This is a genomic window from Synechococcus sp. JA-2-3B'a(2-13), from assembly GCF_000013225.1.
Taxonomy (GTDB): domain Bacteria; phylum Cyanobacteriota; class Cyanobacteriia; order Thermostichales; family Thermostichaceae; genus Thermostichus.
The window spans coordinates 1,455,001-1,682,845 of sequence record NC_007776.1 but is presented as its reverse complement, the minus strand read 5'-3'; the positions used below and the strand labels follow the sequence as shown (position 1 = coordinate 1,682,845).

At 58.9% G+C, this 227,845-nt stretch carries 209 protein-coding genes, 4 tRNA genes and 1 pseudogene (1 of these 214 cut by a window edge); 91 read left to right on the top strand and 123 right to left on the bottom strand.

The annotated features are described in order from the left end of the window. Positions 1 to 330: 330 nt before the first annotated feature. The 4 genes from gyrA (at position 331) to psb28 (ending at position 5,001) form a co-directional block, all read left to right on the top strand. Positions 331 to 2,859, top strand: coding sequence for a DNA gyrase subunit A (gene gyrA / locus CYB_RS07655; protein ID WP_011433216.1), 2,529 nt, complete (start codon positions 331 to 333; stop codon positions 2,857 to 2,859). Between the two features lie 186 nt (positions 2,860 to 3,045). After that, entirely contained in the window at positions 3,046 to 3,417 is a 372-nt protein-coding gene (locus CYB_RS07650) for a DUF760 domain-containing protein (RefSeq protein ID WP_011433215.1), read from the top strand. A 38-nt stretch (positions 3,418 to 3,455) separates the two neighbouring features. Beyond that, entirely contained in the window at positions 3,456 to 4,655 is a 1,200-nt protein-coding gene (locus CYB_RS07645; RefSeq protein WP_238376719.1) for a glycerate kinase family protein, read from the top strand. A gap of 31 nt (positions 4,656 to 4,686) precedes the next feature. Continuing rightward, positions 4,687 to 5,001, top strand: a complete 315-nt coding sequence (gene psb28 / locus CYB_RS07640) for a photosystem II reaction center protein Psb28 (protein ID WP_011433213.1) — start codon at positions 4,687 to 4,689, stop codon at positions 4,999 to 5,001. Positions 5,002 to 5,018: 17 nt separating this feature from the next. Here psb28 and gatA read toward each other — a convergent pair whose 3' ends face one another. From gatA to CYB_RS07605, 8 genes are all read right to left on the bottom strand, one after another. Beyond that, a complete protein-coding gene (gatA, locus tag CYB_RS07635; RefSeq protein WP_011433212.1) occupies positions 5,019 to 6,551 on the bottom strand; it encodes an Asp-tRNA(Asn)/Glu-tRNA(Gln) amidotransferase subunit GatA in 1,533 nt (510 codons plus the stop codon). Between the two features lie 166 nt (positions 6,552 to 6,717). Then, complete coding sequence (locus tag CYB_RS07630; protein WP_011433211.1) at positions 6,718 to 6,993, bottom strand: hypothetical protein; 276 nt, start codon at positions 6,991 to 6,993, stop codon at positions 6,718 to 6,720. A gap of 107 nt (positions 6,994 to 7,100) precedes the next feature. After that, complete coding sequence (locus tag CYB_RS07625; protein WP_071818165.1) at positions 7,101 to 7,502, bottom strand: hypothetical protein; 402 nt, start codon at positions 7,500 to 7,502, stop codon at positions 7,101 to 7,103. A 102-nt stretch (positions 7,503 to 7,604) separates the two neighbouring features. Further along, a tRNA-Ala gene (locus CYB_RS07620) sits at positions 7,605 to 7,677 on the bottom strand. Then, positions 7,668 to 8,354, bottom strand: coding sequence for a Uma2 family endonuclease (locus CYB_RS14090; protein WP_011433209.1), 687 nt, complete (start codon positions 8,352 to 8,354; stop codon positions 7,668 to 7,670). The genes CYB_RS07620 and CYB_RS14090 overlap by 10 nt, the downstream gene beginning before the upstream one ends. Before the next feature lie 59 nt (positions 8,355 to 8,413). Then, positions 8,414 to 8,731, bottom strand: a complete 318-nt coding sequence (locus tag CYB_RS07615; protein WP_011433208.1) for a hypothetical protein — start codon at positions 8,729 to 8,731, stop codon at positions 8,414 to 8,416. Between the two features lie 97 nt (positions 8,732 to 8,828). Next, on the bottom strand, positions 8,829 to 9,188 hold the full coding sequence (locus tag CYB_RS07610) for a hypothetical protein (RefSeq protein ID WP_041436507.1): 360 nt from the start codon (positions 9,186 to 9,188) through the stop codon (positions 8,829 to 8,831). A gap of 465 nt (positions 9,189 to 9,653) precedes the next feature. Further along, positions 9,654 to 9,953 (bottom strand): ferredoxin, encoded by a 300-nt coding sequence (locus tag CYB_RS07605; RefSeq protein WP_011433206.1) that lies wholly within the window; start codon positions 9,951 to 9,953, stop codon positions 9,654 to 9,656. Between the two features lie 201 nt (positions 9,954 to 10,154). Between CYB_RS07605 and CYB_RS15155 the strand changes: the two genes are divergently transcribed. The 6 genes from CYB_RS15155 (at position 10,155) to CYB_RS07575 (ending at position 15,452) form a co-directional block, all read left to right on the top strand. Next, the gene (locus CYB_RS15155) at positions 10,155 to 10,301 is read left to right on the top strand and encodes a hypothetical protein (protein WP_011430273.1); all 147 of its coding nucleotides are present in this window, start codon (positions 10,155 to 10,157) and stop codon (positions 10,299 to 10,301) included. Positions 10,302 to 10,683: 382 nt separating this feature from the next. Further along, on the top strand, positions 10,684 to 11,898 hold the full coding sequence (locus tag CYB_RS15150) for a hypothetical protein (protein ID WP_187147223.1): 1,215 nt from the start codon (positions 10,684 to 10,686) through the stop codon (positions 11,896 to 11,898). A gap of 284 nt (positions 11,899 to 12,182) precedes the next feature. Then, positions 12,183 to 12,356 (top strand): pentapeptide repeat-containing protein, encoded by a 174-nt coding sequence (locus CYB_RS14365; protein WP_083757644.1) that lies wholly within the window; start codon positions 12,183 to 12,185, stop codon positions 12,354 to 12,356. Positions 12,357 to 12,404: 48 nt separating this feature from the next. Further along, positions 12,405 to 12,968: a hypothetical protein gene (locus tag CYB_RS07585; protein WP_041436498.1), complete on the top strand. Its 564-nt coding sequence runs from the start codon at positions 12,405 to 12,407 to the stop codon at positions 12,966 to 12,968. Between the two features lie 126 nt (positions 12,969 to 13,094). Next, a complete protein-coding gene (locus CYB_RS14850; protein ID WP_148202729.1) occupies positions 13,095 to 13,568 on the top strand; it encodes a hypothetical protein in 474 nt (157 codons plus the stop codon). A gap of 318 nt (positions 13,569 to 13,886) precedes the next feature. Next, positions 13,887 to 15,452 (top strand): hypothetical protein, encoded by a 1,566-nt coding sequence (locus CYB_RS07575; RefSeq protein ID WP_148202728.1) that lies wholly within the window; start codon positions 13,887 to 13,889, stop codon positions 15,450 to 15,452. 56 nt (positions 15,453 to 15,508) lie between these two features. Here CYB_RS07575 and CYB_RS15145 read toward each other — a convergent pair whose 3' ends face one another. After that, a complete protein-coding gene (locus tag CYB_RS15145; RefSeq protein ID WP_011433203.1) occupies positions 15,509 to 17,257 on the bottom strand; it encodes a peptidase M8 in 1,749 nt (582 codons plus the stop codon). Positions 17,258 to 17,429: 172 nt separating this feature from the next. On the opposite strand from CYB_RS15145, the gene CYB_RS07565 reads away from it, so the two are divergent. Further along, positions 17,430 to 18,698 carry a class I SAM-dependent methyltransferase gene (locus CYB_RS07565; protein WP_011433202.1) on the top strand — a complete coding sequence of 423 codons (1,269 nt, stop codon included), beginning with the start codon at positions 17,430 to 17,432 and terminating at the stop codon, positions 18,696 to 18,698. Between the two features lie 245 nt (positions 18,699 to 18,943). Here the strand turns inward: CYB_RS07565 and CYB_RS07560 are convergent, their stop codons facing one another. The 15 genes from CYB_RS07560 to rpmJ all read right to left on the bottom strand — a co-directional run bounded on the left by CYB_RS07560 (position 18,944) and on the right by rpmJ (position 31,258). Then, positions 18,944 to 20,050 carry an RNA-guided endonuclease InsQ/TnpB family protein gene (locus CYB_RS07560; protein ID WP_011433201.1) on the bottom strand — a complete coding sequence of 369 codons (1,107 nt, stop codon included), beginning with the start codon at positions 20,048 to 20,050 and terminating at the stop codon, positions 18,944 to 18,946. Between the two features lie 88 nt (positions 20,051 to 20,138). Continuing rightward, complete coding sequence (locus tag CYB_RS07555) at positions 20,139 to 21,260, bottom strand: ABC transporter ATP-binding protein (RefSeq protein ID WP_011433200.1); 1,122 nt, start codon at positions 21,258 to 21,260, stop codon at positions 20,139 to 20,141. 279 nt (positions 21,261 to 21,539) lie between these two features. Next, positions 21,540 to 21,980, bottom strand: a complete 441-nt coding sequence (locus CYB_RS07550) for an Hsp20/alpha crystallin family protein (RefSeq protein WP_011433199.1) — start codon at positions 21,978 to 21,980, stop codon at positions 21,540 to 21,542. A gap of 178 nt (positions 21,981 to 22,158) precedes the next feature. Next, positions 22,159 to 22,470 carry a PepSY domain-containing protein gene (locus CYB_RS07545; RefSeq protein ID WP_011433198.1) on the bottom strand — a complete coding sequence of 104 codons (312 nt, stop codon included), beginning with the start codon at positions 22,468 to 22,470 and terminating at the stop codon, positions 22,159 to 22,161. Positions 22,471 to 22,537: 67 nt separating this feature from the next. Continuing rightward, a complete protein-coding gene (gene acnB, locus CYB_RS07540; protein WP_011433197.1) occupies positions 22,538 to 25,162 on the bottom strand; it encodes a bifunctional aconitate hydratase 2/2-methylisocitrate dehydratase in 2,625 nt (874 codons plus the stop codon). Positions 25,163 to 25,264: 102 nt separating this feature from the next. Then, a complete protein-coding gene (prfA, locus tag CYB_RS07535) occupies positions 25,265 to 26,347 on the bottom strand; it encodes a peptide chain release factor 1 (RefSeq protein WP_011433196.1) in 1,083 nt (360 codons plus the stop codon). A 54-nt stretch (positions 26,348 to 26,401) separates the two neighbouring features. Then, on the bottom strand, positions 26,402 to 26,626 hold the full coding sequence (gene rpmE / locus CYB_RS07530) for a 50S ribosomal protein L31 (protein WP_011433195.1): 225 nt from the start codon (positions 26,624 to 26,626) through the stop codon (positions 26,402 to 26,404). Positions 26,627 to 26,702: 76 nt separating this feature from the next. Beyond that, on the bottom strand, positions 26,703 to 27,113 hold the full coding sequence (gene rpsI, locus CYB_RS07525) for a 30S ribosomal protein S9 (protein WP_011433194.1): 411 nt from the start codon (positions 27,111 to 27,113) through the stop codon (positions 26,703 to 26,705). After that, positions 27,110 to 27,565, bottom strand: a complete 456-nt coding sequence (gene rplM, locus CYB_RS07520) for a 50S ribosomal protein L13 (RefSeq protein ID WP_011433193.1) — start codon at positions 27,563 to 27,565, stop codon at positions 27,110 to 27,112. The genes rpsI and rplM overlap by 4 nt, the downstream gene beginning before the upstream one ends. A 45-nt stretch (positions 27,566 to 27,610) precedes the next feature. After that, positions 27,611 to 28,468 (bottom strand): tRNA pseudouridine(38-40) synthase TruA, encoded by an 858-nt coding sequence (truA, locus tag CYB_RS07515; RefSeq protein WP_011433192.1) that lies wholly within the window; start codon positions 28,466 to 28,468, stop codon positions 27,611 to 27,613. Positions 28,469 to 28,481: 13 nt separating this feature from the next. After that, positions 28,482 to 28,832 carry a 50S ribosomal protein L17 gene (gene rplQ / locus CYB_RS07510; RefSeq protein WP_011433191.1) on the bottom strand — a complete coding sequence of 117 codons (351 nt, stop codon included), beginning with the start codon at positions 28,830 to 28,832 and terminating at the stop codon, positions 28,482 to 28,484. A gap of 95 nt (positions 28,833 to 28,927) precedes the next feature. Next, the gene (locus tag CYB_RS07505; RefSeq protein ID WP_011433190.1) at positions 28,928 to 29,935 is read right to left on the bottom strand and encodes a DNA-directed RNA polymerase subunit alpha; all 1,008 of its coding nucleotides are present in this window, start codon (positions 29,933 to 29,935) and stop codon (positions 28,928 to 28,930) included. Positions 29,936 to 30,085: 150 nt separating this feature from the next. Then, a complete protein-coding gene (gene rpsK / locus CYB_RS07500) occupies positions 30,086 to 30,472 on the bottom strand; it encodes a 30S ribosomal protein S11 (RefSeq protein WP_011433189.1) in 387 nt (128 codons plus the stop codon). 84 nt (positions 30,473 to 30,556) lie between these two features. Continuing rightward, complete coding sequence (gene rpsM / locus CYB_RS07495; RefSeq protein WP_011433188.1) at positions 30,557 to 30,940, bottom strand: 30S ribosomal protein S13; 384 nt, start codon at positions 30,938 to 30,940, stop codon at positions 30,557 to 30,559. Positions 30,941 to 31,141: 201 nt separating this feature from the next. Then, on the bottom strand, positions 31,142 to 31,258 hold the full coding sequence (gene rpmJ, locus CYB_RS07490) for a 50S ribosomal protein L36 (RefSeq protein WP_011433187.1): 117 nt from the start codon (positions 31,256 to 31,258) through the stop codon (positions 31,142 to 31,144). 165 nt (positions 31,259 to 31,423) lie between these two features. On the opposite strand from rpmJ, the gene CYB_RS07485 reads away from it, so the two are divergent. After that, positions 31,424 to 33,400, top strand: coding sequence for a carboxypeptidase regulatory-like domain-containing protein (locus CYB_RS07485; protein WP_011433186.1), 1,977 nt, complete (start codon positions 31,424 to 31,426; stop codon positions 33,398 to 33,400). A gap of 88 nt (positions 33,401 to 33,488) precedes the next feature. Next, positions 33,489 to 34,550: a carboxypeptidase-like regulatory domain-containing protein gene (locus CYB_RS07480; RefSeq protein WP_011433185.1), complete on the top strand. Its 1,062-nt coding sequence runs from the start codon at positions 33,489 to 33,491 to the stop codon at positions 34,548 to 34,550. Positions 34,551 to 34,914: 364 nt separating this feature from the next. Here CYB_RS07480 and CYB_RS07475 read toward each other — a convergent pair whose 3' ends face one another. The 3 genes from CYB_RS07475 to CYB_RS07465 are packed head-to-tail and all read right to left on the bottom strand — an operon-like array spanning position 34,915 to position 37,459. Beyond that, on the bottom strand, positions 34,915 to 35,523 hold the full coding sequence (locus CYB_RS07475) for a hypothetical protein (protein WP_041436487.1): 609 nt from the start codon (positions 35,521 to 35,523) through the stop codon (positions 34,915 to 34,917). Next, positions 35,502 to 35,924, bottom strand: a complete 423-nt coding sequence (locus CYB_RS07470; RefSeq protein ID WP_011433183.1) for a thioesterase family protein — start codon at positions 35,922 to 35,924, stop codon at positions 35,502 to 35,504. Before CYB_RS07470 ends, CYB_RS07475 begins: the two co-directional genes overlap by 22 nt. Further along, on the bottom strand, positions 35,924 to 37,459 hold the full coding sequence (locus CYB_RS07465; protein WP_238376718.1) for a hypothetical protein: 1,536 nt from the start codon (positions 37,457 to 37,459) through the stop codon (positions 35,924 to 35,926). The genes CYB_RS07470 and CYB_RS07465 overlap by 1 nt, the downstream gene beginning before the upstream one ends. A 225-nt stretch (positions 37,460 to 37,684) precedes the next feature. Between CYB_RS07465 and CYB_RS07460 the strand changes: the two genes are divergently transcribed. From CYB_RS07460 to CYB_RS07450, 3 genes are all read left to right on the top strand, one after another. After that, complete coding sequence (locus CYB_RS07460) at positions 37,685 to 39,787, top strand: toll/interleukin-1 receptor domain-containing protein (RefSeq protein ID WP_011433181.1); 2,103 nt, start codon at positions 37,685 to 37,687, stop codon at positions 39,785 to 39,787. A gap of 100 nt (positions 39,788 to 39,887) precedes the next feature. Further along, a complete protein-coding gene (gene aroB / locus CYB_RS07455) occupies positions 39,888 to 41,024 on the top strand; it encodes a 3-dehydroquinate synthase (RefSeq protein ID WP_011433180.1) in 1,137 nt (378 codons plus the stop codon). 34 nt (positions 41,025 to 41,058) lie between these two features. Further along, positions 41,059 to 42,066, top strand: a complete 1,008-nt coding sequence (locus CYB_RS07450; protein ID WP_011433179.1) for an aspartate-semialdehyde dehydrogenase — start codon at positions 41,059 to 41,061, stop codon at positions 42,064 to 42,066. Here CYB_RS07450 and CYB_RS14835 read toward each other — a convergent pair. Further along, the gene (locus CYB_RS14835) at positions 42,063 to 42,977 is read right to left on the bottom strand and encodes a hypothetical protein (RefSeq protein WP_011433178.1); all 915 of its coding nucleotides are present in this window, start codon (positions 42,975 to 42,977) and stop codon (positions 42,063 to 42,065) included. The genes CYB_RS07450 and CYB_RS14835 overlap by 4 nt on opposite strands. Before the next feature lie 110 nt (positions 42,978 to 43,087). Between CYB_RS14835 and CYB_RS14520 the strand changes: the two genes are divergently transcribed. From CYB_RS14520 to CYB_RS07420, 3 genes are all read left to right on the top strand, one after another. Continuing rightward, a protein-coding gene (locus tag CYB_RS14520; RefSeq protein WP_148202704.1) for an IS5-like element ISSoc13 family transposase occupies positions 43,088 to 43,830 on the top strand; the annotation gives its coding sequence in 2 pieces (ribosomal slippage) (positions 43,088 to 43,406 and positions 43,406 to 43,830; 744 coding nt in all). A 174-nt stretch (positions 43,831 to 44,004) separates the two neighbouring features. Beyond that, a complete protein-coding gene (locus CYB_RS07425; RefSeq protein ID WP_083757643.1) occupies positions 44,005 to 44,763 on the top strand; it encodes a ZIP family metal transporter in 759 nt (252 codons plus the stop codon). Positions 44,764 to 44,804: 41 nt separating this feature from the next. Continuing rightward, positions 44,805 to 45,611 (top strand): alpha/beta hydrolase, encoded by an 807-nt coding sequence (locus tag CYB_RS07420; protein ID WP_011433176.1) that lies wholly within the window; start codon positions 44,805 to 44,807, stop codon positions 45,609 to 45,611. On the opposite strand, the gene CYB_RS07415 is transcribed toward CYB_RS07420, so the two are convergent. Beyond that, positions 45,577 to 46,359 (bottom strand): DUF3598 family protein, encoded by a 783-nt coding sequence (locus CYB_RS07415; RefSeq protein ID WP_011433175.1) that lies wholly within the window; start codon positions 46,357 to 46,359, stop codon positions 45,577 to 45,579. The genes CYB_RS07420 and CYB_RS07415 overlap by 35 nt on opposite strands. Positions 46,360 to 46,485: 126 nt before the next feature. Between CYB_RS07415 and CYB_RS15525 the strand changes: the two genes are divergently transcribed. Continuing rightward, the gene (locus CYB_RS15525) at positions 46,486 to 46,614 is read left to right on the top strand and encodes a hypothetical protein (protein ID WP_255344536.1); all 129 of its coding nucleotides are present in this window, start codon (positions 46,486 to 46,488) and stop codon (positions 46,612 to 46,614) included. 49 nt (positions 46,615 to 46,663) lie between these two features. Here the strand turns inward: CYB_RS15525 and CYB_RS07405 are convergent, their stop codons facing one another. From CYB_RS07405 to murC, 3 genes are all read right to left on the bottom strand, one after another. Next, positions 46,664 to 46,930 (bottom strand): hypothetical protein, encoded by a 267-nt coding sequence (locus CYB_RS07405; RefSeq protein ID WP_041436475.1) that lies wholly within the window; start codon positions 46,928 to 46,930, stop codon positions 46,664 to 46,666. Positions 46,931 to 47,049: 119 nt separating this feature from the next. Next, complete coding sequence (gene murB, locus CYB_RS07400) at positions 47,050 to 48,036, bottom strand: UDP-N-acetylmuramate dehydrogenase (RefSeq protein WP_011433172.1); 987 nt, start codon at positions 48,034 to 48,036, stop codon at positions 47,050 to 47,052. A gap of 61 nt (positions 48,037 to 48,097) precedes the next feature. Beyond that, positions 48,098 to 49,534, bottom strand: a complete 1,437-nt coding sequence (gene murC, locus CYB_RS07395) for a UDP-N-acetylmuramate--L-alanine ligase (RefSeq protein WP_011433171.1) — start codon at positions 49,532 to 49,534, stop codon at positions 48,098 to 48,100. 333 nt (positions 49,535 to 49,867) lie between these two features. On the opposite strand from murC, the gene CYB_RS07390 reads away from it, so the two are divergent. The 3 genes from CYB_RS07390 to CYB_RS07380 all read left to right on the top strand — a co-directional run bounded on the left by CYB_RS07390 (position 49,868) and on the right by CYB_RS07380 (position 53,176). Beyond that, positions 49,868 to 51,019 (top strand): ABC exporter membrane fusion protein, encoded by a 1,152-nt coding sequence (locus CYB_RS07390; RefSeq protein ID WP_083757642.1) that lies wholly within the window; start codon positions 49,868 to 49,870, stop codon positions 51,017 to 51,019. A gap of 9 nt (positions 51,020 to 51,028) precedes the next feature. Continuing rightward, positions 51,029 to 52,213, top strand: a complete 1,185-nt coding sequence (devC, locus tag CYB_RS07385; RefSeq protein WP_011433169.1) for an ABC transporter permease DevC — start codon at positions 51,029 to 51,031, stop codon at positions 52,211 to 52,213. Positions 52,214 to 52,438: 225 nt separating this feature from the next. Further along, complete coding sequence (locus CYB_RS07380) at positions 52,439 to 53,176, top strand: DevA family ABC transporter ATP-binding protein (protein WP_011433168.1); 738 nt, start codon at positions 52,439 to 52,441, stop codon at positions 53,174 to 53,176. On the opposite strand, the gene CYB_RS07375 is transcribed toward CYB_RS07380, so the two are convergent. The 4 genes from CYB_RS07375 to hisG form a co-directional block, all read right to left on the bottom strand. Beyond that, positions 53,173 to 54,144, bottom strand: a complete 972-nt coding sequence (locus CYB_RS07375) for a GDP-L-fucose synthase family protein (protein WP_041436472.1) — start codon at positions 54,142 to 54,144, stop codon at positions 53,173 to 53,175. The genes CYB_RS07380 and CYB_RS07375 overlap by 4 nt on opposite strands. A gap of 97 nt (positions 54,145 to 54,241) precedes the next feature. After that, positions 54,242 to 55,426, bottom strand: a complete 1,185-nt coding sequence (locus tag CYB_RS07370; protein WP_011433165.1) for an NAD(P)/FAD-dependent oxidoreductase — start codon at positions 55,424 to 55,426, stop codon at positions 54,242 to 54,244. Positions 55,427 to 55,789: 363 nt separating this feature from the next. Continuing rightward, entirely contained in the window at positions 55,790 to 56,584 is a 795-nt protein-coding gene (locus CYB_RS07365; protein ID WP_011433163.1) for a photosystem II manganese-stabilizing polypeptide, read from the bottom strand. Between the two features lie 108 nt (positions 56,585 to 56,692). Next, a complete protein-coding gene (gene hisG / locus CYB_RS07360; protein ID WP_011433162.1) occupies positions 56,693 to 57,400 on the bottom strand; it encodes an ATP phosphoribosyltransferase in 708 nt (235 codons plus the stop codon). Between the two features lie 301 nt (positions 57,401 to 57,701). Here hisG and CYB_RS07355 point away from each other — a divergent pair, with 301 nt between their 5' ends. The 3 genes from CYB_RS07355 (at position 57,702) to CYB_RS07345 (ending at position 60,353) form a co-directional block, all read left to right on the top strand. After that, a complete protein-coding gene (locus CYB_RS07355) occupies positions 57,702 to 58,823 on the top strand; it encodes a nucleotidyltransferase family protein (protein ID WP_011433161.1) in 1,122 nt (373 codons plus the stop codon). After that, the gene (locus CYB_RS07350; RefSeq protein ID WP_011433160.1) at positions 58,801 to 59,547 is read left to right on the top strand and encodes a GvpL/GvpF family gas vesicle protein; all 747 of its coding nucleotides are present in this window, start codon (positions 58,801 to 58,803) and stop codon (positions 59,545 to 59,547) included. Before CYB_RS07355 ends, CYB_RS07350 begins: the two co-directional genes overlap by 23 nt. A gap of 143 nt (positions 59,548 to 59,690) precedes the next feature. After that, positions 59,691 to 60,353: a hypothetical protein gene (locus CYB_RS07345; RefSeq protein WP_011433159.1), complete on the top strand. Its 663-nt coding sequence runs from the start codon at positions 59,691 to 59,693 to the stop codon at positions 60,351 to 60,353. 88 nt (positions 60,354 to 60,441) lie between these two features. Here CYB_RS07345 and CYB_RS07340 read toward each other — a convergent pair whose 3' ends face one another. Next, a complete protein-coding gene (locus tag CYB_RS07340) occupies positions 60,442 to 60,684 on the bottom strand; it encodes a hypothetical protein (RefSeq protein ID WP_011433158.1) in 243 nt (80 codons plus the stop codon). Positions 60,685 to 60,854: 170 nt separating this feature from the next. On the opposite strand from CYB_RS07340, the gene pyk reads away from it, so the two are divergent. The 4 genes from pyk to dnaN all read left to right on the top strand — a co-directional run bounded on the left by pyk (position 60,855) and on the right by dnaN (position 67,633). Next, on the top strand, positions 60,855 to 62,714 hold the full coding sequence (pyk, locus tag CYB_RS07335; protein WP_011433157.1) for a pyruvate kinase: 1,860 nt from the start codon (positions 60,855 to 60,857) through the stop codon (positions 62,712 to 62,714). Between the two features lie 138 nt (positions 62,715 to 62,852). Beyond that, positions 62,853 to 63,083, top strand: coding sequence for a DUF4327 family protein (locus tag CYB_RS07330; protein ID WP_011433156.1), 231 nt, complete (start codon positions 62,853 to 62,855; stop codon positions 63,081 to 63,083). A gap of 150 nt (positions 63,084 to 63,233) precedes the next feature. Next, positions 63,234 to 65,516, top strand: a complete 2,283-nt coding sequence (locus tag CYB_RS07325) for a RelA/SpoT family protein (RefSeq protein ID WP_011433155.1) — start codon at positions 63,234 to 63,236, stop codon at positions 65,514 to 65,516. A 740-nt stretch (positions 65,517 to 66,256) separates the two neighbouring features. Continuing rightward, positions 66,257 to 67,633 (top strand): DNA polymerase III subunit beta, encoded by a 1,377-nt coding sequence (gene dnaN, locus CYB_RS07320; RefSeq protein ID WP_049749577.1) that lies wholly within the window; start codon positions 66,257 to 66,259, stop codon positions 67,631 to 67,633. Between the two features lie 76 nt (positions 67,634 to 67,709). Here the strand turns inward: dnaN and CYB_RS07315 are convergent, their stop codons facing one another. From CYB_RS07315 to rpsB, 5 genes and pseudogenes are all read right to left on the bottom strand, one after another. Continuing rightward, complete coding sequence (locus CYB_RS07315; RefSeq protein ID WP_011433150.1) at positions 67,710 to 68,909, bottom strand: AAA family ATPase; 1,200 nt, start codon at positions 68,907 to 68,909, stop codon at positions 67,710 to 67,712. A 202-nt stretch (positions 68,910 to 69,111) separates the two neighbouring features. Then, positions 69,112 to 70,113: a tRNA epoxyqueuosine(34) reductase QueG gene (gene queG, locus CYB_RS07310; RefSeq protein ID WP_049749576.1), complete on the bottom strand. Its 1,002-nt coding sequence runs from the start codon at positions 70,111 to 70,113 to the stop codon at positions 69,112 to 69,114. A gap of 2 nt (positions 70,114 to 70,115) precedes the next feature. Further along, positions 70,116 to 71,531, bottom strand: a complete 1,416-nt coding sequence (locus tag CYB_RS07305; RefSeq protein ID WP_011433148.1) for an amidohydrolase — start codon at positions 71,529 to 71,531, stop codon at positions 70,116 to 70,118. Between the two features lie 354 nt (positions 71,532 to 71,885). Further along, a pseudogene (gene tsf / locus CYB_RS07300) lies at positions 71,886 to 72,530 on the bottom strand (translation elongation factor Ts); the annotation flags it as partial. Between the two features lie 159 nt (positions 72,531 to 72,689). Beyond that, complete coding sequence (gene rpsB, locus CYB_RS07295) at positions 72,690 to 73,484, bottom strand: 30S ribosomal protein S2 (protein WP_011433146.1); 795 nt, start codon at positions 73,482 to 73,484, stop codon at positions 72,690 to 72,692. 290 nt (positions 73,485 to 73,774) lie between these two features. On the opposite strand from rpsB, the gene CYB_RS07290 reads away from it, so the two are divergent. Continuing rightward, a tRNA-Pro gene (locus CYB_RS07290) sits at positions 73,775 to 73,848 on the top strand. Between the two features lie 227 nt (positions 73,849 to 74,075). Here the strand turns inward: CYB_RS07290 and CYB_RS07285 are convergent. Continuing rightward, entirely contained in the window at positions 74,076 to 76,427 is a 2,352-nt protein-coding gene (locus CYB_RS07285; protein ID WP_011433143.1) for a 3'-5' exonuclease, read from the bottom strand. 89 nt (positions 76,428 to 76,516) lie between these two features. On the opposite strand from CYB_RS07285, the gene CYB_RS07280 reads away from it, so the two are divergent. Continuing rightward, positions 76,517 to 76,975 carry a gamma-glutamylcyclotransferase family protein gene (locus tag CYB_RS07280; RefSeq protein ID WP_011433142.1) on the top strand — a complete coding sequence of 153 codons (459 nt, stop codon included), beginning with the start codon at positions 76,517 to 76,519 and terminating at the stop codon, positions 76,973 to 76,975. A gap of 298 nt (positions 76,976 to 77,273) precedes the next feature. Here CYB_RS07280 and CYB_RS07275 read toward each other — a convergent pair whose 3' ends face one another. The 4 genes from CYB_RS07275 to CYB_RS07260 form a co-directional block, all read right to left on the bottom strand. Continuing rightward, complete coding sequence (locus tag CYB_RS07275; RefSeq protein ID WP_011433140.1) at positions 77,274 to 77,528, bottom strand: DUF2283 domain-containing protein; 255 nt, start codon at positions 77,526 to 77,528, stop codon at positions 77,274 to 77,276. Further along, positions 77,525 to 77,794 carry a DUF4258 domain-containing protein gene (locus tag CYB_RS15660; protein ID WP_011433139.1) on the bottom strand — a complete coding sequence of 90 codons (270 nt, stop codon included), beginning with the start codon at positions 77,792 to 77,794 and terminating at the stop codon, positions 77,525 to 77,527. Before CYB_RS15660 ends, CYB_RS07275 begins: the two co-directional genes overlap by 4 nt. Positions 77,795 to 77,928: 134 nt before the next feature. After that, positions 77,929 to 79,110, bottom strand: a complete 1,182-nt coding sequence (locus CYB_RS07265; RefSeq protein ID WP_011433138.1) for an aldo/keto reductase — start codon at positions 79,108 to 79,110, stop codon at positions 77,929 to 77,931. Positions 79,111 to 79,269: 159 nt separating this feature from the next. Then, a tRNA-Asp gene (locus CYB_RS07260) sits at positions 79,270 to 79,343 on the bottom strand. 49 nt (positions 79,344 to 79,392) lie between these two features. On the opposite strand from CYB_RS07260, the gene CYB_RS07255 reads away from it, so the two are divergent. Beyond that, positions 79,393 to 79,896, top strand: a complete 504-nt coding sequence (locus tag CYB_RS07255) for a hypothetical protein (RefSeq protein ID WP_011433137.1) — start codon at positions 79,393 to 79,395, stop codon at positions 79,894 to 79,896. A gap of 237 nt (positions 79,897 to 80,133) precedes the next feature. On the opposite strand, the gene CYB_RS07250 is transcribed toward CYB_RS07255, so the two are convergent. Further along, positions 80,134 to 81,795: a protein kinase domain-containing protein gene (locus CYB_RS07250; protein ID WP_011433136.1), complete on the bottom strand. Its 1,662-nt coding sequence runs from the start codon at positions 81,793 to 81,795 to the stop codon at positions 80,134 to 80,136. Positions 81,796 to 82,079: 284 nt separating this feature from the next. On the opposite strand from CYB_RS07250, the gene alaS reads away from it, so the two are divergent. After that, positions 82,080 to 84,734 carry an alanine--tRNA ligase gene (gene alaS / locus CYB_RS07245; RefSeq protein WP_011433135.1) on the top strand — a complete coding sequence of 885 codons (2,655 nt, stop codon included), beginning with the start codon at positions 82,080 to 82,082 and terminating at the stop codon, positions 84,732 to 84,734. Between the two features lie 163 nt (positions 84,735 to 84,897). On the opposite strand, the gene dnaG is transcribed toward alaS, so the two are convergent. Further along, on the bottom strand, positions 84,898 to 86,838 hold the full coding sequence (gene dnaG / locus CYB_RS07240; RefSeq protein ID WP_011433134.1) for a DNA primase: 1,941 nt from the start codon (positions 86,836 to 86,838) through the stop codon (positions 84,898 to 84,900). A gap of 135 nt (positions 86,839 to 86,973) precedes the next feature. Between dnaG and CYB_RS07235 the strand changes: the two genes are divergently transcribed. The 5 genes from CYB_RS07235 (at position 86,974) to CYB_RS07215 (ending at position 93,932) form a co-directional block, all read left to right on the top strand. Further along, a complete protein-coding gene (locus CYB_RS07235; RefSeq protein WP_011433133.1) occupies positions 86,974 to 87,315 on the top strand; it encodes a c-type cytochrome in 342 nt (113 codons plus the stop codon). Next, positions 87,315 to 87,662: a hypothetical protein gene (locus tag CYB_RS07230; RefSeq protein ID WP_148202724.1), complete on the top strand. Its 348-nt coding sequence runs from the start codon at positions 87,315 to 87,317 to the stop codon at positions 87,660 to 87,662. The genes CYB_RS07235 and CYB_RS07230 overlap by 1 nt, the downstream gene beginning before the upstream one ends. Positions 87,663 to 87,724: 62 nt before the next feature. Further along, positions 87,725 to 88,318 carry a YcnI family protein gene (locus tag CYB_RS07225; protein WP_011433131.1) on the top strand — a complete coding sequence of 198 codons (594 nt, stop codon included), beginning with the start codon at positions 87,725 to 87,727 and terminating at the stop codon, positions 88,316 to 88,318. 17 nt (positions 88,319 to 88,335) lie between these two features. Beyond that, positions 88,336 to 89,961 (top strand): copper resistance CopC/CopD family protein, encoded by a 1,626-nt coding sequence (locus CYB_RS07220; RefSeq protein WP_011433130.1) that lies wholly within the window; start codon positions 88,336 to 88,338, stop codon positions 89,959 to 89,961. Positions 89,962 to 90,119: 158 nt separating this feature from the next. Continuing rightward, the gene (locus tag CYB_RS07215; RefSeq protein WP_011433129.1) at positions 90,120 to 93,932 is read left to right on the top strand and encodes a serine/threonine-protein kinase; all 3,813 of its coding nucleotides are present in this window, start codon (positions 90,120 to 90,122) and stop codon (positions 93,930 to 93,932) included. Between the two features lie 93 nt (positions 93,933 to 94,025). Here CYB_RS07215 and lysS read toward each other — a convergent pair whose 3' ends face one another. From lysS to trpB, 7 genes are all read right to left on the bottom strand, one after another. Next, positions 94,026 to 95,561 (bottom strand): lysine--tRNA ligase, encoded by a 1,536-nt coding sequence (gene lysS, locus CYB_RS07210; RefSeq protein WP_011433128.1) that lies wholly within the window; start codon positions 95,559 to 95,561, stop codon positions 94,026 to 94,028. Between the two features lie 50 nt (positions 95,562 to 95,611). Beyond that, positions 95,612 to 96,511: a Uma2 family endonuclease gene (locus CYB_RS07205; RefSeq protein ID WP_148202723.1), complete on the bottom strand. Its 900-nt coding sequence runs from the start codon at positions 96,509 to 96,511 to the stop codon at positions 95,612 to 95,614. Between the two features lie 266 nt (positions 96,512 to 96,777). Beyond that, the gene (gene radA, locus CYB_RS07200; protein ID WP_011433126.1) at positions 96,778 to 98,172 is read right to left on the bottom strand and encodes a DNA repair protein RadA; all 1,395 of its coding nucleotides are present in this window, start codon (positions 98,170 to 98,172) and stop codon (positions 96,778 to 96,780) included. Positions 98,173 to 98,184: 12 nt separating this feature from the next. Next, entirely contained in the window at positions 98,185 to 99,321 is a 1,137-nt protein-coding gene (gene aroC, locus CYB_RS07195) for a chorismate synthase (RefSeq protein WP_011433125.1), read from the bottom strand. Between the two features lie 53 nt (positions 99,322 to 99,374). After that, the gene (locus CYB_RS07190; protein WP_011433124.1) at positions 99,375 to 100,139 is read right to left on the bottom strand and encodes a pantothenate kinase; all 765 of its coding nucleotides are present in this window, start codon (positions 100,137 to 100,139) and stop codon (positions 99,375 to 99,377) included. After that, a complete protein-coding gene (locus CYB_RS07185) occupies positions 100,129 to 100,935 on the bottom strand; it encodes an AMMECR1 domain-containing protein (protein WP_011433123.1) in 807 nt (268 codons plus the stop codon). The genes CYB_RS07190 and CYB_RS07185 overlap by 11 nt, the downstream gene beginning before the upstream one ends. A gap of 37 nt (positions 100,936 to 100,972) precedes the next feature. Then, positions 100,973 to 102,250, bottom strand: a complete 1,278-nt coding sequence (trpB, locus tag CYB_RS07180) for a tryptophan synthase subunit beta (RefSeq protein WP_011433122.1) — start codon at positions 102,248 to 102,250, stop codon at positions 100,973 to 100,975. A 180-nt stretch (positions 102,251 to 102,430) separates the two neighbouring features. On the opposite strand from trpB, the gene CYB_RS07175 reads away from it, so the two are divergent. From CYB_RS07175 to CYB_RS07155, 5 genes are all read left to right on the top strand, one after another. Continuing rightward, entirely contained in the window at positions 102,431 to 102,790 is a 360-nt protein-coding gene (locus tag CYB_RS07175) for a hypothetical protein (protein WP_011433121.1), read from the top strand. A gap of 259 nt (positions 102,791 to 103,049) precedes the next feature. After that, a complete protein-coding gene (locus tag CYB_RS07170; RefSeq protein ID WP_011433119.1) occupies positions 103,050 to 103,592 on the top strand; it encodes a hypothetical protein in 543 nt (180 codons plus the stop codon). Positions 103,593 to 103,639: 47 nt separating this feature from the next. Beyond that, on the top strand, positions 103,640 to 104,203 hold the full coding sequence (locus CYB_RS07165; RefSeq protein WP_202943695.1) for a helix-turn-helix domain-containing protein: 564 nt from the start codon (positions 103,640 to 103,642) through the stop codon (positions 104,201 to 104,203). Beyond that, the gene (locus tag CYB_RS07160; RefSeq protein WP_011433117.1) at positions 104,203 to 105,795 is read left to right on the top strand and encodes an Hsp70 family protein; all 1,593 of its coding nucleotides are present in this window, start codon (positions 104,203 to 104,205) and stop codon (positions 105,793 to 105,795) included. Before CYB_RS07165 ends, CYB_RS07160 begins: the two co-directional genes overlap by 1 nt. Before the next feature lie 334 nt (positions 105,796 to 106,129). Further along, on the top strand, positions 106,130 to 107,593 hold the full coding sequence (locus CYB_RS07155; RefSeq protein WP_238376717.1) for a 1-acyl-sn-glycerol-3-phosphate acyltransferase: 1,464 nt from the start codon (positions 106,130 to 106,132) through the stop codon (positions 107,591 to 107,593). Between the two features lie 55 nt (positions 107,594 to 107,648). Here the strand turns inward: CYB_RS07155 and CYB_RS15140 are convergent, their stop codons facing one another. The 7 genes from CYB_RS15140 to psbE all read right to left on the bottom strand — a co-directional run bounded on the left by CYB_RS15140 (position 107,649) and on the right by psbE (position 110,213). After that, on the bottom strand, positions 107,649 to 107,915 hold the full coding sequence (locus CYB_RS15140) for an ARPP-1 family domain-containing protein (RefSeq protein WP_011433115.1): 267 nt from the start codon (positions 107,913 to 107,915) through the stop codon (positions 107,649 to 107,651). Positions 107,916 to 108,216: 301 nt separating this feature from the next. Further along, positions 108,217 to 108,330 (bottom strand): photosystem I reaction center subunit VIII, encoded by a 114-nt coding sequence (locus tag CYB_RS07140; protein ID WP_011433114.1) that lies wholly within the window; start codon positions 108,328 to 108,330, stop codon positions 108,217 to 108,219. A 38-nt stretch (positions 108,331 to 108,368) separates the two neighbouring features. Continuing rightward, positions 108,369 to 108,839: a photosystem I reaction center protein subunit XI gene (locus tag CYB_RS07135; protein WP_011433113.1), complete on the bottom strand. Its 471-nt coding sequence runs from the start codon at positions 108,837 to 108,839 to the stop codon at positions 108,369 to 108,371. A gap of 528 nt (positions 108,840 to 109,367) precedes the next feature. Next, on the bottom strand, positions 109,368 to 109,487 hold the full coding sequence (locus CYB_RS07130; protein ID WP_011433112.1) for a photosystem II reaction center protein J: 120 nt from the start codon (positions 109,485 to 109,487) through the stop codon (positions 109,368 to 109,370). 141 nt (positions 109,488 to 109,628) lie between these two features. Beyond that, positions 109,629 to 109,754 carry a photosystem II reaction center protein L gene (locus CYB_RS07125; protein ID WP_011433111.1) on the bottom strand — a complete coding sequence of 42 codons (126 nt, stop codon included), beginning with the start codon at positions 109,752 to 109,754 and terminating at the stop codon, positions 109,629 to 109,631. A 5-nt stretch (positions 109,755 to 109,759) separates the two neighbouring features. Further along, positions 109,760 to 109,891 carry a cytochrome b559 subunit beta gene (psbF, locus tag CYB_RS07120; RefSeq protein ID WP_011433110.1) on the bottom strand — a complete coding sequence of 44 codons (132 nt, stop codon included), beginning with the start codon at positions 109,889 to 109,891 and terminating at the stop codon, positions 109,760 to 109,762. 76 nt (positions 109,892 to 109,967) lie between these two features. Then, positions 109,968 to 110,213, bottom strand: a complete 246-nt coding sequence (gene psbE, locus CYB_RS07115; protein WP_011433109.1) for a cytochrome b559 subunit alpha — start codon at positions 110,211 to 110,213, stop codon at positions 109,968 to 109,970. 309 nt (positions 110,214 to 110,522) lie between these two features. On the opposite strand from psbE, the gene CYB_RS07110 reads away from it, so the two are divergent. Then, positions 110,523 to 112,208 carry an S-layer homology domain-containing protein gene (locus tag CYB_RS07110; RefSeq protein WP_011433108.1) on the top strand — a complete coding sequence of 562 codons (1,686 nt, stop codon included), beginning with the start codon at positions 110,523 to 110,525 and terminating at the stop codon, positions 112,206 to 112,208. A gap of 18 nt (positions 112,209 to 112,226) precedes the next feature. On the opposite strand, the gene CYB_RS07105 is transcribed toward CYB_RS07110, so the two are convergent. After that, positions 112,227 to 113,954 (bottom strand): Ppx/GppA phosphatase family protein, encoded by a 1,728-nt coding sequence (locus tag CYB_RS07105; RefSeq protein WP_011433107.1) that lies wholly within the window; start codon positions 113,952 to 113,954, stop codon positions 112,227 to 112,229. A 192-nt stretch (positions 113,955 to 114,146) separates the two neighbouring features. Between CYB_RS07105 and thrS the strand changes: the two genes are divergently transcribed. After that, positions 114,147 to 115,958, top strand: a complete 1,812-nt coding sequence (gene thrS / locus CYB_RS07100; RefSeq protein WP_011433106.1) for a threonine--tRNA ligase — start codon at positions 114,147 to 114,149, stop codon at positions 115,956 to 115,958. A 467-nt stretch (positions 115,959 to 116,425) separates the two neighbouring features. Continuing rightward, positions 116,426 to 116,698: a carbohydrate ABC transporter ATP-binding protein gene (locus CYB_RS07095; RefSeq protein ID WP_011433104.1), complete on the top strand. Its 273-nt coding sequence runs from the start codon at positions 116,426 to 116,428 to the stop codon at positions 116,696 to 116,698. Here the strand turns inward: CYB_RS07095 and malQ are convergent. The 10 genes from malQ to CYB_RS07040 form a co-directional block, all read right to left on the bottom strand. After that, entirely contained in the window at positions 116,695 to 118,296 is a 1,602-nt protein-coding gene (malQ, locus tag CYB_RS07090) for a 4-alpha-glucanotransferase (protein ID WP_041436456.1), read from the bottom strand. The genes CYB_RS07095 and malQ overlap by 4 nt on opposite strands. A gap of 155 nt (positions 118,297 to 118,451) precedes the next feature. Next, positions 118,452 to 119,324 (bottom strand): polysaccharide deacetylase family protein, encoded by an 873-nt coding sequence (locus tag CYB_RS07085; RefSeq protein WP_011433102.1) that lies wholly within the window; start codon positions 119,322 to 119,324, stop codon positions 118,452 to 118,454. A 40-nt stretch (positions 119,325 to 119,364) separates the two neighbouring features. Next, positions 119,365 to 119,982, bottom strand: a complete 618-nt coding sequence (gene pyrE / locus CYB_RS07080; protein WP_011433101.1) for an orotate phosphoribosyltransferase — start codon at positions 119,980 to 119,982, stop codon at positions 119,365 to 119,367. Positions 119,983 to 120,181: 199 nt separating this feature from the next. Next, positions 120,182 to 120,715: a GTP-binding protein gene (locus CYB_RS07075; RefSeq protein WP_238376716.1), complete on the bottom strand. Its 534-nt coding sequence runs from the start codon at positions 120,713 to 120,715 to the stop codon at positions 120,182 to 120,184. Between the two features lie 244 nt (positions 120,716 to 120,959). Beyond that, positions 120,960 to 121,511, bottom strand: coding sequence for a protoglobin domain-containing protein (locus tag CYB_RS07070; protein ID WP_011433099.1), 552 nt, complete (start codon positions 121,509 to 121,511; stop codon positions 120,960 to 120,962). Positions 121,512 to 121,565: 54 nt separating this feature from the next. After that, positions 121,566 to 121,934, bottom strand: a complete 369-nt coding sequence (locus tag CYB_RS07065) for a roadblock/LC7 domain-containing protein (protein WP_011433098.1) — start codon at positions 121,932 to 121,934, stop codon at positions 121,566 to 121,568. An 80-nt stretch (positions 121,935 to 122,014) separates the two neighbouring features. Then, entirely contained in the window at positions 122,015 to 122,899 is an 885-nt protein-coding gene (locus tag CYB_RS07060) for a DUF4388 domain-containing protein (RefSeq protein ID WP_011433097.1), read from the bottom strand. A gap of 397 nt (positions 122,900 to 123,296) precedes the next feature. After that, the gene (locus tag CYB_RS07050) at positions 123,297 to 124,187 is read right to left on the bottom strand and encodes a DUF4388 domain-containing protein (RefSeq protein WP_011433096.1); all 891 of its coding nucleotides are present in this window, start codon (positions 124,185 to 124,187) and stop codon (positions 123,297 to 123,299) included. Between the two features lie 278 nt (positions 124,188 to 124,465). After that, complete coding sequence (locus CYB_RS07045) at positions 124,466 to 127,060, bottom strand: heavy metal translocating P-type ATPase (RefSeq protein WP_011433095.1); 2,595 nt, start codon at positions 127,058 to 127,060, stop codon at positions 124,466 to 124,468. 168 nt (positions 127,061 to 127,228) lie between these two features. Continuing rightward, positions 127,229 to 128,224: an aldo/keto reductase gene (locus tag CYB_RS07040; RefSeq protein WP_011433094.1), complete on the bottom strand. Its 996-nt coding sequence runs from the start codon at positions 128,222 to 128,224 to the stop codon at positions 127,229 to 127,231. 195 nt (positions 128,225 to 128,419) lie between these two features. On the opposite strand from CYB_RS07040, the gene CYB_RS14080 reads away from it, so the two are divergent. Together CYB_RS14080 and CYB_RS07030 are read left to right on the top strand one after the other, a co-directional pair. After that, a complete protein-coding gene (locus tag CYB_RS14080; protein ID WP_011433093.1) occupies positions 128,420 to 128,917 on the top strand; it encodes a hypothetical protein in 498 nt (165 codons plus the stop codon). Positions 128,918 to 128,977: 60 nt separating this feature from the next. Continuing rightward, positions 128,978 to 130,612, top strand: a complete 1,635-nt coding sequence (locus CYB_RS07030) for a CTP synthase (protein WP_011433092.1) — start codon at positions 128,978 to 128,980, stop codon at positions 130,610 to 130,612. A gap of 121 nt (positions 130,613 to 130,733) precedes the next feature. Here the strand turns inward: CYB_RS07030 and CYB_RS07025 are convergent, their stop codons facing one another. After that, the gene (locus tag CYB_RS07025; RefSeq protein WP_011433091.1) at positions 130,734 to 131,696 is read right to left on the bottom strand and encodes a sigma-70 family RNA polymerase sigma factor; all 963 of its coding nucleotides are present in this window, start codon (positions 131,694 to 131,696) and stop codon (positions 130,734 to 130,736) included. A gap of 285 nt (positions 131,697 to 131,981) precedes the next feature. Here CYB_RS07025 and CYB_RS07020 point away from each other — a divergent pair, with 285 nt between their 5' ends. From CYB_RS07020 to CYB_RS07000, 5 genes are all read left to right on the top strand, one after another. Beyond that, positions 131,982 to 132,167, top strand: coding sequence for a DUF2256 domain-containing protein (locus CYB_RS07020; protein WP_041437321.1), 186 nt, complete (start codon positions 131,982 to 131,984; stop codon positions 132,165 to 132,167). 49 nt (positions 132,168 to 132,216) lie between these two features. After that, positions 132,217 to 132,693 (top strand): phosphate-starvation-inducible PsiE family protein, encoded by a 477-nt coding sequence (locus CYB_RS07015; RefSeq protein WP_011433088.1) that lies wholly within the window; start codon positions 132,217 to 132,219, stop codon positions 132,691 to 132,693. Positions 132,694 to 132,914: 221 nt separating this feature from the next. Beyond that, positions 132,915 to 133,394 carry a peptidylprolyl isomerase gene (locus CYB_RS07010; protein WP_011433087.1) on the top strand — a complete coding sequence of 160 codons (480 nt, stop codon included), beginning with the start codon at positions 132,915 to 132,917 and terminating at the stop codon, positions 133,392 to 133,394. A 110-nt stretch (positions 133,395 to 133,504) separates the two neighbouring features. After that, entirely contained in the window at positions 133,505 to 134,779 is a 1,275-nt protein-coding gene (gene gvpJ, locus CYB_RS07005; protein WP_238376715.1) for a gas vesicle protein GvpJ, read from the top strand. A 124-nt stretch (positions 134,780 to 134,903) separates the two neighbouring features. Further along, the gene (locus tag CYB_RS07000) at positions 134,904 to 136,487 is read left to right on the top strand and encodes an NAD(P)H-quinone oxidoreductase subunit N (protein WP_011433085.1); all 1,584 of its coding nucleotides are present in this window, start codon (positions 134,904 to 134,906) and stop codon (positions 136,485 to 136,487) included. 11 nt (positions 136,488 to 136,498) lie between these two features. Here the strand turns inward: CYB_RS07000 and CYB_RS15280 are convergent, their stop codons facing one another. The 14 genes from CYB_RS15280 to CYB_RS06935 form a co-directional block, all read right to left on the bottom strand. After that, a complete protein-coding gene (locus tag CYB_RS15280) occupies positions 136,499 to 136,744 on the bottom strand; it encodes a hypothetical protein (RefSeq protein ID WP_202943694.1) in 246 nt (81 codons plus the stop codon). Positions 136,745 to 136,751: 7 nt separating this feature from the next. After that, a complete protein-coding gene (locus CYB_RS15275) occupies positions 136,752 to 137,207 on the bottom strand; it encodes an alanyl-tRNA editing protein (protein WP_202943693.1) in 456 nt (151 codons plus the stop codon). 60 nt (positions 137,208 to 137,267) lie between these two features. Further along, positions 137,268 to 138,080: a phosphonate ABC transporter, permease protein PhnE gene (phnE, locus tag CYB_RS06990; RefSeq protein ID WP_011433084.1), complete on the bottom strand. Its 813-nt coding sequence runs from the start codon at positions 138,078 to 138,080 to the stop codon at positions 137,268 to 137,270. Further along, a complete protein-coding gene (gene phnE / locus CYB_RS06985; protein ID WP_011433083.1) occupies positions 138,080 to 138,889 on the bottom strand; it encodes a phosphonate ABC transporter, permease protein PhnE in 810 nt (269 codons plus the stop codon). The genes phnE (CYB_RS06990) and phnE (CYB_RS06985) overlap by 1 nt, the downstream gene beginning before the upstream one ends. Positions 138,890 to 138,947: 58 nt before the next feature. Then, entirely contained in the window at positions 138,948 to 139,757 is an 810-nt protein-coding gene (phnC, locus tag CYB_RS06980) for a phosphonate ABC transporter ATP-binding protein (RefSeq protein WP_011433082.1), read from the bottom strand. Positions 139,758 to 139,898: 141 nt separating this feature from the next. After that, positions 139,899 to 140,756, bottom strand: coding sequence for a phosphate/phosphite/phosphonate ABC transporter substrate-binding protein (gene phnD, locus CYB_RS06975; protein WP_049749640.1), 858 nt, complete (start codon positions 140,754 to 140,756; stop codon positions 139,899 to 139,901). A gap of 469 nt (positions 140,757 to 141,225) precedes the next feature. Then, complete coding sequence (phnD, locus tag CYB_RS06970) at positions 141,226 to 142,233, bottom strand: phosphate/phosphite/phosphonate ABC transporter substrate-binding protein (protein WP_011433080.1); 1,008 nt, start codon at positions 142,231 to 142,233, stop codon at positions 141,226 to 141,228. A gap of 209 nt (positions 142,234 to 142,442) precedes the next feature. Beyond that, positions 142,443 to 143,675, bottom strand: coding sequence for an ABC transporter substrate-binding protein (locus CYB_RS06965; protein WP_011433079.1), 1,233 nt, complete (start codon positions 143,673 to 143,675; stop codon positions 142,443 to 142,445). A 211-nt stretch (positions 143,676 to 143,886) separates the two neighbouring features. Further along, a complete protein-coding gene (locus CYB_RS06960; protein WP_011433078.1) occupies positions 143,887 to 144,456 on the bottom strand; it encodes a photosystem I assembly protein Ycf4 in 570 nt (189 codons plus the stop codon). A 303-nt stretch (positions 144,457 to 144,759) separates the two neighbouring features. After that, positions 144,760 to 145,833: an S-layer homology domain-containing protein gene (locus CYB_RS06955; protein ID WP_148202722.1), complete on the bottom strand. Its 1,074-nt coding sequence runs from the start codon at positions 145,831 to 145,833 to the stop codon at positions 144,760 to 144,762. Between the two features lie 45 nt (positions 145,834 to 145,878). Beyond that, positions 145,879 to 146,193: a DUF3181 family protein gene (locus tag CYB_RS06950; protein ID WP_011433076.1), complete on the bottom strand. Its 315-nt coding sequence runs from the start codon at positions 146,191 to 146,193 to the stop codon at positions 145,879 to 145,881. A gap of 65 nt (positions 146,194 to 146,258) precedes the next feature. Further along, positions 146,259 to 146,888 (bottom strand): hypothetical protein, encoded by a 630-nt coding sequence (locus CYB_RS06945; protein ID WP_011433075.1) that lies wholly within the window; start codon positions 146,886 to 146,888, stop codon positions 146,259 to 146,261. A gap of 35 nt (positions 146,889 to 146,923) precedes the next feature. Next, on the bottom strand, positions 146,924 to 147,532 hold the full coding sequence (locus CYB_RS14075) for an anti-sigma factor family protein (protein WP_187147222.1): 609 nt from the start codon (positions 147,530 to 147,532) through the stop codon (positions 146,924 to 146,926). 2 nt (positions 147,533 to 147,534) lie between these two features. Next, positions 147,535 to 148,197 (bottom strand): sigma-70 family RNA polymerase sigma factor, encoded by a 663-nt coding sequence (locus CYB_RS06935; protein WP_011433073.1) that lies wholly within the window; start codon positions 148,195 to 148,197, stop codon positions 147,535 to 147,537. Between the two features lie 260 nt (positions 148,198 to 148,457). On the opposite strand from CYB_RS06935, the gene CYB_RS06930 reads away from it, so the two are divergent. From CYB_RS06930 to CYB_RS06915, 4 genes are all read left to right on the top strand, one after another. Further along, on the top strand, positions 148,458 to 149,165 hold the full coding sequence (locus CYB_RS06930; RefSeq protein WP_011433072.1) for a Crp/Fnr family transcriptional regulator: 708 nt from the start codon (positions 148,458 to 148,460) through the stop codon (positions 149,163 to 149,165). Between the two features lie 19 nt (positions 149,166 to 149,184). Then, positions 149,185 to 149,679 carry a DUF427 domain-containing protein gene (locus CYB_RS06925; RefSeq protein ID WP_011433071.1) on the top strand — a complete coding sequence of 165 codons (495 nt, stop codon included), beginning with the start codon at positions 149,185 to 149,187 and terminating at the stop codon, positions 149,677 to 149,679. A 128-nt stretch (positions 149,680 to 149,807) separates the two neighbouring features. Continuing rightward, complete coding sequence (locus CYB_RS06920; RefSeq protein ID WP_238376714.1) at positions 149,808 to 151,898, top strand: SH3 domain-containing protein; 2,091 nt, start codon at positions 149,808 to 149,810, stop codon at positions 151,896 to 151,898. A gap of 394 nt (positions 151,899 to 152,292) precedes the next feature. After that, positions 152,293 to 153,276, top strand: a complete 984-nt coding sequence (locus tag CYB_RS06915) for an energy-coupling factor transporter transmembrane component T family protein (protein ID WP_011433069.1) — start codon at positions 152,293 to 152,295, stop codon at positions 153,274 to 153,276. Positions 153,277 to 153,300: 24 nt separating this feature from the next. On the opposite strand, the gene CYB_RS06910 is transcribed toward CYB_RS06915, so the two are convergent. From CYB_RS06910 to CYB_RS06900, 3 genes are all read right to left on the bottom strand, one after another. Then, positions 153,301 to 156,255, bottom strand: a complete 2,955-nt coding sequence (locus tag CYB_RS06910; protein WP_011433068.1) for a GAF domain-containing protein — start codon at positions 156,253 to 156,255, stop codon at positions 153,301 to 153,303. A 635-nt stretch (positions 156,256 to 156,890) separates the two neighbouring features. Next, on the bottom strand, positions 156,891 to 157,508 hold the full coding sequence (locus CYB_RS06905) for an NADPH-dependent FMN reductase (RefSeq protein WP_255344535.1): 618 nt from the start codon (positions 157,506 to 157,508) through the stop codon (positions 156,891 to 156,893). Between the two features lie 145 nt (positions 157,509 to 157,653). Then, positions 157,654 to 159,975 carry a fused MFS/spermidine synthase gene (locus CYB_RS06900; RefSeq protein ID WP_148202721.1) on the bottom strand — a complete coding sequence of 774 codons (2,322 nt, stop codon included), beginning with the start codon at positions 159,973 to 159,975 and terminating at the stop codon, positions 157,654 to 157,656. 260 nt (positions 159,976 to 160,235) lie between these two features. Between CYB_RS06900 and CYB_RS06895 the strand changes: the two genes are divergently transcribed. Then, complete coding sequence (locus CYB_RS06895; RefSeq protein ID WP_011433065.1) at positions 160,236 to 161,453, top strand: RNA-guided endonuclease InsQ/TnpB family protein; 1,218 nt, start codon at positions 160,236 to 160,238, stop codon at positions 161,451 to 161,453. 103 nt (positions 161,454 to 161,556) lie between these two features. Further along, positions 161,557 to 162,495 carry an alpha/beta fold hydrolase gene (locus CYB_RS06890; RefSeq protein ID WP_041436448.1) on the top strand — a complete coding sequence of 313 codons (939 nt, stop codon included), beginning with the start codon at positions 161,557 to 161,559 and terminating at the stop codon, positions 162,493 to 162,495. A 67-nt stretch (positions 162,496 to 162,562) separates the two neighbouring features. Here CYB_RS06890 and CYB_RS06885 read toward each other — a convergent pair whose 3' ends face one another. Further along, positions 162,563 to 163,045, bottom strand: a complete 483-nt coding sequence (locus CYB_RS06885; RefSeq protein WP_011433063.1) for a pyridoxamine 5'-phosphate oxidase family protein — start codon at positions 163,043 to 163,045, stop codon at positions 162,563 to 162,565. A gap of 196 nt (positions 163,046 to 163,241) precedes the next feature. On the opposite strand from CYB_RS06885, the gene CYB_RS06880 reads away from it, so the two are divergent. Further along, the gene (locus CYB_RS06880) at positions 163,242 to 163,463 is read left to right on the top strand and encodes a high light inducible protein (RefSeq protein ID WP_011433062.1); all 222 of its coding nucleotides are present in this window, start codon (positions 163,242 to 163,244) and stop codon (positions 163,461 to 163,463) included. A gap of 579 nt (positions 163,464 to 164,042) precedes the next feature. On the opposite strand, the gene CYB_RS06875 is transcribed toward CYB_RS06880, so the two are convergent. The 3 genes from CYB_RS06875 to CYB_RS06865 form a co-directional block, all read right to left on the bottom strand. Continuing rightward, positions 164,043 to 166,229, bottom strand: coding sequence for a CHASE2 domain-containing protein (locus CYB_RS06875; protein ID WP_011433061.1), 2,187 nt, complete (start codon positions 166,227 to 166,229; stop codon positions 164,043 to 164,045). Positions 166,230 to 166,404: 175 nt separating this feature from the next. Further along, positions 166,405 to 168,543: a polyribonucleotide nucleotidyltransferase gene (locus CYB_RS06870; RefSeq protein ID WP_011433060.1), complete on the bottom strand. Its 2,139-nt coding sequence runs from the start codon at positions 168,541 to 168,543 to the stop codon at positions 166,405 to 166,407. A gap of 59 nt (positions 168,544 to 168,602) precedes the next feature. Beyond that, the gene (locus tag CYB_RS06865) at positions 168,603 to 168,884 is read right to left on the bottom strand and encodes a MoaD/ThiS family protein (RefSeq protein ID WP_011433059.1); all 282 of its coding nucleotides are present in this window, start codon (positions 168,882 to 168,884) and stop codon (positions 168,603 to 168,605) included. A 251-nt stretch (positions 168,885 to 169,135) separates the two neighbouring features. On the opposite strand from CYB_RS06865, the gene CYB_RS06860 reads away from it, so the two are divergent. Continuing rightward, entirely contained in the window at positions 169,136 to 170,050 is a 915-nt protein-coding gene (locus CYB_RS06860) for an arylamine N-acetyltransferase family protein (protein WP_011433058.1), read from the top strand. 59 nt (positions 170,051 to 170,109) lie between these two features. Next, positions 170,110 to 171,750: a 2-isopropylmalate synthase gene (locus CYB_RS06855; protein WP_011433057.1), complete on the top strand. Its 1,641-nt coding sequence runs from the start codon at positions 170,110 to 170,112 to the stop codon at positions 171,748 to 171,750. A 130-nt stretch (positions 171,751 to 171,880) separates the two neighbouring features. Here CYB_RS06855 and CYB_RS06850 read toward each other — a convergent pair whose 3' ends face one another. The 4 genes from CYB_RS06850 to CYB_RS06835 form a co-directional block, all read right to left on the bottom strand. Beyond that, positions 171,881 to 172,909 (bottom strand): ABC transporter ATP-binding protein, encoded by a 1,029-nt coding sequence (locus CYB_RS06850; RefSeq protein WP_011433056.1) that lies wholly within the window; start codon positions 172,907 to 172,909, stop codon positions 171,881 to 171,883. Between the two features lie 133 nt (positions 172,910 to 173,042). Continuing rightward, the gene (locus tag CYB_RS06845; RefSeq protein WP_011433055.1) at positions 173,043 to 173,246 is read right to left on the bottom strand and encodes a phycobilisome linker polypeptide; all 204 of its coding nucleotides are present in this window, start codon (positions 173,244 to 173,246) and stop codon (positions 173,043 to 173,045) included. A 166-nt stretch (positions 173,247 to 173,412) separates the two neighbouring features. Then, a complete protein-coding gene (gene apcB, locus CYB_RS06840) occupies positions 173,413 to 173,898 on the bottom strand; it encodes an allophycocyanin subunit beta (protein WP_011433054.1) in 486 nt (161 codons plus the stop codon). Positions 173,899 to 173,961: 63 nt separating this feature from the next. Beyond that, positions 173,962 to 174,447, bottom strand: a complete 486-nt coding sequence (locus CYB_RS06835) for an allophycocyanin subunit alpha (RefSeq protein WP_011433053.1) — start codon at positions 174,445 to 174,447, stop codon at positions 173,962 to 173,964. A 387-nt stretch (positions 174,448 to 174,834) separates the two neighbouring features. Between CYB_RS06835 and hslO the strand changes: the two genes are divergently transcribed. Next, positions 174,835 to 175,725: an Hsp33 family molecular chaperone HslO gene (gene hslO, locus CYB_RS06830; protein WP_041437303.1), complete on the top strand. Its 891-nt coding sequence runs from the start codon at positions 174,835 to 174,837 to the stop codon at positions 175,723 to 175,725. A gap of 47 nt (positions 175,726 to 175,772) precedes the next feature. Continuing rightward, entirely contained in the window at positions 175,773 to 176,777 is a 1,005-nt protein-coding gene (locus tag CYB_RS06825; RefSeq protein WP_041436443.1) for a glycosyltransferase family 2 protein, read from the top strand. Here the strand turns inward: CYB_RS06825 and CYB_RS06820 are convergent. Continuing rightward, positions 176,769 to 178,031: a YcjF family protein gene (locus CYB_RS06820; RefSeq protein ID WP_011433050.1), complete on the bottom strand. Its 1,263-nt coding sequence runs from the start codon at positions 178,029 to 178,031 to the stop codon at positions 176,769 to 176,771. The two genes, CYB_RS06825 and CYB_RS06820, sit on opposite strands and share 9 nt — an antisense overlap. Positions 178,032 to 178,318: 287 nt before the next feature. Between CYB_RS06820 and CYB_RS06815 the strand changes: the two genes are divergently transcribed. The 5 genes from CYB_RS06815 (at position 178,319) to CYB_RS06795 (ending at position 182,957) form a co-directional block, all read left to right on the top strand. After that, the gene (locus CYB_RS06815; RefSeq protein WP_011433049.1) at positions 178,319 to 178,870 is read left to right on the top strand and encodes a Dps family protein; all 552 of its coding nucleotides are present in this window, start codon (positions 178,319 to 178,321) and stop codon (positions 178,868 to 178,870) included. Positions 178,871 to 178,993: 123 nt separating this feature from the next. Then, entirely contained in the window at positions 178,994 to 179,272 is a 279-nt protein-coding gene (locus tag CYB_RS06810; protein ID WP_011433048.1) for an Asr1405/Asl0597 family protein, read from the top strand. Further along, positions 179,256 to 179,906, top strand: a complete 651-nt coding sequence (locus tag CYB_RS06805) for a (2Fe-2S) ferredoxin domain-containing protein (protein ID WP_011433047.1) — start codon at positions 179,256 to 179,258, stop codon at positions 179,904 to 179,906. The genes CYB_RS06810 and CYB_RS06805 overlap by 17 nt, the downstream gene beginning before the upstream one ends. 180 nt (positions 179,907 to 180,086) lie before the next feature. Then, a complete protein-coding gene (locus CYB_RS06800; RefSeq protein ID WP_238376973.1) occupies positions 180,087 to 181,055 on the top strand; it encodes a Gfo/Idh/MocA family protein in 969 nt (322 codons plus the stop codon). Between the two features lie 615 nt (positions 181,056 to 181,670). After that, the gene (locus CYB_RS06795; protein WP_071818194.1) at positions 181,671 to 182,957 is read left to right on the top strand and encodes an AmpG family muropeptide MFS transporter; all 1,287 of its coding nucleotides are present in this window, start codon (positions 181,671 to 181,673) and stop codon (positions 182,955 to 182,957) included. A gap of 59 nt (positions 182,958 to 183,016) precedes the next feature. Here CYB_RS06795 and gap read toward each other — a convergent pair whose 3' ends face one another. Next, positions 183,017 to 184,033, bottom strand: a complete 1,017-nt coding sequence (gene gap / locus CYB_RS06790) for a type I glyceraldehyde-3-phosphate dehydrogenase (RefSeq protein ID WP_011433044.1) — start codon at positions 184,031 to 184,033, stop codon at positions 183,017 to 183,019. A gap of 187 nt (positions 184,034 to 184,220) precedes the next feature. Here gap and surE point away from each other — a divergent pair, with 187 nt between their 5' ends. After that, positions 184,221 to 185,003, top strand: a complete 783-nt coding sequence (gene surE, locus CYB_RS06785) for a 5'/3'-nucleotidase SurE (protein ID WP_011433043.1) — start codon at positions 184,221 to 184,223, stop codon at positions 185,001 to 185,003. On the opposite strand, the gene CYB_RS06780 is transcribed toward surE, so the two are convergent. Further along, positions 184,935 to 185,552: a DUF3318 domain-containing protein gene (locus CYB_RS06780; protein WP_041436440.1), complete on the bottom strand. Its 618-nt coding sequence runs from the start codon at positions 185,550 to 185,552 to the stop codon at positions 184,935 to 184,937. The two genes, surE and CYB_RS06780, sit on opposite strands and share 69 nt — an antisense overlap. Before the next feature lie 249 nt (positions 185,553 to 185,801). Here CYB_RS06780 and CYB_RS06775 point away from each other — a divergent pair, with 249 nt between their 5' ends. The 4 genes from CYB_RS06775 to CYB_RS06760 all read left to right on the top strand — a co-directional run bounded on the left by CYB_RS06775 (position 185,802) and on the right by CYB_RS06760 (position 191,009). Further along, a complete protein-coding gene (locus CYB_RS06775) occupies positions 185,802 to 186,608 on the top strand; it encodes a GvpL/GvpF family gas vesicle protein (protein WP_148202720.1) in 807 nt (268 codons plus the stop codon). A 204-nt stretch (positions 186,609 to 186,812) separates the two neighbouring features. Continuing rightward, positions 186,813 to 188,123 carry a homoserine dehydrogenase gene (locus tag CYB_RS06770; protein ID WP_011433040.1) on the top strand — a complete coding sequence of 437 codons (1,311 nt, stop codon included), beginning with the start codon at positions 186,813 to 186,815 and terminating at the stop codon, positions 188,121 to 188,123. A 118-nt stretch (positions 188,124 to 188,241) separates the two neighbouring features. Then, entirely contained in the window at positions 188,242 to 189,777 is a 1,536-nt protein-coding gene (gene hemG, locus CYB_RS06765; RefSeq protein WP_049749573.1) for a protoporphyrinogen oxidase, read from the top strand. A 53-nt stretch (positions 189,778 to 189,830) separates the two neighbouring features. Then, complete coding sequence (locus tag CYB_RS06760) at positions 189,831 to 191,009, top strand: DUF3326 domain-containing protein (RefSeq protein ID WP_011433038.1); 1,179 nt, start codon at positions 189,831 to 189,833, stop codon at positions 191,007 to 191,009. Positions 191,010 to 191,022: 13 nt separating this feature from the next. Here CYB_RS06760 and CYB_RS06755 read toward each other — a convergent pair whose 3' ends face one another. Then, positions 191,023 to 191,910: a leucine-rich repeat domain-containing protein gene (locus CYB_RS06755; protein ID WP_011433037.1), complete on the bottom strand. Its 888-nt coding sequence runs from the start codon at positions 191,908 to 191,910 to the stop codon at positions 191,023 to 191,025. A 204-nt stretch (positions 191,911 to 192,114) separates the two neighbouring features. Here CYB_RS06755 and CYB_RS06750 point away from each other — a divergent pair, with 204 nt between their 5' ends. After that, positions 192,115 to 193,365 carry an LL-diaminopimelate aminotransferase gene (locus CYB_RS06750; protein WP_011433036.1) on the top strand — a complete coding sequence of 417 codons (1,251 nt, stop codon included), beginning with the start codon at positions 192,115 to 192,117 and terminating at the stop codon, positions 193,363 to 193,365. On the opposite strand, the gene CYB_RS06745 is transcribed toward CYB_RS06750, so the two are convergent. Next, positions 193,362 to 193,658 carry a hypothetical protein gene (locus tag CYB_RS06745; RefSeq protein WP_148202718.1) on the bottom strand — a complete coding sequence of 99 codons (297 nt, stop codon included), beginning with the start codon at positions 193,656 to 193,658 and terminating at the stop codon, positions 193,362 to 193,364. The two genes, CYB_RS06750 and CYB_RS06745, sit on opposite strands and share 4 nt — an antisense overlap. A gap of 145 nt (positions 193,659 to 193,803) precedes the next feature. Then, positions 193,804 to 194,628, bottom strand: coding sequence for a creatininase family protein (locus CYB_RS06740; protein WP_011433035.1), 825 nt, complete (start codon positions 194,626 to 194,628; stop codon positions 193,804 to 193,806). A 243-nt stretch (positions 194,629 to 194,871) separates the two neighbouring features. On the opposite strand from CYB_RS06740, the gene CYB_RS06735 reads away from it, so the two are divergent. Next, entirely contained in the window at positions 194,872 to 195,225 is a 354-nt protein-coding gene (locus CYB_RS06735) for a hypothetical protein (protein WP_238376957.1), read from the top strand. Here CYB_RS06735 and CYB_RS06730 read toward each other — a convergent pair. After that, positions 195,222 to 196,487 (bottom strand): aspartate aminotransferase family protein, encoded by a 1,266-nt coding sequence (locus tag CYB_RS06730; protein ID WP_011433033.1) that lies wholly within the window; start codon positions 196,485 to 196,487, stop codon positions 195,222 to 195,224. The two genes, CYB_RS06735 and CYB_RS06730, sit on opposite strands and share 4 nt — an antisense overlap. Before the next feature lie 154 nt (positions 196,488 to 196,641). Between CYB_RS06730 and cysC the strand changes: the two genes are divergently transcribed. Then, a complete protein-coding gene (cysC, locus tag CYB_RS06725; RefSeq protein WP_011433032.1) occupies positions 196,642 to 197,169 on the top strand; it encodes an adenylyl-sulfate kinase in 528 nt (175 codons plus the stop codon). A 96-nt stretch (positions 197,170 to 197,265) separates the two neighbouring features. Further along, a complete protein-coding gene (locus tag CYB_RS06720; RefSeq protein WP_011433031.1) occupies positions 197,266 to 198,201 on the top strand; it encodes an alpha/beta fold hydrolase in 936 nt (311 codons plus the stop codon). Between the two features lie 9 nt (positions 198,202 to 198,210). Here the strand turns inward: CYB_RS06720 and CYB_RS06715 are convergent, their stop codons facing one another. Further along, complete coding sequence (locus CYB_RS06715) at positions 198,211 to 198,747, bottom strand: HNH endonuclease (RefSeq protein ID WP_011433030.1); 537 nt, start codon at positions 198,745 to 198,747, stop codon at positions 198,211 to 198,213. Positions 198,748 to 198,978: 231 nt separating this feature from the next. Here CYB_RS06715 and lnt point away from each other — a divergent pair, with 231 nt between their 5' ends. Both lnt and CYB_RS06705 read left to right on the top strand, forming a co-directional pair. Next, the gene (lnt, locus tag CYB_RS06710) at positions 198,979 to 200,589 is read left to right on the top strand and encodes an apolipoprotein N-acyltransferase (RefSeq protein ID WP_011433029.1); all 1,611 of its coding nucleotides are present in this window, start codon (positions 198,979 to 198,981) and stop codon (positions 200,587 to 200,589) included. Between the two features lie 66 nt (positions 200,590 to 200,655). Beyond that, a tRNA-Thr gene (locus tag CYB_RS06705) sits at positions 200,656 to 200,728 on the top strand. A gap of 121 nt (positions 200,729 to 200,849) precedes the next feature. Here the strand turns inward: CYB_RS06705 and CYB_RS06700 are convergent. The 6 genes from CYB_RS06700 to sufR all read right to left on the bottom strand — a co-directional run bounded on the left by CYB_RS06700 (position 200,850) and on the right by sufR (position 208,120). Next, entirely contained in the window at positions 200,850 to 203,150 is a 2,301-nt protein-coding gene (locus tag CYB_RS06700; RefSeq protein ID WP_011433028.1) for a DUF1796 family putative cysteine peptidase, read from the bottom strand. A gap of 309 nt (positions 203,151 to 203,459) precedes the next feature. Next, the gene (locus tag CYB_RS06695) at positions 203,460 to 204,809 is read right to left on the bottom strand and encodes a sensor histidine kinase (protein ID WP_011433026.1); all 1,350 of its coding nucleotides are present in this window, start codon (positions 204,807 to 204,809) and stop codon (positions 203,460 to 203,462) included. 34 nt (positions 204,810 to 204,843) lie between these two features. Continuing rightward, positions 204,844 to 205,425, bottom strand: coding sequence for a tRNA-(ms[2]io[6]A)-hydroxylase (locus tag CYB_RS06690; protein WP_011433025.1), 582 nt, complete (start codon positions 205,423 to 205,425; stop codon positions 204,844 to 204,846). 30 nt (positions 205,426 to 205,455) lie between these two features. Further along, complete coding sequence (gene folB, locus CYB_RS06685; protein WP_071818161.1) at positions 205,456 to 205,902, bottom strand: dihydroneopterin aldolase; 447 nt, start codon at positions 205,900 to 205,902, stop codon at positions 205,456 to 205,458. 141 nt (positions 205,903 to 206,043) lie between these two features. Then, positions 206,044 to 207,114 (bottom strand): 3-deoxy-7-phosphoheptulonate synthase, encoded by a 1,071-nt coding sequence (locus CYB_RS06680; protein ID WP_011433023.1) that lies wholly within the window; start codon positions 207,112 to 207,114, stop codon positions 206,044 to 206,046. Positions 207,115 to 207,403: 289 nt separating this feature from the next. Beyond that, complete coding sequence (gene sufR / locus CYB_RS06675; RefSeq protein WP_011433022.1) at positions 207,404 to 208,120, bottom strand: iron-sulfur cluster biosynthesis transcriptional regulator SufR; 717 nt, start codon at positions 208,118 to 208,120, stop codon at positions 207,404 to 207,406. A gap of 179 nt (positions 208,121 to 208,299) precedes the next feature. Between sufR and sufB the strand changes: the two genes are divergently transcribed. From sufB to CYB_RS06650, 5 genes are all read left to right on the top strand, one after another. After that, positions 208,300 to 209,736: a Fe-S cluster assembly protein SufB gene (gene sufB, locus CYB_RS06670; protein ID WP_011433021.1), complete on the top strand. Its 1,437-nt coding sequence runs from the start codon at positions 208,300 to 208,302 to the stop codon at positions 209,734 to 209,736. 128 nt (positions 209,737 to 209,864) lie between these two features. Beyond that, the gene (mscL, locus tag CYB_RS06665; RefSeq protein ID WP_011433020.1) at positions 209,865 to 210,263 is read left to right on the top strand and encodes a large-conductance mechanosensitive channel protein MscL; all 399 of its coding nucleotides are present in this window, start codon (positions 209,865 to 209,867) and stop codon (positions 210,261 to 210,263) included. A 97-nt stretch (positions 210,264 to 210,360) separates the two neighbouring features. Further along, complete coding sequence (gene sufC, locus CYB_RS06660) at positions 210,361 to 211,176, top strand: Fe-S cluster assembly ATPase SufC (RefSeq protein ID WP_011433019.1); 816 nt, start codon at positions 210,361 to 210,363, stop codon at positions 211,174 to 211,176. Beyond that, a complete protein-coding gene (sufD, locus tag CYB_RS06655) occupies positions 211,173 to 212,465 on the top strand; it encodes a Fe-S cluster assembly protein SufD (protein WP_011433018.1) in 1,293 nt (430 codons plus the stop codon). Before sufC ends, sufD begins: the two co-directional genes overlap by 4 nt. A 360-nt stretch (positions 212,466 to 212,825) precedes the next feature. Then, complete coding sequence (locus tag CYB_RS06650) at positions 212,826 to 213,965, top strand: S-layer homology domain-containing protein (RefSeq protein ID WP_238376956.1); 1,140 nt, start codon at positions 212,826 to 212,828, stop codon at positions 213,963 to 213,965. A 17-nt stretch (positions 213,966 to 213,982) separates the two neighbouring features. On the opposite strand, the gene CYB_RS06645 is transcribed toward CYB_RS06650, so the two are convergent. Beyond that, positions 213,983 to 214,654, bottom strand: coding sequence for an exopolysaccharide biosynthesis protein (locus CYB_RS06645; protein WP_238376955.1), 672 nt, complete (start codon positions 214,652 to 214,654; stop codon positions 213,983 to 213,985). A 94-nt stretch (positions 214,655 to 214,748) separates the two neighbouring features. Here CYB_RS06645 and CYB_RS06640 point away from each other — a divergent pair, with 94 nt between their 5' ends. The 4 genes from CYB_RS06640 to CYB_RS06625 all read left to right on the top strand — a co-directional run bounded on the left by CYB_RS06640 (position 214,749) and on the right by CYB_RS06625 (position 217,320). Then, positions 214,749 to 215,174, top strand: coding sequence for a hypothetical protein (locus tag CYB_RS06640; RefSeq protein ID WP_011433014.1), 426 nt, complete (start codon positions 214,749 to 214,751; stop codon positions 215,172 to 215,174). A 193-nt stretch (positions 215,175 to 215,367) separates the two neighbouring features. Beyond that, complete coding sequence (locus tag CYB_RS06635) at positions 215,368 to 215,610, top strand: ATP-binding cassette domain-containing protein (RefSeq protein WP_011433012.1); 243 nt, start codon at positions 215,368 to 215,370, stop codon at positions 215,608 to 215,610. A 91-nt stretch (positions 215,611 to 215,701) separates the two neighbouring features. Next, the gene (locus CYB_RS06630) at positions 215,702 to 216,304 is read left to right on the top strand and encodes a J domain-containing protein (protein ID WP_083757641.1); all 603 of its coding nucleotides are present in this window, start codon (positions 215,702 to 215,704) and stop codon (positions 216,302 to 216,304) included. After that, on the top strand, positions 216,295 to 217,320 hold the full coding sequence (locus tag CYB_RS06625) for a hypothetical protein (RefSeq protein WP_011433009.1): 1,026 nt from the start codon (positions 216,295 to 216,297) through the stop codon (positions 217,318 to 217,320). Before CYB_RS06630 ends, CYB_RS06625 begins: the two co-directional genes overlap by 10 nt. Before the next feature lie 164 nt (positions 217,321 to 217,484). Here CYB_RS06625 and CYB_RS06620 read toward each other — a convergent pair whose 3' ends face one another. The 8 genes from CYB_RS06620 to CYB_RS06585 form a co-directional block, all read right to left on the bottom strand. Beyond that, positions 217,485 to 218,477: a tyrosine-type recombinase/integrase gene (locus CYB_RS06620; protein WP_011433008.1), complete on the bottom strand. Its 993-nt coding sequence runs from the start codon at positions 218,475 to 218,477 to the stop codon at positions 217,485 to 217,487. A gap of 94 nt (positions 218,478 to 218,571) precedes the next feature. Further along, entirely contained in the window at positions 218,572 to 219,927 is a 1,356-nt protein-coding gene (accC, locus tag CYB_RS06615; protein WP_011433007.1) for an acetyl-CoA carboxylase biotin carboxylase subunit, read from the bottom strand. Positions 219,928 to 220,081: 154 nt separating this feature from the next. After that, the gene (ispE, locus tag CYB_RS06610; protein WP_011433006.1) at positions 220,082 to 221,017 is read right to left on the bottom strand and encodes a 4-(cytidine 5'-diphospho)-2-C-methyl-D-erythritol kinase; all 936 of its coding nucleotides are present in this window, start codon (positions 221,015 to 221,017) and stop codon (positions 220,082 to 220,084) included. Between the two features lie 121 nt (positions 221,018 to 221,138). Next, positions 221,139 to 221,591: a hypothetical protein gene (locus CYB_RS06605; RefSeq protein ID WP_011431474.1), complete on the bottom strand. Its 453-nt coding sequence runs from the start codon at positions 221,589 to 221,591 to the stop codon at positions 221,139 to 221,141. A gap of 258 nt (positions 221,592 to 221,849) precedes the next feature. Beyond that, the gene (locus CYB_RS06600; RefSeq protein ID WP_011433005.1) at positions 221,850 to 223,871 is read right to left on the bottom strand and encodes an FHA domain-containing protein; all 2,022 of its coding nucleotides are present in this window, start codon (positions 223,869 to 223,871) and stop codon (positions 221,850 to 221,852) included. A gap of 178 nt (positions 223,872 to 224,049) precedes the next feature. Beyond that, positions 224,050 to 224,592, bottom strand: coding sequence for an FHA domain-containing protein (locus CYB_RS06595; protein WP_011433004.1), 543 nt, complete (start codon positions 224,590 to 224,592; stop codon positions 224,050 to 224,052). Between the two features lie 529 nt (positions 224,593 to 225,121). Beyond that, positions 225,122 to 225,586 carry a hypothetical protein gene (locus tag CYB_RS06590; RefSeq protein ID WP_011433003.1) on the bottom strand — a complete coding sequence of 155 codons (465 nt, stop codon included), beginning with the start codon at positions 225,584 to 225,586 and terminating at the stop codon, positions 225,122 to 225,124. 118 nt (positions 225,587 to 225,704) lie between these two features. Further along, positions 225,705 to 226,916 carry an acetate kinase gene (locus CYB_RS06585; protein ID WP_011433002.1) on the bottom strand — a complete coding sequence of 404 codons (1,212 nt, stop codon included), beginning with the start codon at positions 226,914 to 226,916 and terminating at the stop codon, positions 225,705 to 225,707. A gap of 233 nt (positions 226,917 to 227,149) precedes the next feature. Between CYB_RS06585 and serA the strand changes: the two genes are divergently transcribed. Continuing rightward, positions 227,150 to 227,845, top strand: the beginning of a protein-coding gene (serA, locus tag CYB_RS06580; protein ID WP_011433001.1) for a phosphoglycerate dehydrogenase. 885 nt of this gene lie beyond the right edge of the window; only the first 696 of its 1,581 coding nucleotides appear in the window; it begins with the start codon at positions 227,150 to 227,152; its stop codon lies beyond the right edge, outside the window.

The following is a 227,845-nucleotide window of genomic DNA, read 5'->3' as shown; positions in this document are numbered from 1 at the left end:
TGCTCAATTCAATCACCTTCAGCTTACTAGCGCAGGAGCCCCGCACTGTACCCGTAGGGTCAGTGTCGGGAGGAATGCTATAATAATTCTGCGGACACCAGAAACGGCTGTTTAGGGCACTGGTAACGGTCGATTGGGGCTGCCCGTAAACCAGCCCAGAGGCTCGTGGTTAGTTTACTAACTGCAGGGCTACCGAAAGCCCGCCCCGTACTGCGAAGCAGTCAGGGTCGGGTAGTTTACTCTGCCACGGCCAAGGTTGGCTTCTCGATAAACTTCCATGAACCCACTGCGCCAAGGCCGACTGGGATCCCTTACGGATAACCCAACCCCATGAGCGACAACGAATCGACGGCGCGCATCATCTCCACCGACCTGCAGCGGGAGATGTCGCAGTCCTACCTGGAATACGCCATGAGCGTGATCGTCGGGAGGGCTTTGCCAGATGCGCGGGATGGCCTGAAGCCGGTGCACCGCCGCATTCTCTACGCTATGCACGAGTTGGGCCTGACGGCGGATCGCCCCTTCCGCAAGTGTGCCCGCGTGGTGGGGGATGTGATCGGGAAATACCATCCCCATGGGGATCAGGCCGTCTATGATGCGCTGGTGCGCATGGCCCAGGATTTCTCCATGCGGGAGCGCCTGGTGGATGGGCATGGCAACTTCGGCTCTGTGGACAACGATCCGCCGGCGGCCATGCGCTACACCGAGTGTCGGCTGACTGCCTTTGCCCAAGAAGCCCTGCTGCAGGATATCGACGCCAACACTGTCGATTTTGTCGGCAACTACGACGGATCCCAGCAAGAACCCCTGGTGCTGCCGGCGCGGATCCCGCAACTGCTCCTGAACGGCTCTTCCGGCATTGCCGTGGGCATGGCCACCAACATCCCGCCTCACAACTTGAGCGAATTGGTGGACGGCCTGATCGCCCTCATCCACAACCCCAACCTGACCAGCCTGGAGTTGATGCAGTGGATCCCGGCCCCCGACTTCCCCACCGGGGCGCTGATCATGGGCCAGGAGGGCATCCGCGAAGCCTACACCACCGGGCGCAGCTCCATCACCCTGCGGGGGGTGGCCAGGGTGGAGACGATCGAGCAGCGGGGCCGACCGGTTCGAGACGCCATCATTATCACCGAGCTGCCCTACCAGACCAACAAGGCAGCCATGATTGAGAAGATCGCCGAGCTGGTCAACGAGAAAAAACTGGAAGGCATTGCCGACATCCGCGACGAGAGCGACCGCAGCGGCATGCGGGTGGTGATCGAGCTAAAGCGGGATGCCCAGCCGCAGGTGGTGCTTAACAACCTCTACAAGCAAACCCCCCTGCAGGCCAACTTCGGGGTCAACATGCTGGCCATCCTCAACGGCGAGCCGCGCACCCTGACCCTGCGGGACGCGCTGCAGGCTTTTCTGGATTTTCGGGAAGAGGTGATCGAGCGGCGCACCCGCTACGAGCTGCAAAAAGCCGAAGAGCGGGATCACCTGCTGCAGGGCTATCTCTTGGCTTTGGGGCAGTTGGATCGGGTGATTGCCCTCATTCGGGGAGCCGCCGATACCGCCACAGCCCGAGAGGAATTGCAGGCGGTGTTGGGCCTGAGCGAAGCCCAAGCCGACGGGATCCTGCAGATGCAGCTGCGCCGCCTCACCGCCCTGGAAGCGGAAAAAATCCAGGCCGAGCACGAAGACTTGGTGAGGCAAATTGCCGACCTGCGGGATATTCTGGCCCGCCGAGAACGGGTGATGCAGATCATCAGCGAAGAGCTGCAGCAGCTCAAAGCCCGCTTTGCCAGCCCGCGCCGTTCCCGCCTCTGTTTGGAGGATGGGGAGCTGGGAACGGATGATCTGATCGAAAATCGGGAGACGGTTATCTTTCTAACCGAGCAGGGCTATATCAAGCGCATGGGCCTTGAGGAGTTCCAGGTGCAGGGGCGAGCCACCCGCGGCAAAGCCGGCGCCCGCATCAAAGAAGACGATGCCATCGAACAGTTTTTTGCCTGTCGCAGCCACGACACCATCCTCTTTTTCACCAATCGGGGCGTAGTCTATACCCTGCCCGCCCACCAGATCCCCCAGGGGAGCCGCGCCGCCCGCGGCAGCGCCATCGTTCAGTTGCTGCCGATCACCCGGGAAGAGCGGGTTACGTCCATGGTGCCGGTGAGCCAGTTCAGCGACGACGAATATCTGGTGATGCTCACCCGCGGCGGCTACATCAAAAAAACGGCCCTCAGCGCCTTTGCCAATGTACGCTCCAACGGCCTGATTGCCATCTCTCTGGAAGAAAACGACGAACTGCGCTGGGTGCGCCGCGCCCGCTCCAGCGATGATGTGGTCATGGCGACCCGCCAAGGCATGTCCATTCGCTTCCCGGCGGATGACGAGCAACTGCGCCCTCTGGGACGGGCCACCCGGGGCGTGCGGGCCATTACCCTCAACGCCGGCGATGACATCGTCAGCATGGATATTATCTCTGCCGAATCGGTGATGGCTGCCGAGCGAGAGGGGGAGAAGCTGGCTAACCCTTGGGTGCTGGTGATCACCAAAGAAGGGCGGGGCAAGCGCTCGGCCATCGACAATTTCCGCCAGCAAAACCGCGGCGGCAAGGGGGTGATCGCCACCAAGTTCCGCCAAGCGTCGGACGAGCTGGCGGCCCTGCGCATCGTCAATGCCGAAGACGAGATCCTGTTGGTAACCGCCAGGGGCATTGTCATGCGCCAGTTGGCCAAGGCTATTCCCACCCAGTCCCGCGAGGCGACCGGGGTGCTGGTGCAGCGCCTGGATCCGGAAGACAGCATTGTGGGAGTTACAGTGGTACCCGCTGCCTTGGTTGCCGAGGAGGAGACCTCAGAAGCCAGCGCTTGATCCCCGGCCGTTACTTAGGTACGGCATTTGCCGCCGCAGAAGGGTGGGATCCCGTACCGGAGGGGGTGAGGATGGGGTGTTACCTTTGGGATAGCCCAAATTCCGGGAACGGCAAAGGTCTGTGGGATCAGGCCGAGCGGCCCGGTTGGGATTGCATCTGCTGTGTTTGTGGAGCTTGGTTACTCCATGGCGAGCCCGTTGAACTTCATCCCTGGTTTTGAGGCAGTGCAAACTCCGAGCCCCGACAACCGGCTCTGGCAATACCTGCAATCTCAGGATCCCAGCGTCTTTCAGGATATTGCCCGCAATTCTTCCCCAGAAGTGCTGGAGATCTTGGGCCACAACATCCGCAGCTTGGTGGGGAGCTTGCCCTCCGATCAATTCGGGGTTCAGATCATCACCAACCGCGAGAGCTTGGCCAAAATGCTCTCCGGCGCGATGATGGGCGGCTATTTCCTGCGGGTCATGGAGCAGCGCCTAGCCCTGGAGCAATCTTTGGGCAGTGCCTCCCAGCCTGCCAGCGCGGATCAGCCTTCGCCAGCAGAGGAGGAGGGCTAGGCTTGCAATCCACCTTTTAGCGCCGCCGAGGAGGTTCCATGCTGGATGCGGGTTTCCAGGCAAAGGGATCCCAGTTCAGCAGCCCACCGCGGCGGATTTTGGTTTGCCCGGATAGTTTTAAGGGATCCCTAACAGCCACGGCGGCGGCAGAGCACATAGCCCATGGGATCCAACAGGTGCTGCCGGAAGTCGAGGTGGAGCGGCTCCCCTTGGCCGATGGGGGAGAGGGCACCCTAGAGGTATTGCTGCCGACGCTGGGGGGAGAGAAGAAGGGCCTATGGGTCACCGGCCCCCTGGGGGATCCCGTCTGGGCGGAGTACGGGGTGGCAGGAGAGCTGGCCCTGTTGGAGCTGGCCCAGGTGGCCGGCCTGACCTTGGTGCCACCGGAGCGGCGGGATCCCACCCGCACCACCACTTATGGCCTGGGAGAGCTGTTGCGGGCCGTCTGCCGCGATCCCATCGCTGAGATCTGGATAGGTCTGGGGGGATCCGCCACCGTGGATGGAGGGGCGGGCATGGCGCAGGCCTTAGGCTATCGCCTGTTGGATGGAGCTGGGGATCCCATCGGCTGGGGCGGGGGAGAGCTGGCCCGTTTGCAGCGCATTGAGTCCCCTGAACAGCCTGTCTGGCAGGGGAAACGGGTCCGCGGCCTGTGCGATGTGCAGAATCCCCTCACCGGCCCGTGGGGAGCCGCCGCCGTCTTTGCCCCCCAGAAGGGCGCCACCCCTTCCCAGGTGCAGCAGTTGGAGCAGGCGCTGCAGCAGTGGGCTCAAGTGGTGGAGCGAGATTTGGGCCAGGCCGTGGCCGGGATCCCGGGGGCCGGAGCCGCAGGTGGCTTAGGAGCAGGTCTGGTGGCTTTTTTGGGGGCCACTCTGGAGTCCGGGATCCAGCTCTTGGCGCGGCAATTGGCCCTGCCGGAGCGCATCCGCCGCTGCCATCTGGTCGTCACCGGAGAGGGCTGCCTCGACGAACAAAGCACGATGGGAAAGGTGGTGGGGGCCGTGCTGGAGCAGGCTATCCAAGCCCAAAAACCCCTGCTCATCCTCTGTGGCCAGGTGACTCCGGCAGCGCGCGCTGGGTTGGCAGCCCAGCCTCTTCCCCTTCGGGTTGGCGCCCTGTGCGACCGGATCCCCGATGTGGCAGAAGCCCAACGGCAGGCCGGCCATCACCTGGAGCAGATGACGGCCCAGGAGCTGAGAGATTTTCTGGAGCAGGATGCGGGGATTGGCCGGTTATAATGGCTTAAATCATCGTGTTTCGTAGGACATCATGGCCAGTATCGAGTTCTCCCCCGGCATCCAAGAGGTGCCCACCCAGGTGCGAGTGCTGAAATCCAAGACCGGCAACCGGGGATCCGCGATTTTCCGCTTCGAGGATCTAAAATCCGATACGCAAAACATCCTCGGCATGCGGATGATCGATGAGGAAGGGGAGCTGACCACCCGCAACATCAGGGCCAAGTTCCTGAACGGGGAATTCAAAGCCCTGGAAGTGACCTACGACATGGAAACCGAGGCAGAGTGGGATCGCTTCCTGCGCTTTATGGAACGCTTTTCAGCGGCCAACCAGATGGGCATGGCCTAGTTGCCGCCCTTCCCGCCTCAGCTTTTGGATTTTTTGCTCCTTTTGCCGGATCTGCGCTTGGCTTGAGGTTGGCCGGGATCGGATCCCTGGCCCTCTTTAACTGAGGGCTGCCCCAGCGGCGGCCGTCGCTTGTGCCAGTCGGTGCTTTGCTCATAGGCATAGGCCACCCGCAGCACCTTGCTCTCCTGTAGGGCATTGCCCACAATTTGCAGGCCAATGGGCAGGCCATCGGCAAACCCGCAGGGCAGGCTCAGCCCCGGCAAGCCCGCCAGGTTCACCGGGATCGTCATCAGGTCGCAGAGGTACATGCTGAGGGGATCCTCCCGCTCGCCGAGCTTGAAGGCTGGGGTGGGGGTGGTGGGGCTGACCAGCACATCCACCTTCTCGAAAGCCTTGAGGAAGTCCTGCTTGATGAGGGTGCGCACCTTCTGAGCCTTGAGGTAGTAGGCGTCGTAGTACCCCGAGGAGAGGGCATAGGTGCCGATCATGATGCGCCGCTTGACTTCTGGCCCAAAGCCGTGGGCGCGGGTCTTGCCATACATCGACAGCAGCGAGTCGGCAGGTTCCCGCAGGCCGTATTTCACCCCGTCGTAGCGGGCCAAATTGGCAGAGGCTTCCGAAGGGGCGATGATGTAATAGGTGGCTAGGCCATAGCGAAAACTGGGGCAGTCGATCTCCAGGATCTCGGCCCCCAGTTCCTGCAGATGTTGAATGGCCGCTTGCACGGCAGCGCGGGTCTCCTCCCCACATCCTTCCCCCAGCAAGTCGCGGATCACCCCGATTTTGAACCCCTTGATGTCCGGGATCAGAGCCTGGCTATAGTCCGGGATATCCACCTTCAGGCTGGTGGAGTCCATCGGGTCATGGCCGGCGATCCCCTGCAGCAGCAAGGCCACATCCTCCACCGTGCGCCCAAACGGCCCCACCTGATCCAAAGACGAAGCAAAGGCCACCAGCCCGTAGCGAGACACCAGCCCGTAGGTGGGCTTGAGGCCCACCACCCCGCAAAAAGCTGCCGGTTGGCGGATGGATCCCCCCGTATCTGAGCCCAGGGCCACCACCGCTTGGTCGGCAGCCACCGCCGCCGCCGATCCCCCAGAGGATCCCCCTGGCACCCGCGTCAGATCCCAGGGATTGGCGGTGCGCTGAAAGGCGGAGTTTTCCGTGGAGCTGCCCATGGCAAACTCGTCTAGGTTGGTCTTGCCCACCGTCACCATGCCCGCAGCCGCCAGCCGCGCCGTCACCGTTGATTCATAGGGGGGAATGAACCCCTCCAGCATCCGGGAAGCGCAGGTGGTGCGGATCCCTTGGGTGCAGAGGTTGTCTTTCACGGCAAGCGGGATCCCGGCCAAAGGGCCGATCGCCTCCCCGGCCCGAATGCGGGCGTCCACCGCCCTGGCCTGTTGCAGAGCCAGTTCCTCGGTCACAGTAATAAAGCTCTTGAGCTGCGGCTCCAGTTGGGCCAGGCGCTCCAGGTACTCGCGGGCGATCTCTTCGGCAGAGCGCTCTTTGGTTACCAACTGCCTGTGGAGGGCACGGATGACAGACATAGGCAAACTCGTGGGGAAGGGCAAATGCCGGTGAGGCCAGACAAAGTTCCTCTAGATTAATCTAGGTGGGATCCCTTCCTACCCAAAATCCCGCCAATTTCCCCTCTCCCTGAGAGAGAGGGGCTGGGGGTGAGGGCGTCGGCAATGCAGAGCGCTTGGGCCCAAGTTACCGCCGTTCCAAAAAGTCGCGGCGCAGATCCCGAATCTCCTGCCGCATCTCCCGCATCTCTTGGGCCATCTCGTCAGTGCGCCGTTCCAAAGCCTCGGTGCGCCGTTCAATGGCTCGGGTGCGCTCGTCAAAGCGATCCAGCGCCTCGCGGAAAAACTGCGCCAGCATCGCCTGCCCTTCCCGCAGCTCTTGGATCAAAACCTGCTGGTTTTGCTGGGCAGCTTGCAACTCCTGGACGGCCCGAATCAGCCACTGCTCTTGCTCAGGTGTCATGGTTACCAAGGCGCTACAGAACAAGGAAATCCTACCACCCTAAATCTCCTCCTGGGAGAAGGATCCGGGGATGGTTACACTAGCAACGCAGAGCGCTTGGGCCCAAGCTACCGCCGTTCCAAAAAATCGCGGCGCAGATCCCGAATCTCTTGCCGGATCTCTCTCATCTCCTCCGCCATCTGGTCGGTGCGCCGTTCCAGTGCTTCTGTGCGGCGTTCGATGGCCCGAGTACGCTCGTCAAACCGATCCATTGACTCGCGAAAGAACTGCGCCAGCATCGCCTGTCCCTCCCGCAGCTCTTGAATCAAAACCTGCTGGTTTTGCTGGACAAGACGCAGCTCCTGCTGGGCAGCTTGCAATTCTTTTTGGGAGGCTTGCAGCTCTCTTTGGGAGGCTTGCAACTCTCTTTGGGAGGCTTGCAACTCTCTTTGGGAGGCTTGCAACTCTCTTTGGGAGGCTTGCAACTCTTGGATGGCTTGAATCAGCCACTGTTCTTGCTCGGGCGTCATGGTTACTGAAACACTACAGAATAAGGAAATCCTACCACCACTAACTCTTCTCTCCTCCTGGGAGAGGGATCGGGGGCAAGGGATCCAAATCCAAAACCTCAATGGAGAGTAGGGAACTCGAATCCCTGACCTCTGCGGTGCGATCGCAGCGCTCTACCAACTGAGCTAACTCCCCGTAGCTTTACCAGAATAACCCGAATCCGCAGCCAAGATCTCCCCCGCCTGCAACTCCAGCTTGGGAAAGACCTTTGAGGATACCGGATCGGATCCCTTCAGCTCCAGCACATCGTACCAGCCTTCATGAAGCAGCAGCAGGCTCACCTTCTCCTCCAAGGGATCCACAACCCAATACTCGCCGATCCCCAAAACGCAATACTCTGCTTGCTTGGCCCGGTAGTCTGCTGCCCGGCTGGACTCACTGACTACCTCCACCACCAGTAGCGGCGGCGGATCCTCCAGGCGAATCAACGCCTCTCTGGATCCCATCTCCTGCCACTGCTCCAGAGGCAGCACCACCACATCCGGGATCCGCACCGTAGCCCACCGATTGCCCCGCGGAGACTGGATCCCTGGGCTCCCCTGTATCGCTGTCCAGGGCAACTTCTGCCGTGCAATCTCTGCCTCGAAAACTCGGCTGAGAAAGTTTTGAATCTGCACATGCCGCCCGGTTGGAAGAGCCATGGGCACCAACTCCCCTGCCACCAGCTCATAGCGGGTATCACTGCCATCCGAATAAGCAAGGTATTCCGCCAAACTCAGGCGAGCTCTTGATGGTGCAGAAACGGATCCCATTGCCAAAGCCATAAACCGTCTCGGCCAAAAGTCTCTTTGCTGCCATACTAGCCTTGTCATCTCGCACAACCCCTCTCTTCCTCTGGGAGCAGGGCTGTGAGCGCTCGGTCTGTTGGCAGTCAACGCCGTTCCAAAAAATCGCGGCGCAGATCCCGAATCTCTTGCCGGATCTCCCTCATCTCTTCCGCCATCTGGTCGGTGCGCCGTTCCAGTGCTTCTGTGCGCCGTTCCACAGCTTCCGTGCGCCGTTCAATAGCCCGGGTGCGCTCATCAAACCGATCCATTGACTCGCGAAAAAACTGGGCCAGCATCGCCTGTCCTTCCCGCAGCTCTTGAATCAAAACCTGCTGGTTTTGTTGGACAAGACGCAGCTCCTGCTGGGCAGCTTGCAACTCTTGGATGGCGCGAATCAGCCACTGCTCTTGCTCAGGGGTCATGGTCGGCGAGGGTTACAGAAGAATAAAAAAATCCTATCACCCTGCATTTCTCCCTGGGAAAGGGGCTGTGAGCGCTTGGGCCAGGGTTGGATGGAAGCTAACGCCGTTCCAAAAAATCGCGGCGCAGATCCCGAATCTCCTGCCGGATCTCCCTCATCTCTTCCGCCATCTGGTCGGTGCGCCGTTCCAGTGCTTCTGTGCGCCGTTCCACAGCTTCCGTGCGCCGTTCAATAGCCCGGGTGCGCTCATCAAACCGATCCATTGACTCGCGAAAGAACTGCGCCAACATCGCCTGCCCTTCCCGCAGCTCTTGAATCAAAACCTGCTGGTTTTGTTGGACAAGGCGCAGCTCCTGCTGAGCGGCCTGCAATTCTCTTTGGGAGGCTTGCAATTCTCTCTGGGAGGCTTTTAGCTCCTGGATGGCTTGAATCAGCCACTGCTCTTGCTCAGGGGTCATGGTTGCTGAAGCACTACAGAATAAGGAAATCCTACCACTGCCAATTCTGATACATTCACGCTGAACTCTCCTGAACATGGTTCAGGAAAGAAGCGATCGCATCCTGCCTATCTCTGTTCGCGTTAGCGGGACGGAGTCCAAGCAGGAAGGCGGTATCCCGCAAAGCCCTGAGGAATACCCCCCGAGCGCTTTCCCCCTTCACTTCCCGGCAACCGTTGCGGTGGACTCAAGGATCAGGGGGAAACTTGGTCTACTATATCCCTCTCAATGACTTTTGCCAAACCGCCTAAAGCTCAGTAAATTCAGCAAAGTTCAGGGTTTTGGGGGTTAGAGGCATGCTCCTCTCCCTCTGGGTGAGGGCCTCAGCAGCGCGGAGCGCTCGAACACCCCCTTGGGCCACCCAAAACAAAAACCCCTCTCTCTTTGGAAGAGGGGCTGGGGTTGAGGACGGAAATTCAAGCTCGATCAGTAAAGGGCTTCTTCTTGGTGGGTGATGATGGTGCAGTCGGAAGTAGGGTAAGCCACACAGGTCAGCACATAGCCCTGCTCGATCTGATCATCGTCCAGGAAGGACTGATCGCTTTGATCCACTGTGCCGCTCACCAGCTTGCCGGCACAGGTCGAACAGGCACCGGCGCGGCAGGAATAGGGCAGCTCGATCCCTTGCTCTTCCGCCACGTCCAAAATGTACTCATCGTCCGGCACATCGATGGTGACGTTCAAGCCTTGCTCCTCGTTGATCAGAGTGACCTTATAGGTAGCCATCCTGGTTGGGTCTCCAGAAAAAACATCCACTCCTCATCCTGCCACCCTTCTGCCCCAGATCAAGCACCCTTTTGTGAGGAAATAGGCAAATCTTCCGGTTTTTTGCAGGTGGATCCGGGAAAGCTTGCCGGGTAAGGGTTCTGGCTGCTCAAGAGGGCTGTTAGCCCGCAGCGTCTGCATGAAGGGTGAACCTCGGCTCCGATGGCAGAACTGCCGCAGATCCCACCGGTCATTCTTCCGCAATCCTCTCTGTTCAACTTGGACTTGGCAGGGATCCCTGTAGCTCCTGGGTTGCACCTGGAAAAAAAATGGCAAGACTTGCCAAGTTGGGCGGATCTGACTGTATAATTTACGGAGTAACCAGAGCAACCGCTGACACAGGCGTGTGTGCGTCTCCCATCCGAGTATCAAGCCCTTAGCCTTCTCAGTTGCTTCGGGTTGGTTGATCGGGTAAGTTAAGGGAAGTGTTCAGCCGAACCCTACTTTTTTGGTTAAGAGGAGAAAAATGAACGGAAAAACGCATAAGTGGCTGTTGAAGTCACTTGGTTCTCTAACCTTGGCGTCTGCCGTGGTGCTTCTGCCCCTGATCTTGACAGGCTGTGGCGGAGACAGTGCCAGCTCTGTGGTGCCTGTGCCTCCTCCACCTCCTCCACCTCCGCCGCCGGCTCCAACTCCGACTCCAGCTCCAACTCCGACTCCAGCTCCTACCCCAACTCCGACGCCTGCGTCTTTGATTGTGGTTTCGCCTACCTCGATTCCCAATGCGACTGCCAGCTCCGTCAAAACTATCAACGTCAAGCTAGCCCAGGATCCGAGCGGGATCAAGACGGTGACGGTGACGGGGCCAACAGGTTGGAGCATTTCCCCCGCGAGCTTGACCTTTGACAGCAGCAACTTCAACGTGAACCAGCCGGTGCAGTTCACGGCGCCGCTGACGGCGGTGGGTCAGACGCAAAACATCACCTTCAGCGGGACGGGGCTGGGGAGTGTGGATGTGCCGGTGACGGTGACTCCGGTGCCGAACACCTTCTTCCTGGATCCGGTGAACGGCAGCGACAGCAACCCAGGGACGGCGGCAGCGCCGTGGAAGACCTTTGAAGGGGTGCTGAAGGTGGGGGCTGACCCGTATCAGAGCAAGCTGGTGCCGCTCCTGCAGCAGGGCGAGAACGTAACGATTCAGGTGGTAGCGCCGGCGCCGGTTACGCAAAGTCTGACTGCCGCCCTGGGTACTACTGTGCCCGGTGGTTCTATCACCATCGTGGGTCCGACGAATTACAAGCTGTCTATTCCCGCCGGGAACACGTTGACGCTGAACGAGAATGTGAAGTTGGAGGGCTTCTCTATCGAGGTCAAAGGCAATAATGATATTACCATCAACAAGTCCTCTGCATCCATCAACAATGCGACGATTAGGTGTAAACCACCAGCGGGAAATACGTGTATCAACGTTAACGCAGCCAATGTGAAGCTCTCGGGTAATAAGATCACGTTCGATGTGCAAACAACAGCAGTAGCCATACAAAAGCCGGGCGTTATCATCAAAGACAGTGAGTTCAAGTCAGATGGTTCAAATACTGCTGGTAATTCCACTCGAGCTATAGACACTGCTGCTGCTGGTACCACTGTACTTAACTCTAAGTTTGACTTGTCTTCTGTTAACGCTGGTGGTGGTCCGGACACTACAGCAATTGTGCTTAATGCTGGTTCCAGTAGCGCTGTTGTCAAGGGCAACAAGATCCTTGTGGCTGGTGATGCCCCCAATTCATTTGGTGTTTTGGCTGCCGCTGGCACCGGACACCTAGTTCAAGACAATGAGTTCAAGGCTTCTGTCAATAATGTAGGCGTCGGAATAAAATTAGGAGTTCCCATTGCCAACTTTGTCAACGATATCTCGAACGGCAACAGCTTCCCTCAACCGCCGAACCTTGCCCAGAATGTTCAATAACCGGCCAGAAGGCTAGTTTGTTGCTCCCCCCCCTTGTGTGGGGGGTTTTTTGTTGGCTGAAGGTCGCTGCGTTGCTCTCCCTTGGGGCAGAGGGGATGGCCAAAAGGTTTGCCTAGCTGCTTGCCCTGGGGCTGCTGGACTGTGTCGGCAAGGGCGGGCGGCTGATACATTTACGCGACACACTCCGGCTGCCAGTTGCTTGGGGTGGTGCTTCCCAACGCCAAGCTGGCCGGCGTTGATCTGGGCGAGGCGCTGGTGCAGGGGGAGTCTTTCTAGAAGCGGATCTGTCGGGGGCCAATTTGGCGGGGGCCTATGTGGAAAACACCGCTTTCAACGGGGCCCAGTTGCGGCGGGCCAACCTCAGGGGGGCGATTCTGAAAGGGGCCAAGCTGGAGGGGGCGCTGACGGACGGGGAGACCATCTGCCCCGATGGGGAGCGCGGCCCCTGCCGCTGGTAGGCCAGGGATCCGGCTAGAATGGGATCCTAAGCCGGTGTAGGGAACCCCATGTCGGAGCGGTTGGAGCGGGTAGAGGCCATCTTGGAAGTCCTGGCCCAGCAGACGCTGGCCAATGCCCAGGCCACTGCCCGGAATACAGAAGCCATCGAGCGTCTTTTTGCAGCCACCGCCCAGAACACAGAGGCCATTGGGCAAGCCTTTGCAGCCATTGGTCAGAACGCAGAGGCCATTGGGCGTGTTTCCACAGTTACTGTCCAGAACACAGAGGCCATTGAGCGTCTTTTCGCAGTCATTGCCCAAAACACAGAGGCGATTGGGCAAGCCTTTGCAGCCATTGGTCAGAACGCAGAGGCCATTGGGCGTGTTTCCACAGTTACTGTCCAGAACGCAGAGGCCATTGGGCGTGTTTCCACAGTTACTGTCCAGAACACAGAGGCCATTGAGCGTCTTTTTGCAGTCATTGCCCAAAACACAGAGGCGATTGGGCAAGTTTTTGCAGCCATTGCCCAAACTAGGGAGTCCATCGCTGAGCTGCGGGCCAGCATTGCCGAGCTGCGCCAGGTGGTTGAGCAGCAAAACCGCGCCATTACCTACCTTATGAGCCAAGACTAGGCCCAGAGTCTTCCTTCTCGGCCAGGGTTGGGGAATAATACCCGTTAGTTCCCCTGAGCTGGCCGGCGCCGAACCAAGACTGCAACCGCTGTCCTAATTCCTACTCACTTTGCTGAAGGTCTGAGAATGTCTAAGCGCAACTTCCCACATAGGCGGCATTTTTCCCTGGCCTCGTTGGTATTGTCTGCTGCTCTGGCCGGGCTAGTGGTGGCCTGTGGCTCTTCCTCAAGGGATCCTCTCACGGTTGCCACGCCCACGCCAACACCGACACCCACGCCCACTCCAACTCCAACACCCACGCCAACACCGACTCCTGCCGGCCCGCAGATTACGATCCCGGGCTTGCCGGCAGGGGCCACGGTAACCATTCGACAAGCAGATGGCACGGTGATCGCCACCTCCACCTCGGTGTCTGGGAATGTGGCCACCTTCCCCACTTCCTTTACCATTCCCTTTGGCGGCCAGATCCGGGTGACTCCCGCCATTCCTTCACCTGGGCCGATTACGGTCGGCGGTACTACCCTTAGCACCTTTGACAACACCACCAACCCTGGCAGCACCACCTACTTCAACTTCGGGCCTGGCATTTTGGTGAACTAACTCAGGGCTGGCTCCAGGAGGGCAATCGGTTCTCATTCAGGAGGAGCTGGGTGGCAGCCGGTTGTCTTTCTTGTTCTTCAACTTTGGGAAAGGCACCGTCTCTGTACTTCTTTTTTTGAGAGCTCTTTGGGTATCCTTAGGATCAGCGTAAGGTTTGTCTTGTGGTTTCCCTGGAGTGAGCTGGGCAAGTCTTGTCAAGGACTTCTACCCTGGCAAGGATTCTTCAGTAGGAGGTTTACCATGGCTTCCCGCGGCTCAAGGCCCGGCTTCCGGTCTTCGTTAGCTCCCCTGCTTCTGGCTTCCTCCCTGGCAGGAGGCATGGTCGCTTGTTCGTTCTCTTCGGATCCGCCTACGGTTACTCAAGTTCCGCCGACCATTTCCGCTCAGGCGCCGGAAACGGCAGTTCGGGGTTCCGAGAGCATTGCTTTCTACTACGACGGGGTAAAGACCTCAGTCACCATCAAGGATGCGGCAGTCCTTTTTGCCGCCTGCACCCTCAACACCAACGACTCCGGGAAGATTGTTAACTTTGTCAATAACACCCTCAAGGTGGGGCCGATTACGGCTGCCGACGTGACGGGGTTGGGCAACCCGCTCAAGCCGTCCATTTCGGACTTTACTGCCGATGGGGTGGTGGACTGCAAGGATGCGGCGGTTTTGTTTGCGGCAATTTCAACAGGTCTTCCGCCGACGGCCAGTAAGATCAATCCCTTCCTTGCCACCACCCTGAAGCTCAGCGGTGTCAGCGTCACGCAGCCGAACTTAGATACCCTCTTCAGCGAGCCCACCCCGACTCCGACACCGACTCCGACCCCGACTCCGACGCCCACACCTTCGACCATCCAGTTCTTCGTAGATCCAGTGTATGGAGACAATACGAACCCTGGTACGGCTACTCAGCCATTTCAAACAGTGGAGTATGCGCTAACTACACCCATCGTCAGCTCTGCTGCCAACACTACCGGCTCAGGCACCGGCGGAGGAACAGATGTAACGGTAACGATTGTCAGGGCAGCAACTCAGGGCGTTTCTAGCAACATCAGCACCCCTAACCTGACTAAAGGATCTGTGACGGTGGTCGGCCCCAGTGGCTTTAACCTCAATTTGAGCGGCAAGCTCCTAACTCTCAACAAAGGCTATCGCCTCAAGGGCTTCAAGATTACCAGCGGGGATCCGGGTGGGCCTACTCCTACAGCAGCCATCAACCTTGCCGGTGTGGGCACATCTTTAGAAAACATGAAGATTGACTGTAAGGATCTTGGCACTGGCGGCACGCCCTTTACAAGTTTGGGTGACAGGTGTATTGCAGTAACTGCTCTAACGCTGGGCGGTACCATCTTGCTGCAAGGGCTGGAGGTTCAGATCAAAGGCGACAAAGACTACACCGCCGCCATCGTGCATGCAGGTAACAACACAACTCTGGAGGTAGTCGGCAGTACCATTGAATCTACCGGCAGCAATGGTCTAGGTGTTGTGGGTGTTTTAGGTGGAGCTTCAGCAGGGCCGGTGATTGTTCAATCGAGCACGGTGAATCTCGAAAGCATTACCAGTGGAACCGACCTTAAACCAAGCATAGCCGTTTGGCTAAACGTCGGAGGCTCCAAGGTGTTGGGCCCAAGCTCTAAGATCAAGCTGAACGGTAACACAGCCAATCAGTTAGGGGCAATTGGGATTAAAGCTAGCCACTCCAGCGGTTCTGTGATCGTGGATGGCACCACCTTCAGCACTGGAACCAATGAGGTTGGTATTGGCATCAAAAATGCAGCAACGGGAACGGGAACCCTAAGCTTAGGTACCAACACTTTCCCTCCTCCTTCTGGGGATCCTTCTTCCTGCAGCCCTATGAACCCTTGCCTGAAGCATAAAGTTCTCCCTCCTCTTTAAGCTTGACTCCTCCCCCTGCTGGCCCCGCTAGGGGGCCTTTTTTGGAAGGTACTCGGCTAGGGCAAAAGCTCTATCTCACCCCCAATTGGGCCAAAAACAGCGTCGTTGCCAAGGAAGAGCCCCTCCCCTGGGGGCAGGCGGCGCCCTTCTGGAGGCAGGGTATAGGGATCCGCAGCAGCCAGGTTAACGCCTGGGTACCCCAGGTCCTGCATGGCTGCAGCCGTAATACGACTAAGAGCAGGGCGTGCAGGTGGCGGTGGCAGCACCGGCGTCATCAGCTCCAACCCTAGGGTTCGCCGCCAGTGACCTTCGGGAGGTGGCTCAACCTCCACCGGCACATTCCCCGATCCGCCCAGGCTGTTGTACTCAGCAGTGGCCTGCCGGCCGGCAAAGCGCGGGTTGGAGGTGCCGCTGTTGAGGAGAAGAGGACGCCAGTTGGGGACGGTGCCAAACCCCAGAGCATGGCCCAGCTCGTGCAGGACAACGTCAAACAGGGATCCCTGATCCTCTAAGCGACCCAGATATGCCGGGTCGATCCCTATCCTGGCATAGGGGATGATGCCGATCCCGGGCCGAAGGGGGCCACAGGGGCCCGCTTGACCCACAGCCTTACCCGGACCATCACTCTCAGGGGGGCTGGAGAGGAGCCGGGCGCCGGTTACTTGAACCAAGAGATCATCCACAGGCCGGTTGACCAGGGGAGTCGGGGGGAAACCAGCTCCGCAGAAGCCAGCCTCCAGAGTTACGGTTACATCAGGCAGATCCCCGGTGATGATCTGCTCCCAGCGCCGGGCCGCTTGCAGAACGATGTTGCGCTGGGAAGGGCTGAGGCTGTTGTCGATGAATTCAATCTCGATGTTGAAGCCGCCAGCAGAGGGAGTGGGCGAAGCCGTGGGAGAAGGAGTGGGTGCCGGGGCAACCAGAGCAGTCCTAAGCTGGAAAGCACCCGTAGCACCAGGGTCATAACTGCTAACCCGCACCAAGTAGTTGATTCCAGCTTGCACAACCAAGTCGAGCTGGGAATTCGTACTCCCCCCAAAGTCGTCGTTTTCGGCAATCACCTCGCCGGTAGCCTGGTTAACGATGAAAAGGTAAGTATCGAAGTCGATACTGGAAAGCTGGATCCGCACCGTTTGCCCCGCAGGCGCGCTGAGCAGGAAATCCTGAATGAAGTGAGTAGGACGACGGGGATCCCGAGGGCTACTGGTGGTCAAGCGCCCTGTAACCGCCTGCGGCACCCCCAGGGTGGGGATCCCAGGTGGTGACGGCGAAGGCGAGGCGGTTGGAAGCCCTGTGGGCGGAACAAATCCCGGCCCTGGCAATCTGGCCGCTTGTTCAGGCGTAAGGTTGAGGGGAGGTTGCAGCCGCAAAACGGTGTTGACGAAGGTGTTGATGCGGTTGGCATCGCGGGTCTGCAAAGTGGCAATGGCAAACAAAATAGCCGCATCCCGAATGGTGCCTGGCGTGCCATCCCCATCAAAATCGGAGATGGCCACCGGATTGGGGTCGGCCGTGGTCACCTCAGCCAAGGTGAGAGGAGGCTGCACCCGCAAAACGGTGTTGACAAAGCTGACAATCTGGCTGGGCTGGGTGATCCCGCTGGCAATGGCAAAGGCAATGGCGGCATCGCGGATGGTTACCGATTGCGGGTTGCCGTCGTAGTAGGCAGCAACGCCTCCTTCTGGGGCGGGCGATGAAGTCTCTGGGCGACTGAGGAGGCTGGGCCCGCTAGCTAGCCCACAAGCAGCCAGAATTCCAAGGAGAAAAGTTGCCATTAACCAAAACAGCCGCTTGCGGGGGCTCATCGAAGGATCCCTCTTCCCGACTCCCCTGAATTCTAGGTTAGGTAGTTACAAAACACCCCACCACTATACCATCCTCAGGCTTTTCTGGATTTGCCTCAGTCTTTTGCTTGCTGTGCAGTACGATAGGGTGCGTGCTAAGAGTGTTGGGATACCCAAAAACAGGAAGACTGCCATGGCAGAGAAAGTTGTGTCCAACCCCGTACAGGCGCAGTTTGACGAGTTTCCCTACCCGAATGTGCCGATTGAGCAGACGGTTACCGACAACCTTGCCTTGTTTGCCAACAGCCTTACGACGGCCAGGTACCTGCGGGATCGCAAGGTGGTATTGCCGGAAGGCAAGGTGATGCTCAATGCCGGCTGTGGCTCCGGTTGGGAAACTTTGGTTTTGGCAACGGCCAACCCCGGCGCTCGCTATGTGGGTGTGGATATTTCGCCGGAGTCCATCAAGATGGCAGAGCAGCGCTTTAAGTTCCATAAGATTGAAAACGCCCGCTTTCATGTTATGGACATTACCGACATGACGGCGCTGGGGGAGGAGTTTGATTTTATTGCCTGCAACGACGTTCTCTACCTACTGGACGACCCGGTTGCCGGTTTGAAAGGCATGCGGCAGGTGCTCAAGCCCGATGGGATCATCCGCACCAATGTTCATAGCCTTTATCAGCGGCAGTTTATCTTCAACATGCAGGATGCGATGGAGCTGCTGGGGGTGATGGACGAGCCGGCAGCCAAAGCGGTGCCCCTGCTACGAGAGGTGATGGAAGCGCTCACCGACGCCAGCTTTGTGAAGAGCCACTGGAACGGCGATGCCATCAAAACCACAGCGGGGATCCTGGCCAACTTCCTGCTGCGCAGCGACAAGGGCTTTACGGTGCCGCAGGTGTTTGAGATGTTGAGGCAGGCCGGCCTCGAGTTTATTAGCATGGTGAATTGGCAGCAGTGGAAGTTGGAGAGGGTCTTGACCAAGCCGGTGCCCTACTCGATGCGGCAACTCAATAAGTTAAGCGAGGAGCAAAAGCTTCACTTCATCGAGCTGATTTTCCCCAACATGACCCGCTTGATCGACTTTTGGTGTGGGCACCCCGGCATTCCCAAGGCTGAGCCGTTTACGAACGACGAATGGTGGAACGGCACGGTGCAAGCCCACCCCCTTCTGGTGAAGTTGGATGCCAAGCAGGCTTTTCTCAACGCCATTCGGGACAACGGGCCTGTCAACATCAACGGCTGGCCGGGAGCTGAGGGGAACATTACCATCGATCCTTTCTCGGTGCGCTGGCTGGTGGATGTCTTCGGCCCCTTGCCGGTGCCGGTGCAATCTCTAGTCCACAAGACCATGGAGATTATGGACTGGACGCAGGAAGAAGCGTTTAGTCAAGTGTTGGCCAACCTGAAGTTTTTGGAAGAACGCCTGGTCATTCTGCTGGATTCCCCACTTCGCTAGGCAAGTGCAAAGCCAGGACTTACGAAAGCCCCCCTGATTCATACATGGGGGCCTTTTTGGTTGACATACCCCCCGCCCTAAAGGACGGGGATTCTTTCTCAGCCAGCAGAATTGCTCCTACCAACTGAGCTACACAGGGCATGAGGCTGTTCGCGTTAGCGGGACGGAGTCCTCAACCTCAACCCTATGGGGGATGCCATAACCCCAACTACTGGGCCGGAGCCCAGATACTTCCTGCGTTCGCGTTAGCGTTGCGTAGCAACAATGTTAATTGCACCCACCCCGTCCCGATGGAACTCAAACCCACACCCACACCTGTACACACGACCTTTGGGCTTGTTTCTCTGCCCACAAACAGGACACTCCTGAGAGCTGTACTGCTCATCCTGCAGCACAACCTTCATCCCCAGCCGTTCGGCCTTGTAAGTGATTTGGTGCCGAGCTTGACCATGCAACATCTGGTGGATCTTCTGATTCGCTTTCTTGTTGTAGTTGGCAGACATCCGGATATCCCGAATGTCGCCAATCACAACTGTCTGCACGCCTCGCTCGTGGAGCGTGGAGACCAGTCTGGTCGTCTGCTTGTGCAGAATGTCTTGGATTTGGTGGTGTAGCTTCTTGAGCTGCAGGCGTAAGGACTCCGTCCCGCTCACGCGATTGGAACGGATTAGCCGCTTCCACCGCCGAGAACCCCGCTTTTTGCGCGCCAGGAGTCGAGCTAGCTTGCCCTGCAGCTTGTTCTGGTAGCGCCTTTTGGAGCGCAGCAGCCTGCCATTGGCAAGGTAGGTTTGTCCCCCCTCATGAGCGACTGCGGGGTGAATCTCACCCAAATCCACAGCGGCAACGTTGCTCTCTTCCCCCTCTTCTTCCGGCAGCGTATCCCCCACCTTGTAGCAAGCTCTCAACTCATACTGCTGGCCATCCCAGCCCATCTCTACCCAAACAGGTGTGTCCCAAGCCCAGTTAATCATCAGGGGCTCATTGCCTTTCCCGTTCGACAATCGCAGCTTTCCATTGACGACTTGGATGGCTGAAGACTTCCATTGAACTTTGGAATAGTACCGACGCCGTCGAGGTGGACGGGCGTTGGGGTCGGTTTGGCGGCGTTCTCGCCAGGACTTCAAAGAGGCAAAGAAGCTTTGCACTACCGCGTCTGCACTGTGAGCATGAAGTGTATTCTCAGGGTCGTTGGGAAACCACCGCATTAGCGTGGAAGGTTTCAACCACAGTCCCTTCTTGCGGACAACCCGCCAAAAGTGAACGAGCACCTTTGAGTACAGCTCGCCTGCTGCCCTGCTCAACAGCTGCAGTTGCTCTGAGACGCCTAGCTTGAGCTTGCGGACAAGGTACATGCAAAGTTGCCTTTTCTGTCGAATAGCATCTTACAAAAGCCGCCCTAGAAGGGCGGGGCTTGTAACCCAGTTTTTTTGGTCATCGTTTTTATCCCAGCCGCTGCTCGGTTTGCGGGTCAAACAGGTGGAAGCGATCCATGTCGAAGACCACTTCTGCCCACTGGTTAACCCGAAGCTGGGTACGGGGATCCACGCGGGCCACAAACTCCTGCTCGGCCAGGATCCCTTCTCGGTCGGTGGTGCTGAGATGGAGGATCACTTCATGGCCGATCAGCTCGGTGACGGAGACCTTAGCCCGCACCGGGGCAGGTTGGATCCCTGGGGGTTGGTACTGGGGATCGTGGATGTTTTCCGGGCGGATGCCGAAGATGACCGACTTGCCGACGTATTGCCAATAGGGCTCTGCCTGGTGGGGCGGGATGGCCACGCGGAAGGCGCCGGTATCGATCCAGAGGGTGCCCTCCTGCTCCCGCAGCTTGGCCTGGAAGAAATTCATGGCGGGGCTGCCGATGAACCCGGCCACAAACAGGTTGGCCGGGCGGGTGTAGAGGGTGTGGGGGGTATCCACCTGCTGCAGGCGGCCATCCTTCATGACGGCGATGCGGTTGCCCATGGTCATGGCCTCCACCTGGTCGTGGGTAACGTAGATAAAGGTGGTGCCCAGTTGCATGTGCAACTTGCTAATCTCGGCCCGCGCCTGTACCCGCAGCTTGGCATCCAAGTTGGAGAGGGGCTCATCCATCAAAAACACCGCCGGATTGCGCACGATGGCCCGCCCGACGGCAACCCGCTGCCGTTGCCCACCCGAAAGTTCCTTGGGCTTGCGGTTAAGCAGGTGCTCGATCCCAAGGCGCTTGGCCACCCCCCTAACCCGGCTTTCGATCTCCGCCCGTGGCAGGCCGCGCAGCTTGAGGCCAAAGGCCATGTTCTCGGCCACGGTCATGTGGGGGTAGAGGGCGTAGGACTGGAAGACCATGGCGATATCCCGATCCTTGGGGGGGATATCGTTGACCACTCGGTCGCCGATGTAGATGGAGCCGGCGCTCACCTCTTCCAGTCCGGCCAGCATGCGCAAAGAGGTGGTTTTGCCGCAGCCGGAGGGACCGACGAAGACGAGAAATTCCCCGTCTTCGATGGCGATGTTCAGGTCGTGGACGGCGGTGGTGTCTCTGTAGCGCTTGGTAACGTGTTCGTAGGTAACGCTGGCCATGCTCTCAACCTTGGCTCCGTTGCGCACTCAAACCCTATCCAAAGCGGCGGGCAAAAGTCAAATCGAGTTGAGTTGAGTTCGGTAGGGAGAGCTGGGGATCCCTGCAGCGAAGCCAGTTTATGGTCGTTGCCCCTGCCCTTGCCCCGGCCCCTTTCCCAGAAGGAGAGGGGAGCTGGGAAGCCATGGAATCTTGAACCGAAATGTAAAAAAAGGTAGGCTCATCGCCTACCTCTATGGGATCCTTTTTCCCTATTAGGAAGTTGCCTAACCTCTAGGCCATCAGGAGACAACGCTCACTTTGACCACTTGGGCTTTTTCAGAGTCTGCCTTGGGCAAGGTGAGGGTGAGGATCCCATCTTTGTATTCGGCTTTCACTTGATCGTGTTTGATCCGGTTCGGCAGCGGGATCACCCGTTGGAAGCGCCCATAACGGAATTCAGTCCGGGTTACCCCTTTGTCTTCAGAGCGCTTCTCAAATCGCCGTTCCCCGGTGATGGAGACCGCTTCGGCTGTCGCTTGGATATCCAAGTCGTTGGGGTTCAAGCCGGGCAGCTCCAGCTTCAGGGTAATGGTTTCGGGATCATCGTGCATCTCCACTGCCGGCATGAAGGCAAAGCCGTCGGCCTCGGTGGTGCGAGGGATCAGCCGGTCGAACATCCGGTTCATTTCCCGTTGAATTTCGTCAATTTCACGAAACGGATCCCAGCGGACAAGAGCCATAGAGCATCCTCCTCCTCTATTACTTTGCTTTTTTGACTTCCAGTTCGAGTTTTTAGCTTAGCTTTCGGGGCTCAACTTTAGAGGTATAAGCAAAACCTCTATGCTTCTAGTGTATTCAAATCTATTCCGAGAAGTGTAGGGTTTTCTGGAATGTTTCTTAGGTGTTTACCCTACAGGTTTATCCATCCAAAACCCTCTGGGACTCCGTATGTTTGGGGCGGCGATGGAGTTTTGTGGGTAACCACATACTGAGACCGGTGGCCACCATCACCAGCAGCCCCAGTCCGTTTAAGAAGGGGTAAACCGCTTGCAGATCGAGGGGGCCCCACTGCCCTTTGTGGATTTGGATCAGCCAGTAGTAGTCGAAGTTTTGGTTGAGGCGGGCAATTTGATACAGGGATCCCGTTAGCACCGTTACCACCAAAGGCAAGGCCAGGATGGGGGCAAGGGTGCGGTGGATGCGGCGGATCCTCTTTGGATTCAGGGCCATTGAGCTTTCTCCAGGGCAATGGGGCGATCCCTGCCATGCTATCAGGGCAGCTAGCCCCTATTCTCGCTCAAGAACGGCTCCTGGACAGCTCCTCCACGTGCTGCCGCGGGATGACCCGTCCTTCGTCCTCAAAGCCAGGGATCTCGTGGAAGTTGAGGTAGCGGTACAGCTCGCCGGCAAAGGGCTGGATCTTGGTGGAGACGATCTCTTGGTATTCCTCAGGGGTGGGGATCCGGCCCAAAAGGGCGCAGGCGGCGGCCAGCTCGGCGGATCCCAGATAAACCCGCGCGTCTTTGCCCATGCGGTTGTTGAAGTTGCGGGTGGAGGTGGACATGACGGTGGCCCCGTCTTCCACGCGGGCTTGGTTGCCCATACACAAGCTGCATCCCGGCATTTCCGTTCTGGCCCCGGCGGCAGCAAAGATGCCGTATACGCCTTCCGAGCGCAGTTGTGCCTCATCCATGCGGGTGGGCGGACAGATCCAGAATTGGCGCACCTTGGCCCGCCCTTGGCCTTCCAGGATTTTGGCGGCGGCGCGGTAGTGGCCGATGTTGGTCATGCAGGAGCCGATGAAAACTTCGTCAATCTTGATCGGCGTATCGGGGTTGCCGGCGGCGTGTTGGGCATGGACTTCGCTCAGGGTCATCACCTTGTCGGGATCGTTGGGGGCACAGACAATTGGCTCGGTGATGGTGCTGAGGTCAATTTCGATGACTTCGGCGTATTCGGCGTCGGCATCCGCCTCCAGGAGGGTGGGGTTGGCCAGCCATGCTTCCATTTTGGCGATGCGCCGCAGCAAGGTTCTCGCATCCTGATAGCCGCGGGCGATCATGTTCTTCAGCAGCACCACGTTGGAGCGCAGATATTCTGAGACCGTCTCGATGCTCAGCTTGATGGTACAGCCGGCACAGTTGCGCTCTGCCGAGGCATCGGTAAACTCAAAAGCTTGCTCCACCTTCAGATCCGGCAGGCCCTCGATCTCCATGATGCGCCCGGCAAAGACGTTTTTCTTGCCTTTTTTCTCAACGGTCAACAGGCCCCTCTGAATGGCCACGTAGGGGATGGCATGGACAATGTCCCGCAGGGTGATCCCCGGCTGCAATTCACCTGTAAAGCGCACCAGCACCGATTCCGGCATGTCCAAGGGCATCACCCCCATGGCGGCGGCAAAGGCCACCAGACCGGATCCTGCCGGGAAGGAGATCCCCAAGGGGAAGCGGGTGTGGGAGTCGCCCCCTGTGCCCACGGTGTCGGGCAGCAACATGCGATTCAGCCAGGAGTGGATAATGCCATCGCCGGGACGCAGGACAACGCCCCCGCGGGAAGCGAAAAAGTCGGGCAGCTCTTTGTGGATCTGGATGTCCACCGGCTTGGGATAGGCGGCGGTGTGGCAGAAGCTCTGCAGCACCAGGTCGGCGTTGAAGCCCAGACAGGCCAGCTCCTTCAGCTCATCGCGGGTCATGGGGCCGGTGGTGTCCTGGGATCCCACCGTGGTAATGAGGGGCTCACAACTGGTGCCCGGGCGCACGCCTGGCAGCCCACAGGCTTTGCCCACGATTTTTTGCGCTAGGGTATAGCCTTTGCCGGTGTCTGCCGGTGGAGTGGGGCGGATAAACAAGGTGGAGGGAGGTAAACCCAAGGCTTGGCGGGTTTTGTCGGTGAGGGCACGGCCAATCAACAGGGGAATACGTCCCCCCGCCCGCACTTCGTCGGGGAGGGTTACGGGCCGCAGGGAAAAGGTGGAGAGAACCTGGCCGGCCTCAGAGCGGATCACACCTTCGTAGGGGCAAATGGTAACCACCATGCCGGTTTCCAGGCGGGAGACATCGCACTGGATGGGCAAGGCCCCGGCATCTTCGGCGGTGTTGAAGAAGATGGGCGCGATGGTGCCCCCCAGGATGACCCCGCCGGCCCGCTTGTTGGGCACATGGGGAATGTCGTGGCCGATGTGCCAGAGCAGCGAGTTGAGGGCGGATTTGCGGGAGGATCCCGTGCCTACCACATCCCCCACAAAGGCAACGGGATGGCCGCGGCGCTTCAGCTCGGCAATGGTAACCAGGGATCCTGGAGCGCGGGACTCCAGCATGGCTTGGGCGTGGAGGGGGATATCCGGGCGGGTGGTGGCGTGGGCGGCGGGGGAAAGGTCGTCGGTGTTGATCTCGCCGGCAACCTTGAACACTGTTACAGTGATTGCTGCGGCCAGGGGAGCTTTGGCGGTAAACCATTCGCCCTTGGCCCAAGACTCGATCACCTGTCGGGCATAGGCATTGCCGGCTTGGCTCAGCTCCAGCACATCGTGAAAGGCATCGAAGATGAGCAGCGTGTGGCTGAGGGCGCGGGCTGCTGCTGCTGCAATCTCCTGGCGCGGATCCTGTAAGAGATCCAGCAAAACCTGAACGTTGTAGCCCCCCAGCATCGTGCCCAAGAGCTCCACCGCCCGCAGGGGAGTGATCAACGGGGATTCAACCTCCTCCTTGGCCACAGCGGCCAAAAAGCCCGCTTTCACATAGGCGGCTTCATCGACCCCCGGCGGGACGCGCTCTGTTAAGAGGTGCAACAAAAAGGCTTCTTCGCCAGCAGGCGGGGCCTTCAGGAGCTCGCACACCTGGCTGGTCTGGGCAGCGTTTAAGGGCAGCGGCGGGATCCCTTGGGCCTCGCGGGCAGCGGCGTGTTGGCGGTATTCGGCCAGCATGGGGGTTTAGGCACTCGACGTGGGTATTTATTCTACCGCTAGCTCGGCAGAGGAAAGGTCCTCGAGAAGGGATCCCATCCGCTGGCGGTAACTCAGCTTGGCCTAGGATAGCTCCGCCAACAGCTCTTTTTGGTAAAGGCCAATACAAGCTTGGATCAAGTCGTCCAGCTCCCCATCCAAGATGGGCTGCAGAGGGAAATTCTGGTTAAGGCGGTGGTCGGTAACGCGGTTGTCCTTGTAGTTGTAGGTGCGAATTTTTTCCGAGCGGGATCCCGTTCCCACCTGCATGCGCCGAGCAGAGCTGATGGAGGCCTGTTGCTCCTGCAGCTTCATCTCGTAGAGTTTGGCCCGCAAAATCTGCATGGCCCGCTGGCGGTTCTGCAGTTGGGAACGCTCCTCGGTACAAAACACCCGGATCCCGGTGGGCTTGTGGAGAAGATCCACCGCCGTCTCCACCTTGTTCACGTTTTGGCCGCCTGCCCCCCCGGAGCGTGCCGTTTTGATTTCGATGTCTTTCGGGTCGATGACCACCTCCACCTCGTCCACCTCTGGCATCACCGCCACCGTGGCCGTCGAGGTGTGGACACGGCCTTGCGCTTCGGTGACGGGCACCCGCTGCACCCGATGCACGCCAGCTTCAAACTTGAGCTTGCTGTACACCTGATCCCCTTGAATCTCCAGGATCGCCTCTTTGTAGCCCCCCAGCTCTCCTTCCGAGAGGCTCGCCAGACGCACCGACCAGCCCAGCTTTTCGGCGTAGCGGGTGTACATGCGGGCCAGATCCGCCGCCCACAGCGCCGCCTCCTCCCCACCGGTGCCGGCGCGAATCTCCAACATGATGTTCTTGTCGTCGTTGGGATCCCGGGGCAGCAGCAGCAGGGTGAGCTTTTCCTCCAGTTGTTCTTGGCGGGCCCGCAGTTGCTCAAGTTCCGCTCTTGCCATCGCCTCCAGCTCCGGGTCGGAGGCCGATTCCCGCAAAAGTTCTTCCGTCTGTTGCAGATCGCGATTCAGCTTTTGCCAGTCGTGAAAAGCCTGGACGGTGGCCTCCAAGGAGGAGCGGGCCTTGGCAATCCGCTGCAGCTCAGCTGGATCCGTGGCCACGTCCGGATCGGCCAAGCGCACCGTCAGCTCCTGAAAAGTGGCTTCGACATTCTTAAGCTGGTCGATCAGTTGAGCAGAAGCCATAGATTCGCAATACCCAGGGATCCAAGCGTTGCCCACACCCAGATGGGGGAACCTCTACTTGGCCTTTTTGCCACCGCTCATGCCGTATTTGCGCATGAACTTCTCCACCCGGCCTTCGCTGTCGATGATCTTCTGGCTGCCGGTGAAAAAGGGATGGTTGCCCGACCAAACATCCACCTTGAGCTCCGGCTTGGTGGATCCCACCGTCATCACCACTTCGCCATTGCAGATGACTTTGGCTTCTGGATACCACTGCGGGTGCAATCCTTTCTTGGGCATAACCCTTTCCTCCTCTGGGCCTGTTTCTATACCCTTGTCTATCAACATCTTCCTCTAAAAACAACGGCAGGGATCCCTAGCGCTTCGAGTACTGGGGAGCCTTGCGGGCCTTGCGCAGGCCGTATTTCTTCCGCTCCACGGCGCGCGGATCCCGTTTCAGATAACCCTCGACTTTCAAAGGGCCGCGATTGGCCGGATCCACCTCGCAGAGGGCGCGCGCCACCCCCAGCTTGATCGCATCCGCCTGGCCGTGAACGCCGCCGCCATGGGCTCGCACTAGGATATCGTAGGAGTTTTCCAGACCAAGGATCTCCAGCGGCCCCTTCACACTGGCCAGAAGGGCTTCTTGATACTGCAGATACTGGTCTCCCGGCCTGTCGTTGATGATGATTTTGCCCGTGCCGGGCACCAAACGCACGCGGGCAACGGCGGTTTTGCGGCGTCCCGTTCCCCAATAAACGGCTCGTTGGCTGCTCGCTTGAGTCATGCTTTGGCTCCTGGGATCGTGTTGAGGGGATAAACTTGGGGCTGCTGGGCCTCATGAGGGTGGTTTGGCCCGACATAAACTTTCAACTTGGTGAATTGCCGCCGGCCCAAACGGGTGTGGGGCAACATTCCCTTGACCGCTTTTTCCACCACCCGCTCCGGCAGGCGCGCCTGCAGTTGGGCAAAGGTTTCTACTTTCATGCCGCCGGGACGGCCAGAGTGGCGGCGGTAGAGCTTTTGGGTGCGCTTTTTGCCAGTGACCACCACTTTCTCAGCGTTGATCACAATTACATAGTCCCCCGTATCCAGGTGAGGGGTGAAGTCCGGTTTGTGCTTACCCCGCAAGAGGGTGGCCACAGCGGCGGCCAAGCGGCCCAGGCGCTGATTGGCAGCATCCACCAGATACCAGCGGGGCGCCAGAGTTTCGGGGTTGGGAAGGGGAGTTTTGTTCATGGCAGGCAAGGAAACATATCAGGACAAGCTTGGAGATCGCCCAGATCAACCGCAGGAATGGGCCAACGTAGCCGGCGACCGGAGGGCGGAGGGAGGCTCTGTGGGCAAGGCCCAAAAGGGCGGCGAGTGGGCGAACTGTTGACCGAAGGGATCCGCAGCATAGCCCACATCCGTCAGGCACAGCCCTTGCGGAGGAGCGCTGTAGCGGGTGCGCATCTGGCTCCAGTCGTTGTGTTGCCACAGGTGGACAAATTGGGCTGGGCTGAGCTGGCCCCGGCCCACCACCTCTAGGGATCCCACCAAGAGCCGCATCATCCGGTAGAGGAAGCCGCTGGCCTGCACCTCGATGCTGATCAAGTCCCCCAGCCGCTGGCAGAGCACCTCCTGCACCTGTACCCGCGAGTGGGGCCGATCCGATCCCCGCCGCCGGAAGGCTTCCAAGCTGTGCTCCCCCAGCAGGGAATTCAGGGCTTCCGCCATCGGCTCCACCTGCAGAGGCCAACGCACTTGCCAGCTAAAGAGGCGCCAGAACACATCCGGTCGCTCCCGGTTCAGGATCAGGTAGCGGTAGCGGCGCCAGCGAGCCGAAAAGCGGGCGTGCCAGGAGTCAGGCACTTGAGCAGAAGCCAGCACTACCACATCTTCCGGCAGACAGTCGTTCAGCACCCTCGACCACTCCACCGCAGGGATGCCGGAGGTGGTGTCGAAGTGGGCCACCTGGCCTGCAGCATGAACCCCCGTATCGGTGCGACCGGCCCCATAGAGGGTTACCGGATGCCCCGCCCGCGACGCAATCGCCTCCTCCAGCACCCCTTGCACGGTACGGCGGGCTGCCTGGCGCTGCCAGCCATAGAACCTGCTGCCGAGGTACTGAATTCTCAGGGCAATGCGACGGTACGGCATGGATCCCTTTCCGCTACACCAGCTCGATGACCGCCATTTCTGCTCCATCCCCCCGCCGATGCACGGTGCGCAAGATGCGGGTATAGCCACCGGGCCGATCCCGGTAGCGCTCAGGAGCCTGCTCAAACAGGGAGCGCACCAGCTCCTTGTCGTAGATGTAGGCCAGCGCCTGTCGCCGCGCCGCCAGGGATCCCTCTTTGGCCAGGGTGATCATCTTCTCGGTGGTGGCCCGAATGGCTTTGGCGCGGGCTTTGGTGGTGGTGATCCGCCCTTCCCGCAGCAGAGCCGTGGTCAGCGCCCGCATCAGGGCCTTGCGCTGGTCGGCGGGCTTATTGAGGTGGGGGGTACGACGGCGGTGGCGCATGGTAACCTCTGTCTTGTGTCCTACACTCTTCGGGGATCCTTGCGTTTTGACGCGGTTGTGCTAGCGGTGCAGATGCTTGAGACGGAACCTAAACTCTAGGCCTTGCCTTTTTCGCGGGTGCGGGGCAGTGTCAGACCAAAGCGGGCTTTCAAAGCCTGCACCACCTCTTCGGCAGACTTCTGGCCAAAGTTTTTGATCTCCAGCAGATCTTCCTCGGTATAGAGCAGCAGATCGGCCACCGTGTTGATCTGAGCTCGCTTCAGACAGTTGTAGGCCCGTACCGAGAGCTGTAGCTCCTCGATGGGGATCTGGTTTTTTTGGTTGTCCTCGTCTGGCTTGGGCGGCACAGGAGCATCGAAGCTGACCTCCTGCAGCGGTGCGAACAAGCCCACCAAAATGCGGGCCGCTTGGCTGAGGGCCTCTTGCGGGGTGAGGCTGCCGTTGGTCCAGATTTCCAATACTAGCCGATCTTTTTCCAGGAATTGGCCCACCCGAGCTGCTTCCACAGCGTAGTTCACCTTGCGCACCGGCATGAAGACAGAGTCGATCTGCAGAAAATCAATCGCCATCGCTTTGCTGTCGGAGTAATCGACGGCGCGGTAGCCATGTCCCCGGCCAATCATGAACTCCATTTCCAAAATCGCCCCTTCCGCCAGGGTGGCAATGTGGTGACGGGGGTTGATCACCTCCACATCGCTGGGCAATTGCAGCTTCTCAGCAGTAACTTCCCCTGGCCCCTGAGCCACCAAGCGGCCCACCTGAGTCTCGGGGGAACTGGAGCGCAGCACCAGCTCCTTCATGTTTAGAAGGATCTCCATCACGTCTTCCCGCACCCCCGGCACCGTGGAAAACTCGTGGGTCACCCCGGCAATGCGTACAGCAGTCACCGCCGTCCCCTCCAGATTGGAGAGCAACACCCGCCGCAAAGCGTTGCCCACCGTGATCCCTTGGCCGCGCTCCAGTGGCCCCAGAGCAAATTTGCCGTAGTGAACGCCGTTATCATCCCGATGAGATTCAACACACTCGGTCTGGTAAGCAACAGCGCTTGAGCTCGCTCTGCTGCCCAGAGAGTGGGAGAGGGTTCGGCTGGTTTGAATCGTCATGGTGGCCCCGTCCGTCTGGCTCGATATCCGTTTGGAGAACTGATGAAACTTCGAGGTCATCTCACGCTTGGGCAGACCTTCGCTGAGGCATGGCGTAGCTCTGGAGAAAACCCCCTACAGACGCTCGACCAGCCCTCAACGCAGGATCCTTTAGACACGCCGCCGCTTGGGAGGACGGCAACCGTTGTGGGGAATGGGAGTAATATCTCGAATCAGAGTAATTTCCAGGCCCGTTGCCTGTAGAGCGCGAATGGCGGTTTCCCGACCGGCTCCCGGCCCGCTCACCATCACTTCGATCTGGCGCATGCCGTTCTCCATGGCTTGACGCGCCGCACTTTCTGCTGCCATTTGGGCGGCGAAGGGAGTGCCCTTTTTGGCCCCTTTGAAGCCCGTAGAACCTGCCGAGGCCCAAGACACCACATCGCCGTTGGGATCCGTGATGGTGACGATGGTGTTGTTGAAGGTGGACTGAATGTAGGCCACCCCATTGGGGATGTTCTTTTTGACTTTACGTCCGCGCCGTTGCTGCCGAGCCATGATCCAGGTGTCCTTGCAATCGACTGTTTGGGGTTGGGATTCGGGATGGTGGAAGAGTTTTGCCTTCCGCGCAAAGTCCAGCGACTACTTCTTGGCAGGAGCTTTCTTCTTGCCGGCCACCGTCTTCCTGACCCCCTTGCGGGTGCGGGCGTTGGTGCGGGTGCGCTGACCACGCACGGGCAGACCCAGGCGATGGCGACGACCTCGATAGGTGCCGATGTCGATCAGCCGCTTGATGTTCATCGCCTCCTGGCGGCGCAGATCCCCTTCTACCTGGTATTCGCCCTCCACCACCGTCCGTAGGGCGGCCACCTCAGCGTCGGTGAGGTCGCGGGTACGAGTATCCGGATTGATACCGGTCTTCGCCAAAATCTGGCGGGAGCGGGTTAGCCCAATGCCGTAAATGTAGGTGAGGGCAATCTCCACTCGCTTTTCTCGGGGGATGTCAACTCCCGCAATCCGTGCCATAGTCAGGGGTACCTTATCGAAATCAAATCAAACCAAGTTGCCTGCCTGAGATGGGATTTTTATTCAGGGGGATGTGGCCGTGGAGATGCTGGTCTTGGGATCCATGCTCACCGAGAGGTCTAGCCAACGTTTTGCTCGGTTGTGTCGGAAGCCTTTGCCTCTGTCTCCCATTGCAGGCTGAACCCACCCACCATCGACCCTCTAGCCCTGCCGCTGCTTGTGCTTGGGGTTGGAAGAACAAATGACCATCACCCGACCGTGGCGGCGGATGACCCGGCATTTTTCGCAGATCCGACGGACGGAAGGCCGCACCTTCATGGTTGATCCTGACAAAACCAGCGAATATCCATTCTATGTTCGTCTGGGCAGCCTGTCAAAATGTGTTTGGGTTTGCTGACAGCGAGCGGACAGTCGGGTTGGCTATGCTGGTTGGGCGAGGATCTCCTGAGTCAAAGTAGGCGCGACTGTGGGGTGGAGAAGGCCATGCGGTGGCAATGGCTGGTTGTGCTGAGTGGTGTGCTGGGGCTGGGATCCCCTGTGTTGGGGCAAGGGATCCCTTCGCCGGAGGCAGGCTCTTCCTCTGCTGGGAGGAACTTTTCTGCGGATGGGAACGGCCTGAGGACAGAGGGGGATTGGCTTTTGCCGTTGCGCAGCTCTGCCGATCGCATCGATGGGGTACCGGATCGGGGCTGGGTTGCGGTTGGGCTGTTGGAGGAGCAGGCCGTGACTCTGCTGGATGGGGCCAGCGGGGATCCCTTGTGGCAGGCGGCGGTGGGGTTTGCCCCCAGTGTGGTGCGGGTGGATGAGGCGCGGCAGGTGGTCTATGCCTCTGGCCCCAATGCCCCTGGGCTGGTGGCCCTCGATCTGCTGACGGGGGAGCTGATTCAGGCTTATGGGTTGCCGGCAGGGGTTTTGGATATTGCCGTGGATGGGGTCACAGGGCGGGTTTTCGCCTCCATGCCTTCTGCCCAAAGTCTGGCGGTGATGGCTGCTCCCCTGCGCGTCAGCGGTGCGCAAAGCGATCCCTCAGAGCAGCCGCAAGCCCGCAATTTGCCGATGCCCGGCCCCCCCTTGGCGCTGGCCTATGATGCGCAGCGGGGATCCCTGTTTGTGGGTCTAGCCGGGGAGGATCCCCTCAGTTTGCTGGTGGTCAACCCAGACAATGGGGAGTTGTTGGCCCGTTGGCGCGGCGGCAATACTCCGGAAGCGATGGCTTTGGATGCCGAACGGCAACGCTTGGTGGTGCTCAACTCCGGCAGCCAAGATCTAACAGTGCTGGATCTGAGCCGCAGCGGCGAGGCCCTGCAGCGGGTTGGCCTGGATTGGCGACCGACGCGGCTGGCCCTTTCCCCTGATGGACGTTGGGCTTACGTGACCTCCCGCGATAGCGACCGCCTGCAGCTGGTGGATTTACAGACGGGGCGATTGGTGGCCTCGCTGCGGCTGCAGGGACAGCCGACGGGTCTGGTGATGCTGGGGGAGCGGGATCTGTGGGTGGTGGCAGCAGGGATCCCGGCTTTGCGCCGTTTGCAGGATATTCAGGCTCAAGTTGGCGACGGCGGGACAGAGGTCCTGAACGGGGGAGTCCCCTCTCCAGGCAACCGCGGTGTGGTAACCGGGCGGGTGCTGGATATTGCCGGCCAACCCGTTCAGACCGGGGTTTTGCACTTGGCCGCCACGCCAACCCAACCCAGGCAAACCGTCCGCATTGCTGCCGACGGCACTTACGTGCTGCCGGAACTGTCGGCCGGCCTGTATTTGGTGGATGTGGAGGTGCCGGGTTTTCCGCTGACCAGCACCCAGGTGGAAGTCCGGGCCGGCTTTGTCTCCACTCAGGATATTCGTCTGCCGCCCGGGGAACCGACCCGCCGGCCGGAGGGCATTGGCCTTTTGCCGGATGAACCCGTTTACTCGGATGAGCTGGCCCGCCACCTCAGCATGGCCCTGAAGGAGTTGCAGCCCCAGCGACCGGTGATCCTCTTGAAGGGGCCTTTGGGGCCGGATCCTCGGTTTGAGCCGCTTCTGCCCCTCACCCAGGGCCTAACGTTGTTGGATCGGGATGAGCGCTACACCGCCGACTTGGCCAAGCTGAAGGCCATCGGGGATGCCCTGGGATTGCGCTATATCCTCTTGACCCAGATGCAGATCTCGCGGGACTACAACCGCCAGGGCAACTCTCTGCTGAATACGGCCTTACGCTTTGTGGCCCCGACGGTGCCGGTGGAAATTCCCAATTTCACCCCCAACCAGTTGCGCAGCCGCGGGGTGGTGGTGGTGGTGGACTTGCAGAGGGATCGGCCTGGGGATCGGGCCCGCTACTACGAAGCCTATGGGCGGGATGATGTGGGCGGGGATCCGATGTTTGAAGATGCGGCAGCGGGCCTGTTTCGGCTGCAGGTGCGCAACATGGTGCCGGTGTTTGTCCAACAATGGCAAACCAACAACCCCTTTTCGGGGTGAGGATCCCTGCAGCAGGATCTTGCCCTGTTCGCGTCAGGGGTGCGGAGCAGAATAGAACCGACTGCTACTACCGGATGCAACCTTCGCCATGCCTTTTTTCTTCTTTCATCCTCTCCGGCACAGGATTAGCTATCGCTACGCAACGCTCTCGCGAACAGGCAGTCTGGCCCTCTGCGGCTGGCTGGCACTGGCTTCAGGAGCGCTGGCTCAGGCTCCGGCCACCCCCATTCCGCGGTTGACGCCGTTGTTTCCCTCCCAAAACAGAGGGCAGCCCCAGGGAACAGCACGGCTGGTGGGGCAGGTGAGCAACAGCGTGGGGCAACCTGTGGCGGGGGCACAGGTGCAGTTGGAGGGCATGGAGAACCCCAATCAGCCGATTCAAACCGATGAGCGGGGCGCTTTTGAGCTAGACCAAGCCCCAGCCGGGCGCCGGATGTTGACGGTGTGGCACCCCGACTATGAAAAGGCAGAGCAGGAGATCCTCCTGCAAGCGGGCCTGACCACCCCTGTGGATGTGGTTTTGCAGGTGCCGATTCGGCCTCAGCCCCGCCGTCGCCTTGGCATTTTGGGGGTGGGAGGGTTGGAGCATACCCAACTGTTGGGCCAGCGCCTGGCCATAGAGGCGGTGCGTCTGGGCTTGATCCCCAACGGCGAGAAGGTGGTGCCCCTGGACAACCGTCGCATTCAGCCCATTTTGCAGAAGGTGGGCTGGCCCATCTACGAGCTGTTTGAGTGGGATCGCCGCAAGCCGGAGGCGGTGGGCCAATTTTTCGATTACCTGGGCCTGGAAGCCATCGTCATCGCCCGCGTCGATGTCCTCACTCGACCAGCTTCGCCAACGGAGCTGAGCCTGCGTTCCCGCAGCCGCCTGGAACTGTGGCGGTTTGATGAGCAAGGCAACCTTGTGGTAGATATCCTGGCCGAGGCCAGTCGCGATCAGGTGGAGCGGAGCAACCTCAATGCTGCCGAGCTGGCCCAGCTTTATCAAATCCAAGTCACCCAGATGGCTGCTGAGGTGGGATCCCGCTGGAAGGAGCATCACCCGCTGGCCCAGTACCTAGAACTGGCTCAGGGAGAAGCCCCACCCCCACGCTCTCGCCTGGATACGGCTGTGGAGCTGCGCATCCCCTCTGCCACACCGACTCCCTAGGTCTTAAGCAGAACAGCTCCGGGATCTCTTCTATTGTCGTGAAAGGGATCGTCCTCTGAGTTCGTCTAGCAACGACGGGAGGAGCCGCCCGAAGAGTGGCGAGAAGAGCTGCCCCCCGATGAAGGGCGGGAGGAGGAGCCGAAAGAGCCAGAAGAGCGCGAGGAGCCGCCACAACAGGAGCTTGCAAAGCTTGGATCTGGTTTTGCAGTTGTCTGCAGCGACGCTGCCTGCGCCAGTACATTGTGCCGCCGATTATCCCTGCAGCACCTGCCCCCACCCCTACCAACGGCCAGGGCGAAGGGGGAGGCGGGTAGGTCATGCCTCTGTTGAATTGCTGCCCGGCGCTGCAGCCGGCCTGACCGCGTCAGCGCTGCAGTTCCCCCCCCAGCGCTTTGCTCCTGACGCCAGCTGTCCCATGGGCTATTTTTGCTGGGGATCCCTTCCGATGGCGCGATAGGGCGAGCCACCCCAGTTTCAAGGCCAGCCCCAGCACCTGCCAGCCGCGCAACCGGATCACCAGGGATCCCCATCCGTGCCAACCGATGCGAGCGAAGGTCAAGCGCAGGTGTTGGGCCAACTGAGGGGGTAGAGCGGCGATTAGTCCCAAGCATTGCCCCGTCAAAGCCGGATCGGCAAAGCCAATTTCCACCCCTCCTTGCCAAGATTGGATGTGGAGCTGCTTGCCCAGCTTCCACAGGTAGGGCCAATCTCTGGGGGAGCAACGTTCTCCCCGCTGCGCCGGCCAACGGCCGCGAAGGCGCAGGGATCCCCAACGCCATTCCCAGCCACGGCGGCTGCCCCGCACGGCCCAGCCTCCCCAGCCGTGCCATTTCCAGATCCAGGCAAGGGGGCCCTGCCAGGGTTTGCGGTAGCGCAGAATGAGCTGTTGAGGCCAGAACAAGAGAGTTCCCACAAAGACGGCCAGCAGCAATCCCAAAGGACTCCGTCCCGCTAACGCGAACAGCTTGAGCACCGACTGGGATCCTCCGCGGTCAATCCATAGCGGGCCAGAAAACGGGGCAAATCGACCACCAGGCAGGTGTAGGATCCCTGCATCACCAGCCGCTCCTGCTGGGTGATCTCCACCTGAAACTGAATGCGTCTCCCCTCCACGGCCACGACTTCGACCCGCATCTGCAAGGGATCCCCCGCCACCGCTGCCGACCGATGTTCCAAGGCAAAGCGGATCCCGACCGCCGCTTCCTCCGGCTCGTAGAAGGGCTGCAAGGTGGTGTGGCTGCACCGCTCGATCAACGTCAACAAAGCCGGGGATCCGATCACCTTCACACCGGGGTTGCCCAGAGCCTCAGCGGTTTGTTCCGGGCCGAGGATCCCCTGCCAGGTGCCGAGGGTGCCCAGGGGAACAGGTTTCATCAGCGGGCGGGGGCGCGCATTCTCCCAGAGTGCCACAGGCTCCAGCCTTGCCAGAGCAGGAGAATCAACGCCAGGATCCCGACCACCCCGGCCAGCACCAGCGCCCGTTCCCAGCGGGTGGCATGGAAGCCGGTTACCGTCCAATCGCGGCTGAGGTTGGATCCCAGAATGGCAAGCACAGCCAGGCCCAAACCTCGGATCCCCAGAGATTCCGCCCCTCTTCCCTCCTGCTGCAGGAGGATGGGCTGCAGCGCCGCCAGGATCAAGGCGGTGGTCAAGGCTCCCAACAGGAAGGCCGCTTGCGGCTGAGCGTGAATGAAGTAGCCCACCCCCACCGGCAAAGCCAGGCTAGCCAGCGTCAGGGCGATCCCCGTCTGCAGGGGTTTGTCTGGCCCGTATAGCCAGTGAATGAGCGCCGCCAGCGCCATGGCCGCCATTCCCAGGTACAGCGCCGCCGACACATAGGGTTGGGTGAGGTCGATCCCGGCAACCTGCAGGTTGAACTGGTGCAACAGGTTTTGCAGCAGAGGGCGGGCCGACAAAAACAAAGCGGCCATGGCCCCCCAACGGCTGGGAAAAGCCAGACATCCCAGCCCCAAGAGGGCCGCCCCGTAGGATCCCCCCAGCCGCAACGCCAGCAGCGCTCCTCCGCCCACCAGCGTTAGGCCCACACAGGCCCGCCAGAGCAGCCGTCCTTGTTGCTCGGCAACGCTGACGCGACCGGCTGAAGCCTCCGGCCCGCTGACGCCAGCAGGTTCCCCTGGCGCAGGGATCCCCTGTCCCGTCTGGTTTTCCAAGGCAAGCAAGGCCCACGAGAGCAGCACCCCTGCCCCGTAGAGCAAGGCCCAAAAGGGATCCTGGTATAGGCCGTTGCGGGTCAAGGCCAAGGCCAGCGCCAACGCCACCAGCCACCCCACCCCATGCCCCACTGCCGACAGCAGCCCGGGGGAGTCTTCTGAGGCGGTCAAGAGCGGCACAGTGCCTGCCACCAAGCTGAGGGCGGCCAGCCCCACCGGCAACAGCACCTGCCAAGGGAGATCCGGCTGGGATCCCATCTCCAGCAGGCGAGATCCCCAGGTTATGGCGGCAATGCCGCTCCACCCCTGGCCCAGCGCCATCAGCAACGACAGGGCTTCCGCTGCGGCCAAGACCCCCAGCAAAGGGATCCCCACCAAGCCCATCCCCAGGCCGCAGCCCCACAGAAACAGCATTCCATGCTGCTCCGCAATGCCGATGCGACTGGGGGAGCCGATAGCCAGACTTTGCCAGGCCGCCAAACTGAGCAACAGCACCACCAGCCCTTGCCCGGCCCGACCGCAGCCACTCAACCCCAGTAAACCCACCCCCACCAGGCCCCCCAACAACAAAGCCAGGGGGATCAGATCCGGCAACTGACCCAGCCAGCACCCCAGCGCCGCCAAGGCCACCAAGCCCAGCCCCACTGCCGGTTGCCAGCGGCGAACGGATCCCCAGCGGCGATATCGAATCGCTTCCAACAGCAAGACCACCAAGCCAATCGCGGCCGCAATCGCCAAAACTCCACCCAGCACGTGCTCCCTCCTTTCAAGCCCTGCACCAACTATCGCCTATCGCTGTCCGGTCATCATCGCCATTCAGAACCAATCGAGCGGAAGCGTTGCCTAGCATCAGGTTTGCTCCTTGCCCCAGACCCGATGGGGAGCAAATGCGTTTGCGTTTGTGAAAGCATCGCGCAGCGATAACGCAAAGATAAGCTGGAGAAGAGCAGCGAGCGGGCGTTCATGTCTTCAGAGCATTACAAGTTCGACCTTTTCTTGCACTACCACCGAGAGCAAGCCCGGTGGGCGCGTCAACTGGCGGAGCGGCTGGATCGCGAGGGTTTCAAAGTCTGGTTTGACCGCTGGATGCTGCAGCCGGGGGATAACCGCAAGCTGGAGCTGCAACTGGCCATCGAACAATGCCGCTGGGTGGGAGTGGTGGCCTCTCCAGAGTTTGTTGCCGATCCCTGGCCAAGGGATGAGCTGTACAGCGGGTTTCCCCATGCCCCGGCACGACAAAACCAGCGCCTGCTGACGCTGCTGCACACCCCCACTGAGCTACCCCGCCCCCTGGAAGAGGCGCCCCTGCTGGATTTTACTGGCTCAGAAGAGGATCCGGTGCTGTTTGAGTACCGCGCCTTGGAGCTAATGCACTTTTTGGATCCCAGCTTCCCTGCCCCCGGGGATCTGCAGCGGTTCCGGCTGCAATACCGCCGCCGTGAGGGGAAAGAGTCCCTGGAAGATGAAGAGGTGCGGGGATTTCAGGCCTTTTTGCGGGCCATCCAGATGGCCATCCTGCGCATTGCCACAGGCGAAACCCCCTCCGCCACGCCAGAAGAAGGAGCGCGTCAGATCGCCATTTTGCAGTTCATTCAGCGGCTGTTTCAGTGGAACAGTGCCGACATCCAATTCGAGCGGGGGGAAGACTGGCGTCGCCGCGGCAACCTGACGGAAGCCCTGGCCGCCTACGACCGGGCTCTGAACATGGATCCCAACTTCGCCCTGGCTTGGAGCCGCCGTGGGGATGTGCTGGTGCAGCTGGCCCGCTACCGCGAGGCGGTGGACAGCTACAACGGATCCCTGAGCATCAACCCCTACGACGAAGAAACCCGGCTGCGCCTGGCCCTGATTCTGGGGCGCCTGGGGCAGTACAAGTCGGCGGTGGTTAACTACGACAAGGTGCTGGAGAGCAACCCGGAAGATGCTCTGGCCTGGCATAACCGCGGCATCCGCCTGCTGCAACTGAAGCGGTCGAAGCTGGCCCTGAACAGCCTGAACAAAGCGCTGCGCCACAACCCCAAGCAGCCCCGCACCTGGCTGGCCCGTGGGATCGTGCTGCGGCGGCTGCGTCGGCCCAGCTCGGCAGCGGCTAGTTTTGCGCGGGTTTTGAAGCTCAACCCCAGAAGTGCGCGGGTTTGGCGCTACCAAGGCAATGCCCTCTTCCACTGCCACCGGCTGCGCTCGGCTGTCGAGTGTTACAAGCGCTCGCTGCGGCTGCGTCGCCGGGATCCCATAACCCTGCACAACTTGGGGGTGGCCCTGCTGCGCTTGGGGCAGTATCGGCTGGCCAGCAAGGCCCTAGAACGCGCTCTGCGCTACGATGCCGACAACTACAAAAGCTGGTACGCCCGCGGTGTGGCCTTCCAGAAATTGGGCTACCTGAAAGAAGCCTGTATCCACTTCGAGGAAGCCCTCAAGATCAAGCCGGAGCACTTTCCAGCCCGCTATGCCTTGGCGGTAGCTCAGCAGGAGCTGGGGCAATATGAGGCCAGCCTACGGCATTTCCAGCGCTTGGTGCAGCAGCGTCCCGGCAGTTCTGCCTGCTGGTTTGGCCAGATCACCGGCCTGCGGCGCCTGGGCCGGCTGGAAGAAGCCCGTGCCGCCTGCCAGCAGATGATCCACCTCAACGAACGGGATCCCTGGGGCTGGTTTGCCCTGGGGTTGATCTACAGCGAGCTGAGGGATCCCGAACAAGCTGTGCAAGCCTACTCGCGGGTTTTGCAGCTCACCCCAGAAGATGCTGTGGCCCTCAACAACCGCGCCTGGGAAGCCTTGAAACTGGGGAAGCTGGAACCTGCTCTGGCAGACGCCCAACAGGCCACGCACCTGGATCCGCAGCGGCCCGCCTTTTGGCACACCCTGGGGCTGATTCAACTGCGGGCCGGCCAGCGAGCAGCCGCCCAGGCCAGCTTGCGGCGCTGTCTGGAGCTGGATCCCCAATTTCAGCCGGCCCAAGCTGCTTTGCAGGATTTGGCCCAAGAAGACTCGGCCTCCCCGGCGGGAATGGCTCTGCCGGAATTGGAAACCCTCACTCCCCAACCGCAGCCAGTTGACCCCAACCCCTAGCAGGATCCCCTGGGCTTTCAGACCCCAAGGACAATGCCTGCAGCAGGCAGACGGGAGCAGAACATGCCACACTGGATCCCGCCCCCCAGGACCGACACGCATGGATCTCTATCTGATCCCTGTCAAGCTTCCCCACAGCTCCTACGATATTCTCCTCCAGTCTGCCGAAGGCCCCCCTGGCCACAGCCTCATCCAGCTGGGATCCCAAATGCGAGCTAGAGGGCTTTCCGGCAAGGCTCTGGTGGTGAGCCATCCCGGCATTGCCAAACACTTTGCCGAGAAGTTGCTGCAGGGGCTGCAACAAGCGGGGTTTGCCGCCCACCTCTGCCTATTGCCTGCCGGCGAACGCTACAAAACCCTGCGCTCGGTGGCCAAGATCTACGACGCCGCCCTAGCCTTTGGCCTGGAGCGCTCCTCCACCTTGGTGGCTCTAGGAGGGGGGGTCATTGGCGACATGGTGGGGTTTGCTGCCGCCACCTGGCTGCGCGGGATCCCTTTTGTGCAGGTGCCCACCTCACTTTTGGCCATGGTGGATGCGGCCATCGGCGGCAAGACCGGTGTCAACCATCCTGGCGGGAAAAACCTCATTGGGGCGTTTTATCAGCCGCGCCTGGTGTGGATTGACCCGACGGTGCTGAAAACTCTGCCCCCACGGGAGTTTACTTCGGCTTTGGCAGAGGTGATCAAATACGGCGTGATTCAGGCTGCCGACCTATTTGAGTTTTTGGAAGATCGACCCCAACTGAGCCGCTATACCGACTTTACTCCCGCAGACTTGCACTACCTGCTGCGCCGCTGTGCCGAGTGCAAAGCCTGGGTGGTGCAGCAGGACGAGAAAGAAGCGGGCCTGCGGGCCATCCTCAACTACGGCCATACCCTCGGCCATGCCCTAGAAGCTGCCACCGGCTACCGCCGCTATCTGCACGGAGAAGCTGTCGCCATCGGCATGGTAGCTGCCGGGGAGATCGCCCGCCGCCTGGGTTGGTGGAGCGCCGCCGAGGCGGAGCGGCAACGACGCCTGATCGAGAAAGCAGGATTGCCCAGCCGGTGGCCTGCCGGGATCCCTTGGGAGGCAGTGCTGCAGGCAATGCAGGCCGACAAGAAAGTCAAACAGGGGCGGATTCGCTTCGTTCTGCCCCGCCGCATCGGCCAGGCCGAGCTGACCGACCAGGTGGAATTGGCAGACATTCAGGCGGCTGTAGAATCCGTTACCCTCCCAGCTTTAGGGGCGTCTTGAGCCTTAAAATAAGGGGACTTGAGGATGGCAAAGCATGGGACGGCAACAACGGGTAGCCATTTTGGGAGCAACAGGGGCAGTAGGGGCAGAGCTGCTGATGCTGCTGGAAGAGCGCAACTTTCCTGTAGCCGACCTCAAGCTTTTGGCCTCTCCCCGCTCTGCAGGCACTTATCTAACCTTCAAGGGGGAGCGGATCCCGGTGGAACCAGTTTCAGAAGCGGCCTTCCGGGGCCTGGATCTGGTGCTGGCCTCTGCCGGAGCAAGTGTTTCCAAAGCCTGGGCCAAGCCCATCGTCGAGGCGGGGGCGGTGCTGATTGACAACTCCAGCGCCTTTCGCCTGGATCCCAATGTTCCGCTGGTGGTGCCGGAGGTCAACCCCCAGGAAGCCTTCCGTCACCAAGGGATCATTGCCAATCCCAACTGCACCACCATCCTAATGTGCGTGGCCATCTACCCCCTGCATCGCCACATCCCCCTGCGCCGCGTGGTGGCCGCCACCTATCAATCGGCCAGTGGGGCCGGGGCCCGCGCCATGGTGGAGCTGCAAGAGCAAACCCGCGCCTACCTCCAGGGGCAGCCGTTGCAGCCCCAGGTGTTCCCTTACCCCATTGCCTTCAACCTCTTCCTCCACAACAGCCCCCTGCAAGAGAACGGCTACTGCCAGGAAGAGATGAAAATGGTCAACGAATCCCGCAAGATTATGGGATCCCCCAACCTGCGGCTGACAGCTACCTGTGTGCGGGTGCCGGTGCTGCGTACCCACGCCGAGGCCCTCAACCTGGAGTTTGAACAGCCCTTCCCTGTGGAAAAAGCCCGGCAAATCCTGGCCCAGGCCCCTGGGGTGGTGCTCATCGAAGATTGGCAGCAAAACCGCTTTCCCATGCCCATCGACGTGGCCGGCAGGGATGAAGTGGCGGTGGGCCGCATCCGCCAAGACATCTCCGAGCCCAAGGCCCTGGAGCTGTGGCTGTGCGGGGATCAAATCCGCAAAGGTGCGGCCCTCAACGCCCTTCAAATTGCCGAGCTGCTTTTGAAGGACTAATTCACTACAACTGTCCAGGTTACTGGCCCCGCTGTAACAGGGGCAGCCTGAGTGCTGTTCAACGTCACCGGGGAGTTGGGGTAAGTATAGGTACCGGCTGGTGTCAAAGCTACCGCTGTTTTTACAGGGATGGTCACTGTGCAAGTTCCTCCTACGGCTACTTGTCCTCCGGTGAATTGAATGGTGTTCCCGTTCACCGGAGCTGTGAGAGTGGGGGAGCCGCACGAAGGTGTAAAAATCCCCGCAGCGGCAACTTGCAAACCAGAAGACGGCGCTCCCGGCAAGGTGTGGTTAAAGGCCAAGCCCGTCAATGGAATGGCTGCGTTGTTGGTTATTGTAAACGTCAGAGTTCCATTCCCGGTAACGGGAGCTGGGCCAATTGGGCCAAGCGGGTTGGGAGCAAAGGCCATGGTAAAGGTGGGAGCTGGCACCGTTACCGTTAGGTTGATAGCCGCAGCGGTAGCATTGGGCGCTTGGTTGCTGCTCAGGGTTACCGCGGGGCTGGTCAGGGATCCCGCTGTCGTGGCTGTAACCTGAAGATCCAGGCTGATGGTGCAGCTAGCGTTGGCTGCCAATGAGCCGTTGACCAGCAAGATGGAAGTTGCTCCTGGTGCAGCTGCCAGCGTCCCGCCACAGCCGTTGTTGAGGTTGTTGGGAGTGGCAACGATCAAGCCGGCAGGCAAGGTGTCGGAAAAAGATAGACCAGTCAGCGGCAGAGCGGCTGTGTTGGTGATCGTGTAGGTCAGGGTTGTTTTGGCAGTAGGGCCGGCAGCTACCGAGGTGGGGCTAAATGCCTTGCTAAAAGTCGGGGCACCCGTTGTGGGCGTAGGTGTCGGGGTTGGGGTGGGGGTGGGCGTCGGGGTTGGGGTGGGTGTTGGAGTTGGGGTCGGTGTAGGTGTCGGTGTAGGCACTATCGTCCCACCGCTTCCGCCGCCACCTAGGGAATAGCTCCTTCAGACTTGCTCTTAGGTCGTGTTGATCTTATGTTAGGATAGAGAGAATAATTTATAGAGGAAAGAGGATGAAGTTGGTTTTTTTAGATGAAAACAAATGGCAGAAGATATTGGCTTTTTTACAGACAGAAGAGAGAGTTAACATTGGGAAAGAAGCAAACTGTAAACAGTTTATTGAAGCAGTTCTTTGGATAGCCCGTTCCGGTGCTCCTTGGCGCTACCTCCCAGAAGGATATGGCAAATGGTACACCATCTATCAAAGATTCCACCGGTGGAGTCGTTTTGGAGTGTGGGAACGGATGTTCAAGTATTTTATTGACGACCCTGATTTAGAGCATCTCATTATTGATTCAACCATGGTTCGAGCGCACTCCTGTGCTGCCGGAAAAAAGGGGAGCAAGCTTTGGGGAGAAGCCGAGGCGGATACAGCACCAAGATTCATGTGAGTGTAGATGGGTTGGGAAATCCGCTGGAATTGAGAATAACTGGCGGAGAAAAGAGCGATATTACTCAAGGGGAAGAATTGATAGAGGGCTGGCAGAGAAAGGATACCAAAGTAATTGGGGATAAAGGATATGATGCGGATAAGTTGATTGAGAAGATAGGGGAAGCTCAAGCGGTTATTCCGCCTAAAAGGAATAGAAAGACGCAGCGGCATTATGACAAGCATCTGTATCAAGAGAGGCATTTAATCGAATGCTTTTTTCATAAGTTAAAGCAGTACCGGCATCTATTTTCTCGTTTTGACAAATTGGCCAGGAACTTCTTGAGTTTTCTCTATCTCGTCAGTGCTCTCTTTTGGCTCAAATGAAAGATCAACACAACCTAGGTACCTTGCTTGTAAGCACAAAATCTGGCGCTCCAAGCCAACTTTCAGAACCTCGCCTATGCCGCTCGAGCCAGCAATGTTCACACAACGTTGGAAAGGGAGGAGAATTGAAAAGCATTCGGCCTTTGTGGAGATTGGCTTGTGCATCCAATCGCGATGGGATCCCTGGCTAGCTTTATCGCCGGCTTGGCGACGGGGCTGGGGGCTTTGCCGGCCCTTTTTCTTCCCTCGCTCTCCGAAAGGGTACAAGGGATCCTGCTGGGGTTTGGGGGTGGGGTGATGTTGGCGGCCACCTCTTTTTCCCTGCTGGTGCCGGGCACCGAGGCAGCCATGGCGCTGGGGTATTCCCCATTTGGGGCGGCTGTGGTGATGGTGGCAGGCCTGTTGTTGGGGGCGATCTTCCTGGAGAGTGCCCACCGCTTTTTTCCCCACGAGCACTTTTTCAAAGGGGTTGAAGGGGAGAACCGCGCCCATTTGAAGCGGATTTGGCTGTTCATCATTGCCATTGCCCTGCACAATTTCCCGGAAGGACTGGCGGTGGGAGTGGGTTTCGCTACCGGCCAAGTCGGCGATGGGTTGGCGTTGGCGTTGGGGATCGGCTTGCAGAACATGCCAGAAGGGCTGGTGGTGGCTTTGTCACTGGTGGGCCAGGGGTACTCGCGGCTGTTCGCTTTTGGCATCGCCCTGCTGACCGGACTGGTGGAGCCCATCGGCGGGATCCTGGGAGCAACGGTGGTCTCTCTGGCGCAGCCCCTACTACCCTGGGGCATGGCTTTTGCGGCGGGGGCGATGTTGTTTGTCATTTCCGATGAGATCATCCCTGAGTCGCACCGGCAGGGGTTGGAGCGGGAGGGCACCTTTGGGGTCATCAGTGGGTTTGTGGTGATGATGTTGCTGGATATCACCTTGGGCTAGCAAGGGATCCCGTCGCGAAGTGGAACGGAGTTTTATTTTTTATGTTGAGTAACGAACCCTTTTTGTGGCGAGGAGCAGGGGAACACGCCTGTCTGCTGCTACATGGATTGGGGGGCGGTGTTTACGAGTTGCAATGGCTGGCAGAGCGGCTGTTGGCGGCTGGCCTGACGGTGCAGGGATTTAACTATCCCGGCCATGACAGTGCTCCGCATCGCTTACACGACCGCCGGTCTGCCCACATGCCCCCTTCCCGCTGGACGGAGTGGTACGGGCGGGCTTTGGAGCATTATCTGGCTTTGCAGCAGGAGTACCCGCGCGTTTCCTTGGTGGGCTTTTCCACCGGCTGTCTGCTGGCTTTGCACCTGGCTTTTGCCCATCCCATCCATAAATTGGTGCTGCTGGCGCCATTTTTCGCCATTCGCCACCGCTGGTACTATCTTTTTCGCCCTGAGCAGTACCTGAACAGCCTGGGTTGGCTATTGAAGGAGGTGCCCCGCCTCAGCTTGCCGATTCGGGATGGGGACGCTCGAGCCTTGGCAGAAAGAACGGCCTATTTCCGCAGCTTTAATCTGTCGGCGGTGCGCAGCGCTCTGGAGCTGATCGAGCGGGTCAAGGGGGAAGTGGCCAGCATCCGGGTTCCCACCCTGATCCTGCAATCCCGCCAAGATATGGTGGTGGACCCCGACCAGGCAATGTGGCTCTATCAAGAGCTGGGATCCGAGGAGAAGATCTTGTCTTGGCTGGAGCACTCCGACCACATCCTCACTTTGGACTGCGAGCGGGAAACGGTGTTTGACCAGGTTTGCGCCTTCCTCAACCAGGATCCTTCTGCGCCCGGATCAGCGTAACCCGCTGCCAAGCACCGCGGGCATCGTAGTCTCGGCTCAAACGCAAGAGACAGTGGCAGTCTTCCGGCTGCGGAAACCAGCTCAGGCTTACCGAAAAGCTGCGATCCCGCTGGGCAGTGGGGATGGGCAAGGGATCCGGCCCGCCAATCCACAGCCCTCCCGGCAAGGGATCCCAGTTGCTCAACCACTCTGCCCCCGAGGAGTCCACCTCGGTTTCGGCAAACCGGCCCTCGGCAACCGCAAAGCTCTGGGCGATCCCCCGCCATCTCCCCTGGAGGCAGGCTCTCAGCTGCTCTCTGCTCAGGGGTGCACAGTCTGCAACGGGATCCAAAGCTTGGCCGCGCCGCTCCAGGATCGCGGTTACCTCTACCAGACGACCTTGGGCATCCCACTGTTGCACCAGCCGCGCCTTGCGATCCCCCCAGAGAAAGCCCTGCTCGACGGCAAAATCACTAAACGGCGCCAGCTGCAGCCGCCCATTGGAAAAAGATCCATCGGGGAAAAAGCGCAATCCCGGCGAGAAATCCTGGTAGACCCAGCTCTGGGAGCTTTCGGGAGTGGGGGATCCCTCCAGGGGGTAGTAGGCATTGGTTTGGCGGATCGCGCCCAACTCCAAAGCCTCAAAGGTAATGAGGCTGCGCTTTTGGCCTACTAGCTCCCAACCACCGTGGGCAGTAGGTCGATAGTCAGAAAAGAGGCCGTGCCATTCTCCCAAGTGTAGGGCTAGGCATTGTATCGGGGTTTTCATGAAGAAGCCTGAAGTGCAACGTTGAAGACAGAGCCGATGGGGAAGAAGCTCCGGGGTGGTATTTTACCTTTTGGGGATAACATCAGCTTTCTGATGAAAGGGTTGTGGTTTACCGCGGCTCAAAAAATGACAATGCAACCTGAAGTAGCCAAGGTTTTGGCCGAGCGGGGAGAGCGCTGGGTGCCCTGGATTCTGGTGGGTTTGGGGGTGTGGATCCTGTTCAAAAATGAGACTTGGAGATGGCTTTTGTCTTAGACTCTGGCCGGGATTTGTTCGTGATAGCGGGACGGGATTCTTTCGAGTTCTAGTCGTTGTGTCGGTCTAGGGAGGGATCCCAGTCCAGATCTTCGTGGCGGTGCTCCCGTTCCCAGCGATGCACCCAGTCCCAAATGCGATAGTGCTGCTCGGCGGTGAGTTGCTTGGGATCCTGGGCCAAAGCGGCAGCCTCTTCCGGGGTGAGCAAAGCAGCCAAGCTGCCGATCTCCACCAAATAGCGGCGTTCTTCCGCAGTGGTGTGGGACTGATTGAGCCGTCGAATTAAACGACGTAAAGTGGCTACATCTTGACTCATAAGCCGATAGGAAAGAATCGACGAGCATCTAAGCTGGTAAGAACAGTTTAAGAGCAGAATCATCGAAATTATCAAAGTCATCAAAAGAAAGCAGGCCAAATTGCCCAGCCGATGCTCTTCTAATCCTCAAAGGATCCCAGAATGCGCACTTCCGGCTCCAAAAGCACCGACCATTGTTGATAGACCTTTTCCTGGGCCAAGCGAATCAAGCGGTAAATGTCCTTGGCACTCGCCTGATGGCAATTGAGGATGAAGTTGGCATGGCGCTCTGAAATTTGGGCCCCACCGATGCGGTACCCCTTCAAGCCGACCTGCTCGATTAGCCAGCCGGCAGGGTGAGACTCTGGGTTGCGAAAGACGCTGCCACAACTGGGCAAATGATAGGGCTGAGAGCTTAGGCGTTGGTTGAGGTAGCGCTGGGTTTCCCACTGCACCTGGGACGGATCCCTGCTTGGGATCAACTGCAGCGTCGCTCCTGTCACCGTCCAGGGTGAGTCTTGCAGGCGAGAGCGGCGATAGCCAAATTGCAGATCGGCAGGTTCTAGGCGGCAGGGCTCTTGTTCCTCGTCCAAAATCTGCACTTCCACCAGCACATCCGCCATGGCGCGTCCGTGGGCACCCGCATTCATCACCACGGCTCCCCCCAGGGTGCCCGGGATCCCAATCGCCCACTCCAACCCACTCCAGCCTTGCCTGGCGGCGGCCCGCGACAGATTGACCAAAGGCTCTCCGGCAGCGGCCCAAATTCTCCCCCCTTCCAGCAGTTGGATCCCCCGCAAACGGCGAGTGCCGATCACCAGCCCCTTCAACCCCGCATCGCTGATGAGCAGATTGCTGCCTGCCCCTAACAGCGTCGTGGGGATCCCTTCTGCTCGCGCCCAAGCCAAACACTGCTGCAGCTCCAGGTGGCTACGGGGCTCACAATACCACTCGGCCTTGCCGCCCACACGAAAGGTGGTCAGAGGAGCCAACGGGATCCCCGATTGAATTCGTCCAGATAGCAGAGCCGCCGGCCCGCGGGGGAGAAGCCTGTCTTCAGCGGTAAGACTTGCCGCCTCAGACTCACAGGAACCGTCCCGCTGAGGCACCACCGGAGCCGTCGTCATGATTCAATACCTCAGAAGCAGCTATCTTTTCAGCTGAAGTTTGGATTTTTGGCTTTCCTTTTCAGCTGAAGTTTGGATTTTTGGCTTGCCCAGGCTGTTCCCTCACCTGAGCCGCATATGCCCGCATCGTAGCGATTATCTGCTGATTTAGGTCCCCTGCGCCCAAAAAAACGGCGAGATCTCCAGGCTGCAGGACGGACGGCAACACCTCCGGCAATTGCGGCAAAGACGACACATAGCGCACATGGGGATGGTGCTCCGCCACCGCCACGGCCAAGCGCAAGCTGTCGGAACCCTCAGGCGCCGGCTCTCCTGCCCCATACGTGGGCACGATCACCACTACGTCCGCCTCCCCAAAGCAGCGGGCAAAATCTTGGAACAGGGCAGCCAAGCGGCTGTGGCGATGGGGCTGAAATACCGCCACCACCCGCCGCTGCTGTAGCCGTGCTGCCTGCAGGGTGGCTCGAATCTCGCTGGGATGGTGGGCATAGTCGTCGATAAAGGTGACTCCACCCACTTCCCCCTTGTGCTCAAAGCGGCGATGCGCCCCCCGAAATTGCGCCAAAGCTGAGGCAATCACCGCAAACTCCAAGCCCAACTGTCGCCCAACGGCAACCGCCGCCAGGGCATTGCTGAGGTTGTGGGATCCCAACACCTGTAGGCGAAGCTGTCCGAGCAGGGATCCCTTTTCCCAGATCTCAGCGCAGGTGAAACTGGCAGTGTAGAGGATTTGGCGAGCTTGGTACTGGGCTTGGGGATGACCGGTCAGGCTGTAGCCCACATCCACCCTCAGGTGAGCCGCCACGTTGGGACAGTCCAGGCAGGCCACCAGGGTTTGGCTCTGCTGCCCATACTGTTGAAAAGCCCGGATCACCTGCCCCAAATCGGCGTAGTGATCGGGGTGATCCAGCTCAATGTTGGTGATCACCCCAATCTTGGGATAGAGCCGCACCAGAGATCCATCCGACTCATCCACCTCGGCCACCCAATACTCCCCCTTGCCCAGACGGGCATTGCCATCCCAGGCATCCACTTCCCCGCCGATAATCAAGGTGGGATCCCAGCCCGCCGAGAGCAACACATAGCCGATCATGCTGCTGGTGGTGGTTTTGCCGTGAGTGCCGGCCACCCCAATGCCAGAGCGACGGTTAAACAGAGCCGCCAACAAGTCTGCCCGGTGCCAAACCGTCAATCCCTTGCCCAGGGCAGCAGCCAATTCTGGATTGGTGGGGCGAATGGCGCTGGAATAGACCACCTGGGGATCCCCGACCAATCCCTCCGAGCTGTGGCCCTGAAAGAAGCGCACCCCCAAAGCTTCCAGGCGGCGGGTACGGCCATTGGCGACAATGTCGGATCCGGAAACGCGAAACCCTTGTTTAGCCAGGATATAGGCCAGGGCCGACATCCCTACTCCACCAATGCCCACAAAGTGATAGGTCGAAAGCAAGGGATCTAGGGGATCCAAATGCAGGGGCAGAGGCTGAGACGGAACCGGCAACGGCGGGATGGGATCCCTTCCTCCAAGTGTCTCCACCATCGCAACTCCACCCCACTCCTAAAACCGCCACACTCCAAAAAAAGGACTGCGTTCTGCTGACTACAAACAGGTTCGAACAGGCCACATCATATCAGGAATCCCCAGAGCTAGGTAGGCTGCGCCCCACCGGTTGCTGTGATCTGCCGGCACCTTGGGGAACCCACAGGGGGTGAAAATACGGTGAGCACAAGCAACACAGAATACAGCTGGACATTTTCATCCCAAAAACTTTACACTTATTTAAGAAAAAGAGGCGGCGTTTGTCGTCTGCAAAGCCACAGCGGGTAAAAGGCCATGAACCCACGAGCGCTCTGGTCGCTGGCAGGAGTCGGGCTGCTTGGTTGTGCCGGTCTGGCATGGCTGGGATTGAGCAAACAGGGAGCCACACAGTCGGTATCGGGAAGTGCAGAGGCAACGGTGGAAATGCGGCTGCCTCCGCAAGTTGGTGCTTTGGGTCGCCTGGAGCCGGAGGGGGAAGTGCTGCGCATTGCCGGTTCCCCCGGAGAACGGCTGGGAGAGCTGCTGGTGGCCGAGGGGGATCGCGTGGTGGCAGGCCAAGTGCTAGCCCGCTTGGAAAGCTACGCCGAGCGGTTGGCGGAGCGAGAGTACGCTGCCGCCCAACTTCAAGAGGCCCGCGCCCGGTTGCAGGCCGAGACCCGTTTCAGTCAGGCCCAAATCCAAGAGGCACGCACCCGCCTCAGCCGTCTGGACGAGCCGCAACAGATGCAAATCCGCTCCCAGGAAGCGGTGGTGGAACGTATCCGGGCAGAACTGGCCGATGCCGAGGCCAATCTGGCCCGCTTTCAGGAGCTCTGGCAGGAAGGAGCAATCTCGCAACAAGAGCTGGATCAACGCCGGCTGCTGGTGCGGCAACGACAGGAGGACTTGCGGGCTGCCGAAGCCACCCTGAGCCAACTGCGCCTGGCCCGTGAGCGCGATCTGCTCAATGCCCAAGCCCAAGTCCAAGCTGCCGAGGCGGGACTGAGTCTGGCCCAAGCCCAAGTCCAACTGGGATCCCTGGCCCGCAATCTGGAACTGGCAGAAGCTCGCCTAGAGCGCACCCTCATCCGCGCTCCCCGTGCTGGACAGGTGCTCAAGATCCACACCCGCCCTGGAGAGGTCATCCCCGCCGGCGAGGGCATTCTCGAGCTGGGCAACACTGACCAAATGATGGTGGTGGCCGAGGTCTACGAAACAGACATCTTGCGGGTTCGGCCAGGCCAGCAGGCCACCATTAGCAACCGCGCTCTGCCAGAAACCCTGCAGGGCCGAGTGGAGCGGGTAGGCCTGCAGATTGGCAAGAAAGATGTGCTCAACACCGACCCAGCTGCCGATGTGGATGCCCGCGTGGTGGAAGTGTATATCCGCCTGGATCCGGAGAGCAGCGCCCGCGTGGCTGGCCTGACCAACCTGCAGGTGAATGTGGCCATCGATGTCGAGGGGTAGGCTCAGCCCATGTACAGCCTGTTCAGTGTGGCTTTTATCGCCCATCGGATCCCGTTGGCCTGGCTGCAGTTGACGCGGGAGAAGATCCGCCTGCTGGTGGCCCTGGCGGGCATTGCCTTTGCTTGCATCTTGATGTTCATGCAGTTGGGCTTCCAAGACAGTCTGCTGGAAAGTGCCATCCGCTTCCACGTGGCCCTGAAGGGAGAGATCTTCCTGGTCAGCCCCCAGTCCAACGCCCTGATTGCCATGAACACCTTCTCCCAGCGGCGACTCTATCAGGCTTTGGGCTTTGAGGGGGTGCGGGCCATCTCGCCTGTCTATGTGGGCTTTGCCCTCTGGAAAAACCCAGAGACCCGCCGTACCCGCAGCATTTTTGTGGTAGGAGTGGATCCCTCGGCTGATCTGTTGGACTTGCCGGAACTGACGCCGGACAAGCTGGAAGAGATCAAAAAGGCGGACGTGGTGCTGTTTGACCGCCGCTCCCGCAGCGAGTTTGGCCCCATCCCAGAGTGGTTTGAGTCCGGGCGAGAGGTGGTTACTGAGGTGGGAAACCGCCGCGTCCAGGTGGGGGGCCTGTTTGAGATGGGGGCCACCTTTGGAGCCGACGGCACCATCCTCACCAGCGACCTCAATTTCCTGCGCATTTTTCCGCAGCGGGGGCGCGGCCTAGTGGATATCGGCGTGGTGCAGCTTCAGCCGGGTGTGGATCCGGATCCCTTGGTGCGGCAGATGCGGGCTTTGCTGCCGGAAGATGTGCGGGTGCTCTCACGGGCGGAGTTTATCGATATGGAGCAAACCTACTGGGAAGAGGGCACAGCCATCGGCTTTATTTTCGGCCTGGGGGTGGGCATGGGCTTTATTGTCGGCATTGTGATTGTCTATCAAATTCTCTACACCGATGTGTCGGATCACCTGGCAGAATATGCCACTCTCAAAGCCATGGGCTATACCGATACCTACCTGCTGGGGGTGGTATTTCAGGAGGCGCTCCTGCTGGCCGGCTTGGGGTACATTCCTGCCTTTGCCCTGTCGGTTTTGCTCTACGATTTGACGGCCAATGCCACGTTGCTGCCTATTGCCATGACCTTCAACCGGGCAGTGCTGGTGCTGGGGCTGGCGGTGAGCATGTGTTTCATCTCAGGAGCGATTGCCGTGCGACGGCTGCGGGCAGCCGATCCTGCCGACATTTTCTAGAGTTTTGGCTGTGGGCAGGGCGCCGGGGCGTTGGTAAGTCAATAGTCTGCCAAAGGGGATCGGATGGATGGTGAAGGGTTTGAGCTAGGCTGTCTAAAAACTTCTGGGATCCTCATCAACGCTCTCCGGCCAAAGGTTTCTAAATGGTCTCATCTCAACGCTCCAAATGACGGCCTAAGTGGTCAATGAGTTGTCAACGCAAAGTTTTGAGATTTTGAGTTTCCTATGCTGACTCCTCTTCTCGATCAAGCTGCCCTTGCTTCTGCCCAGAATGCCGTTGAGCCGGTGGTGAAAGCCGAAGGGGTGAACCACTATTTCGGCGAGGGATCCCTGCGCAAGCAGATTCTCTTCGACATTAGCTTTGCCCTGCAGCCAGGGGAGATCGTGCTGCTGACTGGCCCTTCCGGCTCCGGCAAAACCACCCTGCTGACGCTGCTGGGGGCCTTGCGCTCGGTGCAGGAGGGCAGCTTGCGGGTGTTGGGACAGGAGCTGCGGGGAGCTCAGCCCAGTACTCTCATTCAAATCCGCCGCCAGGTCGGGTACATTTTCCAGGCCCATAACCTGCTGCGATCCCTGACGGCAGCCCAAAACGTGCGCATGGCCCTGGAGCTGCACAACGGCCTCTCTCCTCAGGAAGCCCAGCAGCGAGCGGAAGCAATGCTGGCGGCGGTGGGCCTGGGGGATCGCGTCCACTACTACCCGGAACAGCTTTCCGGCGGACAAAAGCAGCGGGTGGCCATTGCCCGCGCCTTGGTTAGCCATCCCAAGCTGGTGCTGGCGGACGAGCCCACGGCAGCCCTAGATAGTAAGTCGGGCCGCGAGGTGGTGACCCTGATGGAGAAGTTGGCGCGGGAGCAGGGTTGCACCATCCTCATGGTGACCCACGACAACCGCATCCTGGACATTGCAGATCGGGTGCTGCACATGGAAGATGGACGGCTGGAGAGCCAAGCCGTTGCCTAACTTTGCCCAGAGCAGGCGTGGCGGCGGTACCAGTCGATGGTGCGCTGCAGACCTTCTCGCAGGCCGACTTTGGCCACAAAACCCATCCTCTCTCGGGCCTTGGAGACATCCAGACAGCGGCGGGGTTGGCCATTGGGCTTGTCCGTTTGCCAGCGGATCTCTCCCCGGAACTCCATCAGCTCGCAGATGAGGGCAATCAGATCCCGGATGGAGATCTCTTCACCGGTGCCCAGGTTCAAGGGATCCGCCCCGTCGTAAAGCTGGGTGGCCATGACAATGCCGCGGGCCGCATCTTCAGCGTAGAAAAACTCGCGGGTGGGGCTACCATCCCCCCACACTTCGACGTAGTTTTGGCCCCGTTGCTGCGCTTCGTGCACTTTGCGGATCAAGGCTGGGATGACGTGGGAGCTTTCGGGGTCGAAGTTGTCCATGGGGCCGTAGAGGTTCACCGGCAGCAGGTAGATGCCGTTGAAGCCGTACTGCTGCCGGTAGGCCTGCAGCTGCACCAGCAGGGCTTTCTTGGCGATGCCGTAGGGGGCGTTGGTCTCCTCTGGGTAGCCGTTCCAGAGATCCTCTTCCTTGAAGGGAACGGGGGTGAACTTGGGATAGGCGCAGATGGTGCCCACGCAGACAAACTTCTCCACCCCGGCCAGGTAGGCGGCGTGGATGAGCTGGGATCCCATGATGAGGTTGTCGTAGAAGAGTTCTGCCGGCTTGGCTTGGTTGAGGCCGATGCCACCCACGTGGGCGGCCAAATGGATGACGATATCTTGCCCTTGCACCACCTCTTGGCAGACTTCCCAACGGCGCAGATCCTGGGTGCGGGAGCGCGGGATGCGCACCTGCTCCGGCTTTACCCCCAGCACCTGCAACTGTTGCAGCACATGTTTGCCCAAAAAGCCGCTGCCCCCTGTGAGCAAAATGCGCTTCTGGCTGAGATCGACGGAGCTGGGCAAGCTGTTGGGCATAGATCCGACGCAGAGAACTTCCGGCTTTCATTATGCTGCAGACGGGATAGCCGTATTCCAGACTTGTTGGCGATGGTCATCGAGAATAGGCAAGGCATCAACTCAAAACCTGGGCAAACCGCCCCGGCGACAGAGCAGGGATCCATTCATCCGCCTGTCCATAGGCTTGTTGGGCGAAGCGACGGGCCAAAGCGGGCACGATGGGCAGGGGGTTGCTGAAGCCGGAAAACAGTTGCAAGCCTTCCCAGCCGGGCAGGGATCCCACCAGAGGCTGGTGATCAGCGCTGAAGGCCACCAAGCAGTGATACCACCGTCCGGGCAGGTGGGCCAACTTGGGCAGGTAGCGACCGGCTTGTGCCCGGATCTGGGCTTCGCTGGCGGCTGCATCCACCTCGGCATGGGGATCCGTCAATACCCGGCTGATCTGGCCCATGCGAATGCTGCCATCTACAAATTGCAGGATCCCGGCATCCAGAATCGGCGGGCAAAGCTCGTGCCCTGGCTCGTCCCAAAGGGGATCCCGATCGGGATGGGCGGCTTGTCGTTCCAGTTCCAAGCGTTGCACGGGCACGCTCATCACCAACGCTTTCAATTGCAAATCCGAGGGCTCCAGCTCCAGGGATTCGGCATGGGTGTAGTAGATGGGCACCCGGATTCCCGCTTGGCGCAACAGAGCCCGTGTCCAGCCGCCGGCGCACACCACCACCTGGCCTGCTCCGTAGCAGTCGGCTCCGGACTCTACGCCCGTGATGCGCGCTCCCTGCCGCCGCAGGGCCGTTGCTGTTGCGATCAAGAGGGATCCCCCCAATCGTTGCAAGGCTGTTTGAAAGGCCAGCGCCGTCAACAAGGGGTTGATGTGGCCATGCCGAGCCCAGAGGACTACTTCCAGAGCGGCCGGATCCAGCAGCGGCTCCAGCTCGCAGGCTGCCGCCACCGAAATCCGCCGGGGTGGGATGCGACAGTCGGCCAGATCCGCCTCAACGGCCTCTGCATCGTAGCCGGGGGCAATGGGCATGAGCAGATCCAGCTCGCGAAATTGAATATCTGCCTCCAGCTCTTCTGACAGGGTGCGGTAGCGTTGGATCCCTTCTTCCCCCAGAGCTTTGAGCAGCGGCGTTTTGCCCGCCCAATGGGCCAAGCCCCCGTAGCTGTAGCGGGTTGCTCCGTTCAGCACTCCATCTTTCTCCATCAGCAGAACGGATCCCCCCTGGCGGGCCAGTTCATAGCTTAGGGCTGCCCCGGTAATCCCACCGCCGATCAGAATCCAGTCGTAGTTGGCCATCACTTCCCTCTTTGCCCTGAACCTCATCTTGCGGCAAAGAGGCTCAGTTTGGGGTAGCGAGCGCAGCAGAACTCGGATCCGCACTGGTGGCGGTACTGGCTGAAGCGGAACTCACAAAGGGCTTCCTTGAGTCCAGATTGAGAGTCCCCTTGGGTCCAGAGTCAACATAAAAGGCAGGTTAGTGGCATCGGCCATCTGCAAATGAACCTGTGGCGGCATCTGGCCCAGACTTTATCGCTGCACACTTCCCCAACGGGCAAACCCAGACAGACATAGTATCAACAGAAATAGGCAGGGATCGCCGGGATCTCTGCCCATCTCAAGCCCGAAATTGGATCTCTTCTCGGCTTTCCTCAAGCCTCTTCAAGACTCCTGCGCCAGGCGAGCGTAAAACAAGCCTTGAACGCGAACAGTGTGGGGTTCCATCGCCCCTTGCTCGGTGCTGGAAGGCTGAATGCTAACAAAGGATCCCGCCATTTCGCCAGTGCTGGGATCCACGCGAGCAATCCGCAGGGACATTTTCCCCTGGGAAACCTCGTCCACCTTGCGGTTGGTGGCAAAATCATCTTTGGCAGCCTGTAGACCTACCGCAGTGTCGTAGCCGGTGTTGGATCCCCGCCCGCGCGGGTCGAGGAAGGTGCTGCTGTGATAGCCGGGCACCAAGAACTCCCCTTCAAAATCGGTCGAAGGGTCAATGGCGGAGCCCTGGGCAGTGGCGACCAAGTCTTTCACGCTAAACAGAAACGGCACCAGCTCGCGGCGGGGCATTTGGCCGGTGGTCGGCTGAAAGGTGATCCCATCCACCACTTTGAGCTCCAGCACGCCGTCTTTGGGAGTCACCTCGGCTTTAATCGGCCCCAGAGTGGCCGCTGAGATCATGATGTTTTTGGCCTTGATGAACTCTTTCTCGCCGTTCCGCTTTTCCTCTTCCACCTCAATTTGCACCGGCTGGAAGCAGACATCCGTCAGCTTCAGGGATCCCCCCCTAGGCACTTCGATACGGCCCCGGGCGTTGTCCGAGACCGAAGGGCAAATGGCGGCCTTGCCGGTGTTGCGGATCTGGTCATAGGTCAGCGGCGCCTTGGCAGCCTTAGCCGGAACAGCAAAGACGCTCAAACAAAGCGCCAACAGGATGGCGAGCAGTGGACGGTACCGCATAATCAACCTCGAAAAACCTTTTTTGAATCTGAACGCTGCTGGGGGAAATAAGCCCGAATGCCCCCATTGTACGCAATCGTGATCCCCCTCAGAGGAAGTGCCTCAAAATTAGCCACCCACCAACAGGGATCCCAGCCAGCGTTCCCGAATCTGGGTGATCAACTCGCGGATAGGCTGTTGGTTGACACGGTAGCTGATGGGATGGGCAATCAGGCGAGCTGTACTCTCGAATAGGCAGTCTCGCTCAATCAGGCCGTTTTCCCTCAGGGTGCGCCCTGTGGCTACCAAGTCGACGATGGCATCGGCCATGCCGGTGAGGGGGGCCAACTCCACCGAACCATAGAGAGAGATAAGCTCCACCGGCAAATCCAGGCGGTCAAAATACTCCCGGGCGCAGCCGACAAACTTAGAAGCCACGCGGGCATGAGCAGGCAACTGAGCTGCCGAGTGGTAGGGGCTATCTTGGGGAAGGGCCACCGACATGCGACAGTGGCCAAATTGGAGATCCAACAGGTGGGCCACCCGCGCTTCGGTGCCGGCATAGCGCTCCCGCAAGACGTCGTAGCCGACAATGCCCAACTGCGCCTGCCCGTACTCCACGTACACCGGCACATCGTGAGTGCGCACCAGCAGCGCTTCGTAGCGTTGTCCGTTCAGCCGGGTGGGGGATTCAATCCGCAGCAGGCGATTGCCGGGATCCAAAAAACGGCTGAAATCGATCCCCACCTGCTGCAGGCATTGAATGGCCTCAGGCAGCAAGGCCCCCTTGGCCAGGGCAATCGTGATGGGTGGGCTGTCGGGACGGCCATCCAGCATCTTTTTCAGGATCTACTACATTTGTCTGATACATCCGTCTGAATCTTGGGCCAGGAGCAATCAATGTAAGAATGCTGGGATCCCCGTCTGCCGGGTGGAACTCTCAGGAGAGACGGGGCAAAACGAGGGGCTCAGGGGAAACCCTTGGCGAAATGCCCAGAAGAGCAAGCCCCCTTGATTGTAGGGGATCGGAATCCCAGCAGCGATTCCCCGGCCTCTTGAAAGCCCCACCGGTTCTCTGGAATGCCGATCCTGGGATGATAAAGTCAGAGCACGGTTAGCCCGGAGGAGTGACGACGGCATGAAAGCCATGATCCTGGCAGCAGGCAAAGGCACGCGGGTACGGCCCATCACCTACATGATGCCGAAGCCGATGATCCCCATTTTGCACAAGCCTGTCATGGAATTTTTGGTGGAGCTGCTGCGGGAACACGGCTTCGACCAGATCATGGTCAACACCAGCCACTTGGCCCACCAAATCGAAGACTACTTTCGAGATGGGCAGCAATGGGGGGTTCACATCGGCTTTTCCTTCGAAGGCCATTTTGAGAACGGCCAGCCGGTGGCCGAACCTCTGGGCTCCGCTGGCGGTATGCGCAAGATCCAGGATTTCTCCGGATTTTTCGACAGTACCTTTGTGGTGCTCTGTGGGGATGCCCTGATCGACCTGAACCTCACGCAGATCGTCAACTTCCACAAATCCAAGGGAGCGCTGGCCACTGTGGTCCTGCGGCAGGTGGATCCCAGCCAGGTCTCCAGCTATGGGGTGGTAGTCACCGACGAGACGGGTCGCATCACTGCTTTCCAAGAAAAGCCTAGGCGGGAAGAGGCCCTCGGCCACACCATCAACACCGGCATCTATGTTTTCGAGCCGGAAGTGTTCGACTACATTCCCCCCGGCTGCCCCTACGACATCGGCAGCGATCTCTTCCCGGCCTTGGTGAAAGCGGGTGCCCCCTTTTATGGGATCACGGCTGACTTTCAGTGGGTGGACATTGGCCGCACCCACGACTACTGGCTGGCGGTGCAAAAAGTGCTGCGCGGCGAGATCAAGGGAGTCAAGGTGCCCGGGATCCAGATTCAACCCGGCGTATGGACGGGGATCAACATCCGCGCCAACTGGGATCGCATCCACATCGAGCCACCGGTCTACATCGGGGCCAGCAGCTATTTGGCGGACGGGGTCAAACTCATCGGCCCCACGGCAATTGGCTACGGATGTGTGTTGAATGAAGGGTGTACGCTGGATAGCAGCTTGATTTTTAACTACACCCAGATTGCGGCAGGCGTGACCCTACGCCACCAGATGGTGATGGGTCGCTACTGCATTTCCTCGGATGGCAATGCCATCGACACCGAAGAGTCCAACCTCACGTGGCTGATCGGAGATGCCCGCAGCAATGCCAACGGCAAATCCCCATAGCGCCCTCTACCTCTACGGGATCGTCGCTGCCCCTGGCCCGCGTCATCTGAGTGTGGTGGGGCTGGACAAGCAGCCGGTGCAGGTTCATGGGCTGGGATCCCTGGCCTTCTTGTACTCCCAGGCTCGACAGGAGCGCTACCTGGCCAGCCGGGCCAACTTGCTCGCCCATGAGGCCGTGCTGGAAAAAGTGATGAACGAGGGACATCGGGCTCTGCTGCCCCTGCAATTTGGTCTGGTGGTGAGCGGCTGGGAGCAGGTGGAACGGGACTTGGTGCAGCCCCGCTTGGCGGATCTGCTGGCTCTGCTGGAGCGCCTAGAGGGCAAGCGGGAGGTGGGAGTAAAGGTCTTCTGGGATCCCGAGCAGGAGCTCAAGCTGGGGCTAGAGGAAAACCCTGCCCTCAAAGCTCGGCGAGACGAAATGGCCGGCGCTCCTCTGGGGCTGGACGCGGTAGTCGAGATCGGACGGGCTCTGGAGCAGCTCTTAGAGCAGCGACGTCAGCGCATTGCCCAGACCTTTACAGCAGCCCTCAGCCCCTTGGCCAGCGACCGCGTAGAAGGAGATCTGCTCACCGAAAACATGGCCTACAACGGCTCGTTTTTGATCAATTGGGAAGATGAGCCGGTTTTTGCCCAAAAAGTAGAGGAGCTAGACCAGACCTTCCAGGGGCGGCTGCGCATTCGCTACAACAACTTCACCGCTCCCTACAATTTCGTCAAACTTTGACACACTCAGCTGTATTGGGTCACTTCTCTACAAAAGACAAGAGGAGACCGCTCGGCTGAATGGTCGAAGGCAGGGATCCTTTTGGAAATCTGCTCAGGTATTGTGGGGATGGGCGCTGCAGTCTGTAAGCCGAGGGAGACGGTATGGGGTTGCTTATTTTTATCTTGTTTTTAGCTCTGGCTGCCGGGATCTTGGCTCTAGCCCTTTACCACGAAAAGAAACGTCGAGAAGCTCTGGAACGGGTAGCTGCACAGCTAGGAATGCGCTTTTCTGCCCAGTTGCCTGAAGAGATTCGATCTCGCTTGTTGCAAGCAGGCTTTGGACTGTTTGAACGAGGCCATGGGCGGCGTTTCTATAATTCGATGTCCAAGCGGCTGATCGATGGCACTGAGATTACCGTTTTTGATTACCAATACACCAGCGGCAGTGGCAAGAGTTCTAGCACTTATCGCCAGTCCGTCTTCTACGCCTATCACGAGGATCTTCATCTGCCCCGTTTTCGGCTGCACCCCGAAAATGCCCTTTTCCATGGCATCGCCAAAGCTTTTGGCATGCAAGATATCAATTTCGAGAGCCACCCTAAGTTCTCCCGGAGCTATCTCTTGCGAGGAGAGAATGAAGCCCAAGTTCGGCTGCGGTTCCATCCTGGCGTCCTTGGTTTTTGGGAGCAGCATCCCAACTATTGCGCCGAAGGAGCTGGCGCCCACCTCATTCTTTGGCAAAATGACCGACAGGTGAGTCCCGAAGGGATGGCAGAATGGATGCACTTGGGGGAAGAGTTGACTCAACGGCTGCGGCGTATGTAGTAGCAGAGCCTACGGCCCCCCGCCGCGAACGGTCAACCTCGGCCTAAACCTCACCCCAAGAGGGTGCGCTGCAATCTCAAGAACCTCTCTACTGAGCGCCGAGGGCCGCCAACAAATCATCCGCCAATGACACCGCCGTGTAGACCAAAGCCTGTCGTTGCTCAGGAGACAAATCGCCAACAGGAGTCTGGGGATTGCTCACGATACCTTGCAATACCTTGCTGGCTATGTATTCCCGCTTGGAAACCCCTGGGCTGGAGATGGTGGGGTTGTCGAGAGAGAACTTCTGATGGTGCTCGAAGGGGAAGGCGTATTCGGGGGCAACCGGCATCGCTCGACTCCAGATGGATCTCTACACTCTGCTTTGCCTATTTTCCCATCCTCTCTCGCTGGGGATTTTAAAAAAGCGGTGCCTCAAAAAAGACATAACGGGTTATCGTAATCAGAGAGATCCCTACGTGGGGGAAGGATCTGGGCTGCTCTCCCTTGGGAACAGTGGACATGCATTTGAGGGATTCTTTTCGACGCACCAAAATTGTTGCCACCATCGGCCCTGCCAGCTCAAATCCAGCCATTCTCAGGGAGATGATCCTGCAAGGGGCAACCACCCTTCGCCTCAACTTCTCCCATGGGGATCACGAGCTACACCGCCGCAGCATTCGCCTGATCCGCCAAACCGCGATGGATCTGGGCATCCAGGTCGCCATTTTGCAAGACCTGCAGGGGCCCAAAATCCGCCTGGGCAAGTTCGCCGAAGGCTCGATCACCCTCAAGGCAGGGGATCCCTTTGTGTTGACCAGCAAACCTGTCTTGGGATCCCAAGAGCGCAGTTGGGTCACCTACGACAAGCTGGCCCAAGAAGTGCCCGAAGGAGCGACGATCCTCATCGACGATGGTCGAGTGGAGATGCGGGTGGAAGCCGTGGATCCGGAAGCGGGCGAACTCTTCTGCCGCACCATTGTCGGGGGTACCCTCTCCAACAACAAGGGGGTCAATTTCCCCGGTGTGCGCCTGAGCATCCGCGCCGTGACCCCAAAAGACAAAGAAGATCTCTACTTCGGCCTCAACCAAGGGGTGGATTGGGTGGCCCTCAGCTTTGTGCGGGATCCCTCTGATGTGCTGGAGCTGCGGGAGCTCATCGCCTCTGCCAAACGGCCTTCTTCGGGCTCAGCCGACAAGCGGGTACCCATCATCGTCAAGATCGAGAAACACGAGGCCATTGAACAGCTGCCCCAGATTTTGGCCCTCAGCGACGGTGTGATGGTGGCGCGGGGAGATCTGGGGGTAGAGCTGCCTGCGGAAGAGGTGCCGATCCTGCAGAAGCGGGTGATCGCCCTGGCCAACTCCCTGGGGATCCCGGTAATTACGGCCACCCAAATGCTGGACAGCATGGTGCACAGCCCCCGGCCTACCCGTGCCGAAATCTCCGATGTGGCCAACGCCATTTTGGATGGCACCGATGCCGTCATGCTCTCCAACGAGACGGCTGTGGGCAAATACCCTGTCGAGGCCGTTGCCACCATGGCCCGCATTGCCGTGCGCACCGAGCGCGATTACTTTGACCTGACCTACGCCGACCGACGACAACGCCTTCGCGCCCTTGCCATGCAGGAGCTGAGCCAAAACAACGGCAACAGTCCTGCCGGGATGCGGCCCAAAACCCTGATCACCGACTCGATCAGCCGCGCCGTGGGGGAGATCGCCCAAGAGTTGGATGCTGTAGCCGTGATGACCCTGACCAAAACAGGGGCTACCGCTCGCAATGTCTCTAAGTTTCGCCCCCGCACTCCCATCCTAGCCGTAACCCCCCATGTGGAAGTGGCACGGCGGCTGCAGTTGGTTTGGGGGGTACATCCGCTGTTGGTTATGGATTTGGCCACCACCCGCCAGACCTTTCAAGCGGCCATCAGCTTGGCTCAGGAAGATGGCTTGCTCAAGGATGGCGACTTGGTGGTGCTCAGTGCAGGAACCCTGCCAGGCGTTGCGGGATCCACCGATCTGATCAAGGTGGATGTGGTGAAAGCGGTGGTGGCTCAAGGCAAAGGGTTTGGCAAAGGCATTGTCAGCGGCCCGGCCCGCATCTTGAGATCCAGCCTCGATGCCAGCAAAATCACCGCCGGAGACATTTTGGTTGCCCAATCCACCGACGCCAACTATGTGGAGGCCATCAAACAGGCAGCCGGCGTGATTACCGAAGAAGAGGGAGCCTCCTCTCATGCAGCAGTCATTGGCCTGCGGCTGGGGGTGCCGGTGCTGGTGGGGGTCAAGGATGCTACCCGCTTAATCCGGGATGGATCTATCGTCACTCTGAACCCAGAAAAAGGCATAGTGACCGCAGGAGCCGATGGCTTGGGCTTTTAAGCGGGCCTTAAGGTTGCCTGCAATACAAACTTGTATCTCTTGCTACGAAACGAGACCAAGTTCTATGATGGGGGTAGCGAGGCAAGATTTTCCCTGACCCTTCGGTGCGTCCCATCCATTCCACGTGTAGGTTAAGCTATGCCCACTTTACAAGCCACCCACTATGCGGTTGAGGCCATCCAGGAGGAAGCTCGTCGCCTCATTCAGCAGGGCGTCTTACGCCGCTCTGCAGCCATTGCCCACCTGCAACCCTTTTTCCCGCAGCGGGAGTGGCAGGCGATTGCCCAAGAGCTGGAGCTGCAAGACTACTGCCCCTCGGATCCCCTCTGCGATTTAATCGGCGACTGCGAGGAGTGGGGCGAAGACTAAGCCTCGATCTGCCGAGGATGGCAAGCGGTCGGCGTTGGCAGACAGCCAATGCTTCTTTCTATTCCACCCGTTTTTTCCCTCTTGATCTGTCGGCGGTTAAGCTGGATGAACTATAGTCAGTAATCAAACATCCCTTTTCGCCGGGTTCGCATGGGTCAGACGGCTGTCATTGCCACCTCAGATGGAGGTCTCGACCTGAATAGCCTCGGTTTTGAGGTGCCAGGGTGGCTGCGTGCTCTGCTTTCCGGTGCCGAGGATCCCGGCGATGGGCTGCGGCCCTACACGGCTGAAGAAGCCGATCTGCTGCGCCGTGCCTTTGAGTTTTCTTACTGTTTGCATCAGGGCCAAAAACGCAAATCGGGGGATCCCTACATTGCCCATCCGGTAGCCGTGGCTACTCTCCTGCGGGAGCTGGGGGGAGATGCGGTGACGGTGGCAGCGGGCCTTTTGCACGATGTTATTGAGGATACAGAAGTTACCCCAGAAGCCCTGGAAGCTGAATTCGGCTCTGAAGTTCGCCTACTGGTAGAAGGAGTTACCAAACTCTCTAAGTTCAATTTCTCCAGCAAAACCGAGCAGCAAGCGGAAAATTTCCGCCGCATGTTTGTGGCAATGGCCAAAGATATTCGAGTCATCGTGGTCAAGCTGGCGGATCGCTTGCACAACATGCGCACGCTGCAGTATCTCTCCCCCAGCAAGCAACGGCAGATTGCAGCCGAAACCATGGAAATTTTCGCCCCTTTGGCCAACCGGCTGGGGATCTGGCACTTCAAATGGGAACTGGAAGACTTGGCTTTTAAGTATCTGGACTACGAGGCTTACCGGAAGATTCAGGAATTGGTCAATGCCAAGCGCGCCGAGCGAGAGGCCGAGATCCAAGCTTTTATCGAAGAGCTGCGGCAGAACCTTCTTCAAGCGGGGCTGGAACATTTCGAGATCAGCGGGCGGCCCAAACATTTGTACAGCATCTATCGCAAGATGCAGCAGCAGCACAAAGAATTTCACGAGATTTACGATCTCTCGGCAGTGCGGGTAATCGTGCATACCAACAGCGAGTGCTATCGGGTGCTGGCAGTCGTTCACAACTGCTTTCGCCCAATCCCTGGGCGTTTCAAAGACTACATTGGTCTGCCCAAGGCCAATCGTTACCAATCTTTGCATACGGCAGTGATCGGCCTGCAGGGACGACCGGTGGAGGTGCAGATTCGTACCGAAGAGATGCACCGCGTGGCTGAGTACGGGATCGCCGCCCACTGGAAGTACAAGGAGGCCGGCAGCACCACTGTCAAGCCCGACGAGGAGCGCTTCACCTGGCTGCGACAGCTGTTGGAGTGGCAAAACGACCTCAAAGATGACAAGGAGTATCTGGACACCCTTCGCGAGAACCTGTTTGAGAGCGAGGTTTACGTCTTTACGCCCAAGGGGGACTTGCTGGCTCTGCCCCAGGGATCCTGTCCGGTGGACTTCGCCTATCGCATCCACTCCGAAATTGGGGATCACTGTGCAGGAGCGCGGGTAAACAACAAGATCGTGCCCCTGGATACCCGCCTGCGCAACGGCGACATCGTGCAGATCATTACCCACAAGAATGCCCATCCCAGCCTGGACTGGATCAATTTCGTTGCCACCAGCTCTGCCCGCAATCGCATTCGCCAATGGTTTAAGCGCTCCAATCGCGAGCAAAACATCGCGCGGGGCCGGCATTTGCTGGAGCGGGAGCTGGGCAAAACGGGCTTTGATGCCCTGCTCAAATCAGAGCGGATGCAGAAGGTAGCCGAAAAGCTCAACTACGCCAGTGTAGAGGATTTGTTAGCCGCTCTGGGTTATGGTGAGACAACCCCCACGCTGGTGATCCATCGGCTGCAGGAGGTCAGCAGGCCGGCAGTATCCCCCCCTACAGAGGAGGAATCGCTTGAGGGATCCAAGCTGTTGTTGCCGCGGGCTTCTGTGGCTTCCAGTTCCGTCAAATCCCAATCTCCCATTCTGGGGGTGGAGGGTCTGAAACACCAGTTGGCCAAGTGTTGTAACCCGCTGCCGGGGGATCCGATTTTGGGCGTAGTCACCCGCTTTAAGGGTATTAGTATCCACCATCAGGACTGTCCACGGGTGGCTCAGGTTTCGGGGGAACGCCTGGTGCCAGTACGCTGGAACGAAGAGCAACTGCGGCGGAGCACCCAGATCTATCCGGTAGAACTGCATCTGGAGGTTATCGACCGCGTTGGGGTGCTGCGGGACATTCTTTCCCGTCTATCGGATCAAGGCATTAATGTTCGCAATGCTAAGGTACAAACTTTTGCCAACCGCACCGCCCTGATCGATCTCTGTATCGATGTACGTGATAAGAAACAGCTCACCCAGGTTCAAAGTCAACTGCGCCAGCTTTCTGACGTGATCGTGCTGCGCTCCCGCCATCACCAAAACGGATCCCGTTGACCTACGCCTGGCCCTTCGCGGGTACGGACTCTAGACCGCATCCCTATTGCGACTCGCTCCTGCAGCAGCCCAATTTTGGGTCAGGCGCTGTCCCATCCTCATCCTGACCTCCTTTGCCGCTTCTGGTGCGCAGAGCGCTTTCCCGCTCCTCTGGGGTCTTGCCAAAAATCCCGTGTCAGCTCACAGGTGGCCAGGCAAGGCCGACAAGCCCAGAGCAATATCCCAGGCTTTCTTCGACAGCCTGTGGAAAACCTGGGGAAATCCAGCGAAGCCCGCCCAAGCTCCGATGGAGTTCCTGGCCATATCTAGGGGGAGGACTCACTACATTACGGGATCCTACACTGACTGTGTGTTAATTTTTATGAATTTGTCAAGAAATCACAACATTAGCCTGTGGAAAACCTGTGGAAAAACCTGGAAAATCTGTGGAAAACCTGTGGAAAAACCCCCCAAGTTATTAACAGGTATAAATACCCTGTGGAAAAGTGGCCAAGTTATCCACAGTTTTTCCACAGGTGGGGAATAAGCTCAAAAGCTCATGGCGCAAGGTGTTGACGATCACTTTCCACAGTTTCCACAGCCCCTACTACTACTAGATCAAAAAATTAAATTAGGCAGGGATCGAAATTTCAGATCTGTCCTACGCGCGAGGCAAATTTTCCAAAACTCGACCGCAAGGGGAGGGATCCAACCGGGGCAGTCGGTGTAGGATCTGCGTGTGCAGCCCTCAAGTGCCCCCCATGGTGCAAGCTCAGCGTCCTGTGGATCGAGAATCGGAAACCGAGTCGTTCGCGCCGGTGTTGCGCAGCGGCAAGGCTGCAGCTCCCTATCGTGGGGAGAGCCGCTTTAACGAAGCTGTTGACGCGCCGCTGGAGGGTTTTAGCTTCACCTGCGAGCAAGCCGATCTCAGCCACCACCTCACTTCCGTTGGACGGGCTGTGGCCAGCCGCCCCGCCCTGCCCGTTTTGGCCAATGTGTTGGTGGAGGCCGACGCGGAAACTCAGCGGGTTGCTTTGACCGCCTTTGACTTGAACTTGTGCATTCGCAGCGAGTTCGAGGCTCAGGTCAGGGGATCCGGTCGCACCACCCTGCCGGCCAAGCTGCTCAGCGACATCGTCAGCCGTCTGCCCAGCGGCCCAGTGACTCTTGACGCGAGCAGCCAAGCCCAGGAGAGTGCCCCTGTGATTCTCATGTCGGCAGCCGGCCAGTACCAAGTGCGCAGCATGTCGGCTGAAGAGTACCCCACCCTACCGGAAATATCGCTCCGCACCGCCGACGCAGATGGCGATTTTGTGGGGGAGGAAAGCCCAACAGCTCAGGCCCTGGAGCTGCCCATCGAGAGCCTGTTGCAAGGGATCGGCCAAACCCTTTTTGCGGCCTCTGGAGATGAGACCAAGCAGGTGCTCACAGGGGTGCATGTCAAGCTCTTGGCGGGGGATCCCCCTTGCCTGGAGTTTGCGGCCACCGACGGGCATCGTCTGGCGATAGTGCAGGTGGAGGCCGAAGGGATCCCGGTTGCTTCGGCCCATGGGGAAATAGGGTTGGATTTCACCATTCCCGCTCGCACTTTGCGGGAGGTGGAGCGCATCCTCGGCACCCAGACCGCGGCCTCTACGGTGGAATTGCGGTTTGACCGATCCCAGGTGCAGTTTGTGCTGCCTCCTCGCGCCAGCAAAACGCAGTGCCAACAGCGGATCACCAGCCGCCTTTTGGAGGGCCAATATCCCGACTACAACCGCCTAATTCCCAAGCAATTTGAGCGGCAGGTAACCCTGGAGCGTCGGCCTTTGATTGAGTCGCTGGAACGGGTGGGAGTACTTGCTGCCCAAAGAAACGACATCGTCAAGTTCAATCTTTCTGCCGCAACCCAAACCCTGCGCATCAGCACCGAGGCGCCCGATGTGGGCAGTGGCGAGGAATCTTTGCCGGTGCAAATGTCCGGCCCTGACCTGGAGCTGGCCTTCAATGTGCGTTACCTGCTGGATGCCCTCAGGGTGTTTCATACGCAGCAGGTGAGCCTGGAGCTAAACGGCGCCACTCAGCCAGCTATTTGGAAGCCCCTTGGGGCGATGCGGCTCTGTTATTTGGTCATGCCGGTGCAGCTACGGGCTACCTAGTCCTAGGGAACTAATTGAAGAACAGCCTCGGTGGCTCTTGTCCCATGTTCAGAGAGCAGGTGGATGCCGATCCAGCTCAAACAAAGCGGTAGGTAAACTCCTGCACCAAGTCCACACGCCCTTTGCGCAAAACTGCCGGATCCAAACGTTCAGTCGTGTTGCAAGTCATCAGCACCACCAGCCTTTGTTCACAGTCGGCGTATTCTGCGTCGAGCACGCTTTGGTGGAGGGTGCCATCCAGCAGGCTGAGGATGCGCTCAGTTTTGGTGCTCCGTTGGGCCACCTCGCTGGCGCGGTCTTGGGCGAGGTTATCTGCCTCATTGATGATCAGGCACACCCGCTCCAGATAGGAAGGCGCAATAAACTCTTGCACGGCTTCATGATCCAAGATGAACACCACATAGCCCAGTGGTACCAGCAGCTCGTGGGCCACCGCTTGCGTCCAGGCAGTTTTACCGGTACCTGGGATCCCGTGTACCAAGACCGCCAATCGCTCCTGCTGCAGAATTCGCTGTTGAACCTGATCGGTGAAGGCTTGAATCTCGGCGGGAAAAGAACTGATTGGATGTGGGCTCTGGATTTGCCCAATTCGGCTTTGGTAGCCGCTCACCATCACCGCCAGGTTGTAGGTAACCTTGCGGATCAAGGGCTTGAGATCTACCCCAATCAGGGTGTAGCGACGGCGGGTTTGATAGGTGGTCTGGATTTGCAGCCAAATCTGATGCTCCGGCCAAAAGGCATAGACGGTGCCCGGACTACTGATTTGATCCCAGCCGTTGAAATGCTCAACCGGGTAGTAGAAGTAGCGATCCATGTACACTTGCACGATCTGTGCCGGTCGCCCCAGATGCGCCAAGATTTTGAGAACGATAACTTCTTGCAGACAATTCAAGATGTAATGAATGGGAATCTGGTCGCGGCTCACCTGCTGCCGCAGCGGAGTTTCCGTCGAAAGATAGCTTCGAAAGGTGCAGTCGGGGCCGGGTGGGGGTGGGGTAATGCTGTTCCAGAATTCCTCGATCTCGTAACGGGTGTTCTCTGAAAACAGGTTAAGCAAATTGGCCAGCGGGCTATATTCGTTGCGTCCCACTGCGTTGGCGATATCGCTGCACACATCCAGAATTTTCTCGGCCAATTCCCAGGGATCCTGCATGGCCAGTTGCCAGAAATACTCGACATCGAAATGGCGGAGCAGAGGTCTCCACCCGGATTGCAGGAGATTGTAGCTGTTGGTCTGCCGGTAGCTGGGGTAATAGTCGTCGTAACCGTTATCCATGCAGGGTTAGGGGCTAGGAAAAGGGGGAATCGGTGGGCTTGCTGGGGCGTGGATGCCTCTCCCACGAGAGCGAAACTATGGCGGCCCGGCACTGGGGTCTCAAAAAGGGGGTAGGGCATGTATGTTAGCTTGCGTCCCCGGCCCAGGGGCAACAGCCCCACCGTTTTCCGGTGCCAGATCCCGCTGGGAAAGTGTATCCCAATTAGGTAGGGAGGGCTTCCAAATCGTTGCTGTGGGCTGCGGAGCTGGAATTGCCTTCTAGGGCTGCTTGGGCGTTGCGTCGCAGTCGGCGGGCCTTGAGCCGGCGCAAGGCAGAGGCGGGAAACTTCTGGTCGAATTCCCCATCTTCCATCTGGGCCAGTTCTTGGAGATCGGGGGCAACGTTCCAAGGGTAAGGCTGAAAATCCGGGATCCGGCTGGGTTGGGCAAAGCGTTGGTTCCAAGGGCAGACCTCCTGGCAGATATCACAGCCGGCCACCCAGTTGTGCAGGTTCTGGGCAATCTTGGCAGGGATCCGCTCGGCGTGGCTTTCTAGGGTGTGATAGGCAACGCAGCGGCGGGAATCCACCACCCCTGGGCTGACGATGGCCTGCGTGGGGCAAGCCTCTAGGCAGCGGGTACAGGTGCCGCAGTGAGCGGTGTGGGGCTGGTCAGGGAGCAACGGCAGGGTGGTCAGGATCACTCCCAGAAACACCCAGGAGCCGTACTCGCGGGTGAGCAACAGGCTGTTTTTGCCGATCCAACCCAAGCCCGCCTGCATGGCCCAGGGCTTTTCCGCCACCGGGCCGGTATCCACGTAGAATCGACCCGTATGATTTGGGAACTGGGCTTGCATCCAGAGGTGGAGTTGTTTGAGCCGCCGTCCCAACACGCGGTGATAATCTCGACCCCAAGCGTAGCGGGAGATCTTGCCCTTGCCGGGATCCTGGCTGTGGCGGATGGGGGTGTAGTAATTCAAAGCCACACAGACCAACGACTGCACCCCCGGCAGCACCTGCTTTGGATCCATTCGCCTAGGATCCGCCATCCAGGCCATGTCGGCGGCCATGCCCGCAGCCAGCCAAGCTTGCAGGCCCCGCAAGTCGGGGGGATCCTCTATGCTGGCAATGCCGACTTTGTCAAAACCCAGGGCCAGGGCCTGTCGTTTCACCTGCGCAGTGGCTCTGGACCAGTCGACCTCTGAACCCGCAGGGATCCCTGCCATGGCTATGCCGGCAAACCCATCACGCGGCGGTAGCGGGCCTCCAGCTGTGCCACCTGCTGGGAGCGGCGGGAGGGATCCCAGGAGCTACAAGCAAACAACTCCTGTCGCAGATTAGCCACATCCACCGTCGTCACGGCTCCGCCGGACACCACCTGTTTTCCTCGCACCCAGACGCTGTGGACTGCCTGGGTGGGCCGGCCCAACACCAGCAGCCCAATGGGATCGGTACGGGGCAACAGCGACAGTTGGGTGAGATCGTACAGCACCAGATCCGCTTGCTTGCCCACTTCCAGGGATCCCAGCTCCTCCCCTAGCCCCAGGCCAATGGCCCCACCGCGGGAGGCCATCTCCACACTCTCGCGGGGCGAGATCCAGTGGCGGTAGTCGGGATCGGTGATGTTGTGAAGGATGGTGCCGATTTTGATGGCCTCTAGCAAATCCTGCGAATCGTTGCTGGCGGATCCATCGCAGCCAAAGGCCACGTTCACCCCTGCCCGGCGGTATTTCAAGATGGGGGCAATGCCGCTGCCTAGGCGCAGGTTGCTCAAGGGGTTGTGAACAACGGTAGAGCCGGTGCGGGCCAAGATCTCGATATCGGCATCGCTGAGCCAGACGCAGTGAGCCAGGGAAGTTCTCTGGTCTAGGTAGCCCAGGCGCTCCAGATGCTCGACTGCGCTGCAGCCGTACTTTTCCTGGGCCAACATCTGCTGGGCGCGGGTTTCCAACAGGTGGGCGTGGCGGGGTAGGTCATACTTCTGGCTTAACTCCGCACAGCCCTTGAACAGCTCGTCTGAGCACAGTTGGATCCCTGTGGGAGCCACCATGAGGGTAATGCCCTCTTCTGGCCGGTGAAAGCGCTGCACCGCCTCTTCCACAATGGCCAGCACCTCTGCTGTGGAGAGGGGATAGGTTTCCGGCTCCCGATCCCAAGAGGAGCTGCTGGGCAACCCCCGAGAGAGAGCCTGATCCTGGATCAAGGGGCCCACGAAGGCGCGGATCCCGACTTCTCGGTAGGCCCGTACCGCCGCCTCAATGGTGGCCAACTCTTGGCCTGGGATCAACACCAGATGATCCACCACCGAGGTGCCCCCCGTCAGCAGGGTTTCCACCGCCGTCCCCAGCGCGCTGAGATAGATTTTTTCCGGATCCGGCGGCGCATACTCGTGCAGTTGTGCCAGCCACAGCTCCAGCGGATAGGGCGGTATGATCCCTCGTTGCCACATTTCGGAAGAATGGGTGTGGGCATTGACAAAGCCCGGCAGCAAGAGTTGGTTACTGGCATCCAGTTCCAGGCTGTCTGCGCCCGTTGCGGGTAACCCTCTGCCTATGGCAGCAATCCGTTCCCCCTCGATTCGCACATCTGCGGTTTCGTAGCCGGTGGCGGTGGGAATTAACGCATTGCGCAAGATAAAACTCATGCCCGGGATCCAAAAAGGCCGTCTGCTACCTTAGCGTGCTGGAGTTAACCCTGCCAAGGCGGGAGGATCAGAACATTTGCATGCATAACCTAGCCTTTCCCCCAAGGGATACCCAAGCGTAGTGGTTATAGAACTGCCGACATAGAGGTGCCCACACTCTCCATAACGCAGTTTCAACGCCTCTGCACCGCCGACATGGCCCTACAGCTCAGCCTTGACCGGCTATTTCTTTTTCTTGGCGGAGCCTTTTTTGGCCGGCTTGCTCTCGGCAGCAGGGGCCGGTTCTGGGGCAGGTTCTTCAGGAGGAGCGGGTGGAGTCTCTTCCACTTTGGGGGCCTCTGCCGGCTTGAGACCGGCTTGAGCGGCAACCTCAGCAGCAAAATCCACTTCTTCTTTCTCGATCCCCTCTCCCAGGACAAAGCGCACAAACCGCCGCACCCGAATGTTTTCCCCCAGTTTGGCAATGTGCTGCTTCACCAATTCCTCTACGGTGATCGAGGAATCTTTAATGAAGGGTTGATCCAACAGAGACAATTCTTTCAGTCGCTTTTCGATGCGACCTTGCACGATCTTCTCGCGTATGTTCTCCGGCTTATTGGCCAGATCTTCTTTGCCCATTTCAATGGCTTTTTCCCGCTCTACCACTTCAGCAGGGATCTGGTCAACGCTGACGTATTCTACGTTTTGGCAGGCGGCAATCTGCTTGGCGATGTCTTGCACCAATTTCTTGAAATCTTCGTTGCGGGCCACGAAGTCCGTCTCGCAGTTCACTTCCACCAACACCCCAATTCGATTGCCGAAGTGGATGTAGCTGTCAACTGCCCCCTCTGCCGCGACGCGACTGGCCTTTTTGGCTGCCCCTGCCAACCCTTTCTGTCGCAGCCAGGTGATGGCTTTCTCCATATCGCCACCGGAATCTTCCAGGGCTTTTTTGCAGTCCATCATGCCTGCGCCCGTCTTTTCGCGCAGCTCTTTGACCAGTTTGGCATCAATGCTCATGAGGGCTCCTCGAATGAAAGAACGGGAAGAATGTGGCGGGATATGAGTGAGAATGAGCGGGCTTCGGTAGAATTGTAAACCTAGATTTCAAGAATACACGCCTCTGGATAGGGAACAGGCAGGGAAGTGTCCGGATTGCACGGGATCCCTGCCCTCGGTCTAGCCTTCCTCGGCTTCTCCTTCTTCTTCGTCCTCCATGTCTTCCAGAATGTCGTCGTCCAGATCCATGGCCCCTTCGTAGTCGTACTCATCCTCCTCAACGGTGTCGAGCTGCCCATGCCGCCCTTCGTAGATGGCATCCGCCAACTTGCCTACAATCAGCTTAATCGCTCGGATGGCATCGTCGTTAGAGGGAATGAAGATATCGCTGAGATCGGGGTCGCAGTTGGTGTCCAGGAGTGAGATGATCGGGATGTTCAGCTTGATACATTCCTGAACGGCGTTGGCCTCCCGCCGCTGATCGACGATGATCACCGCATCGGGGAGCTTGCGCATGGTTTTAATGCCGCCCAAGTACTTTTCCAGCCTGGCCAACTCTCGCCGCAGACGGCTGGCCTCTTGTTTGGGCAGGCGATCCAGAAGACCGCTGCTCTCCATCTCCTCAATTTCTTTGAGGCGGTCGATGCGGGTTTTGATGGTGGCCCAGTTGGTGAGCATACCCCCCAACCAGCGCTGGTTGACATAGTAGCTGCCACAGCGACGAGCCTCTTGAGCGATGATCCCGGCAGCTTGCCGTTTGGTGCCCACAAACAGGAAGCGCCAACCCCTGTCAGCAGCATCCCGCACATACTCGTAGGCTTCGTTCAGATAGCGGGCCGTCTGCACCAAATCGATAATGTGGATGCCGTTCCGCTCGGTAAAGATGTAGGGCCGCATTTTCGGGTTCCAGCGGCTGGCCTTGTGGCCGAAGTGAACCCCTGCCTCCAACAGTTGAGGCAAACTGACTACGCTCATGAGTTTTTCCTCTCCTACGGGTTAGCCTCCGCCCGAACGGATCCCAGTTACGGCCTTCCCGCCGGTTACCTGCACAGAGCGCTCTACCCCCATTGGCAAGGAACTCAGGAGCTGTTGCAGCAAACCGCGAAAGGGCTGTAAGGACACCCGGTGGTTCAGGCGTGCGATTTCTTAACGGTTTAACTAAGCTAGCATGTTTTCCACGGGATCCCGCAGCTTGGGGTTAACTCTGGCCGCGATCCGATGCTAGACTAGCTAGGCACTTCATGGGCTTCTACCCGTAAGTGCGTCGGGGCGTAGCGCAGCTTGGTAGCGCACCACTTTGGGGTAGTGGGGGTCGTGGGTTCAAATCCCGCCGCTCCGATACTGAGTAATCAGGGGAGGGCTTGAGCCGGACAAAGCCCACTATGCCGGAAACTTTGAGGTACTTTGGCTCCGCTGTCAATCCCTTGCCCTTGGCTCCGTTGATCGGCAGCCTTAAGAATCAGGTCACAAGCTTGGCCGGACAATATGGGATCCCGGTTTTACGGTGCTGGATCCCGATGCGGAGCCGACCTTGAACAACATGGGGTTTCGACGGATCTGGAGCGCTTAATCACGGCCCAGGATCCAGGCAATAAGGGGGGGATCCCTGTGGTCAAGATAATACCGAACGGCTTGGGTCAGGTCGATTTCCAGGTCGCGGTTTTGGATGTCGGTGATCATCCTGTGCATAAGCTCCAGATGGATGCGGTCGTCTTGGGTGAGCAGAGCATACTTGCCATTGGGGCTGTTGTTGAGGGCGGCCAAGGCCGCTTGGGTGGCGGTAGCCTTTTTGGAAGGAGGCTTAAGGCGGGCATCCCGTAGCAAAAGAAACTGAAGCTCGGGGTGAGCAATCACCAATTGGTTGAAGTTATTGAGCTGTCCATACATGCTGCTGGGACCCACTTGGATAAAGGCGATCACCCGCTTCTGGTCGGAGAAATAGAGGTGATCTGGAAGTTTGCATTGGCCCAGTCTCAGGGTGCTCATGGGGAGGGGATGGATCCCTTGTAGGGCATTGCCGATGGTGCGCAATTTGCCGATATCGGCTGTGCTGTCGATGATCGCCTCTTGGGGATAGGCGGCGCGGAGCTGAGCCTCAGTGGTGCGGAGATAGGGATCCAGCGTCTCAACAAGATCGGCAGATGGGCTGGGATCCCGAAGGGGTGGAGATAGAACGATGGAGGGGCCGTGGGCAGGCAGAAGGGGGATGAGCAGTTGTTTGAGGGTTTGCAGCTCAGTTTCGAGCCGCTGGACACGGGCGGCTAGATTGCTGGCAGTGGGTACAACTTGCACCTGGGGAGGGAGAGGGATCCCGTTGATGTAGTGGCGATAGTAGGCTGAGGCCCGGTTGAGAATGGCCCGGATGGAGGGTTGGCCAAGAATATCGCTCAGGTCATCGGCGGTAAAGAGAGCTTGGAGGTGGATCCCTGAGGGCAGGCGGCTCTGGAGAAGGGCTTGAAGCTGGGGAAGAGAGGGGAGATCTAGGGAGAGGACGGTTTGGGAGAGGCGATCGACGGTAGCCCGGTCAAATTGGGTTTGGAAATGTTGCCAACGGTCGGGGAACAGATTGAGGATAAACAGACTGTTGGGAATACGGGTAAAAAGCTCTTTCAGGGCATCGCCAAAGTTGAGAAGGATATCTCGATTTTCCTCTCGGCCCAGAGCCTCCAATTGGTCGAAGACAATAATGAGAGGTCGGTCAAGCAGCGAAAGCCTGCCGATGACTTTCATCCCTTCTAGGGCAAAGGTGTTGCGATCCAGATCTGCACTCCAAGGGGGCAACCCAATCAAGTTGGTTTCTTCAGGATCCAGGTCGGTACCGCTGAGCCAGCGGATGATCTGGTGACGGCGGTTGGGATCCCTGTAGCTGCAGTATTTGATGATGCCCTTGAGAATGTTTTCGGTGGAACCGGTAAGGAAGTTTTGCTCTGCCCACCAGCGCAGAACCAGTTTTTCAATGGCTTGCCATTGCTGACGACGACGCTCGCTGCCTTCTGCTCCCAGGCGATGAAAGAGGTTGAGGGGATCCGCCGTGAGAAGGGAGAGAAGCTCTTCAGTTTTTGAGGTTTGGGGGAAGGTTTTCAAGATTTCCACAAAGCTCTTGGCAATCAAGTAGTCGAGCTGGGTGTGGTGATGGGCATCTACCCGTTCGCGCAGGGATTCCAGGGTGTGGCTGTAGATGTGGTGGTAGATGTTGTCGGGATGGGTGGGCTGAGGGATAAACAGGAGACAGTTGTGGCGCAGGAGGTTTTGGGCCACCCGCATGATCAGGTGGGTCTTGCCGGATCCAGGTTCTCCCAGTAAGACAACCCCTCGGCTCTGGTGGTTGGGATCCCGTTGGATGTCCTGTAGGGTGGCAGTGAGCTGCTGGTACTGAGGCTGATAGATGGTGGTCTCGTCGGGATAATGCTGAAAGGGATTGTCAACTCTGCTGTTGGCGAAAGGATTGGGAACATTCTGGGCTTTGAGCTGAGCGTGGGTGAGGTGGCGATAGAGGTGGTAGGTAAAGAGGGCATCGTAGCTGGCGTCGTGGGCCAGTTTGGAGTTGAAGTAACCGCTCTCCAGTTGGATCCCGAGATGTTTGCTGAGATACTCTAGGCTGTAACCGGCAAGGTTGGGAAAACATTGCTTGGCGGCTGACCAAGTACAGAAGATGGGGTTAGGAAGCCAATCTTGGTTAACTTGGTCAAAGGCTTGTTTAAGGATTTTTAGGTCGTGATCTGCATGGTGGAAAACAAGAGTCTTGCCTTGTGCCAAGCGCCGCAGGTCAGCAACGATTTGGGCCAAAGGTTTGGGCTGGGGGTGGTGGGGCGAGTATTCTTGGGTGTAGGCATGGTAAATAAGCTTGCCGCTGCTGTCGATAAGGGCGATCTCTTCCAGGTTGGCGTTGCCCTCGGTGTCGATAACCAAGTAGCTCATGGAGGGGCGGGATCCCGTGATGCTAATGTGCTCAATATCTCAGTGTAATTCTGGGTAGGCGGGTTCACCCGACACCAAGGGAACTAGAGATGAGTGAGCAGTGGTATTTTGCATACGGAAGTAACCTAGATGCCCAGCAGATGGGACACCGTACTGTTGATTTCAAGGAAGCTAGGCGTGCTCGTTTGCAGGGATACCGCCTGACGTTCAACAAGCGCGGCAACGATGGAACCGGCAAGGCCAACATTGTCCGGGATCCCTCTGGGGTTGTGTGGGGAGTTGCCTATCTGTGCAGCTCGGACAGGCTGGAGAGGATGGATCGGTATGAAGGAATTCCGGGAGGTCATTACCGTCGCCAGCAGGTTCAGGTTCGAAGCGATGAGGGTGAAGTGATCGAAGCAATGACTTACGTGGCGGGAGATTCATTCATTGATGATTCATTGATCCCAAGCGAGGGATATCTTCAAGGAATCTTGAAGGGGGCACGAGAGCATGGGCTTCCCCCCGACTACATTCATCAAATTGAAGCGATGGGGTTGGGTGGCTGAGAGCACTCTGTCCAAGGGGATTGAGGCTGCTGGCAAACAGGTTCCTGCCCCTGACCTTAAGATGGAGCCTCAAACCAGGTGGGTTGATCCCGAACGGTTTTGGCAGCGTCCAGATCCAAGAGAGTGCGGCCTATCCGATAAAAGTGACGGCACATCCGTTGGCAATCCGAAAGGTCGGCGACTGTTATCTCAATCACCTACAACCATGCCAAACAGGCCACAGTAAAAGGCTGGCCATCGCAATGGTACTCCTCTTGCGTCTACAGATGCGGTGGGGCTAGTGTTGCCAGACTCTCATCTAACTCAGTAACTGTTCTTGCAACACGGAGTTTCTCAATAAAACGATGTAGTCTTGAATCTCTTGCGGAAGCATTTTAATGTCGCTATCCATTTGTCGATGAACAGAGAGAACCTCAACTCCAACCAGTTGATTTTCCTTGTCGAAATCCAAAACAACCCCAGGGGCAATCTCCTCTGAGCTTTGGACTTGAGCTGTTGTCAAACGAATATATCCAGCATCCACATCAGGATCAAACTCGATGAAAGGTCTCATGGCAGCTTTTTCCCCATTGTTCGATCAAAAAAGATAGTCACCACTGTCCAAGGATCCGTTGATTCATCGTAAACAATCTTCAGGAGGCGATTGCCGTACTCCGGAATTCGACCATAGGCTTGCTTGAGCTGAGGATCTTTGGGATCCACTTGTACGTAGTCAGGGCAGCTCAGAACTCTCTCGATCCACTGGCTTGCGATCTCTTGTCGCTGCTGCAGCCGTCTCAACGCATGCTCAGATAGCCGAAAGTGCTCAGACTCTAACACGAGCTACCCAAATGAGATAAGGAGCCGCTGGCGGGAGCTGACAACTCTTTTTTTCCTGCGGTTAAAGAGTAAACCTTGCCATATCATCTTCTCCACCGGATCTCGACCGTCAAACGGGGGGATCCCTGAGCAAGCTAGCTCTGAGATAGGCGCTTCACCTCAGCTCCAGAGAGCAGGCGATGGGCTTCTTGCAACAAAGCCGGGATCCGGTCGCGGTGGGGGCTGTGGATAAGATAAGGTCGCAGGGCTTCGGCATCCACTTTGTCTGCCCGCTGGCCGGGGAGCCAACTGCCGGCATTGCCCAACAGGTTGTAACGGCTCTTGGCATAGTCCACCAAGTCATAGGCCAAGACCAAATTGCGCAGCAGCAGAATGAACGGGATATTCACTTGTCCGGGGGTTTGGTCGTAGCGAGGCAGGCCCTGGTGCCAAGTTTTGGCGTAGTGTTCCCCCACCTGCTCGATCAAAGCTTGCTCTAGGCGGGCCAGGATCGGCGGCAACAGCTCATCAGCCCGATCCAACAGCTCCACCGCCCGCAGGTGCTCATCAAAATCGCTGGGTCGGGCCGCCCCAATGCTGAGGGTGTGAACCTGGGGATGGGACAGACAGAACAGGTCGTTGAAGACCATCGGGCTGAGGGGTTGGCACAACTGCACCAGCTTGGCGGGCGGATCGTAAAGCTTGCCCCCCTTATCCGAGGGACTGATGATGAATACCCCCATATCCTGCTGGGCGGCAGCCTCAATGGCGGGCCAGTTGGTTTGGTTGACAAAGTACCAGTGTAGGTTGACGTAATCAAAGCCCCCTGACCGTATGGCTTCCACGATCAACTCCGTCGGCCCATGGGTGGAGAAGCCGACAAAACGCACCCGCCCCTGCCGTACCAGGCGCTGACACACCTCCAGACACCCCCCTGGACGCAGGCTGTGCTCCAAGTCTTCCCAGGTATTCAACCCGTGGATGGCCAGCAGATCCACATAATCGAGGTTCAAGTAGCTCATCGATTGCTCGAACTTGGCCAGGAACTGCTGCGGGTCGGCGCTGGGGCCAATTTTCGTCTGCACAATCAGATCTTGCCGGGGAAAGAGCGGCAAAATGCGGCCCAACTGCATTTCAGAAGTGCCATAGCCGCGGGCAGTTTCGATGTGGTTGATGCCCACCTCCAAGGCCCGGCGAATCGTCGCCTCCAGGTTCTGCTGGCTTGCCGCTGGGATCCCTGACCAAGGAGTATCTTGCCAACTGTGTTGATAGCGCATGCCACCACAGCTCAGCACGGGCATAGGCAGCTCGGTACGCCCAAATCTGCGATACTGCATGGTTTTTCCCCTGGACTAAGCCCCATTTTAGAGTGGCCCCACCGCCGAAGCTTAAACCCCAGGCCGACCGCGTTGCGCAGCAGTCTCCATCAGAAATCAGATCAGTCTGGAGATATGAGGCTGCAGGAGAGCGACTAAGCTAGAGTGTTCTCAAGAGTACGGGGCTGACGGGGCTCGAACCCGCAACTTCCGCCGTGACAGGGCGGTGCTCTAACCAATTGAACTACAGCCCCAATCGCTGCGAATATCTATTCTGGATGTGGACGAGGATTGTTGTCAATCATGGTGGTTAGTTTGGCAGCACAGGCCGCAACCCTTGTGGATACTGCTCCCCAAAACGGGATCCCGACGGCGGCAATGCAACAGGTGGCGGATGTGCTCACTCAGGTGGCTCAACACCTGGATCACCTGCAATACACCACCTTGCGCTACCCCGATGGCGGCTGGCTGACGGTGCGGGTGGTCGAGGATCCTGCTGCTGGCGACTCATCCTCAGAGGGATCCCAGCCGACGACCCATCTGTGGATCCCGGCCTTCGGCCACCTGGAAGATGCCCACACCACGCTGGCAGAGCTTAAGGATCGAGCGCCGGAGCTGGAGACCGCTTCTTTTGGGGTCTTGGAGCTGTTGTTCTTGGCGTTGGGCCTTTCTCGGGCCGATGGTATTGTCTTTTACGACCAAGCTGGGGATCGGCAACAGGGCAAAACCGTAGCCTGCCGAGCTCTGACGGAACAGGTCAACCGGTCTCTTCGCAGATGGGCTTCCCCACCCCCTTCAATGGCTTGAGCTCTTGAACTTTTCTCTTTTATTTTATGGTTTTGTGGTCATTTCGATTCAAACTAGGACAAAGCGTTGAATGCGGAGGGCCAGAAGGCTTTTCTAAGGACTCCGTCCCGCCGGCGCGATCAGTAGCCCAGACGTCTCATCCTAACCTGAAACAACTATAAAACTATTAAAGATCTATAAAGTTTAAAGATCGCAACGCAAAATTCCAGATCCGCCAGATCCGCAATCCGCCCTGCGTCAACTCAAGATGGCCCCCTGTCGGCGGGCAAACTTCCGTAGCTTCTCGTCCATCCGCGCCCCCCGTAGATCCGCTTTGCAAAAGTTGGTAAAGCGCTTGCTCTTTTCTTCTGGGTATCGAGCCAAACGAACCCCACCGCCCATCGACCAGATCACCGAGCTGGCCACCACCAAGGCGATCCCAGCCGCTCCTAACGCATAAACCAAATTGCCCGTGGTCAGGCGGACAAGCAAAAAGGCCAGGATCCCTGAGCCCAGCAGCCCCCCCAAGCCTGTCAGGATCCCTCCCAATGTTTTGGCCGATCCAGACAGTTGGCTCAAAACCCGTAGCCAATGGGGTTGAGGGGTGTTGAAGAGGATCCCGCGCAGATCCGCCCCCTGCAAGTTGGCCCCTGAGAAATCGGCCCCCCGCAGATCGGCCTGGCGCAAATCATAGCCGGCTAGGTTTTGGTTGGCAAAGGACTTGCCCCGTAGATCGGCCCCCGCCATGGAAGGGATCCGCGGTGGGGTGGCCGGCTTGATCCGTCCGCCGCCTGTGATGCTACTGGCTCGGCCCAGTTGGGTAAAACCGGTGGTGCTCCCCCACTCAGAGGGGATGGATAGCGGGCTGCTGGCTGTCATTCCCCCTGCGGTGAACTGAGGTAGGGGTGTGGGCGAGAAACCGCCTGAGCGGCGCTTGGCCCAGTAGCCGGAGATCACCGATGTGCTGGGATTGGCAGACAGGGGAGAGCTGGGCAACACAATCGGCTGAGAGATCGGGCCGCCTGCCTCTTCCACCGGGATCCCTTGCAACGCCCGCAAGACCTCGGTGGCGGTGGCAAAGCGCTGATTGATGGCCGGCTGCAACATGCGGTGCAAAATGGCGTCGAATTCAGGGCTAAGCTGCAGTTCATCCGACCAATCCCACTGCCCCGTTTCATGGTTATAAAACTTGGCCGGAGATTCCAACGTCATCAAGTTGATGCAGGTAGCCGCCAAAGCATAGAGATCGCTAGAGGGACCGACCGCCTGGCCGGCTACTTGCTCCGGGGGAGAAAAGCCCAGCGAGCGAATGGCCGTCGCCTCTTCTGCCGAATCCTGGCCCGGGCCGAGCTGCTTGACGGCCCCAAAGTCGATCAGCACCAATCGGCCATCTTCTTTGCGACGAATCAGGTTGGCGGGTTTAATGTCTCGGTGAACCGTGTTGTGGCTGTGGACATAGCTGAGGATCAGCAGCACCTCCTGCATCACCTGCCGGGTTTGTTCTTCGGAAAAGGGCCCATTGCGACGCATTTCTTGGGAGAGGGTGGTGCCCTGGATAAATTCCTGCACCAAGTAGAACTTGCCGCCTTCCTGAAAGTGGGCGTAGAGCTTGGGGATCTGCGAATGTTCCCCCAGGCGCTCCAACACTTGGGCCTCGCGATTGAAGAGCTCCTCCGCCAGCTTGGCCAGTTGCGGGGATCCCTCGACCGGGCGCAACTGCTTGATCACCCGCCAAGGTTTGGAGGGCATGTCCTCATCCCGCGCCAAAAAGGTAGAGCCAAATCCCCCCTGGCCGATGCGCTTGAAGGCCCGGTAGCGATTGCGCAGCAGGAGGGGATGGCCACAAGAGGCACAGGTAGAGGCATCCGCCGGGTTTTCCGGGTGCAAACAGGCAGGGTTAAGGCAGTAGCAAGTGGGCATACCAGTTTGGGGTTACCGGCTGGCGATCCGGACAACCGAGACGGAGCCAAGAAGTCGGCAGGCAAGTTGTGAGAGATACATACAGGTTAGACCAAGAAGAAACAAATCTTGCACAACTGCCTCAGATAGGCTGATCTTAGCGTCTGCCCGCCCTGAGGTTAATCGGACAAATCGCTTAGGTTTTCGGCGGATGGGGTTTGGTGGAACAGAGGAGAACAACAAGGGCTGGACTGCCCTGCAGAGGGAAAACTTAGAATTGATGAATACAGCCATCTTCGCCTGTCATGTTTCCAGCTCTTTCCGGTGCCGCCATTCGGCAAACTTTTCTGGACTTCTACGCCCAGCGGGGCCACCAGGTGTTGCCCAGCGCCTCCTTGGTGCCAGAAGATCCAACGGTGCTGCTGACCATTGCTGGCATGTTGCCCTTTAAGCCCATTTTCCTGGGGCAACGGGATCCGGAGTACCCACGGGTTACAACGGCCCAGAAATGTGTGCGCACCAACGACATCGAGAACGTGGGCCGAACGGCGCGCCACCACACCTTCTTCGAGATGCTGGGCAACTTCAGCTTTGGCGACTACTTCAAAAAAGAGGCCATTGCCTGGGCCTGGGAGCTGGTGACGGAGGTTTTCGGCCTGCCCCCGGAACGGCTGGTGGTGAGCGTCTTTCGCGAAGATGAGGAGGCTTTTGCCCTCTGGCGAGATGAGATAGGGATCCCGGCCCACCGCATCCAGCGCATGGGAGAGGCGGATAATTTCTGGGCTGCCGGCCCCACCGGCCCCTGTGGCCCTTGTTCTGAGATTTACTACGACTTCAAGCCGGAGCTGGGGGATGAGCGGATCGATTTGGAGGATGACTCCCGCTTTCTGGAGATCTACAACCTGGTGTTCATGGAGCTGAACCGGGATAGCGAAGGTCACCTGATGCCGCTGGCCAAGCAAAACATCGACACCGGCCTGGGGTTGGAGCGGTTGGCCCAAGTGTTGCAGGGGGTGCCCAACAACTACGAGACGGACTTGATCTTTCCCATCATTCAAACGGCGGCTGGGATCGCCGGGCTGAACTACTCCAAGGCCAACCCGGAGCAGCAGATCTCTCTGAAGGTGATCGGGGATCACGCGCGGGCAGTGATGCACTTGATTGCCGATGGGGTGCTTCCTTCCAATGTGGATCGGGGCTATGTGCTGCGGCGGCTGATCCGGCGGATGGTGCGCCACGGTCGGTTGCTGGGGATCGGCGAGCCTTTCACCATCCCGGTGATCGAGACCGCGATTCAGTTGGCCGAGGCTGCCTATCCTCAGGTGCGGGAGCGAGAAACCCTGATCAAGACCGAGCTGCAACGGGAGGAAGAGCAGTTTCTCAAAACCCTGGAGCGGGGGGAACGGCTACTGCTGGATTTGTTTACTGCTGTCGAATCTTCCCGCCGTGACAGCAGCTCGCCAAAGCAGATCTCCGGCGCCGACGCCTTCAAGCTCTTCGATACCTACGGTTTTCCGCTGGAGCTAACCCAAGAAATTGCCCAGGAACACGGCTTCAGCGTGGATCTGGAGGGCTTTGAACAAGAAATGGAGAAACAGCGGCAGCGGGCCCGCGCCGCCCACCAAACCATCGACCTCACAGCCCAGGGATCCCTGGACGAGTTGGCGGATTTCCTCAGCCAAACGGAGTTTTTGGGATACAGCCAATCTTCCGCCCGCGGCGTGGTCGAGGCCCTGTTGGTCGAGGGAAAATCGGTGCCCCAAGTGGAGGCAGGGCAGGCAGTGCAGGTCGTTTTGGATCGCACGCCCTTCTACGCCGAAGCCGGTGGACAAATTGGCGACCGGGGCTACCTTTCTGGGGACGGCCTGCTGGTGCGGATTGAAGATGTGCAAAAGCAAGGGGATCTGTTCGTTCACTTTGGCCGTGTGGAACGCGGGATCCTGCGGGTGGGGGATCCCGTCCAAGCCCAAATCGACCTGGCCTGTCGGCGGCGCGCCCAAGCCCACCACACCGCCACCCACCTGCTGCAGGCAGCCCTGAAAAGAATTGTCGATCCCTCGATTGGTCAGGCGGGATCCCTGGTGGCTTTTGACCGGCTGCGCTTTGATTTCACCCTATCCCGGCCAGTCACCCCTGAGGAGCTGGAACAGATCGAGAACTTGGTGAACACCTGGATTGCCGAGGCCCATGCTGCTCAAGTGGCGATCATGCCCCTGGCCGAAGCCAAAGCCAGAGGTGCCGTGGCCATGTTCGGGGAAAAATACGGCGCTGAGGTGCGGGTGATCGACTTTCCGGGGGTGTCGATGGAGCTGTGTGGCGGCACCCATGTCAACAACACCGCCGAGATCGGCCTGTTCAAGATCATCGCCGAGACGGGAGTGGCTGCTGGGATCCGCCGCATCGAGGCCGTGGCCGGGCCGGCTGTGCTGGAATACCTGAACGAACGGGACAGGGTGGTGCGGGAGCTGAGCGCTCAATTTAAAGCCAAGCCCCAGGAACTGCCGGAGCGGGTTGCCGCCCTACAGGCGGAGCTGAAAGCTGCCCAGAAGGAACTGGAAGAGGTGCGCAGCCAGTTGGCCTTGCTACAGGCCGAAGGTCTGCTGGCCCAGGCGGTTGCCGTCGCAGATCTCAAGGTGCTGGTGGCCGAGCTGGGATCCACCACCCCTGAGGCCCTCAAAACCGCTGCCGAGCATCTGCTCCACAAGCTGGGGGAAGGGGCAGTGGTGCTGGGATCGGTGCCGGAAGCCGGCAAGGTCAGCCTGGTGGCTGCCTTTAGCCCTGCTGTGCAGCAACTTGGCCTGAAGGCGGGATCCTTCATCGGCGAGATTGCCAAACTCACCGGAGGGGGCGGCGGCGGACGGCCCAACTTGGCCCAAGCTGGGGGCAAACAGCCGGAGAAATTGGCAGAGGCTTTGCAGGTGGCCCGGGAGCGGTTGCAAGCGGAGCTGATCTCGCGCTAGGGGAGCGAAGCCCTTTTGAGCACCAACAGGCCGTCCATCAGCCACTACAGTCGTTCAGTTTAGAGTGCTGTTCAGTTTAGGGTGAGACACTCGGGCTATAGAGAGAAGCCTTCTGGCCGCGTATGGGGTTATGGGTTTAGTGTCCTAGTTTGAATCGAAATGACTATAAATCTTCGGCCAGTGGGGTTTCCGACATGTCTTCCAGGCTCAGTTGCACCTGCCGCTGCAGCGCCTGAATCGCTTGGTATTCCTGCTGGATGCTGGCCTGGTACTGGGCGGCCAGGGCAGTGTTGCCTTCGGAAAAGGCTTGATCCCACAGTTGGGTCCAGTAGCGGTAGCGCTTCTGGCGAATTTCCAGCTCCATGTTGGCAATGGCGGCCCGCACCACCATCCGTGGACGCATCAGGGCTACGCGGGTATTTTCGTCCAACCAGAGCAGATGGCTGAGGCGCTCGTTGAGCTGCTCATCTTGGGCACAGAGGGTGCGCAAAGCCGTCAGCAACGTCTCTTCTTGCTCTTCCAGCTCCGGCTGAGCCGAGATCAGTTCCAAGATCCGCTGCCACAGCTCCCGGTGGGGGCGAAAACTAAATTGCAGCTCCCGCTCCAGCAAAGTTTGGCGAATTTCGTGGCGATACTCGCCAAAATGCAGAAAGATCTGCAAAAGATGGGACTCAGATTGCAAGAGTTTGGATCCCTTATTGAGGGAAGGTTGCTGGGGTTTGGCCCAGCGGTACTGCCGCACGGCTCGGCGCAGGTCTTCTTCCAAGTCTCGACTGAGGCGACCGTTGCCGCGGCTGAGCAATTCTGCCACTTTGTGCAAATACAAAGAGCGCCATTGTCCACCCAAACCGGCCAGCAGTTGCACAAGGGCTTGACGGGCCTGCTGAAAATCGGTGGCCCGGCTCAGATCCCGACCGGCCAACACCTGTTCAATTCGCCAATCCAGCCACAGGGGAGCTTGCTCGATCAGGGTTTGCAGTTCAGCAACCGCTCGCGTCGGCGGGGCCGAGCTCTTGTACTCCCGCAAAAACTCGTCGGCATCTTTGCCCTCAGGAAGGGTGAGAATGCGCAGCTCAATTTCTCCGCGCCGCGCTTGTTCTTCAATGGCTTCAATGGCCCGGCTGGCGGCGTTCAAACCGGCCCGATCCGCATCAAAATTGAGGATCAGCCGCTTCGACTGGGTGTAGCGCAGCAGGGTCTTCACCTGGTGGGGTGTCAAAGCAGTGCCCATGGCCGCTACAGCATAGGCAACTCCCGCCTGATGCAGGGCGATGACATCGAAGTAGCCTTCCACCACCAGGACTTGATCGGCTTTGGCAATGGCATCGCGGGCAAAGTTGAGGCCATAGACCACCTGGCTTTTGTTGAAAAGCTCTGTTTCTGGAGAGTTGAGGTACTTGGGCTGTCCTGACTCCCCCAAGGCTCTGCCGGCAAACCCGATCACCCGCCCCTGCACATCGAAAATGGGCAGCATGATCCGGTTGCGAAAGCGGTCGTAGTGGCCGGATCCCTGCTGGCGGGGAACCAGCAATCCAGCCTCTTCTAAAAGTTTGACCGGTTGGCGCTTGTGGTTGACCAAGTATTCGTAGAGAGATTGCCAGCCGGGGGGAGCAAAGCCGATTTGAAATTTTTGCAAAGTTTCTTCGCTCAGGTGGCGGCTGTGCAGGTACTGGCGGGCGGCGGATCCTAGCTGGGATCGGAGGGCATGCCGATAAAAATCGGCAGCCATGGCCAAAATCTCCAGCAGCTTTTCCCGGTGGGAGAGCTCCCGCTCATCAAGGGATCCCAAGGGCTGCGCCTCGGGATTGCGGGTGGGCAGAGGTATGTGGTATCGCCGCGCCAAGTGGCGCACGGCCTCAGCAAAGGAGAGATGCTCGGTCTGCATGACAAAGCGCAGCACATCTCCCCCTGCCCCGCAGGAGAAGCACTTGTAGATCTGCTTGCTGGGGCTGACCTGAAAACTGGGTTTGTGGTCGTTGTGGAAAGGGCAAAGCCCAACGAAGTTCTTTCCCTGCTTGCGCAGCACCACTTTTTCGGCCACCACTTCCACGAGGTCGGCCTTTTGGCGCACCAACTGAATGAAATCGGGGGGCAGACCGCTCATGGCTTCGGGGGATCCTGACCTTATGGTAGCCGGGGGAAGCTCGACAGGCCGTCTTTTGACCTGGCCCAACGGGCTTGGGATAATGGGCGGGCCTTAAAGGCTAGTTTTCGGTCAGTCCCTGAGATGAAAATGCGAATGATCAACCTTTTTATCGGGCTTTTGGTGGCAGTATTTGCCCTCTTTTTAGGCCCGCAAATGGCTTCTGCTGAGCCTGATTTGGCCTTGGGAGCCAAGGTCTTTCAGGCCAAATGTGTGGGTTGTCACTTGAACGGGCGCAACACTTTGGTGGCAGCGAAAAACCTTTCTCTGGCGGCTCTTCATGAGTACCACGTAGACACCCCTGAGCTGATCCAGGCCCAAGTGAGAAACGGCAAAGGGGCCATGCCGGCTTTTGCCAAGATTCTCAAGCCGGAGGAGATCGAGGCGGTGGCGGCCTACGTTTTGGATCGCGCTGAGCACAACTGGAGTAGAGGCTAGTGTCCAAAGAGAGGACTCAAGATCCAGCCCTGCTCCAGGGGAGACCAGTGGAGCGGCTGCCTCACGAGCAGGGATGTGAAGGACAGGGATCCCGCCGCCAGCTTCTCTCAGTGGGCATAGGGGCCCATGGGCTAGTGGCGGTGGGCATTTCTGCCCATGGGGTGGTAGCCATCGGCGTGGTCACCCACGGCATCCTCTCCATTGGCCTAGTAGCCATGGGCGCTCTCTCCTTTGGGCTGGTGTCCATGGGCTTGGCCAGCGCCGGCCTGGTGTCCATGGGTCTCTCCAGTTGGGGCCAGCACAGCATGAGCCTGATGGAATCCCACGGATCCCATCACCATCCCTAGGTTTTGACCAACAAACACTGCATTTTTCTCTTTCCCTACAGGTTTATAAGGAGCATCTGCGAATGTTCAGTCTGCAAAGTTACTTGACCCTGGCCAAGAAATCTCTGCTGGCCCTGGGAATGAGTTTTTTACCCCTTTCCTCTGCCTGGGCCCATGTTACCGTCCATCCCAAAGAGGCCCCGGCGGGCAGCTTTGCCAAGCTCACCTTTCGGGTGCCCCATGGCTGCGATGGATCCCCGACCGTGCGCCTGCGGGTGCAGATCCCGGAGGGATTCGTCTCTGTGAAGCCGATGGTGCATCCCCTGTGGAAAATCGAGACGGTCAAAAAGCCGCTGGAGACCCCCTATGAGTCGCATGGGAAGATGATTACCGAAACGGTTGCCGAGGTGATCTGGAGCGGCGGCTCGCTGCCCGATGAGTTCATGGATGAGTTCAGCATCCGCGCCAAGCTGCCGGATCGGCCCGGCGAGGTCATCCCCATCCCGGTGATCCAGGAGTGCGAAAAAGGCATGCACCGCTGGATCCAGGTGGCGCAGCCGGGCGAGGATCCTAAGAGCTTGCCGGAGCCGGCCCCGCTGCTGAAGCTGACAGGTGGAGACAGTGGACATGGGCAAGGCCACGGGCATGGACATGGGCATGGTCACGGTACCCGCTAAGCGGTCTGCTTAGGAGCATGTTTCATCCCAAAAGGGGTTTTGCTTGGATTTGGTCTGGGATCCTCTGCGCCTTGCTGTGGGTGGCCGGGATCCCGCCCGCTTTTGCCCATGCCAGCTTGCTCTCCACCTTCCCAGAGGATGGGGCGGTGCTGCAGGAAGCTCCGGCCCAGGTGCGGCTTGTTTTCAATGAGCCGGTGCAGATCACACAGCTCCAGGTTTTAGACAGCAACGGACGAGCTCTGCCCTTAGAAAATCGGGTGACCAGGGGTGAGGCACCGCAGGGGGATTTGCCGCAGGGGATCCCCGAGGGAGTTTACATCGTCAGTTGGCGGGCCATTTCTGCCGATTCCCATCCGGTGAGTGGATCGTTTGCCTTCCAGGTGGGGGCAGCCGATCCTGGGCAATTGCAGGCGGCGAGGACAGCTCACGCCCAAGGAAGGGATCCCTTGTACTGGCCGCTGGTGGGGGTACGCTGGGGGATCTACTTGGGCAGCCTCTTTGTGGTGGGGGTGCTGGGCTGGTGGCGACTGTTGCGGGGGCAGCGGAGCAGTTTCGCCGATTCTGATCGCGTCAGCGGGGCGGAGCCCTTATCTTGGGCTTTTGCGACAGCTTGGATCACCCTCAGTTTGACCGCGGTGGCCTTCAGTCTGCATTTGGCCCAGCTTTACCCCCACTTCAATGGGCGAGAGCTGCTGCGTGTGATGCTTTCTCCCTACGGTTGGGGTACAGGGCTGCGGCTGGTGGGGCTAGGGATCCTGATCTGGGCCTGTGAGGGAGGTGCCGTCTGGGCCAGCGGTATGGGGTCGGTGTTGGTGCTCGGCTCCTTTTTGCCCATTGGCCATGCTCTCACCAGTGAGCATCCGATGGGGACAATGGCGCTGCTGGGGCTGCATCTGGCCGGTTCAGCTTTCTGGTTGGGAGGGTTGTGGGGGCTGGAGCGCCTGCTGGGCAAGGAATCTGCTCCCTACCCATCTGTAGGCATCATCCAACGGTTTTCTGACGTGGCCACCTGGGCGGTACCGGGGCTTATCCTGGCGGGGGTGGGGATGGGTGGGATCCACCGCGGCTGGCACTGGGATCATCCCTACGGCCAGTATCTCTGGGCCAAGCTGCTGCTGGTGCTGATGATGGTGGGGCTGGGCGCCCACAACAAGTTTCGGCTGGTGCCGGGATTACAGCAAGGTGGACAGGCCGCGGGCCGGTCGCTGCGCCGGATCGTCCGCCTGGAGTTGGTGGGGCTGATTCTGGTGCTGGGCTTGACCAGCTTCCTGGTGGCCCAGGCTCCCCCCAGTCATGGGAGGCAGGGCATGGGAGCCCCACTGGAGTCGGGCTTGCAGACCAGTTGTGAAGAGCGCTTGAACTGGCCGGAAGGCAGCCTGCACCTGAGGATTCTGCCCTGTCGTCCTGGGGAAAATCAAATTCGGGCTGAGGTGAAGGGAGTCCCGGCCCAGGAATTGACCCTTGGGTTTTCCCTGCCGGAACACGGGATCCCCCCTCTACGCCGTACTGTAGCGCCGGATAGGCCTGGCCAATTTGTGGTGGAAAATGTGCCTCTGGCCCTGGCGGGGGAATGGCAGATCGAGGTGAGACTGCTGATCAGCGATTTTGAAGAGCGGCGAGGTCAGATCGCGGTTTCTCTCTGACTGAATTGTTACAGACATTGAAGATCGCGAAAAGAAAAAGCAGAAAAAGACCCTGGATAGGAGCTGTGGGTTGCTCCGCCCAAGGGCGTCGGCCTGTGGCAGAATCGAGCCAGCTCGTAGTGGCAAAAGGCTGCTCCGCTCAGGCGACTGGCTTGGCTATGGAAGACAAGATCAGAGCGGGAAGTGTGCTCAGGGGACGCTATCGCATTCTCCATCCCCTCGGGGAAGGAGGGTTTGGCGTAACCTACAAGGCGGTGGATCAAGACACCTTCGATAGCCCTTGCGTCGTCAAGCGCCTTCGCCCCCTCTCCACGGATCCCTATACGTTGGCCACGGCTCGCAAGCTCTTTGAACGGGAAGCCAAGGTTCTCAACCGGCTCAACCACTTCGACCAAGTGCCCCGCCTTTTGGCCCACTTCGAGCAGGATCAGGATTTTTACTTGGTGCAAGAGTTTGTTGCCGGGCATGATCTCAGCCAGGAGCTGATCCCGGGCAAGCCGCTGAGCGAGGCCGAGGTTTTGAAACTGTTGTGGGATATTTTGGAGATCCTGCGCCATGTACACGCCCACCAGATCGTCCATCGGGATATCAAGCCGGCCAACCTGATGCGCCGCGATGCCGATGGCAAGTTGGTGTTGATCGACTTTGGGGCAGTCAAGGAAGTGGGGCGGTTGGTCAGCCATGCCCCCGGCCAAACTCAGTTGGCGACGGTGATTGGCTCGGTTGGCTACATGGCGCCCGAACAGCTCAACGGCAAGCCCCAGCCCTGCAGCGACCTGTACTCCGTAGGGGTGCTGGCCATCCAAGCCCTCACCGGTCGTCCTCCCCATAAGATCCGGGATGATCCCCGCACCGGCCAACTGCTCTGGCGGGATTTGGTTCAGGTCAGCGAGGAGCTGGCCGAGATTTTGGATCGCCTGATCTGCCCCCACTGGCAAGAGCGCTTCCAGTCCGCTGCTGAAGTGTTGGAGGCGCTGCGGCCCCTGTTGCCTTTTCCCCAAGAGGCGACGCTCGGCGATGTTTCGGTGGATCAGGTTTTGGTGACGCGCCTGTTGGCCCGCGCACAGGAGAAAGCCCGCCAAGGGGATTTCCAGGGGGCGATTGCCGACTGTACGTTGGCCATTCAATTGGATCCCCAAAATAGCCGCGCCTACAGCCAGCGGGGCAGCGCCCGCTACAAAAGTGGGGACTTGGCAGGGGCCATCGCAGATTACACCCAAGTCATTCAACTGGCAGGGGACGCCCGCGCCTATTTCAACCGCGGCATTGCCCGCTACCGGCTGGAGGACTACGAGGGAGCTGTTGCCGACTACACCCAGGCTCTCGGCCTCAACCCACAATGGGCGGTGGCCTACTACAACCGTGGCAATGCTTACCGGCAACTCAATCAGCAGCAGCAGGCCATCGAAGACTATTCGCGGGCCATTGAGCTCAACCCGGAAGATGTGCGGGCCTATTTCAACCGCGGCGTGGTGCGCGGCCATCTGGGAGATGCGCAGGGGGCAGCAGCCGATTTTTCCGAGGTGATCAAGCGGGACCCTCAGGACGGGGAAGCCTACTTCAACCGGGGAGTGGCGCGGGTCCAGTTGTCAGATTTGCAAGGGGCTGTCGAGGACTACACCCAAGCGCTGCAGTTGGATCCTCGCCACGGCAAAGCCTATTACCACCGGGGCCTGGCCCGGCAAGCGTTGGGGGATCCCCAGGGGGCTGTTGAAGACTTTTCTCAGGCCCTATCCCTACGGTCTGCTGAGGCCACTGAGCTACCTGAGGCAGAGGCGGCAGCCCAGGCGGATCTCTACTTGCAGCGGGCCATGGCCTACCTGAGCAGCAACACCCTGGAGCCGGCGCTGGCCGATTGTGAACAGGCTCTCCGTCTGGATCCCAACCTGTCGCGGGCCTATCTCTGCCGGGGCTTGGCTCGCCAGGGGCTGGGGGATCCCGGCGGCGCTCTGGCAGACTTCAACCGCGCCCTGGAGCTGGATCCCCAAATGGCCAAAGCCTACCTCAACCGAGGCATTGCCCACCTGGACTTGGGCAACATCGAAGCGGCTTTGTCCGACTTGAACCAGGCCATTGCTTTGGATCCCCAAGATGCCAGTGCCTACAGCAGCCGCGGGCGAATCCATTGGCTGTTGGGGGATCCCCTGGCGGCTCTGCGGGATTATACAGCTGCCCTGGAGCGGGATCCGCAGAACCCTCAGCTCTACTTCAACCGCGGCCAACTCCATGCTGAGCGGGAAGATTGGCCGGCAGCCTGTGAGGACTTCTCGCAGGTGTTGCAGTGGGCGGCGAGGCCTGGGATCCCACGCGGGCCGGAGCTGCTGTTGAATGCCCATCTGCGCCGCGGTATGGCACGGCAACGGTTGGGGGATTGGCAGGGAGCGCTGGCCGATTTCGACCAAGCTCTGCAAGGGGATCCTCAGTCGGGCTTGGCTTATTTCCATCGCGGCCAAGTGCGGGCTGCTCTGGGAGATGGGCTGGGGGCCATCCAGGATTACCACCAGGCTTTGGCGCTGGGGGTGGCAGTGGCCGAGGCGGATATCCGCCGAGATCTGGCGCGGGCCCAAATCCAGACGGGAGATCTGCAGGCGGCCTTGGAGCAGTTGAACGAGGCGGTGCGCTTGCAGCCGGAACGGCGGGATCTGCGCCAAGAGCGAGCTGAGTTGTGCCGACAGCTGGGCCGGTGGCCAGAGGCCATTGCCGACTACGACGAGGTGTTGCGGCAGGATCCTCAGGACTGGACGGCTTGGCTGGGACGGGGCATGGCCCATGGACAGGTGGGCAACTGGGATTCCGCCATTCAGGATCTCAGCCGGGTTTTGCAGCAGGATCCTGACCACAGGGAAGCGCTGTGGCACCGAGGACAAGCCCTGCAGCAGTTGGGTCAGACCGAAGCGGCCTTGCAAGATCTCAACCGCTTGCTGCAGCGGGATCCCCAACACAGGATGGCCCGCTTGGCCCGCGGCTCTCTGTTGTTGACGTTGGCAGTGCGCGGCACCGATGGCCCTACCAACCGTGCGGAGCAGGATCGCGTCAGCGGGACGGAGTCCTTGGAGCTGGGGTACTACGCGCAGGCTGAATCCGACTTCGACCAAGTCATCCAGGAAGAGGCCCAAGACGGGGAACAGTCCCGGCAGCTCTATCTGGAGGCCCACCTGAAGCGGGCCCAAGTCCGCCGCCTGCGCCACAACCTGGAGGGGGCAATAGCCGATTGGGATCGGGTCTTGGAGCTGGCCAGCCCAGGGGATCCAGAAGTGCTGGTCACCGAAGCCCTGTTGTATCGGGGCTTGTGTCGCCAAGAGAGGGGGGATCTGGCTGGGGCGTTGGCCGATTTCACGGCGCTGATCCAGCAGCAACCGCAGGCTTCTCAGGCTTTTGCTTTGCGGGCAACGGTGCATCTGGCTTTGGGGGATCAAGAGATGGCACTGGCGGATCTCGACCAAGCCCTGAGTCTTGACCGAGACTGGGGGGTGGCCAATGCTGCCCTGGCCTACCGTCAACGGGGGGATCTACACCGGCAGGCCAATTGCCCTGAGCTGGCCATTGCCGACTACACGCAGGCCCTGGCCTTGAACCCCCAGGAGCACTCTGCTTTGCTCCACCGAGCTCTCCTGTGGGATGGCGAGGGACAGACGGACAAAGCGATAGAAGACTACACCCGACTGCTGCAACTGGAGCTGGATCCCCAGGAGCGGGTCTGGGTTTTGAACAACCGCGGCTGGGCCTACGCCCAACAGGGGGATTTTTCGGCGGCCATCCGCGACTACGACCAAGCCATAACACTCTGCACTGCTGACGCGAGCGATAGGGATCCCTGCCACCTCAAAGCCCACTTCAACCGCGCCCTGGCCCGGACTGCCCTTGGGGATTGGCAGAGAGCCTGCCAGGATTTCCAGGCTGCCCTCCAGATGCAAGGGTACGAAGGTCGGCTTTTGGAAGACGTTATCGCTAGTTATTTCAAAATAGGTTGAGACACTTCCCAAAGGCTCCGCGCCGTCGCCGCGGCCACCTCCAACCTCTCTTAGAAATCGATGGGATTTGAATGGACAGTTAGAGGGATCGGCTCAAGCCTCCTCCGCCACTTCTCCCGTCTCGGGCCGCAGCAGCGGAAAGGCAATGACATCGCGAATGCTGGGAGCGTCGCACAGCAGCATCACCAAGCGGTCGATCCCCACGCCCAGGCCACCTGTGGGGGGCAGGCCATATTCCAAGGCGGTGAGAAAGTCTTCATCCAGAAAATGGGCCTCTTCATCGCCGGCTGCCTTCAGGGCTGCCTGGGCCTCCAGCCGCTGCCGCTGATCCACCGGATCGGTGAGCTCGGAGTAGGCGTTGGCCGTCTCCCGCCCAACGATGAACAGCTCGAAGCGCTCGGCCAACCCCGGTTTGCTGCGGTGGGGCTTGGTGAGGGGACACACCTCCAGGGGATAGTCCAGAACAAAGGTGGGCTGGCGCAGGCGGCTCTCGCAGCAGTGCTCAAAGGCTTTGACCAGCAACTGGCCGGGGGAGTCCTGGGGGGAGAGATCGGGGATCCCTTGGGCGGCCAAGGCCGGCAAGAGCTCTTCAGGGCATCCCTTTTCCACATCGATGAAAATGCCAGTGGCCTCCTCCACCAGCTCCTGCATCGTCACCCGTCGCCAGGGAGGGGTGAGGTCGATGGCTTCCCCTTGGTAGGTGAGCTGCAGGGATCCCCGCACCGCCAGGGCGGCGTTGCAGACCAGGGTTTCCGTCAGCTCCATCATGGTGTGGTAGTCGGCGAAGGCTTGATAGGCCTCTAGAGAGGTGAACTCCGGGTTGTGGCGGGTGGAGATGCCTTCGTTGCGAAAGACCCGCCCAATTTCATAGACTCGCTCGATCCCGCCCACCACCAGCCGCTTCAGGTGCAGCTCGGTGGCAATGCGCAAGTAGAGATCCAGATCCAGGGCGTTGTGGTGGGTAACAAAAGGCCGCGCCTCCGCCCCGCCGGGGATCACCTGCAACACTGGCGTCTCAATTTCCACAAAACCTCGCTCTTCCAGAGTCTGCCGCAGGGAGCGGATGATCTGGGCGCGGTCGAGCAAGGTCTGCTTGACCTCAGGGTTGACGATGAGATCGACGTAGCGCTGGCGGTAGCGTTTCTCCACATCCCGCAGGCCGTGCCACTTGTCCGGCAGCGGCAGCAGGGCCTTGGTCAGCACTTGGTATTCATCCACCCGCACCGACAATTCCCCTTTTTCGGTACGCTTCAGGCAGCCCTTGGCCCCCAGCCAATCGCCAACGTCGATGAGCTTGTCCAGGTTCTTGAAGGCCAGCTCCCCCATCTGCTCCGTCAGCCGTTTCTTGTCTAGATAAAGCTGAATGGTGCCGGAGCGATCCTGAAGGGTAAAGAAAGCCAGCTTGCCCATGACCCGCCGCGCCCGGATCCGCCCGGCCACCGCCACCTGCACATCCTCCCGCTCGCCGCCGGGCTCTAGGTCGGCAAATTGCTCCTGCAGCTCGGCAGCCAGATGGGTAACAGGAAAAGAATAGGCATAGGGCGGGATCCCTTGTTCCCGCAGGTGTTGGGCTTTTTCCAGGCGGGCGGCCCGTTGGGCGGCTTCGCTGCTGCTGGGGAGAGTGGACATGGCGGTGGATAGGCAATGGACAATGGAAGCCCCGTTAGGGACGGGATTTTTCAGGCTGCCGGCGGTGCGATCGCGTTAGCGGGACGGAGTCCTTTCGCGTTAGCGGGACGGAGTCCTTTGCCGTGGGAACGCAGCAGCTCCAAAAGGGCTTCGGCCCGTTGGCGTTCTGCCTCAGCGCGCTGTTGTTCCAGAGCAGCCTTTTCTTCGCCGGTGGGCAAAACCTGCCCCTCCCGATCACACCAGCGTAGCCATTCGGTATTCACGACCTCAAAGGATCGCTGCCAGAGGGTTAAGCCCAGCCCGATCGCGTTAGCGGGACGGAGTCTTTTCGCGTTAGCGGGACGGAGTCCTTTGTCCTCCAGCCAGGTGGACGCGAAGGGGACAAACTCACCCCCCCGCCGCTGAAAAAGGGCCAGAGGGGATCCCTGCAGTTCCCTTAGTTGCCGCAAGGGAGAGGCTACGCCCGCTGTGCGATCGTAGACCGCGTAGTAGCTGACGCCGGCGCGGGCATAGTCTTTGCGTTTGCGGCCCAGCTCTTCCCCTTTGCGCTTGGAGACAATCTCAATGACCACATCCGGCGGCTTACCCATCTCCCAGACCAGGTAGGTGCGATCTTCCTTGCGCTCAAAGCTGGCGGGGGGAGCCACCTCCAGGCTGAGCGTCACATCGGGCATCAGGGGGGGCAGTTTGAGGGCAGAGAACAGGCCAATATTGGCTGTGGCCAAAAAGGGGATCAGCTCCCCCGTGTCTTCGGCCTTGGGCTGGAAGGAGGCGTAGAGAGCGCTGGTGAGCAGGCGCTGCAGCTTTTTGGAGAGAATGCTGTCCGCGGGCTCATCATCCTCGATGACCAGGTCGCTGTTCGCGCAGCGGGTGTAGCCTTTATCCGGTGGCGGAGGAAATGCCGTCTCTGGCATCGAGGGCTGGACTGGGCTGGAGGGTGCGGAAACCATGCTCACCGGGATCCCTTGCTGGTGTTGCTAACTACGGACTAGGGCTCAGCTAAGGCTGCTGAGCTGTTTGCCCAGCAGGCGTAGCCTTTTTCGAGGGTAACAAAAGTTTTCGGGAACATGATGGACATGCCACCGAAGCAGCGGATGCCGATCGCGTTAGCGGGACGGAGTCCAATCGCGTTAGCGGGACGGAGTCCTTGCTTGGCCTTTGGAGATAGGCGCAGCAGAGCCCAGCAGCCGGCGACGGGTGGAAGGCAAGGGGATGTTCACTCTGCGCTCTGGGAACCGGGCACAGCCACCAGCAGGGCTTCCAACACCCGCTGCACCCGACTCAGGCGCAGGCCGTGATCCGACAACACAGGGCTGTTGGGGATGATGGCGTGGCGAAACCCCAGTTTGCTGGCTTCTTTCAAGCGCTGCTCCAACTGGGCCACCGGGCGCACCTGCCCCCCCAGTCCCACCTCGCCAATCAGGACTGTAAAAGGATCCACTTGGCGATCCCGGAAGCTGGCGGCCACGGCCACTGCTACCCCCAAGTCGGCAGCTGGCTCGGCTACCTGAATGCCGCCGGCAGAGGCGATGTAAGCATCGTATTTGGAAAGCGGGATCCCCACCCGTTTTTCCAGCACGGCCAAGATCTGCAAAAAGCGGTTGATTTCAATGCCGGTTGAGGTGCGGCGGGGGGAACTGTAGCTGGTGGGGCTGACTAGGGCCTGCACTTCCACCACCAAGGGGCGGGTGCCCTCGCAGGCAACGATGGTGGCTGTTCCGGGCATGGCCTGATCCCGGCTACTCAAAAAAAGCTGCGAGGGGTTCTCCACCTCCACCAAGCCAGAGGCGGTCATCTCAAAAACACCCATTTCCTGGGCTGCCCCAAAGCGGTTTTTGACGGCGCGCAATAGGCGGTGGCTTTGGAAGCGATCCCCCTCAAAGTACAAGACCGTGTCCACCAAATGCTCCAGCACCTTCGGCCCGGCCAGGGATCCGTCTTTGGTAACATGGCCTACAATCAGCAGAGCCACCCCCAGTTTTTTGGCCAGCCGCATTAACAGGCCGGTGCATTCCCGCACCTGGGAAACGGATCCCGGCGCCGAGGTGAGTTGCCCCCAGAAGATGGCTTGAATGCTGTCGATCACCGCCACCTGCGGTTGCAGAGCCTGGATCTCCGCCACGATGGCCTCCAGGTCGGTCTCGGCCAAGAGGTAGAGCTGCTCGCTTTCCACCCCCAGCCGCTCGGCGCGTAGCTTGATCTGCTGGGCTGATTCTTCCCCCGACACGTATAAGATGGGCCCGCTCTTGGCCAGGTGGGCAGCGCTCTGCAGCAGCAGGGTGCTCTTGCCAATGCCCGGATCCCCGCCAATCAACACCAGGGATCCCGGCACAATGCCACCTCCCAACACCCGGTCAAACTCGCCATAGCCGGAGGAGAGGCGAGGGTGGCGATCTGAGGAGACCTGGGAGAGGGGGAGGGCCGACCGGGGGATCCCATTGGCGCGGTTGGACCTAGGAGCGAGGGCTTGGGCCCGTGGGGACTTGGCCGCTGGGGCGACGACCACTTCCGTCAGGGTGTTCCAGGCGCCGCAATGGTCGCAGCGGCCCAAAAACTTGGCATAGCGCTCGCCGCACTGGCTGCACTCCCAGACGGTTTTGGCCTTGGCCATAGCCGGGGACTCCTAGGCCTGGGGAGCAGCGGCGACAGGGAGGGGCACCTCCGACAAGACCAGGGATCCGCACTGGGCGTGGTGGCGCAGCAGATGGTCGCAGAGGACCAGGGCCACCATCGCCTCCACCATCGGCACTGCCCGCGGCAAGACACAGGGATCGTGGCGTCCCCGCGCCGCCAAAACCGTCTCTTGCCCATTGAGGGTGACGGTGTTTTGAGGCTGGCGAATGGTGGCAGTGGGCTTAAAGGCTACCCGCAGGACGATGTCTTCGCCGTTGCTGATGCCCCCCTGGATGCCGCCGGAGCGGTTGCTGCGGGTGCGCCAGCCGCCGGGGGTCATGTAAAACTCGTCGTTGTGCTGCTTGCCCGTCAGGTAGGTGCCGGCAAACCCCGAGCCAATCTCAAACCCCTTGCTGGCTGGCAGGGACATCACCGCCTTGGCCAAGTCGGCCTCCAGCTTGTCAAACACCGGGGATCCCAGCCCGCGCGGCACCCGGCGGGCTACACACTCCACCACTCCCCCCAGCGAATCCCCTTCCCGCGCCGCCTCCTCAATTTTTTGGATCATGGCCGCCGCCGCTTGGGGATCGGGGCAGCGGACGATGTTGGCCTCCACCTGCTCTGCAGTTACCGAGCTGGGATCCACCTGGGCTTCCACGTCTTTTACCCGCTGCACGTAGGCCAGGATCTCCACCCCTGCCGCTAGGCGCAGGATCTTCTTGGCAATGGCCCCGGCAGCCACCCGGCCAATGGTTTCTCGCGCTGAGGCCCGTCCGCCCCCCTGCCAGTTGCGGATGCCGTACTTGGCCTGGTAGGTGGCATCGGCATGGGAAGGGCGGAAGGTGGTGGCCATCTCCTGGTAGTCCTGGGGGCGGGCATCTTGGTTGCGCACCAGGATGTGGATGGGGGTGCCCAGCGTAAAGCCCTGAAAAACCCCGGAGAGGATCTGGCAGCGATCCGCTTCCTGGCGGGGCGTCGTGATGGGGCTCTGGCCAGGACGCCGCCGATCCAGCTCTGCCTGAATGTCGGCCTCGCTCAAGGGCAGCCGCGGCGGGCAGCCATCCACCACCACCCCCACCGCCCCCCCGTGGGACTCGCCATAGGTGGTCACGCAAAACAGGACACCGAAGGAGTTGCCGTTGGCCATGGGATCCCCAAGCAAGAAGCCGTTACTCGCAGGCGGCTGGGAGAGACTGTTTTCTATTCTGCACTAGGGGAGTGGCGGGCAGTGCGGTGCAGCTGGCGGCAGCCGGCAATTCCCCGCAACACCAGGTGGGGATCCCAGCGCAGCTCTGGGTCAAGCGGGCCCAAGTGAGGGTGGAGCCACTTCCCATCCCCGCCGGTCAGCAGCAGGGGGCCTTGGGGAAAGCGGCGACGCCAGTCGGCAATGAACTCGCGCAAGCCAGCCAAGAGGGTGTGGAGGATGCCGCTGCGGATGGCAGCCACGGTGTCGTTGGCCCAGCGAGGGGGCAAGGGATCCTGCGGATCCCACTGCACTTTGGGCAGCAGGGCTGTGTGATCAGCCAACGCCTGCGCCTGCAACCCCAGGCCGGGCAAGATGGCCCCTCCCACCAGGGATCCTTCAGAGTCAGCTCCTGTGAGGGTCAGGGCAGTACCCGCGTCGATGACCAAACAGGGCCAGCCGTAGTGGATCCCGGCAGCCCACAGGGCCAAGGCCCGATCCAGCCCCAACCCCGGGTAGGGATCCCGCAGCGGCACCTGCGACAGCTCCAACTGATGCACCCAGGGCGATGCTGGCGGCAGGGGGGCAGAGCCCACAGGAGCCAGCCACAGCTCTGTCTGCTGCGGCCAGGACAAGGGCTGGTGAGCAGGAAACCGCTCCACCTTCACCAGGGTCTCCTCCACAAACCAACCCCAGCGCACGTGAGTGTTGCCCAGCACGGCTGCCAGCCACTCACGACAACAGTGCGAAGCGTTGAGATCTGCCCCCTCCTCAAAACTCATGCAACAGCTCTGCCTCCACGCGAAACAGCTCCACCGGCTGGTCGACAGGGATCCCGGCCAACCTCTTAGCGGTAGCAAGCTGCCATTCTGTCGTCAAAGCCTCTCCCGGCAGCAACACCGCTCCCCGGGTTCCAGAGCGGACAAATAGGCCCATGCGGGTGGGATCCACCTGCTCCACAGCGGCAAAAGGACTCCGTCCCGCCGACGCAATGGGCACTACCCGCCGCACAATGGCTACCTGAATGGAGGCTGACTCCAGCTCCCCGGGTTGCAGAGGTACGTAGCGCCAATCGCGGGTGACTGCCCCCACCGCCGCCCGGATGGTGGCCCTGGCCAGGTCCTCGCCGCTGGGATCCAAGCTGCCCCAGCAGCCACGGGGCCGACCCTCTGTACTCACCGTTACAAAAACCCCCGCAGAGCGCCGCCAGTGGGGCGGGATCTCCTCTGGAGGTGGCAGCACCTGGCCGGTGGCGAAGTAGTAGGCAATGGCCTGACGCGCCAGCGCCGGCAGGGTGTCAGGGAGAGGTTGTCGCCGGCTGGGAGAGGGGATCCCTTCTGAATCGGACTCCGTCCCGCCAGTGCGATCCCGTAAGCGGTGCGAGGCACCCATGGACTCCGGCGGAGGAACAGGGGCAGTTGTCTCAGAAGGCTGCGGCAGGGATCCCGTCCACAAGCCCAGCCCCGCAGCCAGGAGCAGGCCGATCGCGTTAGCGGGACGGAGTCCAATCGCGTTAGCGGGACGGAGTCCTTGAAGACCCAGCAATCGAACCGTGAAGTGAACTCGGCAGGTGAACACCCAAGAGAATCCCGTTGGTGGTCACAACAACCGTACTCTAAAAGCTACGTCCCCGCTGCTGCAAATACTTGAAAACGGTGTTTAGATCCTTGTCGCCGCGCCCAGAACAGTTGACCACCACCCGCTGCTGAGGGCCGATCGCGTTAGCGGGACGGAGTCCTTGCTGTGGGGCCAAAGTTTTCAGGTAGGCCAGCGCATGGGCCGTCTCCAGCGCGGGGATGATCCCTTCCAGGCGCGACAGCAGCAGCAGCGCTTCCACCGCTTCGTCGTCAGTAACCGCGTAGTACTCGGCCCGCCCGATTTCTTTTAGGTAGCTGTGCTCTGGCCCCACGCCAGGATAATCCAAGCCAGCGCTGATGGAGTGGGCCTCCTGAACCTGACCTTCTTCATCCTGCAGCAGGTAGCTCATCGCCCCGTGCAAGACCCCGATGCGACCGCGGTTGAGGGTAGCGGCGTGGCGGGGCGTGTGCAGCCCTTCTCCGGCAGCTTCGATGCCGATCAGCCGCACCTGGGGATCCCGGACAAACTCGTTGAACAGCCCCAGCGCATTGGATCCACCCCCCACACAGGCCAGCAACACATCCGGCAGCCCTCCCCATTTTTCCTGGCACTGCTGCCGCGTCTCCTGGCCAATGACATCGTGAAAGGCCCGCACCAGCTTCGGGTAAGGGTGGGGCCCCGCCACCGTGCCGATGACGTAGTGGGTGGTCTCCACGTTGGTTACCCAGTCGCGGATGGCCTCGGAGAGGGCGTCTTTGAGGGTGCGCGTGCCCGATTCCACTCCCCGCACCTCAGCGCCCAAAAGGCGCATCCGCTGCACATTGGGGGCCTGCCGCTCCATATCCAGCGCCCCCATGTAGATGACGCATTCTAGGCCAAAGCGGGCGCACACGGTTGCCGTGGCCACCCCATGTTGGCCGGCGCCAGTCTCGGCAATGATCCGCCGCTTGCCCATGCGCACCGCCAGCAGCACTTGGCCAAGGGCGTTGTTGATCTTGTGGGCGCCGGTGTGGTTGAGATCTTCCCGTTTGAGATAGATCTGCGGGCCGCCGTAGTATTCGGTTAGCCGCTGGGCAAAGTAGAGGGGGCTGGGCCGCCCAACAAAATCCCGCAACAGGTTGTGAAACTCGGCGCGAAAGTCGGGATCCCGCCAGTGATGCTCAAAGGCTTCCTCCAGCTCCGTTAGGGCGCTCATCAGGGTTTCCGGCACAAACCGACCCCCAAACGGCCCAAACCGCCCCTGGGGATCCGGACGCACCTGCGGGTCAAGGGGATCCAAAACACGAGGGGAAAAAGCAAAAGAAGCTGAGGTCATGGCAGAGTCCGTCCGGGCCTTGTAGCCTGCAACTAGAGAGAGGCTTTCCCATTCTACAGAAGGAAGGGGCGATGACCAGTCTCGCCTCTCTTCTTCTGCGGTGGGATCCCGAAAAGTTGTTTTGAACAAGGGTCTTCCCAGGATTTTTAAGATAAGGCCGTCCGATTTTGAGGCGGCCTTATGGACAAGCATCTGCAAGAGTTGCTCCAGCAAGAAGATCAAAAGCGCAGAGATGAAGAGGTGCGGCGCACCTATGCCCTTTCTCAAAAGTCCGAGGGGATGGTGATCCTTCTGTCTATTCTGCTTGCCTTCGGAGCCTACCTCTACACGCGGCGGTGGAAAGCTTTGATGGTTTTTCTGGGCTGGTGTTTCTTCCTTGGCGTGTTGTTTAGCGACGACGAGGGAGAGGTTTCCCTACCCGGACTGTTTCTGGCCTCCACCTGGGCAGCGGTAGACAATTGCAGCGCTATCCAGCGGGCAAGAGAAGAAATTGAACGGCTGCGCTCCGGCCAAAACCCTGATGTTGATCGGCAAACTTAAACTTGGTCGACAAAACAAAATAGTGGCCCAAAAATCGGTATTTTATTTCAAACTCTCGAAAAAGATGCTATACCTACTATTTCAAGTGGCACCCAGATACAAGCGGCGCAACCGACCCATTCTCAACGGCAGTGAAACTTGGATTCCTATTCCCTTTGTCTTTTGGGAAAGAGCTTGGACAAACCAAATTCTGTCCCCCTAGGAGAGGGGCTGGAGGTGAGAGAGCTTAGGATAGCTACAGATTAGAGCAATCAAAACCATGAAGTCTGCTGCTCGCCTAGCTTGTCTGCTTGCCGGACTGATCCTAGGAGCGGGGATCCCCGTCATTGCTCCCGCCCCCGCCCTTCCCGTTGCCCAAGCCGGTTTCCGGCCCTATCTCAATGCCCGTTTCGGCTACCGCATCGACTACCCGGCAGACTTTATCCCGCAAGGGGAATCCGACAATGGCGACGGCCAAGTGTTCCTCGGTCAAGACGGGGCTGAGCTGCGCGTTTGGGGTGGGTACAACATTTTTCAAGCAACGCCCGCCAGCGCCCTGCAGGAAGAACTTCGCCGCAGCCGGGAAAACCAACGCCGGGTTACTTACCAAGCTGTTGGCCGGGATTTCTTTGTGGTCTCCGGCTACGAGCCCGTTCGTGTCAGCGGTGCGGAGCCCTTTGGCCAGCGGATTTTCTATCTCAAAACAGTTGTCCGCCCTTCGCTGCAAGCTGGCTTTGAGTTCGTGTACCCGGCCAGCCGGCGCGAGCGCTATGACCGAGATGTGGAAGCTATAGCCCGTTCCCTGCGCCTTGCCGATCCCTGAGCTAGACCCAAGTTGGGGCATGATCGTAGGGATCCCTGGCAAAAACGATGGTGAAGAAACCTCTGGATGATTGCCTGCTGGAGCGGATGCGGGTTGTTGGCCTGTCTTCTTGGCGGGCTTTACAGGCCCAGGCCGGGATCAGCCGCCGCGCCCTTGATCAGGTGCGCCGAGGGAAGTGGGGATCCCTGCGCCTGGAGCAGCTCCAAAAGCTGGCTGCCGCCCTGCAGTGGGACTTGGGATCCCTGCTGCGCCTCAACGGGAATGACAAAATGGGAGCCACCGATTCCTCAGAAGTCCTCTTCTCTCTGCTGCAGCCGCTGCTCACCAGCTACCCCACTGTCCGCCAGATTGCCCAGCGCAAGCCCGATTGGCCGGCCCAAAACGTGACAGCTCTGTTTCGCTCCTTAGACGCTCTGCTGCAGCACTGGGGGTATGAGTCCATTGGCAGCCCCCTTGAATCCGTCCCCTTCGATCCGCAACGGCATCAGCCGGATCAGCCGGATATTCAGAAGGGGGATCCCGTTTACATTCGCTTTGTCGGCTACCGCCGCGGTGACCACATCCTCTGCCCAGCCAAAGTCAGCCGTTCCCTGCCTGGAGGATTGAGCTGATGGCACCTGCCCCCAAAGCGACCCTAGCCATTGATTTTGGCACCAGCAACACGGTGGTGGCAGTTTGGGATCCCGCCCAAGCAGTGCCCCGTCTCCTCACTCTTCCCGGCCTCTCTCGCCCAGACCACTCGGCTATTCCCAGCTTGGTCTACGTGAAGGGAAAAGGCCAGCTCCTGGTGGGGGAAACCGTGCGCGCCGGTCGGTGGGGGGCAGTGGATCCGCAACGGCTGTTTCAGGGGTTTAAGCGGGACTTGGTGGCGGAGTTTGTCCCTCCGCCGCGAGTTCTAGATGGAGAGCGCTACGACGCCGAGAGGGTGGCCCAAGCTTTTTTGCAGACGGTGATGGAAGCTGTCCCGAAAGAACACCTGCAGCCGCAACAGCTGGTGTTCACCGCCCCTGTCGGCTCTTTTGAGCGCTACCTCAATTGGCTGCGGGGAGTGGCCAGTGCCTGTGGCTGGGATCCCGTTCAAATTGTCGATGAAGCCACGGCAGCAGCCCTGGGCTATGCGGTTGGCCAGGCGGGATCCCTAGTGCTGGTGGTGGATTTCGGCGGCGGTACCTTGGATCTCAGCTTGGTGCGCACCCTCGCTCCCCAAGCGGGTAGCCCTGTCCTCAAAGCGGAGGTGATCGCCAAGGCCGATGCCTATGTGGGCGGGGTGGACATCGACATTTGGATTGCCGACTACCTACTGCAGCAACTGGGGCTAAGCCGACAGCAAATTGGAGCTCTGGGCTGGCTCAACCTCCTGGAGCAGGCGGAACAGCTCAAGATCGCCCTTTCCACTCAGATGGAAGCGGTGGGCAGTTGGTTTGACGACGAAGCCCTCACTGCCCATGAGTTGAAGTTAAGCCGGCAGGAGCTGGAAGAGATCCTGGAAGCTCGTCAGCTTTTGGATCAAATCCGCCAGTGCCTAGACGACGTTCTCCTCACCGCCCAGGCGAGGGGATTGGGCAAGAACCAAATTGAGCAGGTGCTCTTGGTAGGAGGCAGCTCCCAACTGCCAGCAGTTCAAGAGCTGCTGCGCTCCTACTTCGGCAAAAAGAAAGTGCGCTGCGAACGCCCCTTCGATGCTGTGGCCCTGGGCGCCCTGCAGGTGGGCCGCCAGGTGAAGCTGGAGGATCGCCTGCACCACAGCTATGCCCTCCGCCTCTGGGATCCCTTGCAGAAAAGCTACATCTACTACCCCCTCTTCGAACAGGGCAGCCCCTATCCCTGCCGACGGGCTGAGCCCTTGATCCTGCAAGTGGCCAACGACGGACAAACGGAGATTCGCCTGGAGGTGGGCGAAGTGGCCCAGGTAGTCCAGTCGGAAGTGGTTTACGACGAGCTGGGGCGGATGAGCAGCCGGCAGCTCACCCGGCAAACCGATTTCCGATCCCTAGCTCCTCTTGGATCCCCAACCGTTCGCGCTACTTCGACGGAGTCATCACCAATTTGTCTGGCCCGTTTGCAGCCCCCTGGCCGCGTGGGAGAGGATCGCCTTCGCGTCGAATTTGCCATTGATAGCTCGCGGCGCTTGTTGGTCACCATCACCGACCTGCAAACTCAGGCGCTCTTGGCAGAGGCCCAGCCTGTAGCCACCTTGAGTTAAGAGACGAAAGTAGAGAGAAGAGAGCGTCTTCACTGCAACGGAAGACAAAGAAAGCAATGTAAAGGGCACGACATGGCCACGATTCCCAACTCTCATCTCCCCTTGTGAGAGAGGGGTCGGGGGCTTGAGGAGAGTAGAGAGCGGTTGCGCCGACGGCGTGGGGTCTCAGGGGAAGGATCTCAATCATTGATATTGTTGATATTGATTATTGATTGAGAATGGCTGCATATCCAGTGATCTCTGTAGCGACTTGATGAATAATCTGAGCGATGGGATATGAATCTGATTTGCGTTTAACTACACTTCTTCTCTTGAGCTACCTTGGGAACAAATCTTGCTCTTGTCACCACCGCCCCATTTTGCCCGTCCTCCCCTCGACTTTATTCCGCCCGCCTATAGCGCCTGGGTGCTACGGCTCGTCCACGGGATCCTGCCCCTGCTCTTGCGGGTGAGGGTGCGGCGCTGGCTTCCTTCCGGCATTGCCAAAATCGAGGCCACAGGGGCGGAGATCTTGGCGCGGCTCTACCACCAGTTCCAGGAGGGTCAAATTCGCCTAGTCCTGGCTTTCCGACATGTGGAGGTGGATGACCCGCTGGTGGGCCTGTACGTTCTATCTCGCCTGGTGCCCGAAGCCGCCCGTCGACAAGGGATCCGCCTTCGAGAACCCCTTCACGCCCATTTTCTCTACGACCGGGGCATGCCCCTCTGGGGAGGGGAATGGCTGGGGTGGCTGTTGTCTCGCCTGGGCGGGATCCCTATACGCCGCGGTCGGAGGGTGGATCGGGTGGCGCTAAAGGCGGCCCGGCAACTGCTCCTGGATGGGCAATTTCCCTTTGCAATCGCCCCAGAAGGAGCCACCAACGGCCACAGCGAACGGATCAATCCCCTGGAACCGGGAATGGCTCAGCTGTGCTTTTGGTGCGCCGAGGACCTGGCCAAAGCTGGTCGCTCAGAGACCGTCATTTTGCTGCCCATTGGCATTCGGTACTACTACACGGATCCCTCCTGGACGAAGCTGGAGCGCCTGCTGGCGCGCCTTGAGCACTTGAGTGGGTTGACGCCTCCGAAGCCAGAGCCAAGATCCTCCAGGAGCCCCAACCTTCGCTACACCCAGCGGATCTGCCGCCTAGCCCAGCATCTCCTGGGACAACTGGAAGCCTTCTACGACCTACCTCCTTTTGTCTCCGAAAGAGATGATAAAGAGCCACCGCTAGAGCAGAGGCTAGCCCCTGGCCACTTCAACGCTCGCCTGGGGCGGCTGCTCCACAAAGCTCTGGAAACTGCGGAGACCTACTTCGGCCTATCTCCCCAGGGGGATTGGAACAGCCGTTGCCGCCGCATTGAAGAAGTCGCCTGGATCCAGATTTACCGAGAAGAATTGCGGCATCCTGGATCCCTGTCTCCCCTGCAGCGGGGGTTGCTCGACTGGAAAGCCCACCAGGCAACGCTCTACCTGCAGCACATGCGCTTGGTGGAAAGCTGTGTAGCCGTCCAGGAAGAGTATTTGCTGAGCAAACCCTCTTTTGAGCGGCTGGCAGAAACTGCCCTCATTCTATTTGATGTGCTGGCCCGCCTTCGAGGGGAATCCTACCCAGCCCGCCCTCGCCTAGGCTGGCGGGGGGTTCACGTGACCGTCGGGGATCCCATCTCCGTTAGCGAGCGGTTAGAGCGGTATTGCCGAGGCCGCCAGGAAGCCAAACAGGCGGTGACCGAGCTAACTCAGGATGTTTTTTCTTTCCAATTTCTTTCTTTTTCCTTTCCAATTTCTAGGGATCCCCCAAGGGGGGAACCAGCTTAGGTGAGAAGCCTGGCACTACTGCCGAGAGACTGCTGAAAGATAAACCACCTTCCCATCATAGAACAGAGCTGAGCCTTGGTCGCCCCGCTGGGACTCTGCTCGGTACTCCCAGCAGCAATAGGAACTCACTGTGGTTTTCCACAACCAGGTGAGGTACTGCTCCGGCCTCGCTCACCTCGGTGATGGTTGCTTCCTGGGTTTGCAGATCTGGAAGGCGATAGGCAACTTCCTGCTCCCCCTGAGAAAAGAGAGGGAAAACCTGGAAACTGCCCTCTTGAATGGGATCGCCTATACGCAGGGTTGGAAAGTTAAGGCTGGCCATCGACTCCTCCTTCTTAAAACTTAAAAGGGTGTTGCAGAAGCTGCCCTTCCCCTTGTTGGCTTGGGATCAGCTCGCCGGATCCTGCTCCAATCTAAAGTCCTTTGGAAATGCTCCCTTCCTAAAAAAAAGAGGTGAGGGGACAGCCTTCGCCTTTCGGGACTCTGGTAGCGCGGATGGAAATCATCCTGACCAAAAGAGAGGGATCCCAAAAAAGGGATCCCTGCCTCAATATCTGGGGTTGATCTCTAGCCTGAAATAATTGAAATTAATCAGCACTAGTGAGTATCAAAGCACTCCGGGACTAGTCCCGCTCAATGTACAAAAAAAGCACTGCCATGCCCACTGCAGGAAGCAGCCAACCAACAATGGGGATAAAAATCCAAGGAAGATAAGCAGCAGCGTAAGAACCGGTCATGATTTTGCTCCTCTCAAGTGACTTGACAAACTTGACAACTAATTCACCAGCCCTCGAAAGATGGCGTCGATCCCGGCAAAGTTCTCCAGCAGGAAATAGGCAGCGAACACGCCACCCATACCTCCCAAGAAAAATCCTGCCGTCAGATCCCCCCAACCCCGAGCTGTAGCCAGAGGAGCGGCCCCCGGTGTTTCTGGCTTGTTTCCGAAGGTAACGCTGCCATAGGCCGACATGCAGGCGGTTCCCAGCAGCACAATCGCCATCGCCGTAACCAGCCCGCCTAAGTTAGCTGCCTCAGGGTAATCCCGCAGCGGCCCCAGCACAATTTCTGGCCCTACCAAGAAATAGCCATGGGCCAGCCCAATTTCTAGACCCCGCAACAGCGGCGATAAGCCAGGACGGTTGATGGGGAGATTGTTGATGAACAGACGGGTGACAGGAGAATCGCTGATGGGCGTCGAAAGATGCCCCTCGCAGGGATCGTCGTTAAAGGTGCGAATGTAATCCATGTCCGAATGTCCTGCCTGGAATTTTGCGATTCATTCTACGGGGCCTAAGTTACCCTCTCGGCAACCACCACCCGGATCGTTAAAAAAGTTCATGCTCGCTTAACACAGAGATAGCTCTTCTAAATAAGTTTGAGACATAAGTTTGAGACATTCCCTCGCAGAACCTGTCCTCAGCAATTCGCGCTCTTGCCCATGATCCCTGACCTGCTAACGTGAACTTCACCCTCTCCAGGGGGAGAAGAGAGAAGTCCAGATTCACCGCCTGGTTGTAACCAGTGGTGAGGAATAGCGGCAGCTTTTTCGGACTGTGTATTGAGTATTAAGTTGAGTATTAAGGTCTGCAATGAAGTGGGATCCCTGCTGGGCAAGGGATCGATATTGCGCTGTGGTAGGTAGCCCCGAAAAAAGTGGTAGATACAACAGCATTGAAAGGCCTAACTGAATTCAGCTAGGCCATAAAAACCATGCGGCTTTGTACCCCTACCTATTGCGGGCTACTACCAGACTAACAGACTAAAAACCTCAAACTTACAGGCTCGAGCCCAAGCCCACATAGGAGCCATAGAAGAAAAGCCCAACTACCGTGATCACACCCAAACCGGCAACCACAGCCACTATCCACAAAGGGATCCTTGCTTGACTGGTCATAGCAACTGGTCTCCAAAAAAGACAGAACTAGCAGCAATTACATCCTCAGTAAACTTAGCAAAGGGGAGCAAGGGCTAGCCAAAAGCCAGCATTGCCCCCTGCGCTCTTTCCCAACTCCAAGAGCAGAGTGGGATCCTGGCCTCAGTTGAGAAAATAGCTGGAGAACAACAGCCCAACCACAAACACCAGCAGCAAACCCAAGTAAAGGGAAGTGCGGTTTAGCTCGACAGGTTGGGAGTTGGGATTCCTTTCGGGTTGATCAGCCATTGGGTTCACCGTTGAATAAACTGCATTGCAGCAATGGCTCCCAAGAAGAAAACCGTTGGGATCGCCAAGGTATGCACCGCCAGCCAACGGACGGTAAAAACAGGGTAAAAAACGGGTTCATCAGATTTAGTGGCCATAGATATCACCCTACGCAAAAAGCTCAATCAACTTACAAATTGCAACAACGAATAGTCCACTTACCCACGGGCACTCCTAGCGAGTCAGCCTCTCCAACTCCTCCAGAGCATTGAAGCGATCGCTGACGATCGGCAACTCCTGGCGTTCTGCCGTGAAATACTCATTGGGGCGTGGGGTGCCAAAAATATCATAGGCCAGGCCGGTGCTCACAAAAAGCCAGCCTGCCAAAAACAAAGCGGGAATGGTCAGGGCGTGAATAACCCAGTAGCGGACACTGGTAATGATATCGACAAAAGGTCGCTCTCCGGTGCTGCCAGCCATGAAACTCCTCCCTAGGGTAGGGGCAAAAGTGCTTTCTGAACTTTCTGAGTCTATAACACAATGATAAGGATTTGGATGCACAACTACAAGTTACGAGACCCTTGCTTAGGCCCTTTGCTGTCAAGCCGGATCCCGTCTTGCATAGGTAAAATCTCCTAAGGGATCCCTGCGGCGAACCTTCTTACCCGAGTTTTCAGAGTCTCACTGCCAAAGGGCGCAATCCCAAGGGGCATCGAGGGCTTGAGGATGGGGCGGAAGTTTGAGATAAGCTGGCCCTGAGGGGATGTTGTTGGAACAGGAGTGACAGCTATGCGGTGCTCGTGGCCCCTAGCTCTGAGCTTGTGTTGGACGCTGGGCTGGTCGGGTGTCAGCTTGCCGGCTTGGTCCCAAGGGGTGGAGCAGCAAGCCTCGCTGGCCTGGACCGACCCCTACGTGGCGGCTCTGGAACGTCAGACAGATGTGGTGATCACCCAAGAACCCCTGTCAGCCACCCTGACCCGTCTGGAATTGGCCCAGTGGCTGACGGAGTTTTTCGGCTACATTCCCAATCCCAACCAGGTGCAGGAGATTCGCGACCTGGAGCCCAACACCCCCGACTATTGGACTGCCCAAGCCGTGCTGCAGGCGGGGGCCATGCGCCTATACGAGGGCAACGAGTTTCGCCCGCAAGGGGATATCACCCACCTGGAAGCCCTGGCCATTTTGGTGCGGGCTCTGCAATTGCCTGCTCCCACCCAGGCCGACATTGAGCGCTGGATGGCTCTGTACACCGATGCGGCTGATGTGCCGGAGGTAGGGCGGGCTTTTGTGGCCATGGCAGGCGAGGCGGGGCTGCTGGTGAATGTGCCGGATCCGGCCCGTCTTCAGCCCAATCGGGTGCTGAGGCGAGCAGAAGGGGCAGTGTTGTTGCATCAGGCCCTGGTATATCGCGGTCAGCTTCCGCCCTTGCCACCCCCTGTGGCCCAGTTGCGTCCCTCCCCAGCCCGGGTGGCCGAGACTGTCCAACCCGAAATCTTCCAAACGCGGATCACTCCCGAGGGAGGAAGTGTTCCTGCAGGGGGAACCTTGACCATTGAAGCGCAGGCCACTCCCAACGGCAGGGCTACGGTTGATATCGGCGGCGTGGTTCAGGGTCTGCCGATGCAGGAGGTGCAGCCCGGCTACTACCGCGCAGTTTATAGCCTTGGTCCTCAGGATGCCGTCTTTGGCCCCGACATCAGTATTCAGTTGACCCTCAATGGCGTCAGTACCCGCGTTCAACGGCGGCTACCTCAACTGGCCTTGGGCAATGTTGCTCCTCCGCCAGTGGAATCAGTATTTCCGCCCCCAGCTCCTCTGCCGCAGCCAGCCCCTCTGACTGCAGCCAGCAATCGCTATCCGCGCATTGAGGCCATTCGCTTGGATCCCCAGCGCGACTTGGTGGAAGGGGACATTCTCACCATTGCCATTTGGGGGGAATCTGGAGGGATCGCCCAGTTTGATCTGGGGAATCTGGCCCTGAACCAGCCGATGCGGGAGGTACGACCCAACCACTACGAAGGCACCTACGTGGTAGCCCCCACCCACCAGGCCAACAATCCCACCTTGAGGATTGTGCTCACCAAGGACGGCCTCAGCCAGGAACATCGGGAGATTTTTCCTTTTTCCATCGATGGCTCCAGAGGAACCCGCTCCACCATTCAGCCGGTTTCCGCACCCGTCGCCACGGGACTGCCCCAGATTTTCAGTGTCACCACCAACAGCACCAATCTGCGCATGGGAGAAATTCTCAAAGTCACCATGCGAGGGGATCCGGGGGGGCGGGCTGCTTTTCGGATTATTGGGATAACGCCCGAAGTTGAAATGCGGGAGGTGGCGCCGGGCCTATACGAAACCCAGCAGCAGTTGCCCTTCAACATGCAGCCGGTCAACAACGGCATCATCGAGGTGATTTTGCAAAGAGGGGGCCAAAAGACCACCCAAACCAGCCCCTCGCCCATTACCATCGCCCCTTAGCTAGGATCCCCGAGAAGGCTAAACTGCTGCCTCAAAGGGATCGGCGCTGCGCTGGATCTGCGTAGAGAGCTTGGGGATTACCTGCAGGTTGAACTGTTGCTCGAAGACTTTTTTCTTCTCGTTTAAGCTCCACAACTCTAGGGCACAGTCGTCCTTGGGATGCCTGGGATCCAAAATCAACTCCATGCGGCGGGGGCCTTCTCCCAGGAGCTGAAAACGGCAGTGCAGGGCTTGAATGGCCTGCAGGCGGCGGCGATCCAAAGCACAGGCTATGCGCAGCAGGGGGCTCAGTTCCAGCACCACTTGGCGATCCCGCTCGTCGCTGAGGCGCTGGAAGTTCTCGTGCTTCTTCTTGGGGGGCGACTTGCGGTGGTAGCGGGCCAAGTTGGCGATCACCTCCACCTCTTCTTCGTTGAAGCCCAAGAGTTCTCCATGGCGGATCAGGTAGTAGGAGTGCTTGTGGTGGGCGGCATGGCTGATGAAGTGGCCGCAGTTGTGCAGCATGGCCGCCGCCCAGAGAAGAGCCCGCTCCCGGGATCCCCAGCCATGCAGGATGCCGCGGGTTTGATCGAAAAGGCTGAGGGCAAACTCGGCCACCCGCTCGGCATAGGGGATCTCCACCTGGTATTTTTCCGCCAGCTTGAGCACACTGCGCCGCCGCACCGAGCTGTGGTAGCGCAGCCGATCCTCAATCAGCCCTTGGCCGATCATCCAGTCCACGATCAGCCCTTCCCGCAGAGCCCGTTCGCAAAACTGGATCCGCTCCACCCCCAGCAGGGTCATCACTTCTTCCAAGATGACCGCCCCGGCTAGGATGATCTCCCCCCGCCTTTCCCCCAGGCCGGGCAGCTTTTGCCGTTCGGCCACCGTGAGGGAGCGCAGCTCTTTGATGTAGCCGCGCAGGGCTTCCAGGCTGAACTCATACCCCTGCAGGCGATGGGGGAGAGCGCCCAACCGACGGCGGGCATCCAACTGGGCCAGGCACTCGACGGTGCCAGAGGTGCCCACCAAAGGCAGGGATCCCTGTTGTTGTGAAGAGGCAAGGATCCGCTTCATCTGCTCGATGGGGGATTCCAGCATGCCGCGGATGTGCTGGCGCAGGGCTTGCAGTTCGCCAGAAGTGGGCGGGTCGTGGTGCAAAAAAGCCTGGGTCAGACGCACTGCCCCTACCTTGACGCTGCGCAGAAACTCCGGCTCTTGGCCATTGCCCAAAATCAGCTCGGTGGAGCCGCCACCAATATCCACCACCGCGTGCAGCCGGTTGTGGAACTCCATCGCCGAGAGCACCCCCAGGTAGATGCGGCGGGCCTCTTCCTGCCCCGAGATTAACTCCACCCGCAGGCCCAGCTCCCGTTCAATCCGCTTCAAAAACTCCAGCCCATTGGGGGCCTCGCGCACAGCACTGGTAGCCACGGCAACAATATCCTGCACCTGAAAGCTCTCAGCAATGCGGCAAAACCGCTCCAGAGCCGTCCGGGCCCGTTCCATAGCTGCAGGCGTGAGGGCGCCCGTCTGGCTGCAAAACTCCCCCAGCCGGACGGTGGCTTTTTCGCGGGAGATGATGGTGAAGCTGGGGATACGGGGATTGATGCGCACCACCACCATGTGGAGAGAGTTGCTGCCCACATCGATGGCCGCCAGAACGGGGGCAGCCCAAGATTCAGGACGAGAAGCCGGGCCGGTTTCGGAAACTGGGGGAGCAGAGGCGACAGGGCATTCCGTGAAGTTGGTGGGCGAAGAGATCATGGCTCGGGTGTGGGGGTCAACCCCTTTAGGATACTGTGTACTTTCCCCCCTTGTTCCGGGCCGAGTCGTGAGGTGAGGTTCGCGGTTGACTCGGCAAACAGGGGAATTGATTAGCTGGGGATCCCTGCCGCTCTCGCCCCAGCCTAAGATAGGGACACAGTATTTGATTTGTTTGTTTCAAAGTAGGTTCCGATGTCTCAGCCAGCCGAATCACCTCAGAAGGCCAACAGCACCCTCAAACTGCTGCGCACTCACGAGTCTCCCAAACTGGAGCGCATCCGCCACACCACTTCCCATGTCCTGGCTATGGCGGTGCAAAAGCTGTTTCCCAAGGCCCAGGTGACCATCGGCCCCACAACCGACTACGGCTTCTACTACGATTTTGACCATCCCGAGCCCTTCACGCCGGAAGATCTGGATCGCATCAAAAAAGAGATGCAGGCAATCATCAAAAAGGGCCTGCCGGTGATCCGCGAGGAGGTGAGCCGTGAAGAGGCCAGGCGCCGCATCGAAGCCCTCGGAGAACCCTACAAGCTGGAGATCTTAGACAGCATTCCCGAAGGGGAGGTCATCAGCATTTACCACTTGGGGAATGAATGGTGGGATCTCTGTGCCGGTCCCCACGTGGAAAACACCCAAGAGCTCAACCCCAAAGCTTTCGATCTGCTCAGCGTGGCCGGCGCTTATTGGCGGGGGGATGAAACCAAGCCGCAGCTCCAACGCATCTACGGCACCGCCTGGGAAACTCCAGAGGAGCTGAAGGAATACAAGCGGCGGCTGGAGGAGGCCAAACGGCGGGATCACCGCAAGCTGGGCAAAGAACTGGGTCTCTTCCTGTTTTCCGATGAAGTGGGTCCGGGCTTGCCCCTTTGGACTCCGAAAGGAACTACCCTACGCTGGGTGCTGGAGGATTTTCTCAAGCAGGAGCAGCTCAAGCGGGGCTACCTGCCGGTGGTTACCCCTCATATTGCCCGTGTGGACTTGTTCAAGATCTCCGGCCACTGGCAAAAGTATCGGGAAGATATGTTTCCCATGATGGCGGAGAATGAGCAGGCGCGTGCGGCTGAACAGGGCTTTGTCATGAAGCCGATGAACTGTCCTTTTCACATCCAAATCTATAAATCAGAGCTGAGATCCTACCGCGATTTGCCGCTGCGCTATGCCGAGTTCGGCACCGTCTATCGCTACGAACAATCGGGGGAATTGGGGGGCTTGACCCGCGTTCGCGGCTTTACGGTGGACGACGCCCACTTGTTCGTTCGTCCCGATCAGTTGGAAGAAGAGTTTCTCAAGGTTGTCGATCTCATTCTGGTGGTTTTCGACAAGCTCAAACTCAAAGATTTTCGCGCCCGCCTCAGCTTCCGCGATCCCAAGTCTGACAAATATCTGGGATCCCCTGAGGACTGGGACAGGGCCGAGAATGCCATCCGTCGCGCTGTAGAGAAGCTCTCGATGCCTCATTTTGAAGGGATCGGCGAAGCAGCCTTCTATGGGCCAAAGCTGGATTTTATTTTCCGCGACGCCCTGGATCGGGAGTGGCAACTGGGCACGGTGCAGGTGGATTACCAAAACCCACAGCGCTTTGATCTGCAATACGTAGCTGAGGACGGATCCCGGCAACGCCCGGTGATGATCCACCGCGCTCCCTTTGGCTCGCTGGAGCGGCTGATTGGGATCCTCATCGAAGAATACGCTGGGGATTTTCCCTTCTGGCTGGCCCCGGAACAGGTGCGCATTTTGCCCGTTTCCGATCAGTATCTGGGCTACGCCACCCAAGTGCGGGATCAGCTGCGAGAGCAGGGGATCCGCGTCCACATCGATGCCGACAGCGATCGTTTGCCCAAAAAAATCCGCAATGCCGAGAAGGCCCGGATCCCCTTCATGCTGATCGTGGGGGAACAGGAACAAGCGGCAGGAACGGTGAGCGTGCGCCAGCGCCATGGACAGGAGCTGGGATCCCTGACGGTGGCAGACTTCCTGGATCAGGTGCAGGCGCTCAACTAGCCGGTTGCGGCAATGGAGGGCAGTGGAGTTTTCAGAACTTGAGGATCCCAGATGCCGGGGAGCTCAAGAAAGGGCCTGAATGTCCCTTTCTAAAGAAAAGCCAGCCGACGGCCGTGTTGACGGCCCGCCGCTATTCTGGCGGCAATGCCCAGAAGATCGTTGTGGGGCGGGAGCATGACTCTAGTCAATAATAAGCTCAACTATACTGAAAATAATGTATAATATGTTCAGTACGGATTACTACCAGTTGATCTTTCTGTTTACTTTCGAGTCTGCCAACATGGTAGCCAAAGCAAAGCAGAAAATTGGTAGTAAGACGACACGGAAACTGCGCTTTGGGTATTCTACTCAAAGCTTTGCGGGATACCGCCATTCTGTTTGGACTCCGTCCCGCTAACGCGAATGGAAACAAACAGAATGCTATCGCTGCATAGTTGAACAGTGATGTTCAGCAGTGTTCAGCGTAAATGTATCAGCTTTCCTGTGGATCCAAGGTGCTGGTGGCTGCCCAGCCGACGCGGGGGGTGGATGTGGGGGCCATCGAGGCCATTCATCGCCGCATCCTGCAGGCACGGGATCAGGGCATGGGGGTGCTGCTGGTATCGGCGGATTTGAATGAGGTGATCAGCTTGTCGGATCGCATTTTGGTGATCCATGAGGGCCGCCTGGTAGGAGAACTCAGGCCTGAAGAGGCCACCGAAGAGCGGATCGGGCTGCTGATGGGCGGGATCCAGCATTAGACGAGGCTGGGGGCAGCTTGAGAAGACCCTGCCGCCCGTTCTTGGGCTAGGGCTGCTCGCCGTTGCTCCAACTCTTGAGGAGAGATGCGCCCATAGGTCACGCTCATCTCGGCCAGCCGCTGGATCATGTCCTGCCGCAGCATGTCCTCGCGGTAGCGCCAGGCCCAGTTGTTCTCGGTGGTGCCGGGGAAGTTCATGCGCGCCTCTGCCCCCAGCCCCATCACATCCTGCAGGGGAATGATGGCCAGGTCGGCTACGGAAGAAAGGGCCAAGCGGATCAGATCCCAATGGATGCCCCCGGATCCCTGGCAGCCCAAATAGCGCAGCAGGTTTTGTTTTTCCCACTCCGAGCGATCCGGGTCATGAAACCAGCCCACCACCGTGTTGTTGTCGTGGGTGCCGGTGTAAACGACAAAGTTGCGCTCATAGGCATGGGGCAAATAGGGGTTATCGGGCCCAGAGCCGAAGGCAAAGAGCAACACCTTCATGCCGGGCAAGCCAAATTGATCCCGCAGTTGCAACACCTCCGGCGTAATGTTTCCCAGATCTTCGGCAATCACCGGGATTTCCCCCAACTTGTCGGCCAGGGCCTGAAAGAAATCTGCTCCCGGCCCTTTTTGCCACTCCCCTTCCACAGCCGTTTCCGCATCGCCCGGAATGGCCCAGTAGCTCTCGAAGCCGCGAAAGTGGTCGATGCGCACACAATCCACTTGCTTGAGAATGGCCTGCATGCGTTTGATCCACCAGTCGTAGCCACGGGCCTTGAGCACTTCCCAGTTGTAGAGGGGGTTGCCCCAGCGCTGCCCGGTGGGGCTGAAATAGTCCGGCGGCACACCGGCTACTTGTAAAGGCCGTCCCTGTTCATCCAGGTGAAACAGCTCCCGGTTGGCCCACACGTCGGCACTGTTGGGGGCAACGTAGATGGGCACATCCCCGATGAGCTGCACTTGATGCCGATGAGCATACTCCCTTAGGGATCCCCACTGCTGGGCAAACAGATACTGCCAAAACATCTGCTCGGTAATGGCATCGGCATAGCGATCGCGAGCCTCTTGCAAAGCCGGCGGATCCCGTCGCACCAAGGCCGGATCCCATTGGTTCCACTCTTGCTCGCCGTACACATCCTTGAGGGCCATGAACAGGGCATAGTCGGGCAACCAATCGGCTTCGGCAGCACAATAGGCTTGGAAAGCTTCCCAATCGGGGCCGGAAGCTTTTTCTTTGAAGGTTGCCCAGGCGCGGTGCAGCAGGCCCAGCTTGAAGGGGATCACGGTTTCGTAGTCCACCCGCTCGGCAGACCCGGCTTGGATCGTTGGCCATTGGGGCAGGTCCTGCCAACTGTCGGGCTCTAGCCAGCCGGCTTTTACCAACAGCTCCGGGCTGATGAGCAGCGGGTTGCCGGCAATGGAGGAAAAGCTCATGTAGGGGGAGTTGCCCCAGCCGGTCGGCCCAAGAGGAAGAACCTGCCAGAGGCGTTGGCCGCTCTCCACCAGAAAGTCCACAAAGCGATAAGCCGATGGCCCCAGATCGCCGATACCAAATGGCCCCGGTAGCGAGGTGGGGTGCAGGAGGATCCCACTGAGTCTGCCCATGCGCATGGCCAAGCCCTTTTGCCCTAGGTGGTTTCACCGCCTATGCTGTCACTTCTGGAGCCACGGTGGACAGCTCCAGACAAGACAAAATTAGAACAAAGTTAAAAAATGAGCAGGATCCAAGGCCAAGACGCGCTTTTCCCTCTGGCCAGGGGATCCCGTCAGGCCACCTCGGGGGCAGGGCAGGCTTGGGCGTACCAGTTGTAGAGACCATCGCCGGTGGTGAGCCAAGTATGAGGGCGAGATTGGATGTGCTGCAAGGCTTTTTTCAGGGATCCCATCCGCAGAGGCTGCCCGACAATAAAGGGGTGCAGGCCGATGGCCATGATGCGAGGGGAGCGTTCCCCATCTTGCCAGAGTTGATCAAACTGGTCGATGAGGGCCTGGGCAAAGGCTTCTGCCGACAGGCGGGCGCTCAGACAGAGGCTGATGTCGTTGGCCTCCAGGGTGTAGGGGATCCCCAAGAGGGGGCCGGCGGCAGTTGGGAACCAGTAGGGTTGGTCGTCGTTTACCCAGTCGGTGGTGTAGCGGATCCCGGCAGCCTTGAGCAGGTCAAAAGTATTCTCGCTAACGGAAAACCCCGGTGTCAGCCAGCCCCAGGGTCGGGATCCGGAAACCTTCTCCAAAAGGGACAAGCTGCGCTCGATGAGCTCTTGTTCGGCTTCGCGGGCCAGGCCGCTGTGGCCGGTGGAGTTGTTCCAGCCGTGGGCCAACACCGACCAGCCGTATTGGCGGATCCCTTCGATGATGGGGGGGTAAAGCTGCACCATTTCTGCATTCAAGGCGGCAGTCACCGGGATCCCCAGCTCGGCAAACAGCTCAAACAAGCGCCAAATGCCCACCCGATTGCCGTAGTCCCGCCAGCCATAGTTGGCGATCTCAGGGGAGCTGGTGAGATGGGGTTGAATGGCTGTGCCCAGCTTGCCAAAGGTGAAGTGCTCGATGTTCATCACCACGTACACAGCCACCCGCGCCTGATCCGGTAGGCTTGGCAGATTTCGGCTGGGCAGAGCTGAGTAGGCAGGGGGCAGCATGTCCGCTCTCCAAAGCTTTGATGCTCACCAAGGGGGCAGGCTAGTCCTTTGATTTTCCTGAGGTCAAGGCCCGATGGCAAGCCTGCACTTCTGGAAGGGTGAATAGGCGACGAAAGGGGATCCCTGCTTCTCGGCAGCGGTCTTCTGCCCCTTCCAGCCGATCCACCAAAGCCAGGATCCCTTCCGCCCGGTAGCCGGCTGCCCGCACCCGTTCGACAGCCTTCAAAGCAGAACTGCCGGTGGTCACCACATCTTCCAGGATCCACACCCGACTGCCTGCCGGCAACTCCGGCCCCTCGATCCAGGCTTGCGTGCCGTGCCCCTTGGGCTCTTTGCGCACGATTAGGGCGGCTAGGTTGGCAGGCTCAGCCCTCAGGGAGGCCAAACTCACCGCCGTCACCAGGGGATCTGCCCCCAGCGTCATTCCGGCCACTGCCTCGGTTTCGGGCGGCAACAGTCGGTGCAGCAGGGATCCCACCCAATAAGCTCCTTGGGGGTGAAGGGTAACCGGTTTGCAGTTGATGTAGTAGGGGCTCTTCTGTCCAGAAGTGAGGGTAAAGGAGCCTTCTCGATAGGCCAGTTGGGCGAGGAGATACAACAGTTTCTCCCGCGCTTCCTCTGGGGAAAGGGTCAGGGGAGAGCAATCGAGAAGCAACACAGCAGGGATCCCCTTGGTTCAATGGCTGGCCAGAAAGAGCACTCAGGACATTTTATTATGCGGCAAATCTCCACCGAATCCAATCTCCCGTTTTTCGGCTTCACGGGAGGGATCCCTGTCACGCAAAAGATACGCCTGTGTTGGCTGGGGTCGATGTTGCTAAAAAAAGCTGTAGCCTGCTGGATACCTGAAAATCTGTTCAAACAACCACCTGGGGCATCATTTGCTCAACCAACAGAAGCAACGTGTTGGCAACAGAAGATGGCTCTTGAGCATTCAAAGTGGTGTGGGGAATCGCGCCATCTTGATTCCCCAAAATTAACAAAATGTCTTCTGGATCCCAGGCATTGGGTTGATCGACGTGGGTGATCCCAATCACGCAGGGGGCACTTGTTCTCACCTTCATAAAAGATTGAATGGCTTGGGCATTGCGAAATTGACCCGGCAGGTGCGCGGGCACCAGAAGAACATAGCCGTGGGCGCGCTTAATTAAAATATCCCACATAAAGTTAAAGCGAGACTGGCCGGGAGTACCGTAGAGATGCAGCCACATCTCTTCTTCATCCTCTCCAATTCTCAAGCGGCCGAAGTCCATGCTTACCGTCGTGGTTTTCTTCAGCTCTGCCACCTCGTCCGTTGCTTTGCAATCGGTGTCTACTACCTCAATCTCGCTAATCGTGCGAATAAAGGTAGACTTTCCAGCTCCCACCGGCCCTGTTACAACAATTCGCAAGATATTTCCCATAAACTGGCCTCAGACTAAGCTCTAGCGACAAAGCTGAATAAAACTCGGGGGAGTGCACCGATGTGCCGCACGGGAGGTAAAGCTATCTCCAGGTTGCTTCTAAGATAATCTAAAAAAGATACCAACGCCAGCTCTGCTCCAGAGGGATCCCAGAAACTCAAGCACCTCAGCCCAAGAAGGTAGAGAAATTAAGCAAGTAGAGTAAGCAAGAGCCCACTCTAACTCAAACAACTCAAATTAAACTGTTGGCACCATTGGCAATTAACCGTTTGAATAAAGCCTCGCTCATGCCTGTTTCCTGTTGCACGGCGTTATAGGCCACCTCAAGGTAGGCTTGCTCAATAAAGGAGAGGTCAATCATACAGACCTTGCTCAAGCTGGTGCGCAACTGCTCAGGCTTGCCTTCTTTCACCAACCGCCGACTGACCTCCTGCACAACTGTGGCCATAGCAGGCACAACATGTTGAGGGCCGATCCCAACGCGCACATGAACTATGCCAATCTTCCAGCGCCGCTCAGCGTATTGTGGCCCCCAGTTATCCATGCCCGTAAACATTTCCTTGAACCAGTCGGCAAAGGTTTGGCCCAGCCGCTGCCGGTTGTGCTTGGCTATCACTGCCGCCATTTCGGCATCGCGATCCAGATAGCCGTAAAAGGCGTCTGACATTTCCGCCGCGATACTGCCGCCCCAGTCAGCACTTTGCTGCAAAACTTTCTTGTCATCATCTGTGAATTGCGTGCGTGAGATCAGGACTTGGAGCAGCTCAGAAGGTTTAATGGCCATACTTCCCTCAACGTCAGGACAGAATCAAAAACTTAGCCTCCACATTTGATTTTCTTACTTCATTGCCTCTGCAATGCTTGCCGCGACTCGCTTAATTTCCAAAAAAAGCAAGCCCTGCTTGACTTCATGACTGGCAATTGTCAGCAAGACGGCATCGGGGCCACAACTGGTTAAAACCCCGTATCCTTTTTCCCCCTGTACAAAAACTCTCTCTATGGCTCCGCGCCCTAGCTCTCTCCCAATCCGTTCGCCCAAAGAAAGCATGGCAGCCGACATAGCAGAGGTTCTCTCTTCATCCATACCCACAGGCAGTGTGGAAGCTAAAGGTAGCCCGTCGGGGGTGACCACTGCTGCTCCCTGGACTTCCGGTGTGTTGGCAACATAGCTCTGGAGGATCGCCTGCAAAGAGGACAGATTAGCCATCCTACATCTCCCTGCTGATTCACTATTTCTAATGTTTCTACCCGAAAACCGAAAACATGACTGCAAATATCCCTATGCTTTTATTTTTCGCGCATGCCCTTGAGGAGGGTGGCTAATCGACTGACCAGAGAAGGCTTGACGGGGCCGCCCTCATCCTGGAGACCAGGCACCCTTGCCCCCAGCCTCTCCCTCACCGGCTCGGGATTCACCTCCTCAGCAATCGACTTGGACAGCTCCAAGTGACCAGACCGAGCCAGAACCGTTGGCCCCTCACAGGGGCTGATCAACCCCAGCTTGGCCAGACGGGCGCAGGCATAGCGCACCTCCAACAAGTCGGCCCCCAGGGCTTGAGCCAAAGCCGTCAGCTTGCGAGAAGGCGACACCTGCTCCAGGATCCCCCACTCCAGCGCAGAAAGTTTGAACAGAGGCAGTTCGGTGCTGGTACGCCAAAAGCAGCTATCGGGCTCTGGCAGGTCTTTTTCGGGCTGCTGCTCTAGCTTGAGCTGCTGCAGGGCTTCCAGGACGGCAGCGGTAGCGCTTTTGCTGAGGCCAGTCATTTCTCGGTAGGGCATGGGCACGTTGGGCAGGAAGCTGAACTGGCCGGATTCGAGGGCAAAGAGGCTGTAGAGGCCGGTTTGCAGTTGATGGCGGAAGAGCTTGGCCAGGGCTGCTGGGGTAATCAACCCTTGCCGCTGCAAGCAACGCCCCAGAGGCTCTTCCGAGCCGCAAAAGGAAGCCAGCTTCTCGACTACCCGCTCGCTCACCAAGCCAGAGTGGGCCAGCAGGCTCTCCAGGCGGTGTTCTTCCTGAGGTGGTAGGGCAGCAATGACCCGACCTTGGTAAAACCAGATCCTGTAGATACCTCTGGGCGCCCAAATACAGAGCTGTCCTGTTTTGCTGCCTCTCTCGATCAGCTGCAACAAATCAGGCAAGGAAAATTCTTGGAGGTCTCCAACTATGGCCATAAGAACTCTCTATGAACCTCGCTTCGATGGAATGGGTGAAAAATCAATGCTTCAGTGATTTTTTGGACATCCCTATTCTTGTACATGTACTCTCGGACAACAACCGTGTATCAACGGCTGTGTTCTTTGTAGCTAGGTACTCTGCGCGCCAGCAGTTACACTTACTATCCGGGAAAATCTATCAAGGAATACAATTAGGCAGCACTCGGAAGCCCTTCACAGAAGAGTTCTAGTTTCCTTTGTTTCAGCTTTGTGTTGGATCATATCGCTTCGTAAGATAGAACTCCTATTTTTGCTTTCTCTGTGAGCGGAAGTTAGAGAAAAGTTATAGACCCTTCCAAGTTCTTTACAAAGCCAGAAGAAAGCCAGAAGATTGTTTTTTTCCGTTAGGTTTACCTCACTTTTCGCGCATGCCCTTGAGGAGGGTGGCCAATCGACTGACCAGAGAAGGCTTGACGGGGCCGCCCTCATCCTGGAGACCAGGCACCCTTGCCCCCAGCCTCTCTCTCACCTGCTCAGGATTTGCTTCCTCAGCCACCGACTCGGACAGTTGCAAGCGACTGGCCGAAGAAGACCGAGCCAGAACCGTTGGGCCCTCACAGGGACTGATCAACCCCAGCTTCGCCAGACGGGCGCAGGCATAGCGCACCTCCAGCAGGTCTGCCCCCAGGGCTTGAGCCAAAGCCGTCAGCTTGCGAGAAGGCGACACCTGCTCCAGGATCGACCACTCCAGCGCAGAAAGCTTGAACAGAGGCAGTTCGGTGCTGGTACGCCAAAAGCAACTATCGGGTTCGGGCAGGTCTTTTTCGGGGCGTTGCTCCAGCTTGAGCTGCTGCAGGGCTTCCAGGACGGCAGCGGTGGCGCTTTTGCTGAGGCCAGTCATTTCTCGGTAGGGCATGGGCACGTTGGGCAGGAAGCTGAACTGGCCGGATTCGAGGGCGAAGAGGCTGTAGAGGCCGGTTTGCAGTTGATGGCGAAAGAGCTTGGCCAAATCTACGGGCGAGATCAACCCTTGCCGCTGCAGGCAACGCCCCAGAGGCTCCTCCAAGCCCCTAGCGACCAACTGGCTGACCACCTGCTCGTCCACCAAGCCAAAGCGCGTCAGCAGGCTTTCCAAACGATGCTTTTCTTCAGGGGTGAGGGCGGCGACCACCCGACCTTGGTAAAACCAAATCCGCTGAATGCCATTGGGTGCCCAGATGGATAATTGCCCTGCTTTCTTACCCTTTTCCATTAAATGCAACAGGTCGCATAAGGAAAATTCCTGAAGATCTCCAAGCATCGCCATACTTTTGCTCCCTTCACCGCTGCAAGATGCGCTTTCTCAGTATTTTCACGGTTTTTGCTTTGCTAAGTAAGAAACCAGAAGATGCGCTTACAGCTTGGTTTCGGTCTAATCTTACAACCAAATCCTCAAAAGTTAAAGCGGATTAATCTTTTTAATCAAATGTAATCGAAGTTGCCGAATTTTTGGCTTGGACGCAGCGGAAATTGTGTCAGAAGCTCGGTAAAACCTCGGAAGACTTAACGATCGATACTTAGTCATTCGTAATTTTTAACACTTTTTTAGCTGCGGCTACTCGAAGATCTACGGGGTACAAAAGTTCGCCTCAAGAGGAGTGAATTGAGGATTACACTGAGGGAACTCAAGGCCATGAGACCCCCAGCGATTGCCGGGCTAAGCCCAATGCCAAAGGGGGGTAGGAGCACGCCTGCTGCCACCGGGATCCCTACCAGGTTGTAGCCGACAGCCCAGAGGAGATTTTGCTGGATCTTGCGGAAGGTGGCGCGGCTGAGGCGGATAGCTTCCACCACATCCCAGAGGCGGTTGCGCATGAGGATGATATCGGCGGTTTCTAAGGCCGCATCAGTGGCTGAGTGCAGGGCGATGCCCACATCGGCTTGGGCCAAAGCCGGAGCGTCGTTAATGCCATCTCCCACCATGGCAACTCTCTGGCCTTGGGTCTGCAGGTCGCGGATGACTTGAGCTTTGTCTGCCGGGTGAACCTCGGCGATAACGCGGATCCCGGGCACTTGCAGAGCCTCAGCCACCTGGTGGGCCACCTCCGCCCGATCGCCGGTTAGCAAAACCACCTGCAGGCCCATTTTCCGGAGCTGTTGCAGCGTTGCCTGCGCATCGGGCCGCAAGGGATCCTGGGCTGCCAGCAGCCCCACCAGGGATCCCTCTACAGCCACGCCCACCACCGTTTTGCCGGCTGCCAGTAGCGCCTCGGCCTGGGCCTGGGTCTCCTGGGACAGCGGGATCCCCAAAGCAGCCAGCCCATCCAGGGATCCCAATACCACTGCCTGCCCTTCCACTTGGGCAGCAACCCCTATCCCCGGTTGGGTTTGAAACTCGCCGGCGGAGAGCAACGGCAAACCCTGGGTGCGGGCGGCTTGCAAAATGGCTTGCGCCAGAGGGTGGCGAGTGCCGCTTTCCACTGTGGCCGCCAGTTGGAGTAGGCGATTGGGATCCAGGGAGGGGTCAAGGCTGAGACAGTCCGTCAGGTGGGGATCCCCTTGGGTGAGGGTGCCGGTTTTGTCGAAGACCACCGTTTGCAAGCGATGGGCTTTCTCCAGAACATCTCCCCCTCGGATGAGCAAACCCCGCTCGGCTCCCAAGCCAGTACCCACCAGGATGGCCATCGGCGTAGCCAACCCCAAAGCACAGGGGCAGGCCACCACCAAAACGGCAATGGCCATCTTGAGGCTGCTGAGCAGGGGTGTGGGGTGAGGGGGATGGTCACCCAGATGCAGATGGGCGTGCAGGCTGAACCCCGCCAGGACGAAGTGCTCCGCACCGCCGCTCCCCCAAAGCGGGATCCCAATCCAGTACCAGAACCCAAAGGTGAGAATGGCCAGCGTGACCACCCCATAGGTGAAGTAGCCCGCCACCTGGTCGGCTATCCCTTGGATGGGGGCCTTGCGAGCTTGGGCCTCTTCCACCAGGCGGATGATCTGGGCCAAGGTGGTGTCTTTCCCGGTGCGCGTCGCCCGGCACAGCAGCAACCCCGATTGGTTCAGCGTTCCCGCCACCACGGGATCCCCCGCTTGTTTCAGCACCGGCAAGGGTTCCCCTGTCAGCATCCCCTCGTTGACCGTGGCCTGGCCGGCAATGACTTCTCCATCCACCGGGATCTGTTCGCCGGCCCGCACTTGGAGCCAATCCCCCACTCGCACCTGTTCGACAGGGCACCATTCTCCGGTTTGGGATCCCAGATCCAGGTTCCCCTCTGGGCTGGAAGCCAGAGATCCCGCCTTCTCTGCAAGCTGAACCCGCCGAGCCAAACTGGGACACAAGCTCACCAGCGATTGCAGGCTGCTGGCCGCCCGCAGGCGGCTGTGCTGTTCCAAGGCCCGTCCCAACAGGATGAAGCTGAGCATCATGACGGGCTCGTCGAAAAAGCACTCCCAGCCCACCTGAGGGGCCAACAACCCCACCAGACTGGCCAGGTAGGCCGATCCGGATCCCAAGGTAACCAAGGTGTTCATGTTGGGGGCCAGCCGCCGTGCCCCTCTCCAACCATCCAGGACAATGCCGCGAGCCGGGCCGACAAAAGTCAAGGTCGCCAAGCCCCAGTGCAGCCAGACATCATTAAGGAGGGGCAAGCCCAGACGGGCGAAGAGATCCAAGTGTCCGGCGGCAGAAATCAGCAGCAAAAAAGCGGCGGTGAGCGCTTGGCGAATGTGGTGTCGGGTCTGCTGTCGCTGCCGAGAGAGGGGATCCGCAGGCACATCCAAGGCTTCTTCCCACCCACCGGGAGGGGAAGAGGGATCTTGAGAGTGCTCCGCACCGCTGACGCGAACGGAACTCCCGCCGGAGAGGGCCTCACCCTCTGAACTGTAGCGGCTGGGAAACCCTGCCTCTGTCAAAATCTGGGCCAGGTGCTGCGGGTCGGGCCGGATCCCAGGGGCAAACTCCACAAGGGCCGACTCGGTAACCAGGTTAACGCTGGCCTTAACCACCCCCGGCTGTCTCAGCAGGGCCTGCTCAACGGTGCGAACGCAGCCGGCACAACTCATGCCCCCCACGTGGAGAATCAGGGATCCCGCCTGAGAAGGCGCTGTGGGCCCATTCTGGTCAGCCGGATCCCTTGGCCTGTCTGCTTTATGGGTCAAAGTGCTCCGCACTGCTGACGCGAATGCATCTGGGATGGCCATCTTTGTTCTCCCGTGGTTAACAGCCCCCTCGCCCTACTGGCCAGTTATGTAGCGGTAGGACAGGGCTCTACATCCCATTTTTTGCCAAACTCAATTGTAGGACTGGGATCCCGGCGACAAAGTGCTCCCCACCGCTAACGCAAACGGCAAGGGAACAGAAAGCAACAACTAGGCAGCGCGGGCAGGCGGGGACATAAAGCTGGGGGGAATGGACTCGGGAACATACCTTTGCAAAATATCCTCGATGGTCTGCATCGCTTCCGCATCCAACGACCAGCCCCAAAGGCCGGATATTGCCTCCAGATGATGGGGTTTGCGCGCCCCCCACAGTGCCACACTCACCCCTGGTTGATCCAGCAGCCAGCGCACTGCTAACTGAGCCAAGGTCTTGCCATAGCGATCCTGAGCAAACTGGCTCAATGCCTCTGCCGCCTTTAGGTACTGGGAGTAGCGCGGTTCAACAAACTTGGGGTCGATCCCGGCGCGCATGTCCCCTGGGGGGAAGGTGGTTTGCGGCGTCATCCGTCCGCTCAGCAGACCTCGGCAGAGGGGGCTGTACACCAAGGTGTGAATGCCGTGCTCTCGACAGTAGGGCAAGACCTCTGCTTCAATCTGCCGCTCGAACAGGTTGTAGGGGGGCTGAGCGGTGTGCAAAGGAGCCACCTGGCGAAACCGATCCATCTGTTCGGGGGAAAAGTTGCTGACCCCAATGGCGCGGATCTTGCCTTCCTGCAGCAGGCGCTGGAAAAAGGCGGCTGTTTCCTCCAGGGGCTCTAGGGGATCTGGCCAGTGTACCTGGTAGATGTCAATGACCTCCGTCTGCAGGCGGCGGAGGGAGTTTTCCAAATCCTGAGCTAGCCAACTGAGGCTGCAGTTGCGCACCACCTTGCCGTTGACCCACTGCAGGCCGGCCTTGGTGGCAATGACTAGGCGATCCCGGCAGCCGGCATCCCGGATGGCCCGTCCCAAAAGCACTTCCGAAAGGCCGCGGCCGTAGGCCGGAGCGGTGTCAAAGAGGGTGATGCCTAGGTCAATGGCCTTGCGGAGAGTGGCGTAGGCCTCCTCAGGATCTGCTGGCCCCCACCAATCCCCCGTCATGCTCCAGGTGCCCAGCCCCACGCGGCTTAGTTTTAGACCCGTCTCGGCAAGATCGATGAACTCCATGGCAACTTCTGCGAGGCGGTCTCCTCCCGCATGCTAGCAACCGTCAGCAGGTGGGCAGTCCCCCTTGCGCCAACGACCTCCCTCTTTTAGCTGCCTTGGGAAACAGCAACCAGGCTTTTTCCTCTGCTTGTTGGGGAGAGAGGCTCAGTAGAGTAGTGATTCCAGCTAGATCACTCACTGGTAGAGGAACTGCCTATGAGATCCCTTTTCCCTCTCTGCCTGGCCGGAGCGCTGCTCTGGGGATCCTCGCTGCCCGCCCAGACCCAGGGGATTAGGCCCCTCTTTCCCGAACCTTCCCAAACCCCGCTGCCCCCCAGCCCGGACATTCCCACCTTGCCCATCGTGCCGGATCCCCGGCCTGTGCCGGCAACCCCTGCTCCCCAGCGACCGCTGCCCAGGGGGAGTTTTGAGGAGATCAGCCGCTACTTCCGCGATCTCAACCGCGCCAAAAACCTGGCCCGCCAAGCTGCCGAGATCGCCAATGGGGGCCTGCAGCGCTATCGCGCCGAAGCTTCCATGCACGGGGCAGCCATCGACTCGCCGTTTGAAGAGTTTGAAGACGCCTGGATCTTCACCTTCCGGGGGGGAGAGCCCGGCTTCGTCCAGCCCAGCATCGAAACCCAGGTGCGGGTAGACAGGCGCACCTTTCAAACCACCATCCTCTACAACGGCCCCATCCGCTCCCGCCGCTGACGGCAGCCTGGGATCCCTGCCATCCTTGGCATAATCAGAAAAGGGCGAGGGATCCGGGGTATGACCAAGTTTGTCTTCGTCACCGGTGGAGTGGTCTCCAGCATCGGCAAAGGCATTGTGGCGGCCAGCTTGGGTCGCCTGCTCAAATCCCGTAACTACACGGTGTCGATTTTGAAGCTGGATCCCTATATCAATGTGGATCCCGGCACCATGAGCCCCTACCAACATGGGGAAGTGTTTGTTACCGACGATGGCGCCGAGACGGACTTGGACTTGGGCCACTACGAGCGCTTCACCGACACCAACATGTCCAAGCTCAACAACGTTACCACCGGCGCCATCTACCAGGCGGTGATCCACAAAGAGCGGCGGGGGGATTACCAGGGCAGCACGGTGCAGGTGATCCCCCACGTCACCCAAGAGATTAAAGAGCGCATCCGGCGAGTGGCCCGCGAGACCAACCCCGACGTGGTGCTGGTGGAGGTGGGGGGCACGGTGGGGGATATCGAGTCTTTGCCCTTTTTGGAGGCCATCCGCCAATTTCGCAAGGATGTGGGCCGGGCCAATGTCGCCTATGTGCATGTCACCCTGGTGCCCCTGATCAAAGCGGCAGGGGAGATGAAAACCAAGCCCACCCAGCACTCGGTGAAGGAGCTGCGCTCTATTGGTATCCAGCCGGACGTGTTGGTGTGCCGCTGCGAACAGCCATTGCCCCGCGGGATCAAGGAGAAGATCTCCGAGTTTTGCGATGTGCCGGTGGAATGTGTGATTCAGGCTCAGGATGCCCCCAGTATCTACGATGTGCCTTTGGTGCTCGAGCAGGAGGGGTTGGCGCAGCGGGTTTTGGAGATCCTCAACCTGGATCCCCAGCAGCCCGACCTACGGGAGTGGGAGCTCCTGGTGCAGCGGCTGCACCACCCCCAAGAGCAGGTGGAGATTGCCATTGTCGGCAAATACGTGCGCCTTACGGATGCCTATCTTTCGGTGGCCGAGGCCCTGCGCCATGCCGGGTTGGCCCTCAATGCCGGCGTCACGCTGCGCTGGATCTCTTCTGAGGAGATCGAAGAGCGGGGACCAGAGGCATTGCTTTCCGGCGTGGATGGAGTGGTGGTGCCAGGGGGGTTTGGCAATCGCGGCATCGAGGGCAAAGTGGCCAGTATTTGCTACGTGAGGGAGCGGGGCATTCCCTTTCTGGGCCTGTGTCTGGGCATGCAATGCGCGGTGATCGACTGGGGATGTCACATTGCCCAACTGGAGCGGGCCAATAGCTATGAGTTTGACCCCGATACCCCCCACCCTGTCATCAGCCTGCTGCCGGAGCAGAAAGATGTAGAGGATCTGGGAGGAACCCTGCGGCTGGGCCTCTATCCCTGTCGCATCATGCCCAATACCCTAGCGGCCAAGCTCTACGGTGAGGCCATCATCTACGAGCGGCACCGCCATCGCTATGAGTTTAACAATGCCTACCGCAGCCTTTTTCTAGACTCCGGCTATGTTATCAGCGGAGTCTCGCCGGATAACCGCTTGGTGGAGATTATCGAGCTGCCCAGCCACCCCTTCTTCATCGCCACCCAATTCCATCCGGAGTTTCGCTCCCGCCCCAACCGCCCCCACCCCCTCTTTTTGGGGTTGATCGAAGCTGCCCTGCGCAGCCGCCCTCAGCCTCGCCCCCTGCAGTTGCAGAAGATGGGCTAGTTGACAGATCCCTTGTCCAAAAGTGGGGGCACGCCTCTGGTCCTGGTTCTGCAGAGCTTTGCTGAACATAAACTGCTGCGGAATCCTGGGTTTCGCCTGTGGAGCAGCCGTGGCCTACTGCCTAAAACGAGGTCATCCAATCTGCCAAAATTTCCTGGCGGCGTGGATGGCGCAGTTTGCGCATGGCTCGTGCTTGAATTTGTCGGACGCGCTCTCGAGACAGGCCGAAGAGCTGACCAATTTCGGAGAGAGTGTGCAGGTGGCCATCTTTCAGCCCATAGCGGAGCTTGAGGATTTCTTGCTCTCGGGGGCTGAGCTGCTCCAGCATTTCTTCCAGTTGGGCAGACAGCAGGTGCAAGTCCATTTGGGATTCGGGAGTGAGGCTGTTGGCGTCCTCGATAAGCTGCATCAGCTCCCTATCCTCCTCTTTGCCAACTGGAGTATGTAGCGAAAGGGTTTGGCGACCGGCTTCCAAGAGGGTTAAGAGAGCGTCCAGCTTGTCGGGGGAAATCTCCAGAGCTTCGGCAATTTCCGCTTGGGTGGGGCGACGGTTTAGGGTCTCGGTCAGCTCCCGCCGGATCCGCTTCACCTGGTTGAGCTTTTCTACCATGTGCACCGGGATCCGCACCAGGCGCCCCTGATTGGCAACGGCGCGGGTGATCCCTTGGCGAATCCACCAGTAGGCGTAGGTGGAAAACTTGTAGCCGCGTTCGTACTCAAATTTTTCTGCGGCTCGGATCAGGCCAATGGTGCCTTCTTGAATCAGATCCAGAAACGGCACACCGCGATTTAAGTACTTTTTGGCAATCGAGACCACCAGGCGCAGGTTGGCCCTAACCAATTCCCGTTTCGCCCGTTCCCCGGCGGCTCCCCCCTCTGCAATCAGCCGTCCCAATTTCACTTCCTGCTCGGCATTGAGGAGTGGGTAGCGAGCCATTTCCCGCAAAAATACGCCCACTGAGTCTTCCGAAAGCGAGGCTTGGGTCGCTCGGTTGCCGGGTTTGCTGAGCCGTACCTCAACCCGCTTCAGTGGAGGAGGAGAGTTCTGAACAGCTACATTCGTCCCATTTGGTTGAGATTTCATACAAACTCAAGCTCAAGTTCACAAGCGAGTGTTAAGAACTTTACTCAGTACAGGATGGAGGCGGCTAACCTTTCAGCAAACCCAACTTCCTTCAGGGATCCCTGCAGACACAGGGCAGAGATCTCGCCGGATTTCAAGAGGCTACTCGGTTTCTCTTCTCAGAAGGTTCAGAATTTAGCTTTTGCTAAGGTGGGGCGCAGGCCAAGCACCCCCGTGATGGTAACGGTCAGCATCCGGTAGGATTGTTAAACTGACTACAGAGTTGACCTTGTTTTGCAGTGCACCATGCCACGCCAACGGAAGAAATCGGATTTGCCCAGCAAAATTTGTCTCACCTGTCAGCGACCCTTCACCTGGCGCAAAAAGTGGGCCGACTGTTGGTCGGAGGTGAAATACTGTTCTGAGCGGTGTCGCAATCATCGCCCCAAGGGATCCCTGCCTGCTTCCCGGCAAGACGGTTGGGACGGATAATGTTGTCTCAGGATCAGGACATAAGGGTTTGGATCTGTCGGGGTTGGCGATGCGGTTTCTCAAGTGGCTGTTGCACAATCCCCACGAGACAGAAGAGGAGGATCCCTTTTTGCGGGCCATCACCCGCCTGGAAAGCCTGATCTCGAAGCTGCTTTCAATTTTGATGATCGGGCTAATCGTAGTAGCAGTGGTGGACTTGGCCCGGTTCTTGGTGGCAGATTTGTTGATGGAGCCAACTGGGTTTTTCTCCACCACTTTGATCGAGATCTTCGGCCTCTTTTTAAATATTCTGATTGCGCTGGAAATTCTGGAGAACATTACCGCCTACTTGCAAAAGCAGGTGGTGCAGGTGGAGCTGGTGATCGTCACCTCTTTGATTGCGGTGGCCCGCAAGATCATCATTTTTGATTTCGAGAAGCTGGGGGGGTTGGAGCTCATTGGCTTGGGGGCAGCGACGTTGGCCCTCTCGGTGAGTTATTGGCTGGTGCGGCGAGCCAAGCCTCCATCCAAGTCCGGGGAAAATTAGGCTAGGACAGAATCCTGGTACGATGGGGATGGAGCTTTCCTGCAAGAATTGTGCGTGCGCGATCTAAGTTGGCCAGCCTGGTGAAGTTAGCTGTGCTGATGGTGGTGCTTTGGGTGGGGCTGAGTGCTCTCCCTGTCTTGGCCCGCCCGCATTCTTCTCGCGATTTGCTCCTGGCACAACACTTGGGCAAACCCGTGAAAACCTACAACAATCCCCCCCCGATGGTGATCGACCCGGCCAAGTCCTACACGGCCACGATGGAGACCACCGCCGGCACAATGGTTCTGGAGCTGTTCCCGCAAGAAGCTCCCCTCGCCGTCAACAATTTCGTCTTTTTGGCCAACGACCACTTCTACGATGGTGTCATCTTTCACCGCGTGATTCGGGGCTTCATGATCCAAGGTGGGGATCCCACGGGTACAGGGCGGGGTGGGCCGGGGTACCGCTTTCCCGATGAGCCGGTGCAACGTCCCTACAGCCGTGGCACTTTGGCGATGGCCAACGCCGGCCCCAACACCAACGGCAGCCAGTTCTTCATCATGCATGCCGACTACCCGCTGCCGCCCAACTACACGATCTTCGGGCAATTGATCGAGGGAGAGGATGTGTTGGATAAAATTGCAACGGCTCCCACGGGCCCCCAGGATCGCCCGCTGAATCCAGTGGAGATCCAGTCCGTTCGTATCTCGGAATCCAATTAGGTTGGGCCACTCCGGTGGAACAGTTTGGTTAAATTAACTTGGCCTCTGGCCCCATTTTTGCAACTTGCCCTCAGGGGGACTCAGGTATGGAGTTCGCTAGGCCCCGGCGAATGTCCCCCCGCATTCTGGTTCTGGATTTTGATGGTGTGCTCTGCGATGGGCGGGCGGAGTATTTTGCCTCTTCCTGCCGCGTTTGTGCTCAGGTGTGGGGCTTGGCTCCTGCTCAGCTAGAGCCGCTGCGTCCTGCTTTTGACCGTCTGCGCCCGCTGATTGAGACCGGCTGGGAGATGCCTCTGTTGTTGTGGGGGCTACAGGAAGGGATCCGGGAGGAAGACTTGCGCCAAGACTGGCCCAGCTGGCGGCAGCGGTTGTTGCAGCAGTCAGGGATCCCTGCCCTCTCTCTAATCCAAGCGTTGGATCGGGTGCGGGATCGCTGGATTGCAGAGGATCTGCAGGGGTGGCTGGGGCTGCACCGGTTTTATCCGGGGGTGGCGGCCTGGATGCGCCAGCTTCAGGCTGCCGGGGAGCCGCGCTTGGCCATCCTCAGCACCAAAGAGGGACGGTTCATCCAGCAGCTCTTGGGCCGAGCAGGGATCCAACTGCCGCGCCACCGCATTCTGGGCAAGGAAGTGCGCGCCCCCAAGGCCACCACTTTACAGCGGCTACTGGCTGCCGCCCAACTGCCGGCTGAGGAGCTGTGGTTTGTGGAGGATCGCCTGCAAACGCTGCGCCAGGTGCAGAGGGTGCCGGAGCTGGAGCAGGTTCTCTTGTTTTTGGCCGACTGGGGCTACAACCTACCAGAGGAAAGGGAAGAGGCCGCTCGGGATCCCCGTCTCCATTTGCTCAGCCTGGAACAGCTTTGTCAGCCCTTTGACCGTTGGATTGCTTCTCCTCCCCCGCCGCGCTTTTCTATCAGTCCCGCCAGCTGGGAAGACTTGAGCCAGACTCGGCCCACCCCTGGCCGGAAACGCCCGGAAGCTGGTTTGGCCTCTCTGGTGCTGACCTTGGTGGAGCTGTTGCGGCAGTTGATGGAGGCGCAGGTGGTGCGGCAAATGGAGGCTGAGCGCCTTTCTGCAGAGCAGATTGAGCGGGCCGGCAGCAGCCTACAAGCCTTGCGGGAGCAAATTCGACAAATCTGCAGCCTGTTGGAGATCGACCCAGCGGATTTGAACCTGGAGCTCGGAGATCTGGGCACCCTCCTGCCCCGCCAGGGGGACTACTACCCCGGACAACCCCACCGCGAGGGATCCGTGCTGGAACTGTTGGATCGGCTGATCCACACCGGCATCGTCATCGATGGGGAGATCGACCTGGGGCTGGCGGACTTGGATCTGATCCACGCCCGCCTGAAGTTGGTGCTTACCTCCAGCGCCAAGCTCTACTGAGCCTGTAGATTGAGAGCGCTGATGGAGACGATTGGGAGAAGAGATGCCTGAAGCGGGGAGAGAGACCAGAAATCGCGGTATGCTGGCTGTGGATCCCCTTAATCTCTCTTCATAGTCTTCTCCTATGGATGTCTTTGCCCCAACCGGAAACCTGTATGCCGGTGCCATTTGGCCAGAAGTGGTGGTTACCCTCACCCTCTTGCTCGTCTTGGTGGTGGATTTGGTCGGTGGTTCGGCGGCGCGCAAAAGTCTTCCAGCCCTCTCCATCTTTGGCTTGATCGGGGCCTTGGTGACCTTGGTGTTGCAGTGGCAGCAGCCCCAGTTGGAGAGCTTCTTGGGCAGCTTTGCGGCGGATCCCGTCAGCATTCTCTTCCGTGGCCTGGTGGTGGGGACGGCGGTGCTGACGGTGATGATGGCAGAACGCTACATCGCCCAGTCGGGAGCCCCCACAGGCGAGTTTTATGTGTTGCTGCTCACGGCCACCTTGGGGGGCATGTTCCTCTCCGGGGCGACGGACTTGATCCTAGTGTTTGTATCTCTGGAAACCCTGGGCATCGCCAGCTACCTGATGGCCGGCTATACCAAGCGGGATCCGCGTTCTTCGGAGGCAGCCCTGAAATATCTCTTGATCGGGGCCAGCAGCACGGCCATTTTTCTCTACGGTATGTCGCTGCTCTACGGCCTTTCGGGTGGGCAAACGAAGCTGGAAGCCATTGCCTCCTCTATGGGGGATGCCGGCTTAGCAGGGATCATCGCTTTGGTCCTCTGCATTGGTGGTATCGGGTTTAAGTTGGCGGCAGTGCCCTTTCACCAGTGGACTCCTGATGTCTACGAGGGATCCCCAACGCCGGTGGTGGCCTTTTTGTCGGTGGGATCCAAAGCGGCAGGCTTTGCCTTGGCGGTGCGCTTTCTGGCCACCGTGTTTCCGGCCATGACGGAAGAGTGGCGGGCGGTGCTCTCGGTGCTGGCCATTTTGACCATGGTGCTGGGGAATGTGGTGGCCATTGCCCAAACCCGCCTCAAACGGCTACTGGCCTATTCCTCGATTGGGCAAGCGGGCTTCGTCATGATTGGTCTGGTGGTGGGCACAGAAGCAGGCTACGCCAGCTTGATCTTCTATCTGCTGGTCTACCTGGTCATGAACCTGGGGGCCTTCTTGTGCATTACCCTGTTCAGCCTGAAAACCGGTACCGACGAAATTAACGAGTACAGCGGCCTTTACCAGAAGGATCCCTTCCTCACCCTGTGCTTGAGCATTTGTTTGCTTTCGTTGGGTGGGTTGCCGCCTCTGGCGGGCTTCTTCGGCAAGTTGTACCTGTTCTGGGCCGGTTGGCAGGCGGGGGCCTATACCCTGGTGTTGGTGGGGTTGGTCACCAGTGTTATCTCCATTTACTACTACGTGCGGGTGGTGAAAACGATTGTGGTGAAAGAGCCGCAAGAGATGTCGGTTTCGGTGCAAAATTACCCCGAGACCAACTGGCAGGCAGAAGGTATGCCTGCTCTGCGGGTCGGTATGGTGTTGACTCTGGTGGCCACCATCTTTGCCGGGATTCTCTCCAACCCCTTGTTTACCTTGTCCATCCAGGCGGTGGAGCAAAGCCCGTTCTTAGGGTTCCCGACAGCACAAGCGCCCATTCCAGAGTCGGCGAGTCTTCAGGTGGCAGTCGATGGATCTTTGGGTTCATTGACTCAGCCCAGCCAAGGGTAGTCTGTAGTTTTTCAGGGATCCACCAAGCTGACCACAATGCGTCGGTTTTGCTTGCCTTTGCTTTCGATCTTGCTCACCACCAACTTGCCAATTTCTCCTGTCGCCCGTACATGAGTGCCGCCGCAGGGTTGCAAGTCCACATTCTCAATTTCCAGCAAGCGCACTTGCCCCTGTCCGGTGGGGGGCTTGACCGACATGGTGCGCACCAGGCTGGGATTGGCTTTTAGTTCTTCATCGCTAACCCAGCGGGGGTTCACGGCGTGGTTACCTTGTACCAAAGCATTGAGACGCACCCGTCAGGGTTTCTTTGTCGGGTTTTTCTCCAGGGATGTTAAAGTCCAATCGGCTTTTGCTTTCACCCACCTGACCCCCCGTAACGCCACCTTCTACCACTGCACAGAGCAGGTGTAGAGCCGTATGCATGCGCATGTGCCGATAGCGACGTTCCCAGTCGATGCTGGCGCTGACTGACTCCCCCAGACTGAGGGGTGGGGATCCCTCTGCCGGGATGTGGAGGATGCCCGTTTCCCCCTTTTGGGTATCGACAATCGGGATGACACGACCGTCCGATGTAATCAGGAATCCCGTATCGCCGGGTTGTCCACCGCCGGTGGGATAGAATACCGTCCGATCCAACTGGATCCCGTTATCCACAAGGGCAATTACCCGAGCCTGGCAGGTGGTGAGATAGGCCTCCGCCCGAAACAGTTCTTCCGTCATGAGTCATACAGTTGTGCTGTTGCAAACTGCCCTTCACCGTAGCCTATCCGGATCCCTGGGCTAAGTCAGGGCTTGCCGGGCCTTGGCGGAGATCCACTCGCTGATGAACACAGAAACGAAGATCACAAGCAGGATCATGCTCACCTGATTCCAGCGCAGGGTGTTGATGGAAGCATCTAGCTGTAGGCCAATTCCACCGGCACCGACCAATCCAACCACCGTAGACTCTCGCAAATTGATATCCCAACGGTAAATTGTTACCCCGAGGATGTTGGTGATCACCTGCGGCCAAATGGCATAGCTCAGTACCTGGGCACCGCTAGCCCCCGTGGAACGGATCGCTTCTACTGGTTCTTCGTTAATCTCTTCGATGCCTTCATAGATCAGCTTGCCCATAAATCCGACAGAGCGTAGGGCAATGGCTAAGGTTCCGGACAAGACCCCTGGCCCAAGAACAACCACCAGGATCAAAGCCCAAATCAGGGAGTTAACCGAACGGGTGCCGACGATGATGAACAGGGCGATGTAGCGCACCAGCAAATTGGGAGTGGTGTTGCGGGCTGCCAAAAAGGCCACCGGCACCGAAATCACAAAGGAAAGGGCCGTACCCAATGTGGCAATGGTGAGGGTATCCCAAAGGGGGCGCCAAAGCTGTGACATGTAGTCCCAACGGGGCGGTACCCCCCGCGAGAGCATTTCTCTTCCCTGGCGCGGTGCATCCAGCACAAAGCCCCAGGTGGTACGGTCTGCAATGAACTTAGCGCAGGCAAACATCAGTAACAGCAGAGCCAACCAGAAGGCATACTCAAGCAAAGTTTGCTTTTGATTGCGCCACTGCCAGGTCTTGATCCCACTGCTTTCCAGAACAGGCATTATTGCACCCTCTTGCGAATCCAACCAGAACTCAATTCCACCACCATCACCAGAGCGATAATCACAAGGATGATGGCAGAGGCCGTGTCATAGTCGTAGCGACGTAAGGAGGTGTTCAGGGTAGAGCCAATCCCACCGGCACCGACAATCCCCAGAATGGCCGCCTCCCGAATGTTGATGTCGAAACGATACAGAGTCAAGCCGATCATGCGGGGCAACACCTGCGGCACCACCGCGTAGCTGACCATTTGGAGCCAAGAAGCCCCCGTGGAGCGAATCGCCTCCACCTGTACTGCATCAATTTCTTCGATGTCTTCTGCCAAAAGCTTGCTGAAAAAACCCAAACTCCCAAAGGTGAGGGTGAGCACTCCAGCAAAAGGCCCAAAGCCAAACATGACCACAAACAAAATGGCGATGATCACCTCTTGGAAGGTGCGCGACAGGGCAATCAGGCCACGACAAACCAGGTAGACCGGCATTGGCACCAAGTTGCGTGCGGCCCCAAACCCCACCGGAACCGCGACAATAAATCCTGCCACGGTGGAAATGGCGGCCATGGTCACACTTTCCAGCATCCCGGTGACAATCAAGTTGCCGCGGGTGGTGAAATCGGGATGCAAAAAGGCCAACAAGAGACGGCCACTACGCTGCATACCGCGGGCTACCCGGGCTGGATCGAAATTGAGAGTAGAAAGCGCAAAGATCAGGTAAATGACCGCCCCAAGAATCAGTCCCCAGCGAACCCAAGGATTTTTAATCAAAGGTGGTGGCGACCATTGGCGCCCGCTCAGTGTCGTTGCCTGTGCCATGGGTGTGCTCCGCACTACTGACTTCTATTGACTTCTACTGACTTCTGCAAGGGATCCCTTAGTGGGTGGCTACTCCAGCCGAGACGGCTTCGTTTTCTTCGGAGTCTTGGGCTGGGCCAGAAGCATTCCAATCTTCTTCGCCGTAGATTTCGTTTAAGACGCTGGGGGTGAGGCGATTGGGGGGGCCATCATACACCACTTCCCCAAACCGCAAACCGACGATCCGCTGGGCAAACATTTGCGCTAGAGGCACATCGTGAATGTTGATGATCACCGATAGGCCCCGCTCTGAAGCCAGCTCGTTGATCAGGCGCATAATTTGGCGGGAGGTTTTCGGGTCCAAACTGGCGGTCGGTTCATCCACCAATAGCAGCTCTGGGTTTTGCAGGAGAGCCCGGGCGATTCCCACCCGTTGCCGTTGCCCCCCAGACAAAGCATCTGCCCGCTTATCGGGAAAGTCCGACAATCCCACTCGATCCAGTAAGCGGAAGGCTTCGTCGATGGTGGCTTGGGGAAACTTGCGGAACCAGCTTTGCCAAAAATTGACGTAGCCCAACTGACCCGAAAGAACATTTTCCATCACGGTCAGGCGCTCCACGAGGGCATATTCCTGAAAGATCATGCCGATTTTGCGTCGTGCTTGCCGCAACTCCCGGGTGTTCAAGCGAGTGAGGTCGATTCCATTGAGCCAAATGCTGCCACTGGTCGGCTCCACCAAGCGGTTGATGCAACGGAGCAGCGTACTTTTCCCAGCACCCGAAGGACCAATCAAGGCCATCACCTGCCCATCGGGAACTTCTAAGGTCACCCCTTTCAGGGCCATATCGCCTGTGGGGTAACGTTTGCTGAGGGAGTCGATACGTAGCATCTTGATAACCTACTTGAAGTGGACATTTGCAATTGCGGGCCTTCTAGAACCAGATGTTTGCAATCTTGAGAGAATTTTGAAATCAGAAGGGATCCCCTATGGCTTGCCCTGAACAAGGGATCCCGATTCTGTTCAGCCCACCTATTGGGGAGGGGCATTTTCTTGAATCAGCCGGATCACTTCCCAATCTTTCTTGTAGGTGATGGGAGCAAAGGAAGCTCGGTCAAAGGCTTTTGCCAACTTAGTGCCTGCAAAGTCAAAGGTATAGAAGGCCTCGCGGATTTTCTCCTGCAGCTGTGGATCCAAATTGTGAGCATAGCCAAATGGGCCGCTGGGGAAAGTAGCCGATTTGTAGAGGGTACGAAACTGATCGCACTGCACTTGTCCGGCGATGCACATGCGGTTGAGCACATCGTTGGCAATGGGGGCCGCATCGTAGTCTCCGTTGAACACACCCAAAATGGAGTTTTCGTGCCCCCCAGAGAAAGTGGCTTCGTAGTCCACACCGTCCTTAAAGCCAGTTTCCGCCTCGATCAAAATACGGGCGCTGATGTAGCCGGAATTGGAGGAGGGCTGGGTGAAAGCAATGCGGCGGCCTTTGATGTCTTCTAGTTTTTCCAAGCCACTATCGATGCGAGTGATCACTTCCATTTCGTAGCCAAAGCTACCATCTTCCTTGGCAAAAACGGCGAAAGGCACAAAGCCTGCTTGGTTCACAGCGCGGGGGGTACAGCCGGTGCAGGTGCCCATGATGTGTAAACGTCCGGCCCGCATTGCCTCGGTTTGGGCGGCCTCGGAATCAACTGGCACAAATTGCACATCTTTACCGGTCACTTGCTTGAGGTAGTCGGTAAATTCCTGCCAGGTTTCTGAATAAACGGCGGGATCCTCGGAAGAAGTGTAGGAGATGAGCAAAGTGTCAGGATTGACAATTTGAGCGGGATCCGTCGGAGTATCCGCCACCAGATCCCCATCGGCATCACAATAGCGCTCATCCATGCCTGCCGGACGAGGGCAAGATTGAGCTTGAGCAGATTGATAACCCACTAGCACAGCAACCAAACCAGCCAGGGCAAGGCTTTTGGATAACAGACGAGCCACAGAGCAAAACGCCAACATTGCAAAAACCCCCGAATGCAAGATGAAGCAAACCGTTATCAGCTAAAAAACACAAAAGTGGGCGAGAAGATCCAGCTAATCAAGAGACTTGATGTGAATTCATAAGCTACAGAACCCAAAGAAGATCTGCAAAACTCACGTCGCCTAACGAAACTCAATAATATAGTAGCGCTGTTTGACCCCTGTAGAGTTAAGACAGGTTTAATAGGAAGTTAAGAGTGGGTTATCACATACTCGTCGAGATGGGGTATGGACGGAACCAGCCAGTGCGATTTCTCTAGATTCAGCTCTAGATTCAGAACTATGTAAATCAGGGATCCTCTCTGGGCAGGGGATCCCTGAGGACTGCCTAAAGCGTATATTCCACGCCCTCTTCTTCCTGAATGCGACGGATGATCTCCCAGTTTTCTTGATAAGTAATCGGTGCAAAAGCTACCCGGTCAAAAGCTTGTCGCATGGCTGTGCCCTCAAACTCAAAAGTAAAGAAGGCTTCTCGGATCCTTTCTGCCAGCTCAGGGTGGAGATTGTGGGCATGGCCGAAAGAGCCGCTGGGGAAGGTCTCCGATTTGTAGAGGCTGCGGAACTGGCTACAATCCACTTGCTCGTTGAGGCACATGCGATTAAGCACATCGTTGGCAATGGGGGCGGCATCGTAGTCTTCGTTGAACACACCCAAAATGGAGTTTTGGTGGCTGCCAGAAAACTCGGCGATGTAGTCTCCTGCCTCATCATCCAAGCCTGTCTCTTGTTTGATCAAAATGCGAGCACTGATATAACCGGAGTTGGAGGAAGGATGGGTAAAAGCTACACGACGACCGGCAATATCATCGAGGGCTTGAATATCGCTATTCACATGAGTGATCACTTCCATCTCGTAGCCGATGGATCCATCTTCTTGTTGGAAAATGGCAAAGGGCACAAAGCCGGCAACATTCACGGCTACAGGAGTACAGCCTGTGCAGGTACCCATAATGTGTAGACGTCCAGCGCGCATTGCCTCGTACTGAGCAGCCTGAGAATCGGCAGGGACAAATTGCACCCGTCTACCGGTGACTTCCTCTAAGTGAGCGGTGAATTCAGCCCAGGTATTGGCATAGACAGCTGGCTCTTCTGAGGAGGTATAAGACACCAACAGCACTTCCGGATCTACCCACTCCGAGGGATCCTCCGGCAAATCGGCAACCAGATCCCCCACCCGATCACAGTAGCGGGCATCCATTTGAGGAGGGCGGGGACAGTCTAGACGAGCCTGAGAAAGGCTGCTGCCCAACCCCAAGGTGACAGCTCCCGCCAATCCAGCTCCCATCACCAGCTTTCCCAACGGGATCCGAGTTCCAAAAGAAGATAGTGTCATCATGAATAAAAGCTCCCAACTATGGCAATCAACAAGAGCATCTGACGAACCCAGAAGAGGTAAAAATTCCTCCTCTAGGCCCTAGAAGTCTTGCCTGAAAAGCAAAAACCATCTCAAATTCATTGAGATGGTTCATTCATTTTTTGTGTTTATGTCATATTACAGTTAATAAATTTTTAAGAAGAGTCTAGGATCTCGTTAAGATTGCTCCATTAGCGCCCGCCAATCACAGCGATGTAGTTGGTCACCCATTCGTAGTAGGGCACGCAATCCATACGTCCATCGCCACAATCGGCCACAGGAGTTTTCCAGAAGAAGATGCGCTCAAAATTGTCGATGCCATTGGTCTTGCATCCCTCTGGCCCCAGCAGCTCGCTGGCCTGACAAGCGGCGGGCACCACCGGCACCGAGCCAAACCAAGCCGCCAGATCCCCCTGCACCTCCGGGTTCAGAGAATGTTCCATCCACAGGTAGGCACAGTTGGGGTGTTTGACAGTGGCGCTGAGCATGGTTGTATCTGCCCAGCCGGTGGCTCCCTCTTCCGGTATCACACTGGCGACAGGTTGACCTTCGGATCGCAACAGATTGACCTGGAAGGGCCAAGAGCTGGAGGCCACTACCCCTTCGTTGACAAAGTCATCCACCTGCACCGCCGCATCGTGCCAGTAGCGTCCAACCAGTTGCCGCTGCTGTCGCAATAGAGCTAGAGCAGCATTGAACTGTTCGCGGGTCAGCTCGTAGGGATCCGTGATGCCCAATTCTGGGCGGTGGGCCTTCAGGTAGAGGGCGGCATCGGCAATGTAGATGGAGCCATCGTAGGCTTGGATGCGGCCCTTGTTGGATTTGCCGTCTGGCAGGATTTTTTCTTCAAACACCACATCCCAACTGGTGGGGGGTTCCGGGAAAACCTTTGTGTTGTACATCAACACGTTGGATCCCCATTGATAGGGCACGCCGTAATGCTTGCCATCCACGGTATGCCAGGGAGCATCCCGCAGGCGCGGGTCGATGGTCTCCCAACTGGGGATCAGGCGGGGGTTAATCTGCTGTACCCGTTCCCCTTTGATCAGGCGTAGGGTGGCATCGCCGGAGGCCGTCACCAGATCAAAGCCGCCCTCATTCATCAGGGCTACCATCTCATCGGAGGTTGCCGCCACCTTAACGCTGACTTGGCAGCCGGTTTCTTTCTCAAAGCCGGTCACCCAGTCATAGGCGGGATCCGTTTCCCCCCGTTCGATATAGCCTGCCCAAGCCACAATCGAGACCGCCCCTTCTGGACGACCCAAGCGATACAGGGGCCCACGGGCAGCATGAGCGGAATGGGGGGTCAGCAGCAACGTGAGCAAGGCCAAGCCCAATAAGAGCAGAAGAGTTAGCCAGAGGCGAAACAGAATAGACCCCAGCTTCTTGGCCTGTAGGGGAATGAAGGGGTTCAGGTTGGCCATCACAGGCTTCTCCCAGGCAACAACTGCGCTGGCATCAAGGGTAGATCATTCCTCGAAGAGATCCCGCTACATTGAAAACAATCTCGACAACTCTCTATTCGACTCCACAGTTCTGGATCCCCCTCAATGGTTTCACTGTTGCCCAAGGATGGGATTCCGTCTCGCTCAAGCGACCAGCAGGGCGGGGTCAAAGCAATGGCACCGCAGGGAATCAAATGCCCTCTAGGCTGACGTTGAGAAAGCGGGCGATCTCGGCTGCCTGGTTTTCGATCTCCGTCAGGGGGGGAGGCTGGCCCACTCCGGTGAGGGGGATGTCGCCACGTCCTTTCACCCGCAAGTAGATGGCTCGGCGGGGGTTAAGCCCCTCTCTCAGCTCCACCCGTAAGCTTTGCACATCGGCAAAGTCATACTCCAGGCGGACTTCACGGTTTTTGCCCGGAAAGCCCTGGCGCACCAGCGTTATCTTTTGCGTGCGCCGGTCGAACTCGTTGTAGCCGCCTCCCAAGTTCCAATACAAACTCAGCCACTGGTATAGCCCCGCCAGGGATCCGAGCACCCCGTAAAAGAGCATGGCAATGCCCTGGGGAATAAACACCAGGCTGGCGGGATCGGAAAAGGGGAGCAAATTGCGGTGGAGATAGCTGGAAAGGCCGGCCAAGGTAAAGCCCAGCCCTCCCCCCGTCAGCGCCACCGCCCAAAAGTACACGCTGGGCCGCCGCGACCCAATCACGGTGTAGCGCAGCAGATCCGCAGAACGGATTTCAGGAACAATGGCGGACACAGTTGGGATCCCTGCAGGTTTTCCAAGGCTGGCTTCCCCCATTCTATAGGCTATGGGCGGCAAGGGTTTTCCCCAGCAGAGGGGCGCTCAGGGGACTGGCAAGAGCTAGAGCCGCCTGGGGAATGGGGGCGGAAGTCCTCTGCGCTGTACAGCCCCTCTCCTGAAGGGAGTTAGGGATAGTTTTTATTGTTATGGCTCCTTTTGCTCCTTGTAAGAGCCGTAGCAGGGATCCCTGCTGGGGTTCTGAGGCGTTCTATCTGCTGACAGAGCCCAACAGCATACGCCAATGGGATCCCTCTCACCTCAGGGTTGGGTTTGGCGTGGGGTAACGATCCTGCCCTCCCCTGGGGCAACTTCCGAGGAACGGGGGCGGGCCGGCGCAGAGGGCTCATCAACGGCATTCGAGGGAGAGGCAGGGTTGGGATCCGGCTCAGGAGAGGCCGTTTGTTGCGGTTCTGCGGCAGGGGGAGAAGGCTGAGGCTCAGGGATTGGGTCTGGCAGGGCTGGCGGCTGGGGTAGGGCGTCTTGGGCCGTTCGTTCCCCAAAAGCCGATAAGGCAATGGCAGCTTCCCCGCGGCTGACCGGCTCGAAGGGGTTGAAGGTGCGGATGGGGCCAAAGGTGCGCAGCACGGTGGAGGCATTCTCTAGGCTGCGATCGGCTACTAGAGCAGGAATGGCTTCAGGAGGAATTTGCGCCGCATCGGTGAACCCCCAGCGCTCCTCCAGCTCCGCTCGGGATCCCTTGATCTGGCCGGGAGGTAAGTCCAGAGGCACCTTCATGCGGATCAACTCTGCCCGCGACAGCAGGCTGTTGGGGCGAAACTCTCGATTGGCATCTCCGGCAATTATGCCGGCAGCTCCCAGGGCTTGAATGTAGCGAAAGTTGGGATCCTCTTCCGGCACATCCAAAAAGAGGGGGCGTTCCGAGGGGGATCCCAGGCGGATTTGCCGGCTGGGCTCATCGGCGTGGATGGCGTTGTTGGCCAACACCAGCCAACGGGCAAATTCTCCGCGACGAACGCTGCGCTGCGGCTGAAATTCGCTGCTGGAGATATCGGCAAAAACTCCCAACCGATCTAGGTATCCCACCGAACGGGCCACCAGAGATCCGGGCTCCAAGTCTGTAAAGCGGCTGCTGTCCGGGCTGGGCAGGGGTGAGGAAGGGGTGGGAGCAGTGGGGATCGAGATAGAGGGTGGGATGGATCCCGGCAAAGGTTGAGGCGAGGGAGATGCCGGCAGCTCAGGTTGGGCTGTGGGCAGACCTACTGGGCGTACAGCGCGCTCCAGCCGTTCTCCCCACTCGGTTCCCTGACAGGCCGACAACAGCCAGAGCAGCGGAATAAGGCTGCCGAGCTTGAGCCAGGGGCCAGGCCGCATAGGTTTAGACTGATGATGCACCGCTCTACCTTTCTCTATTGGTCTCTATTGGGCCCATTTGCGGCTGAACTCCTCCAGCACGTCCAGCAGGTTAAGCAGGCTTTGCATCGGCAGGAGATCGGCCAGGGGCAATTCTTTGCGCCCACCCCCCACTTTCACCGGGATCCCTTGCAAGATCTCTGTGACGGCGTCCTCATCCACCTTGCCTGCCATCACCTGGGGTGCCAGTCGCTCCGCCAAAAGAGTATGCAGGTGGGCATCGCGCAGGTAAAGATGCCAGCGGGCCACATCGATGTAAACTTCTTTACCAATGGCAGCAGCTAATTGCTCAATGTCTGGGTTACTGGGCACTTTGGCCATCCCTCAGCTCCGTTGGGGGTTGCGTCTGCCCCTCCCTCAGATCATAACCCGAACCCAAGGACTCCTCAGGGAGAGCTGGCAGCCGAGCGGTCGGGTAGAGGTAGGGCGAAGTTCTCTTGCAGCTGCCGCAGCATCAACAGGTGTTCCAGAGCTAGGCGATCCCGTTCTGTCCGCAACTGGCTCAGTTGGGCCTGAATTTGGCGGATATCGGCCTCGTCGGAGTCCCAGGTTTGCAAAAGGCGGTAGAGGCGCTCTTGTTGGTTGGCAATTTGCCGGTTTAGGCGGGCTAGACGGCGGCTGAACTCCACATCCATTTCCTCTGCCAGCTCGGGATCCGGCAGCAGGGCCAAGCGATCCCAATGGATGCCCAGGTCGGCCAAGCTTGGCGGGGGCGGATCCAACTCCTTGAGAAGGGGGAAGTCCGGAAAGGGCGATAGCTCCGTCTTGGGAGGGGCCCATTGGTTTTGATCGGGGGCAGGGGTGAGACGGGATCCGGGTGAAGGCAGGTTTGTGGGCTGGGGGGCAGGCTCCTGTCCACTGGGAGAGGAGTGCAACTGCTTCGGACTCCGTCCCGCCGGCGCGAACGGCGCTGCCAGATGGCTACTGCTGGGATCTGCCTGGGCCGACAGGGATCCCAGACTGCATAGCCAAAGGCAGACTCCTAGCCCACAAGCCCAGCGAACTGCTTTTTCCACCCTGCGCTCCTCAGTCTTTCTCAAGCCTGCTCAGGTCATTCCCAGCCCACCAAGGACTCCGTCCCGTTGATGCGAACGGCTCCGGTCCCGTTGGCGGAGCGAGATCCACGGTCGGGCATTGCCTCAAACAAAATCGAGTAGGCATCTTGTTTTTGCCCCGCCTCGAAAAGATAGCGTTGGGCAACACGAGCAGAGGCAGGCACGATGGCCACGCGCACCGGCGGATCTTCCAGCGATACCAAAGGCTGGGGATGAGACCAACGCCATCCCACCCAGCCCGCCCCTGCCAAGGCCACTACAGCCGCTGCCACCCGTCCCCAAGGGGTGCCCTTACGTTGCCGCCAGCCCAGGTCGAGCACCGGCCTCCGATCCAGCTCAGCGAACACACGGCTAATCAACAGCTCCGTCTGGGTGGAGTTCAAGGTTGGGGCCTTGAGATTGGCCAAACCGGCCTGCAGAGCTGCCAGTTGGCTGTACAGTTGCCGCGCCTGAGGATCGCTGGCCAGCCAATCTTCCACCTGCCGCGCCTCTTGAGACGACAATTCCCCATCCAAGTAGGCGCTCAACTGTTCAAAACGCTCATCCACCACCGGCAGCTCTTGCTGGGGATCCCTGGGGTCGGGGTTGGGGTTGCCGCGAACCATGGTCATTCACCATTAAGGTAGGGTTTTAGGGTGGATTGTAGGCGGGCGCGGGCGCGCGCAATGCGAGACTTAACAGTGCCCAAAGACACCCCTGTGATCTCGGCAATTTCCTCATAAGCCATCCCCTGAATTTCCCGCAGCAGGATTGTCTGGCGAAAGGCCTGCGGCAAGTCGCGGACGGCTTGGTGCAATCGCTCGTAGAACTCGCAGGTGGCGAGGTGCTCATGGGGACTGGGGCTCTCGCTGGGCAGCTCCCATTCCATCTCGCTATCCCGCATCTGAATCGGCGCATCCAGAGAAAGGGGCTGCTGCTGTCGTTTGCGCTTGCGCAGCTCGTCGTAAAACAGGTTGGTGGCGATCCGCCCCAGCCAGCTGCGAAATTTTGCCGGCTCCTGTAGGCGTTTCAGGTGGCGGTAGGCCCGGATCCAAACTTCCTGGGCCAAATCATGCCGGTCGTGCCAGTCGGGAGCAAGATGGTAGAGCACCTTGTCCACATGGGCCTGATGGCGACGCATCAGCTCGGCAAAAGCCTCCCGATGGGGCTGGGATCCCTGCTGACAGATCAGCACCAGATCCACATCAGCGAGCTTTTCGGGCCGCACAGGCACGTTCTTCACCAAGACCGACCAGCGCTGGCCACTGATGTCGCTGAGGGCAGCATCCATAGGCATCCATAAGTTCTAACAACAACAGCGGAGGGATCCCCTCCCAGACAGAACCTCTGTTGCCCAGACGAAATGGCAGAGTTTGGGTTCCCCCCACCCTCAAACCGAGGGTAGCTCCAGAGGCTCTGAGGGCCGTACCGGCAAGACCGCCTCCTCATTGGATCTTGGCGCACATGGCGGGGTGGTGGATTGCAGGATAGCTCTTGAGTTGGTAACTGGGCTACAGTGGGCTTGCGGTATGGTGAAACGTCCGACCCGCCATGGCTTCCGATGCTCCTGTTGCCCTTCTCTCCGAGCTCAAGGCGGTGCCAATGTTGGCCGAACTTTCGGCGACGTCCTTGCAATGGTTGGGATCCCAGGTCAAGCTGCGGGATATCCCGGCGGGACAGGCCCTCTTCATGCAAGATGCCTGGGGCAGCGTAGTTTATCTGATCCTCGCCGGCTGGGCTAAGGTGCGGCGGGCTTTGCGGGCGCAAGACAGCACCAAAACCCTTGCCTTGCTGGGGCCGGGCGCTTGGGTGGGGGAAATGGCGGTACTGGACGAAGCTCCCCGCTCGCGAGATGTGCTGGCCCTAACCCCGCTGCGGGTGGCCGGGATCCCGGCGGCAACCTTCAAAGCACTGATGCTGCAGGAGCCGCAACTGTGTTACCAGCTGGCCTGCAGCCTCTCCCGTCGCCTGCGCCTGGCCAACTTGCAGGCGGATCTTGACCAGCAGAGCCCCCCGCTGCGAGTGGTGCATACGCTGGTGCAACTGGCGGAAGCTTTTGGCGAGAAGACCCCCCAGGGGATGCGCATTGTCTACCCTCCCCCCCAGGATTTGGCCGATATCAGCCAAGTTAGCCGGGAGACAGCCCTGGCGGTACTGAGCCGTCTGCAGCAGCAGGGGGTTATTCAGCCGCTGCCGGAGCAACAGTCTTTGCTGCTGATCCAGTACGCCAAACTGCTGGAGGCCACCCGTCTGCTTTAGATATTGAAGATATTGACCCATGTCTCCCCAACCGATTTCTCCCCATCCAGGACAAGAATCTGTCTGGGACTATCCGCGCCCACCTCGTCTGGAGCCCACCACAGAACTGGTGGAAGTTCTCTTCAATGGCGAGCTCATTGCCCAAAGCCGCCGTTGCTACCGCGTCCTGGAAACCAGCCACCCGCCCACCTACTACATTCCCCCCACCGACGTTCGACTGCAGTATCTCCGCCCCAGCTCTCGCACCTCTTTCTGTGAGTTCAAAGGGGCTGCCTGCTACTGGACAGTTCAGGTCGGATCCCAAACAGCCGTAGATGCCGCCTGGAGCTATCCGGATCCCAGCCCGGCGTTTTTGCCCATCCGCGACTACCTTGCCTTTTATCCAGGCCGTGTGCAGGAGTGCCGGGTAGGTGGAGAACGAGTCCGGCCTCAACCCGGAGATTTCTACGGCGGTTGGATCACCTCAAAGGTCGTAGGCCCTTTCAAAGGAGAGCCGGGTAGCTGGAACTGGTAGGGGCGGAGCAGCGATTCCCGAGGGGGGATCCCTTTTACCCACGAAAAGGACTACAGTTAAGTCGATGCGGGTAAGTTGTCCAAGGACTCCGTCCCGCTGGCACGAACAGGAGAGCGCGGACAAAAACCATGACGGTGCGGGTGCCCCTCGACTATTATCGGGTTTTGATGCTGTCGGCACGGGCAGATGAGCATCAGATTGAACAGGCATACCGGGAGCGGATCGATCTCAAGCCGGGCGAGCGCTCCTGGCTGTCGGGGTTCTCGCCACAGGCTGTGGAAGCTCGCGCCCAGATGATCCAAGAGGCGGCTTCTGTGCTGCTGAACCCTGAGGCACGACGAAACTACGACGAACACCTCATGCCAACGGATCCCACCTTGACGGTGGAGGAGGCGCACCTACCGGGAGTGCTGTGCTTGTATTGCGAAGCCGGAGAGTACCAGGCTGCGTTGGACTTGGCTCAACACCTGTTGGAGCAGGGCCACCCTGCTCGTTCCGATGCCATTTTGGCGCGGGCCATCGCTCGTCTGGAACTGGGTCGAGAAGCCTGGCAACAGGGATCCTATGAAGAGGCGGCGCGTTCCCTACAGGCGGGCTTGGCGGAGCTGGAGGAGTATCAGGCCTTTCCGCAGATGCAAGCGGAGATCCGTATCGATTTGGGCAAGCTGCGTCCCTATCGCATTTTGCAACTCCTCAGCCACGAGGCCCATGCTCCCGCCCCAGCCGGAAGAGAGACTCTTGTGCTCCGCACCGCTGATGCGAATGGGGAGCGGCAGCAGGGACTGGCTCTCCTCAAAGCCATGCTGGACGAACGGGGCGGCATCGAGGGGATGGGGCAAGATGGCTCTGGCCTCAGCACCGAAGATTTCCTGCGCTTTATCCAACGGGTACGTCGCCACCTCACCCTCAAAGAACAGCAGGAGTTGTTCGAGCGGGAGGCTGAGCGTCCCTCGATGGTGGCCGCCTACTTGGCCGTGCAGGTGTTGCTGGCGGCAGGTTATCTGGAAAACCGCCCGGCTCTGGTGCGGCGTGCTCGCGGCTACCTGGCTCGTCTGGCGCAGCGGCAGGATGTGCATCTGGAGCAGGCCATCTGTAGTCTGTTGCTGGGGCAGACCGAAGACGCGCTCGCCCATCTGCGCTCCACCCAAGAAGTAGAGGCCTTGCAGTTTATCGAAGAACACTCCGCCGGTTCTCCCGACCATCTGCCGGGTCTGTGCCGCTTCACAGAAAAATGGTTTCAGGAGGAGGTGTTCCCGGAGTTCCGCGGTCTGGAAGCCGCCCAAGTGACGTTGCAAGCCTACTTCGACAACCCCCAAGTACAAGCTTACCTGGACGAAATGCCCAGCCGCGAAGACCCGCCGGCAGGGATGCTCTCTCCCAGTGCTCCGCACCGCTGTCGCGAACAAGCCCCCCATCCCCCACCTCATTTGCCTGCCGTGGTGGGTCCTGAGCCAACCCAGGAATTGTATCGCCCACCCGCCCCTTGGCAACAGGGGGTGCCAGAACCCCCGCGCCTCTCGGATTTGCCCTCTTACCGCAGCACCCCCAAGGCGGGCGTCTCTGCTCTTGCGGATGAGAGTTCTAGTGCTCCGCACCGCTGTCGCGAACGCGCCCAAGACCGTTCCCCTCAGGGGGACGGAGTCCAGGGCCTAAGGTCCGCTGGCGCGATCGGTTTGCAGGATGTGGAGCGTTACCGCCGCAGCCGCTTGGGATCCCGTAAGCGTCCTGCCCTTCCCGCCGTGGGCTTCGCACCGCTGACGCGAGTGGCCGGGGTAGTTGGTGTGGGCATTCTCTCCCTGCTGGTCATCTGGCAAATGCTGCGGGGCCTCTTCACGCCGCCGCCGGCACCACCGCTGGAGCAACCCCAGGTGCAAATTGAGCAGCCGCCGGTTGACATATCGCTACGCGACGCCTCCGCGAACGACAATCCCGGCCAGACAGAACCCGCTCCCCCGCCTGAGCTAACTGGCCCTCTGGCGGAGTGGCAAGGAGTACAACAGGTGCGGGTGGTCTCCAACGATGGCCTCAACATTCGCCAGCAACCCAGCCTGACGGGAGCCATTGTCGGGACAGCCCCACGCCAAGCCCTGCTGCGGGTGGTGGAGGTGCAGGCTGGGGAGGGACAGGTGCCCGTCTGGCTGCGCATCGAGCGAGATGGCGCGCCCGGGGGATGGGTCGCCGCCCAGTCGGGCTCCACCCGTCTGGTGGAACGGCTCTAGCTCTGATACATTTACGCTGAACACTGCTGAACATCACTGTTCAACTATGCAGCGATAGCATCCTGTTTGTTTCCAAACAGAATGGCGGTATCCCGCAAAGCTTTGAGTAGAATACCCAAAGCGCAGTTTCCGTGTCGTCTTACTACCAATTTTCTGCTTTGCTTTGGCTACCATGTTGGCAGACTCGAAAGTAAACAGAAAGATCAACTGGTAGTAATCCGTACTGAACATATTATACATTATTTTCAGTATAGTTGAGCTTATTATTGACTAGAGTCATGCTCCCTTGCTGCCAGCTGTTATTGCTCCGCAACGCTGCTGCGACCGCGCTACGGGGACGGAGTTCTCGGTCCCGCCCTTTTAAGGGGTATAGTCTGCTTCCTTCTCAACTGTTGTGGATATTCTGCGGAATGCCCCGCTGGGGATTTATCTGGAAGAGCCTCGCACCTGGCTACATTGCCTGGATCCGCGGGTTAAGCTGGCCTGGCTGCTCAGCTTTCTCCTCAGCCCCATTTTGGCCGGCAATGGTTGGCGCTTGGCCGTGGTGGTGGCTCTTCTGCTGCTAACTGTGGCGGCCCGTCTGCCGCGCCGGGTTTGGTCGGGCCAACTCTCCCTGGTGCTGGCCCTGAGCCTGCTCACCTTTGGGATCACCAGCTTGGCGCCGGATGGATTGGGGGTTTTTCCCCAACCGCAACGGCAGGATATGCAGGTGGTGGGCTATGGGCTGACCGGGATCCCCGCTGTTCCCGTTAGCGGTGCAGGGCACTTCGACTTGGCCGTAGAACAGGGATCCCCAGACCGTGCCTGGCGGGAGCAAACCCGTGCTTGGCAAACCCCTTACCGCTACCGCCTTGTTCAATTTTCCCTGTTGGGGCGAACCTTTCAGGTCTCCCGCCGTTCTCTATCGGTGGCGCTGCGGCTGGGCACCCTCATTTTTACGTTGCTCTACGCCACCCATTTGTTTCTGTTGACCACGGCCCCCGAAGAAATTGCCGAGGGGATCGGCCAATGGTTGCAGCCTCTCAAGCGTTGGAGATGGCCGATTGCCGAAGTAATTCTCACCCTCACCTTGGCGCTGCGCTTTCTGCCTTTGGTGATGGAAGAGGTGCAAAACTTGGCGCGGGCGGTGCGAACTCGGGATGTGCGCTGGGGATCCCTAAGTTTCCGGGGCGGGATGCAAACCCTGCTGGCCTTGGTGGAGCGCTTTTTTGAAAACTTGCTCCTGCGTGCCGAACAGACGGCTATGGCAATGCAGGCCCGTGGGCTGACCGGCCCAGACCATCCCCTGCGCTGGCACCGCCTACAACTGCGGCGGCTGGATCGCGGCCTACTGTCTCTACTGCCCCTGTTTTGGCTGCTCAGAACCTTGTCCCCCTAAGGTGACCGGCAACACAGCTTTTTCCTACCCAGGGGGATGGGGCTCGTCGCTGCCCATCGGCAGGAGCAGCCGAGAGACACAACGCCCATCGGAAGAGAGGTAAAAGGAGAGCTGGCCCCCCATCCGCTGCACCACCCGTTGACACAGGCTGAGTTCCAGACCAGGACTTACCGATAGAGGCGACTTGAGCAGAGGATCCGCGTAGATCACCTGGTTCGGATCCAACTGAAGGGCGGCCATCAGGTGAGGGTCGAAGCTGCCCTGATCCACCACCAGCAGCTCTGCATAGCCAAAGGGCTCCGCATCGCTATCGCGAACGCTGGCTTGGCTCCACAGATCCAGCCGCCCCCCTTCCGGGCTGCGCAAAATAGCGGCTGTCAACACCTCCCAGAGCACCATCTCCAGTCGTTCGGGATCCCCCTGGACGGCAATGCTCATGTCCCCATGGGCCCGCGGCCATAACTTGCGTTTTTGGGTCAGGGCCTCCACTCGGCGTAGGCTTTTGCGCACCAAGGTTGCCAAGGGCACCGACCGCAACTGCGGCTGCACCTGCCAAGTTTCCGACTGCAACAACGGCCCTGTGGAGACGGTCAGATCCCGCAGCCCTCTGCCGATCTCCACCACCTTTTGCCAGCGGGTGGCTTCGTCTCCGGGAATCTCCGGCACCTGACCCAGGCGGCGCAGGCTGTCCAGAAGGGCATTCTGCATGTCCATCAGGCGGCGGTGTTTGTACCAGTTCAACTCCCTGAGCACCTCCTGCTGCTCTTGCAAAGTTTGCATCCAGAGCAAGCGCCGCAGCGTCCAGCCGCAGGTCTGGGCGATCAACATCACAGCCGCCCGCTCGTCGGGATCCCAAACCTTGCCCGCTTCTGCCCCCAAGATCAAAACTCCCAAAGCTCCCGCCTGCGAGGAGTTTGTCTCCCCCAGCGCCACCAGCAGCCAGGATCCCAGGCCGGCAGCAAAGTGCTCCGCACCGCTGACGCGACTGAGCCAAGTGCGGCTGGCAGGGGGGATCTGCTCCTGGGTGAGCGGCAGAGGTTCTGCCGACTGCAGCGCGTAGGCCAGTAGGGGATCTTGCAGGTCGATCTCGGTGGAGCCGGTCTCCGTCCCGGCAGCGGTAGTAAAAGGCCCCTGGAGCTGAGCCCGGCTCTCCCCCGGCTGCCAACTAACCATGAGCGCCAGAGGGATCCCCAGCAATTGGGCCGTCTGTCGAGTGGTAGTGGTGTACAGATCTGACAAGGTGGCCAAGTTTGGCAAGGTTGAACAAGTGGTGATCAGGCCCTTGAGCAATTGCTCTTGTCGTTGCCGGCGTTGTTCTGACCGAATTTGCCGCAGGATCACCCCCACCTGTTGGGCAATCCCCCGCAGCAGTTGCCGCTCTTCCCGGCTCCAGGCCCGTAGCTGGGGATGCAACACCAAGAGCAGCCCTTCCACAGGTGTGGTGGCGGTACCGCCGACCCCGGTGTGGGTCAGCATCAGGGAACGAACTCCTGCCAGTTCCTGCCGCCAAGAGAGCAGGCGCAGATCTTGGTCGTAGTTTTCTGCCACCACCACCTCGCTGCGCATGAGATCCTGCCAGTCCTGGTCGCTCAGAGGGCTGAACTGCTGCGGCAAAGTCTGCTTGCCCTGTTGCTCCGCGACGCTGCGGTACTCGTAGAAGAGGCGGGGGATGGGGCTGTCGGGATCCACCGTCAACACGGCCACTGCACCGACTTTCAGGCGCTGGGCCAGGCCGACAACGGCTTGCTGGAGAGCCTGTTGCAGCTCCGCCGGGTTGTAAAGCGAGCGGCCCACCTGTTGCACAAACTCTTGGTCATCGGCCAACTGGCGAATGCGGCGATCCAGATTTTCTATGGGGGCAGCCAAGGCCAACCCATTGGCGGCAGCAGCTACCAACTGTCGCTCAGCGGCTTGCCAGGTACGGGGCACATCCGATTGCACCCAGATGAACCCCAGCAGATCCTTTTCCAGCAAAATCGGGGCCGCCAAAACGGCCTGGGCCCGCAACTGCTGCATCAGCTTGGGGGGAACCTCAGAGCGAGTCGTCCCTGTGCCGCCCACCACCACCTGGCCATCGGCGAGGGTGTAGTACATGTCCCCCAATTCCCGCAGCGAAAGGCTGACCTCCCCTGTTGGCCCTGCTCCGACTTTAGCCCTTTTGGGAACAGGGGGCTGAGAGGACTCCGTCCCCCCGCTGTTGCCAACAGCTTTGGGGGCGCTTCCATGGGGGACGAATTGCCCCTGGCCGCGCTCGTGCCAATACACCTGAATGTGGACAGCGCCCAGAAAAGACTGTAACTCCTGCCTCACCAGGCTGACCCGTTCCTGCAGGGATCTCACCTGGCGCATCGCTGTTCCCAACCTCAGGAGTGGATCCTCAAGGCGCTTTTCGGTCTGCTGCTGCCAAGCGTTTTCCAACTCCTGCAGAGAGGCTGCCAACTGCCCCAGCAAAATCCCCAGGAGAGCCTTTTCGTCCTCATGGGTGGTAACCCCCCACATTTGGGATCCCAACATCAGGATCCCCAAGCAGCGCCGCCGTCCCACTGCCGTTCGCGACAGCGGGCCGTAGGCCGAGAAGGGATAAATGAAACAGCCCTGGATCCCGCCCAGTCGCCTGGCCTCCCGCTGCCAAATGCCCATGCGCGGTTCCTGAGAGAGGTCGGGCAGGCTGATCGGTCGCTGCTCGATCACCACCTGCTCCAGGATCTCCCCCGGCTGTAGAGGATGCACCGCCCGCAGTAGGGTTTGATCCTCAAGAAGGGTCACTCCCCCCTGACCCACCAACTGGTGATTTGGATAGTCGTAAAAGGCCAGCCAGATCAGCGGCGCCCCAAACGCCGCCTTGACATACTCCAGCGTGAGCTGAACGAGGGTGTTGGCATCGCTCTGCTCCCGCATCTGCTGCAAGGTTGCTTGCAGGGCCACCAGGGGAGATATTGGCCCAGCTCTATCGGAATGAGGGGGAACAGACTGAACCATACCTGTGTGGAGCTATTCTGCGGGTTCCTCTGCAAGTCAATGCCCTCTCAGCCAGATCTCCGTCGGATCTGAGCCTTATTTGTTGCTGGGCAACGCTGAGGCAACAGGTGAGAAGAAGAGAGCCCGGACTTGTTGCTGTTTGGAACAACTTTGGCATACTCTCCGCCCCAAGGGGCAGGGATTCTCGACGTCGGGCGTTCGCCCCATCCTCGACGCAGTGAAAGATTTGGTTTTCATCTCTCACCCAGCCCCAGTGTAGTCTGTCTGCAGCCGTCCTTCATGGCTTCCTAACTTCCCTGGGGTTGGTCGCGGAACGCTTGGAGCATGACTCTAGTCAATAATAAGCTCAACTATACTGAAAATAATGTATAATATGTTCAGTACGGATTACTACCAGTTGATCTTTCTGTTTACTTTCGAGTCTGCCAACATGGTAGCCAAAGCAAAGCAGAAAATTGGTAGTAAGACGACACGGAAACTGCGCTTTGGGTATTCTACTCAAAGCTTTGCGGGATACCGCCATTCTGTTTGGAAACAAACAGAATGCTATCGCTGCATAGTTGAACAGTGATGTTCAGCAGTGTTCAGCGTAAATGTATCAGAGTGTCTCAATCTAGTTTGGAATGACTGTAATTTCAGGAAGGCTTCACCACTGGGATCCCTCGCAGCTTGTGAGTATGGGTCACCAAGCTCTGGACAAAGTGTTGAAAGCGCTGTTGTAGCTTCTCGTCTTTGAGATTGCCTTGCTCGTCAAAAGCGTTCCAAGCCCGACCGATGGCGATTTGCTCTGGGATCACCCAGCCATGCACCCAACGCACAATCAAGCGCATCTGGTTCAGGGTATTGCTGTTGCTCTCGCCGCCCAAAACGCTGATTAACCCAAAGACCTTACCCTCCAGTTGCTCAAAACTCAACAGATCCAGTGCATTTTTCAGGCTGCCGCTGATGCCGCCGTGGTACTCCGGGCTGGCTAGGATGATCCCATCCGCCCGCTTCATGGTTGCTCGTAGGACTGCCACATCGGGATAATCTGCATAGGATTCCGAGCCATCCACAAAGGGCAACTTCATCTGCCGCAGATCGAGGATGTGCAACGGGATCCCCAACTTCTCAAACTCGCGCCGCGCCACCTCCAGCGCCTGGTACGTCAGGGAATTGGGCCGCAAGCTGCCCCCGATTGCCACGAAACGAGCCGCAGAGGTTTCAGCCATGGTGGTTTGAGGATTGCCAGTGAGGGCTTGTAGAGGAGACATGGGCCGGACTCCCGAGCAGACATCAGTTACGTTGCAAACAATCATAACTCATACCAACTTCGAGTTGTAAAGATTTCCTTAACTTTTCTGCTCCGCAACGCTAACACGTTTGCCGAAGGGTCGCGTAGCGATAGCAGCCGGATTCCTATCCAGAACTGGGGATCTGAATACCTCTCGGCAAAGGGATCCAAGGCCAACGGATCACCTGCAGCAGGTTGGAAAAATCATCCCGCCAGACGGGATCCCCGGCCTGGGGCAAAAGGGGCTGCCAGGGATCCAGTTCCTGCAGGACTCCAGAGTTTTGGGCCAAAGGGCTCCGCCCTGCTGAGGCGGTCGTCGAAGCGTCGCGCGGCGATAACAGCACCCAGTGGGAAGGGGCCAGCCCCGCCTGGCGTTGCTCAGGGGAGAGATCCCGGTGGTCTTGGTGCCAAGCGTGAAGCTGCAGGGATCCGGCCAGGCCAGCCAACAGCGGGGCCAGGTCGAGGTGGCGGTTGGTGATGTTGAAGAGCAGCCAGCCGTGGGGCTTGAGCTTGCTGAGGTAGAGGGCCAAAGCCTCTTGCGTGAGCAAATGCACCGGCACTGCGTCAGAGCTGAAGGCATCCATCACCATCAGGTCGTAGCTGCCCTCTGGGATCCCCTTGAGGCTGAGCCGGGCATCACCGAGGATGACCTGCACCTGCGCCCGTGCCTGAGCCCACCGGAGATAGGAAAAATAGCGGCTCGCCCAATCGACCACGGTGGGATCCAACTCGAAAAACGTCCACTCATCCCCTGGCTCGGCATAGGCGGCCAACGTGCCGATCCCCAGCCCCAATACGGCAATGGCGGGCATGGGATCCACAGTCTGGGCTCTGAACGCCGCAAACACCTGCCCAACCGGCCCAGACCGAGAAAAATAGGTCAGCGGCTCCAGCGCTTTTTCCGGATCCAAGTTTTGGCTGCCGTGTAGAGTGGTGCCGTGCAGAAGGCCACGAAAGGATCCCTGCTCAGTCCGGTACTCCACGATCCGGTTGAGGCCGAAGGCGCTGCGCTCGCTGTGGATCACCTGCAGTCCCGGCTGCAGCCAGGGTTGCCCCAGCAGCACAACCAACCCCGCCATTGCTCCCACCCAACCGACCTTGGCCTGCCAGCCAGGGGCTCCGCTCTGCTGCTGTGAACGGCTCTCCCCTGACACCAACAGCGCCAGCACCGCCCAGCCCAACGCCAAACCCACCCCAGCGCCCACCTGCAGCAACGCCTGCGGTTGAAAGTGCAACAGCAGCAAAGGCAGGAGCAGCCCCAGCCCCAGCCACAGGCCCACCCGCCCCCCCTGAGCCCCCAGCACTGCCAGCGACATCCCCAGCAACAGGGGATATTCCAGCACTGTCTCAAACACCTGCGGTGCCAAGAGAGCAGAGAACATTCCCCCTAAGCTCCCCCCCAAAGCCAGCCACAGGTAAAACTGCGTCAACTGCTCCACCGGCGGGCGACGGCAAGCCAACCGGCTGTGGCAGCCCCAGCTCACCAGCCCAAAGGTGGTCAGATGCAGCGGCAAAAGCAAAAAACCCGGCCTCACCCAGCCCAAGACCTGTGTCCCCACCGCCCCGCAGGCCAGAAGAGCTGTCGTTCCCAAAACCCCCTTATTGGGGTGGATCCCCCCGAAAGCCAGCATGAATGTCAGCAGATAGATCCCCAGGGGGATGGCCCACAACAGGGGCACCGCCGCCACGTCGGTGGTCAACAGAGTGGTGACCGCCACCAACAGGCCCGCCGGCAAAAAAGCCAGCCCCGCCCAGCGCCAACGCTCTCGCCAGGAAACAGCCCAATTCCCCAGAGCAGCGCTGGATCCCTGGGAATCCGCCCCACGTTCTTGTGGCTCGGCAACGCCGTTGCAACTGAGCAGCAGACCCACCCCGCTCAGCAGCACCAGGGCTGCCACCAGCGCGTAGGATCCCGTCCACAGGAGAGTTTGCCAAGCCAAAGACAGACGAGGCTCCAACACCAGCGGGTACCCCAGCAGCCCGCCCAAGCTGCCGGCATTGCTGGCCACATAGAGAAAATAGGGATCCAAAGCCTCCCGTTGCCCCGCGACCCCTCTTGCCGCCAACCCCCGTTGCAGCAACGGCGTCGTCGCCGACAGGAGAAACAGCGGCACCCCAGCTCCCAAAGTCAAGTTTGCCAACAGAGCGAGAGGGGGCCACCATCCTTCCGGTTGGCCGGGGATCCCCAGCTGAAAGGGCAGAAGCCTCAGCCCGACCAGCAGCAAGATCCCGTGGATCAGCACCCCCATCCTGGGATTGAGCCCGCGCCCCAGCCGGTCTGCCCACAGGTAGCCCAGCAGCAGGGTGGCCTGAAAAAAGGCCAGGCAGGTATTCCACACCAGGGGGGATCCCCCCCACAGCGGCAACAGCAACTTGCCCAGCAGCAACTGTCCCCAAAAGAGGCAAAAAGCGCTACCAAACAAGCTGAGGCCAACTAGCCAAACCAAAGCCGACCCACCGCAAAACCCTCAACTGCCAGTATTCCCCACTTTCTCCCGGAAGCTTGAGATGGGATGTTGTAGCCGCTTGGTGGTGCCCCTTGGGATCACCCAACTCAGAGGAAGGCCGATCCTTGTTCCTCGATTCAAGTGCGCCAACGGGTGGAAGGGGGCCACCCTCCGCCAGTACTCTCAGCTAGAAATCGCAGGAGCCCCGCACTGTACCCGTAGGGTCAGTGCCGGGAGGAATGCGAGGTTACAATAGAACCATGACCCAAGTCCTGACCGTCTCCTGCAAGCTCAAGGTAGCCCAGTCGCAAGCCGCCAAATTGGACGCGACTTTGGAGGCTTTTGGCCAAGCCTTGAATTGGGTCAACCAGAACACGCCGGAGAAGATCGTCAACGCGGTCAAGCTGCAATCCCTTTGCTACTACGAGATTCGAGCCCGGTTTGGCTTGTCCAGTAACTTGGCAAGGACTACGTCCCGCTTACGCGACCAACAGGTGTGCAGACGGGTAGCGGGTTCCCGCAAAGTGGCTAAGCAGAAAAAGCGTCCCGTCAAGGAGTTTAAGAGCGGCTTTGTTACCTACGACGCTCGCATCTTTTCGTTCCGTCAAAAAGACTGGACGGTGTCGCTGACCACGGTGGAAGGGAGAGAACGCTTTGAACTGGCCATTGGCAACTACCAGCGTGGGATGCTGGCTGGTTCCAACCCCAAATCTGCCACCCTGGTCAAGCGCAAAGATGGCTCCTACTACATCCAGATTTGCGTAGAGAAAAAGCCACCCAAGCAACAAGATACCGACAAGGTGATCGGGGTGGACTTGGGAAGGACAGATATTGCCCATACATCGGAAGGAGATAACTGGAATGGACAGCAGTTGAACAGAGTCCGAGAGCGCTACTCCCGGTTGAGGGCGGTACTCCAACGCAAAGCCAGTAAGGGCACACGCAGTTCGCGGCGCAGATGCAGAGAACTGTTGCAACGGCTGTCTGGCAAGGAGAGACGCTTTCAAACGTGGGTCAATCATCGCATCTCCAAAGCTATTGTCTCTAGGGCAAAGACCACAAACAGCGCTATTGCCCTGGAAGACCTGACAGGGATCCGGGAAAGGGTCAATCAACAGCCGCGCAACAAGGCCGAACGGCGCAGAACCAACAGTTGGGCGTTCTACCAGCTACGCCAGTTTCTGGAATACAAGGCGAGAGTTGCAGGGGTTTCTCTGGTTCTTGTGCCGCCTGCCTACACGTCGCAGACCTGTCACAAGTGTTTACACATCCATCCCGATCCTGCGCAATCCTACCGCAGTGGTAAGTCGTTTAAGTGTGGGCACTGTGGATGGGAAGGAGATGCGGACTTGAATGGTGCAAACGTAATTGCGCTCTTGGGGGCTGCCGTAAACCAGCCTAGAGGTTCGGGCCTGTTTTGTTCTCTGGTAGAGCAGAGCAGGCTCAGGGCTACTGAAAGCCCGCTCCGTACCGCTTAGCGGTCGGAGCCGGGTAGTTTACTTGCCCCGATCACAAGAACTTTGTCCCGCTGTCGCGAACGGTTAGGATCGCAACGCTGACTCAAACCTACACTGCACCCCCATGTTGCCATGCAGCGCCAACGCGAACACAGAGCATCGCTGGCTCTGGCGTGACCAGCCCATTCGCTACCAACAGTCGGGATCCACAGGCCCAGCCGTGTTGCTCATCCATGGCTTTGGGGCCAGCAGCGACCATTGGCGGAAAAATTTGCCGGAGCTGGGGCAGCACTGTCAGGTGTATGCGGTCGATTTGTTGGGGTTTGGGGGATCCGCCAAGCCCCTGCCGGGATCCCCTTTGCCCTACACCTTTGAGACCTGGGGATCCCTGGTGGCAGACTTTGTCCGAGAGGTGGTGGGCCAGCCAGTCTATCTGGTGGGCAACTCGATTGGCTGCATTGTGGCTTTGCAGGCGGCGGTTCTGGATCCGGCCCAGGTTTTAGGGGTAGCGATGTTGGATCCCTCGCTGCGGCTGTTGCACGAGCGGAAACGGGGCCAGGTCTCCTGGCTGCGCCGCCGGTTCACCCCTTTGCTGCAATCCCTGCTGGGGTGGCCCCCCTTTGGTCGTTTCTTCTTTGCTCAGGTGGCCCAGGCTAGGGCCATTCGCAATATCCTCCTCCAAGCCTACGGGCGCAAAGAAGCGGTTACCGAGGAGCTGATCCAGCTTTTGCTCAAACCCGCTTTGGAGCCGGGGGCGGCAGAGGTCTTTTTGGCCTTTGTGCGCTATTCTCAGGGGCCTTTGGCTGAAGATCTCTTGCCTCAGCTCACCTGTCCCGTCTTGATCTTGTGGGGGGAAGCGGATCCCTGGGAACCCATTGCTCTGGGGCGGGCCCTGGCAGAGTTTCCTTGCGTGGTGGGGTTCATCCCATTGCCGGGGGTCGGCCATTGCCCCCAGGATGAAGCCCCCGAGCTGGTCAACCCGCTGCTGTTGGACTGGATCCGGGATCCCACCCGAAAACCTGAGAAAGGACTCCATTCTCTCCCCCCAGAAGAGGGGAGCTAGGAAGCGGCGCAGCAAGAGCTTCCCTGGGCTCAAGGATGGCGCGGGCTGCCCTTGGAATTCTCATAATCTACGCCCGACCAAGGTGCTCCAGTTGATCCAGGTTGGGGCCCCTCAGCCGGAATGCATGGCCAAACCCCTGGATGAAGCTACCAGTTTTGGGGACGATCTGACAGAAGTGAAAATCCGCCAAGCCCAGGATCATCTCGGCAATCTCGTACTTGGCGCGATAGAGGGCCTCAAACCCCTGCGCTTGCGCCTCTTCGCGGCTGAGAAACTGGGCTTCTCCGCTCACCATCACCCGCGACAGGGCATGGTTACTGCGGGGATCCCCTGGGGTGGGCGGCTCGTGGATGAGTAGCGCGGCCCGGGGATCCGCCCGCAAAGCCTGGGTGTGGGCAGAAAGATCGCTGATGACAATGGCAAAGCGCAAGGGATCCCGCTGCACCACAAAAGGCACCAACGACACCGCCGGGGATCCCTGCTCCAGCACCGCCAAGCTGGCCACCGGCTGGCCATCCAGCAGCATATTTAACTGTTCCAGCACCGACATGGTTGTCCTCCAGTCCCCTTGCTATTATCAGCTCCCCTGTACTGGGACAAGAGCCACAACCCTGCTTACAGGCTGTTCCTGGCCTGGTTGAACTCTGCCCGGCAGCTCGGAGCGTTGGGCATTAACGTTGTAAATAAAACTTTACAATCCTACGCAAAGCGAGCTACGCTGGGAAAGAAAGCACGAGGAGAACCCTATGACCCGATATCGCTCCGTCGTCGTCGAAGAAGGCGGTCGGCTGAACAACTACGCCATTGAGCCAGAAATGTATGTGGATAGCACCCCCCGCGTGGGCTTCACCGACTATGCAGAGCGCTTGAACGGGCGCTTGGCAATGATCGGCTTTGTTGCCCTGATCCTGTTTGAAGCTCTGTCTGGTACCACCCTGATTGGCTGGCTGCAGTCCCTGGGCCGATAAGCCAAAGAACGCTTCCTAGGAAGAGGGCTGTCTCTAATCGCCGATTGACTGTTCGCGATAGTGGGACGGAGTCCTCACTTTGTTGCACAATTCTCTACAACCTGATGTGCAAACGCTAGGCAGTTGTGCGAGTGTGCAGGGAGCGGGTGGTTAGGTTTATGTTTCTAGACCCCAGCTACCGTTTGAAATGTACCCCAAGCTCTGGGGGAAGTGACATACTCCCATCACTGACCCTACGGGTACAGTGTGGGCTTCTCGCTTCATTGGGGAGCCTACGCAAGAACCCTCTGCGAGCAGACACGGGATGTCCCACCGCGTAGCTGCACCAGATTCCGGCAAAAGCCGTTTTGTGCAACTACTCTCACCATACACCATGTGGGGGTATCTGTATCCCGACACTGACGCTACGGGTACAGTGCGGGGCTTAGCTAACCCCACACCCCGACAAGCTAACGCCTGTGGAGACTCCTCTGGCGGGGTGGTAGGTCTAAAACCTACCGCTAGTCAAGGGTTGCTGAAGCAGGAAGAAAGCAACAGCGCTGAGCAAAAATCTGTTCTGTTCAGTGCTGTGTAGGTCTTTCAGAGCGGCATCTCCCAGTGCAGCTCGACATGGGTATGGCCTTCCGGGGTGCGGGTGCGGTGCCAAGATCCCTTGGGTAGATAGCGGGCGATGGTGTTCATGGCCTTGCTGCCGTAGCCGCCGCTGAGGCCGGGAGCGTACTCGATACCATCGTTGACCACGGAAAGGCAGCAGTGGCGCTCCGTTTGGGCCAGCGACACCTTGACAAAGGAAGCATTGCCTTTGGGGGGTTGTACATGGGCGATGACATTGCCGATGGCCTCCCGCAAAAAGCGCAAGATGTCTTCTCGCTGATCAAACCACTCGCCGGTGTTGGGCTCCTGCAGAGGTTGCAGTTGGCGCTCCACAGACAGCGTCAGGCTGCCCGCTTGGATCAGCTCGTCCAGATAGATCTCGATGCCGCGATGCAACCCCTCTCGCAAGCTGGGGGAGATGCGCAGCTTGGCGGCTAGGGTGCGCACATCGTTGAGCTGATTCCGGATCCCGCGTCCGATCCTCTCCAGTTGCTCGAGCAGGTGGTCGTAGACGGTGGGATCGGGAGCTTTTCCCTGGTGCTGCTGCCATTGCAAGCTCTCCAAGTTGTCCATCACCACCTTCAGCTCCTGCAGCTCGCGATCGTGAATGTCGGTGGCTACTCGGTAGAGCAGCTTGCGAGCCTGGTCAATGGCGGCCTCCTGTTCGGCTCGGCGCAGGCGCTCCAGTTCCTGTTGCTGGGCCAAGAGCCGTTCTTGATTCTCCACAATGACCAAAGTGAGCAGCAGGCTCACCCCCGTTAGCCCACTGGCCAGGGCCGGCAAGACGAGAGGCCAAACCCAACGCCCCAGTAGAAACTGGGCCACAGCCCACCCTTCGTAAACGGCAAGCCCCACCACAGGCCGCAGGAGAAACTGCTGTTGCTTCCAGCCCCAAGGGCTCAAAAGTGCTCCGCACCGCTGACGCGAACGTAGGGGGGGACGATAAAGCACCAAAAGCAGTCCCGTTCCCACTCCCAGCAGCAAGACCACCGCAACCGCCACCCCCCCCGGCACGGATTGGTAGACCTCCCCGGTGAGCAGGCTGGAGAGGACTTGCGCCTGCAGCTCCACCGCCGCAATCTGGGATCCATCCGCAGTCCGCACTGGGAAGGTTTCGGGGTAGCCGCCCACAAAACCCACCAGGACAATTTTGTCCCGCAATTGGTCGGCAACTTCGGGATCGAGGGGAGGGATCCCTTCTTGGCCGCGGCAGGCTTGGCTGGGGTTGATCATCGGGGCAACAGACCCGGATCCTGCCTGGAGAACAGCTGGAGGGCAAACCCGTTCGATGGGGATGATGGGGATCCCGTGCTGGGATCCGAGGGGGTTGAATTGGATCGGCTGCAACCCCCGCTCGCGAAACCAGCGGCTGGCCCGCTCCGGGTCGTATTTGGCAAAAGCCAGAGCCTCGACCGAGGCGAACATCTGCTCCTCTTGGCTGTCGCGGCGCAGGTAGAGCCCCCGCAACTGGGCCTGGCGCAGGATCCCGGCACTGTCTACCCGATGTTGCACCACCCCCTGCACATGCTCTGGCGGCACCAGGTACTCCAGCCGCAGAGAAGAGAAGGGCAGAAAATGGTTGTAGATGTTAATCTCGGAGCGGCCAAAGCTCTCGCTGCTGCGGGTGGCCAAGACCAAGCGATCTGGGTAGCGCTGCACCACCTGACGCAGAGGGGCATCTAAGTTCTCGTTGCCCAGGTTTTGAGGTACCACAAAGCTGCTGGGCAGGTTTAGCACCACCACCCTGGCCTCAGCTTCTTCCAGTAGACGCAACGTCAGGCCGGCGTAGTTGGCCCGTTCCAGAAGGAAGTCAACTTGATGTTGGCCAAGGTGCTCTGCACCACTGGTGCGGCCATTGCTTTCCCCCTGTCCGCTGTTCCCGTTAGCGGGAACGTGCTCCGCACCGCTGTCGCGATCGAGTCCTATACGACCATCAATGCCGACGATCACCACCTCGGGAGAAGGCTGCTGAGGGCCACGCCAAGCGTACAGCCACTCCTGGGCGTCGCTCTCCATCCGCACCAACAAAGGATGCTGAGCAGAAAGGTTAAGCAGAGCAGCCCAACCCAAGCCCCAAGCCAACGCCCAGCCCAGCCGTCGCCGGGAGGGGGACAGTCGAGCTGGAGAAGTATAGCCTTGGCCAACGAGAAAGGGAGGGACGGGATCCGGCATATTGCAAAGGGCTTTGCACCGCTGACGCGACCACACGAACGGCAGTGCAGACGCGAGCCAGCTAAAAAGCGCTCCGCACCGCTGTCGCGATGGAGTTTTCTCTGCCATTTTGGCCGCTGCCGGCGGCTGTCGAGGGGATCCCTGGCCCCCCCGTTGCTGGGGGAAAACCGCAGCCTCAGTGGTGATGGTTGCGCACCCGCGCTGCTTCCTCAGGGCTAATGCCGAGGCGAGTGAGGTTGATACGGCCTTTGTGATCGATGCTGCGCACCTTGACCACCACCTCATCTTCCACAGCCACCTCGTCTTCCACCCTGCCGACGCGGTACTCCGCCAGTTGCGAAATGTGGATCATGCCCTCTTTGCCGGGCAAAAACTCCACAAAAGCGCCGATGGGGATGATGCGGGTCACCTTGCCCAAATACACCTGCCCCTCTTCCACCCGCCGCACCAGATTTTCGATCATCGCCCGCGCCGCCTCCGCCTGGCCGCCCACCGAGGAAGACACGGTGATTGTGCCGTCGTCGCTGATGTCCACCTTGGCCCCTGTCGCTTCGGTGATGCCGCGCACGGTCTTGCCACCGGGGCCGATGATCTTGCCGATATCCTCGGGATCCACCTTGAACGTGAGCAGACGGGGAGCCGTTTTGGCCAACTGGGGTCGAGGCGCAGCAATCGTCTCCAGCATCTTGTCGAGGATGAACTCGCGTCCGGCCTTGGCTTGCCGGATGGCCTGTTCCACCACGTCAACGGTGATGCCGGTGATTTTCATGTCCATTTGCAGAGCGGTGATCCCCGCCCGCGTACCGGCCACCTTGAAGTCCATGTCGCCCAGAAAGTCCTCGATCCCCTGGATGTCGGTGAGGATGCGCACCTCATCCCCCTCCTTAATAAGGCCCATGGCCACCCCGCTGACCGGCGCTTTGATCGGCACCCCGGCATCCATCAGAGAAAGGGTAGAGCCACAGACGGATCCCATCGAGGTGGAGCCGTTGGAGGAGAGCACTTCCGACACCACCCTCACCACGTAGGGAAACTCCTCTTCCTTGGGCAGCACCGGCACCAAGGCCCGCTCCGCCAGCGCCCCATGACCAATCTCCCGCCGTCCCGGCGAGCGTGAAGGCCGCGTTTCTCCCACCGAAAAGCCCGGAAAATTGTAGTGGTGCATGTAGCGCTTCTCATCCACCGGGTGCAAGTCGTCCAGCTCCTGGGCATCGCCGGGCGTGCCGAGGGTAGTGATGGAAAGGACTTGGGTGAGGCCGCGATTGAACAAGGCACTGCCGTGAACCCTTGGGATCAAACCCACCCGGCAAGAGACCGGTCGCACCTCGTCCAGCTTGCGTCCATCTACCCGCACCCCCTCTTGCAGGATTTGCTGGCGCATCAGCTTCTTGAGCAGAGCCTTGAACTGGTTGTCCAACTCTTTGGGGTTTTCCAGAAGATAGAGCCGCAAGGGATCCCCCTCTGGCCGTTCCTGGATTTGGGCCTCCAGCTTGGCCTTGAGCTCCTCCAGTTGCTGTTCCCGGCTGGTCTTGTCCAAAAACTGCCTGAGAATGGAGCGAATGCCCTCCTGAGCCTGCTCTTCTACAAAGGCAATCAGCTCCTCGTTTTTGGGGGGAGGGGGCAGCTCTACCGGGGTGATGTTGAGATCCGCCAGGACTTGCTGTTGGGCTTTGAGCAGCTCCTGGATGGCCTCAAAACCAAACTCGATGGCCTCCACCACATCCTTTTCCGGCAGTTGGTTGGCCCCGGCTTCCACCATGATCACGCCATCGGCACAGCCGGCCACCACCAGATCCAGATCGCCCGCCTCAATTTCGGCATAGGTGGGGTTGAGGATAAATTCATCCTTGACCAAGCCCACCCGCACCGCCGCCACGGGGCCATTGAAGGGGATGCGAGCGCCGTGAATGGCTAACGAGGCTCCCAAAATACACAACACATCGGGCGGCACCGTATCGTCCACCGAGAGGGTGGTGGCCACCACCTGCACATCATCCCGCAGCCATTCCGGGAACAACGGACGAATGGGTCGGTCTATTAAGCGAGAGATCAAAGTGGCCCGTTCCGGTGGCCGGCCTTCTCGCCGCAGATATCCCCCTGGGATCCGCCCCGCTGCGTAGAGGCGCTCTTCGTAATCGACCAACAAGGGCATAAAATCAACGCCAGGCCGGCCTGGCTGCCGTGTGGCGGTAACCAAAATCGAGGTTTCGCCCGAAGTCAGCCAAACCCCACACCCTGCCTGGGGGGCCATCAGCCCAATATTGATGTCAATTTCCCGCCCATAAAAGGAAATCGACCGAGTGTATTCTGCCATGTAACGCTTCGCCTTCTTTTTTTCTTGCCGCTATCGTAGCATTCTCCTTTTGCTCCTTTTCAGCCCCCGCTGACCGGAGGGATCAGGACGACTTCGTCTCCCGCCGATAGGGGAGTGTCGGCAGCTACAAAATTGAGGTTGAGACCGAAGCGCGTTTGGGAGCGCCAAGGAGCCAAGCTGGGGTAGCGCTGGATCAGTTGATCGCACAGCTGCCCGACGGTGGTACCGGGGCTCACCTGCAGGCACATTTCAGTTTGTCCGATCACTTCTTGATAGATGGCAAAGAGCTTCAGCGTGATGGGAAAAAGCTCATCGGGGGCTGGATTTTGGGCAGCAACCATTGACAGTGCTCCCACCTGCTTTGAACGATCTTGTGGACAATCTTGGGCAATCTTTGGCCGGTTTGTCCACCAGAATCCTCTGCCCATCTCCTACTCATCAGGGATCCCTACAGCCACAGAAAAATCGGCTCCGGGGAAAAGATGCCGTCTTTCAGATTCCAGTGAACTGTTCTTCTGGCTCTGGCCGGGGATCCGGGGCAAGGCTAGGGTAGGCCAAAAGCTTGCTTGGCAGCCAACCGGCTTCTGTGCTGATGCTAGAGCCACTGACCCCCTCCCAAATCAGGGCCTACTTGGATCGGATTGGCTACGTTGGCCCCACCCAGCCCACCCTGCAAACCCTCCGCCAGATCCACCTAGCCCACCTGCTGCGGGTGCCGTTTGAAAATCTGGACATTCATCGGGGTCGTGCCATTCGCCTGGAGCGGGATTTCTTGTTCCAAAAAATCGTCCGAGAGCGGCGGGGCGGCTTTTGCTTTGAGCTGAACAGCCTGCTGGCCGCTGCCTTGCAGGGAATGGGGTTTTCGGTACACCTACTCTCAGGACAGGTGAGCCGGTCGGAGTCCGATGTCCGCTTTGGACCTGAGTGCAACCACTTGGCTGTGCAGGTGAACATCGGCGATGAAGCCTGGCTGGCAGATGTGGGGTATGGGGAGGCCTTTCGCGAGCCGTTGCGGCTGGGGGATCCCGGGATTCAAGCCCAGGCTGAAGGACGCTACCGCCTCACCCTTTGGCCAGGGGATCCCACTGCTTGCCGTTATTGGCTCATTCAGCAGGAACAGCCGGATCGCACCTGGAAAACTCTATTTCTTCTGGATCGGATCCCACGCTCCCTGCAGGAGTTCGAGCCCATGTGCCACTTTCACCAAACTTCGCCAGAATCGATGTTTACCCGGCTGCGCCTTTGCACCCTGGCCACTCCGACCGGACGGGTCACCCTCACCGCCCGCGCCAATGGCTCTTTTAAGTGGATCGAGACCACCCCAGAAGGCCGCTGGGAACGCCCTCTCAGGGATGAAAAAGAGTATGAACAACTGCTCGCCTGCGCCTTCGGGATCTGCCTTCCCCCATCTCCTGCCGCCGCTGGGGATCCGAGGGGAAAGGTTGCAAGACCCAAGCCCAATGACGTCTCAACAGAGCCCACCCAAATCTTCCCCAAACAAGGCTAGAACCCCTGCCAGTTAATGTCAAAATAGTAAGGCAATGTTTCGTTATCTCAGTAACCGTTATGGATGCTGCCGCGGTCGCCGGGTTTGATGGCCAAGCTTTGGATCATGTACTCATTTTCGACACCACCCTGCGAGACGGGGAGCAGTGCCCCGGCGCCACCCTCAACACCGAAGAAAAGCTGGCCATTGCCCGGCAGTTGGCCCGGCTGGGCGTCGATATCATCGAAGCGGGATTTGCCTATGCCAGCCCTGGTGACTTTGAGGCCGTGCAGAAGGTGGCCGAGCAGGTGGGAACCCCCGATGGCCCTGTGATTTGCAGCCTGGCCCGCGCCCTCAAGCCGGACATTGAGGCCGCCGCCGCCGCCCTAAAGCCTGCTGCCAAGCCCCGCATCCACACCTTCATCTCCACCTCCGACATTCACCTGAAGTATCAGTTGCGCAAAACCCGCGCTGAGGTGCTGCAAATTGCCGAAGAGATGGTGGCCTACGCCAAGTCCTTCGTGGAGGATGTGGAGTTTTCCATGATGGATGCCACCCGCTCTGACCCAGAGTTCCTATACCAGGTCGTCGAGGCGGCCATTCGGGCGGGGGCCAAAACCATCAACATCCCCGATACCGTCGGCTACGTCATGCCGGAGGAGTTCGGCCAACTGATCAAGGGCATCCGCGAAAATGTGCCCAACATCAAGCAAGCGATCCTTTCTGTGCACGGCCACGACGATCTGGGCGTCTCGGTGGCCAACTTCTTGGAAGCGATTAAGCAGGGCGCCCGTCAGGTGGAAGTGACGGTCAACGGCATTGGTGAGCGGGCCGGCAACACAGCCCTGGAAGAGTTGGTGATGGCCTTGCATGTGCGGCGCAGCTACTTCAACCCCTACTTCGGCCTGCCGGTGGACTCCGAGAAGCCCCTCACCCACATCAAAACTCAGGAGATCTATCGCACCTCGCGCCTCGTCTCCAACCTCACTGGCATGTTGGTGCAGCCCAACAAGGCTATCGTCGGCTCCAACGCCTTTGCCCACGAATCTGGCATCCACCAGGACGGCATGTTGAAGAACCGCCAGACCTATGAGATCATGGATGCACAGACCATCGGCCTGCAATCGAGCACCTTGGTGTTGGGCAAGCACTCGGGCCGCAACGCCTTTCGCAACCGCCTCAAAGAACTGGGGTTCGAGCTGTCGGAGCAGGATCTGAACAAGGCCTTCTTGCGCTTCAAAGAGCTGGCTGACAAGAAAAAAGAAATCTCCGACCTGGATCTGGAAGCGATTGTTAACGACGAAACTCGCCCGGTGCCCGAACTCTACCGCCTGGAGCATGTCCAAGTGGTGTGTGGCAATCGAGAGGCTCCCACTGCCACGGTGCGCCTGGTAACCCCGGAAGGGGAAGAGCGGGTGGACGCTGCCGTGGGCACAGGCCCGGTGGATGCGGTGTACAAGGCCATCAACCGCATTGTCAATATCCCCAACAAGTTAATCGAGTTTTCTGTCCAATCGGTTACTGCCGGCATCGACGCCATTGGGGAAGTCACCATCCGCCTGCGCCACGAAGACCGCATCTTTTCCGGCCATGCCGCCAACACCGACATCATCGTCGCTTCGGCCCAAGCCTACATGAATGCCCTCAACAAGCTCTACTCTGCGCTGCACGCGGCACGCTCGACGGCTGACCAGCGCGAGGCTGCTGCCCAGAAGATCTGAGGGAAGGGTTAGGGAATCCCAGTCGTTTCCAACAAAGCTGGGATCCTTCGCTGCTGACCCTCACCCCCAGCCCCTCTCCTCTTGGGGAAGAAGGGAGCCCACGCTCAACCTAACCCTGTTGCAAATGACCCTATGGGCTGGCCGAAGGGATCCCATCCGCAAACACCCGCCCGATCACTTCCTCGATGGGCGGGTCGGTTACCGTTAGATCCAGCACATCCAGCTCTGCCAAGAGCTTGGCCACCGTTTGGGTGAGCTGCTCCCGCTGCACCCACAGCCGCGCCTCACAGCTGCCCGGATCCCCGTCCGTGCGCACCTCTCCATAGAGCTGCAGTTGGGCAACAGGGCAAGGGCGAGCCAATTTCAACCTCACCTCTCGGTAGGGGGCAAAGCGCTCCAGCAATGCCTCGAGGTCGCCATCGTACATGAGCTGCCCCGCGTTGATGACCAGCACCCGTTGGCACAGCGCAGTAATATCGGCCATGTAATGGCTGGTCAACAGCACCGTTGCTCCATAGCGGCGGTTGTAGTCCCGCAGAAATTGCCGCACGCCGGCCTGGGCGTTGACATCCAACCCCAAGGTGGGCTCGTCCAAAAACAAGATCTGCGGGCGGTGCAACAGAGCCGCCAACAGCTCCGCCTTCATCCGCTCCCCCAGCGAGAGCTTGCGCACCGGTTGCTTCAGCTTGCTTTCTAGGTCGAGCAGCTCTGCCAGCTCCCCCACCCGCTCCCGAAACTCCTTCTCAGGGATCTCGTAAACGGCAGCGTTGATGCGCAGAGAGTCCATTGCCGGCAGATCCCAAATGAGCTGCTGCTTCTGTCCCATCACCAGGGTGATCTGCCGCAAAAACGCCGGCTCCCGGCGGTAAGGCACATGGCCGACCACCTGCACCGTGCCGCCGGACGGATAGATCAAACCGGTCAACATCTTGAGGGTCGTGGTCTTGCCCGCCCCGTTGGGCCCCAAGAATCCCACCATCTCCCCCGGCTGAACTTGAAAGCTCACGGACTGCACCGCCGGGATGTGGCGATAGGTGCGGCGAAAAAAGTGGCGCAGGGTGCCAACCACTCCGGGATCCTTGACGGCCACCGGGTAAACCTTGCTCAGGTTGTGGGCAGCGATGATTGGCTCCAACCGGGTCGGCACATCAGGCAACATCTACCCCCACCCCTACAAAACGGCCAGATCCGCTACCCCAACCCCAAGAACAGAGCTTCCAGAGCTGGGCATACCGGATCTGCAGAGGGCTATTTCTCAGTATCCGAGGGAAAGCAACGAACGAATAGGGGAACTACAGCAGTCCTACGTCCATCCCAGGCTTACCCGTGGCCAGCTCCACCTTCAGGATGCGGCCACCCGATTTCTGGATGCGCTGCTGTTCCCGAAACCAGTTCTCATAGGGCACCAGCTTGGTGAAGTAGGTATTTTGCAGCTCCCGCTGGGTGCGAATTCGGGTTTGGCTGGGCACACAGGCCGTGATCTTGAACATGCGCATGATATGGGATCCCCGCTCAACAACAAAATGGGCTATCTTGACCAGCAAAACAGGCGACTCACCCCAGAAAGCTCGCGTACTTCAGCTAGCACACCAGATCCCTGTGGCAAATCGCCCGCCGTGCTCGTTGAAGAATGCACCTCCCCTGAGGCAATGACGCCGGGAGTTAGCTCAGGCCAGAGCAGATGTAATCGAAGTACACCCCCATTTCCTTGCCGGCCTCAGCACCCACCAGAGCGGCAGTTACCTCTTTCATGGCTTGGATGGCCTGGATGGTTGCCCCAATGGGCACTCCCAGGGAATTGTAGGTCTCCTTGAGCCCGTTCAGCACCCGCTCGTCCAGAATGGAGGGATCCCCGGCCAGCATGGCGTAGGTGGCGTAGCGCAGGTAGTAGTCCATGTCGCGGATGCAGGCAGCATAGCGACGGGTGGTGTACATGTTGCCGCCAGGACGGGTGAGATCAGAGTACAGCAACGCCTTGGCAGCAGCATCCTTGACGATGGTGGAGGCATTGGCCGCGATGGTGGCAGCCGCCCGCACCCGCAGCTCGCCTGTGGCGAAGAAGGCTTTCAACTTCTCCATGGCCGAGCTGTCCAGATACTTGCCTTGAACATCGTAGCTGTTGATTACAGCAGTAATTGCGTCTTGCATGATGAGCTTCCTAAATCCAAATCGACGAACAGCAAAGGGTTGTGCGGCAAAAACAATGAGGGATTAGCTCATTGCCCCCACCACAAAGTCGAAGTAGTAGCCGGCTTCAGCCGCATCGTCAGGAGAGAGCAGACCCATGGCCACCTGCTTCATTTGACGAATGCTCTCGGCCACCGCCGGAATGGGTGTGCCCAGGGAGTTGTACATCTCGCGGACACCCACCAGGCCGATCTCTTCAATCGGGGTGACATCGCCGGCAATGATGCCGTAAGTGATCAGGCGCAGGTAGTAGTCCATATCGCGCAGGCAAGTCGCCGTCATCTCTTCCCCGTAGGCATTGCCCCCCGGAGAGACAATGTCGGGGCGCTTCTGGAAGAGTTGGTCGGCAGCTTGTTTGACGATGCGCTCACGAGACTCGGTTAAGACTTGAGCAATGCGCAACCGCTTCTCGCCCGAGGTGACAAAGGACTTGATCCGATCCAGTTCCCCCGGGCTGAGGTAGCGGGCCTCCGCGTCCGCGTTCACAATCGATTTCGTAACAACACTCATGGATATCCATCCTCAAGTCGATTTTTTAAAGAGTATGACGAGCATACCCGCAAGTTATTTTCCGATATGCTTGCCGTCTGCCATCTCAGATCTTCACACTTCTTAAAATCTCTCCCAGAAAAGGGCCGTCCCGCTGGCGCGACCAGTGTTGCGTAGGTCTTTCAGAGCGGACAGTCTCATTCCCGCCCCGACAGGGCAGTTCCCTCCCCAAAGTCCGGCAAGAGAGGGGCTACAATCTCACTTAGACTCACTTAGAATGAAGGCTGAGTCGCCAGGGGATCCCTGCAGGCTTGGTTTAAGACATGCGTTGAGGTTGCGATGACGGATGCCTCTGGGTCAGAACGATTGAAGCGAGCGAAAGGTATTTCTGAGGGTACGCCCTCATCTCTGCCGGATCACCTCATCCGGGCCACGGCGGCAGAAGGCAAAATCCGAGTGGTGGGCTTGGTGGCCACCCAGGCGGTACAAGAGGCAAGGGAGCGGCACAAGCTCTCCTATGTGGCGACAGTGGCCTTGGGGCGGGCCATGAGCGCAGCCCTGTTGCTGGCGGCCAACTTGAAGCGACGCCAGGCGCGGATTAACCTGCAACTGAAAGGGAATGGCCCCTTGGGCAACATCTGGGTGGATGCCGGCTTGGATGGCACGGTACGCGGGTATGTGAGCAACCCCGCCATTGAGCTTCCTCTCACTGCCGAGAGCAAGTTGGATGTGGGCCAAGCCGTTGGGCGCTATGGCTACCTCCATGTGCTGCGGGATCTGGGGTATGGCCAGCCTTACACCAGCGCGGTGGAGCTGGTTTCGGGAGAGGTGGGAGACGACATCACCTACTACCTCTCCTCCTCAGAGCAGATTCCCTCGGCAGTCCTTCTGGGAGTAAATCTCGACTCACAGCGGGTACGCGCCGCCGGCGGAGTGTTGTTGCAGCTGATGCCAGGGGCGCCGGCCAGTCTGATCCCAGAGATGGAAGCCCGTTTGGCCAAAGTGGAAGAATTTAGCCCGATGTTGGCTTGCGGCGGCGGCTTGCGGGAGCTGTTGCAACTTTGCCTGGGCGACCTGGATCTGAAAATTGCGCCGGAAATGCGCACCATCCGCTTCTACTGCAAGTGCAATTCCGACCGAGTGAAGGGGGCCCTGCGCATGCTGGGGCGGGACGAGTTGCTCGATATGATCCACACCGACAAGGGGGCAGAAGCGGTTTGCCAATTCTGCAACGAGGTCTACCGCATCTCGGAAGACGAGCTGCGCTCGATTGTGGCGGAGATGTCGGCCACCCCCTGATGGCACAATGATGGCCAACTACGGGATCCCGATTCTGACACCTCTCGATGTTGTCTGAGCCCCCGGTTGAGTTGGTTGAATTATCGGTTGTTGTCCCCTGCAAAAATGAGGCGGACAACCTGGAACACCTGTTTGAGCGTCTGCGGCAGACCTTGGATCCTTTAGGGATTCCCTACGAGATCATTTGTGTCAACGATGGCAGCCAAGACGACACACTGGAAAAGCTGATCGCCTTTCACCATCAGGATCCCCGCATCAAAGTGGTGAACCTTTCCCGGTGTTTTGGCAAGGAGATCGCCCTCACCGCCGGCCTCGATCACGCCTCTGGCAACGCTGTCGTTCCCATCGATGCCGACCTGCAAGATCCGCCAGAGCTGATCCCGGAGATGCTGCAGCAGTGGCGGCAAGGCTATCAGGTGGTTTATGCAGTGCGTCGCAGCCGCCAAGGGGAAAGCTGGCTGAAACGCTTTACAGCCAACGGCTTCTATTGGTTGATTGATCAACTCAGCCAGGTGCGGATCCCGCGCAATACGGGGGATTTTCGACTGCTGGATCGGCAGGTGGTGGAGGCAGTTAAACAGCTGCGAGAGCGCACCCGCTTTATGAAAGGGATCTTTGCCTGGGTGGGCTACCGGCAAACGGCCATTTTTTACGATCGCGCCCCCCGCTTTCGCGGCAAAACCCAGTGGAACTACTGGCGGCTGTGGAACCTAGCCATAGAAGGCATCACCTCTTTTAGCTCTTGGCCGTTGCGGGTGTGGAGCTACATAGGGTTGGCGATCTCGGTTCCAGCCTTTTTGTATGGCCTTTTTCTCATCATCCGCACCTTGCTCTTTGGCTCCGATGTACCTGGCTATGCCTCTTTAGCGGTGATGATCTTGTTTTTGGGCGGGATCCAGCTGATCAGCTTGGGCGTGATTGGCGAGTATTTAGGCCGCGTTTTTGAAGAAGTGAAAGGCCGCCCCCTCTACCTGGTCGATGGCACCTTTGGGTTTGAGACCCCACGACCTTCCCCTGCCCTAGATTCAGTACCTACGCAAAAGCTAGGATGAAAAGTCATCTTTCAGAGTTTTGGATCCCGAGGCAACATAACTTTGGTACTCGCGTGTAAAGATATCTTTCATCTCTTCTGGAGATAGCTGGATCCCTTGGATTTTGGCGCGGGCGATGGCCTTCATCAGCTCGATATAGGCCAGGCCCAGAGAGAGAGTGAGGGTGGCTGCCGTAGTGGATTGGATAGCGCTGCCTACAATCCCCGGGCCGGGAATCATCTTCAGCAAGTTGGACACAATCGTTCGCCCGATTGCTGTTGTAATTGTAGTGCCTGCCAAAGCGGCTATCAAAGAGTAGTAAAAAGAAGGGGAAGCCTCGAAGCCAAAAATAAAGCTGATATTGGCAATCATGCCTGCTTGGGCTGTAACCAACAGAGGGGCATCTGCAAAGGGAAGGGGCACTGCCCCGATAAACGCTGCACTGGCCACATAGCCTGATACGTACTTAAAGGCAGCCTCGGCTTTGAGATCCACCCGCAGCAATTGCTGGCGGATAAAGGCAAGGCGAGCCACTTCCGGCAAAAGCTCTAGCGTGCAGCCAATTAGGTGCTCCAGCCCGTGGGCAGGAATGGTAATTTGCCGGTTAATCGCCTTGTTGCGGGCCAAAACGGGAACAATGTAGCGGACAGGCAAATTTTGATGCTGCAAATACCGGAAAAACTCGCTCTCTTCAGGATTGGGATATTCCAAGCATTGGGTTAAGACCAAGATGACGGGAACGTCTTTGAGTTCCAACTCCTTTAGCCATTTGCGTTCAACTTCCTCCAACCGCTTCAGTTCGTGGTGGAGGCAGTACCAAACAAGATGGATGTGATGTTCAGGATCCTTAAAGCGCAGCTCCTCGATAAGCTGGGAAACCTCCAGGCGAACTTGCTGATTCTGTTCACCGTCTAGTTCCATGCCAGGTGTATCGTAGATGGTGATTGGGCAACCTGGCTTGGAATACTGACGAATGTGGCGGGTGACGGGGCTGCCAACACCGGTACGGGCCAGCTCATCTCTAAACACTGCATTGACCAAGGTGCTCTTGCCCACCCCGCTTTTGCCAATGACCAGGATGTTGCAGTGGCCCAACTCTGTCTGCGCCTCTAGGAGGTCCTTCTGTAGTATCTGAGACACCGAATTCCAGAAAGACTTAAAGGCTTCTGGCTTCTCGAGAGATTCAGAAGCTTCTGGGATCCCTCGGGCACGGTCAACAATTTGGCGGGTTAGGTCAGTCAGTTTCTCTAAGAAGGATGGGCTTTTCTGAGACATGCTTCTTGCTTCTTCCCCTAAGGCCGATAGCCCCACAAAGGTAGTTCAGGGCGGATCCTACTGCCAAGTTTCTTCCGATACCGGAGACTGACCTAGCCAAGAGCCAATCTGTCTGCGCCCTGATCCCACTCCAAAGGGATCCGCAACAACGGGCTTATTGAGAGTTATTCACAAGAGCCATTTTCTGCACTATGCTAGATTTGGAGGCAAACACCCAGGGATCCCAGGCCCGCTATGGCGGGCAGTTTAGGATTCGCAGCTCCTCTTAACTTGTGCTGGAGAATTTTATGTCCGAAACTTCAACCCTGCGCCAGTCTTTCAACAGCGTGCGCGACAATCCCGTCCTGCTCGGCACCGAGGTAACCCAGCCGGTTTGCGAGGGGATGAACGCCCTGCTGGCCAGCTTCCAGGGGCTGTACTTGCAGTACCAGAAGCATCACTTCGTGGTAGAAGGCACTGAGTTCTATCCGCTGCACCAACTCTTCAAAGATCACTACGAGCAGGCGAGGGAGCATGTCCACGACCTGGGAGAACGCCTAGAAGGGCTGGGAGGTGTGCCGGTAGCCAGCTTTGCCACCTTGGCCCAGCTTTGCTGCTTTACCCCTGAGCCGGATGGAGCTTTTGGGGCGCGGCAAATGTTAATGAACGACCTGGCGGCAGAGCAGGCCATCATCGATCTGCTGCGGCGACAGGCAGCCCAGGCGGAGAGCCTTGGGGATCGGGCCACTCGCTACCTCTACGAGCAAATCCTGTTGAAAACAGAGGATCGCGCTTTCCATCTCCATCACTTCCTGGCCAACGACAGCCTGGTGTTCGGCTTGATGAACGGCAGAGCCTAGCCAGAAGGTCCACAGGTGGGCTTGAGCCTGCCTAGCTTCCGGCCTCTGGCTTTTTTTTGAAAGGCTATTGAGAATTTGTTTCATCTCTTCACTATTCTTTACTCTGAGGTGCTGATCCCGGCCATGAACCCCGTCTTTCTGGACTCTGAGCGCGGCTATCTCTTGAACATTCCTCTGGGCGAGCGCTGGCGCGTTGGTCGGCGGCTGATGGAATTGGGGATCCCGGCGATTTGTACAGGAGATGGTCGTCTGCGGGTGGAGGTGAGTACTCCGTTGGCCGTTCTACAGGTGCGCAGTGTGATCCGTCAGCACACAGCGCGGCGACAGGAGTTATTGGATGGCCTAGAGGTTTGTTGGCAGCTCAACACGGAGGCTGGGGGTCAAGATGAGCAAGTTTCCTAAGCAAGGGATCCCGTTTGAGTCGGAGGGCCAGTTTTTGGGATTTCTTCCCGATAAAGACGGCAAGCTCAAGTACCTGCGTTGGCAAGCCGGAGCGGACGTTTTTTCCGGCAAGATCCCCAAGCCCCTGCGTTCTGCCCTTTACCGCACCCTCAAACCTGGAGACACCGTGCAGATCTGTGGGGAGCGGGAGGTGGATCCGCACAAAGGGCGAGAGAAGTGGGTGCTTTACCGGGTGGTTCCCCTCGGAGAGAGGGCGGGGGGTTTGTCTTCGGCTTCTGGGGCTGAGGCAGCTTCCGAACCGGTTGCTCCAAACATCACAGATATCAAAGGAGATATCAAAGGTACAGACATCAAAGGTAAGGTGCTGGTCTGCCAGAAATCCGACTGTTATCGGCGTGGGGCCGGAGCGGTGATGCAAGCCCTGAACGCCCACTTGGCCGCCTACTCTGGTTCGATTTGCGTGCAGGGGGTGGGCTGCATGAAAGATTGTAAACGGGGCCCCCATGTGGTGTTTATGCCCGACAAGGCTCGTTATAGCGGCGTTTCCCCCCAGGGGATCCCGGCTTTGTTGGAGCGGCATTTTCCGCTTTCCTCGCCGCAACCCCAAGAGGTTGAAGCAGCAGCTTCTTCCTAACGCCCATGGGATCCCCACCGGCGAACAGCTCTGTGAGGTAGGCACAAAATCAAAGGGTGCAGCAGGAGTTTTCCGGCAAACCTAGGCGGAGCGAGATCCGGATTGCCGGGTGGTACAAAGGATCCCTCCTGTGTGATGCTACAGACAGAGGCAGGCTAGGGGAGGGAACAAACCTTGCGGGTGGGGATCATCGGCACCGGCTACGCAGCTCGCTCACGGGCCGAGGCCTTGCGCAAAGATGGGCAAGTGCAGATTGTCGCTGTTGCCGGTCGAGCTCCCGACCGGAGCGATGCTTTTGCCGCCGAGTTGGGGGCCGTCGCCTATTCGGACTGGTCTTCTCTGTTGGGCGAGCAGCGGCTGGATCTGGTTTTTGTCAGCACCATCAATCGGGATCATGCCGCCATTGCCCGTGCTGCTCTGGAGGCAGGGATCCACACCGTCGTGGAATATCCCCTCGCCCTCAGCGCTGCCGAAGCGCGTTCCTTGGTGCAATTGGCAGCCGAGCGGCAAGTGCTGCTGCACGTCGAACACATCGAGCTAATTAGCGGCGTTCACCGGTTGCTGAAACAAGAGCTGGAAGGGTTGGGCAAGCTGTTTGCCGTTCGCTACATCACTCTCACCGCCACCCACCCCGCCCCCGATCGCTGGACCTATCGGCCTGAGTTGTTTGGCTTCCCCCTCATGGGGGCCGTTTCTCGCATCCACCGCTTGGTGGACTTGTTGGGCAGGGTAGAACGGGTGAGCTGCCAACTGCGCTACGACGGGCCGGATCTGCCCCACCGCTACAGCAGTTGCTACTGCACAGCCCAGCTGAGTTTTGCCAGTGGGTTGCTGGCGGTGTTGACCTATGGCAAGGGGGATTCCCTGTGGTGCTCGCAGCGGCTACTGGAGTTCCACGGTCAACGGGGGGGCCTATTGATCAACGGCGAAGAGGCAACGTTGCTGCGGCCCGGCAGCGCCCACCCTCTAGAGACGGGATCCCGCCACGGCCTGTTCGAGCAAGACACCCGCATGGTGCTGGATCACCTGCGCCACGGCAGACCCCTCTATATCCATACTGAAAACATGCTCCACGCCCTGGCGGTGGCCGAGGCAGCCGAGCGATCTGCCCAAACCCAGCAGGTGGTTTGCGTTCAGGATTGGCCCTAAGGGAAGTCCCTGATACATTTACGCTGAACACTGCTGAACATCACTGTTCAACTATGCAGCGATAGCATTCTGTTTGTTTCCATTCGCGTTAGCGGGACGGAGTCCAAACAGAATGGCGGTATCCCGCAAAGCTTTGAGTAGAATACCCAAAGCGCAGTTTCCGTGTCGTCTTACTACCAATTTTCTGCTTTGCTTTGGCTACCATGTTGGCAGACTCGAAAGTAAACAGAAAGATCAACTGGTAGTAATCCGTACTGAACATATTATACATTATTTTCAGTATAGTTGAGCTTATTATTGACTAGAGTCATGCTCTCCCCTTGAGAGAGGGGAGCTACGCAATGGGGAGTTTCACTGGGATGTTATGGTCATTTCAGGTTAAGGTGAGACGCCTGGGCTGCTGATCGCGCCAGTGGGACGGAGTCCTTGAAAAGCCCTATAGCCTGCTGCACTCAGAGTTTTAGGTGTGGGTGCAGTGCCCTAGTTTAATTGAAATGACCATACTGGCAATACAGGGATCCCTGAAAATAGACAGGATGGCGGGGAGGGCTAGTTATGATTGAGGCGGGGGCAAGCGTCTTGAGGCGGATGTTGGGCGTCTACGGCAGCTCTAAGATGGGCGTTCTGCTGCTGTTGGGGTTTTCTTCGGGTTTGCCGCTGCTGCTGATCAACACCACCTTGAATGCTTGGCTGACCCAAGCGGGCTTGACCACCATTGCCATCGGCTTGTTTAACCTGCTCAATTTGCCCTACTCCTTTAAGTTTCTGTGGTCGCCTGTTCTGGATCGATTTCTGTTGCCGGCACCGGGATCCCTGCGGGGCAGTCGGCGGCGGGGGTGGATGGCCCTGACCCAAGTGCTGTTGCTGCTCAGCATAGGGCTACTGGGTTTTCAGGATCCGACCCAAACCTGGCTGGAAGCTCTGGGATGGGAAGAGCTGGCCCAGACTTGGCCGGGAATCACGGTTTTCACCCGCCCGATCTTTCTGGTGGGGTTGCTGGTGGCTTTTTTGAGCGCCTCTCAGGACATCGCGGTGGATGCCTACCGTACCGATATCTTGGCAGAGCGGGAGATGGGGGCAGGGGTAGCCATTTTCGTATTCGGCTACCGTATCGCGCTGCTGGTCAGCAGTGGCGTGAGTTTGATCTTGGCGGACTATTTGCCCTGGTGGCAGGTGTACGGGATCATGGCACTGCTGATGTCAATCGGGGTGGTCACCTCGTTTTTGGCTCCCGAGCCGGAAAACAGCGCCCTCAAGCCTACCTCTTTGCGGTCGGCTATCCTCGAGCCGTTTCAATCTTTTTGGCGGCACCGCTTGGCCTGGGCGATCCTGCTGTTTGTGGTCTGCTTCAAGTTGCCGGATAGCTTGGCAGGGCAAATGACCCCCACATTTTTGTTGCAGACGGGGTTTAGCACCAGCGATCTGGGCATTATCCGCAGTTGGATAGGCTTGTTGGCCACCTTGGCTGGGGCTTTTGTGGGGGGGGAGTGGGTCAGCCGCATCGGCACCTACCGCTGTCTGTTCATTTTCGCAGCCTTGCAAGGGATCGGCAATTTGGGCCTGGGAGCGATTGGGTTGGTGGGGCAAAACTATCCGCTGCTGCTGGGGGCAACCATTTTCGACAACATGGCCGGGGGCATGGGCACGGCTGCTTTTCTGGCTTTTTTGATGAGCCTCTGCGACCGGCAATTTAGTGCCACTCAGTATGCTTTGCTCACCAGTGTGTTTGCCGTGGGGGGAACCTTGGCCGGGGCTGTGTCAGGCTATTTGGCGGCTGCAGTCAATTGGCCTTTGTTTTATCTGATCACGGCGATGACAGCCGCTCCGGCAATGGTGATCCTGCTGTGGCTCGGCCCCCCTTCATCGCCTGCAACCCCGGCCACAACCGCATCTGAACCGTAACTGCCCCACCGCAAATCCGGTTCTAATAGCCTTGCCTTGAACGCAACAAGGATGGCCGCCTACAGCGCAGCCCCGATTTTGGCCGCCAGATCCACCAGCCGCGCCGCATAGCCGTACTCGTTGTCATACCAGGAGAGCACCTTCACCGTGCGATCCCCTAAGGTCAGGGTGGATCCCAAATCCACAATGGAAGAGTGGGGATCCCCGACGATATCCGCCGAGACGATCTCCGGTGGAGCAATGGCCAGGATGCCGCGCAGCGGGCCTTCTGCAGCCTCGACAAAGGCTTGGTTGACGGCTTCTCTGGTGATGGGCTGCTCGGTACGCACCACAAAGTCCACAATCGAGCCGGTCAAGGTGGGCACCCGCAGCGCCAGGCCATCCATCTTCCCTCTCAGGGCGGGCAAAACCTCGGCCACTGCCGTGGCGGCCCCGGTGGTGGAAGGCACGATCGACACTGCTGCTGAGCGGCCCCGCCGGTAATCTTTGGGATCCGGGCGATCCACAATCGCCTGGGTGGCGGTATAGGCATGGCAAGTGGTGAGAAAGCCGGTCTCGATGCCGAAGCGATCCAACAAAACCTTGGCCAGCGGCGCCAAGCAATTGGTGGTGCAGGAAGCATTGGAGACGATGTGATGCCGCTCCGGGTCGTATTGGTCGTCGTTGACCCCCATCACCACCGTCAAGTCGGGGCCTTTGGCGGGAGCAGAGATGATCACCTTTTTGGCCCCGGCTTCCAGGTGTTTGGCCGCCCCCTCTCGTTTGGTGAACAAGCCGGTTGATTCCACCACCAGGTCAACCCCCAGATCTTTCCAGGGCAGTTGTGCCGGATCCCGCTCTGCCAAAACTCGGACTTTCAGGTGGTTGCCGATTTGCAGATGCCCGTCCACCGCGCTCACGGTTTGGGGAAGGCGCCCATAGGCCGAGTCGAACTGGAGCAGGTAGGCCAAGTTGTCGGGTTCGGTCAGGTCATTGACTGCCACCACCTCCAGCTCTGGAGCTGGCTGAGACAGCAGCACCCGCAGGAAGGCCCGCCCAATGCGACCAAATCCGTTAATGGCTACCCGTGTGGTCATCGCAATCCTCCGGTATCAGTTTATACGATGGATCAGGGGACGCGGCATGGGAGACGCTGCCCCCCTAGGGATAGGGTAAAAGAAGAACGGGATCCACATCGCTTTTGCACCCAAGATCTCCAGATTTGCCACTGGGACTTGCAAAAGGACTCACCCAAGAAGTTGCCGGCAGAAGGGAAAAGTAGGAATGAAGGTATTGCTGACCAACGATGACGGCATCGAGGCTGCCGGGCTGGCCAACCTCAAGTTGGCCCTCAGCGCCCTCATCCCGGAAGAACACTGTTGGATTGTGGCCCCCCACCAACCGATTTCCGGCTGCAGCCACCAGGTGACGACGGGGCGACCTTTTCGAGCCTTGGCCCGCGGCGAGCGCACCTTTGCCGTCGAGGGATCCCCTGCCGACTGTGTGCGGGTGGCCCTATTCAAGCTGGCCCCAGCGGTGGATTGGGTGCTTTCCGGTATCAACGAGGGGGGAAATCTTGGATCGGATGTGTATCTGTCGGGAACGGTGGCGGCGGTACGGGAAGCAGCGATGCGCGGGATCCCGGGAATTGCCATTTCCCAATACCGAGCAGGGGGCCAACCCATCGACTGGGAGCAAGCCCAGCGGTGGACGCGGGAAATCTTGGCGGAGCTGATGGAACAATCCCTGCCCAGGGGGGCGTTTTGGAATGTGAACCTGCCTCACTTGCCCGCCGGATCCCCTCTGCCGGAGCGGGTTTATTGTCCCCTCTGCACCCAACCCCTGCCGCTCGATTATGCGGTGGAAGCCGAGGGAAATGGGGCAGAGTCGCTGTGGTTTCGCTATCAGGGCCGCTATGCGGAGCGCGCTCGGGATCCCCAAACCGATACCGACATCTGCTTCTCCGGTCGGGTGGCCATCACCCAAGTGCAACTGGCCTCAGGCGTTTCCGCTGGGGGGGGTAGAAGCCAGGTTGCGGGCAATGGTTCTCAGCCGTTGCAGCCGTAGCGCCGTCAGGATATCGGTGGGATCCAGCTTCAGAACCTGTTCTATGGCATCTGCCAGGTGTTGAGCGGCCTCCTGTCGGGTGTAGCCGCGAAACTGAGCACGGCGCAGGGCAAATTCATCGGCATCGAAATGGGCGCTCTCCCGGTTCAGGTTTTGCCAGATCTGCCGGACGGAGAGAGCCGTAATGCCACCTGCCAACAGAGCGGAAAAGGGGTGCTGCAAAGAGAGCTCCGCCACGGTGGTGATGCCCCCCATCAAGGCCAGCGATTGGTAAAACCCCGGCTGCAACCAATTGCGGTTGCCCAGCCAGCCCACCTCCCGCAGAAACAACAGATCCCGCTGTGGCTGAGGGATCCCTTGCCAACGGCGAAAATCGATGGCGATGGTGCCCTGGGGCTGCCAAGGGGCTTTGCGGCGGGAGATGAGCAGGGCTTCACCCCCGAAGTGGGGAACGACGCTGATCAAGGGTCGGAAAGAAGCGGGGAGCAGATCCCGCAACCGTTCGGTTTCTTCTTTTTCAAAGGATTTGAAATCTGGGCGGCTGTTCATGGCCTCACCTGTTAGGGGCATTGAGGCGGGGAGCCCGCCTGAACACGGGCGCTGTTCCGGCCCCCGACACCACAGCCCTGTGTAGAACCAATGCGAGGTTAGTCTATCGCATCTCCAGGCTGGCCGTGGAACTCTGGCCGTGGAACTCTATAGGTGGAACCCTGTAGGTTTCAAAGATCCCAATCCTAGGTTGCGTAGACTGGGAAGGCGAGCCTACCCGTCTTACCTACTCGTCTTAAATCCGAGACCATGACCTTCCCAGCTCAGCCAGAACCCCAAGTGCTCCGTACTGCTGACGGGAATGAGCAGAGTATCAACAGCCCCCTTTACACCTACGCCTTCTTCCCGCAGCCAGCTCCAGAACTTTTGCCCTTCATCCGGCAAACCGAGGGGATCCATCGGTCGGTGCAGGTGTTCTCCCCGACAGGCAGCCGAATTGCCGCTGCTGTGGAGCCGATGCCGGATCCGGAGTCGCTGCAAGTCTCGGATGAGGTGTTGGTGCGCTCTGCCCTGCGCCACGACCAGGTGATCTGCCGACTGTTCGCCCAGATGCCGGTGCTGCCCCTGCGCTTCGGCACCTGCTTCCTCTCAGCAGAAAAGCTGGGATCCCATCTGCTGTCCCGGCAGACGGAGTACGAACAAGCCCTCGCAGCCATTGGGGGGCGGGCCGAGTACTGTCTCAAAGGAAGGGTTCAACCTCAGCCCCAACCGGAGCCACAGCCCTCCCTAAGCGGGACGGCCTATCTGTTGGCCCGCAAGCAAGCCTATCTCCAGCAACGACAGGCCCAAGAGCAGCAAGAGCAGGAGCAGCAAGCCCTACAGCAGCTTTGGCCTTCCACCTGGCCTGTGCAAAGGGGGGATCCCCAGCCAGGAGAAGCCTTGCGGCTTTACTTTTTGCTCACCCCTGCCGAGTGGGAAGCCGCCGCTCAGCTCACCCAAACCTGGCTGGATCAGCACCCCCATTGGCAACTGGATTGGAGCGCCCCTTTGCCCCCCTATCACTTTGTCCGTGCCTTGCGGGATTCTCTGGCGGACAAGTGTATAGATCCCAACTAAGGACGCCGTCCCGCTAGCGCGAACAAAGTGCTCTGCATGCGGATCATGGTCGCGTTAGCAGAGCGTGGATCCAAGCGTGATAATGGTGAGGGGATCCCGTCCGCTTCCTGTTTGCATTGGCGAGGCGGAGCCCTCACAGGGCAAAGGACTCCGTCCCGCTAACGGGAACAGCAGGCAAAAGGAAGAGTTGTGGTCTAAAGCGCTATGCGCCGCTACCGCGAACGAGTTGGGCTATTGGGGCTGGGCACGGTTGGCACGGGTGTTGTGCAAATTCTGCAGCAACCCCGGCATCCTCTCTTGCAGTCAGTTGAGATTGCGGCGGTGGGGGTGCGCTCTTTGGATAAGCCGCGGCAAGTGCGGATCCCACCTGAGCGCCTGACCACCAATCTGGAGCAAATCGTGTCGGATCCGGAAATCGACGTGGTCATCGAGCTGATGGGGGGCTTGGAGCCGGCCCGCACCTTGATCTTAAAAGCCCTTGACCACGGCAAACCGGTGATCACAGCCAACAAAGCGGTGATCGCCCGCCACGGGGAGGAGATCTTTCAGGCGGCAGCCCAAGCCAAAGTCTCGGTGCTCTTGGAAGCGGCAGTCGGGGGCGGGATCCCGATTCTGCAGCCCTTGCAACAGTCCCTGCAGGCCAGCCACATCCAGGCGGTCTGGGGCATTGTGAACGGCACCACCAACTTCATCCTCAGCCAGATGACCCAGGCGGCCAGCTCGTTTGAGGAAGCCCTGGCCCTGGCCCAGGCCCACGGCTACGCCGAGGCGGATCCCAGCGCCGATGTGGAAGGGTGGGATGCCGCCGACAAGATCGCCATTTTGGCCAGCCTTGCTTTCGGGGTGTCTGTGAAGCGGGAAGCCATCCCCTGCGAAGGGATCCGCGGCATCAGCCCCACCGACATTCGCTATGCCCGCGAGTGGGGCTACACCTTCAAGCTCTTGGCCATCGCCCAAAGGGCCAACTCTGGCGGGGAGGCAGCGAAGATGGCTTTGGATATCCGGGTTCACCCCACCCTTCTGCCCTCTACCCACCCCTTGGCCAACATCAACGGTGTGGACAATGCCGTCCTGGTGCAGGGGGATCCCTTGGGGCAGGTGGTGCTGTCGGGGCCGGGGGCGGGGCGGGGGCCGACTGCCAGTGCCGTTGTTGGCGATCTGCTGACCCTGATTGCCCACCGGCAAACGGGGGCTGATGCCCCCAATCCGCTGTGGGGATTCTCCTGCTTCCCCGCTGCCGCCTCTTTGATCCCTCTCTCGGAATTGGAGTCGGAGTTTTACGTGCGGGTGTTGGCTCAGGATCAGCCGGGGGTAATGGGGGCGATTGGCACCTGCTTCGGTCGCCACCGGGTTAGCCTGGAGAGCATTACCCAAAAGGAATGTCACCAAGAGCAGGCGGAGATCGTCATCCTCACCCACACCGTCCGCGAGGCCGATTGCCGACAGGCGCTGGCCGAGATCCAACAACTGCCCCAGGTGGCCGGGATCCCCAGCCTATTTCGGGTGCTGCGCTAGCTGCTATAGATCCAAAATGCTCCGCACCGCTGACGCGAACGCGCTGGTGGGACGGGGAGCGGCTCAGAGCATAATTGTTTGACTCTTGAGGATTGAAAACCCCGTTGGAACCCAAAAGATGAACTCTTCTGTTGAGCACTTTAGCGGGACGCAGTCCTTGCAGGCCGAGGTGGTGGTGGTGGGGGCGGGCATCAGCGGCCTAACGTTGGCCTTGCGATTACAACAGGGCTTATCCCCCAAGGATGAATCCACCCAGCCGCTGCTCCTGGCCGAGGCCAGCTCCCGCGTGGGGGGCTGTATCTCCACCCAATCCAAAGACAGCTATCGCTGGGAAGAGGGCCCCAACAGCTTTACCCCCGTCCCCGCCCTGCTTAACCTCATTGCCGAGGTGGGCTTGGCGGAGCACCTGGTGCTGGCCGATGCCAAGCTGCCCCGCTACATCTACTGGGAAAAAGAGCTGCTGCCGGTGCCCCTGAGCCCTTCTGCAGCCATTGGCTCGCGGCTGTTGAGCGTGGGCGGCAAGTTGCGGGCCTTACGTGGGTTGTTGGGGTTTGTCGCGCCGCCGCCAGGCGGAGAGGAAACGGTGCGGCAATTCTTCCGGCGGCAACTGGGATCCGAGGTGGTGGAACGGCTGGTCGAACCTTTCACCTCAGGGGTGTATGCCGGGGATCCGGATCAGCTCAGCGCCTTGGCAGCCTTCCCCCGCATTGCCGGCTTGGAAGAACGCTACGGCAGCCTCTTTGCCGGTGCTGTGCAGGCTTTGCGCAGCCGTTATCGCTACGCGACGCTCCCGCGAACCCGTCACCAGGACAGCGCCAACTCCCCCATCCAGCCTCCTCCCAAGCGGGGCCAACTGGGTAACCTGCGGCAGGGGTTGCAGCAGCTACCTGAGGCGATTGCCCAGAAACTGGGCAGTGCGCTGCGGCTGGGCTGGCGGGCTGTGCATCTCAAGCGGGATGAGACGGGCTACCGGGTGGGCTTCGTCATACACGACAGCGGCGCGGAGCACACGGCCCCAGAAGAAATCCACTGGGTGGCGGCTCAACAGGTGGTGCTCACCCTCCCTGCCTACGCTGCTGCCACCCTCCTGCAGGATCTCAACCCCCAGGCCAGCCGGCTGCTGAGGGAAATCCCCTACCCGCCTGTGGCGGTGGTGGCTTTGGCCTATCCAGAAGAAGCCCTCCCCCAACCGCTGCGAGGGTTTGGCCATCTGATCCCTCGCTCTCAGGGCCTGCGCACCCTGGGCACCATCTGGGCCTCCTCCCTCTTCCCAGAGCGGGCTCCTCAGGGCTATCACTGCCTGATCAGCTTCATCGGGGGAGCTACCGATGCGGCTTTTGCCCGCCAGAAAGGGATCCCGCCCATTACGGCGCTCTCCCCTGACGAGCGGGCCCAAATTGTGCATGCAGAACTCAGCCAGATCCTGCTCACCCGCCCTGTCGAACCCATCCGCCTGGGAGAGCGCCTGTGGCCCCAGGCTATCCCGCAATATACGCTTGGCCACCGGCAGCGGATTGCCCAATTGCAGGCCAGCCTGGCCGACCAAACCCCAGGGGTGTGGGTGTGTGCCAACTACCTGGATGGCGTGGCCTTGGGAGATTGTGTGCGGCGGGCCGAGGCCCTAGCCCAGCAGATCCTGTCCGTCCGGCGTTAGCGGTGCGGTTCCCGTTCGCGTGTAGCAGCATAGAGTGCTGTAGACATAGCAGCATGAGCCATCCCTACACCAGCCTCCTGCTCATCCCCACCGGCATTGGTGCCCGCATCGGTGGTTTTGCCGGGGATGCCCTGCCTGTTGCCCGCACCCTGGCAGCAGCCGCAGAGCGGGTCATTACCCATCCCAACGTGTTAAACGGAGCCAGTTTGTTTTGGCCGATGGGGAACGTGTTGTACGTGGAAGGGTACGGCCTGGATCAGTTCTGTGCGGGAGTGTGGAATTTGCGGCCAGTGCGCCAAAACTGTGTTGGGGTGGTGCTGGATGCCGGGATCCCCCCTGATCTGCAACAACGCCACCTGCAGGTGATGCAAGCCGCTCAGGCCACCTTGGGGCTCAACATCGGCCCCTGGCGCTTGACCCGCCAACCCTTGGGCGTTTCCGTCAGCTTCTCCCCCTCCGGGGCCAGCCAGGGATCCCTAGCCCGGCCCGATGCTCTCTTGGAGACTGCCCAGGAGCTGGTTCGCCTGGGGGCAGAGGCCATTGCCGTGGTGGCCCGCTTTCCGGATGACTTGGACTTCAGCCAGTACGAGCAGGGAAGGGGGGTGGATCCCCTGGCCGGCGTCGAAGCCCTGATCAGCCACCTGGTGGTGCGGGAGTTGCGGATCCCTTGTGCCCATGCCCCCGCTTTCTACCCTGAGACTTTCCCCAAGCCGGTTCACCCCCGCGCTGCTGCTGAAGAGGTGGGGTTTACCTTCTTGCCTTCGGTTTTGGTGGGCCTCAGCTACGCTCCCCAGTTCGTCAAGAGCGGGGATCCCGCCCAACCGGGCGACCTGACAGCAGAGCAGGTGGACAGCGTCATTGCCCCGGCCACTGCCTTTGGGGGGCCTGGCTTGCTGCACCTGGCCAGCCGTTATGGCTCCGCAATGCTGTCGCGACCGCGCCACAATGCTCCGCCGCTGACGCGAACGGACGGAGTTCTTACTCGTCCTCCGCTTTTCATTGCCGTCGAGGAAAACACCACCGTGATGCAGGTGCATCCCCGCCAGTTGGGGATCCCTCATGTATCGGTAACCTCCTATCTAGAGGCGATTGGAGTGGTGGTGGCCCATCGAGCAGGAGTGGCCTGGTCGTCGCTACGGCTCTCCCCCTCCACCCCGGAAAAGCTGGGATCCCACACTTGCGCCGTTCGCGGTCGCGGTGCGGAGCACTTGAGCGGGACGGAGTCCCAGTAGGCTACCGGTCGCGTTAGCGGGACGGAGTCCATGAGCAGAGGGGAGATGGCAGGGGATCCGCCGGGTTTAGGCCGGCAAACCACTCCGACAGGGCGGCCGGCAAGCAGAGGCCGGGGTTTCCCTCGATGTGCAGCCGCTCCAGTCGGGGCAGTTCTGCCAAAAAGGTCGGCAGTTCTCCCGTGAATTGGTTACGTGCCAGGCGCAGATCCCGTAACTGATTCAGCTGAGCCAGCTCGGGGGGCAGGGATCCGCTGAGGCGATTGTCCGACAAGTAGAGGTTTTCCAGATGGTGCAGTTGCCCCAGTTGAGGGGGGATAGGCCCAGAGAGCTGATTGCGATCCAAAAACAGGCCCTTGAGGGAGCTCATCTGGCCCAGTTGGCCGGGAAGGGTGCCGCTGAGGCGGTTGTTTTGCAGGATGAGGTTTTCCAGGTGGCGCAGTTGCCCCAGCTGGGGGGGAATAGGCCCAGAGAGCTGGTTGTGATCCAAAAACAGGCCGCGCAGGTTGCGCAGCTGCCCCAGCTCGGATGGAATGGAGCCGGAGAATTCGTTGTAGTCGAGAAACAGGTTTTCCAACTGGCCGAGTTGCCCCAGCTCGGGCGGCAGGGGGCCGGAAAGTTGGTTGTGGCTGAGGGACAAGGCTCGCAACCGGCGAAATTGGCCTATTTCGGGCGGCAAGGAGCCGCTCAACCCCTGGCGATCCAACACCAGTTGGACAAGACACTGATCCGGATCAAAAAGGGCCACCTCCTCTACCTTCACCTCCGGACGGCCCAGAGCTGCCAAGATCTGCCGCAGCAAGAGGGGATCCCGACAAAGGGGAGCAGACCAGGCCCCCATCCCCCAGCTCAGCCAAACCCAGATCGCCAACAGGCCCACCGCCCACCTCTCGTGCCGAGCCATTCCCCTCTGCTGCTTCATCCCTGCTCTCCAAAGGATCTTTGCCAAGGTAGCATCCTACTCCGTCCCGCCTCCGCCGGGGTTGTTGCTATGGGCAGGGGAACCGCGACGTAGAAGAGTTCTGGCCCGGAACCGGCTAAGGACTCCGTCCCGCTAGCGCGAGCAGCTACACTGAAAAGCCGATGACCTCCTCTTCGGCAAACCTCCATGGCCAGGATCAACGACCACTTCCTCAAGCTCAAGACCGGCTATCTCTTTCCCGAGATCGCCCGGCGGGTGCAGGCTTTTGCCACCGCCCATCCCGAAGCTCAAATTATCAAAATGGGCATTGGCGATGTCACCGAGCCGCTGCCGGAAGCCTGTCGAACGGCCATGATCCGGGCGGTGGAGGAAATGGGGGAACGGGCCACCTTTCGCGGCTATGGGCCAGAGCAGGGCTACGAGTGGCTGCGCCAGGCCATTGCCCGGCACGACTTCCAGGCCCGCAACTGCGATATCGACGCTTCCGAGATCTTCGTCTCCGATGGCTCCAAGTGCGATTGCGGCAACATCCTGGATATCCTCGGCCACGACAACACCATCGCCATCACGGATCCTGTCTATCCGGTTTATGTGGACACCAACGTGATGGCGGGCCATACGGGGCCGGCCAACGAACGCGGCGAATACGAGGGCCTGGTCTATCTGCCCATCACTGCCGAAAATCACTTCACCGCCAGCCTGCCCAGCCAAAAGGTGGATGTGATCTACCTCTGCTTCCCCAATAACCCCACAGGCGCAGTGGCCACACGGGAGCATCTGCAAAACTGGGTGGACTATGCCCGTGCCCACGGCTCCCTGATCCTGTTCGATGCCGCCTACGAAGCCTATATCACCGAGCCCGGGATCCCCCACTCCATTTACGAGATTCCAGGGGCGCGGGAATGTGCCATCGAGTTCCGCTCCTTTTCCAAAACCGCTGGGTTTACCGGCACCCGCTGTGCCTTTACGGTGGTGCCCAAGTCTTTGCGGGGGCAAGCTGCCGATGGATCCTGGGTGGATCTGTGGAGCTTGTGGTATCGCCGTCAATCCACCAAGTTCAACGGGGTGTCCTACATTGTGCAGCGGGGGGCGGAGGCGGTCTATTCCGAAGCGGGGCAAGCGCAGGTGCAAGGTCTGGTGCAGTTTTACCTGGAAAATGCCCGCATCATTCGCCAGCAGTTGGCCGAAGTGGGGATCCAAGTCTATGGCGGCGTGAATGCCCCCTACGTCTGGGTGAAAACACCCGATGGGCTGAGCAGTTGGGAGTTTTTCGACAAGCTGCTGCACACCTGCCATGTGGTGGGTACCCCCGGCTCTGGCTTCGGCAGCGCCGGAGAGGGCTATCTGCGCCTGTCCGCTTTCAACAGCCGCGCCAACGTGGAAGAGGCAATGCGCCGCATTGGCAGCGTGTTTGCGGGGGCTGGAGCCGTTGGTTAATTGAGTCTTGACCCAGAGGGCGAGGATTCTTTCAAGCGCTCCCCGCCGCCAGAGGCGAACAGCTTGGGCCCGACAGGAAAGATGACGAACCAGTCGGCGATACCGCCGCGAACCCTTTTGCCTGCAACGCAGCAACTGGGCCAGCTTCCCCTTCGGCTTTCCGGGTACTGCCGCTTCGACTGCAGCTCCTGACCGTTAGCGATGAAGATATCCATACCCTCATGGGCAGTGGCCAGGTGAACTTTGCCCAAATCCACCCCATTTCCACCAGAACGGGTGTGTTCTGGGGCCAAGGTATCACCCTTTCTCATTGGGCAGATAGAGTTCGCAGCAGCCCAGCAAAAAGCTGCCCTGATCGCGTCAGCAGGTCGTATCTTGGTCGGCCAGTTCTGGCGAAAGCCTTTCACAAAGCAGGCCGTAGGTCTTTTGCCTGGATCCCTAGACCAGCAGCGGGGCTTTGCGCCAAGCCTTGGGCTGCTGGAACCGGTGCAGATCTCGGATCAGCCGCACCCAGCCGTCAGACATGGACTCCACCAAAACTTTGCCTTTCTCCGGCGTGGCGGCGGTGGCATCGCCCAAAACTCCGCTCTGGGTGAGATCGCGAGTTGCCCAAGCGAAAGGGATCCGCCCTTCCATGCTGAGCAGGCTGTTTTCCGGCAGATCGTGGGGATATTCGCAGACCAATCGGTCGGTTCGCACCGTGTCCGGCAAAAGGTGCATCAGCATACTGGTCTCCCCATCGCCGGCGTGAATGCCCAATTCCCGTTCTTTCTCGGTAAACAGCTCTCGTCCTTCGTGGGGAACGCGCCAGACCGACACCGGAAACAGCATGAAATCTTCATACTTCTGGTGCAGATCGCGGGCAACAATCTCCAGGACCTGTGGCTGGCCACCGTGGGAATTGAGGAACACCAGCTTGCGAAACCCAGCTCGGTAGATGCTCTCTGCCACTTCTGTCAGCACCGCCATCAGGGTTTGAGCCGAGAGGGTAATGGTGCCGGGGAAATGCCAATGCTCGTTGGCTTTGCCGTAACATTGGGTGGGCAAAACATAGGCCGGGATCTCAGGCTCCAGCTTCTCCATGGCGCGCCCAATGATCGCGGTGCCGATGCAGGCATCCACCACCAGGGGCAGGTGGGGCCCATGTTGCTCGATTGAGGCAACCGGCTGAATGATCACCACGTTCTCTTTGTCGGGCATGGCCTGGATCTCCGTCCAGGTCAGGTAGGGGAAAAAGCGGTGGGGCGGGACAAAAGTGTGCATCATGGCGGGATCCGTTCAAGTTTGATCAGAAAGCTACCTAGCACCATGCCACAAAATCGGGTTCACGAAATGCCCGCAAAGACGGGATCCCCGGCCAACCCGCCTGCCAAAGAAAAGTAAGGAGGCCATCGATTAGGATCAGTACAGTCCATATCGTCTTCAGTTAACGATTGCATGACCCTGTTGCCTCGTTTGCCCGCCCGATGTGGCTCTGTGGAGAATATCCCTTTCAGAAGCCGCCCTTTGCCTGCCCCGGTGGAGGTGGGCAGCACTCCACCCTCACCCCGTCCCATCCTCGCCCTGCCAGGGTCGCAAGCCACCCTCTATGTGGAGCTGATTCAGGTTTCTCGCCACAGTCTTGAGGCAGGCTCTGACACCCCGCCGCTGCTCTGGGTGCGGCCTCTCCTGCTCAGGCAGGGATCCCAAGTCTTCAACCTGCGGGCCACCTCGGATTTGCTCTGGCCTGCTGCCGGCTTTGTTCCGGCCTATGCGGAGGAGGTATTGCCCCTTCTGAAACAGGCAAGGGATCCCGCTCCCCACGAGCTCCCTGCCCGACAGCAGTTGCAGGCATTTCTGCGGCAAGTCTGGCGAGGCTAGGCTGCCCCGGAATGGCCAAGGGAGGCGGCCAACCTTTGCAAAGCCGATGCCAACATCGCTAGAGCCGCGTCAATTTCTGCCGGGGTGACGATCAAGGGGGGCACAAAGCGCACCACCTGGGATCCTGCCGGCACCAACAACAGCCCGCAGTCCATGGCTGCCTTGACCACTTCAGCCGCCGGGATGCGCACCACCAAGCCCTGAATCAGGCCCCAGCCCCGCACTTGCTCAACGAGCTGCGGAAACTGCTCCGCCAAGCGGGACAGCCCCTGACGCAGATACACCCCTGTCTGCTGGGCATTCCAAACCAAACTCTCCGACATTAGCGTGCGGCAAACCGCCAGGCCCACCGCACAAGCCAAGGGGTTGCCCCCAAAGGTGCTGGCGTGATCCCCCGGCTGAAACACGGCGCAAAAGTCTTTCGCCAACAAGGCCCCGATGGGGATCCCACCGGCCAGGCCCTTGGCCAAGGTGAACACATCCGGCTCCACCCCCAGGTTACAGTGGCCCCACAGCATGCCAGTACGGCCCATGCCCACCTGCACCTCATCCAAAATCAGCAGAATGCCCCGCTCGCTGCAGATCCGGCGCAACCATTGAAAATAGGCGGGATCCCCCGGCACAACCCCCCCTTCCCCCTGCAACGGCTCCAACAGCACGGCACACACCCGCTCGCCCCAGCGCTCCAACACCGCTGCTGTGCCCTCGATGTCGTTGTAGGGAACGTAATCAAAGCCGGGCACCAGAGGGGCAAAGTCTTTTTGGTATTTGGGCTGGCCGGTGGCGGTAATGGTGGCCAGGGTGCGGCCATGGAAGCTGGCATGGGCGGTGAGGATCATCGGATCTTGGATCCCGCGCACCGTGTGGGCATACTTGCGAGCCAGCTTAATGGCTCCCTCATTGGCTTCCGCCCCTGAGTTGCAGAAAAACACCTTGTCGGCACAGGAGTGCTGGGTCAGCCATTGAGCCAGTTGTGCCTGCGGCTGGTTGTAGTAAAGGTTGGAAACATGGTGCAACTGTTGTGCCTGCTCGGTGAGCGCCTGAATCCACAGCGGGTGGGCATGCCCCAGGGTACAGGTGGCAATGCCGGCCACAAAGTCCAGGTACTCGCGCCCCTGCTCATCCCAAACCCGACACCCCTGCCCGCGCACCAAGGTCAGGGGATAGCGCCCATAGGTGGCCATCACATGCTCGGCAAACAGCTCGGCAGTTGTCGGGGATCCCGAGGGGGCACTGGCAAGAGGCGAAGTTAGAGGAGACATGGCCGGTAAAAGATTGCTGTCGTGTTGGCGGCGCGGAGCGCTTTGGGGCTGGCGCAAGCCGTGTTTCGAGTGTACCACCCTGCTTTGGAGATGATATTCTGGCGGGGCCAAAGATTCAGGGATCCACAGCAAACAGACAGAAGCAAACAGACAGATGTCGCGGCGGGGGGTAACGGTCTGGTTTACGGGATTGAGCGGGGCGGGCAAAACCACCCTGAGCTGCGGCGTGGCCCAGCAGTTGCGCGCTTGGGGGCTGCCGGTGGAAGTGCTCGATGGGGACCTGGTGCGGCAACATCTCACCAAGGGTCTGGGCTTCAGCAAAGTGGATCGGGAGGAGAACATTCGCCGCATCGGCTTTGTGGCGGAGATGCTGACTCGGCACGGGGTGATTGTGCTGGTGTCGGCCATTTCCCCCTATCGGGCAGCACGGCAGGAGGTACGGCGATATATTGGCAGCTTCATCGAGGTCTTTGTGGATGCCCCTTTGGAGGTGTGCGAACGCCGGGATGTGAAGGGCCTCTATCGAAAGGCGCGGGCAGGCTTAATCCAGCACTTTACCGGTATTGACGATCCCTACGAGCCGCCGGAACAGCCGGAGGTGGTGTGCAAAACTGCCGAGCAAAGCATCCCCGAATGTATTGACCTGGTGATACAAAGCCTAAAAAGCAGAGGTTATGTCTAACAGGCCCCCTGCTCTTACGTTGCCCGTAGAGGGTGGGCTTCCCCCCGGAGTAGCTGCAAAGAACCTAGAATTAAGAAAGGCTTACAAGCAACTCCTATGGCTTCGACATCGGCATCGGCCACTCCCATTTCGGCGCAGTGGATCTGGCGGGGGCAGTCAGTTCATTACGTCAAACAGGGTGAGCAGGGGCAGCCTCTGCTTCTGGTGCACGGCTTTGGAGCCTCCACCGACCACTGGCGCAAGAACATTCCCGAATTGGCTCAACACTACCAGGTGTACGCCATCGATTTGCTGGGTTTCGGTCGCTCCGCCAAGCCCAACTGGGACTACCGCGCCGAAATCTGGCGGGATCAGCTGCGGGACTTTTGCCAACAGGTAATCCGTCGGCCTGTGGTGGGGATCGGCAACTCCCTGGGCGGCTACGTGGTGCTCAGTTTTGCGGCGGAGTGGCCGGAGTGGGTGCGGGGCGTGGTGCTCTTGAATGGGGCAGGTGGGTTTTCCACGCTCAAAGGATCCCCGACCGGATGGCGGCAATGGATAGGCGGATTGGTGGGCTGGGGCCTGCGCCAGCGCCTGGTGTCTTACCTGCTGTTTCAGTATTTGCGGCAGCCGCACGTGATCCGAGCCAAGCTGAAGCAGGTTTACTACGACCCGGCAGCCGTGACCGATCAGCTGGTCGAGGCCATCCATCGCCCCACCCAGGATCCGGGGGCTGCCGATGTGTTTGTGGCCTTGATGCGAGGTGGGCAGAAGGGACGGTATGTAGATGAGCTGCTGTGCAGCTTGGTGCGCCCGCTGTTGTTGATCTGGGGAGAACGGGATCCCTGGATGCGGGCTCGGGAACGCTCTAAGCTGTACCGGGCCCACTACCCTCAAGCAGTGGAATACTTCCTGGAGGCTGGCCACTGCCCCCACGATGAGCGCCCCGAAGAGGTCAATGCCCTGATTCACCGGTGGATCGAGACCGGGATCCCAGCCACCACTTCTCCCCCCATTTCCAAAGCTGCCCCTGTATCGGAAGTCCATCCCTAGGCGGCCCGTCTAGCTTGGGCTATCCAACAATTCCTCCTGGGGATCCCCTTCTAGGCCGATGGTGTACTTAGACCATTCTCGATGGGAACCACTGCCGACGGCTTTGGAGATTTCAAAGTAAAGAGTGCTGTGGGGACGGCGGGGTTGGCGCAGCAGGGGCATACCGGCTTCGCGGGGGGTGCGGTTCCCTTTTTTCACGTTGCAACGCACACAGGCACTGACCACATTTTCCCATGTATCCCCGCCGCCACGAGACCGAGGGATCACGTGATCCAGGGTGAGATCTTCGCCGAAGCAGCCGCAGTACTGACAACGATGCCCATCCCGGTAGAGGACGTTGCGGCGCGTAAGTGGGATCTCCTTGTGGGGAACGTGGACATAGTGGCGCAGACGAATGACAGTGGGCAAGGGAATGTTGCCGTACACCACTCGGCCATTGTGCTCGATTTGCTCGGCCTTGCCCTTAAGCAAAAGAACGACTGCCCTGCGCCAACTGGTGATGTTGAGCGGCTCGTAGGAGGCATTCAAAACCAAAACCTTGCCCATAGTGCCGCGCACCGCTGACGGGATCCCCAACCTAAGCCGGAAGGCGCCAGCCCCCTGAAGTTATGCAAAATGTTAACACAGCTTTAGATTCAAGCAGTAGGAGTTCTGTGCTCCAGGAGATATTCCCGGCTGCTGCAAAACGCTACTCTGGAGAAGAGCTGTTGGCAAGGGCGTGTTCAATCCTAGGGCATTACGTGGGGTTTCCCGAATAGGCTGAACTTTATTGAGGTGATGAAGCCGGAACTGAAATCTTCAACTCAACAGCAGGATCTGCCCCAAAAGAGAAATCCAGGCGAGGGATCCCGCTGGCTGATGGGTCTAGCCATCCTGCTGCTCTGTCTGGGATCCCCCAACCGCTGGCTGCACTGGTTTCCGGGAGCGCTGCTGGGCCTAGCCCTGCTGTTTGGCCTGTGCGAGCAACGGCAAGGGTGGGCGCGGTGGCGTTTGGCCTATGGCCTCTGGTTTTGGGTTTGCCTGTATGCCTTCTGGGTGGATCCCTTCTCGGTTGAGGTGTTGAGCGCCTGGGAGATCCTAGGGGGCGTGGTGGTGGCTCCCCTGATCCCCCTCTTTTTCACCACCGCTACGCTCCTCAGTTTGGAGCTGAGCCGCCCCCTGCCGGCTTGGGCACGTCCGCTGGGCTTGGCCACGGTCTGGACAGGCTTGGATGGGCTGTTGGGCTTGCTCTGGTGGCCCATCCCTTTCCACTGGGGATCCCTGTTGTTCGACTGGCCCCTCGGGATCCAAGTAGCCGATGTTACGGGGATCTGGGGGGTTACCTTTTTTGCCGTGTTCGTCAATGGGGTTCTTTGGCAGATGGCCAGGCAGATTTCTAGCCGGTGGCAGGCGGCTGGGGGATCCCTGAGAAACGTTTTGGGTGAGATGCTCAGGAACAGGGATTTCTGGGGTACGCTCGCCTGCGGCCTGGGGTTGACGGGGCTGGTCTTGGCCTATGGAAGCGCACGCCTGGCCTACTTCGATGCCTTGGCCGTCGAAAACAGGGATCCTGACTTTCGGGTGGCGGCGGTGCAGCAGGTGGCTTGGCTGGAAGCCGATCGCAGTTGGAACTACCGCCTGGAGCGCTACCGGGAGCTGCATCAGCTTTCTGCCCAGGGGGTGGCTGCTGGGGCACAGTTGGTGGTTTGGCCGGAGGGGGCGCTGCGGGCACGGCTGCTGAATACTGGCCTGGAACCCTACGTGATCGAGCCAATGCAAGCGATTCTGCCGCCGGAAGGCGCTTTGATTACGGGGGCAACAGAGCCGGATCCCCGCACAGCCCATTTGCCGGAGCCAGAGCAGCGATTTTTTAACACGGCCCTGTTGTTTGACGCCCGGGGCAACTTGCTGGATGGGTTTGGCAAGCAGTGGATCTTTCCCTATTTCGAGTCGGGGCGCTACGTGCCTTCACCCGATGGCTATCGGCCTCTGGACGGAGGGGAGCTTTTCGGGCCTTTGGGGGTGATGATCTGCTTGGAGAGCGTCTTGCCTGCGCCCAGCCGAACTTTAACCCGTCGCGGCGCCGAGTCTTTGATCGTGATTTCGGATGATAGCTGGTTTGGTAATAGCCACTGGCCGATGTTGCATGGCCAGCTCTCGGTTTTCCGGGCTGTGGAAAATCGGCGGGGCGTGGTGTTTGTCAATAACACAGGCGGCAATCTGGTGGTGGATCCCTCAGGTCGGCTCCAGCAGGTTGGCCCCATCTTTCAGCGGGGGGTGATTACGGGAGAAGTGAAGCGGCGTTCTGAGACAACTTTCTACAATCGCGCGGGGGATTGGCTGGCGTGGCTGACGTTGGGGCTATCTTTGGGGCTATGGCGCTGGGGATCCCGAGCAAGGCAAGGATGAGTTAGAATCGATAGGCCCACCGGTGGGTCTGCGGATTCTCCTATCCAGTCCTCACTTCAAAGCCCTGCTGATGTAGCTCAGTTGGTAGAGCAGCTCACTCGTAATGAGCAGGTCGTCGGTTCGAGTCCGATCATCAGCTTTCTGGAGTTGAACACCTCAGAGTCCCTTTGGGAGAAGAGTTGGGGGTGGTCGCGGAAGCGGCGCGGAGCGTTTGGGCAGCAGCGATCATTCTTTCGAATTGCAGTGAAACCTTGGAACGGCTACAGTTGTGGAGGGCACCAGAAAAGATTTCGGGTAGAGACCCCCAAAGAATGGAGAATATCTCTCATTACCCCTGTGCAGTACTTCCAATGCTCAGGATCTGCACACATGCGGTCGGGATTTAACTCCATCTCATAATGGATAACATTGGGGATCCCGGCAAACTCATCAGAAGACTGAGGAGAAACAATCAGCAGCAGAAAAGGCTTGCCCCTGCGCTTAGCCGCCAGCTTATCCATTAAGTCAACAACGGCCTCTCGCCGGCAACCCCCTGTGCGCACAAACAAGACTTTATCGGCTTTTTCCAAAACATACATAAAACGCTTGGCGCGAGCAGTGTAGCGAGTTCGCATTCGCTCATGGATGGGGTGCATATTCTGAAGTGGATCCTCCCCCTCTTCCACCTCATGGCCAAAGGAGAGGCCCGTCCACTTGCTGTGGTAAATTCGCCGATCTTCAGGGCTGTAGTGCAAATATTGCGGATCCCACATGCCCTGAAACTCGTTGTGGATCATATCGGCCACATCAGCCAAATTGCTGGTGCGTGTCAAATCAAAAGGAAAGGCAGGCCCGTCATATTCCAACTTGTAGAGCAGCATTCGCACCGCGCAGCGATCCCCTAACGGTACAATGGCAAAGCGATGAATATCCGATAATTTGCAGGTGTATTCCAGCAGCATGACCGATCCAGGAGCAGCCTTTACCCGACTTTCGAGGCCACCTTCCCCGATCATCAGGGTTCGGAAGAGAGCTTCGCGGTGGCTCGGATCTTCATAAACACCCGCTGGCATGGCTTTGAGAGCGGCCCGCACTTCCTTCCACATGGGGTGGATGTTGTACTCGTGACTGCTCTGGTTGATCACGCACAGGCGAGGCATGGGATCAGAAGAGCCTTCTGAGGATCCACTGAGCTTGAGAAGGATCAACGATCCATCCTCGAAGATCGTTTCTACTGATTCCGAGGAAAAGAACTGGGCTACTGGGGAGAAGACAAGATCGGCATCCGCAGGAATGGAGAGGGTGGTTTGCACCGAACCATCTTCTTGTACGGAAAGGGAATATAAGGTAGCATCCCCTAGCCTTTCATCGCTTTTGCCAATATACAGACCCGGCTGTAGACCTGCTTTTTGGAAAGCGGCTTGCAAAGGTTGCCAAGTGGGCGTGATGGTATAAGGGTAGGGAGTTATATTCACGATGCGAAATTGGTTTTTGCCTGTTTCTGCAGTCACCCAAAAACCATGCTCATCTGCAAAAACGACCCGTTCTCCAACGGGTTGAGCAAGCTTTCTACGAGCTGAACTAACTTGGCCGGGATCCAAAAGAGAGAGATCGATGGCCTCAAACATGACCTGATGACCCTTGGAATTGGGGTGAGCTGGGTCAAAAGCAAGGTCTGGTTTCCAGCGGCTCTGTCCATCTTCCAAATGAGGCAGCCAATTGAACACAGGGCATCCCCAGCTGAGCATTCTTTGCTGAGTTTCTTGCAAAAGAAGATGCTGTTCTGGGCCGTAGTTTGCATGGGGATAAACCCCTCCCAGAACTGGCAAGGCTCCAATGTCTTGAATTCGCTGAATTAGCCGCTGCAGGCCGTTTTCAAACCGTCTCTGCAGGGCGCGGCGATGCTGGGGCAAGGCCGATGCCAAGCCTTCATTTCCCAAAGACAAAGCAACAATAACGACATCGGGATGTTCAGGGATCACCGCCTGCTCAAACCGCAACAGAGTTCGGCTGACATTGGCCCCCAATTGGGAGAGATTTCGCACTTGATGGCCATAGCGCTCTTGTAGAGCTTTCTGCAACAGCCAAGCCCAACCTCGCAACAGCCAGGCGCTGCACCCCAGGGCAACGGAGCTGCCCAAAATGACGACTTTTAGCCCTTGCGGATTTTCCGGTTCGACCTCAGGAATGGGATCGGCAAAATAGCCGTAAGGATAGGCAGGGATCTGGCCAAACTCCCCATCCTCGACAATCAAAACTGCCGGTAAAGGTTCTGGCTCAAGTGGCACCCAGCGATTGACAGCGGTGGATTCCCAAATCACTTCGCCACCGGCTTGCACGCGCAGATACCGGTACTCTACTCGAGGGATTTCTTTTGAACACCCGCTATAGGGCAACAACGGGCCGGGCGTGCCGTCTGCTGGGCTCAACGGCAACTCTACCCACCACAGCGGATAATGAGCGGGATCCGTCTGCAGCCAAATGCAATGGCAGGGATCCCAGGAGCCCAATTTTGCGCTGGATCCCACCAAGGCAATTCTCTCGCCCGGCTGGGTGATGGCACGAACCTGGAAGCGATACATAACGTTTTCCTGGCACAGGATTCAATGGGAAATTGTGGGGCTGTGCGGGCGGACTGCACTCACTCATCACCCAATCAACAGCTCAGCAGCCGGCTGAGAAGGGCAAGAGCCTGGGAGCTGATCCCATCTCTGCTGTTTTATCCGGGAAAAAGAGAAGTTCTTAAATCTGGAAAGGAAAGATCTCTAGTACCCAAAAATCCAGTTCAACTGGGCCAATACGGTTCTTAATACAGTTCTGAATAAAGACTCAGTCAATCTTGGCTTAAAGCTAGCATATTGACCGAGGGCTGTCTGTTTTCCAGAGCACTTTTAGACTCTCTCTGGGGTACAGATTTCCAACTGCCGCTGGGGCAAAATAACTTCAAAGCTGGATCCCTGGCCCAGCTTACTCTCCACCTGCACCTGACCTTGATGCTGCTGGGCAATGCTTTTGACGATCGCCAGCCCCAAACCTGACCCCGAGAGGCGACCGGGATCCCCGCTGCGAGCCGGATCTGCTCGATAAAAGCGATCGAACACATGGGGCAGAGCCTGAGGCGGGATCCCTGGCCCGGTATCTTGTACCCGTACCACCAGCTCTGGGGATCCGGAGCGCAGCCGTTGTTCCAGCCTCACCTGCACCTCTCCTTGCGGGGGAGTGTGGAGAAGGGCGTTTTCAATCAGGTTGGTGAACAGGCGGGCCAATTGATCTTCATCTCCCCAAAAACCGAAGGGATCCACTTGGGCGGGAGAAGGTTCCTTCCCGCTCTCAGGGGCAGCAATCTCCAGCTTCAAGCGGATCTGCTTTTGGTTGGCCAAGCCCTGCAGCTCCTCCACCACCTGCAGCAGCAGAGCATCCAGCGCACAGCAACGGGGTTGGAAAGGCACCATACCGCTGTCGTGGCGGGCCAGAAACAGCAGGTCATCCACCAGGCGACCCAGCCGCAAACACAGCCGCTCCACCATCTGCCAGCGCTGCCGGGTGTCGGCATCCAATTGGGAATCCGCCAAAGCCACCTGTACCGCGGTTTGAATGCTGGCCAAGGGGCTGCGCAGCTCGTGAGAGGCGTCGGCGGTAAATTGCTTGAGCTGCTGATAAGACTGCCGGATGGGTTGCATGGCCAAACCGGAGAGCATCCAGCCAATGGCTCCCACACTCGTCAAGCCGGCCACCACCCACAGGGAAAGATCCCGGATCAACTGTCGCGTTGGCTTGCTCACCTCAAACCAAGGATGGCTGACCCGCAGATAGCCCAGCAGCTTCCCATGGGCCACGATCGGCTCGGTGAACTGACGCAGCCAATACCCAGGAGCGATGCGGGCAGTGTGCAGGGATCCCTCGGTCAATAGGGGGGCAGGGATCCCGCCGGGTACCGTGGACCAGATGAGCGTTCCTTGAGGGCCGAACCACTCCAAGTCGATGTGATCGTCCTCTAGGGTGCTGGGATCATCCCGAAAGCTGGCCTCTAAGCTGCGGCGGGCCTGCTGCGGATCCAAGAGGCTCTCATCCACCACCAAAGACCGCTCGACAATCTCCACCACATGGCCAAGGGTATCGTCCACCCGCTCGATCAGGGTTGACTGCACGTACCAATAGAAGCTGCCGGCAAACAACAGCAGCAACACTGCCGTAACCGTTGTATACCAGAAGGCCAACCACTGTCGCGTCGCTTGGAACATGGGAGCTGCACCGCGGGGGGAGAACGGAGTGGGGCTAGCTGTGAACACGGGGTTCGGGGTGAAGGGAAGACAAGATCTCGGCCTCCACCTGGAGTAGAGTATCGAGCCGATCCTGCACCTGATCGGCGGGAAACTGCTCCAACGCCAAATCCAAGTAAAGCTGCCAATGGCGCTCCTCCGCAGCCGCCAGCCAGAGATAAAACTGCCGCAGCTCTGGGTCGGGCGCGTGGATCCCCAACAGGCCCAAGCGTTCGTGGCTGCGGGCCTCGATAATGGCTGCCACCAGCAAGGTGTCGAGCAGATGCTCTGGCTCAGAGCGGCGCAGGTGTTGGTTTAGGCGACCCGCATAGGGCGCAGCCGACAAGGGCTTGATGGGGATCCCCAGCCGTTGCAGGTGGCGATGCACCCGCTCAAAATGCTGCAGCTCCTCCCGCGCCAGCGGCGAGAGGGTTTCCACCAAACGCCCATTAGCCGGGTAGCGAAACAGCAAGCTGAGGGCGTTGCCCGCTGCTTTTTTCTCACAATTGGCGTGGTCTAGCAAGACCAGATCGATGTGCCGGGTAGCCTGTTCGATCCAGTCCTCAGAGGTACGAGAAGCAAGTTCTAGAGCAAGCACAGGGTCGGTAGGAAAGGGTTAAGAGAAGTTCTAGGGACGAACAATCTCCACAGTAACCCGCCCCGTCAGCTCCGGGATCGGGGGATGACACTTGGTCAATCGGATCTTAGCTTTGCTGGCCCCTGTCTCCCGCAGCACCATTTCGGCAATCGCCTCCGCCAAGCTCTCGATCAGCACAAACTGATTGCTTTTCACCAGTTCCGCAATCCCGGCCACTGCAGAACGGTAGTCGAGGCTATCACACAGTTGGCCGCTGAGAGCAGCCGGGCGCAGATCCGCCCACAACTCGAAATCCACCTCAAACCATTGCCCCAAAGCCCGTTCCGCCTCATCAAGGCCGGTATAACCGTAGTAGCGCAGGCCGGAGACGATCAGCCGATCTCGCAACTGCTCAGGGGGTTGCCGAGGGATCCGATCGGGATCTGGATAGGGCTGCTGACCGTCGCTGCTAACACTGGTGGGGATCTGTAGCTCCATCACAACCTCCCAGCTCGACCTGGAGACCCTATCCCGCAGGGCCTGGCGAAACAACGAAACCTTGGCTCGACCCTAGGAGCAGGCTGCCCCTTGTCCCCATTTCCTTTTTGATTCTTTAACAAACTCCGGGATCCCCATCCCTCAATGGCTGAGGGCCAACGCTCTCCCCTCTACGGTCGCTGCCATCTCCCACAACAGAGCTTCCGTCTCTTCCCAGCCGATGCAGCCATCGGTGATGGAAACCCCGTACTGGAGCGGCGCCCCTTCCTGCCAGGTTTGCTTGCCCGGGTAGAGGTTGCTCTCCAGCATCAGCCCCATCAGAGCCCGCTGCCCCGCCTGGTACTGCTGTAGCACCGCTCGACAGACGGATCCCTGCTTGCGGTAATTTTTGTGGGAGTTGTCATGGGAGCAGTCCACCATCACCGAGCGAGGGATCCCTTGATCCTTCATCAGCAGTGCCGCCCGCGCCACATCTTCCGGGCCGTAGTTGGTCTTGCCCCCTCCCCCCCGCAACACGATGTGCCGATCCGGGTTGCCGGTGGTTTTCACCAGAGCCGTCATGCCATCTTGGCCGATGCCCAGGAAACTGTGGGGATGGCTGGCGGAGAGAATGGCATTGAGCGCAATTTCCAGCCGCCCGTCGGTGCCGTTTTTGAAGCCCACAGGCATGGAGAGGCCGCTGGCCATTTCCCGGTGAGTTTGGCTTTCGATGGTTCTGGCGCCAATGGCCGCCCAGCTCACCAGATCTGCCGTGTACTGAGGGGTCACCGGATCCAGCATCTCGGTGGCACAGGCCAGGCCCAGCTCGTTGATCTGCAAGAGAATGGAACGGGCCAGTTGCAGGCCGGTGGCAATGTCGCAGGAGCCATCCAGGTGGGGATCGTTGATCAGGCCCTTCCAGCCCACCGTGGTGCGGGGTTTCTCAAAATACGTACGCATGACAACCACTAGGTGCTCCCGAGTTTGGTCGGCCACCCGCTTGAGGCGATGGGCATACTCCAGAGCCGCTGCGGGATCGTGGATGGAACAGGGGCCGACGATCACCACCAAGCGATGGAGATCCCGTCCGTGGATGATGTCGCGGATGGCTTGCCGAGTGGAGAGCACCACCTGGGCTGCCGTTTCCGTAAGGGGCAGCTTGGCCTTGACAGCAGCAGGGGCAATCAAGGGAGTCACCTCTTGGATATTGCAATTGTCGGTTTGAGGGGGCATGGAACTGTCCTCAGCGTGCAAGTGGGTAGATGGGGTCGTCGAGCCATCAAAAAAGCCCTGGCGCTGGGCTCAGGGCTTCAGGACTGACTCGGGTAAACTGTAGGTCTTTGTTTACGCGCCACCCTTCTGCCCTGGTCGTTGCCAGGGAAAGCTAAAGTAGCCAAAAAAGGAAGCGCGCCAGACCATGCGGAGAACAAACTTAAAACCTGTACGAGATAACTATACCCGAAAAAACCTCGTTTGACACCTCAGGGATCCGGTTTCCTGGCGGAGAGACCAGCGGGAAGTCTTAAGTCGACCGAGCCGCTGGCTTGGCAATCCAGTAGCCGCAGGGGTGTTCTCCCTGCACCTGCCAGGTGATGCGCTCTACCCGGCAATCGGGCAAGGCGGCAGCAAACATCTCCAGCTCGTGGCCGCAGACGCTGGGAAAGGTGTGGGCAATCTGGGCAATGGCGCAATTGTGCTCGACCAACACATACTGCTCGACGTAAGGCTCGGATCCCTCTGCTGCCAGCGGCACAGTCAGGTCGGCAGGATAGGGGTAGTACTCCGCCATGTAACCCTCTGCCTGGCGCAACTGCACCAAACGCTCCAGCCGCTCCCGTAGGGATCCAGATCCCAGCTGGGCCTGATATTCCCGGGCTTTGCGCTGCCACTGATGGTGGAGAAGGGATCCCATCTGTTCGGATCCCAGAGTTTCGGCCAGGGTGTTGAGCAGACCAAGGGCAAACTCATCGTAGCTGGCGGGAAATTGCTCTTCTCCCAAGGGGCTGAGCTGATAGAGATGCTGGGGTCGCCCTAGACCATTGGGTTGAGCGATATGTTTGATCAACCCCTCTGCCTCCAGATCCTTGAGGTGGCGGCGGATGGCCTGGGGAGAAATGCGCAGGTGCTCTGCCAGAGTTTGGGCGTTGGCCTGCCCCGCCTTGCGCAGATAGACCAAGATGGCCTGCTTACTCGAAGCGGGTTGAGCGACCTGCCCGGTGATCTTGCGCGTGCTGTCCACCCTCGCCCTCCTGGTTAGACTGGGTTAATCGGCTGCCGCTGCCAGCACAGCTCTCTGCTATTTTGACAACGGGATCATTGCTAAAGTAACCTGAGGATCAGTTAAACAACAACTCTGTTGTTTTATTTGGCCATCTGTCTTAGTCGCGTTTCTACCCTGTCACTACCCGAGAGCCATCCATGTCTACGAGCGTCCGCGCCCTGGTCAACCAGCCCTACAAGTACGGCTTTGTAACCGACATCCCCTCTGAGTCGATTGGCAAAGGCTTGAACGAAGAGGTGATTCGGCAGATCTGGGCCAAGAAAGGGGAGCCGGACTTTATGCTAGAGTTCCGGCTGCGGGCCTACCGCCAGTGGCTGAAGATGAGCGAGCCCACCTGGCCCAACGTCAGCTACCCGCCCATTGACTACCAAAACATTGTCTACTACTCGGCCCCTAAGGTGCAGCCCAAGAAAAAGAGCCTGGACGAAGTGGATCCGGTGCTGTTGGAGACCTTCGAGAAATTGGGGATCCCCTTGTCAGAGCAAAAGCGGCTGGCCAATGTGGCGGTGGATGCCATCTTCGACAGCGTTTCGGTAGCCACCACCTTCCGGGAAAAGCTGGCCAAGGAAGGCGTGATCTTCTGCTCCATGTCGGAGGCACTGCGGGAGTATCCAGAGCTGGTGCGCAAGTACTTGGGCAGTGTGGTTCCCATTGCCGATAACTACTACGCTGCGCTGAACTCGGCGGTGTTTAGCGATGGCTCCTTTGTCTATGTGCCCAAAGGGGTGCGCTGTCCCATGGAGCTCTCCACCTATTTCCGCATCAACAACGGCGAATCGGGCCAGTTTGAGCGCACCCTGATCATTGCCGACGAGGGATCCTACGTCAGCTACTTGGAAGGGTGTACTGCCCCCATGTTCGACACCAACCAACTGCATGCGGCGGTGGTGGAGTTAATTGTCCTAGACAATGCCGAGATCAAGTACTCGACGGTGCAGAACTGGTATGCCGGCGACGAAAACGGCAAAGGGGGCATTTACAACTTTGTAACCAAGCGCGGCCTGTGTCAGGGAGCAAACTCCAAGATCTCCTGGACGCAAGTGGAGACCGGCTCGGCCATCACTTGGAAATATCCTAGCTGCGTGTTGGTGGGGGAAAACTCGGTGGGCGAGTTTTACTCGGTTGCCCTAACCAACAACTACCAGCAGGCCGATACCGGCACCAAGATGATTCACGTGGGCCGCAACACCCGCAGCAAAATCATTTCCAAGGGCATCTCGGCTGGGCACTCCAAAAACAGCTACCGCGGCCTGGTCAAAATCGGGCCGAAAGCAGAAGGGGCCCGCAATTTTTCCCAGTGCGATTCCATGTTGATCGGGGATCAGTGCAGCGCCAACACCTTCCCCTATATCGAGGTGCAAAACAACACCGCCAAAGTGGAGCACGAAGCTTCCACCTCTAAGATTGGAGAAGAGCAATTGTTCTACTTCCAGTCCCGCGGCATCTCTGCGGAAGATGCTGTGTCCATGATCATCAGCGGCTTCTGCCGAGAAGTGTTCAACCAACTGCCGATGGAGTTTGCTGTAGAAGCCGATCGGTTGCTGAGCCTGAAGTTAGAGGGATCCGTCGGCTAGGGGATTGTTCCCGACGTGAAGCTAAGCAGCTGGGGAGAGGCTACTGACATCAGTGGGATTTCAGGAGAGGGGTGACTCCCAAGGCAGAGAGGTTTTGAACTATAAAGGCTAGGCAGGAGAAGTTCCCTATGCGGGCATTTCTGGAGGAGTTCAAAAACTTTATTAGCCGGGGCAATGCCTTAGATTTGGCTGTTGGCGTTGTTATTGGAGGTGCTTTTGGGAAGATAGTGACTTCTTTCGTAGCAGATCTATTTACTCCGGTTTTAGGCTTGATGATTGGTGGAGTGAACTTCCAGCACTTGGCCTGGGAAATCGGTGGAAGTCCTGAAGACCCAGTTACGATTAACTACGGTAGCTTTCTGCAAGCTGTGTTTGATTTTGTGATTATCGCTTTTGCCATCTTCTTACTGGTGAAGGCGATCAACACCCTACAGCGAAAGGAGGAAGAATCTCCTCCCACATTGCCCCCACCAGAAGTGGTTTTGCTGACAGAGATCCGGGATATCCTCAATCGCCACTCCCAATAGAGCTATAGGGGATCCTTAGGCCCAAAATCCAAACCTGGTTTAGGGATCCCTTAACTTTTCAGCTCCTGCCCTTCGGTGTCAACCCTAGAGTCTAGCCATGATCCGTGAAAACAGCCCTGTCATCTTATCCGTTCGAGATCTCAGCGCCGAGATCGATGGCACCCCCATTCTCAAGGGGTTGAGCCTGGAAATTCGCGCCGGAGAAATCCACGCCATCATGGGCCCCAATGGTTCTGGAAAAAGCACTTTTTCCAAGATCTTGGCTGGCCACCCCGACTACCGGGTGACAGGAGGCGAGATCCTCTATCTGGGCAAGAATCTTCTGGAAATGGAACCGGAGGAGCGGGCTTGGGCAGGGATCTTCTTGGCGTTTCAATACCCCATCGAGGTTCCGGGGGTGAGCAACTTGGATTTCCTGCGCGCCGCCTACAACGCTCGCCAGAAATATCGGGATCAGCCGGAACTGGATGCTCTGGATTTTGACGACCTGGTACGGGAAAAGTTGGATATTGTCAAAATGGATCCCGTTTTTTTGGAGCGCTCTGTGAACGAGGGCTTTTCCGGCGGTGAGAAAAAGCGCAACGAGATCCTGCAAATGGCGGTGTTGGAGCCCACGCTGGCCATTTTGGACGAGACGGATTCCGGCCTGGATATCGACGCGCTGCGCATTGTCGCCCAGGGCATCAACCGACTGGCCGGCTCTGAGAATGCCATGCTCTTGATCACCCACTACCAACGCTTGCTGGACTATGTTACCCCCGACTACGTGCACGTGATGGAGGGGGGTCGTATCGTCATCAGTGGGGACAAGACCTTGGCGCTGGAGCTGGAAGAACGGGGCTACGACTGGATCAAAACTCAGTCGGGTCAAGAACCGGCAGCTGCGACATCTCGGCAGGAGAAAGAGGGATGAGCGCCACCTTGCCCAAACCTTTTGCCCCAGAGAGCCGCCTATTCCTGGAGCACATCCTCGGCCAAATCCCGGAAAGGCAGGATCCCTACACCACCCTTAGGCAGCAGGCCCGCGCCCAATTGGCCGAACTGGGGATCCCGACCCCACGGGAAGAGGATTGGAAATACAGCGATCTCTCGCCACTGCTGGCCCACAAGTTTCGCCTGGCTGCCGCGGGGGATCCGTCTCTGGATGCAGCAACCCTAGAACCTTGGCTTTGGCCGGAAACCAGCTATAGCCGCGCCGTGTTCGTCAACGGCTACTTTGCCCCCCAGCTTTCTGATTTGAGCGGCCTGCCCACCGCTTTGCAGGTGATCCCTTTAGCCCAAGCCCCAGGGGAGTTGCTGCAAACCCTGGCCAAGACGGATGTGTTTACGGCCCTCAACACCGCTCATCTGGGAGATGGGATCCAGATTGGCCTACAGCCCGGCCAGGAAGTTCCGTCACCGCTGCACCTGCTGTTCATAACGGTGGCTCCTGAGGGAGAGGCCGTTTTGGCCCAGCCCCGCTGCCTGCTGTCTTTGCAAGCCCACAGCTCCCTCACGCTGATCGAAGATCATGTATCCCTGGGATCCGGGATCCCCTTTGGCAACGCGGTTACGGAGATCGCCCTGGCAGAGGGATCCCGCTTGCACCATGTGATTTTGCAAAGGCAGGGATCCCCAGCCTTCCACATCAACCAGACCGCCGTGCGCCAAAGCCGCAACAGCCACTACCGCCTCCAGTCGATTCAGTGGGGATCCCAGTTTTCTCGCCACAACCTGGAGATCACCCAAGCCGGAGCCCAGGCCCACACCCAACTGCAGGGGCTAACGCTGCTGAAGGGATCCCAGCACAGCGACACCCACTCCCGCCTGGTGCATCAGGCCCCCCACGGCAGCAGCCGCCAATTGCACAAGTGCATCGTTGACGAGACGGCCCATGCGGTCTTCAGCGGACGGATTCTGGTGAGCCGAGAGGCCCAACTGACGGACGCCGCCCAGACCAACCGCAACCTGCTCCTAGGCCCCAAAGCGCGGGTCGACACCCAGCCGCAACTGGAGATCTTTGCCGACAACGTCAAATGCGCCCATGGGGCCACCGTCAGCCAACTGGAGGCAGAAGAGATCTTTTATCTGCAAAGCCGGGGTATTCCCCAAGCTGATGCCAGGCAACTTCTCACCTGCGCTTTTGCGGCAGAAGTTCTGGAAGGGATCCCGTTGGCTCAACTTCCCGCCCTGGTGGCCCGCCAGTTGGCTGGGATCCCGTGAATCCAATCAATTCCAATAACAATAATAAGTTGTTGCTCCCCCATGACCCTCAAGAGTGACCAGACTTGGGCGTGATGGATAGGCATCACTGACGCGACAGAGATTTAGGAGCTTCCTTATCAATCCTCTGCAGTTGCGTTTTGCTGCAAATCTTGGGTTAGAAACGCTCAAATTACCACAGAGCAAGGGTTTTAGCCATTGTCATCACTGAGGAAATAGCCAGAATAAAAGTAGCCATCGACCCAGCAATGGGCGCTACGACAACTCGGTGAACGAACGATGTTTCCCTCTCTTTTAAATCCACGTGCAGCAGGCATACTCCTATCGGGAGCTGTCTTGGGCATCCACTGCCAGGTGGCCATGGCCGCCCCTTTTCGCGACACCTTTGGCCACTGGGCCCAAGCCTACATTGAGACCCTCTCCGCTCAGGGCGTGTTGAACGGCTTCCCCGATGGTACCTTCCGCCCCAATGAGCCGGTTACCCGCGCTCAGTTTGCCACCATTGTCAATACCGCTTTCCGCCTCCGCAATACCTCCGGTACTTTTATCGGCTTTCGGGATGTGCCCCCCACCCACTGGGCAGCCAGTGCCATCTCGACGGCAGCGGCCAACAACTTAGTCGCAGGCTTTCCTGATGGCACCTTCCGTCCTGAACAGCCCGTTACCCGCACCGAAGCGCTGGTGGTTTTGACCAACGCCATTGGCAACACGGGAGCGATCCCAGCCGCTCAGCCCAGCGATCTCTTCAGCCGCTATCGAGATGCGGCAGCCATCCCCAATTGGGCCCTGGCACAACTTGCGGCAGCCAACCGCGCCGGGTTGATTGTCAATTATCCAGACCCGATGCTCTTGGAACCCAACCGCCCCGCCACCCGTGCCGAGGTGGCAGCCTTCACCCACCAGGCCATGCTCAGCCGGGGATCCTTGGTGGCACAAAACCCAGGGGGCTTGCCCTCCGGTTCCCAGCCAGGCTTTGACCTGCGCCTTTCCACCCTAGCGGCGGGCACCCTGATGCAAACCACCACCCCCTTCAACGAGCGCCTCTTCATTGCCCCCAACGAAACCCGGCCCATGTCTTTGATCGTCCGCAACCCGATTCGCAACGCCCAGGGGGATATTCTGGTGCCTTTTGGCTCGCGGGTGGATGGCCGCTTTGAGCCAGCCCCAGGGGGCACCCGTTTTGTGGCGGAAAGCATCATTGTCAACAACCAACTGTTCCCCTTGGCTGCCCAGTCAGACATCATCCACGATGTCAAGGATCCCCGCTACACCACCACAGGCAAAATCATTCAGGATGCGGCCATCGGTGCAGCAGCAGGCGCTATTCTCGGCTTGGTAACCGGAGACAATGCCATTGCCACAGAGGAAGTGCTGGGGGCAGGGGTGGCCGGAGCGGTAATTGGCAATGTAACGGCACCACAGGTGGTGGTGCTGGATCCCAATCAGGTGATCGAGCTGCGCCTCACTCAGGATCTGGCGCTGACCCCAGCATCCCGATAAAAGCGGTGCTGGCATAGCTATCTTCCCAGCCAATCCAAAAGGGTTGTTCCCCCCAACCACAGGCCGATCAAAATGGAAGTGGTCAGCAGTCCTCCTGCTACACAGATCAGGGATCCCAAGCTGCACAGGATCCCGTCTTCTTCCAGGAGGCCAAAGGCGGTGACGAAAACCCCCATTGCCGGCAGGGTGTTGGTGCCTGGAACGGGGATGATCATGGAAATCCCCATCAAGCCGATCCAGGTGCCCAGCCAGACTTGGCCGAGCCGTGTGGTGCAAAGCTGCTTCCAACGGGGGCGGGCAATTTTTTCAATGCGCTGCAACCATGGGATCCCAGCCTGCACCCACTTTTGAAAATGCTTCCGTTCAATAGAGGTCTGCAACACCCATTTCGGCAGCCAAGGAGTGGTTCGCCCTGCCAGCATTTGTGCGGCCAGCAACAGGATGACCACGCCAAAGGGAGTGGAATAGCCGGGAGCCGGCAGAGGCAAAGCAGAAGGGAAAGAGAGCACCGCCAAAAACAAGCCAAAACTGCGCTCGCCCGCCAGTTTTAGAATGTCTTCGATGCGGATCAACCCTTCCGGGGAGGGTTCGGGTTGCTCTGGGCTCTCGGGAAGGCGGGAAAACCGGGCTAGCTCTTGAGACAGACGGGCCATAGAGGGGGCAGGGCTGGAGCGGGCAAAGTTTGGCAACGGGTGGGCACTACCTGGAGGGCCAACGATAGCCTACTGCAAATTCAAGTTGTGTTGGATATCTTGAGCAAAGGGGTGGTTTCGGAGAGGTGACATGCTCGGTGACAGGTTCAAGAGGGCCGTAAACATCAGCAGCCTTGAGCGACAGCAGAAGGCTCCGACTCAGTTCCGCAAAGGGGGGCGTGGGCTGGGATGGCTCCTGCTGCTGGGATCCCTGTTGATGGTGGGGCGCGGTGTGGCCCTGGCAGAAGCGCAGTTGGAGGTGGGCACTTCCACTACCCTATCCCCGCAGGCAGCTCCGCCGGTGTTGCCACCCCCCCCTGTGGGAGTCCGACAAATTTCCCTGGATACCGATCCCGAACAAACTGCCGATATGCCCCTTTCCCTGATGGCTGAGCAGGTACTGGAGGCAGTGTGCGAAGCGCAAATTGATGCTCAGCGGGCCTTGGCTCTCATGCCCGACCTGAGCGAATCCCATATCCGTGCTGCCTGTCCGAAGCGACTGATCCCCAAAAGCTGAAGGGGCGGCCCCAAGTTGGCGCTGAAAAGTAGCCGGAAATACGTTCACTGCCAAGGAAAGGTGGTACTCAACCTGTGTACCTCTTTCTTCAGAGAGCCTTCCATTTATGATCAGCCTTTTTATGAGAGAGCCTGTCTGGTAGGGATCCTGGCGGGGGAACTCAACCGAACAGGCAAGCTGGGGGCGCTCTAGCGTGGACTTTGAACTACGGGCCGGGGAGATTTACGCTCTCCGGGGGGAGAATGGCGCCGGGAAAACCACCCTGATGAACATGCTGGCGGGCCTCTACCAGCCGGATGCTGGCGAGATTCGCCTGCGGGGCCGCCCAGTGCGGATCTGCTCCCCACACCAAGCCATCCAACTGGGCATCGGTATGGCGAAGCTTATGTGGTGCAAAGGCTTTACAGGTACCGGCAACATTGTTACACTGACCTAAGATTGTCTGCATCATTGTGCAAATAAATTCACAGACAGCCTATAAGTTTTGTGCGGATCTACACTTGGCATCACTGACTTGAGGGGAAGCCATGCCCAAAAAAGCCGCCAGCACAAAACCAAAAACAACTAGGGCAACCTCAAGAGAAGAGACCAAGCCCGATCCGCAAGGGGCGATTGCTGCAGAAATCCAGCGCCTTTCCGATACCTACGGCATCTCTAAGGAACTCCTGGAGAATTTTGCGCGGTTTGTGGTCAGGCAGCTACAGCCACCGCCTCGGTTGTCTGTCAAAGAGCTGCAGAAAGCGATTTACAACCACTTTGGCGTTAAAAACGCAGCCGAGCTGAGAAAGTCAGCCAGCTTCAAACTGGCAACCAGCGGCATGGGCAAGCTGAGCTTATCCAACATAGACGATTTGGAGCGCATTTATCGTCAGCACATCGGGATCCTTCCCAACGAAGAGGGGGAAGAGGGGTATGGCTGCATCAACGGGATCAACATCTTCAAGTACGACTTGCCATGGCGGGTTTTTGGACTTGACCCCGATCGAGCTACCAATGAGGACATCAAAGCTGCCTTTTATCGCCTGAGCAAGATCTACCATCCCGATTCTCCAACCGGGGATGACAAAATTTTCCAGCGATTGACTCTCTTCTACAAAAGCCTTACGGAGAAATTTGAGCAATGGCTATAGTCTATGTTTCTTCAAACAAGCTCGCCGAATTTTTGGGTATCAGCCTTGAGGAACTCAGGGAGATTGAAGCCTACTTTGACAGTATCCCTGATGATGAGTGGGAACTGGTGGAAGGTAAAGACTATCGCGTTATCAACAAAAGTTCGGGGCTGAGAGAATACACGCAGTCTGGTGCTTACGCCATTTTATCCTTTTTAAGGTCTAGGTCAGAGCAAGGTCGTAAGTACTCTACAGACACAAGCATTAGCACAAGCATTAGGAATTGGTTCAAGGAAGAGTATCGCAAGAGGCAGAAGGCTCTGGTGGATCATAGGATCCTCGAAAACAGCTCCTCTCTGGTCAGAAGACAAGATCAGTTTTGGCTATCTCTTCAAGATGTTGTGACGATCTTTGGAACTCGAACTGATTACCTTAAGAAAGCGCTTGAGATTGCATCAAAACAAAGTAAACTCATCAAAGACGTTCATTACACACGCTTTGGCAACGACGACACTGTCTACCTCTCTTTGCGAGGCATCTATGAGCTTGCCAAGATTATGGTAGAAGTCCTCAAGCAAAACCACAGAAAAGACTGGTGTCGAGATGTTGGCGAACGCATTGAACCCCAGATTCAGGCAATCGTCAAGACAATCCAGGATAGACAAAGGCAGATAGAAAGAGCAAAAGAGCTTGCAAGAAGAAGGGATAAAAATCTCTGTAGAGTTACTCGAAAAACAGCCAGTAGCCTAACGGTTCACCATCTCTACTCTGAAGCGCACTATCCAAAGATTGCAGCAAATCTTTCCAACCTGATTACTATAGCCAGCGAAGTGCATAGCCACTTTCATCAGTGGATGGGAGGTTTCAACGAGCCATGTACAATTGATGACTTCATCAAGTATGTTTTGGAATACTATCCTGAGAACAAAAACCTGATCATCTGGTTGGGACAACAGAAGGCCAGTCTTGGGCCGCAGTTGCCCATTGGCAAGGGGAGAGAGCATGTGCTCTACATTCCTCTCCAGCGTGTAACTTGAAATAACCCATTGGTTATCGGTTGTTTTCAGGTCATTCCAACCACCTTAGTCAGGTTTGTCCGTCCTTGAGGATCCTTGATCTCTTTTTGGGGATCCCTCTTTCTGCGAGCAATCCGCGTCTGTCTCACTGGAAACGACAGAGGCCATAGTACAGCCAGGGATCCCTAAACCAAGCCCTGATTTAAGATCTCGCGGGAACGGGCGATGGCTGCTCTCAAGTTGGCCCGCTGGGTGTAGCGCATCGTCATGGCGGCAGTTGTGTGGCCCAGCAAGTGCTGAATGTGTTCGGGGGCAACGCCGCGATCCAGCAACAAGGTGGCAAAACTGTGGCGAAACTGGTGGGGGGTTTGATGTCCCGGCTCAGGCTCGGTTAGCTTGAGCACAATATGCCGCAGGCCATCGTAGGTGAGGGGGCGCCCCCGGTAGGCCAAGCAGCGAGATTGGGAAACAAACAAGGGATCCGTCGGCGCGCACGGGCCCCGTTCTCGGCTCAGATACTGCTGCAACAGCTCGGAGAGGGGATCCCCTACTGCCACAGCGCGGGGTTTGCTCCCCTTGCCACAGCGCACTTCCAACAGGGATCCCTCAGGGCTGATTTGAAAATCTTGAACGGTTAAGTCCAACAGCTCCTGGGCCCGCAGCCCGCACTCCAGCATCAGGCGAATCAAAGCCGCGTAGCGCAGAGAATGGTTTTGGGCCCGCTGCAACACCCGCTGCAACAACAACCGATCTAGATCGCGAGGCAAACGAGCGGGTAGGCGGGCAGGTCGAATGGCTTGAGTGGGCAGGGGATCCTGAAGGTAGCCCCGTTGGCTGGCCCATTCAAAAAATTGCTGCAAGGCCAACCGCTTCAGGTTGTAGGTGGCCGGAGAGGCGGGCGGGTGGATCCGCTGGCCGGAGCGGTTGCGAAACGGACGGCCCTTCAAGCTGTTCAAAAAGGACTGGACGTGGGCAGGCTGCACCTGGGGCAGCGGCACGGGGCAAGTTTTGGCAAACTGCTCCAGAGCGATGCGATAGGTGCGGCGGCTAGCCGGGGCCAGATCCCGCTGCCGCTCCTGCAAAAATTGCGCCGCCAGATGGCTGAGGCTGGGAACAGGGCCAGTCGGCTGACTCTGGGGATGGGTCTCCTGAGCCCAGCCCGATCGAGGCTCCCTCATCCTGCCACCTCCATCCCTCTGCTAGCCCTTAACTTTATCCTCAACTTGTGGCCAGCTGCTGTCCAGAGAGGGATCCCGACCTGAGAGTCGATGGCTACTGGCCGGGCAGCAGGTGTTGGGTGATGAAATCCGTGTACACCTCGCCCCGCAAAAAAGCCTCGTGGCGCAGGATCTGCTGGTGGAAAGGGATCGTGGTGGGCACCCCGGTGATGGCACATTCCCCCAAAGCCCGCTGCATGCGGCGGATGGCTGCCGCCCGGTTAGGCCCCCAGACGATCAGCTTGCCCAACAGCGAATCGTAGTAGGGGGGAATGGTGTAGTCGGTGTAGATGTGGGAATCCATGCGCACCCCCGGCCCCCCAGGGGGCAAATAGGCGCTGATCGTGCCAGCGCAAGGCCGAAACTGCTGCTTGGGATCCTCGGCGTTGATGCGGCATTCGATAGCATGGCCCCGCAACTCCACATCCTTCTGGCGAAAGGTGAGGGGTTGACCTTGGGCAATGCGAATCTGCTCGGCAATCAGATCCAGCCCTGTCACCATCTCGGTAACCGGGTGCTCCACCTGGATGCGGGTGTTCATCTCGATGAAGTAGAACTGGCCATTTTTGTCCAGCAAAAACTCCACCGTGCCCGCTCCCACGTAATTCACCACCTTGGCCGCTTTCACCGCCGCTGCTCCCATGCGGGCGCGCAAGCTTGCAGTCAAAGCCGGGCTGGGGGCCTCTTCCAACAGCTTTTGATGCCGCCGTTGAATGGAGCAATCCCGCTCGTACAGATGCACCACATTGCCCTGGCTATCCGCCAAGATCTGAAACTCCACATGACGGGGGCGCTCGATGAACTTCTCCAAGTAAACCCCGCCGTTGCCAAAGGCTGCTTGGGCTTCCCCCTGAGCGGTGCGCAGCATCTTCAGCAGCTCCTGGGCATCCCGCGCCACCCGCATACCCCGCCCCCCGCCACCGGCGGTGGCTTTGATGATCACGGGGTAGCCGATTTTCTCCGCCAGCTTCACTGCCTCCTCCTCAGAGGTGATCAACCCGCGGCTGCCCGGCACCGTCGGCACCCCCACCGCTTGCATGGTCTCGCGGGCCGTGGCCTTGTCGCCCATCTTGCGCATCGCCTCTGGCGAGGGGCCGATGAAGATCAAGTTGTGGTCGGCACACATCTCGGCAAATTTGGCATTCTCCGCCAAGAACCCATAGCCCGGATGAATGGCAGTGGCCCCGCGGGTGAGGGCTGCCGAGATGATGTTGGGAATGTTGAGGTAGCTTTTGGCCACCGGGGCATCTCCTACGCAAACAGCCTCGTCCGCCAGTTGGACGTGCAGGGAGTTCTGATCCGCAGTGGAGTAAACGGCCACCGTTCGGATCCCCATTTCCTGACAGGTGCGGATGATGCGCAGGGCAATCTCACCCCGGTTGGCGATCAGGATCTTGGTGATGGGCGGCATGAGGGAGGTTCAGAGCAGAGAGATAACTTGACCGCTAAAGCCAGCAGTCTGTGAACGCAAGGTTAAGTTTAGGTGCTCATCCTACTATGCCAACCAGAGGGAAGAATAGAGAAGGCTGGTGGGGATCCCGCATCCGGCCAATCCAGCCGACAACCTAGCTGGGGCTGAGGCTACAGGGATCCGGCTGCAGCAGAATCCCGGTGGGGGCAAACTGCGTCACCCAAAACTCCACATCTTGAAACTGGCGACGCAGGGTGTCGCGCGCTTGGGCGGCCAGCTCCAGGCTGGGCATGATTCCGAAGACCGTTGGCCCCGACCCCGACATCAGGGATCCCAGTGCCCCCGCCGAGAGAAGAGCTTGGCGCAGTTCCCCTACAATCGCGTACTCCGGCAAAACCACCTGTTCCAAGTCATTGCGCAAACTCCTGGCTAACGCCGGCGGATCCTGACGGCTGAGAGCCGCCAACGCCTGCGGCAAGGTGGGCAGCGCGGGTTCAGATGGGGCAGTCGCTCCCAAGATCTCCCGGCGAGAACGAAAGGCTTGATAGGCCCAGGCAGTCGAAACCCCCAGGTGCTTGGGCTTGGCCAGCAGCACAGGGATCCCTTCCCAATCGGCCAGCGGCTCCAAAACTTCCCCGCGCCCGGTGGCCAGTTGCGTTCCCCCCTGGATACAGAAGGGAATGTCGGATCCCAGACGGGCTGCCAAACTCTGCAACTCTCCCACCGTCAGGCCCAGCCCCCACAGTTGGTTTAACCCCACCAAAACCGCCGCTGCATCAGCCGAGCCCCCCGCCAAACCTGCTGCCACCGGAATGTGCTTTTCGATGTGAATCTCCACGCCAGCGGCAGAGTGACACTCTTTTTGCAGCAGCTCAGCGGCTTGATAGGCAAGGTTGCGGGCATCTGTGGGCACTTCTGGACGATCGCAGGTGAGGTGGATCCCGTGAGGACGGCTCTTCAACTGCAGGCGATCCGCCAAATGAATGCTCTGCAACACCATCGCCACCTCTGAATACCCATCAGGACGGGAGCCGAGGATTTCCAGGTAGAGGTTGATCTTGGCGCGGGCAATCAGGGTACAGGCTTGCATGGGGTGAAAATCTGGGTCAGCAACAAGTCTCAACTCCCCTTAGCCTGTACAGACCTGATCAAAACACAGACTTATCCGGGGAGGTCTCCCAGCCCGATTCTAACGGCAATGGATCCCCTTTCTAGCTGCCGGAGCGCGGCCATGGCCCCAGCCACTCTCCACCGCGAAAGCGCCAGCGGGGAAACAAAATGCGCATTACCACCCAAGCGCTGAGGTAAAGGCAAACCCAGACCACACTGTAGTGGAGAATAAAATCTCCCAAGTCAAACCGTTGGGTTGGGATATAAGGAAGACCCACCACCTTCAAGACTGTACCCAAAAAAAGTCCCTCCCAAATGCCGGCCAAAAGCTGAAGGATCCCAGGCCAATCGTGATCCCACATCCACCCCATCAGATAGTTATAAACGACATCCCAAACACAGCCAAACAGACCCACGTAGAACAGCACCCAAAAATAGGTGAGGCTGCCGCCATGTCCGGTGATCCCAAAATAAAAGGGTAAACTTGCCAAAACACCAACGGTGGCCAATAAGAAAATGCGAGTTTGCCAGCGGCCAATCAAGGTCGGAGTCATTTTTTCCTCCCGCAGTTTTGCCAATCGAGATCATCAGGATCCGTGTCGCCCCCAGTCTGTTTGAGAGAATCTTCTGGCCTTCACCCCCATCCGTTCTCCCTTTGGTAGAGAAGAGTTAGGGCTCAGCGCAACGCCACTTTCATGAGGCTAGCGCGATGGGGAATGGCCATGGTGTGCCGCCAATGTTTTACGTGTGGGACAGCGTTGATAACCAAAAACATCTCACAAAATCCAGAAGCGTTGCCCAATGTCGGCAAGCTAGGGGCTGATGTTTAGGGCCCACTTGCACCATTGCCACAGGGATCGGATCCCTTCTAGACCTTTGACCCCCGGTGCCCGCAGTCGAGCCAGGTGTTCCACCGAGCGATGGGCACAGTACTGTAAACCCAAAAACGTATCCACCGGCGCATAGGGCCCGCCCAAGGTGATGATCCCAGCGGCGTACATTCGCCCATCCCGGTTGCGCATCTCCACCAGCTCAAAGTCGTTGGAGACATGCAAGCGCCCGTGAGGATTGAGGGGCAGGTTGTAGTGGGTAATTAGATCGTTGAGGAGAGGATTGGTCATGGGATCCGAAACCAAACCCGTACAGTCGATAACGAAATCGGCCTCCACCTTTAATTGTGTGTTGTTGTGGGTACCTCGAATGTAGGTCACCGGCTTACCCTTGTCGCCGGGAACCACCAGCTCCACCTTGCCAAACACAATCGAGTACCAGCCCTCTCGCAACCCTTGCCGCACGATCCGCCGCCATTTCCGCCGACTTGCTGTCGTGGTGCCGCCCCAAGCTTCCAGCAGTTCGCGCCGTTCCAGGGGGGTCGCCGCTTCCAATTTGGCACGCAGAACTCCTCCCCAAGTGCCCTTGGGCCAGTTGAAGGGCTGAAACTCCCAATGGTTATCCACTGCCCGTTTGGCTCGTCCGAAGCGATTACCGCTTTTGGGCGCACGGCTCAGATGCACCACCGAGATGCGGGGGTTGACTTTGCGGGCTTCGTAAAGGCGTTCCATCACCTGAGAGGCGACGATCCCAAATCCCCGAATTAGGACGGTGCCACCTTGTTTCTCCAACTGCTCATAAACGTGATCATGAGGCTCATAGCCGTGTACCACCGATCTCAAATCTCCTGTTTTTTCGCGAAACTCCTGCAGGTCGTTGAGCAACTTGATGGCCGGATATCCAGTTGCCAAATGGAGATACTTGGCCACCATAAAACGGTGATCCGTATGGCCGGGCCGCGTTGCCGAATAGGCCACCACATATCGCCCATCCTCCGTTTTGCGAATGGCGCGAATATGGCCGTAACACAACATTTGCTCCCAACCAATTCGGGCTGCCTCCCGATCCATTGAGGCAAATACATCCCCCGCCCGCGGCGTATAGGTATCTGCCAACAAGGGCTCACTAAATACCTGCCACAAAAAGCCGAATGCTTCCAACAATCGGCCGGAGAAAAAGGAACGCCAAGCATCCCGCAGAGCATAGCCAGGCCAGCCCCAAATGTTGTCTGGACAAGAATCGGAGCCAGAGCGAATTCGCTTCCAGCGGGGGATCTGGCAGTTGGTCAAAAGCCGTTCATACCGTTCGTAGGGTTTGCGGGCAATGCTGATGACGCGGATGTGTTCCGGTCTGACCCCGTAGATGCGCAGGGTATCCACCCAGACAAAGCTGCCGATACCGCCGCCCAAGGCCAAATAGAGGGTCTCTTCCACAGGTAGTCCGGTGGCTTTGAGGGCGCTCAGGGCAATTTGCTCAGCTCGAAACAAATCCGGCGGCGGAAAATCCGAGCCAGGCCGCACCTCGGGAAGCTGCTCTGGGGCAAAAACCACCGTGGAAGCCGGGGGAACCTCAAATGCGGTGTCGGGTTGGGTGGCCGGGCGAATCAGTTCGGTGCGCGGCTCCAGCAAAAGAGTAGGGGTGGCGGTCAGAAGGGTGGCATTGGGATCCCTGGGGGACACCAAACCCACGGTGATGCTGTAGGGGCCAAGCTCCACCACTTCTCCCCCCTGGAGCACCCGGCGTGCCTGACGGATTTTTTCCCCATTGATGCGGCTGCCGTTGGCACTGCGATCTTCATAGATGACCTGGCCATCCTCACCGAGATAGACGAGGGCGTGATAACGGGAGATCTCCTGGCTGGCAAACACAGCCCGCGCCACTTCTCGACCTTGCCATTCCTGTGGCAATTGGGCCAGCTCCCTGCCCAAGGCAAGAGGCAATGGAAAAATCAGCTCCTGCTGTTCTTCGGTGATGGGATCTTCCCAGCTCAGTTGAATTTGCATAGCTTCTGCTCACCTTTACAAAGATCATGTACAAAGATCATGAAGAGGCCATTGAGAAAACACAGAACAGCGCGACCTCACAGGTCACTTTTGGTTTGCCCGGGATCCCTTTTTTCTATCCCCCACGGACTTGGATCAGCCACTGGGATCTGTAAGAAGAATAGAAAGGGTTGGTCCTCTAGAGAGGAGGTTGTGGGGCTTTGCCAGCTTCTGGAGGAGGGATCACCAAGGTAGCGCTCAAAACCAAATGCCCACAGTAGGGACAATTCTGGCCCTGATATTCCGGGGGTAGGTAGTGAGGGTTTTCCAGGCGGCTGCACTTAACCTTGAGGGCGTCCAAAGTGCCGCGGCTGAGGGGAACCCCCTGATTCTTCCTGGCAACTTCTATGGACTTCACCCTCAGCACAACGCGCCCCAATTGAATTTGGCTATTGGCCTCAAGCGCAAGCTCTTCCTGAATTATTTTTCGGCCATTCACCCAGACGGGGTTGGGCTGCTTAGGAGGCAAACGATCCCGAGTTAAGTTGCGAATGTGAAAGTTTAAGGTTTTGGGATCAAAATAAAGCCCGGCGTGAACTCCTGAGACCGAGCGAGTTGGGTCATTGAGCACCACATCACAGCTGGGATCCCGTCCAATGGTAACCAGCTTGGAGGGAACAGGCGAAACCGTTTGCGATCGGCGCCGGTCGGCCTCGGTCCATTCTAAAGTGAGTTGACACACGATCCCATTCTCCACAGTTCAGCGCCTCCATTCCCTAGATCGGCTTCAGCATATCGAAAGGTCAGCTTGGGGAAAGCAGAAGATGTCTTTTTCGTCAAAATTGTTATCTTTTTGGATAACTATAACCTACTCCCCTGACCAAAGGCTTGCGCTGATCCGGATCACCTGAGTTGGGATCTCCGAGTTACATTCCTGCTGGAGACCGTGCCCAAACGCTCCGCGCCGCTTCCGCGACCACCCTCAGCTCCTCTTCCAGAGGGAGAGGAGAACCAGACGGAAAGGTTTCATTCATGATGTTTAGACCATGATGTTTAGAGTGACTACATACTCGACTTTATCCCCACCCGATTTGAAGCAACAAAACTCGATCTCCTCAGGAACGGCGAGGCCGTTCAAGTTTGACCGAGGTGGCCTGATCCCTTGGCCGGAAGCCTCAGAAATCCACCTGAGAGATAGGGCCTAGAGTGAGTTTTGAGTTTCTGGGGATCCTGCAAGACTAGTATCCTCTGTGTCTTTATCCAAACCGTTTTCAAAGCACTCCGGTAAATGTGAAACTGCCGCTGCCCAGCCGCTCCTGCCGATCGAACACACTGATGGTGAGCTGATGGGATCCCGTTTGAGTGAGGGTAAAGCGATTCTGGGTCAGGGTCAGCCCTGTAACGGTGCAGGTGGTCGCCCCAACGAAGCAGCCGGGCAACTGAGCGGCATCAAAAGCTCCCAGAGTTACGAAATTGCCGAGTGGGGTGGTGACGGAAGCCAAAAAGGCGTTGGAACCCCGGATCCCGGCAGGGGCTTCTACCCGGAAAGACACCACAAAGGTTGGAGTTTGCCCCACCGAGACGGTGCGCGGAGAGAGATCAGTAATGGTGAGGGATGGAGCAGGTATGGGAGGCGGCAGGGGCAGAAGATCGCTGCTGCCGGTCGTGCCCCCACACCCCACCAGAACACTGCTCAGCAGCACCAGCAATGGGATCCGTTCATGCCTTCGCTGCATGGTTTTCCTCCACTCCAAAAGGTCTTCTTTTTTTGAGCTTATTGTCTAGAGTTTGTCTCCACCAAGCCAGCGGGCGGAAAGGAGAGAACCTGGCGAGAAGCAGCCTGGAATCCTTCGTCTATTCCCCTTGCAAAAGGTTTTGGCAAGCTGTGGCAATGGCCCAGTCCTCTTGGGCTGAGATCACCAGAACCCGCACCGGAGCATCCGAAGTGCTGATATCGCAGTTGCGGGGGGATCCGGCATTCAAAACCGGGTCGATCTGGATCCCCAAAAAACCCAGATCTGCACAGGCTGCTGCCCGCACCGGCGCCGAGTTTTCCCCAATCCCCCCAGAGAACACCAGCGCATCCAGCCGATCTAAGCTCATGAGCATCGCCCCAATCTGGCTGCGCAGACGGTGAACAAACAGCTCAAAAGCCAGCTCCGCCCGGGCATGGCCTGCCTCCATTGCCTCCAACACAACCCGCATATCGCTGCTCAGGCCGGAAACGCCCTTCAACCCCGATTCTCGGTTCAAGATCCGATCCAGTTCATCCACGCTCATGCCCTGGCGCAACTGATGGATCAAAATGCCCGGATCCACCGACCCCGACCGGGATCCCATCATCAAGCCCTCCAGGGGGGTGTAGCCCATGGTGGTGTCCACACTTCTGCCCCCGCGAATGGCCGCCAACGAGCAGCCGTTGCCCAGGTGACAAGTGATCAGCCGCAACTCCTCCAGGGGTCGGTTCAAGATCTCGGCAGCGCGACGGGCGCAATGCTCGTGGTTGATGCCATGAAACCCGTAGCGGCGGATCCCTTGTTCAGCCCAAGCGTAGGGAAGGGGGTAAAGGGCTGCGGCCAGAGGCATTTGCTGGTGGAAGGCGGTGTCGAAAACGGCCACCTGAGGGATCCCCGGCAACAGTTGCCTTAGCAGACGGATGCCAGCCAGCGCAGCAGGGTTGTGGGCTGGGGCCAAGGGGATCAATTGCTCAATCGCCCTCTCCACCTCTGGCGTAATTAAGGTGGGCTGCCGGTACAGGGATCCCCCATGCACCACCCGATGGCCGACGCCGCCGATCTCAGCCGCCTGCGGGAGCAGGGATCCCTCCCCTTGCCAGAGGCTTTGAAACAGCGGGGCCAGTTGGCCGATCCCTCCCTCAGGTGAAGCGGAGGGAAAAGGTTCCCACCCACCGCCTCGCCGACGAGTCTGGATGAGGGCCTCCCCCGGCTTGTAGGTGAAATCCACCTGGGCTTGCCAGATGGGCGTGGCCTCCACCCTTCCCTCAACCGTCAGAAATAGGGAGGATTTGAGGCTGCTGGAACCGGCATTGACGACCAGAATATTCACAGCGTGTCTTCGTTGGCCTTCGCACTGCTGGGCTTAAGGCCTATAGCCCGCTTGCTTGAACAGAGCGGTTGACTACCCTGCCGCTAAGGATGACCATAGCATTAAAGCCCTCCTGCAGCTTCCTGAGGCCAAGGCGAACTGCGTAGCGGTAGGACGGAGCTTTAGACCCAATTTTTTGGGTAATCTGTTCCCCTACTTCTGTTGCCCTCCATCCCACTGGACTAACGCTGCTTATGCCCAGAGTCATCGTCACAGATCCCATCGATCAGGCGGGGATCGACATTCTCTCCCAAGTCGCTCAGGTGGATGTGCAAACCCAGCTCACCCCAGAGCAGTTGATCGCGGTCATCCCCAACTACGATGCCATCATGGTGCGCTCCGGTACACGGGTTACCCGAGAGGTAATCGAGGCGGGGACGAACTTAAAAATCATCGGGCGGGCGGGCGTTGGTGTCGATAACATCGATGTGCCTGCCGCAACCAAAGCCGGGATCCTGGTGGTCAACTCCCCAGAGGGCAACACCATTGCCGCTGCCGAGCACGCCATTGCCTTGATGATGGCCCTCTCCCGCCACATACCCGATGCCAATGCCTCTCTGAAGTCGGGCCTGTGGAATCGGCAAGAGTTTGTCGGCGTAGAAGTCTACAAAAAAACGCTGGGGATTGTCGGATTGGGTCGGATTGGATCCCATGTGGCCCAGATTGCCAAGGCGATGGGGATGAAGCTGCTGGCCTATGACCCCTATCTATCCGTGGAGCGGGCCGAGCAACTGGGGGTACGCCTGGTGGACTTCACAACTTTGGTCCAGGAATCCGACTACATCACCTTGCACATTCCCAAAACCCCTGAAACCACCAACCTGTTCAACGCCGAAACCTTTCGCATGATGAAGCCGACCGCTCGCCTGATCAACTGCGCCCGCGGCGGT

Bases quoted from the DNA above. Each gene is read 5' to 3' on its own strand.
- ispE (WP_011433006.1), bottom strand. From the start codon at position 221,017: ATGCAAGCCTGTACCCTGATTGCCCGCGCCAAGATCAACCTCTACCTG.
- CYB_RS07550 (WP_011433199.1), bottom strand. From the start codon at position 21,980: ATGGCTCTTGTCCGCTGGGATCCGTTTCGTGAAATTGACGAAATTCAA.
- CYB_RS07280 (WP_011433142.1), top strand. From the start codon at position 76,517: ATGAGTGAGCAGTGGTATTTTGCATACGGAAGTAACCTAGATGCCCAG.
- devC (WP_011433169.1), top strand. From the start codon at position 51,029: ATGTACAGCCTGTTCAGTGTGGCTTTTATCGCCCATCGGATCCCGTTG.
- surE (WP_011433043.1), top strand. From the start codon at position 184,221: ATGAAGGTATTGCTGACCAACGATGACGGCATCGAGGCTGCCGGGCTG.
- CYB_RS07015 (WP_011433088.1), top strand. From the start codon at position 132,217: ATGCGGTTTCTCAAGTGGCTGTTGCACAATCCCCACGAGACAGAAGAG.
- gap (WP_011433044.1), bottom strand. From the start codon at position 184,033: ATGACCACACGGGTAGCCATTAACGGATTTGGTCGCATTGGGCGGGCC.
- aroB (WP_011433180.1), top strand. From the start codon at position 39,888: ATGGATCTCTATCTGATCCCTGTCAAGCTTCCCCACAGCTCCTACGAT.
- phnD (WP_011433080.1), bottom strand. From the start codon at position 142,233: ATGATGACACTATCTTCTTTTGGAACTCGGATCCCGTTGGGAAAGCTG.
- CYB_RS07575 (WP_148202728.1), top strand. From the start codon at position 13,887: ATGGTCGCTTGTTCGTTCTCTTCGGATCCGCCTACGGTTACTCAAGTT.
- CYB_RS06850 (WP_011433056.1), bottom strand. From the start codon at position 172,909: ATGTTGCCTGATGTGCCGACCCGGTTGGAGCCAATCATCGCTGCCCAC.
- CYB_RS07040 (WP_011433094.1), bottom strand. From the start codon at position 128,224: ATGGAGTTCATCGATCTTGCCGAGACGGGTCTAAAACTAAGCCGCGTG.
- CYB_RS07130 (WP_011433112.1), bottom strand. From the start codon at position 109,487: ATGACCAGTCAAGCAAGGATCCCTTTGTGGATAGTGGCTGTGGTTGCC.
- CYB_RS06720 (WP_011433031.1), top strand. From the start codon at position 197,266: ATGGCTTCGACATCGGCATCGGCCACTCCCATTTCGGCGCAGTGGATC.
- CYB_RS06935 (WP_011433073.1), bottom strand. From the start codon at position 148,197: ATGGATGCTGCCCTCAGCGACATCAGTGGCCAGCGCTGGTCGGTCTTG.
- CYB_RS07630 (WP_011433211.1), bottom strand. From the start codon at position 6,993: ATGACACCTGAGCAAGAGCAGTGGCTGATTCGGGCCGTCCAGGAGTTG.
- CYB_RS07545 (WP_011433198.1), bottom strand. From the start codon at position 22,470: ATGGCCCTGAATCCAAAGAGGATCCGCCGCATCCACCGCACCCTTGCC.
- CYB_RS07625 (WP_071818165.1), bottom strand. From the start codon at position 7,502: ATGACGCCCGAGCAAGAACAGTGGCTGATTCAAGCCATCCAAGAGTTG.
- CYB_RS06775 (WP_148202720.1), top strand. From the start codon at position 185,802: ATGACCTTCCCAGCTCAGCCAGAACCCCAAGTGCTCCGTACTGCTGAC.
- aroC (WP_011433125.1), bottom strand. From the start codon at position 99,321: ATGGCCAACGGCAACTCCTTCGGTGTCCTGTTTTGCGTGACCACCTAT.
- CYB_RS06865 (WP_011433059.1), bottom strand. From the start codon at position 168,884: ATGGTTGCTGCCCAAAATCCAGCCCCCGATGAGCTTTTTCCCATCACG.
- CYB_RS06715 (WP_011433030.1), bottom strand. From the start codon at position 198,747: ATGGGCAAGGTTTTGGTTTTGAATGCCTCCTACGAGCCGCTCAACATC.
- CYB_RS06885 (WP_011433063.1), bottom strand. From the start codon at position 163,045: ATGTCGGTGCTGGAACAGTTAAATATGCTGCTGGATGGCCAGCCGGTG.
- CYB_RS07390 (WP_083757642.1), top strand. From the start codon at position 49,868: ATGAACCCACGAGCGCTCTGGTCGCTGGCAGGAGTCGGGCTGCTTGGT.
- CYB_RS15525 (WP_255344536.1), top strand. From the start codon at position 46,486: ATGACAATGCAACCTGAAGTAGCCAAGGTTTTGGCCGAGCGGGGAGAG.
- CYB_RS07325 (WP_011433155.1), top strand. From the start codon at position 63,234: ATGGGTCAGACGGCTGTCATTGCCACCTCAGATGGAGGTCTCGACCTG.
- CYB_RS06760 (WP_011433038.1), top strand. From the start codon at position 189,831: ATGAGCCATCCCTACACCAGCCTCCTGCTCATCCCCACCGGCATTGGT.
- CYB_RS07220 (WP_011433130.1), top strand. From the start codon at position 88,336: ATGTTTCATCCCAAAAGGGGTTTTGCTTGGATTTGGTCTGGGATCCTC.
- CYB_RS07345 (WP_011433159.1), top strand. From the start codon at position 59,691: ATGGGGTTGCTTATTTTTATCTTGTTTTTAGCTCTGGCTGCCGGGATC.
- mscL (WP_011433020.1), top strand. From the start codon at position 209,865: ATGCGGGCATTTCTGGAGGAGTTCAAAAACTTTATTAGCCGGGGCAAT.
- hemG (WP_049749573.1), top strand. From the start codon at position 188,242: ATGAACTCTTCTGTTGAGCACTTTAGCGGGACGCAGTCCTTGCAGGCC.
- CYB_RS07225 (WP_011433131.1), top strand. From the start codon at position 87,725: ATGTTCAGTCTGCAAAGTTACTTGACCCTGGCCAAGAAATCTCTGCTG.
- CYB_RS07165 (WP_202943695.1), top strand. From the start codon at position 103,640: ATGGTGAAGAAACCTCTGGATGATTGCCTGCTGGAGCGGATGCGGGTT.
- CYB_RS07460 (WP_011433181.1), top strand. From the start codon at position 37,685: ATGTCTTCAGAGCATTACAAGTTCGACCTTTTCTTGCACTACCACCGA.
- psb28 (WP_011433213.1), top strand. From the start codon at position 4,687: ATGGCCAGTATCGAGTTCTCCCCCGGCATCCAAGAGGTGCCCACCCAG.
- CYB_RS07405 (WP_041436475.1), bottom strand. From the start codon at position 46,930: ATGAGTCAAGATGTAGCCACTTTACGTCGTTTAATTCGACGGCTCAAT.
- CYB_RS15155 (WP_011430273.1), top strand. From the start codon at position 10,155: ATGGCAGAACTGCCGCAGATCCCACCGGTCATTCTTCCGCAATCCTCT.
- CYB_RS06950 (WP_011433076.1), bottom strand. From the start codon at position 146,193: ATGGCCAAAGTGCCCAGTAACCCAGACATTGAGCAATTAGCTGCTGCC.
- CYB_RS06955 (WP_148202722.1), bottom strand. From the start codon at position 145,833: ATGCGGCCTGGCCCCTGGCTCAAGCTCGGCAGCCTTATTCCGCTGCTC.
- rpsK (WP_011433189.1), bottom strand. From the start codon at position 30,472: ATGGCTCGGCAGCAACGGCGCGGACGTAAAGTCAAAAAGAACATCCCC.
- rplM (WP_011433193.1), bottom strand. From the start codon at position 27,565: ATGAACAAAACTCCCCTTCCCAACCCCGAAACTCTGGCGCCCCGCTGG.
- CYB_RS07470 (WP_011433183.1), bottom strand. From the start codon at position 35,924: ATGAAACCTGTTCCCCTGGGCACCCTCGGCACCTGGCAGGGGATCCTC.
- CYB_RS07615 (WP_011433208.1), bottom strand. From the start codon at position 8,731: ATGACCCCTGAGCAAGAGCAGTGGCTGATTCGCGCCATCCAAGAGTTG.
- CYB_RS07255 (WP_011433137.1), top strand. From the start codon at position 79,393: ATGGTGGTTAGTTTGGCAGCACAGGCCGCAACCCTTGTGGATACTGCT.
- CYB_RS07565 (WP_011433202.1), top strand. From the start codon at position 17,430: ATGGCAGAGAAAGTTGTGTCCAACCCCGTACAGGCGCAGTTTGACGAG.
- CYB_RS06805 (WP_011433047.1), top strand. From the start codon at position 179,256: ATGAGCAAGTTTCCTAAGCAAGGGATCCCGTTTGAGTCGGAGGGCCAG.
- CYB_RS06620 (WP_011433008.1), bottom strand. From the start codon at position 218,477: ATGAGGGAGCCTCGATCGGGCTGGGCTCAGGAGACCCATCCCCAGAGT.
- sufD (WP_011433018.1), top strand. From the start codon at position 211,173: ATGAGCGCCACCTTGCCCAAACCTTTTGCCCCAGAGAGCCGCCTATTC.
- CYB_RS07000 (WP_011433085.1), top strand. From the start codon at position 134,904: ATGGATGTCTTTGCCCCAACCGGAAACCTGTATGCCGGTGCCATTTGG.
- CYB_RS06630 (WP_083757641.1), top strand. From the start codon at position 215,702: ATGCCCAAAAAAGCCGCCAGCACAAAACCAAAAACAACTAGGGCAACC.
- CYB_RS07050 (WP_011433096.1), bottom strand. From the start codon at position 124,187: ATGGCGATGCTTGGAGATCTTCAGGAATTTTCCTTATGCGACCTGTTG.
- CYB_RS06835 (WP_011433053.1), bottom strand. From the start codon at position 174,447: ATGAGTGTTGTTACGAAATCGATTGTGAACGCGGACGCGGAGGCCCGC.
- CYB_RS06930 (WP_011433072.1), top strand. From the start codon at position 148,458: ATGGCTTCCGATGCTCCTGTTGCCCTTCTCTCCGAGCTCAAGGCGGTG.
- dnaG (WP_011433134.1), bottom strand. From the start codon at position 86,838: ATGAGCGGTCTGCCCCCCGATTTCATTCAGTTGGTGCGCCAAAAGGCC.
- CYB_RS07105 (WP_011433107.1), bottom strand. From the start codon at position 113,954: ATGATCTCTTCGCCCACCAACTTCACGGAATGCCCTGTCGCCTCTGCT.
- CYB_RS07275 (WP_011433140.1), bottom strand. From the start codon at position 77,528: ATGAGACCTTTCATCGAGTTTGATCCTGATGTGGATGCTGGATATATT.
- hisG (WP_011433162.1), bottom strand. From the start codon at position 57,400: ATGCTGGATGGCCGTCCCGACAGCCCACCCATCACGATTGCCCTGGCC.
- trpB (WP_011433122.1), bottom strand. From the start codon at position 102,250: ATGACCTCAGCTTCTTTTGCTTTTTCCCCTCGTGTTTTGGATCCCCTT.
- CYB_RS06695 (WP_011433026.1), bottom strand. From the start codon at position 204,809: ATGTTCCAAGCGACGCGACAGTGGTTGGCCTTCTGGTATACAACGGTT.
- CYB_RS06680 (WP_011433023.1), bottom strand. From the start codon at position 207,114: ATGCCCCCTCAAACCGACAATTGCAATATCCAAGAGGTGACTCCCTTG.
- prfA (WP_011433196.1), bottom strand. From the start codon at position 26,347: ATGGCTTCTGCTCAACTGATCGACCAGCTTAAGAATGTCGAAGCCACT.
- acnB (WP_011433197.1), bottom strand. From the start codon at position 25,162: ATGCTGGCCGAATACCGCCAACACGCCGCTGCCCGCGAGGCCCAAGGG.
- CYB_RS06810 (WP_011433048.1), top strand. From the start codon at position 178,994: ATGAACCCCGTCTTTCTGGACTCTGAGCGCGGCTATCTCTTGAACATT.
- CYB_RS07085 (WP_011433102.1), bottom strand. From the start codon at position 119,324: ATGCTGCCCCCTGCCTACTCAGCTCTGCCCAGCCGAAATCTGCCAAGC.
- CYB_RS06895 (WP_011433065.1), top strand. From the start codon at position 160,236: ATGACCCAAGTCCTGACCGTCTCCTGCAAGCTCAAGGTAGCCCAGTCG.
- CYB_RS07605 (WP_011433206.1), bottom strand. From the start codon at position 9,953: ATGGCTACCTATAAGGTCACTCTGATCAACGAGGAGCAAGGCTTGAAC.
- CYB_RS14075 (WP_187147222.1), bottom strand. From the start codon at position 147,532: ATGGTTCGCGGCAACCCCAACCCCGACCCCAGGGATCCCCAGCAAGAG.
- CYB_RS07215 (WP_011433129.1), top strand. From the start codon at position 90,120: ATGGAAGACAAGATCAGAGCGGGAAGTGTGCTCAGGGGACGCTATCGC.
- CYB_RS15275 (WP_202943693.1), bottom strand. From the start codon at position 137,207: ATGACGGAAGAACTGTTTCGGGCGGAGGCCTATCTCACCACCTGCCAG.
- CYB_RS06700 (WP_011433028.1), bottom strand. From the start codon at position 203,150: ATGTATCGCTTCCAGGTTCGTGCCATCACCCAGCCGGGCGAGAGAATT.
- gvpJ (WP_238376715.1), top strand. From the start codon at position 133,505: ATGTCCCCCCGCATTCTGGTTCTGGATTTTGATGGTGTGCTCTGCGAT.
- CYB_RS06795 (WP_071818194.1), top strand. From the start codon at position 181,671: ATGGGCGTTCTGCTGCTGTTGGGGTTTTCTTCGGGTTTGCCGCTGCTG.
- gyrA (WP_011433216.1), top strand. From the start codon at position 331: ATGAGCGACAACGAATCGACGGCGCGCATCATCTCCACCGACCTGCAG.
- cysC (WP_011433032.1), top strand. From the start codon at position 196,642: ATGTCGCGGCGGGGGGTAACGGTCTGGTTTACGGGATTGAGCGGGGCG.
- lysS (WP_011433128.1), bottom strand. From the start codon at position 95,561: ATGTCCACTCTCCCCAGCAGCAGCGAAGCCGCCCAACGGGCCGCCCGC.
- sufC (WP_011433019.1), top strand. From the start codon at position 210,361: ATGATCCGTGAAAACAGCCCTGTCATCTTATCCGTTCGAGATCTCAGC.
- CYB_RS06910 (WP_011433068.1), bottom strand. From the start codon at position 156,255: ATGGTTCAGTCTGTTCCCCCTCATTCCGATAGAGCTGGGCCAATATCT.
- CYB_RS07380 (WP_011433168.1), top strand. From the start codon at position 52,439: ATGCTGACTCCTCTTCTCGATCAAGCTGCCCTTGCTTCTGCCCAGAAT.
- CYB_RS06875 (WP_011433061.1), bottom strand. From the start codon at position 166,229: ATGCCGGATCCCGTCCCTCCCTTTCTCGTTGGCCAAGGCTATACTTCT.
- phnD (WP_049749640.1), bottom strand. From the start codon at position 140,756: ATGGATGAGCGCTATTGTGATGCCGATGGGGATCTGGTGGCGGATACT.
- CYB_RS07250 (WP_011433136.1), bottom strand. From the start codon at position 81,795: ATGCCCACTTGCTACTGCCTTAACCCTGCCTGTTTGCACCCGGAAAAC.
- CYB_RS07030 (WP_011433092.1), top strand. From the start codon at position 128,978: ATGACCAAGTTTGTCTTCGTCACCGGTGGAGTGGTCTCCAGCATCGGC.
- CYB_RS07340 (WP_011433158.1), bottom strand. From the start codon at position 60,684: ATGCCGGTTGCCCCCGAATACGCCTTCCCCTTCGAGCACCATCAGAAG.
- CYB_RS06650 (WP_238376956.1), top strand. From the start codon at position 212,826: ATGGCCGCCCCTTTTCGCGACACCTTTGGCCACTGGGCCCAAGCCTAC.
- CYB_RS06730 (WP_011433033.1), bottom strand. From the start codon at position 196,487: ATGTCTCCTCTAACTTCGCCTCTTGCCAGTGCCCCCTCGGGATCCCCG.
- CYB_RS07305 (WP_011433148.1), bottom strand. From the start codon at position 71,531: ATGAGTTTTATCTTGCGCAATGCGTTAATTCCCACCGCCACCGGCTAC.
- CYB_RS06920 (WP_238376714.1), top strand. From the start codon at position 149,808: ATGACGGTGCGGGTGCCCCTCGACTATTATCGGGTTTTGATGCTGTCG.
- CYB_RS07450 (WP_011433179.1), top strand. From the start codon at position 41,059: ATGGGACGGCAACAACGGGTAGCCATTTTGGGAGCAACAGGGGCAGTA.
- CYB_RS06890 (WP_041436448.1), top strand. From the start codon at position 161,557: ATGTTGCCATGCAGCGCCAACGCGAACACAGAGCATCGCTGGCTCTGG.
- CYB_RS07175 (WP_011433121.1), top strand. From the start codon at position 102,431: ATGGACAAGCATCTGCAAGAGTTGCTCCAGCAAGAAGATCAAAAGCGC.
- CYB_RS07235 (WP_011433133.1), top strand. From the start codon at position 86,974: ATGATCAACCTTTTTATCGGGCTTTTGGTGGCAGTATTTGCCCTCTTT.
- rpsM (WP_011433188.1), bottom strand. From the start codon at position 30,940: ATGGCACGGATTGCGGGAGTTGACATCCCCCGAGAAAAGCGAGTGGAG.
- apcB (WP_011433054.1), bottom strand. From the start codon at position 173,898: ATGCAAGACGCAATTACTGCTGTAATCAACAGCTACGATGTTCAAGGC.
- truA (WP_011433192.1), bottom strand. From the start codon at position 28,468: ATGCCGTACCGTCGCATTGCCCTGAGAATTCAGTACCTCGGCAGCAGG.
- CYB_RS06855 (WP_011433057.1), top strand. From the start codon at position 170,110: ATGGATGCTGCCGCGGTCGCCGGGTTTGATGGCCAAGCTTTGGATCAT.
- dnaN (WP_049749577.1), top strand. From the start codon at position 66,257: ATGGTGCAAGCTCAGCGTCCTGTGGATCGAGAATCGGAAACCGAGTCG.
- sufB (WP_011433021.1), top strand. From the start codon at position 208,300: ATGTCTACGAGCGTCCGCGCCCTGGTCAACCAGCCCTACAAGTACGGC.
- pyk (WP_011433157.1), top strand. From the start codon at position 60,855: ATGCATTTGAGGGATTCTTTTCGACGCACCAAAATTGTTGCCACCATC.
- folB (WP_071818161.1), bottom strand. From the start codon at position 205,902: ATGGAGCTACAGATCCCCACCAGTGTTAGCAGCGACGGTCAGCAGCCC.
- CYB_RS07560 (WP_011433201.1), bottom strand. From the start codon at position 20,050: ATGTACCTTGTCCGCAAGCTCAAGCTAGGCGTCTCAGAGCAACTGCAG.
- CYB_RS06740 (WP_011433035.1), bottom strand. From the start codon at position 194,628: ATGCACACTTTTGTCCCGCCCCACCGCTTTTTCCCCTACCTGACCTGG.
- rpsI (WP_011433194.1), bottom strand. From the start codon at position 27,113: ATGACTCAAGCGAGCAGCCAACGAGCCGTTTATTGGGGAACGGGACGC.
- CYB_RS06625 (WP_011433009.1), top strand. From the start codon at position 216,295: ATGGCTATAGTCTATGTTTCTTCAAACAAGCTCGCCGAATTTTTGGGT.
- CYB_RS06825 (WP_041436443.1), top strand. From the start codon at position 175,773: ATGTTGTCTGAGCCCCCGGTTGAGTTGGTTGAATTATCGGTTGTTGTC.
- CYB_RS07610 (WP_041436507.1), bottom strand. From the start codon at position 9,188: ATGACCCCTGAGCAAGAGCAGTGGCTGATTCAAGCCATCCAGGAGCTA.
- CYB_RS07070 (WP_011433099.1), bottom strand. From the start codon at position 121,511: ATGGCCATTAAACCTTCTGAGCTGCTCCAAGTCCTGATCTCACGCACG.
- thrS (WP_011433106.1), top strand. From the start codon at position 114,147: ATGTCTCAGCCAGCCGAATCACCTCAGAAGGCCAACAGCACCCTCAAA.
- phnE (WP_011433083.1), bottom strand. From the start codon at position 138,889: ATGGCACAGGCAACGACACTGAGCGGGCGCCAATGGTCGCCACCACCT.
- CYB_RS14080 (WP_011433093.1), top strand. From the start codon at position 128,420: ATGAGATCCCTTTTCCCTCTCTGCCTGGCCGGAGCGCTGCTCTGGGGA.
- CYB_RS07020 (WP_041437321.1), top strand. From the start codon at position 131,982: ATGCCACGCCAACGGAAGAAATCGGATTTGCCCAGCAAAATTTGTCTC.
- CYB_RS07170 (WP_011433119.1), top strand. From the start codon at position 103,050: ATGAAGTCTGCTGCTCGCCTAGCTTGTCTGCTTGCCGGACTGATCCTA.
- CYB_RS06605 (WP_011431474.1), bottom strand. From the start codon at position 221,591: ATGACTCCGACCTTGATTGGCCGCTGGCAAACTCGCATTTTCTTATTG.
- CYB_RS06590 (WP_011433003.1), bottom strand. From the start codon at position 225,586: ATGCAGCGAAGGCATGAACGGATCCCATTGCTGGTGCTGCTGAGCAGT.
- CYB_RS06640 (WP_011433014.1), top strand. From the start codon at position 214,749: ATGCTCGGTGACAGGTTCAAGAGGGCCGTAAACATCAGCAGCCTTGAG.
- rplQ (WP_011433191.1), bottom strand. From the start codon at position 28,832: ATGCGCCACCGCCGTCGTACCCCCCACCTCAATAAGCCCGCCGACCAG.
- CYB_RS06750 (WP_011433036.1), top strand. From the start codon at position 192,115: ATGGCCAGGATCAACGACCACTTCCTCAAGCTCAAGACCGGCTATCTC.
- CYB_RS14090 (WP_011433209.1), bottom strand. From the start codon at position 8,354: ATGACAAGGCTAGTATGGCAGCAAAGAGACTTTTGGCCGAGACGGTTT.
- CYB_RS06820 (WP_011433050.1), bottom strand. From the start codon at position 178,031: ATGTCTCAGAAAAGCCCATCCTTCTTAGAGAAACTGACTGACCTAACC.
- CYB_RS07135 (WP_011433113.1), bottom strand. From the start codon at position 108,839: ATGGATTACATTCGCACCTTTAACGACGATCCCTGCGAGGGGCATCTT.
- CYB_RS07140 (WP_011433114.1), bottom strand. From the start codon at position 108,330: ATGACCGGTTCTTACGCTGCTGCTTATCTTCCTTGGATTTTTATCCCC.
- alaS (WP_011433135.1), top strand. From the start codon at position 82,080: ATGTTTCCAGCTCTTTCCGGTGCCGCCATTCGGCAAACTTTTCTGGAC.
- queG (WP_049749576.1), bottom strand. From the start codon at position 70,113: ATGGCAGGGATCCCTGCGGGTTCAGAGGTCGACTGGTCCAGAGCCACT.
- CYB_RS07315 (WP_011433150.1), bottom strand. From the start codon at position 68,909: ATGGATAACGGTTACGACGACTATTACCCCAGCTACCGGCAGACCAAC.
- CYB_RS07415 (WP_011433175.1), bottom strand. From the start codon at position 46,359: ATGAAAACCCCGATACAATGCCTAGCCCTACACTTGGGAGAATGGCAC.
- rpmJ (WP_011433187.1), bottom strand. From the start codon at position 31,258: ATGAAGGTGCGGCCTTCCGTCCGTCGGATCTGCGAAAAATGCCGGGTC.
- CYB_RS07160 (WP_011433117.1), top strand. From the start codon at position 104,203: ATGGCACCTGCCCCCAAAGCGACCCTAGCCATTGATTTTGGCACCAGC.
- CYB_RS07425 (WP_083757643.1), top strand. From the start codon at position 44,005: ATGGGATCCCTGGCTAGCTTTATCGCCGGCTTGGCGACGGGGCTGGGG.
- accC (WP_011433007.1), bottom strand. From the start codon at position 219,927: ATGCCGCCCATCACCAAGATCCTGATCGCCAACCGGGGTGAGATTGCC.
- CYB_RS07555 (WP_011433200.1), bottom strand. From the start codon at position 21,260: ATGGCCAGCGTTACCTACGAACACGTTACCAAGCGCTACAGAGACACC.
- CYB_RS07350 (WP_011433160.1), top strand. From the start codon at position 58,801: ATGCCAACGGCAAATCCCCATAGCGCCCTCTACCTCTACGGGATCGTC.
- CYB_RS07285 (WP_011433143.1), bottom strand. From the start codon at position 76,427: ATGAGCTACTTGGTTATCGACACCGAGGGCAACGCCAACCTGGAAGAG.
- phnC (WP_011433082.1), bottom strand. From the start codon at position 139,757: ATGCTACGTATCGACTCCCTCAGCAAACGTTACCCCACAGGCGATATG.
- CYB_RS07505 (WP_011433190.1), bottom strand. From the start codon at position 29,935: ATGACGATTCAAACCAGCCGAACCCTCTCCCACTCTCTGGGCAGCAGA.
- CYB_RS15145 (WP_011433203.1), bottom strand. From the start codon at position 17,257: ATGAGCCCCCGCAAGCGGCTGTTTTGGTTAATGGCAACTTTTCTCCTT.
- CYB_RS14850 (WP_148202729.1), top strand. From the start codon at position 13,095: ATGTCTAAGCGCAACTTCCCACATAGGCGGCATTTTTCCCTGGCCTCG.
- gatA (WP_011433212.1), bottom strand. From the start codon at position 6,551: ATGTCTGTCATCCGTGCCCTCCACAGGCAGTTGGTAACCAAAGAGCGC.
- psbF (WP_011433110.1), bottom strand. From the start codon at position 109,891: ATGGCCACTAAATCTGATGAACCCGTTTTTTACCCTGTTTTTACCGTC.
- CYB_RS06860 (WP_011433058.1), top strand. From the start codon at position 169,136: ATGCTAGAGCCACTGACCCCCTCCCAAATCAGGGCCTACTTGGATCGG.
- CYB_RS07205 (WP_148202723.1), bottom strand. From the start codon at position 96,511: ATGGTTTCCGCACCCTCCAGCCCAGTCCAGCCCTCGATGCCAGAGACG.
- CYB_RS06870 (WP_011433060.1), bottom strand. From the start codon at position 168,543: ATGGCAGAATACACTCGGTCGATTTCCTTTTATGGGCGGGAAATTGAC.
- murB (WP_011433172.1), bottom strand. From the start codon at position 48,036: ATGACGACGGCTCCGGTGGTGCCTCAGCGGGACGGTTCCTGTGAGTCT.
- CYB_RS07060 (WP_011433097.1), bottom strand. From the start codon at position 122,899: ATGGCCATAGTTGGAGACCTCCAAGAATTTTCCTTGCCTGATTTGTTG.
- psbE (WP_011433109.1), bottom strand. From the start codon at position 110,213: ATGGCTGGCAGCACCGGAGAGCGACCTTTTGTCGATATCATTACCAGT.
- CYB_RS07370 (WP_011433165.1), bottom strand. From the start codon at position 55,426: ATGGCCAACTACGACTGGATTCTGATCGGCGGTGGGATTACCGGGGCA.
- CYB_RS07330 (WP_011433156.1), top strand. From the start codon at position 62,853: ATGCCCACTTTACAAGCCACCCACTATGCGGTTGAGGCCATCCAGGAG.
- CYB_RS07065 (WP_011433098.1), bottom strand. From the start codon at position 121,934: ATGGCTAATCTGTCCTCTTTGCAGGCGATCCTCCAGAGCTATGTTGCC.
- CYB_RS07190 (WP_011433124.1), bottom strand. From the start codon at position 100,139: ATGAGTTTTGAGGAGGGGGCAGATCTCAACGCTTCGCACTGTTGTCGT.
- radA (WP_011433126.1), bottom strand. From the start codon at position 98,172: ATGGCCAAGGCCAAAACCGTCTGGGAGTGCAGCCAGTGCGGCGAGCGC.
- CYB_RS15140 (WP_011433115.1), bottom strand. From the start codon at position 107,915: ATGGCCAGCCTTAACTTTCCAACCCTGCGTATAGGCGATCCCATTCAA.
- CYB_RS07480 (WP_011433185.1), top strand. From the start codon at position 33,489: ATGCCTTTTTTCTTCTTTCATCCTCTCCGGCACAGGATTAGCTATCGC.
- rpmE (WP_011433195.1), bottom strand. From the start codon at position 26,626: ATGCCCAAGAAAGGATTGCACCCGCAGTGGTATCCAGAAGCCAAAGTC.
- CYB_RS06770 (WP_011433040.1), top strand. From the start codon at position 186,813: ATGCGCCGCTACCGCGAACGAGTTGGGCTATTGGGGCTGGGCACGGTT.
- CYB_RS06600 (WP_011433005.1), bottom strand. From the start codon at position 223,871: ATGCAAATTCAACTGAGCTGGGAAGATCCCATCACCGAAGAACAGCAG.
- CYB_RS06815 (WP_011433049.1), top strand. From the start codon at position 178,319: ATGTCCGAAACTTCAACCCTGCGCCAGTCTTTCAACAGCGTGCGCGAC.
- CYB_RS07025 (WP_011433091.1), bottom strand. From the start codon at position 131,696: ATGAAATCTCAACCAAATGGGACGAATGTAGCTGTTCAGAACTCTCCT.
- CYB_RS07045 (WP_011433095.1), bottom strand. From the start codon at position 127,060: ATGGCCATCCCAGATGCATTCGCGTCAGCAGTGCGGAGCACTTTGACC.
- CYB_RS07650 (WP_011433215.1), top strand. From the start codon at position 3,046: ATGGCGAGCCCGTTGAACTTCATCCCTGGTTTTGAGGCAGTGCAAACT.
- CYB_RS06780 (WP_041436440.1), bottom strand. From the start codon at position 185,552: ATGAACAGCCGCCCAGATTTCAAATCCTTTGAAAAAGAAGAAACCGAA.
- CYB_RS07420 (WP_011433176.1), top strand. From the start codon at position 44,805: ATGTTGAGTAACGAACCCTTTTTGTGGCGAGGAGCAGGGGAACACGCC.
- malQ (WP_041436456.1), bottom strand. From the start codon at position 118,296: ATGCGCATGGGCAGACTCAGTGGGATCCTCCTGCACCCCACCTCGCTA.
- CYB_RS06925 (WP_011433071.1), top strand. From the start codon at position 149,185: ATGTCTCCCCAACCGATTTCTCCCCATCCAGGACAAGAATCTGTCTGG.
- CYB_RS07110 (WP_011433108.1), top strand. From the start codon at position 110,523: ATGCGGTGCTCGTGGCCCCTAGCTCTGAGCTTGTGTTGGACGCTGGGC.
- CYB_RS07010 (WP_011433087.1), top strand. From the start codon at position 132,915: ATGGTGATCGACCCGGCCAAGTCCTACACGGCCACGATGGAGACCACC.
- CYB_RS06905 (WP_255344535.1), bottom strand. From the start codon at position 157,508: ATGTCTCCTCTACAAGCCCTCACTGGCAATCCTCAAACCACCATGGCT.
- phnE (WP_011433084.1), bottom strand. From the start codon at position 138,080: ATGCCTGTTCTGGAAAGCAGTGGGATCAAGACCTGGCAGTGGCGCAAT.
- CYB_RS06880 (WP_011433062.1), top strand. From the start codon at position 163,242: ATGACCCGATATCGCTCCGTCGTCGTCGAAGAAGGCGGTCGGCTGAAC.
- CYB_RS07365 (WP_011433163.1), bottom strand. From the start codon at position 56,584: ATGCGGTACCGTCCACTGCTCGCCATCCTGTTGGCGCTTTGTTTGAGC.
- CYB_RS07265 (WP_011433138.1), bottom strand. From the start codon at position 79,110: ATGCAGTATCGCAGATTTGGGCGTACCGAGCTGCCTATGCCCGTGCTG.
- CYB_RS06845 (WP_011433055.1), bottom strand. From the start codon at position 173,246: ATGCGCATGTTCAAGATCACGGCCTGTGTGCCCAGCCAAACCCGAATT.
- rpsB (WP_011433146.1), bottom strand. From the start codon at position 73,484: ATGAGCGTAGTCAGTTTGCCTCAACTGTTGGAGGCAGGGGTTCACTTC.
- CYB_RS07585 (WP_041436498.1), top strand. From the start codon at position 12,405: ATGTCGGAGCGGTTGGAGCGGGTAGAGGCCATCTTGGAAGTCCTGGCC.
- CYB_RS07095 (WP_011433104.1), top strand. From the start codon at position 116,426: ATGTATCAGCTTTCCTGTGGATCCAAGGTGCTGGTGGCTGCCCAGCCG.
- CYB_RS07645 (WP_238376719.1), top strand. From the start codon at position 3,456: ATGCTGGATGCGGGTTTCCAGGCAAAGGGATCCCAGTTCAGCAGCCCA.
- CYB_RS07355 (WP_011433161.1), top strand. From the start codon at position 57,702: ATGAAAGCCATGATCCTGGCAGCAGGCAAAGGCACGCGGGTACGGCCC.
- CYB_RS07485 (WP_011433186.1), top strand. From the start codon at position 31,424: ATGCGGTGGCAATGGCTGGTTGTGCTGAGTGGTGTGCTGGGGCTGGGA.
- CYB_RS06965 (WP_011433079.1), bottom strand. From the start codon at position 143,675: ATGGCCAACCTGAACCCCTTCATTCCCCTACAGGCCAAGAAGCTGGGG.
- CYB_RS07375 (WP_041436472.1), bottom strand. From the start codon at position 54,144: ATGCCCAACAGCTTGCCCAGCTCCGTCGATCTCAGCCAGAAGCGCATT.
- CYB_RS07125 (WP_011433111.1), bottom strand. From the start codon at position 109,754: ATGGCTGATCAACCCGAAAGGAATCCCAACTCCCAACCTGTCGAGCTA.
- lnt (WP_011433029.1), top strand. From the start codon at position 198,979: ATGAAGCCGGAACTGAAATCTTCAACTCAACAGCAGGATCTGCCCCAA.
- CYB_RS06755 (WP_011433037.1), bottom strand. From the start codon at position 191,910: ATGGCTCGGCACGAGAGGTGGGCGGTGGGCCTGTTGGCGATCTGGGTT.